This window comes from Lactobacillus sp. wkB8 (genome assembly GCF_000761135.1).
Taxonomy (GTDB): Bacteria; Bacillota; Bacilli; order Lactobacillales; family Lactobacillaceae; genus Lactobacillus; species Lactobacillus helsingborgensis.
Window position 1 is genome coordinate 487,501 of sequence record NZ_CP009531.1, and the last position, 230,686, is coordinate 718,186.

A 230,686-nucleotide genomic window follows, 5' to 3' on the forward strand; every position below is an offset into this window, starting at 1 on the left:
GTATCGGTTCGACCCCGATCACCGCTATTATCAAAGCAGCTCTTAAAAAGGGCTGCTTTTGTTTTGGTTGTTATTTTTATATATAAAAATTGCACAAGACTGGTGTAATCTTTATAATACCTTTTATGGAGGTATTCAGATGAATATAGGTATTTTTACCGATTCATATTTTCCACAAATTAGTGGTGTTGCAACTTCGATTAAGACGTTGAAGGATGCTTTAGAAGAACAAGGACATAATGTGTTTATCTTTACTACTACAGACCCTCATGTCAAAAAGGGGACAGTAGAAGCCAATGTTTTTCGGTTTAGCAGTGTCCCTTTTATTTCATTTACAGATAGACGTGTGGCCTATAGGGGTTTCTTTGAAGCGACGAAAGTGGCGAAGGAAGTTAAACTGGATATTGTACACACACAAACTGAATTTGCTTTGGGAATGATTGGTAAATATGTGGCTCACCAACTAAAAATTCCAGCAGTTCACACATATCATACTATGTATGAAGATTATCTGCATTACGTCTTAAATGGGCATTTGCTTAGACCATATCACGTTAAGCAGTTTACTAATGTTTACTTAAAAAACATGGATGGCGTTATTGCCCCGAGTAAGCGCGTAGAAGCTCTTTTAAAGCGTTATAAGGTAAATATACCTATGAGGGTCATACCGACCGGTGTGGACGTAAATAGCATTAATAAACCAGCTACATTTGATGTAAGAGAAGAACTAGGAATACCAGCTGATGTTCCAGTTTTATTAACATTAAGCAGAATAGCTGAAGAAAAGAAAATCGATCGTATTCTAAATGTGATGCCAGAAATTATAGACGAATTTCCTAAGGTACAGTTGGTGATATCTGGAGACGGTCCAGATCTTGAAGTATTGCAGGAGCAAGTAGAACGATTAACGCTCGAAGATAATGTCATATTTACCGGCGATATACCTCATGAAGATGTGGGTTCATACTACAAAATGGCAGATCTTTTTGTATCTGCAAGCGATACCGAAACACAAGGATTAACTTATATTGAAGCCTTAGCTTCTGGTACCAGGTGTGTTGTTTATGATACTGATTACACTGAGCAGGTATTTGACAATGATGACTTTGGCAAAGTCTTTAACGGCTCTAGTGAAATGCGTGAAGAAATACTTTCATATCTGAGACAAGGACGCAAGCCAATACCGACGGATAAGCTAGCTGCTAAACTAGATCAAATATCTGCAAAAAGGTTTGCCAGTTCTGTTTACCAATTTTATCAAGATGCAATTGCAAATTACCAAAAGGATCTCAAAGAAAAAATAAATGATTAGAATAAATATGTTTTCACAAGCAGCTTCTGTTAAAGGTCAAGGTGTTGGTTCAGCATATACAGAACTTATTCGCCTGCTTAGGACGCACCTAGTGGACAAATTTTATGTGACTAATAATAAATATGGTAAAAGTGATTTAACGCACTACCATACCGTTAATCCTACTTATTTTGCTAACAGCTTTTCTCCAGCAAGAGGACGAAAAATTGGCTATGTTCATTTTTTACCTGAAACACTTGAGGGTTCAGTAAAATTACCCTCTCTAGCTAAAAATGTCTTTTACAAATACGTAATAGATTTTTACAAAAGAATGGATGAAATAGTCGTTGTTAACCCAATTTTTATTGATAAGTTAGTCAAATACGGTATCAAACGTGAAAACGTTAAGTATATTCCCAATTTTGTAGCTAAAAACGAATTTTATCCGGAAAGTCAGGAAAAAAAGAATTCGTTTCGCCATCAATTAGGTATTCCGCTTGATAAATTTGTTGTTTTTGGAGACGGGCAAGTGCAGGCGCGTAAGGGTGTCGATGATTTTGCCAAAATGGCGAAAGCTAACCCGAATATTCAATTTATCTGGGCTGGTGGTTTTTCTTTTGGCAAAATAACTGACGGTTATGACCACTTTAAGAAATTAGTGGCAGAACCTCCGCAAAACCTAAAATTTACAGGAATTATTGATCGGCAAAAATTAGTAGATTATCTGAATATTGCAGATATATTTTTCTTGCCTTCTTATGATGAATTATTCCCAATGTCCGTATTGGAAGCATTTAGCTGCAATACTCCTGTTTTATTGCGTGACCTTGATTTATATGAGGCAATAATTAGCGGCTACTACATGAAAGGCTCAGATTTTGCGGAAATGAATAGGCAGTTGCAATTAGCGGCACAAGATCAGGCAATCTTAAATAAATACAGCAAGCTATCTCAAGAGGCAAGTGCAAAATATTCTGAAGATAATCTAGCTCAGATATGGGATGATTTTTATCACGAACAATATGAAATTGGTAGAAAATTAGGACAAATTCACTGATGAATAAAAAACACTTATGGGGCGTAGCCATAGTACTCATAATTAGTGGGATTGTTTTATACGTTGACTTAAAGGGCACTCCGGTTGCGCAGCTAGAGCAGGCAGCTCGTAATATCAATGTGATCGCATTAATCGCCGTATTTGGGTTAATGCTGCTGTCTTATATTTTTGAAGCCAGTATTTTAGCTGTTCTTAGTAAACGCAAAAATGAACCGCAGCGCTCAAAATGGTCTTTCTTCAGAATTCCGTTGATACAGGCTCTTTTTAATGCTATTACGCCAATGTCAACTGGTGGGCAGCCGTCACAACTAGCTGCTATGATCCAAATGGGTATTGAAGGCGGTCGGGCAACTTCACTGCTACTCATGAAATTTATTATTTACCAGATAGTAGTTTTTTTGGCTTATGTAACGACAATTATTACTGGCTTTCACATGGTGGCAACTAAATTTTCCGGGTTAGCTTTTTTTATTGCTATCGGGTTTTTGATTCATGTGACTTCTATTTTGTTTTTACTGGCAATTCTATTTGCTTACAATTGGACCAAAAATGCTGCTAACTGGCTAATGGATCTACTTGCTAAATTTCTAAATCCAGATCGGGTTAGTATTTGGCGTAAAAATACACTCGAAAAGATTGATACGTTTTATCATGAGAGTCAAAAGTTAAAAAAAGAGCAGGGAAAATTAATAGTTTGTGCTGTTCTCACTGTCTTGCAGCTTTTGTGCTTCTATTCTATTCCTTATATGATTCTAGTAACCCTAAATGTTCCGGCAGACTGGGCAAGTGTGACCCAGATGAATATTATGATTATTATGTTCATGGCGATTATACCGATTCCGGGTGCTTCAGGTGGTGCCGAATATAGTTTTCAGACTCTTTTTGCCACCTTTATTTCTACAAACGGAATTTTAATTGTCGGGATGTTTTTGTGGCGTTTTGTGACCTACTTTTTTGGGATGATTTTAGGGATTTTAGGCTGGATATTTAAGCCCCAAAAAGTCGTAAGCCCAACAAATGATTAATTTTTATTAAAATATCTGCACTTATTCGCAGTTAAGGGTAAGATATAAGCTTAGTGAGAGGAGAATAGGATGACACGTATCAGGTCTTTTCTGCAATGGCTGACCGAAACCAAACTAGGCTTTTTTACTATCGTTTTAGGAACTTTTTGGTTAAAGACATACGTAATTTATCTAACAAAGTTTAACTTGGGTGCAGAGGGTGCAATGCAGAATTTTCTGCTGTTTTTAAATCCTTTACCAAGCGGACTACTTTTGCTAGGAATCGGTCTTTTCTTTAAGGGTAGAAAGTCCTATTGGATTATGATTATGATTGATTTCATACTCAGTTTGTGGTTATTTGCCAATATTCTTTATTACCGCGAATTTTCCAACTTCTTATCGTTATCAATTATAAAAACTTCCGGTTCAACTGCTGATAATCTTGGCAAAAGTATTGTAGGAATAACTCGAGTAACAGATTTTTTAACTTTTATTGACATTGCGGCGATCATTGCTCTGATGTGCTTTAAAGTAACTAAATACGATTTGCGTCCATTAAAGCTGAAGTTTAATCTTTTGCTTGAAGGAATTGCCATCCTTTTAATTGGGATTAACCTGCTGATGGCACAAAAAGACCGTTCAGGCTTGTTAACTAGAACATTTGATAATAGTTACATTGTTAAATACTTGGGTATGAACGAATACGCAGTATATGATGCGTTTAAAACTGCTCAAACTAGCGAACAAATGGCCAAAGCAAATGTTTCTGACTTACAATCTGTGAAAAAGTATCTGAAAGTCAATTATGTTAGGCCTAATAAAGCATATAGCGGTGTTGCCAAAGGCAAAAATGTGCTGGTTATTCACCTTGAAAGCTTTCAACAGTTTTTAATAGACTATAAGTGGAAGGGCAAGGAAGTAACGCCTAATCTAAACAAGTTGTATCATGCTAAAAACACGCTTAGTTTTGCTAATTTTTATAATCAAGTAGGACAAGGCAAGACTTCTGATGCTGAAATGATGCTTGAAAATTCTCTTTTTGGATTGCAATCAGGTTCGGCGATGTCTAGTTATGGTACTTCCAATACCTTTGAAAGTGCCCCTGCTATCTTGAAGCAGCAACAAGGCTATACAACTGCGGTTATGCACGGTGGGGCTGGCTCTTTTTGGAACCGCAACAATGCTTACAAACAGTTTGGCTATGACTATTTCATGCCACTGTCATATTATGAAAATAAACCCAAATATTATATTGGCTATGGCCTAAAAGATAAGATTTTCTTTTCTCAATCCATTAAGTATATTGAGCGTTTGCCGCAACCTTTTTATCTTAAGTTAATTACAGTGACCAATCACTATCCCTATGATTTGGATAAGAAGAACCAGTCAATTGCTAAAACCGAAACTGGTGATGAAACTGTAGATGGCTACGTACAGACAGCTCACTACTTGGATCAGGCAATAGGTCAATTAATGCGGTGGCTGAAAAAAACGGGTCTAGATAAAAATACCATGCTCGTTTTGTATGGCGATCATTATGGTATTTCAGGCAATCACCACAAGGCGAGTGCAGAATTACTTAAGCAGGATGAATTTAATAATTTTGATAATTTGAAATTTCAGCGGGTGCCGTTAATGATACATCTAAAGGGTTTAAGAGGCGGAGTCAAGAAAACCTACGGGGGTGAAATTGACGTTTTGCCAACCCTGCTTAACTTGCTGGGGATAAGCAACAAGGGGACCATTCAATTTGGGCATGATTTGTTAAGTAAAGATGCACCACAAATAGTGGCACAACGTAACGGTGATTTTATAACGCCAAAATATGCTAAAGTGGGAAGCACTTATTATGATACTAAGACTGGGCAAGAAATAATTAAGCCTGACAAGAAACTAAAAACAGAGTTGATTGCGTTGTCAAATAAGGTTACTACCCAGCTATCTTTGTCTGATCGTGTTATTGCCGGCAATCTTTTAAGATTTTATAAGCCTAAATGGTTTAAAAAAGTTAAACCACAAGATTATGACTATAATGAACAGAAGGCATTAAAGAGGTTATATGCAAAAAATAAAACTTCTTTGTGGTATAAAAATCATCAAAAAACAACACAAAATAAATTTAAAACAGATGCTCCTGAGCTCAGAAAATAATACTCGAAATTAAATCTATTTTGTGCTAAAATTTATCAGTAACGTATCTGTATATTGGAGGCAGCGCATTGTACAATTTATTTATGACGCTACTAATTATTGTTTCAATCTTAATCGTTATTGCGACAATGATGCAGCCGCAAAAGCAGCAAGATGCATTGAATGCACTCTCTGGCGGTGCAGTTTTTAGTGGTCAAACGAAGAAACGTGGTTTTGAAGCATTTATGGAAAAGGTTACCGCGGTTTTACTGGTTCTCTTTTTCGCTTTTGCTATAGTATTAGCTTATTTGTCTTCAAAATAACTATTGGTTCCTCCCGCTCTCAAACGATGGGAGGACTTTTTTTATCTTTTATTAAGGAAATGGAGTTAAGTGCATGGCACAAAACGAGAATATCTTAGCCAATGTTTTAGAGATTTTTCGTCATAATCCTAAAAAACAATATCAAGTAGAGCAAATTGACCGTATGTTGCGCCGAGACAGGCTTGGCAGCTTTTCAGATATGGTCAAAGCCTTATCCTACCTTGAGCAAAAAAAGAAAATAATTACTGACGGCAATGGTCATTATCAATTGGCTGAAGAAAATACTGAGGTTGAGGGTGACTTTAAGGCCAACAGTAAGGGGTTTGGCTTTGTCAAACTAGATGATGAAGAAGCAGACGATATCTTCATTGCCCGAGATTATACCGCATACGCTGTAGATGGTGACCGCGTTAAAGTTAAAATAACGGCTGGTGGCAATCCTTGGAATGGTAAAGGACCTGAAGGACAAATTATAGAAATTCTTGAACGTGGCACTAAAACACTTGTAGGTGAATTTCATCCTTTAACAGATGCTCAAGTAAAAGTCAGTCACTTTATTGGTTATGTCTTAAGTGCAAATAAAAAACTTACCAATTACCGCGTTTATGTCAAACAGGATAGTTTACATCCCCAAAAAAGCGATATTGTCAAAGTTTCCATTTCAAGTTATCCCGATAAAGATAATCCGGACTCAATGACTGGTGTTGTTACTAATATCATTGGTAATAAAAACTTGCCTGGTGTTGATATTATGGCAATTGTTTCAGAACATGATGTTCGTACGGAATGGTCTGAAGACGCACTTACACAATCTAATGCCATTCCAGATCAGGTTACTGAAGCCGAAATGGCAGACCGCGAAGATATTCGGGATCAGCCCGCAGTTACGATTGATGGTGATGATTCTAAAGACTTTGACGATGCAGTTGTTTTATGGAAATTGCCGAATGGTAATTTCCATTTGGGCGTCCACATCGCTGATGTTGCTCATTATGTTCAGGAAAATTCCCCATTGGATAAAGAAGCTTTTACCAGGGGTAACAGTACCTATTTAGTTGATCGGGTGATTCCCATGTTGCCATTCAGATTGTCTAATGGGATTTGTTCTTTAAACGAAGGCCAAGATCGACTGGTATTATCTTGTGAGATGGAAATTTCGCCTGAAGGCGAAAGAGTTAATTACCGCATTCATCCTTCTGTTATGCGGTCACATGGTCGTATGACCTATAACAATGTTAATAAGGTTTTGGATCCTGAAAACCATGAGCAACTGGAGGAAAAATACGTTAAACTTGCTCCAATGCTGCAAGAAATGGCCGAGTTGCATAATGTGCTATACCAAAAAAGACATCAGCGTGGTGCAATTGACTTTGAGGAACCTGAGGCAAAAATTATTGTTGATGACCAAGGTAAACCAACTGATATTGTATTGCATGATCGCGGTATTGCCGAAAAAATGATTGAATCTTTCATGCTGCTGGCAAATGAAACCGTTGCTGAAGATTTTTATCGTAAACACGTACCATTTTTATATCGTGTACATGAAACGCCAGATGGTGAACGCATCAAGAGCTTTTTTGAATTTTGCAGTGCTTTTGGTCTGCATATTACAGCTGATCCTAATCATGTTAAGCCAATTGACTTGCAAAAAGTAGTGGCCAAAACAACGGATACGCCAGAAGAAGCAGTTGTACAGATGATGATGCTGCGGAGCTTAAAGCAGGCGCATTATTCAGAAGAACCGCTAGGACACTTTGGTCTTGCAGCCAAGTACTACACTCACTTTACTTCACCAATTAGGCGGTATTCTGATTTAATGGTACACAGAATGATTCATGCTTATAGTGAAAAAGGGACAAATCAGAAGGTGCAGGATCATTTTGCCAATTATTTACCAGAAGTGGCAGATCAAACTTCAACTCAAGAAAGAGTATCGGTTGATACTGAAAGAGAAGTCAATGATTTAAAGATGACTGAATTTATGGCAGATAAGGTGGGAGATCACTTTGATGCTGTTGTATCTTCGGTAACTAGTTTTGGTATGTTTATTCAATTACCAAATACAGTTGAAGGATTGATTCATATTTCAAATTTGACTGATGATTTTTACAGTTATAATGAAAAAAGTATGACTTTAACTGGTCGGGGTACACATAAACAATATCATGTGGGGATGCCGCTTAAAGTGACCCTCACTAACGCTAATGTTGAACAGCATCAACTTGACTTTGAAATTTATGATCCCAACGCACCTAAAAAGCGGCATAATAGTCGCGGCTTTAAAAATGAAAGACGTGGTAATCGCGGCTTTCGCAACGATCATGCCCATAAGGGTCACTACCGCAACAATTTTCAAAAAAATGGCAATCATCCACACTTAAGTAGATATAAACATTAGGTTGAAAAATTGAAAAAAGAACAAAATGACAATTTAGTTGCTCAAAACAAGAAAGCACATCATGATTATTTTATAAAAGATACCTATGAAGCGGGAATTGCTTTAACGGGAACTGAAATTAAATCTGTAAGAGCACGGCGTATTAATTTACGCGATGGCTATGTACAAATTATTAACGGTTCTGCCTTCTTAGAGAATGTTCACATTAGTGAATATAAGCAAGGTAATCGTTATAATCATGAGCCTCTGCGCAGTAGAAGATTACTTTTGCATAAAAAAGAAATTGCTCGTCTAGCTAAAGACCAGTCTGTCCGCGGAATCGCGATTATACCTTTAAAAGTGTATTTAAAACATGGTTTTGCCAAGGTTCTGATTGGTGTTGGTCAGGGAAAGAAAAAATATGACAAACGAGAAACCATTAAAAGACGAGATCAAGATCGTGAATTGCGGCGACGTTATAAAATATAAATAAACGGTTTAATTAGACTCTAATTGAACTGTTTTTTAATTTGCTAAATGATCAATACTTAACAACATACTGAAAATTAGGCTGGGAAAAGCAAACTTCGATTATGTAATAGCGATTTCATAGTGTCATCTTAAAGGTATTTATTGTGATTTATTTATTAAAGTTGGCAGATAGAAAAGCAAAAAGTAAAAAAATTTATGTTATCTTTACTAAATACCTTTGCAATATTGCCTATAATTTATTAATATTATTAATGTGTATATGACTGATTTTATTAGATTGTAATGCTTAAATTTGTAACTTTAAGTGAAGCGTAAACAAGTGAGTATTTGAAAATAGAGTATTTTTTGATTATTTCTACCTGTATTTGAAATTCTAGAGAAATTTTGTTTGAAAAGTAGGGTATTTTTGTAATGCTCTTTTTAATATGTAAGGATTTGAATCGGAATGGAATTTAATAATGTATATAACCATGAAAGGGTTACTCGCAAGTTTACTAGTAGAAAAGTTAATGAAAAGTTACTTGCCAAAATTATCAAAAAAGCACAGCTTTCCCCGTCACTACTTAATTCACAGCCCTGGAAGGTCTATATGATAACGGGTGATGCCCTAGATGCTTTAAAAAAGGAAGTCAAGGTTCAGATTGATAATAATGTTGAGCCTCATGAAGATTTCGTCAAAATGTTATCGCTAGATTGGGATTCTTATCCTAGTCAAAATATGGCTGCAGTCGGTGCATCACAACCTTATTTTTTTAACAACAAGATGGAACTCTTTTCCGAAGCTAATGATAATATGTTTAACGCTCAGGACGTTGCCTTTCTTACCATTCCCAGAACATCTCCGGTTTGGTCTGTTTATGATTTAGGTATTTTTTCTCAAAGTATAATGTTGCTGGCGCTTGATGAAGGTTTATCTATTATGCCGGCACACTCAATGGTGTCATATCCGGAATTAGTCCGCAAATACGGCAAAATTCCGGAAGATGAATTGGTAGGTATGGCAATTGGACTTGGTTATCAGGACAATGCTGCTGAAGTAAATGATCCCAAATTTTATCCGGATCGTTTGCCTTTTGAAAAAATATATAAATTAGTTAAATAGAGAAGTAATTTATTAAAATAAAGCGCTATTAATGATAAAATGTTAAATAAGAAATTTAAAAGGTGATAATTAATTAAAGGTGATATAAATTTTGAGTACATCCCAAATAGTTACTAATTTAATAGCAACTTTAGTGATCTTTGTTTTTGCGGCTTTCTTTGTAGCTGCAGAATTTGCTTTGGTCCAAACGAGGCCAAGCCAACTTGAGGATATGTTGTCGAATAAGATCGGCAGCCAGCGCAAAGTAAAGCGCGCTTTGCAAATGACCCATAATTTAAATGAATATCTCTCTACCACCCAAGTGGGTACAACCTTGGTCGGAGTTGTTTTAGGTTGGTTTTCAGCTGATACTTTGGCTGCTTTGTTTGAACGGGCGTTTAATATGATGGAGCTTAATCATTCAGTTATCCGTTCAATCAGTGCAATATTAGGGGTAATCTTACTGACTTATTTAGAAGTTGTAGTTACGGAAATTGTTCCCAAGAACATTGCAATTGATATGCCAGTGAAAATATTGCTTAATATTGTTACTCCACTACAATTGTTCCATACTTTAGTTTATCCTTTTGTTTGGTTGCTCAATACCAGCTCAAACGGCTTACTAAAGATGTTAGGTTTTGATCCAGCTGATGAGGAAAATCAAGTATATTCCCAGTCAGAAATAATTAAATTATCTCGTAAGGCTGTCCACGGCGGCTCTCTTGATAAAAACGATTTAACCTACATGAAGCGTGCCTTCGAGCTGAACGATAAGATTGCCAAAGACATCATGACTGATAGAACCCGTTTAGTTGTCATTAATTCGACGGATACTATTAAACAGGCTTTAAAGTTGTATCTTGATGAGGGACAAAGCAGGATTCCCGTTGTTCGAGATAACAATAAGGATGATATTGTAGGATACGTTTATGCGTTCGATGTTGTTCAGCAGAGTAAGATTGATGAGCAAGTTCCTGTCACTCGTATTATTCGCACGATGATCACGGTACCAGAGTCAATGCCTATTCAGGTTATTCTGCAGTTAATGATTAAGAAACATACGCCCATTGTATTGGTTGTAGATGAATACGGTGGTACCAGCGGTATTGTTACAGATAAAGATATCTACGAAGAATTATTTGGAACTGTAAAAGACGAAATTGATGATGTTTCTGATGACTATATAATCAAGGACAAGCAAAATAATATCCATGTTTCTGGTAAAACTACTCTTTATGATTTTGCCCGCTATTTTAGAACGGACATCAAGAGTTTTCAGGATAGCGATATTATAACTATTGGCGGTTATATGATGGAACATTATCCTAATCTCAAAAAGGGCGATAAAGTCGAGTTGGAAAACTTTGAGTTTAAACTTGATGATATTGAGCAGGGCTTTATGCGTTGGTTTATTGTTAAAGACCTAGGCAAAAAAGCAGAAGCCCCAAAAGAAGAATAGGACGTTAAAAAGGAGTTGACTTAACGACAACTCCTTTTTTTATTTATTATTAACTAATTTAATAATTTCGGGTTTTAGTACACCAATGTAACGCAAGTTACGGTAATAATTCATAAAGTCTAAACCATAACCTACAACAAACTCATTACCTACTTTTGAACCAGAATATTCGACTTCAACGTCACTTGTCCTATTAGCTTCTTTATTAAGCAAAACGCAGCACTTGACACTTTTAGCTCCGCGTTTTTTGAGCAAATCCTTCATGTATTCCAATGTAAGACCAGTGTCAACAATATCTTCAACAATTAAAACGTCACGATCTTTAACATCAGTAGCCAAATCTGAAATAAGTTTAACTTCTCCAGATGATTCCATTTCATCACCATAGCTAGAAACATCAAGAAAATCAATTTCCGCTTTGACATCCATTTCTCTAACCAAATCGGTTAAAAAGAAAATAGCTCCTTTAAGTGCACCTACAATTAAAGGCTTCTTACCAGCATAGTCAGCAGTAAGCTGTTTGCCCAGCTTAACACACATATTATGGATGTCTTCTTCAGTAAACAATTTATGATCAATAATACTATTAATGTTGTCGGTTTTTGGCATTTATCTACCCTTCATTTAAAACAATCTAAATTCCTAATAAATTTGATTATATCATTTTTTGGTCAAAAAAACAGATTATTTTTGTCAATTTACGTAATTTATGGAGCTAATTACGTACAAAAAGTATATATATTGTTAAAAGCAGTAGGATTATTTGCAAATCAGCTTAAAGCACTAGTTTAATTAACTGTGACTTTGGTACAATGAAAGATAAGATATTTTAAGTGAAAGGTCGAATAAAATGGATAAAAAACAAGAAATAAAGATGCTTAAAGCTTTTTCAAACGCTAATTCAACATCAGGATTTGAAGAGGAATTTGTCAAGCTTTTTACTGAAACTGTACATGACTTTGCTAATGTCAAAGTTGACGGCATGCTCAATGTGTATGCCAGTAAAAAAGAGAATAAGCCGGATCGACCAGTAATCCAGCTTGATGCCCACTCTGACGCTGTCGGTTTTATTACGCAAGCAGTTCGTCCCAACGGAATGATTAAGTTTGTTCCACTTGGCGGTTGGGTTAAGTATAATATCCCAGCTTTACGCGTTAAGATTAAGAACCGTGCTGGTGAATATGTGCCGGGAGTGGTTGCTACTAAACCACCGCATTTTATGACAGAAGAAGAAAGAAATAATGTCCCTGATGTAGCTGATATGTCAATAGATGTTGGCTCCAGTTCTCGTGCTGAAACTATTAATGACTATCAAATTGACACTGGTTGTCCTATTTTTGTCGATGTGAAGTGTGAATACAATGAAAAAACCGGCTTATTTTTCGGTAAAGACTTTGACGATCGCTTTGGCGCTGCTGCCATGGCAGATGTCCTTGATAATTTAAACGGTGAAGAAACTGACTTTAATGTCGTAGCGGCACTTTCAAGTCAGGAAGAAGTTGGCTTGCGCGGAGCTTATGTGACTGCCAGAGCTATTAAGCCAGATTTAGCAATTGTCCTTGAATCATGCCCAGCAGATGATACTTTCACACCAGATTGGCTGTCACAAACAGGACTAAAGCGTGGTCCGATGCTGCGTGATATGGATACGTCATTTTTACCAAACCCTAAGTTTCAACAATATGCTTGTGCTATGGCTGATCAAAATCATATTCCGTATACTCGTTCAGTTAGAACTGGTGGCGGTCAAGATGGTGCTGCGATTTACTATGAGAATGGCGCTCCGACAATTGTTATCGGTATACCAGTGCGTTATGAACACTCGCCATATTGCTTTAGCGCCTATAGCGATTTTAAAGCTGCTGTTGATCTGACAGTGGCCATTATCCGTGATTTGACCAAGGAAAAATTAGCTAGTTTTAGTCAATTTTAATAAGTCTAAAAAACTATCTTCAAATTTGACCAGAAAAAACATTTAACTTGTGTTATACTAATAAAAATTAAATAAGTCACTAGGGGTGCCAAAAAGCTGAGAAATACCCTCTGAACCTGAACGGGACAATACCTGCGCTAGGGAAGTGTTCAATTAGTTAATGATGATACTCCTAATGACATGTTAAGTTAGGAGTATTTTTATGTTTACAAGATCATCAAAGTGGAATGTCAAGTCAATCATCTTAATTGCACTGATTGGAATTATTATGGGTGTCATTTATACCTATGGCTTTAATTGGGCATTTAATTTAGTTAAAATGTTACTGGTTCCAACTGGCTTTGCCCCGGTCACAGACACTGTCTTTTCAGGTTTATGGCTTATGGCAGGACCTTTAGCAATGTATTTTGTCCCTACAGTGGGTTCTGGTACAGTTGGCGAATTATTGGCTGCCGTTGTGGAAATGGCAATCGGGGGCCAATGGGGAGCCACAACCATTCTATCAGGAGTTATCCAAGGTGCTACCAATGAAATTGGCTTCTTTCCTAAAAAAGAACGCTACCAAAAATTCTCTTGGAAAAGTGTTCTGACTGGTGCATTTTTTGCTTCATTCGGTTGTTTTATACCTTCATATATTTTATATGGCTGGAGCAAGTTCAGCATGCAAGTCCAAATTGTAATGTTTATTACCAATATCATTTCAGCCCTAGTTTTTGACGGCGTTTTGGTTAAATTGATTACTAACTTATTTGACAACGCTTTAAAACCAAAAATTGATTAGTTAATTAAAAAATAAAAAAGAGTATTGCTAAAAAATGATGTGAACTCTAAATTTATGACAAATTTAGGGGTCACTTCAGAGAAAAGCAAATACTCTTTTTTATTTTTCTTTTTGACTTAAAATCGAATGCACTTTAGTAGTTAACATGTCAATTGCCACATCATTTTTGCCACCTTCTGGGACAATGATATCGGCATAGCGCTTAGTGGGTTCGATGAACTGATGATACATGGGCTTGACCGTATTCAAATATTGTTCGATCACTGAATCAATGGAACGACCACGTTCACTTAAGTCCCGTTCCAGTCTTCTAATAAAACGAATATCATCATCTGTATCGACATAGACTTTGATATCCATTAAATCACGTATTTCTTTATTAGCTAAGACTAAAATTCCTTCAAGAATAATAATATCAGCAGGTTCGGTGTGGACAGTTTCTTTACTGCGAGTATGTTCTTTAAAATCATAAACGGGCATTTCAATGGGTTGATAATTTAAGAGTTCACTTAGCTGTTTCCTAAGTAAAGGAACATCAAAGGCGTCAGGATGATCATAGTTAATATTCATCCTCTTACTCATGGGGATGCCGGTGTTATCCTTATAATAAGAATCCTGCGTCATAATTAAAACGTGTTCATCTTCTTGCATTTGAGCAACGATTTTTTGTGCAATGGTAGTTTTTCCGCTGCCTGAGCCACCAGTAATACCAATCACAACAGGCTTTTCAAGTCTAGACATTATGCCACTCCCTTTTTAATCCTTAAACATTTTACTTTACTTTGTCTTTAATTACCAACAGTTAACGTGAATTTACTTATTCTCGCCAATTTTTTAAAAATATGGTTTAAAATGTGACTTAATTTTTATATTATAAAATGTGAAAAAGGTAATTTGAGCTAATTAATAGTAGGTGCAAAATGAATTATAATTTAATGCCCGTAAAATATTTTGTTGATGTTGTTCAAACACATGGCTTTATTTCAGCAGCTAGGAGGAATTATGTTTCTGAAACTGCTGTCAGTACAGCTATAAAAAAATTAGAAGATGAACTGGGGCAAAAATTACTTAACCGAGCAGCCGGCAAGATTTCTTTGACCCCAGTCGGAGAAGTTTTTTATAAGCGCAGCGTTGAGATCATTAATCTTTACAGTGAGATTTGGCATCATCCGGATCCACACCCTGAAAAATTGTTGCGCATTCATTTTTTGCAGGGTTTTGAAAGTGATGCTGCCTTACTGGCTGCTAATTTACCCGCTATTTGCCAGACCAATTTTGATGAGGAAAATTTTGATACATGCATCAAAAGGTTAATTGAGGGCAATTATGACTTATTAGTGGGATTTGACCTAGCATTTGTCGGTAATAATAAAATAAACTGTTTACCTTTACGCACTACTAGTTTTGATTTATTGCTAAATAAAGCTGAGTTAAAACAATATCAGGGCAATAAAAAACAGCTGGCGCAAAACAGCATGTTTTACGTGCAAAATTGGAAATCAACTGGCATTACGGATATTCAACTTGCTATGCTTAAAATCTATCACCAAAACAACTGGAGCTATAAAGAAGTTTCCGAAGTCAACAGCTTTGCGGCGGCATGTTTGAATGTTAACTTTACTGGCGGGATTACGATTGTGCCAGAATCGTTCATTTTACCGCCAAATTGCACTAATATTGAGCGTTTTTCTCCAGCTCACCTGCAAAATGCATTTAACGTAGTACTTGCAATGAACCCAGTCGTTTCAAGCAAATTCAGTAAAATGCTCAAGCATGTGACAACTTTAACTTATCGCTAATAATTTATATGTGTTAGCGCTTTTATCAAAAATGACTTAGAATTCAATTGTAATAAGAATCACAATATCTCAGAAAGGGTGATGTTACATTGAATTCTTTTTCAACTGACGTTGTCGTAGTTGGCTCTGGATCCTCTGGAATCTCGGCTTGCTTTGAGCTTTTTCAAAAGCACGTACCTTTTATACTTTTAGAAAAAGGTAACAAAGTCGGGGGAGCCGGCAAATTTGGCGCACACGGTGTTTTTGCCGTTAATTCTGCGGAACAAAGAAAACGCAACGTAAAATATGGTTATCGTGAAGCTTTTAACGGATTAACGGACTACAACCACTTTTTTGTTAATGGTGAATTGTTAGCACGGTTTTTGAAAAAGTCGGGTGCAAATATTGATCGACTAGCAGAAATGGGTTTACCGGTGACTGTGGAGCAGAGCGAACAAAAAGCCCACTTAAATGATCCGCTGGTTTACCACAAATTTAATAATTTTAAAGAAAAAATGGCTAACTGGGATAAACTCCCTGATAAATTTACTGCAGCTGGAAACAAAGTAATGTTGGAAACAGCCGCCGTTGATCTGGAATATGACAATGGCTTAAAAGCTGTTATTGCCGAAAATAAAGCTGGTGAAAAGATAAGAATTACTGCCCAAAAAGTGATATTTGCGGATGGCGGCTATTGCGGCAGTCAGGAAATGATGACAGCTAACTTCCCTGATACTAAAGCACTTTTGAATTTGGGAGAGCGTAAATCTACTGGCACCGGCATTAGATTAACGCACAAATTGGGTGCAGATTGTCGTCACAGCCGTGTTCTTTTTGCTCACGGTTGTGCACCAAGCATGAATATTAATCCTATGAAAAGAGATAGTGCTGTAGAGACTTTAACCAACTTACCATTATTGTGGCTCGATCAGACAGCTAATCGGTTTGTCAATGAAGACGTAGTTTATGATTTTGCCATGTGGGGTAATGCAGCACATAACGTTAATGGTCTTTATTATGTTTTGCTGGACCAAAAGACTTTAGATACTTTTAAGCAAAAAGAAGTTAATCTGGAAGATACTTTTGAAAGGCAATTTTGTGATGTGGGGCAAACGCCAAGAACAACTGTTGGACCGTTAACTAATATTCAAACAGATTTTGATAATGCGGTTAAAACAGGTGAAGTAGTAAAAGCGGACAGCTTAAAGGAACTGGCCCAAAAGCTGCAATTGCCTTATGCTTCACTTGAAAGAAGTGTCAATTCATACAACCAGGCGGTTAAACAAAAAGAAGACGCTACATTTTTAAAACCGGCTTCGGAATTATTGTTTGCGGTGCAAGAAGGACCGTTTTACGCCATAATTGAACATTGCGCAATTTTAGGGACACTAGACGGTGTCAATGTTGACCGCAATTGTCAACCGGTTAAAGAAAACGGCACACCACTAAAAGATTTGTATATTGTTGGTAATAATGTTAATGGCCTGTATTCCGATGGCTATCCTAGTTATGAAGGCATTGCAAACGGTTTTGCCTTTGTCTCTGGTTGGATTGCTGCAGAAGAAGCGCTTAAAAGTTTAAATTAGGAGCAAAATAAAATGTTAGAAGGAAAAGTTGCTGTTGTTACTGGAGCTGCACAAGGAATTGGTTATGCTATTAGTGAAGAATTTGCTAAACAAGGTAGTGATGTCGTTTTAACTGACTATAACCAAAAAGTGCTCACTGTTTCTGCTGAAATGAATAAAAAATATCAGGGTAAAATTACCGGATTAATTCTGAACGTGATGGACGAAGATAGCATTAAAACCGGTCTGCAAAAAATTATTTCTGATTACGGCAAGATTGATTATGTTATGAACAATGCTGGCGGTGGTGTTTTAAAGCCGTTTGCTGAACTAACTAACGCAGATTTCGATAATACTATTAACCTAGATTTGCGTGGTACTTTCTTATGTATGCGTGAAGAAATCAAATTATTCTTAAAGCAAGGTTATGGCTCAATTGTTAACACCAGTGCTTTAGGCAGTATTTATAACCCTGGCGGCATGGGCGCATATAATGCAGCCAAAAACGGTATTATCGGAATGACTCAAGCTGCAGCGATTGATTATGCTGATCAAAATATTCGTGTTAATAGTGTGGCACCTGGACTGACCAAAACACCGCTTAATGAAGGCGGATTTCTGGAAAAAGTTTTACCAACTGTCCCAATGAAACGGGCTGAAACCGCAGCCGAAGTTGCCAAGGTCTTTGTTTTTGTCGCTAGTGAAGCCACATTTATGACCGGTCAGACAATTTTGAGTGACGGCGGCGTTTCTGTCGGTTTGAAATAGGAGGCTGATGATGTTTCCTAAAAATTCAGAATACGATTTAATCATCGTTGGCGGCGGGCTTAGCGGTTTGGCAGCTGCCGTCAGTGCTGGCGAGCAGGGTATCAAGTCCTTGGTAATTGAAAAAGGCAGAACACTTGGTGGTGACGGCAACTATGTCGAAGGTGCAATGGGCGTTGACAGCTTTTTACAAAAAGAAAAGGGTATTAAGATTGATCCCACCAAATTGCTTCAAGATGAATTAAACTATTCGCATTATGAAGCAAACGCCCCGCATTTGAGAAAATATATTAATCAGAGTGGTTCAGTAATTGACTGGCTGCATTCTCTAGGTATTGAATTTAGTAAAGTTGGTCCTCAAGGAAAGAGCTGGCCTACAATTCACACTTTTGCCGGTGGCGGACACGCCGTTATTGAAAAGCTGATTCCTAAAGCTGAAGCTCTCGGTGTGGAAATTGTGACGAGTATCAGTGCGCAAAGAATTTTACAACATGATGGGCATGTTCGTGGTCTCATAATTAAGAATGAGGCAACGGGACAATTAAGAGAGTTGACTGCTACTAATGTGATATTGGCTACAGGTGGTTACGTAGATAATCCTGAATTAATTAAACAAAGAACTCCTGCAACTGAACGCTTGCTATCAGTTAGTGATGGCAAATCTACTGGCGATGGTATGAAATTAGCCTGGCAGGCTGGAGCAGAACACTATCAAATGGGTGCCATTCAATATGGTGGCGGCGCTATTTTGGATAAAACCCGTCCACCATTTGTTCACATGCCTGAACAATTAGCGGCTGCAGCTACTCAAGAAGCAATTTTATGGGTAAACGAACAAGGTGAACGCTTTGTCAATGAAGACGTCAATGACAATATGTGTCATGCGGGTAGTGCGCTTTTAACCCAATCAAGGACTTTTTCGATCCTTAATCAAGAAACGGTTGACCATTTAACTAATGTTGGTCTTTACAAAGAAGTAGGTAATTCACCTGTTTCACCCGATAAATTTGCACAGCTAAAAGAAGAAATTGCACGTGATTTAAAGAATGGTGATAAGTTCCTGACCAAAGCAGATACTCTGACTGAATTAGCAGAAAAATTAAACTTGCCTATTCTGTCACAAACAATTCAGCGTTATAACGACTTAGCTGCTAAGGGAAAAGATATTGATTTTGGTAAGGCTCCAGAATACTTGACGCCTTTAAAAGAGGGACCATATTATGCAGTTGAATTAGGTATCGGTATGGCGTGTGCAATCGGGGGAATTCGCGTTGATAACAATAATGCTGTTCTAAATTCTTATGGTTACCCGCTTGCCGGTTTATATGCAGTTGGCAATGATGCTGCGGGGATGCTGGTTGGCGATACCTATGCGGTTACTTTACCGGGAAGCACAGCTGGTTATGCCGTCTTTTCAGGTCGAAATGCAGTTCAAAGCATGACGCAAGCCCGGTAAGAATCATGGATAAACTAAAAACATTCCAGTGTCTAAAACTCGGATAGGGGTCTTAGCCGTTAGTATGATCGGAATGGCTGCTTTAGCTATTACTCCTTCGTATGCAGCTATTGCTAAATTCTTTAGTCTTAACAATACAAGTGTCCAAATGCTGACCTCTTTGCCCAATCTATTTATGATGCTTGCTGGAATAATTATTGGCAAGTTGACCGCAAATAAAGTTAACCTAAAAGTTTTGACGCTTACATCAATTTGTTTAGTTACAGTTGGCGGTTTGTTGCCTTTAATCTGGCATAATAATTTTTTGTTTTTACTTTTTTGTTCATGTCTAGTGGGACTAGGTCAAGGAGCTTGTACAAATTTGACCCAGGTTTTAATAGCAGAGTTACTGCCGGAAACTGAACGTGAAACCACAATGGGTCTCTCAACTACATTTATTAATATTGGTGGCATGATTTTTATCATGGGTGGAGGCCAGTTGGCAGCTTCAAGCAACTGGGTTAATAATTACTGGATATACTTATTTTCATTATTAATTTTTCTAGTAGTGTTTCTGCTGTTGCCATTTCAGGACAAAAAAGTTGCTCAAGCAGACCAGCAGGCAAAAAACAATCAAATTCACCTTAATAAATACGTATTTGAGAGTGCTTTTTGGGCATTTATGATTATGCTGTTAAACAATGTCTTAAATAACAACATTTCTTTGTTTGTAGTAAAAGAAAATTTGGGTGCCACGACACAGGCAGCACTAACGTCTACCATTTCACTAATAGGAGGGATGATCTGCGGTTTATTCGTGGGTAAAATTGGTAAGAAATTGCGGTCTTCGTCAATTGCTCTGTCATTGTGCTTATATGGTTTGGCGTACTTATTAATTGGTCTCTTTCATTCTTTGCTGATTGTATTTTGCGGCAGCTTTATAGTTGGTGCGGCAATGAGTATTGCGATGGGGCAATTTCCGTATCTAATCTCACTGATCGTTGACGACAACAGCGTTTCAATGGCGCTAGGAGTCTATGTTGCCATTTATTCTGTTGGTGGCGTAGTTAGCCCGTTAGTAATCAATCCATTGACTAATCTGGTTAGTCAGCTAGGACTAAATGTTTTCTCAATTAGTGGCATATTAGCATTACTGCTTGCCCTAATCTGTTTGGCAGTCAGATACCAAAAGAATTTGGTCTTAAGCGCAAATAAATAAAAAATATAATTAAAAAAGCAAGTAATAGTATTAATGCTGCTACCTGCTTTTTTTACGAAAAAATAATATTCGTATTAGTAAGCGCTATTTTAATAGTGCTATAATGGAGGAGACAAATCTTAAGATACATTTTAGGAGGAATAGGATTATTATGGCTGAACAAACAATTATGCTCAACTGCAGTGCAGGAATGAGTACTTCGTTACTAGTAACTAAAATGCAAAAAGCAGCTGAAGAAGAAGGCATTGATGCAAAAATTTTTGCCTGTCCAGCTGCAGAAGCTGATCAGCATATTGAACAAGACGAACTTGATTGTGTATTGCTTGGGCCACAAGTTCGTTATATGGAAGATGACTTTAAAAACAAAGTTAAAGGTAAGGGAAAAGATGGCAAAGATATTCCTCTGGGAGTAATCGAAATGCGTGCGTATGGCATGATGGACGGCAAAACAGTTTTGCAACAGGCTGAAGATTTAATTAATGGTTAAAGGTGGTTGAAATGGCTGAACAAGAAACTTCTGCTCAAAAAGAACAAGAAACATTAGAAGCTGCTATGGGTCTGATTGCAAATGGCGGTAATGCTAAGAGTCTTGCTTTTGAAGCAATTCGGCTAGCTAAAAAAGGTGATATTACGGGAGCCCGTGCCAAGTTAAAAGAATCAGACGAATCTTTGAATGATGCGCATAACTCTCAAACCGGGATGCTTACTAAGGAAGCCCAAGGCGAACATACCAAAGTTACTCTTTTAGTTGTTCATTCACAGGATCACTTGATGAATGCTATCACTTTTAGAGACCTGGCAGGAGAGATAGTTGACCTTTATGAGAAACTTTATCAGGCAAATGCACTGCAAAAAGAATCTCAAAATTAACAAGAACTAACAAAAAAAGTGAAGTTGCAAATGCAGCTCCACTTTTTTGTTAATTTAAATCTAGACCGTTAGTTTTGATTACCTTTTTATACCAGTAAAATGAATCCTTGCGTGAGCGTTTTAAGGTACCTTGACCAGCATCATTTTTGTCAACATAAATAAAGCCATACCGTTTATCCATTTGCCCTGTTCCTGCAGAGACTAAATCAATTGGTCCCCAAGGTAGATAACCCATTAAATCCACGCCGTCCATTGCAACTGCCTTTTCCATTTCTGAAATATGTTTTCTTAAATAATCAATTCGATAATCGTCGTGAATAGCGCCATCTTTTTCTACTTTATCGTAAGCCCCCAAGCCGTTCTCAACAATAAATAAAGGTTTATGATACCGATCGGTTAAGTGATTTAAGGCGATTCTTAAGCCTGTAGGATCAATTTCCCAGCCCCAATCGCTTCTTACTAAGGTAGGATTCACGGCTATCGCTTGAGCTAAATCATTTAATTTATCAGGTTTAACATTCTGGGCTGAAACAGTCGTTGTTTGGTAGTAACTAAATGCAACGTAGTCAACTGTACCTTCTTTTAAAACAATTCTGTCTTCATCACTAATGTCAGGACGATAGCCATTTCGTTCAATATAGGCTTCAACTTCTTGGGGATATTCACCAAAGACATGAACGTCAGAGAACCAGTCACGGCGCTGTTCGAACTTATCAGCTAGCAGCACATCATCTGAAGAAGGTGTTAGTGGTCTAACCGGCGAATAATTAATCATACAACCGATTTGAAAATCAGGATTGATCTTATGACCAATTTTAACAGCTAAAGCCGAAGCAACTAACTCATAATGAGCTGCTTGGTACATTGCCGCTTCTTTTTCCTTGTCGCTCATACCATCGAGTATAATTCCAGAATTGGTAGCCATCAAAAAATCTTCGGTATAAGCTGACTGGTTATCAATTTCGTTAAAAGTCATCCAGTACTTAACCTTATTCCGATAACGTTTAAAACAAACTGTCGCGAATCGCACAAAGTAATCAATTAATTTACGATTAGTAAAGCCATTGTATTTTTTTACTAAATTAAAAGGAATTTCAAAGTGAGATAAGGTAATTACCGGCTCAATACCATAGTGGTGGCAAGTATCAAACAAGTCGTCATAAAACTTTAGACCTGTTTCATTGGGCTTTTCATCATCGCCATTAGGAAAAATTCTAGTCCACGCAATAGAAGTTCTGAAGGCTTTAAAACCCATTTCTGCCATCAATTTAATATCTTCTTGATAGTGATGATAAAAATCTATGGCACTATGATTAGGGTAATTTTTGCCGGTAATGACACCGTCTGTAATTTCACGTGGTTGAGTGGCAGAGCCAACTGTCATCACGTCAGCTATTGACATGCCTTTACCGTCTTCGTTCCATGCACCTTCTAACTGATGAGCAGCAACGGCACCACCCCATAAAAATCCGTCTGGCATTTTGGCTGAAAACATTTTTATCTCCCCTTATTCAATGTGATAGCGTTAACAAAAATATTTTATAACAAATAATCTTTTTGCACCAGTTATTCTGAGGGTACACAGCACCAGTTATTTTAAGTATGATAATTTTATTTATTAGTTCTTGCAGAAAATGCAAAAAAAGTAATGTTAGAGCTTTCAAAAAAATTAAAAAGGGATTAAAATAATAGTGAATTGAAATTTAGTTTTTAGGAGGGATGGTAATTATGTTTACTTTTGGTAAAAAGATGAACTTTTGGCCTTTATCTTTATCTTTGGGCTTATCTGTATTTATTGGTTTAGCCTTCTGCCTTCTTTTTAATTTTGTTGCACCTAATTTGATTTTATGGTCATTATTACCTGCAGTCCTATTTTTTATATTAATGGTGGCAGTATATTACCCGTTAATTTTACAGTACGGCTATAATTATTGTGAGATTTCACAAGACCAGATTAAATATTATGATTTTAGTAGTTACTGGCAAAAGGTGATGATGGTCTTTAGAGGACCTGCTAGCCCTATGAAAGCTGTTCCAATGAGCAGTGTTAAGAGCGCTAAGCCGTATGGAAAAGAAGATCTCACACAACTTCCTGCTCTAGCAGCTGATTTTGTTTTTATTGGTCTTTTTGCCGGGAAAATGGCTACAATTAAAAATGCTTATGGCATTGAACTAGAACTTGATAATGGTGACAAGCTCCATATTTCTACAGCTAGAGAAAAAGCCGATCATCATGATCAGGGAATTGAAAAAACTCATGAGGCTTTACACCTAATTAAGCACAATATTGCTATGGGTCAGTTTGCCTAAATCAGAGTGATTGACTAATAAAAATTATAAAACAATATTTTAGTATTAATAGCGCTTACTCGCTATAATAAAAGTGTAACAATATTAAGTAATTTTGGAGGCACTTTTATATGAAATATCCAAAGACTAAAGAAGTTTTAAACCAACTGGTTGCTGATTTGACACAATTACATATGGTTGTGCATCAACATCACTGGTATATGCGTGGTAACAGCTTTTTGAAGTTGCACCCATATTTAGACAAAGTAATGGACGAATTAGCCGATCAGTTGGATGAAGTTTCTGAACGTTTGATTACTCTAGATGGCTCTCCAGTTTCAACATTAAGTGAAATCGCCGCAAAGACTAAAATTCCTGATGAAAAAGGGAATTGGAATGAAACCATTGATGAACGCTACCAAAAGATTATTGACGGCTATCATTATCTTGATCAGCTTTATGAAGAAGGCATCAAGGCTAGTGATGAAGAAGGAGATTACTCCACTAATGATTTGTTAACCGGCTTCCATTCAGACGTTGAAAAGCGGATCTGGATGATGTCAGGTGAAATTAATAAAGCTCCAGAACTTGATCCAGAATAATTTTGATGAGAAAGCAGTTATAATAACTGCTTTTTTTGTGTCTTCATTTAGTTTTCTTTTTGCTATAATGAATTTAATTTAACATTCGTTTAATTATTTAGAGAAAGCAAGGATCATGGATAAAGAAGAACAAGATAAATTAAAAAAGCAGGCAGCAGTTAAAGCAGCTGGTTTGGTTAAGTCTGGTATGAAGTTAGGCGTGGGAACCGGTTCAACTGTAGCATTTCTAATTGATGAGTTGGGTAGGCGCAGAAAAGAAGAAGGACTTAAGTTAAAGGCGGTCGTCACCACTTCAAGTAGAAGCAAAAAGCAAATGGAAGAATGGGGTTTTAAGGTAGACGAATTATCATCTGTTACTCAACTTGATCTGACCATTGACGGCGCTGATAGGTTAGCTGCCAACTTTGATGGTATTAAAGGTGGTGGCGGAGCTTTGACTATGGAAAAGAACGTAGCTGTTAATTCGCAAAAAGTAGTATGGATTGTTGACGAATCAAAAGTAGTAGACCGTCTAGGTGGTTTTCCATTGCCAGTTGAAGTATTGCCAATTTCTTGTGAACAAAATTTTCAGCGTTTTAAAAACGCTGGCTTAAATCCGCAATGGCGTATGTCTGGAAGAGAACGCTTGGTAACGCATTATGGTAACTATATTATAGATTTAAATGTTGATCCGGTACCTGTTCCGGAAGGATTAGCCGCTTATCTTGATCACACGGTAGGCGTTGTGGAACACGGACTTTTCTTAGGCATGTGCGGGGAAGCAATTATTGCACATTCTGATGGCACAATAGAAGATCGTCAAAAATAAAATTTAGGGACTAACTTGAACTGCTTTAACGAGTTAGTCTTTTTTTGCCAGCAAGTAATGCTTAAATTTGGTATCATTATTCTATAACTATTTTAAAAGAAGGATACTTATGTTAAAAAAACCATTGATAATTAGTACTGATCCGGGAATTGATGACGTAGTGGCACTTACTGTTGCTTTATTTTCGCAAAAGCTAGACGTGAAATTAATAGCTGCCACTTGGGGCAATGTCCCTCTTTCAAAGACTTTGGCAAATTCATTAAAATTAGAAACTTTTTTAGGAACAAAAGTACCAGTGGTGAGTGGTGCGGTAAGACCGTTATTGCGTAACCAGATAGATGCGTCTGATGTTCATGGAAAAAGCGGTCTGGCTGGGTTTAATTTCCCTGAACCAGATAAGACCTTATTAAAACCAGGAATAGCTGCAGAAGCTATTCATGATGTAGTCAAAAAGAGCACTGAAAAGGTAACCTTAATGCAGATAGGGCCAGCAACTGATTTTGCACTCTATTTCAGACAATTTCCAGAAGATCTGCCTAAAATTGAGCAATTGGTGATAATGGGTGGTGCTATTGGCCGCGGTAATTGGGGTCCTTATGCAGAGTATAATGTTGCAGGCGACCCAGAAGCAGCTCAAATAGTTTTTTCAAGTGGTGTCAAAATTATACTTGCACCTCTTGAATTAGGACATCAGGCATATATCACGCAGGCCACTCTGGAAAGAATTAAAAATACGGGTAAAATTGGCGATATGTTGTATCATATTATGACCAATTTACATGATCATACGGATAGTAATGGCCGTGAAGTGTATGATGCTCTGGCAGCGGGGATGCTAATCAAACCTGAAATGTATACTTTTAAGCCAGCTTATGTTGTAGTAGATACAACCAGCACTAATGCTTATGGTGCATCGATGATTGATTTTGACGGCTTTTTTAATCAGGCTGCTAATGTCCAAGTGGGGGTTAAGGTCAATCAAGAAGAATTCGCTGAGTGGCTTGTTGCTGAAATTGAAAAAGCTGATAACTGAGGTAAAAAATGGCAGATTTTGTTTATCGCACAGTGATGCGTGATATTAAACAAAAAATTTTAGATAATAAATATGAAGGCATGCGTCTTCCAGATGAACGGAGTCTTGCTGAGCATTATCAAGTTAGCCGCTCATCAATGAAAAGAGCAATGGAACTTCTGTCTCAACAGGGAATTGTTTTTAAAAAACGTGGTAGTGGCACTTTCATCAACCCCTTGTATTTAAAAAATCAATCTTTGTTTCGTTATGAAGGCTCAAACTTAGGTTTGACTGATAGTCTTAAGGTTCCGGGCAAAAAGCAGGGTATCAAGCTGCTTGATTTTAATGTCATTAAAGCTCCATCAAGTATTGCGCAAGATTTATTTCTTAAAGAAAATGATTTTGTTTATGAATTCAAAAGACTGCGTTTTTTAGATCAACAACCTTTTTTAATTGAAACTGGTTATTTGCCTATTAAAATTGTTCCTGAACTAAAACCGGAGCACTTGCAAAAGTCACTCTTTAATTACTTAGAGGATTCGCAAAATAAGGTTGTAACCAAAGCCTTTCTCAATATTACGGTGGAGCCGTCAAATGATGAGGATCAGAGTCGACTTAAATTAGGGGCAAACGAGCCAGTGGGCGTAATGGAAGGTATTTTCTTTTTGGATGATGGTACGCCTTTTGAAGTATCGACAATGCGCATTCACTATCAATACATGCGATTTAATACCTTTGTTAATTTAAATAAATAAAAAAAGCAGGCTTTTGCCTGCTTTTTTTGGATACATTCTATAAAAAGAAAAAATTTAATATGTACGAAATTGCTGCATGTCTGTAATAGGCCCAGAATAGACGAAATTCAGATTGATATGTTTAGTCTTATCACTGATATCATTCAATAGTTTTTGTTGAAAGAAAGTTAGATGTAAATGCTGCAATACAGCCCGTGACTGAATATACATGACTAATTTACCGGCATAAGCCAGTGGATGATCGTGACTATCAAATTTACGCATCACGAGTCCTATGGCATCACGAATCTGCTTGTATTTGGTAATATTTAATTCATTATAAATATTATCAAAGAAACTATTATAAAACAGATCTAAGTCCTGATACACATCTGGGACCAATTTGTCATTCTTATTTGAACGATTACTAAAAAGTTTACGCATGACCTCACTTCCTTAAGACCGAAATAAATTGTGTATTCGGTGCAAAATTCTCTTTCATCTTTTGAGTCAATGGTTCATCACTAATGAAGACATCAATTTGACTTAAAGGTAGGGACATAAAAGGAGAAGTATTTTGACTATTGAATTTGTATTTTTCAGCTACGACGACGATTTGTTTAGCTCTTGAAGCTGCAACTCTGATTAACTCTGAATCGCTCATTCTAGTGAGGTAGATACCATCACTTTTAACATTCGAAGTGCCTATAAAAGCCGTGTTGAATGTCATACGTCTTAAAGTATCAAGTGAAGTGACAGAGTAGTTAAACCTGTGTTCTTTATCAATTTTTCCCCCTAGAAGTCGAACATTTGGTAATTTAGATTGCATTAATGCCAAAGAATTATCTATGGAATTAGTAACTATTTGCAAATCCATGCCGTTAATTAACTCACATAGCTTTTTCAAAATAGTAGAAGGTCCAATAAAGTCAAATTGATTGGGGTGAACAAATTTTTGAGCCATCCGTGCCATTTTGGTTTTAACTGGTGAATCAATAGAATTTCTAGTTAAAAAATTGGGTACATCATCTTGATCAACTGCGATTATGCCACCATGAACGCGAATGGCTTGCCCAGTTGAGGTTAAGCGTATGACATCTCTTCTTGCGGTATCAAACGACACGTTGAAATAATCTGCTAATTCTCGTGTAATCAAATGATGTTCTTTGTTAAGCAATCGCTTAATCTGTTGAATTCTTTCTTCCTGAGTCATCTTGCTTCTCCTGCTAACAATCTAACATTATTATTTCTTTTATTTAATTATAATTCAGTATTACAATCATAAATTTCAGTATTTATCAGTATTTGAACATAAAAATGCTGAACAGTAAACTGCAAATGCCTTTTTATAAGGAATAAATTTTGGCTCATAATAAGTATTTGCTGATTTTTTAAATTGGAACGAACCAATTTGTAAAATGGTTGAACTAAGACGAAAACTTGCTATAATATGTTTAACAAGTGAATTTTAGCAAACAGTAAAAAGGGAGAATTAAAATGGCAGTTGATTATGATTCAAAAGAATTCTTAAAAAGTGTTGATGCCCACTGGCGTGCCGCAAACTATTTATCTGTTGGTCAGCTTTTTTTAATGAGTAATCCATTATTAAAACATGATTTGCAGGCTAGTGAAGTTAAGCCTAAGCCAATTGGTCACTGGGGCACTATTTCACCACAAAACTTTATTTATGCCCATTTAAACAGAGTTATCAAAAAATATGGTCTAAACATGTTCTATATTGAAGGTTCCGGTCACGGCGGCCAAGTGATGGTTTCTAATTCCTATCTTGATGGCTCATATAGTGAACTTTATCCTGAAATTCAACAAGATGAAAAAGGCATGGCTAAACTCTTTAAACGTTTTAGTTTTCCAGGTGGTTCTGCTTCACATGCCGCACCTGAAACTCCTGGTTCCATGCACGAAGGTGGAGAATTAGGCTATTCTCTTTCTCATGGTACAGGTGCAATTTTGGATAATCCTGATGTGATCGCCGCAGTTGAAATTGGTGATGGTGAGGCTGAAACAGGTCCACTTGCAGCCAGCTGGTTTAGTGACAAATTTATTAACCCGATCAAAGACGGAGCAGTTTTGCCAATCTTGCAAATTAATGGTTTCAAGATTTCAAATCCGACGATCGTTTCCAGAATGTCTGATGAAGAACTGACCAAATACTTTGAGGGTATGGGTTGGCATCCTTATATTATTTCCGCTTATAACGGTGGCGAATTTGACGGCTATAAAGACCACATGCAAATTCATGAGGAAATGGCCAAATTAATGGATACTGTAATTGAAGAAATTAAGGCTATTCAAAAGAATGCTCGTGAAAATAATGATGAGACTTTGCCGCATTGGCCAATGATTATCTTCCGGGTACCTAAGGGCTGGACAGGTCCAAAGAAGGATCTTGACGGCAACCCTATTGAAAATTCATTTAGAGCCCACCAAATTCCAATTCCAGTTGCTCAAGATGATATGGAACATAAAGACATGCTGATTGATTGGCTTAAGAGTTACAAGCCAGAAGAATTGTTTGATGAAAATGGCGTTCCAACTAAATTGGTAACAGCAGATAACGTTACTGGTGACAGCAGAATGGCTATGAATCCAATTACTAACGCTGGTGGAGATAAAGCTCAACGACTTAGCTTGCCAGACTACCGTAAGTATGCGCTGAAGTTCGACCAACCGGGTTCAATTGAAGCTGAGGACATGACTGAATGGGCTAAGTATTTAAATGAAATTGCTGAACTTAACCCCACTACTTTCCGAGGCTTTGGACCAGATGAAACTAAGTCTAATCGCTTATTTAAATTTATTGATGAACAAAAACGGCAATGGGAAAGTTCCGTTCATACACCTAATGATGAAAACTTGGCACCAAGTGGTCGTTTAATTGATTCTCAATTATCAGAACACCAAGCTGAAGGTTGGCTTGAGGGTTACGTTTTATCAGGTCGTCATGGCTTCTTTGCTACTTATGAATCATTTGGTCGGGTGGTTGACTCAATGCTGACTCAGCACATGAAGTGGTTAAGAAAAGCTAAGGAGCAATACTGGCGCAAATATTATCCTTCACTAAACTTTATTGCAACTTCAACTGTGTTCCAACAAGACCATAATGGTTATACCCACCAAGACCCAGGTGTTTTAACTCACATGTATGAAAAGAATCGTCCCGATTTAGTTCATGAGTATTTGCCTGCTGATACCAACTCATTGCTGGCAGTTTCGCAAAAGGCTTTCACAGATCGCGAATGTATCAACATTCTGGTTACCTCTAAGCAAGAAAGACCACAATGGTTCTCAATTGATGAAGCAACTCGTATTGCAAATCACGGCTTATCTTACATTGATTGGGCATCAACTGATCAAAATGCCAAACCGGATGTTGTGTTTGCTTCAACTGAAACTGAGCCAACCATGGAATCGTTAGCAGCGATCGACATTCTGCACAAGAGTTTCCCTGATCTCAAAATTCGTTATATCAATGTCATTGATGTGATGAAGTTGATGAATACTGCAGACAATCCGGAAGCAATTTCAGATGAAGAATTTGAGCAATTGTTCCCAAGCGATGTGCCAGTGATTTTTGCATGGCATGGCTATAAAGCGATGATGCAGTCAATCTGGTTTGGCCGCAAACGCAGCAATGTTCATATTCATTGCTATGAGGAAGAAGGAGATATTACTACACCGTTTGACATGCGGGTGGTTAACGAACTTGACAGATTCCACTTGGCAAAAGATGCTATTTTAAGCGTTTCGCGGTATGCAGATAAGAGTGCAGGCTTTGTAGCAGAAATGGATAGATTACTTGCTAAACACAGCCAATACATTCGTGACAATGGTAAAGATATGCCTGAAGTTACTGAATGGAAATGGAAAGGTTTGAAATAATAATAAGTCAAACAAATAAAAACAGCTTTTCACAAGAAAGGCTGTTTTTTTAATTTAGCTAATTTTAATGATCTTATTCTTGTTAAAAATAAAAAATTTATTTATAATAGATATAATCATAAGGGAGTAACAGCAATTACTTGCGATAAGCCCAACACCCGAAGAAATACTTCTGGACTTATCTTAAATAGTGAGACTTGTGTGTATTGTACATATAAGTCTCTTTTTTGTTATTAGGAGGTAAAAATGCCCCAGAATTTTTACAATCAAAAAATTGATGATGTAGCTCAAGAGTTAGCCACATCAAAAAGTCAGGGTTTAAAAACAAGTCAAATTAGTGAATTGCGCACGAAATATGGCGCTAATAGTTTGGCAAGCAAAAAGAAAACCAGTATTTGGCAACGGTTTTTAGCACAATTTAAAGATTTCATGATTATCGTTTTGATTGTGGCTGCACTGCTGTCAGGCTTTGTCGCACAAGAATGGACAGATGCTGCTATTATCATGATCGTGGTCATTTTAAATGCCGTTTTAGGTGTTTTTCAAGAAACCCGTTCAGAAGAAGCTATTAATGCTTTAAAGAAAATGGCAACACCTAATGCTCATGTCCGCCGTGACGGTCAAATTATGGAGATCCCAAGCACAGAATTACTGCCTGGCGATGTTGTTTTGCTTGAAGCAGGAGATGTAGTACCGGCTGATTTAAGGTTAACGGTAACTAAGAGCCTTAAAATCGAAGAATCAGCTTTAACTGGTGAATCTGTTCCAGTTGACAAAGTTTCAACCACTATTGACGAAGAAAAAGTAGCATTAGCTGATCAAGATAATATGGCTTTTGCTAATACTAATGTCACTTATGGGCGCGGCGAAGGTATCGTTACTGAGATTGGGATGAACACCGAAGTCGGTAAAATTGCTACTATGCTTAATAATACTGACGAAACAGACACACCTTTAAAGCGTAACCTCAACCAATTGGGTAAGACACTTACTATTATGATTTTACTCATTTGCGCTGTGGTATTCGTGGTGGGCTTTTTTACTAAAAAGGGAACGGAGCCTACTAACAAGCTTGCAATTGATATGTTCTTAGTAGCGGTTTCACTTGCTGTTGCCGCGATTCCTGAGGGTTTGCCTGCCATTGTAACCATTATTTTAGCTTTGGGTACACAGGTAATGGCTAAGCACAATTCGATTGTACGTAAGCTGCCTGCCGTTGAAACCTTGGGAGCAACTGATATTATTTGTTCCGACAAAACCGGGACATTAACTCAAAATAAAATGACAGTGGAGCAGGTATATTACGACAATGAAGTCCATAAATCTGCTGCTGGCATCAGCCAGGATAATCATGCGCTAATGGCGATGGTTTTTGCTAATGATTCTAAATTGGATGATAATAATAAACTTTTGGGTGATCCAACTGAAACTGCTCTAATTCAGTATGCGCTTGATCAAAAAATTGATGTGCATAATTTAATTGCCAAGCATAAAAGGGTGCAAGAGGTACCATTTGATTCTGGGCGCAAGTTGATGAGTACCGTAAACGAAGATAATGGGCAATACTTCGTAGCTGTTAAAGGTGCTCCTGATCAGCTGCTTAAGCGGGTTACACGCATTGATCTTGACGGTAAAGTCACTGCAATCACCGAAAAACAAAAAGAAGAAATTATGCTTTCAAACCAAAACATGGCGCAAAATGCCTTACGTGTTCTAGGTTTGGCTTATAAACCTGTTAAGCAGCTATATGATGATCCTACTACTGCTACCGTCGAGCAGGATTTAATTTTTGCTGGTTTGGTAGGGATGATTGATCCTGAACGTCCAGAAGCCAAAAAGGCAATTGTGGAAGCTCATAATGCCGGTATTAGAACTGTTATGATTACAGGTGACTTTCAGGTCACTGCACAGGCAATTGCGGAAAGGCTGGGAATATTAAAGCCGGGACAAGATGAACGAGTAGTCACCGGTGCTCAACTTGATGAATTTAGCGATGAGTATTTAGAAAAACATGTGGCTGACTTTGATGTTTATGCCAGGGTTTCACCTGAGCACAAAGTCCGCATTGTCAAGGCTTGGCAGTCTCAAGGCAAAATTGTGGCTATGACAGGTGACGGAGTTAATGATGCACCTAGTTTAAAGCAAGCTGATATTGGAATTGGCATGGGTATTACCGGTACTGAAGTATCAAAGGGTGCCAGCGATATGGTTTTAGCAGATGATAACTTTGCTACTATTGTTGAAGCCGTCAAGCAAGGACGTAAAGTCTTTAGCAATATTCAAAAAGCTATTCTTTACCTAATGAGCTGTAACGTCGGTGAAGTTTTAACAGTATTTATGATGACTATGTTAGGCTGGGATATTTTAGCTCCCGTACAGTTATTATGGATTAATTTAGTAACTGATACTTTGCCTGCTATTGCCTTAGGTCTTGAACCTGTAGAAAAGGGCATCATGAAACGGGCACCGCGTGGTAAAAAATCTAACTTCTTTAGCGGTGGTGTTGCCAGTTCAATTATTTATCAAGGAATTTTAGAAGGGGCCATTGTTTTAACTACTTACCAGTTGGGCTTGAATTTTGGTCCTCACATGGGTAATGCCAATTTACAACATGCTGATGCTTTGACAATGGCCTTTCTCACTTTGGGGTTAATACAACTGTTTCACGCCTTTAATTCTAAATACATTCACCAATCAATCTTTTCCGAGAGAACTTTTGCTAATAAATGGTTTAACTGGGCAATACTGATTTCTGCTATTGTCATGGCAGCTGTTGAATTGCCATTCATGACTAAGTTCTTTGATGTGACTGAATTAAATTCCACTCAGTGGTTGATAGTTTTAGGTGCTGGAATTTGCATGATTTTGATAGTTGAAATCGTTAAGTTATGTCAACGTTTAGCTGGTAAAAAGTAGTGCCGCTAAAATTTAATATCTTATAAAAAAAGATGATAAATTTAGGTTTGATTAACCAAATTTGTCATCTTTTTTGTGTATATTTTGAAAGAGAGTTGCTTAGTTTAAAATAAGAGCAGCAATTTGCGACAAATAATCCGCATCTACTTGATCAAATCTGCTAAAGCTGTTGCTATCAAGATCAAGCACTGCAATAAGACTATTGTTTTTTAAAATAGGAAGCACAATTTCAGAATTTGTATTCGCATCGCAGGCGATATGACCAGAGAATTGGTGGACATCAGGCACAATTTGAGTTTTACGAGTTTTTGCTGCTACCCCGCAAACCCCTTTTCCGAGTGCAATGTGCATGCAGGCAACGGGGCCTTGAAAAGGTCCTAAAATTAGCTCTTGCTTTTGATAACGATAAAACCCGACATAGCTGACGTCTTTTAAGCCGTTATAAAGCAAAGCGCTGATGTTACTCATATTGGCAATTAAGTCGTGTTCATTTTGCAGCAGGCTTTGAGCTTGTTTATAAAGTAGTTGATAATTTTCACTTTTTTTCATAAAAATCTCCTTTCTAAAAAGTGTAATCCAGCGCGTTTGAATTTAAAAGTGGTAATATGCAAATAGAACTAGCTTATTTACCAGATAATTTTAATTATTGCCGGTGATTTTTACCTGTTAAATATTATTAATGAACATAAAAAGTTTTGTTAATCCTGTAAATTTGCTGATATAGCAAGGGAAAATTATCCTTAGAAATAATGTGAATTAAACATGTGCTTCTATAAATTTTTATTAAAAAACGTGTATAACTTTTAAAATTCTTAACTGGTATAGTAAAATGGTTTTTGTAACTTATTATTTCATGCATTGATTATGAAAGGGGCGATGACAATGTCGATGATTGAATTCCATAATGTGCAAAAATTTTATGGCCATTTTCATGCATTGCACGACATTAATTTAGAGATTGATCAAGGTGAGACGGTGGTCTTAATTGGACCATCTGGTTCTGGTAAGAGTACCCTGGTACGTACCGTAAACGGCCTTGAAACAATCCAGAAAGGTAAGTTAATAGTTAACGGTCACGATCTTTCAGATCCTAAGACCAATCTTAATATTTTACGTAGTGATGTTGGCATGGTTTTCCAGCACTTTAATTTATATAAAAATAAAGATGTGCTTGAAAATATCATGTTGGCGCCTAGAATAGTAAGTCATATTCCTGAAGATGAAAATAAAAAACAGGCTTTAGACTTGCTTGATATGGTTGGACTGCGGAAATGGGCACATAATATGCCGTCACAGATTTCCGGTGGTCAAAAGCAGCGTGTCGCGATAGCGCGGACCTTGGCAATGAAGCCAAAGCTTATTTTATATGATGAACCAACCTCTGCTCTTGACCCGGAAATGATTGATGACGTTTTACAAGTTATGAAACGAGTTACTAATGAAAGTGGAATGACTTCACTAATTGTTACTCACGAAATGGGCTTTGCCAAAGAAGTAGCTAATAGAGTTATCTTTATGGATCAAGGTCGGATTGTTGAGGATGACGATAGCGAGAGCTTCTTTAAACAGCCTAAGACGGAGCGGGCACAACAATTTTTGAGTAAAATCATTTCTCACTAAGGAGGCCAATCATGAAAAAGAAATTTTGGCTACTTCCTTTATTAGCATGTATTTTAATGTTAACCGGCTGTGGTAAAAGCCTTAATGATCAATCCGTTTTAAAAAACGCTAAGCAATCTAATACTATTGTTTGGGGCGTTAAAGGTGACGTTAAGCTCTTTGGCTTAATTGATGTTAAAGACGGTCAGCAAAAAGGCTTTGATGTTGATATGGCTAAACATATTACCAAACATATTTTGGGACCTAATGGCAAGGCAGAGTTTGTTACTACCACCTCTCAATCCAGAATCCCACTGTTAAAAAATGGTAATGTCGACGCTGTAATTGCTACTATGTCAATTACACCAGAACGTAAAAAGATTATTTCTTTTTCAAAATCATACTTTGATGCCGGTCAATCTCTGTTAGTTCCTAAAAACTCTCCAATTAAGAGTACCAAGGATCTAAATGGTAAGACAGTTATTGGTGTTGTGGGTGCCAACTCGGTTGCAAACATTAAAAAGGTAGCTCCTAAAGCGAAAGTGATTGAATTGCAGGATTACGCTCAAGCAATGAATGCACTGAAGTCACATCAAGGAGATGCTCTAACTACTGATAACGGAATTTTATTTGGTTTGGCGGTGCAAAATCCGGGCTACGAAGTTCGTGGCGGCACCTTTACTGTTGAACCATACGGTGTTGCGGTTAATAAGGGACAAACCTCATTTACTGATGCTGTAAACAAGGCAGTTCTTGAAATGCAGCATAACGGTGAATACAATCGCTTAATTAAAAAGTGGTTTGGCGATGTTCCAGGATTTAAGTATAAGGAGCTGTATCGCCGATGATTAATATTTTTTCAAAATTCAGCACCCAGCTGTTTATTGGCTTGGGTTGGACAGTATTATCCAGTGTAATTGCTCTATTTTTCAGTTTAATTATTGGAACAATTTTTGCAATTATGGAAGTTGTTCCAAGTAAAGTAATGCGTGTAATTGGACATGCTTATGTAGAAATTATGCGTAACATTCCTTTGCTTGTAATTACTATGTTTTTCTATTTAGTAATTCCTATGTATGTGGTCAAAATAAATGGCTTTACTGCGGGAACTATTGGCTTAACACTTTCACTTCCGCTTTTATTGCAGAAACAATTCGTTCAGGTATTCAATCTGTTTCTGGCGGCCAAATGGAGGGTGCGCGGTCAACTGGCATGACTTATTGGCAGGCAATGCGTTACATTATTTTGCCTCAGGCATTTAAAATAGTCATTCCACCATTAGGTAACCAATTTGTTAACTTAGTTAAAAATTCATCGGTTTTAGCCTTCGTGGCAGGATTCGATTTAATGTATCAGGCAAACTCAATTGCATCTACTACCTTTGATACCATTAACAGTTATTTGGTTGTAGGGGTTTTATACTTGATAGTAACATTGCCGCTTAGCTATTATATGCGACACTTAGAAAAGAAATTAGGTTAAAAGGAGGTACTAGAAAATGCAAAATTGGATTAATGCCTTTTCATGGCTTAATGTGCGCTTTTTGTTAATGGGCCTCTGGGTAACTATTTACATATCTGTAATTTCAGTTGTTTTAAGTTTTATTATTGGTTCAATTTTAGGAATAATCAGATACTCTAAAATTAAGTATCTTTCAGCTTTTGTAGGTTTTATTATTGATATTATTCGAAATATTCCTTTGCTGTTGATTATCTTCTTTACTTATTTTGGCTTACCGAACTTTGGTTTAAGACCAGAGACAATCCCTGCGGCAATAATTGCGATGACGGTATTTGAATCTTGTATGATTGCTGAAATTGTGCGTTCAGGTATTCAATCAGTTTCCATCGGGCAAATGGAAGGTGCACGGTCAACTGGCATGTCTTTTGTTCAAGCACTCTGGCATGTGGTTCTACCTCAAGCATATAAAAACATGATTCCGACAATTATCAGTCAGTTTGTTTCTCTGATTAAGGATACTTCACTTGCGACGATCATTGTGGTGCCGGAAATGATGCAACATGCGCAGGTGATTTATGGGCAAAACGCAAACTACATCTTACCAATGTTTGCTGCTTTGGCAGTCCTGTATTTTGTTGTGTGCTTTACATTATCAATTATTGGTAGTGCTATTGGTAAGCATTTATCATAAATTAATAAGAATAAAATGCGTAATACTACGATTTAGTATTATGCTTTTTTTATTACCAAGTTGTCTGCGCATAATTAGTGTTAATTAATAAAATCTTTTCAAGAAACAAATACTCTATGCTAAAATGATAGCAGTTGAAAAAATTGGGATTTTAATAAAGGGTAAAAATATGCCACGACCAAAAACAAAAACAGAATTGATTGAAGCTAGTAATTCTTCATATCAAAAGATTGTTGATTTGATTGCTAATCTTCCTGAAGAAGCACGGTCTGAAAACTTTAACTTCGACACGAGCAAACTAAAAGAGGCTCACTGGAAGCGAGATCATAATGTGCGCGATGTATTGGTCCATTTATATGAATGGCAAAGGTTGCTGTTAAACTGGATTAAAAATAATCAATCTGGTAAAGAGCAAGATTTCTTGCCGGCAGGGTATAATTGGCGCAATTATGGTGAAATGAACCAGCAATTTTGGCAAAAACACCAAACTACTTCTTTGCCAGAGGCAGAAAAGTTATTAGCTCAAAGCCATAAAGAAACAATGAAATTGTTAGATACTTTTTCTGAAGAGCAACTTTTTCAAAAGAAAGTTTTTCCGTGGACTGGAAATAATGCTTTAGCTACTTACTTTATTGCGAACACTTCTAGTCATTATGACTGGGCGTTAAAGAAATTGCGTAAATTTCAGCGTTCATTAAAGAAAAAATAAGATCAAGCCGTTAGCACATGGTGCTAGCGGCTTTTTGATTTGGTGGCAATTTTATTTAAAAATAAGAATTTGACATTTGATTTCTTAATAGATATAATTTCTAAAAAGAAAATATTTATCAAAGGAAATTAAAATGACTAATACCGATTTATACCAGACTTTAATGAACTTACAGTGTGAGCTGGTGGCAGAGAGAAACCTAGTAAATCCAGGGCAAATAACTTGGTTGCAATATGATATTTTGAGTATCTTGCAAGAGCATGCTAGTAAACCGACTGCCTTAAGTAAAAGTCTAGGGATTACTCAAGCTAAATTATCTAAAAGTTTTACGCAGTTAAGAAAACTGGGATATATCAAGCAAACTCCTGATATACACGATCACAGAGTTGCTGTAACAGAAATTACTAGTAGTGGAAGAACATTTATGAATGATATTGCTCAAAAGCATCATGACCTCTACACTCAGGCTCAAAAAATTTGGTCTAAAAAAGAGCAAGAACAATTTATTTCTGCAGCTGATAAATTGATAACAGTTTTAAGGGAGGAACGGCTCAACAGTGAACAATAATCAGATACTTGTTAAAGGGGCCCGCACAAATAATTTGCAAAATATCTCTGTTGCCATTCCGAAAAATAAAATTACCGTTGTGACCGGTCTTTCTGGTGCCGGAAAATCTTCATTAATTTTGGCGACTATTGCTGCAGCAGCTCAAAGGCAGGTTAATAAAACCTATAGTGCTTACATACAGCAACTTTTACCTCATTTTAATGAACCTGATGTTGATAAAATCGAAAATTTACCATTTACTGTGGTAGTTGATCAAAAAGGTATTGGAAATAATAGTCGTTCAACTTTAGGGACATACTCAGATATTTATTCAGCTCTGAGACTGCTATTTTCTCGCTTAGCCAAACCTTTTATCGGATATTCGATGAATTATACTTTTAATAACCCATTGGGCATGTGTGTAAATTGCCAAGGCTTGGGTGAAGTTAGGAAAATTATCCCAGAAAATTTGTTGGATATGAGCAAATCACTTAATGAAGGCGCAATAGAATTTCCCACTTTTCAACCTGGTGGCTGGCGTCTATCACGGTATACCGAAGCAGGATTTTTTAATAATGATTTACCACTAAAAGACTGGTCAAAAGAAGATATTACCCTTTTATTGTATGGTGAAAAGCAAGTCCCACTTCATCCGAGTCCAAAATGGCATAAAAGCGCAAAATATATTGGTCTGGTTCCCAGAATCACGCAGACATTTCTAAACAAGAATGAAACGCAGTATCAAAAAGACTTAAATCGAGTAATTAGAATCATGGTTTGCCCGGTTTGTCATGGTCAAAGATTAAAGCCAAGGGTGCTTAACGCTAAAATTAATGATAAAAATATTGCTGAATGCAGTATGATGAGCTTAAGTGACCTATACAATTGGCTTGGTACTATCGAAAATGAAAAAACTGGGCTAATTATTCAAGAAATAAAAACTAAACTGAGTAATTTAATTAATGCTGGACTCGGGTATTTAACTTTAAATAGACCAACCGTTTCTTTATCAGGTGGAGAGGCTCAAAGAGTTAAACTTGCCAACTATCTAAATAGCAATTTGACCGATTTACTTTACATTTTCGATGAACCGAGTGTCGGTTTACATTCTTACGATCTTCAGAAAATTAATAATATTTTTAAGCAATTAAAGGACAAGGGCAATACGGTCATTATTGTTGATCATGATCCCGAAGTGATAGCAATTGCTGATAACATTATTAATTTGGGAGAGTTTGCCGGCAATAATGGCGGCTACGTGACGTTTACAGGAAATTTTAAAGCTTTAATGCAAAGTGATACTTTAACGGGGAAAAGCTTACGTAATCGCGGCGTCTTTAATAATAAAGCTAAACTATTTCATGATTTTTATCAGATAGATAATGCTTCGTTAAATAACTTGCAAAATATCCACACTAAATTTCCGCGACATTCTTTAACTGCAATTACCGGAGTAGCTGGGTCTGGTAAAAGCAGTTTGGTTAAAATAATTAAAAAACAGTATCCTCAAACTGCCATATTGGATCAAAGAGACATTCACGGCAGTAATGGATCAAACGTTTTGACTTATTTAAATGTTTTTGATCAATTGCGGCAATATTTTGCCCGTGCTACTAAGGAGCAGATAGGATTATTTTCTTTTAATAGTCAAGGTGCCTGTCCCGTATGCAAGGGTAAGGGCGTTATTAAACTGGATCTGGCTTATATTGGTGAATCTGTGACGGTTTGCGAGGCTTGTCACGGTCAGCGGTACGCAGAAAAAGTATTAAATATCAGGGTCAGCGGTTTGAACATTGCACAGGCAATGGCGTTAAGTCCGACAGAGTTTGCTACTAAATATCCTGTTCTTGAACCCGCAATGATTGCCTTAAAGCAAGTGGGTCTTAATTATATCAAGTTGAATCAATCTTTAGATACTTTTTCCGGTGGTGAACTGCAACGCCTCAAATTAGCCAAATTTCTTTTAAAACAAACGAGTAATATTTTAATTTTGGATGAGCCTACAAGTGGTTTACACGAATATAATATTCAAAATTTAATTGCTCTTTTGCAAAACCTAATTGCAGAATACGACTTAACGATAATTGTCATTGAACATAATTTACGGTTAATTGGTCAAGCCGATTGGCTTATTGATATTGGACCGTATGCGGGAAAAGAAGGAGGAAAAATATTGTTTGCAGGTCCACCGAGCCAATTAGTAAAAGAAAAAACTACATTGACAGCTGCGGCAATTAAAAAATACTATCAGATATAAGTTTAATTATTCCATTTTTCTTTGAACAAGTTTATTGCTTTGCGCATATCTGACAAAATTCAGATGCAAGTTGCTTTTAAAATATCAAGCTTACGGGGGCTAAGTTTTCTAAATAAAAAATCATAACTACCACTTTAATTAGCAGTTATGATATAAAGTAAAAACATATTTTAGTCGTTATTTTGTTACCAGTAACAACATTAAGAAAGCTAAAGTATCAAATAGGAAGTGAACTAAAAAGCTGACCCACATGTTGTTTGTTTTGATAAAAGCCCAGTTTAATACTAAACGTGTGAATGCTAACCCCAAGATAACATAGCCTAAATTATAATCATAAGTAGATAAGTGCAGTAATGAAAAAATTAAAGCCGAGGCGATATTGCCCCAGAGTAACGGATGAGGCCAGTGTATTGCACTAACTAATTGCGTGACTGCTAAAAGCGGCATGATTGCCAAGAATTCTTCGCCCATAATTTGAATTGCACTGCTAAAGCGTTGATAGATGAAGATTAGCCAAACATTGGGCGTGTTCATTGTCAGTCCGGCAGCAGCATTTCCTGATACCGAGCCAAATAGCTTTTGCGAAACCATTCCTGATAAAACAGAAACTATGTAAGCAAAAATAAAGAAAACTAATACCCAAAGCCATTCTTTAGCGTGAGGAACATGAAAGAGTTCATGCCATTTTCGTCCAGTAGCAATTTGTACACCGATAATTTGAATTAGTAAAAAGACAGTTACTACTAAAATTTGAAAACCGGCGGCTACTAAAGTAGGATGATTTTCATTAAAAACTAAAAACTCCGGTACTTGTATGCCAGGCATGATCAAGCAACAATAGGCTATTACATTTGCCAGTAGTATTATCAACCATTTTTGTCCAGATAATTTATCTGAATTTTTGAAATTATTTACCATTATAATTTACCTCTTTAAGTTTGATTTTATACTGATAATAAATAAAAAACAATTACTCCGCTTTCACATAAAAAGACATTATCAAGTAAGTAAAGTGGTTGTCACATTAAAAGAGAGTGGTATAGGCGTTATACGGGACATATTCGCGCATAAAGCAGGCGAGTGGTGTTACAATTGGTTCTAGCAGGTATAAATGTTTAGAATATGTTTTATTATAATGTAAATCATGTACCTACATATCATCAGTTATATATACACAAATAAAGTTGGGTGTTGTTCATAAGGAGGTTTCTTATGAAAAGTGTCACAATTAACGACCAGGTTCTGCCAGCACTAGGTATCGGCACTTGGGAAATGGGAGATGATCCAGAAGTACAAGATGAGGAGATAAAAGCTATCCGTGCTGGTCTTGATGCTGGATTAAAGGTAATTGATACCGCCGAAATGTATGGCAATGGGCGTTCTGAATTACTGGTAGGCAAGGCTATAAAAAACTATCAGCGCTCTGATATCTTCTTAATTTCTAAAGTGCTGCCACAGAATGCTTCTGCAAAGAGGATGCGTCAAAGTTTGACTGCAAGTTTGCAGAGACTTCAAACTGATTATCTGGATTTATATCTTTATCATTGGCGGGGCATGGTCCTTTTAACAGAAACCGTGGCAGAACTGCAGTCTTTACAAGATGAAGGTCTTATTCGCTCTTGGGGCGTATCAAACTTTGATATTGCTGATATGCAAGAATTATGGCAACTGCCACATGGTAAAAACTGCGCGGTTAATGAGGATCTTTATAATTTAGAAACCAGAGGAATTGAGTTTAGTTTGCTTCCATGGCAAAAAAAACACCATATTCCTCTCATAGCGTATAGTCCGCTAGGTCGTGGACCCAAGATGGGTAGCACCATGATGCAAAATCAGACAGTCTTAAAAGTTGCAGCTGAGCATCATGCCAGTGCATACCAGATTTTGTTAGCTTGGGTAATGCAACAGGACGAAACATTAGCCATTCCGAAAAGCAGTAGTTCAACTCACCTGTTATCAAATATGAAAGCTTTGGATATTGAATTGTCTGCTGCAGATTTACAGGAGTTAGAACATGCTTATCCTAAGCCGGATCATAAGGAACCATTAGCTATTTATTAAGAAAAAGACAGTGAATATTCACTGTCTTTTTTGTTTTTAAAAAATCGTCACGATTATGTCCCAAAGCATATGATAAATGATCGGAACCCAGATGTTTTTGCTTCTGATAAACAGCAGCCCGAATATCAAGCCCAAAATAAAAACACTGATAAAACCACCCGAGGTAAAATTAGCTACCAAAGTATGGGTCTGATACCAAATTGGCAAATGAATACACAAAAAGAGTAAATTGTTAACGATGAGAGCCAGCCATGTTGACATTTTCTTAAGCAGAGCATTTAAAAGCCAACCGCGAAACACTAATTCTTCAGTAATTCCAACCACTAAAAATTTATCAATGAAATCGCTGGCTCTAAAATTAGGATTAATTTTAAAACCGCCGTTTTCAAAGTAAAGTATAATAGCCAAATAGGTTACCATAATAAAGATACCAACTAAATATGGCCATAGCTTAAAACGATTTTTGAATAGTTGGGGATACCCGATTTTGAGTTGATGAGAATATTTTTTAATTAAAATAAATGCTGGGATACTCCAAGTAAGCAATTTGACTGCTGAACTTAGTAAAACCTGTGCTAAAGTGTTGCTGGTATAACTCCAATATGCGAGTTCTTCAATCGTCCACCAAATGTAAAAGATGACGAGATATATTACTATGACTTTGTTAGAAACGGAATTTTTGGTGTTCATTTTTTTCCTTTGTTTAATCACTATTTAACATTTCATATTCTAATAGTAAATAATACATTTGCAAACTGCTTTTTGTTACCAGAATGAACGTTTTTGAAGTTTTTATTGAGTGATAATCATTAAAAAACAGAAAAATAAAGCAAAAAAGCTTGAGTTCTCTCAGGCTTTTTCTGTACTCTTATAATGAATAAGAATTTGGGAAGTTAAATAATGAAAAATATTTTATTTCGGCTATATCTCAATTTAATGAGAATCGGAGCTAAACTTACAAGGATCAAGGAAAATAAGGTAGTAATTTTGAATGGTGCCGGACGTTCCGGCTCTAACGGCTATCTGTTTGCCAAATATTTAAGACAGCACCATCCGGAATATGATGTTGCTTTGGTGGAACCTTGGCCATCCTCACATTTACCACTTAAAACATGGAGACAAATTGGTGCAGCAAAATACATTTTTACGACACACCAACCGTTTAAAATTCACCGTAAGCAAATTAGCATCCAGTTTTGGCATGGTATTCCACTCAAGAGAATGGGCATAATGGCTAATAATACTGATTATAAAACTGATGAGCGTAATGCCAGGTTATGGCGGCGAAATGCCGATATGGTTTGTTCCAGTTCTGATTTTTATGAAACTCTGATGAGTGCGTGCACTGGTATTGAAACCAGTAAGTATCGCCAAGTTGGCTTTCCCCGTCTTGACGCCTTAACCAGACCGGCAGTAACGAAAAAAGAACTTTTACAGCAATTATTTGGCCAAGATGATGTTAAGGCACAGATTGGAATTTTCATGCCCACATTTCGCTATGAAATGGCGGATAAAGAAATTATGAATTGCATTAAGGACGGTAATTTTTTGGCATTACCCGATTTTGATGTGGAAAAGCTGAATGCCAGTTTAAAGGCCAAAAACCAATTTTTAATTGTTAAATTGCATCCCTACGAAATGCGATTATTCGAAAAGCAGCACAGTCATTTTTCAAATATTAGTTTTCTTAACAACGATTTTTTGTACCAGCATGACTATGATTTGTACGAATTGTTGGGCAGCACCGATTTTCTGATTACTGACTTTTCTTCAATTTATTTTGACTATCTCAATTTGGATAAGCCTATTATTTTTATAACCGCGTATCTTGAGCAATATGAAAAAACTCGGGGGCTGCTATTTGGACCATTTAAAGAGGTGGTTCCTGGTAAATGCGTTGATACGCAAACGCAATTATTAGAAGCAGTTGCTGCTCCAGACCATTACCAAGCTAAAAGACAATATTGGCGCAATTTAACCAATGAGGTGCAGTCCAATTCATATTGTGAGCAGGTTTTCACTTTAATGACAAAAAAATACTAGAGGGAGAATTGTGAAAAGAACTTTTTTAAATATTCTATATAATGCGGTCTACCAAATATTTCTAGTATTAGTACCTTTAATAACGGTTCCTTATCTTTCTAGAATTCTGGGTCCTAAAACTTACGGTATTTACAGCAATGTTAACAACATTGTGCAGTTTTTGATGATTTTTTGTACGCTTTCTGTCTCCTATATTGGTATGCGGACAATTTCTCAAATCAGGGCCTTTGGCAGTCAGCGGGATTTGACTAAGGCATTCTGGGGTCTATGGTATTTTCAAGCAATAGCCGGAGTTGTAACTATTGGTATTTTAATTGCTGTGACCAGCTTTTTTAAGATTAAGTACGGTCAATATTTATTGTTAATGGTGCCATATCTGATTTCAGCTCAAGTAGATATTTCCTGGTTTTTTCAGGGATTGGCAGATTTTGGCCGGGTAGTTTTGAAAAATACTGCTGTTAAGTTAGTATCAGTAGTCTTAATTTTACTATTAGTAAAAAATCCGGGTGACTTGTGGAAGTATATGTTGATTATGTCAGTTTCTACAATGCTAGGATCGTTTGTTTTTTGGTTTGACATTCACCGCTATGTTGGTGGACCCGTCAAGCATTTTTATCAATACCAGGCAACAATTGAGGCAATCATCACGCTGTTAATTCCACAAATTGCCACCCAAATTTATACTTCGCTTGATAAACCGATATTAGGGCTGTTTCAAAATTCGACCCAAGTTGCTTATTACGATAATTCGCAACGAATTTCCAATATGGTTTTAGGAATTGTTACCAGTATCTCTTTAGTCATCATGCCTAAAATGGCGGGTGAAGGTAAAAAAGAACAGAAAGTCATTTTAAAAAAGTCTTTGGAAGCGACCGTCATGCTGGGAACATTGTTTGCAGTCATCATAATGGCTAATACTAAAGAATTTGTGCCCTTCTTTTTTGGTCAGAAATTTATTCCCATGACGCCGTTGATGTTTTTCTTTGCGTTGACAATCATTATGATTCCTACAGGCGGGGTATTTGCCAATCAATTTGCACTTGCTAATCACCGAGATCGTGACTATGCTATTCCAGTGATAGTCGGCGCTGTGTTAGAAGTGGTATTGAGCTACTTTCTAGATCAGCTTTACGGTGCCACGGGGGCAATGATCGCGATCTTAATCACCGAGTTCATTGTATTAATCTTGCGTTTATGGATAGTTCGCGACGGCTATGATTTTAAATACTCTTTTCGTGAAATTCCTAAATATTTTATAATTGCCATTATTGTTTTAGCAGTCGGGCTCTTTTTACCACAAATGTTTGCTTCTGCTTTTCTTAATATGTTATTCAAGTCAATTATTATGTTTGTTTTGTACATTGCTTTGATGTTTTTGTTTAAACTTGATTTTAACCAAGACATAATATTGTTATTGAAAAAGTTTTTTACTCGAGGTTAGTTATGATTCCGAAAATAATTCATTATGTATGGGTAGGCGGCAATCCCAAACCCAAGAATATTCAGCGCTGTATGAAAACTTGGTCAAAACATTTGCAAGACTATCAGATTATTGAGTGGAATGAGCATAATTTTGACATTCACGAAAATAAATATGTTGAGCAGGCTTATCAAGCAAAAAAATGGGCGTTTGTTTCCGACTATATCAGGGCTAAGGCCGTTTACGAAATGGGCGGCATTTATATGGATACTGATGTCTTGGTGCTGGATGATTTGCATGATTTATTAAATAATAAGGCATTTGTTGGTTTTGAAAATAAAGAGAATCCTTTTACGGCAGTCTTTGGAGCTGAAAAGGGACATCCTCTCATTCAAGACATGCTTTCTTACTATGATGACCGCAACTTTACCTTTGATAGGCAAGACCAACTGGCAGGCGTTAATACGGTTTCTGTGTCTGATATTTTAAAAAATAAGTATGGTGCCCAACCAAATAACCAAGAGCAGGAGTTGCAAGCAGGAATCCATGTTTACCCTGATGGCGTTTTGTGCAATCCATCAGACCAGTCAAAAACTATTCACGTATTCACCGGCACTTGGATGGAAGGTGCTAAACCTTTAAAAAGAAAATTAGTTACGGCTTTAAAAGTAAGAATTAAGACTAAAAAAGAGGCAGCTCTTTATGCCAAACTTTTCAGATAATATGACTGCAGCAGAATTGCAAAATCTTGTGGAGCAAGTGTCTCTCAGGTATTTTGGCAGGCAGTTTAACCACCAAGTAAAAATTAATTACCGGATGACCACAACCGGTGGCCGCTATCATTTAGACGATCATCATATTGAGATTAACGCCCATTTTTTAGCACCGCAATATTTCCAGGAATTGATTGGCATTATTAAACACGAATTAACCCATTATCACTTGCATTTAAGTCATCAAGGCTACCGGCATCAAGATCAAGATTTTAAAACTTTGCTTAGTGCAGTAGGAGGCTCGCGCTATGCGCCAGATATTGGCTTAAAAAGGACTAGGAAAGCAAAATATTTATATATTTGCACCAAATGCGGCCAAGAGTTTTTACGTGTCCGGCGGCTTAACTTGAGGCGCTTTGCATGTGGCAGATGCGGCGGAAAATTAAAATTGTTGAAGCAGAATTTAGCCATTAATTTACACTAAAAATCTTTTGCTATAATTTGACTTTTTGTTAGGTACCAAACTATAATGAAATTATAAATATTAGGTACCTAACTTTTTTAATTTAAAGGAGATTAATTATGAGTGAATTAAGCGATGATTTAATGAGACAGCTTCATTACATAATGCGTGCCAGTCGTTATTATTTATATCAGAACAAGGGACCAATATCAGGGCAAAACCGGGTTTTAGCAGTCTTGAAACTTGAAGACGGCTTATCGCAAAATTACTTAGCGGAGATTCTGGCTCTTAAACCGGGTTCTCTTGCTGAATTATTGAAAAAAATGGAACTAAAAGGCGATATTACCCGTAAAACTGATGACCAAGATAAACGGGTAAAACGGGTTTATTTAACTGATTCTGGAAGAGAAAAGGCTAACAAATTAAAGCTGTGGGTAGATAAGCGGGATACTGAACCATTTTTTGCTGGTCTAACAGAGGAAGAACAGAAGCAACTAAGACAATTATTGGAAAAAATAAGCAATAATTGGGATGATGATTTCAAAGAAAAAATGGGGGAAATGATTGATCCGGCAGACTGCATGGCAAAGTTTAAGAAATGGTGTAAATATGCAGCAGATCATGATTGTTCTAAAGAGGAGCTACATAAAATGTGTAAACATATGCCAAAACACCATCATTGTCGCCCTGATTTTGATATGGATGATGATTGTGTGCGGAATTATTGTAAATTTCGTAAAATGCACAAATACAACCGCGACTTTTACCCTAAATGCTGGCATAATGAAAATGAAGATTTATAATTAGAAAATAAAATAAAAAGTTTTTCAATAGATAATTGAAAGACTTTTTATTTAGTCTAAATTCAGAAAGCCGGTATCCTAGATGGCATTCAAGTCACGTCAAGATAAAAAGCAAATGGTTAAACTTAGTGATTTTTTAGAACTCTTAAAAAGCTTAAACGTTAAAAAATCATTATTTGCACTCGGGTTAATACTTAGTTTAATTACCAGTGTTGCTAATTTGACTTTGCCTTTGCTAACTAAGGTGTTGGTCGATACAAGCAAATGGAATAATTTTAATTATTCAAGTTTAATAATTATTATCGTTGTTTTTGTTTTGCAGTTAATTCTGGGAACTCTGGGCGGCTATATTTTGCGTTATTTTGGCGAAAGCGTAGTTAAGAGTTTGCGTGAGCGCCTTTGGGAGCATTTGCTTAAACTGCCAGTGACTTATTTTGATGAAAATAAAGTCGGTGAAAGCAGTTCTCGCCTAGTCAATGATACGGGAATTATTAAAGACTTACTGGCCTCACAATTTCCCAATTTTATTACCGGTGCTATTCAGCTTTTATTTTCACTAATTATCTTGGTAGTCATGGATTGGCAAATGGCAACACTCATGTTTACGGTCGTGCCCGTTGTGGTAATCATTTTACTACCAGTGGGACGCATAATGGTGCGTTTAGGACGCAGGCTGCAATCAGCAACCGCCGAATTTAATGGCGCTGTCAGTGAAAAACTATCCGAAGTCCGTTTGATAAAATCCAGTAATGGTGAAGAATGCGAACAAGAAGCGGGCAATAAAATGATACAAAGAATCTTTGGCATCGGGGTGCTTGACGCGCGGGTCGAAGCTGTTTTGCAGCCAATTATCATGACCTTGATGATGGCTGCCTTCGCTGGTATTTTAGCTTTTGGCATTATCAGAGTGGGTCAAGGCTCATTAACAAGTGGTTCATTAGTGGCTTTTCTACTTTATTTATTTAATGTAATTGCACCGGTTGCCAATTTTGCGACTTTCTTTTCTCAAATTCAAAAGGCTTTGGGATCAACCGAACGTATTCAGGCAATTTTAAAGATTAAGCCTGAACAAAATTTGTCGCACCAAACTTGCGATTTAACTAATAAAACTCTCACCGCTCAAAAAGTTAGTTTTAGTTACAAAAAAGGTGAACCGGTTTTACAGTCAATTTCATTTACTGCTAAACCTAACTCGGTAATCGCTTTTGTAGGACCAAGTGGCGGCGGTAAATCTACTATTTTTTCTTTATTAGAGCGTTTCTACCAACCAGATGGCGGTCAATTTACTATTGCAGGTCAAAATATTCAGGATATTGATTTGGTTAACTGGCGTAACCAAATAGGGTATGTTTCACAAAACAGTGCAATATTTTCTGGAACAATCCGTGATAATTTGGTTTATGGGTTAAATCAAAAATTAACTGACGATGAGCTGTGGCATGGACTTGCTTTGGCTTATGCTGATCATTTTGTGCGGGCATTTCCTGACCAAATGGAAACTGAAATTGGCGAGCGAGGAATTAAACTATCAGGTGGACAAAAGCAGCGCTTAGCTATTGCCCGTGCCTTTTTAAGAAATCCTAAAATATTGATGCTGGATGAAGCTACTGCCAGCCTTGATTCAGAATCAGAGGGCAAAGTACAGCAGGCGCTTGACAAATTGATGGTCAACCGTACCACGTTGGTCATTGCTCACAGGCTCGCTACAATTGTTAATGCCGACCAAATTTATTTTGTTGAGCATGGCAGAATAACAGGTCACGGTACTCACCATGAATTGATGCAAAATCACAGCTTGTATGCCCGGTATGTCAATGAGCAAATGGTAAATTAAACCATTTTTAGCTAAAATGAGTAAGAAAAGTCTTGTGTTAAAGTTAATTTTGGGTTATAGTATTGAATGTGTTGCGGGCATGGCGGAATGGCAGACGCGCAAGACTAAGGATCTTGTGATCGTTTTTAGATCGTGGAAGTTCGAGTCTTCTTGCCCGCATAAAACTTATTGGAGCTGAAGCTCCTTTTTTTGTGCCCTAATTTAAAGAACCAAAGAAAATATAATTTTTACTATTTTTATTTTAAAAATTAATTACATTGCATAATTTACAGCCAATAGAGGTTATACTTAATTAAGAGAATTTTTTAAAGCAAGGGAAAATCTATGGCGAGAAAACGAAAAAGCAGAAAATTATCTAACACGGCGATCATTATCCGCACGTTTATTATTTTATTTGCACTTATTGTTGCGTTTGCAGCTTTTCGCTATTATCGTCGTCAGGCAATTCAGTCAGAGCAAATTAGACAAGAGCAGCTTGCTCGCGAAGAAGCCAGACAAAAAATAATCAGGCAACATAAAGCTTTTATTAGGGAGATTGGACCAATAGCCAAGGAAGTTGATAAGTCCTTTGATTTATTACCCAGCATTACAATAGCTCAAGCTTGTCTTGAAAGCGATTATGGCAAGAGTGACCTTTCGCAAAAATATAATAATTTATTTGGTGTCAAGGGCAATAATCCCAATACTTCGGCTGTCTTAAAAACTAAGGAATTTGAAAAGGGTAAGTGGATTATCGTTAAAGCCCGCTTTCAAATTTATGACTCTTATGAGGCTTCTATCAGGGCCCATGCGCGGCTGTTTCAAAAAGGAACCAGCTGGGATGCTAACCAATACAGCCATGTTTTAGCTGCCAAAAATTATCGGGCACAGGCACGCGCTTTGGTTAAAGATGGCTATGCCACTGACCCTAATTATGCTGATAAATTAATCAAATTAATTGAAGAATACAACCTTGACCGTTTTGACAAATAGAGTGCAATCAACTCCAAAGATGGTCATGATTTTTGGTACAATAGAATAGTTATAAATTTTCGGGGTGAAAGGATTCAGAATGAACACAGAATCAATTTTGACAGGATTAAATCCACAACAAAAAAAGGCAGTTAAGATTACGGAAGGACCATTATTAGTTGTTGCAGGCGCCGGTTCTGGCAAAACATCTGTGTTAACTCGCCGAATTGCTTATTTGGTTGCTGAAAAAGAGGTTGCACCCTGGAATATTTTAGCCATTACTTTCACTAATAAAGCGGCTAGTGAAATGAGACAAAGAGAACAAAAATTACTGGGTGCCCGTGCCGATAGCATTTGGATGTCTACTTTTCATGCTCTTTGTGTACGTATTTTAAGGCGGGATGCTGAAAAGATCGGCTATACTGGTAATTTTTCAATTGCTGATTCTGCAGAGCAGCTTACGTTGATTAAGCACATTGAAAAAGAGCAAAATATTAACCCGAAGATGTATGAACCTAGAAGAGTCTTAGCGGCAATTTCTAACGGGAAGAATGATTTGCTCACGCCAGATGCCTATGCAGCTAGTGCGGCTTCACCTTTTGAAAAGATAACTGCAAGGGTATATCAGGAATACCAGAGACGCTTAAAGCACGATCAAATTATGGATTTTGATGATTTGATTATGCAGACTTTGGTTTTATTCAAGAGCGATAGTACGGTTTTACATTATTATCAAAACAAGTTTCGCTACATCTTGGTAGATGAGTACCAGGATACTAATCAAGCCCAATACGAATTATGTCACGCACTGGCAGCCCAATACAAAAATATTTGTGTTGTGGGCGATGCTGATCAGTCAATCTATGGTTGGCGCGGCGCTAATATGGAAAATATTATGAATTTTGAGCAAGACTATCGTGATGCCGGTGTTCAAACAGTTAAGCTTGAACAAAATTATCGCTCAACAGGTCATATTTTAGCTGCTGCAAATGCTGTTATTAAGAATAACAGTCACCGTAAGGCTAAGAATTTGTGGACTGATCAGGGTGAGGGTGCCAAAATAACTTATTATCGTGCTCAAAGCGGCGATGATGAAGCCCATTTTATTATTGCTAAAATTCAGGAAGAAGTTAAAACTAAAAAGCGGTCTTACAATGATTTTGCCGTTTTATACCGTACAAATGCGCAATCCAGAACTGTAGAAGAATCTTTTGTAAAGTCAAATGTGCCTTACCAAATAGTTGGTGGTCATAAATTCTATGATAGAAAAGAAATTATGGACATCATGGCTTATTTGAAGCTGGTAGCTAATCCGAGTGACTCAATGAGTTTTAACCGGATTATTAATACTCCCAAAAGAGGTATTGGACCAGTGAGCGTGCGCCGCTTTTTAGATTTTGCCCAAGAAAATAGTTTGACTCTTCTGGAGGCGTTTAATCATCTAAATATGTCGGGCGTTTCACCTCGCGCCGCCGCCAAATTGAGCGACTTTGGAGCTAAATTGCGTGATGCAATTAGTTATGCTGCAGGTCATAGCGTTACCGGTCTAACTGAAAAAGTCCTGCAGGATTTTGGCTATACAGCTGCGCTTAAGTCTGAGCATACTATTGAGGCTGAAACCAGACTGGAAAACCTTGATGAATTTCTATCGGTAACAAAGCGTTTTGATGATGAATATGAGGAAAGTGCTGCAGGTGACAACGCACTTAGCGATTTTTTAGCTGAAGTGTCTCTTTTAAGTGATCAAGATGATTTGGCCAATAATGATGATCAAGTAGCATTGATGACCTTGCATGCGGCAAAAGGGTTGGAATTTCCAGTGGTCTTTTTAGTCGGAATGGAAGACGGACTCTTTCCTTTGTCAAGGTCTTTAATGGAAGACGACCAGCTGGAAGAAGAAAGACGACTGGCCTATGTTGGCATTACCAGGGCTAAACAAGAGTTGTTTTTAACTAACGCATATTCTCGGATGATGTACGGGCGGATGCAAAATAACCTGCCTTCAAGATTTTTGGCAGAAATTGATCAAGAAGATTTGAACACCGAAAATTCTGTGCCAATTGACTTAACTAGTACCAATTTTCAAACTACAACAGCACCATTTGCTAATAGTGATGAGCGTGCTCGGGCACAGGTATATACACCCAAAGTCAAACCATCTGGAGCCGTTGGCGCCGAGAAGAAGGGCTGGAACGTTGGAGACCAAGTTGAACATAAAGCTTGGGGTAAAGGCGTTGTCACCAAAGTTAACGGTAAAGGTGAAGATATGGAGCTCGATATTGCATTTAGTGGTAAAGGAATCAAACGGCTTCTTGCAGCATTTGCACCAATTAAAAAGGTATAATAAAAATAGAAGTTTAAATATATTTTTTAATCGGGAGGAAGAAAATGGCTGATTTAACTCTTGATGAAGCCAGAAAAGAAGTTGCTGCGCTGAGAGATAAGTTGGACGAATGGGCCAACGCATATTACACGAAGGATACCCCAGAGGTAGAAGATAATGTGTATGACAAAAATTATAATCGCTTAGTTCAATTAGAGCAGGAATTTCCTCAGCTGGTGTCGCAAGATTCCATAACGCAAAAAGTTGGTGGACAAATTGACAACCAGTTCACTAAAGTGACCCATGAGATTCCAATGCTTTCAATGGGCGACGTCTTTTCTAAAGAAGAACTCCAAGAATTTGATGATCGTGTTCGAAAACAAATTGGTCATGAAGTTGCTTATAATGTGGAATTAAAAATCGATGGCTTATCGATTGCGTTAGAATACACTGATGGCAAATTAACTAGGGCATCTACTAGAGGTAACGGTCAAGTCGGTGAAGATGTTACTCCCAATGCCAAATTTATTTCAGATATTCCGCAAACCCTACCAGAAAAATTGACCACAGAAGTTCGTGGTGAGTGCTATATGGGTAAAGAGCCTTTTGCCAAGCTTAATGCTGAACGCGACGAAAAAGGTGAGTCAGTTTTTGCCAACCCCCGTAACGCTGCTGCTGGTTCTTTACGGCAACTGGATGCAAGTATCACTAAGCACCGGCATTTAAGTACATTTATTTATACTTGGGTTAATCCACCGCAAGAAATCACAAGCCAGCATCAGGCAATTGAGAAAATGACCCAGCTGGGTTTTCATACTAATCAAACTGGTCGAAGAATTGCTAAAATGTCTGAAATCTTCGCTTTTATTGATGAATATACAGCAAAGAGAAATTCTCTGGATTATGGTATTGATGGGATCGTCTTAAAGGTTGATGATCTGAATTTACAACAAGATTTGGGTAATACGGTCAAAGTACCACGTTGGGAAATAGCTTATAAATTTCCGCCGGAGGAGCAGCAAACAGTGGTTCATGAAATTAAGTGGACAGTTGGTCGTACTGGTGTCGTAACGCCGACCGCAATCATGGATCCGGTGCAACTTGCTGGTACCACAGTTTCGCATGCTGTTTTGCATAACGCCGATTTGTTACGGCAAAAGGATGTTCGCATTGGGGACACCGTTATGCTGCACAAAGCGGGTGATATTATACCCGAAATTTCAGAAGTAGTTCTGGCTAAAAGACCTAAGGATGCACAACCATATCCTATTCCTACTTCTTGTCCATCATGTGGTGAAAAATTAATTCACTTAAAAGATGAAGTGGCGCTGCGGTGTGTTAATCCTTCTTGCCCAGCACAAATTGAGGAGGGTATTACCCACTTTGCATCCAGACCCGCAATGAATATTGACGGTTTGGGACCCAAAATTGTCAGACAGTTAATTAAAAATGATCTGGTTCATAATGTAGCTGATTTGTATCATTTACAAGCTGCAGACTTGGAAAAATTAGATCATTTTAAAGACAAAGCGATTAGCAACTTATTGAATGCGATTAATAACTCAAAGAGTAATTCTGTTGAATTGCTGCTGACGGGATTGGGCATTGATCATGTAGGCGCCAAAGCTGCTCGTTTGATAGCACAAAAGTTTAAAAATATGGCAAAGATTATGTCAGCGAGCGTGCAAGAAGTAGCTTCAATCGCTACAATAGGCATGACAATTGCAGAATCTTTGACTACCTATTTTGCCCAAAATGAAGTGGTGGAATTAGTTAACGAACTTAAAGCCAGTGGGGTTAATATGGATTATTTGGGTAAGAGTCCTGAAGCTGTAGCGGCAGATATTCCTGATAACGATTTTAAAGGCAAAACCGTTGTTTTGACTGGTACTCTGGCACACTATACCAGAAGTCAGTTTACTCAGAAATTACAATCCCTTGGTGCAAAAGTAACTAGTTCTGTTTCTGGTAAAACTGATTATGTTATCTATGGTCAAGATGCTGGTTCCAAGTTTACAAAAGCACAGAAGCTAGGCGTGCAATTATTGACTGAAGAAGAAGCGATTGCCAAAGTTAAATAAAGGAACGTTTAAAGTGAAAAAATACTTGCAAATATTAGCACTTCTGGGAACATCGCTCTGTTTGACGGCATGTGGAAATTTGAAAAATTCTGACTTGGCCAACAACGCGAAAACTTCTTCAAATTCTAATGCGAAAAGTTATCAAACTACTGAAACAGGTAATAATGGTTATACTGTTTTACTCAAAAATGGGCATTATGTCACTAGTCCGATAGCTGGTCTGACTGCAACTAATAATGATAATTCAGTTGATTCACGCGAACTGGAGCGCGGTCTAGTAGATATTTCTAAAGGCGTCTATTCAACTAATTCTTATGTTTTTCAAGAAGGACAGTACATCACTGCCAATATGGCAAATGAGTGGCTTGGTCGAAAATCTAAAAACAATCCGAATGGACTCAATCCCGAGGCAGGAACTAAGAAAAATTATCGGCCCTATTATCTAGAAGAAATTTTTGAGCAGGATTATTTAACAGGTTCTGGTTCGAATTATCATATCGGTGGCATTAGTATTGGCTTGGCAATTAACTCAATTGACTACTACCAAAAGGTAAAGGATGGCCCCGAATATCAAGCTGAAATTTCCCGTACTCAGCAAAAGCAATTTGGTCAACAAGCAGCCGAAAAAATTGTCTCCCGCCTGCGCAAGAAAAAGGCTTTAAAAAAAGTTCCAATTACCGTAGGTCTTTTTGCTAAAGAAAGTAAAGACTCGTTAGTAGCAGGAACTTACTTTTTAAGCGGGACAGCGGCTGCCAATAGTAGTAAAATAACTAAATGGAAAACTATTGATACCCAAGCAGAAGTATTGCCTACGGTTGGCAATAAAAAAGCAATCAACAGCAGTGATGCCTCAAGCTTCAATAGTTTCAAGGAATCTATTCAAAATTATTTCCCTAACGTTAGCGGGGTAACGGCAACATTACGCTACGAGAATGGTAAATTAGCCCAGGAAAACATTTCAATTACTACTCAATTTTATGGGTACGAACAAATTCAAAGTTTTACTAGGTTAGTGTTATCAACCGCAAAGAAATATCTGGCAAATAATGTGCCGATTGAAATCAAAATTGGCTCTGTTAATGATATTCAAGCACTAGTTGCCAAGGAAACGGGAGATAGTGGTTATCAAGTTCATATTTATGGTGGCGAATAAGGAGGTATATTTGCGTGAAAATCACAGAAGATACGATTAAGCACGTTGCGGTTTTGTCGCGACTTGAAATTGATGAAAAAGATATTGCGAAAGTAACTGAACAGATGAGTTCGATTATCAATATGGCTGATCAATTATCTGAAGTTAATACTGATGGAGTTAAAGAAACTGTTCAAGTTGTTGATCGCGATACTGTTTTCAGAGAAGATAAGCCGGAACACTGGCAAGACAGAGATGAATTAATGAAAAATGTTCCTGACCAAGCCAATGGCTTCATTAAGGTGCCTGTAATTATTAATAAGGATGAGGACGAGTAATGAATTATTTAAATGAAGATATAGACTCTTTGAATAAAAAACTTGCCCAAAACACTTTGTCAGCTGACAAATTAGCGCAAGACACAGTTGAAAATATTAAAAAAACTGATGACAAGTTAAATGCTTGGATCACAATCCAAGATGATGCTAAACCAGCAAATGACTTGGATTTTGAGCATAATAAATTAGCAGGTATTCCAATCGCCATTAAAGATAATATTATTACTAAAGGCGTTAAGACTACTGCTGCTAGTCATATTTTGGATAATTACATCCCGGTTTATGACGCGACAGTAATTGAAAGATTGAAAAAAGCGCAAGTGACTTTTGTGGGTAAAACCAACATGGATGAATTTGCGATGGGTTCATCTACGGAACACTCTTATTTTGGTATAACTCACAATCCGTGGAATTTAGATAAAGTGCCAGGTGGCTCCTCTGGTGGTTCAGCGGTTGCAGTTGCTTCAGGTCAAGTAGTTGCCGCCTTAGGTTCAGACACTGGTGGTTCAATTAGACAACCTTCTGCATTTAATGGTATTTTCGGTATTAAGCCAACCTATGGTCGGGTTTCACGTTGGGGTCTAATAGCATTTGGCTCGTCTTTAGATGAGATTGGTGTCATGAGTAAACGTGCTAAAACTTCAGCTCAAGTCTTAAATGTTATTGCCGGTAGCGATGGTCATGATTCGACCTTGTCAACTAGAGCAGTTCCTGACTTTACCAAATACATTGGTCAAGATGTCAAGGGATTACGCGTAGCAGTGGTAAAAGAATATATGGCTGCCGTTGATGGTGATATGCGTGCGGCTATCCAAGAACAAATTGATGCTTTGGAAAATGCAGGAGCAATTATCAGTGAAGTATCTTTACCTTTAACTAAGTACGTTGTTCCAGATTATTACATCATTGCTTCAAGTGAGGCTTCATCGAATTTGCAAAGATTTGATGGTATTCGTTACGGTTATCGTGCTCAAGATACTAAGAATTTATTAGATGTTTACGTTAAGTCACGTTCAGAAGGCTTTGGTGAAGAAGTAAAACGGCGGATTATGCTCGGCTCTTTTGCACTTTCAGCTGGTTCTTATGATCGTTTCTTTAGACAGGCTTCTAAGGTCAGAACGCTGATTTGTGAAGAATTCGATAAAATCTTTGCTGAAAATGACGTTATTGTGGGACCAACTACTACCACACCTGCTTTTGGTATTGGCAGCGAAATATCTGATCCAATTAAAATGTATAACAACGATATCTTGACAATTTCCGCAAACTTAGCTGGAATTCCTGCTGCTAGTGTTCCTGCTGGATTAGTAGACGGTATGCCTGTCGGTCTGCAAATTATGGCTAAAAGATTTGATGAAGGCAGTATCTTCCAAGTGGCTGACTTTATTGAACGTACTAACAAGTTTTATGAAAAAACACCAACTGGAATGGAGGATTAACTGATGAATTTTAAATCAACAATTGGGTTCGAGGTTCACTTTGAATTAAAAACTAAAAGTAAGATTTTTTCACCTTCGCCAGTAAGTTATGGTGCCAAGCCCAACACAGAAACTAATGTCATTGATTGGGCAATGCCAGGTGTTTTGCCATACGTTAACAAAGATGTTTACCGTTTAGGCATCATGGTTGCTTTGGCAACCCATTCACATATTTTACCGACTACACATTTTGACAGGAAAAATTATTACTACCCTGACAGCCCTAAGGCATATCAGATTACCCAGTTTTTCCAACCCTTAGCACGTGACGGCTATGTTGAAATAGAGTCTCACGGTAAGAAAAAGCGTATCGGTATTCACGAAATGCACATTGAGGAAGATGCCGGTAAAAATACTCACGGTACAAACGGCTTTTCCTACGTTGACTTAAACCGTCAGGGTGTGCCTCTGCTTGAAGTTGTTTCAGAACCGGAAATTGCCGATCCTGATGAAGGATACGCTTATCTCGAAAAATTGCGTAAGATAGTTCAATTTACTGGTGCTTCTGACGTTAAGATGGAAGAAGGCTCAATGCGTGTTGATACCAATATTTCCATTAGACCTGCCGGTCAAAAAGAATTGGGTACTAAGGTCGAAATGAAAAACCTGAACTCATTTGAGCATGTGCGCAAATCACTAGCCTATGAGGAAAAACGGCAGGCGCAAGTTTTGCTTTCCGGTGGCCGCGTGCAACTTTCTACTCGTCGTTTTGATGAGGCAACTGGTAAAACTGTTTTGGAGCGGGTTAAGGAAGGCGATGCGGACTACCGCTACTTCCCGGAACCAGATATTGCTCCCGATCATATTAGCCAAGAGTGGATTGATGAAATTAAAGCCTCCTTGCCACGCTCTGCGGAAGAACGCTATAACCAGTATGTTAATGAGTTTGGCTTAAAAGAATATGATGCCAATGTCCTTTTACAGACTAAAGAAAGTTCAGACTTTTATGACCAAACCGTTGCAGCTGGTGCTGATCCGCAACTTGCTGCCAACTGGATGAATACGCAAGTTAATGGTTATTTAAATGATAATCGTGTTTCTTTAGCTGATATTAAGTTGACCCCTGAACACTTGGCAGCTATGATTAAGTTAATCAAGGATGGCACAATTTCTTCTAAGATTGCGAAAAAAGTTTTTGCGGAAACTATTGCTAATGGTACTGACCCTAAGAAGTATGTGGAAGACAAAGGCATGGTGCAGTTGTCCGATACCAGTGTTTTAGCGCCAATGGTAAAGGAAGTTGTTGATAACAACCCGCAATCAGTTGAAGACTTTAAGAACGGTAAAGATCGTGCAATCGGCTACCTTGTTGGTCAATTGATGAAGCAAACTCGCGGAAAAGCCAATCCAAAAATAATTAATAAATTATTGAATGAAGAATTGCAAAAGCGCTAAGTAAGTTATTGTAGTGATAAAGGGTAGAAATTATGACTAAAAAAGCAAGACTGATTTATAACCCTGTTTCCGGCCACGAACAGATGCCAAAAAATGTCGCAGATATATTGGACGTTTTAGAACGTGCCGGTTATGAGGCGAGTGCTTTTCGAACCACCCCTGAAAAACAAAGCGCGCAAAAAGAAGCAACCCGTGCTGCCAATGAAGGTTTTGACCTAATTGTCGCTGCCGGTGGTGATGGCACAATTAATGAGGTTGTGAATGGCATTGCCTATCTGGAACAAAGACCGAAGATGGCAATAATTCCAGCAGGCACTACCAATGATTATGCCCGTGCTCTGCATATTCCTCGTAATGACGTTGCCGAAGCTACCAAAGTCATTCTTAAAAATAAAACGCGCAAAATGGATATAGGTCAAGCTACTTTTGCTAAAGACATCCAATATTTTGTTAATATCGCAGCTTGTGGCTCATTAACTGAACTGACTTATGGCGTTCCTTCAGAGGTTAAATCAGCTCTTGGCTACACAGCGTACTTGATCAAGGGTGCTGAGATGTTGCCACATTTAACTGAAAATGAAATGCGTTTAACTTATGATGAGGGCGTATATGAAGGTAAGTTGTCGATGCTGCTATTGGGCATGACCAATTCCATTGGTGGCTTTGAGCAAATAATGCCAGATGCTGAATTAAGCGACGGTTTATTTCAGTTAATTATTGTTAAGCCTGCTGATCCGGTGAAGCTGCTTAAATTAATGGCACTGGCACTGAACGGGCGTCACGTTGATGATCCTGATATTATTTATACCAAGACTACCAGTCTCAAAATTGAATTAACCGGTAAAAGTGCACACGCAAAATTGCCGGTTAACCTTGACGGTGAAATCGGTGATTATTGTCCTGTTACCTTTAAAAATTTGCAGCAGCGCATTGAATTTTTTATCGGGGAATAAAATAATCAGCGATTCTGACATAAAACAACAAAAAGGGAAATTAAGCATTAAGTTACTATTTTCTAGTAACTTAATGTTTTTTTATTGGCTTTTACTAACCCCAATCTTTAACTTAATACCCAAAATTTCTGCCAATGCTGAAAATGAGGTTATTAATATCTGCAAGCGATTTCATTAAACTGAATAATGTAATCGAATACAGAAAGGAATATTAACATGGAAGATTGGTTAAATATTGAAGATAGAGTTTACATTGTGACAGGAGGTTCATCTGGTATTGGAGCAGCTATTGTCAAGGAGCTGGCCGATAGGGGAGCAAAAGTTGTTGATGCAGACTTAAACGAATCTAAAAATGCTAATAAGAATGTGGAATTTTGCCACACAGATGTGACAAATAAAAAGGAAGTGGAGCAAACAGTCAAACATACAGTTGAAAAATATGGTCGAATTGATGGTGTTGTAAATAATGCTGGTATTAACTTGCCCCGGCTTTTAGTAGATGAGAAAGATCCTGAAAGTCAATATGAAATGACCGAAGAAGACTGGGCAAAAATGTTTACGGTAAACGTTAAAAGTGTAATGCTTATGTCTCAAGCAGTCGGTCGTTTTTTAGTAAAACAAAAACACGGTGTAATTATTAACATGTCTTCTGAGGCCGGATTAGAAGGGTCGCAAGGTCAGAGTATTTATTCGGCTACTAAAGGTGCTATTAATGGATTTACCAGATCTTGGGCTAAGGAACTGGGTAAATTTAATGTCAGAGTTGACGGTGTAGCACCAGGAATCATGGAAGCAACAGGTTTAAGAACACCAACTTATGAAAATGCACTGGCTTATACCAGAAATATTACCGTAGATGATTTGCGTGCGGGCTATAAGAGTACCTCAACCACTCCAATGGGTAGAAGCGGTCACTTATATGAAGTTGCAGATTTAGTAGCTTATCTTCTCTCCGATAGAGCAAGTTACATTACCGGTGTCACCATCAATGTAGCCGGAGGAAAATCGAGGGGCTAGATGAAAGGAAACTAATGGATAGCTATTTATTTGGACTCTTAAAACTCTTCATTGAAAATGGCTCAATGACGATGCAAGAAATTGAAGCTTACAGTAATATTTCTGCTAAAACAGCTAATAAACGTATTGCTGAAATAAATTCTATTTTAGGAAAATCAGCACATATTTCGGCTGGCATTGAAAGATTTCAGTTAATAATAAATGACTATTCAAAATTTCTGGATATTGAAACTCAATTTTTAAAAGGTGAGCTGGATTTAAATGACCCGGTTAAGAGAAAAGCATTAATTATTGATATTCTTATTAAAAATAAGAATTTTATTTCAATTGATGATATAGCAGATAAACTAACTGTTAGCAGAAAAGTAATCAATAAGGACTTAAAGCAGATTAGAGCTAGTCTTAGTTCTTATAAAGGTGAAATTGAGTCTAAAACGGGAAAGGGAATCAAAGTTAGCTTTGCCAGCAATTTCGATGAGATTTGTGCACTAAGAAATTTTGTCATTAATCACACTTCCAAATCAAGCTGGTTAAGTTTCACTACCACCTTTTCTGAGACTGTTAAAAGCTTAGAAGTTTCAAAAGAAGCTCACCACCAAATATTAAACAATATCTTAGCGGTCAAAGTATTTAAAAATTACGGCTATACTCTGCAGCAGTTGCCTGAACACTATTGTCCGCTATGGAATGAAACTAGCGCTATCTGCAACTTAATTGCCGAGTTAAAAGAGACAATCACGGATATTACTAAGGCAGAAATAAAATTTATTCTTTCGCCATTAGATTTGTCTAAAAATAATTATTTAAATTTAGCTAGTACAGAACAGGCTTTTCACCAAAATTATGAGCTGTTATTTGTCCCTTTTAAAAGTACATTGCTGCAATATGGATTAAATGCTCAAACAGTTTATGAAAGAATTAAGTGGCATTTATTATTTTCAATTAACCGGACACTTTTATATACGAAAATTATTGAGGTTTTACCCAGAAATATTTCTGACAACTATCCGATTGCCTTGGAATTTAGTTTAAAACTAGCTGATAGGATAAATACTCAATTTGCAGTTTGCCTTTCAAAAAACGAATTAAATTATTACGTGGTCTATTTTGAAATGTTTCTGGAAGAAATTTCTGAAGACACCAAAGAACAGGTAAGAGTGGCTTTTGTCGGCTCAATTCGCAGTTCCGTTAAAGGGTTCATCGAAAATAAGTTGCTGAATGTTTTTGAGAATTTAAGAACTTATTCTTTCGCTAATGTGACAGAATTCAAGAAAGCTAATGACAAATTCCTCTTAGTTTTTGTTGATAAGCCTTTAAAAATAAAAGATGTGCAAGTAGTAAATGTGGGCACGGCCTTCAGACCGGAAGCATTGTCGATAATTATGCAAATTTCTGTGATTGAGCAATTAATAAAGCAAGGGAAGATTATTTTATCCGTAGAACACCTTGAAGCCGAAGATTACTACGACGCCGTTGACAAGATGATTGACCATCAAGTACAAAAAGGGCAACTAACTCCTGATTTTAAACGCACCTGGATTGAAAGAGAAAAAGATACCAATAATATTTTTACGAATGGAATTGCAATTCCTCATGCGATTGATTTTTCAAACAAAGAAAGAATACTGGTTAGTGTAGGCATTATTGACAATAAAATTTCATTCAAAAAGAATGAACTAAAATTGATTTTTTTAATTGGCATTCCGAACAGCTTAAATAAGGAACTTATCGATGCAACATCAAGACTTTACGATTTTATTGGCTTAATTTCTAGAAACGAAATTTTATACGACAATATTGCTCAATATGATGACTCAAAACAATTAATTCAAATAGCAGAAGGTGTATAAATTGAATATTTTATTTATTTCACTGTTATTAGGGGCAGTTTTTCTACTTCAAAGTTTTTTCGGTTTTTTACAGGTTAAGAATTTTGTCAAAGTTTTTCGCAAGATGTGTAAAAACGGAAAAGTTTTAATCGGAAAGAATCCTAAAAAACTTAGGGCTGGAACTCTGTTATTACTTAATATTGATAAACAGGGCAATATCAGTCACGCTCAAATAATGAAGGGCGTAAGCATTTTTGCCAGATTTAAACAATTAAAATCATTAGAAGGTAACTGCTTACCTTTACTAGCTAGCAGTTACGAAGAATTAAATAATTACGATTCTCTCACACAAGAATGTATTTTGAATGCTTACCGCAATTTGATTAATTATCAAACCGGCAAGATGAGTCGAGAGGATATAGACACGAGTACTAATTTTCTTTCTCTGCCTGTATTTTCAATGTGGAAGAATGAGTTAGTTGGAAAATTTAAAGAAATAAGGAGAAGGCGAGAATTATGAAATATATTATTAATTTTGCCACTTGGTTTATGGGATTATTTCAAGCTGGTGGTAAGCAATTCGCAAATTGGGTAAGCACAATTATTCCGTTAGTTTTGATTATGCTGGTATTCATGAATGCTTTGATTGCAATGATTGGGCAAAAGAAAATGAACAAATTTGCTCAGGCATCTTCCAAGAATCCGTTCATGAGGTATATGATTTTACCTTTTATTGCAGCATTTATGCTGGGTAACCCTTTAGCACATACTATGGGCAAGTTTTTACCCGAATATTACAAACCTAGTTACTATGCTTCATGTGCCCAATTTTGTCACACGAGTAATGGTGTGTTTCCGCATATCAACCCAGCAGAGTACTTCATCTGGATGGGAATTGCGGCTGGTGTCCAGAAGTTAGGCTTGAATACCATGGATTTAGCCGTGAGATACTTACTTGTCGGTTTAGTTATGAACTTTATTGGCGGTTGGATTACCGACTTTACTACTGAATATGTATGTAAGACAACGGGGATCAAATTGTCTAAAGAAGCTAATGTTGCGGAATAGATTAAGATGGGAGATGACAAAATTATGACCAAATGGAAAAGCGTGAAAATAGTTCACGGTTCTGGTGGCTGGGGCGGGCCCCTAGTAATTACACCAACTGAACAAAAACACACAATTTTGTATGTTACCGGTGGCAACAAACCGGCAATAGTTGACAAGCTGGTTAAGTTAACAGGCATGAAAGCGGTAGATGGTTTTAAAACCTCTATTCCTGATGCAGAGATCGCTGTAGCAGTTGTGGACTGTGGGGGTACGTTAAGGTGTGGTATTTATCCTAAAAAGAAAATAAAAACAATTAATGTGCTTTCGACAGGAAAATCAGGACCGCTAGCAGAATTCATTACACCAGAACTTTACGTATCTGCTGTTAATGTAGATGAAATTACCAGTACGGAAGAAAACGCTTCAGCAGATAGCACTCAGAACGCAGCGGAAACTGAGCCAACTGAAAGCAGTATTGATACTCATAAAACCTTAACGCAACAAAATGATGGAAGTTGGGTAGCTAAAATTGGTGTTGGTGTTGGTAAGGTCGTGGCGATTTTTAACCAAGCAGCTAAAAAATCTGTTGATACTGTAATTAAAACCATATTGCCATTCATGGCGTTTGTATCGCTGCTGATTGGTATTATCAATGCCTCGGGTATTGGTAAGTGGTTTGCCAAACTGATGACTCCACTGGCCGGTAATGTATGGGGCTTGATGCTTCTAGGTTTTATTTGTTCCTTACCATTTTTATCACCATTATTAGGACCCGGCGGAGTTATTGGACAAATTATTGGTACTTTGATCGGAGTAGAAATTGGCAAGGGTAACATTCCACCACAATATGCTCTGCCAGCATTATTTGCCATTAACACCCAAAATGGTTGTGATTTTATTCCAGTTGGGTTAGGTCTAATGGACGCAGATGCAAAAACCGTTGAAGTCGGAGTTACTTCAGTATTATATTCAAGATTTATAAATGGTGTGCCACGTGTATTCGTAGCATGGCTTGCAAGTTTCGGCCTTTACAGTGGAAAATAGAAAGGATTTCTAAAAATTGGGAAAAGAGCCTATATTTAAAACAGTAGTTAGAGAAATTGGCAAAGAAGCACAAGATTTCAAAGCCGTTGACATGTTGATTTTCTTCGGTGATGAAGCACCAAGTGCGTTACGTGACTCTTGCTTCATTATTGACGTTAACAAAGTAGATGCCAAAATAATAAAAGGCATGACACTTAAAATTGGTGATACTGATTATCAAATTACCGCAGTGGGTAGTGAAGTTAATACCAATTTGAGTAATTTGGGTCATATTGCCGTTAAGTTCACGGGCGATGAAGAAGCCGATTTACCAGGTTCCTTATATGTTGAAAAGAAAGCTTTTCCAACAATTGAAGTAGGTACTGAAGTAGAAATCTTTTAAAGGCTTTAGTATATTAGTTAAATTTCGGGAATTTAAAAACACTCCTTATTAACTTGATTAGTTATCAGGAGTGTTTTTTTGATAAAAAAATAAGTAGTTCTATCTTAAGAACTACTTATTATTATCTTGATGGTTTGGCGCTAATTGCGACTATTGCTGCTGCCACCAAAGATTTCTAGTAAGAACATAAAAATATTAATGAAATCAAGGTAGAGTTGCAATGCACCAAGTACTGCCAAGCCATTAGTTGAAACTTGATTACCGTAATTGACGTATATTGCTTTCATCTTGTTAGCATCACTGGCAACTAAGCCTGTAAAAAGAATGACGCCAATAAATGAGAAGACATAGTTAACGGCAGGGTTGCGTAAGAACATGTTAACTATCAGGGCAACTACAAAACCAAGTAAAGCAGCATTCAGGTAGGCGTTCCAGTTGCTAAGATCCCTTTTAGTGAAAGTACCAAATAAAGCCATAGCAATAAAGACGGCGGCTGCTGAGACAAAGGCAGAGGTGATTTGGGTGCCGGTATAAAAGCCCGCAATCAAGGCAAACTCAAAGCCGTAAATTCCGGCTAAAATTGTTAACATTACTAGACTGGCTACCGGACTGCGATCCGCTTTAAAGCTAATTCCCATTGATAAGCCAAAAGGGACAAATAAGATGAGCCACATCATTGCTACTGGCATGTTCATTACAGCGCTTCTGAATACGGTCATTGTTAAATAGGCAGCTAATGCAGAAACAAGCACTGCACCACCCATCAGCGCATACATTTTAGTTAAAAAAGTATTAGTTTCGGAGATGGTGTGGATTTGGCGCCTATCTGAATTAGTATCATAATTATTCATGAAAAACGTCCTTTCTTTAATTTATTAATAATAAAAGTAACACAGACTAAAGTAAGTGTGAAGGGAAAAAACTGAAATTAATCCAATGTTAAGAAATCGACTTGTGCATTACTTTTGCTAGGATTTTTAGTAAAATAGAGATATTAATTATGTTTGTAAAAAAGGACAAGATATGGAAAAAAATCAAATTATTAAGTTAGAAATTACCGATTTATCTTATGAGGCAATGGGTGTGGCTCATTATGAAGGGATGACGGTATTTGTCAACAATGCTTTACCGGGAGAAACGGTAGAAGCCAAGATCTTAAAAGTCAAAAAGAGTTTTGCTTTTGCTAAAATCGAGCAAATCATTAAGGAAAGTCCTGACCGGGTTAATATTAAGCTCAACCAGTGGGTTCAAACTGGCTTGGCATCTTTAGCACACGTTAAATACGATAAGCAGCTGGAATTTAAACGTAATCAAGTAGTAAATTTACTGCAAAAAGCACATTTAGATGATGTAAAAGTGGGCGATACCTTGCCTAGTCCAGAACAAACTGGCTACCGTAACAAGGCACAAGTGCCTGTTCGTGAAGTTAAGGGCCAGCTTGAAATTGGCTTTTTCAGAAAACACTCACATGATTTAGTGCCACTGACCAATTTCTTTACGACTGATCCTGAAATTGACCGCGTTTTAGTTGCAGTTAGGGATGTATTGCGTCAGTACCGCGTACCTGCATACGATGAAATTCATAATCAGGGTGAGGTGCGGTATTTAGATGTCCGTCGAAGTAAGGCTACCGGTGAAATCATGGTCATCTTGGTTTGCCTGCACAAGGATTTTCCGCAATTAACTAAAGTGGCTGAGGCAATTAAGCAAATTGAAGGCGTAACTAGTTTGGTCTTGAACTATAACCCGAAGAAGACCAACGTTATCTTAGGTAAAGTTGATTACTTAATCTTCGGTAAGCCACAAATTACAGATCAAATTGGTGATGTGAAGTTTAAGATTTCCCCTGAAAGTTTCTTTCAAATTAATTCATTGCAAACACCCCGCTTATATGATTTAGCTATTAAAAAAGCTGATTTACAGCCTGATGATATTGTGATTGATGCTTATTCCGGTATTGGAACTATTGGTTTAAGCGTTGCCAAGCACGTTAAATCTGTCCGTGGAATTGAAAGTGTGTCTGACGCGGTGAAAGATGCCAATAATAATGCTAAGTTGAATGGTATCAGTAATGCCAAATATGTGACTGGTAAGGCTGAAGAAGTGCTGCCAAGATGGGCTGCTAAGGGGATGAAAGCTGATGTCATCTTTGTCGACCCACCCCGCAAAGGATTAACGCCAGAATTTATTGAAGCAGCAGTAAAAACTAGTCCAAAGAAGATTGTTTATATCTCATGCAATCCCGCAACCATGATTCGTGACCTGCAGGAATTTATGAATGAAGGTTACACCTTTAATCAAATCGATCCTGTTGACATGTTTCCGCAAACACCGCATGTTGAGGCGGTCACGGTGCTGGAACGGACAGGTAAATAAAAACTAAAGTATTGAATTAATATGTTAAAAACTATAAAAATTACAACATTGCTTAGTTTGAAAATAATTATAAAATTTGAAATTGTTTTGAATTTTTTTAAATATAATCTGCGATAGAATTATGAAACTTGAAAGCTATAAATAGTTTTTTGAAAAAATAAGTAGATTTTTTATAATATGGTTATAGCGTTACCGGATTAATAAGAGTTGATAAATTAAAACGGTAGAATTATTTTATTAGATATAAAATAGAAGTGAGGCATAGTTGGTGTCAATAAATAAGTTTCAAAAACAAAGAGATAGTTCAAGACAAAGGTGTATTCCTATGACTAAACGAGAAGAAGAGAACTTCTTTTGGAAAAACTATAAAATTAATGACTTAAAATTAAAGAAAAAAAATGAATTCGAAATTCAAAATCGTCGATATCTTGGTTCGAAAGAAAAATTATTATCTTTTATCAATAGAGTTGTATCTAACAACACAAAAGGAATCAAATCTGTTGCTGATATTTTTGGTGGAACAGGCGTTGTTGCTGATATGTTTGCTAGTGAAGGTAAACATGTTATTATCAATGATATCCTACATTCAAATTATTTGATTTATCAAACATTTTTTGGTAATGAACAAATTAACCTGAATCATATAAAAAGTGCTCTTGAAAAGATGAATTCTATTCGGGGCTATGGAGATGGGTACCTAGAAAAAACTTATGGTGGTAAATATTTTAGTATAGGTAATGCTGACAAAATTGGTAGTGCGCGTCAGTGGGTTGAAGATCATAAAAATGTATTTAGTAAAAGAGAATATGCTGCTCTTATTACGTCAATAATTTATGGTAGTGATAAAGTAGCTAATACAGTTGGTCACTATGATTCGTATCGTAAAAAAATGGATTCTTTTGATAAGGTTTCATTTAAAATGCCACTAATTAATCATTCCAACAGTCAAATTTTTAAAGAGGATGCTAATAAGTTAGTTCGTCATATATATGCTGATTTGATTTACATTGATACTCCATATAATTCACGACAATATGTGGATACATATCACGTTCTAGAAAACATTGCAGATTGGAAAAAACCCGAAGTAGTTGGTGTTGCTAGAAAGAGTATTGATCGTAATGATCGTAAAAGTAAGTATAATTTAGTTAGTGCACCTCAAGCTTTTGACGATTTAATTCGTCATATTAATGCGAAGTATGTATTAGTTTCTTTTAATAATATGGATCAGAAAGGTTCAGGAAGATCAAATGCAAAAATATCTCATAGTGAGATTATTAATTCACTGAGTAAACGTGGGGAAATTAGAATATTTACTCAAAATTTTAAACCATTTTCTTCTGGCAAGTCTAATATAAAAAATCACCAGGAATTATTATATTTGTTACAGGTGGAAAAGTAATATGATTAAATCATTTCTTAATTATACTGGTGGAAAATATCGTATTATGAATCAGCTAATACCATTGTTTCCGACTCAATGTGACACAATGGTTGATTTATTTGGTGGAAGTGGTGTTGTTACACTTAATTATCATAGCGCTGATCGGTATATTTTTAATGATAATAACAAGCAATTAGTAGATCTTATTCGTTTTATCGATAATAATTCAGCAATATTTATTGAAGAATCAATTGATAAGATTATCAGACATTATGACTTATCTAATACAATGGCTTTTGGATATGAATTCTACAAAACTTCTTCCTCAAAAGGTCTTGCCGCAATTAATAAGTCTGGTTATATGAGATTACGGACTGACTATAATAATAGTTCACAATATTCATGTCTAAGACCTTTATATTTATATGCTTTAATTATTTTTGGTTTTAATAATCAAATTCGGTTTAATAAAAATGGTTTTTTTAATAATCCTGTGGGCAAACGTGATTTTAATGTCAATATGAGAAAAAAACTTCATGATTTTACTTACTTTTGGAAAAAAATTTCACCATATGTGATATCTAAAGATTTTCGTGACATTGAAGTTACTAAAGGAGATTTTGTATATGCTGATCCTCCATATTCGATAGCAACAGCGACTTATAATGAAACAGATGGTTGGAGTGCCAAGGATGATCAAGATCTTTTTCATTATTTAGACAAAGTTGACAAAAAAGGTGCTAAATTCGCTCTTAGCAATGTTATTGAGCATAAAGGCAAACAAAATATTAAATTGCTAAATTGGGGAAATAATTATAATATTAATAGAGTTACAAATTCATTTAAATATTCAAATTATCATACAAAACGGTCTTCTAGTCAGGAGGTATTAATTACAAACTATGAAACTTCAATCTGACAACAAAATTTTCAACTTATATGATACAAATGGACGGAGAAGAGATGTTTTAAATGCTTATAAGATTTATTTACGCATTATCAAAGATCTTAAAATTAATTCACATAATCCCTGGGCGGCTTATCCAAATTCATTAAATCAATATAGATTTTACAAACGAGCGGTTAATGATTCTGTCGGTACATTTAAAGACCATCCTCAATTTGATCATTTTGAAGACTATTTAACAAAAAATCCAGATTTTAACAAAAAATTCCATTCATTAGATTCCTCATTAGATTTTACTAAAAAAGTTTATAAGAATAAAAAGGGTAAGGAATATACGTTAGGAACCATTCTTGATAACGGAATTGAATCACGTGCAAGACACTATACTAATTCATTAAGTAATATGGGTTTTGTCGATAATAATCGTGAATTAACACCTGCTGGAAAAGCTTTACTTACTCCCTCAGAATTTGACTTAGACTTACTTGAAAAATCATTAAATTTAGCTCCAGATAATATAATTATATTACGTCAAATTCTCAAAGTGAGAATTTATAATAAAGATGGTAGTTTTTATTATTCTCCAGGTAAATTTGCCTTGTATTTAATATTAAAAAAGTTTAACGACGATGATATTTACAAAGTTTCGAATTTTATGAAGCTAATTCAATTGGTTTCTCCAACTAGAAAATATACTATTGATAAAATTGAAAATTACTTGAAAAATCATAGATTTAATGATTTATTATTTTGCCTTATTAGGGAAAAAAATATTGATAAGAGTGGGGCTGAATGTATTAAAAGTTTAGGTGATAAAAAAATTCCTAAAAAAGATTTCGAAAATATTTTTACTAATCGGAAATCGTCATCAACTACTGACATATATTTTTCTTTTTACAAAATTCTTTGCGACTTTATAGAAAGTGGCAAATGCCAAAAAAATTATTGTAATCTTAAACGGTTATTTTCAAATTCGAAAAGTAAAGATGCTCTAAAAAAAGCTTTTGGTTATGGTAAATCAATTTTTAAACTCCAGTCTAAAACATTACTTAAAGATTTTTTGAATAATAATCATGATCATGAATTGCTCACTTGCGATAGTTTTTATAAATTAAATCAGGTATTTTATAAACGCTTTATTGTATCGAAAACAAAGGATCGGTTAAAAGAAAATACAAGTGAAACTAAGTATTTGCTTGAAGCTACAGGATTATTTAAAACGAAATCAGGTCCTATTTCTATTAGAAATCAGGATTTTTTTGAAAATGAAGAGATTATTAACAATCTGCGAGACGATATTTTAAATTCTGAATATTTTCAAAATTATGAGTCTGGTGTATCGAGTCCTTTTGGAGAATTAAATTCATTAACTGAAATATTAAAAATAAACGAAAACGATGTTAAAAAACAAATCGAGTCTGTTGTTAAAAAATATAACCTACATGATGCAGACTCTCTTGATAAATATCTTGAGAAAAAGAAGGACAAGGAATTTAATTGTTTTGTTAAGAAAACTTTTCCAAAAGAAAAGGTATTCAATCTACTCAATATGTTTAAAGACAGAAATAATGATGAAAAAATTAGAAAGAGAGTGACCAATCAAGCTGATATCCCAACTATTTTTGAATATATTTCTGGTCTTGCTTGGTATTATCTTTCAGATAAACAGTATAGCTTAATGGATTCATTTCGATTAACACTTGATGCTAATTTTTTACCTTTAACACATGCGGGTGGTGGAGATGGTGATATTATTATCAACTATAAAGATTATATAATAATGATAGAAGCCACATTGATGAATAAGCAAGCACAGAAGCGTGGCGAATGGGAGCCAGTTTTAAGACATTCAGCAAATCTTTCCATTGATTCTGATAAACCATCGACAACTTTATTCCTAGCAGATGATCTTGATAGCAACACGATTAATATTTGGAGAGCTGTTGCAACCATTCCATTAGAATCATCAAATCATGCAGGAAAATTTACAAATTCTGTTGTTAAAATTATGCCTTTAAAAATTGATGATTTTATTACATTTAGTAAGGACCTCAATTTTACCTCAAAAAAATTAATCCAGGCAATAGATGATTCATACACTTCATTAAAAAATAAATCTTTTGATACTAAATGGCGCGAAGAAATTATTGAAAATTCGTGTAAGATAAATCAAAATGCAAAGCGTAAAGCATAAGTTAATTTAGCAAAGATGTTTTATAGTCTTATTTCATATACGTGACTCTATTATTTATCTAAGTAGCTTAAGTTATTAATTTTTGAGTACAAAATATCATGAGATTATGGCATCAAGACTTAATTTGGCGATTGCCTAGGCAACAGTTATTAGGGCAACATCGAGAAATTGCGGCTTTGCGCGGAAGTGTCTGGGACAAACCACATTCTACTGTTAACTATGTTTTTCAGTATTCACCATATAAATTGTATCAATTTCATTTGTTAGTATTAGCTGAAATGCAACGGCGCCATTATCATCCAGATGTTAAATGGTTTGATTCTTATTATAGAGGACAATATTGTCCTAAGTATGAAAGTTTACCAGCTATTCCGTGGACTGATCCAATTTATCTAGAACATGATGATGCATATTTAAAAAATTGTTTGGATAATTTGCATCAAAAAGGAATAGATTTATATTAAGTTTAGTTTGCTAAAAAGCAGAAGATTAACATTGAATGATGATCTTTTCCTAAATCTCTTTTTTAAGAAACACAAGTAAAAAAGTTGAGCACTTTGATAAGAATGCTCAACTTTTTTGCCATGGTAATTAGATTACTTTTTTTGTTTTTATAATTAATACTTGCAATCTCCTTTGCAATTTTATGGTAATTATAATACCAGCAAATTAAGTAGATGATGAAGAAAATCACAGTAAATTTTGTAAAGTTGATCAAATTTAACGAAACCCAACCAGCTAAAAGGGCCAAAAAAACAAACCCAAAATAGTAGGCAAAGAAATTTATAACCGTCTTCTTTAGTAATGACCAGTGGTTAATAGTGAAGATAAAACTGCCAAAACCGAAAAATATTCCAGTAACCGCCCAAAGAATAATTGAGACGCTAAAAGCATTGAGCAAATTACTAAATTTTGTCGTAAAAGATGGACTGGATGGAATATAAACTGGACTATGCGATGCATAACTGCAAAAGATAGAAATCATTAAGCCAATGAAGATTCCCCTAACGGCAAAATTAAACAAATAATTGATAAATCTCTTTGTGTTTTTCATATTTCTAACCTTTCTCGCGAATTGAGGTTTCATTATTTTATAAAAAATTAGTTTAAGTATCACAAAATATTTATCTGGTAAACATAATAATAAAATAAGGCACTCCGAAGTGAGAAAAGTCATCATTGGTTGGCTTGCACGAAATTAAATTTAGATATCAAATTAATTAACACTGATTTGCATTCAATAATGAACTATGTCAATGATTTGCAGATTACATTATTTTTAAGGTTTTTTAATACTTAATAGACAGATAGCTAATAAAAAGCCGAAGTGTATATCTGTCTTTAAACCATAGATGGAGCTTGACACGTGGAAAACTAAGATCAAAACAATATTGTTTACTTCAGAATAAGATATCTATCAGACTAAAAATTTTATTCTAAATTTTTCAAAAAATATAATTGCTCCTTGATTTTTAAAATAATTTTTTTTATAGTTATATATAATGAGTATACATATTTTAAGTGATCGTTAAGAAAGTGTTATATTTATGAATTATGAAATGAATCTTGCTAATTTTAATTTGACTTTTGGTAGTGAAAAGCAACCAATGTTAGATTATTTTGACGATTTGGTTTACACCGCTTTTATTAAAAGCACAAAATATAAATCGTATATATACAAAAAAAATAGAATTAGCTATCAGTTCACAAACATTAAAAAAGAACAAACAGAATTTGGAGCCTTTTTAACTGGTTTTTTATATCGCACCTCATCTGAAAGACATTTGCTTGATAATTGGGGTTGGTCTATGTTTTGCATACGACTTAAAGATCATAAATTAGCATATATAAAAAATAATTGGCAAAGTCCGTCATTAAAGATATTTAATTCTGCCACAAATCATATCTTACGGGTATATAAAAATAATGTTAATAAGTACAAAAGATTGAATTTTGAACTAAATATAATTGGACTTCCAGATTATAAGGCTTTAGAAGGTAAAATAAGAAATGCAAAGAAAGTTAATGAAATTACTTTAAGCTTTTTTTATTTGAATGGCGAAGATAATCCGTTTTTAGGCAATATAGATAGTTCGCTTGGAAAAAAAATTCAGAGTACGATTAAAAAGTCTGAAGCAGAACAGTTTAATTTAAATGTTAAGAATCCAAATAAACCAGATGTATTTTTTAATTCTTTCAAATCTTTAAAGTGTAAAGCTGGTATAGCAATTAATTATATATCTTCTTTTGGAAATAAAAAAATAGTTAAAAATAATGATGTATTGGAAAAACTACCGTTAAAACATTTAATTTTATCACCATATAGGTATAATAATAATTTATTTAATGAAATTAATGAAAAATTAAAAAATATTTAGGAAATAATTGTAACTAATTATGGAGAAAAAAGGTTTGACAAATAATAATAGTTCCACTAATCTTTTTATTCGCAGTTTTCTGAGTCTATTTAATATTAAAAAATTTAAAATAACTGATTTATTAAAGTTTGTATTCTTTTTTGCTTTTTCTCTCTTCATTACGTATTGTATTTATTCTTCAAATGAAAAAGTTGAATTAATAATAAAAACCATTTCTTTTATTAATAGAGTAGAATTAGTATTTTGGACTATTAGTTTTACGGGATACTCAATATTTTGTGGCTTTTTAAAAAAATATAACATAAAAGTTCTTTTAACATATGGACCAAGTGATAAATCAAATAGTCCATTGAGCAAAAACTATGAAAACATTAATAAAATATTGGATAATTTACATTATACGGTAATTAATTATACTATTAATATATTTATTAACTATATTCTTTATCTTATTTTTACGACAGCGCCTTTAAATAAATTAAAAGTATTATTGAGTTTAACTAATACTAACTGTGTTTCTTTTCTATTTTGGATTTTTATATTAAATTATTTGTTTATTTCTGATCTTATTTTATATGATATAAAATATTTTTTGTTTAACTTATTCACTATGAACAAAATTAATATTGAAAACTTAGAAGTGGAAATTCTGAACGATGAAAACAAATCTAAATTCCATGAAAAAAAAAATAGTTTTTATAAAATGCTTATTAAGATATTTAAAAAAAATAAACATAAACTATGAAAATAGTTGACTTTTACTTCAAATATTTTTTAAGTTTTAAGTTCTATTTTAGTTCTTTGATTTTGCTATTGAAGTCATCTTCATTAGCTACTTTTTATCACTTCAAATATTTTATAATCTTTGACATTGAATAGTCATCAGAAAACGATATTTTTGATTTGGATCAGGCGTTGCTTTCTTTAATTCATACCCAGAATTAATTAGTTTATTGTATCTGCATTTAATTTATTAAATAACGTATGTGACTATTTTTATTTACTATTAAGTATACAAAAGCATCATAATAATGTAACAAGTTACCAAGAAAGGTTTTAAACTTGGGTATTTCTGAAGTAAACATTAGGATCGGAGTTTTATTGTTGCTGAATAAATATAATGCTTTGAATACGAGTGAAATCCAAAGTTGCTAAATACAGTTATTCTATTTGATAGAGGTGATAGAATAAAAAGTAAGACGAGAAATAAGATGTTAATTTTACAAAGAATTTGCACCACAAGATATTAAAAGAATAATTGATCTCTGTCAGGAACAAGGTGATAGGGCAGGATATGATATCTTTTCTTTTGAAGGATTCGGTTCCAGTAGATGTATCGAAGTAAAAACAACAAATAATTGTTCAGATTCCCCTTTTTATATGTCACAAAATAAGAAACTATATTTTGATATCTATAAAAATGATAATAATTTGTTTTTTTATCGTGTGTATGACTTTGATATAATCAAAAAAGGAAAAAATTATACCCGTTGCGGATCTGGTAAATAATCGTTTAATTCCATTTATTATGAAGTATCAATTAAAATTTAATTAAAGACATTTTACCTTAACACAAAAAAATATTTGAAGGTCTAGTTATGTCTGATAATAACTCCAAAGGTGTTTTTTATGAACACCTTTTTAATTTTGGCTTTAATTAAGATGTTAAAGAATATATAATTAATAACTGTAAAAATATGCTTATTTTTAATATACTGTGTACCGGAAAGAAGTAGTTACCATGAGAATACCTATTTTTTTAAGTAAACCGAGTCCAATTTGTAAAGAACAAGAATGTTTTATAGATTGCCTAATTGAATTTTTGAAAAGTGAAGGATTGGAACCAAGAACTTTAGGTGTAACTGATTATGATACAAATGCACCATTAAAAGGAATCAGGCGGATTATGATGGAATCAAATGGCTTGTTAGCTATTGCACTTAAAAAAACTCATATTGAAACTGGGTGCCAATACAAGGAAGGATGTTGGGATTGTGTAGAAGATAAATGGTTGACTAGTCCATATTGTCAGATTGAACCAGCTATGGCTTTTCAATTAGGCTTGCCTGTTTTAATACTGAGAGATAAATCTGTAATTGCAGATGGTATTTTGGAAAAGGGAGCTCTAGGGAGCTTTATGTCAGTTTTTGATATGAAAGATGGTTGTGACTATTTTTGCTCTGATGAATTTTTGGAATTACTGAGAGAATGGGAAGCTGATGTAAGGGCTGTGGCTAAAAATAAAGGTAATCCTCCTAGATTGTATTAAATAATAATAGGATAATGTCTCCAAGAAAAAAAGCTGTGTAATCAATAGGTTACGCAGCTTATTTTATAATTATGATTAAAAAAATTAATAGTCTCGCTATTAGATCTTCTCAAAACTATTTCTTTTTTATTTTATTGTTGATCTCTCTAATTTCTCTTATAACTCGGTAAGATCTGATAATCCATACTGTGACGTAAATTAAGATGAAGAGTCCAGTAAAAATCATAAAGTTAACGATATTTGCTGGAAACCAACCTGCTAAAAATGCAAGCGGAGTAAACCCGATGTAGTAAATGATAAAACTAACGATTGTCCTCTTTAATATGGACCATTGTCTAATAGCAAAGACAAAGCTACCAAAGCCGAATACTAATCCCATTAAGGCCCATAAAATTACTGAGACGGTCATAGCGTTTAAAGGAGTAGCAAATTTTGCAGAAAAACTGGGATCTGAAGGATAATATGTTGAGCTTTTATTGGAAAAATTGTAAAAAAGTGAAACAATCATTCCAAATAGGGTTCCTTCAGCTGAAAACCTAAATATATAGTTGATGAATTTTTTTATATTTTTCATATTCCTAACCTCTCTTTCAGCTTCTTAATATTTCTTCTTGATATTTGTACGCGATGCTTATTAGTCAGAACAACATCGATTAACCCATTATTAAGTAATTCAAGGTGATCGATGTGCTGATAATTAAATATAGCGCTGCGTGAAGCTTCAATAAAATAGTTCGGTAGATCTGCTTTCAAATTAGATAAACGATCATTATATGTAAGCTGCTGCTTTTCTGTATAAACATTAATATCTCTATTAGCAACTTCAAGTGAATAAATGTCTTCAAATTGAATTGGATAAATTTGAGATTGATAATGGCACCATAATGAATTTTCAGACTGTGTTAATTTTTGCAAAAGTTCATTAATTGCTGGTGTCATTTTTTTGATCCATAATTCACCTTGCTCTTCACTAATATTAGGATCGATGTGACAATTAATTTTCATTCCTGGCTCTCCTTTCTGTTAATAAGTATAGTAGATGAATTTTACTTTTATCATGCGATACTGCAAATGGTTGATTATATGTCATTAATGGTTACAAAATCTATCTTTCTGGCTAAAATTTAGCTCTTTTAATAAAAAGAGAATTTGAGTGCATGAATATACTAAAGTATAATTTAAAAGAAAAGATATTTTACTAAAAAGGATGAAGATGATGAAAGAAATTGATGAATTAAGATTAGATTGTGCTCTTAAGCAAAAACGAGGACTGCATATAATATTGGCTTCAATTATTATTTGGCTAGCCATTGCAATTATTCACATTTCGTCTATTCCAATATTGACAAAAAATCTTTTTACTTTTATTTGCGCTGCAGTTTTACTGCCATTATCTTATTTTGTTTCTAAGCTAATTAATGTTGATTTTCAAAATAAAGGTAATCCACTAACAGAACTAGGAATACTGTTTTCTGTTAACCAAGCACTGTATTTGCTAATTGCGATGTGGATTTATCCAACTATACCAGAAAAAATGCTTATGATATTAACGATTATTTTTGGAGCACATTTACTGCCATATAGTTGGCTTTATAAGTCTCGGGTTTATTTTACTTTGGCGATTTTAATACCCTTTTTAGCCTTAATCGTTGGACTAAACTTTGAGCCAGCAATTTTGGCTTTGACAATGATCGGAATTGAAATAGTCTTTTCTTTGGCTTTAGTTTGGGAAAATAAGGAAATTACTAAGAATTAAGCTTATAAAAATTTACCTAATTGATATATCCAAAATGGTACAATTATGTAGTAACTGATAAGTTAATTAAAATATTATTCAAAACTAAGTTCATTCATAAAAAGACCAAGGACTAAAAATCAAAATAGTTAAAGTGGGGAATAAAAGTGTCAAATACAACTACAAGTTTACAGCAAGGACTGTTCAGTGCGGCGGACTCATTACGATCGAAGATGGATGCAAGTCAATATAAAAATTATTTATTAGGCACTGTCTTTTATAAATATTTATCTGATCACATGCTTTACAACGTTTTGGAATTATTATCTGATGAACCTGATGGAACACTAGATGAAGCTCAAAAAATTTATGAAGATAATGCCGATGATGCAGAACTAGTTAATGAGTTGCGGGTATCATTGGGTTATGTAATTGAACCTGAATACACATACAATAGTATATTAAAAGCGGTCAACAATCATACTTTTCAGGTCAAGCAATTAGGTGATGCTTTTAATAAACTTGAAAGCTCTGATCAAGACTTTGAAGGGTTATTTGATGATTATGATTTATATTCCAAAAGTTTGGGAGGCACAGCGCAAAAAAGAACAGATACTATAGCTGGAGTTATTCAAGCAATTGGCAAAATAGAATTAGTTAAAACTTCAGGTGATAGTCTGGGAGATGCTTATGAATACTTAATTAGTCAGTTTGCTTCAGAATCTGGCAAAAAAGCGGGTGAATTTTATACACCTCAACAAGTTTCTGAGCTGCTAACGCGCTTAACATTAGTGGGTAAAGATTATTCTGCCGGAATGACAGTTTATGATCCTGCTATGGGATCTGGGTCCTTGCTCTTAAACTTTAAAAAATATGGTTCAGCTCACGATCGAGTTACTTATTATGGGCAAGAAATTAATACTTCTACATATAACTTGGCCAAAATGAACTTGATTTTGCACAATATTGACCAAGCAAACAGGCATTTGCGTAATGGTGATACTCTGGATGAAGATTGGCCAGCAGAGGAAGCCAATAACTTTGACGCGGTTGTTATGAATCCACCATATTCATTAAAATGGTCAGCAAACAAAGGATTTTTAGATGATCCTCGTTTCTCTCCTTATGGTGTTTTGCCACCTAAGTCCAAGGCTGATTATGCCTTCTTGCTTCATGGCTATTACCACTTAAAGCATAGTGGTGTAATGTCCATTGTTTTGCCTCATGGCGTTCTTTTCCGAGGCGGTGCTGAAGGTAAAATCAGACAAAAGCTACTTGAAAATGGTGCGATTGATGCAATTATCGGTCTGCCAGCAAATCTGTTTTATAGTACTGGTATTCCAACAGTGATTGTCGTACTTAAAAAAGATAAGCAAAACCGTGATGTCATGTTTATTGATGCTTCTAAAGGCTTTGAAAAGGTTAAAACGCAAAATAGATTACGTGAAGATGATATAAACCGGATATTAACTACTTATACTGCACGTCAAGATGTTGAAAAATATGCTCATTTGGCAAAATTTGATGAGATTAAAGAAAATGATTTTAATCTAAATATTCCCCGTTATGTTGATACTTTTGAAGAAGAGCCACCGGTTGATGTGCAAAAACTAATTGCAGATATGACTAACATTACAAAAGAAGAAAAAGAAACAACTGCTGAAATTAGGCATTTTTTGGATGAATTGGTTGGTACTGATTCAGATGCTAAAAAAATGTTAGATCAATTAAAGGATATTCTTTAGTAAGGTTTGAAAAAAATGAATAAACATAAAGCTATGCCAAATATAAGATTCAAAGGTTTTGAAGATGAATGGAAAGAAAAAAAATTTAGCACTTTAGTTAATCGTAAATCTCATATAACGAGTGATTCTTCATTACTTTCAGTAGAGTATGAAAATATAAGTCCAGATAATCATGAAATCCATAAAAATTTTAATAACAAAAAAGGAATTTTTTTCCAAAAAGGAGATATCCTTTTTGGAAAGTTGAGACCATATTTAAAAAAGTATGTTTTGGCATTCTACGAGGGAAAAGCTGTAGGAGATTTTTGGGTTTTGTCTCCCAAAAAGGATATTTATAGTCGGTTTGCTTTTTATTTAATTCAAACTCATAAATTTTATATGGTATCTAATTTATCTAGTGGAACAAAAATGCCAAGATCTGATTGGAATTTGGTGAGTAATTCTTTTTTTTATGTATGTAACATAGAAGAGCAGCAAAAAATTGGTGACTTTTTTAGTAGGTTAGATAAGCTACTTGATTTGCAGCAGCAAAAGATTGACAAGTTGGAGTTGCTAAAAAAAGCTTTGTTACAAAAACTTTTTCCTAAGCATGATGCCAAAATACCTGAATTTCGATTCAAGGGTTTTGAAGGAGATTGGAGAAGCTGTGATTTAGGCAAAATTGCAAAATTATATCAGCCAAAAACAATAACCCAAAAGCAAATGACAAGTGAAGGATATCCGGTATTTGGAGCCAATGGATTTATAGGATTTTATGGGAAGAAAAATCATTCCACAGATCAAGTAACAATTTCTGCAAGGGGTGAGAATGCGGGAGTAACAAGTTATGTATTTGCACCAGTTTGGATAACTGGGAATTCAATGGTTATTAATGTAGATAAAAATGCAGATATTGACAAGCATTTTCTATTTTTTGATTTATCTTTAATAAATTTAAAGAAGTTTGTAACTGGAGGGGCTCAACCACAACTAACTGGTGAAACTTTAAGAAGGGTTAAAATAATTGTTACAAAGATAAAAGAACAACAAAAAATCGGCAACCTCCTATCTAAAGTTGACCAATTAATCGAATTAGAAAATAAAAAATTACAAGATTTTCAACAAGTTAAAAAGTGTCTTTTACAAAATATGTTTGTTGAATAGTTTGGAAAGGAGATAAATATGTCAGTGGCAGCAGTTAAAGAAGCTCAAATGGAAAAAACTTTAATTGAGCAATTAACTCAAGGTATTAATCAATGGCGTTTACGTGAAGATTTAAGAACAATTCCGCAATTATGGGCTAACTTTTTCCAAATTCTTGAAGATAACAACCGCGATCAACTTCATGACGTTCCACTAACGCAAAATGAAAAGGAAACCATTCGTACGCAAATCACCCAACCTAATTTTTACCAAGCTGCTAAATTCTTGGCCGGTGCTAACAGACAGGTTAGGCACCACCTAAAACGTGATAATTCTTCTTTACCAGATGCCGATTTATTGATTTTAGATAACACCAATATTGCTGGTGGAACTTCCGTTTATGAAGTTGTTCATCAAGTAGAAGTCAATAAGTCAAGTTTGTCACCGCTTGATCAAGATAGGCGCTTTGATGTTACTCTCTTGATTAACGGCTTACCCCTAATTCATATTGAATTGAAGACACCGAATTTTCCCTTTAAGGATGCATTTCGTCAAATTCAAAAGTATATAGACGAAGAAAAATTTAGTGATATCTATAATTTTGTGGAAATGTTTGTTGTTACCAATGGTACTAATACTCAGTACATTCCTGCTGGGCAAAATTTACGTGCTAATTTTTTGATTTCTTGGATTAATCAAGACAAGCAACAAGTTAATGATTACTTAGATTTTGCTCGTGATGTCTTATCCATTCCGATGGCACATCACATGATTGCTGACTATACTGTTTTAGATGATAATGCTCAAAGAATTATTCTGCTGCGCCCGTACCAAATTCAAGCAATACAAGCAATTTTCAAAGCATCGCGTGAAGGAAAATCTGGCTTTATTTGGCATGCTACGGGTTCAGGTAAAACCTTGACTTCCTATAAAGTTGCCCGTAATTTATTACAAATACCAGCTATCGATAAGACAATCTTTCTAATAGATCGTAAAGATTTGGACATGCAAACTGTTTCAGCATTTCAAACTTATGCAAATAATGACACGATTGATGTGAAGGAAACAGCGAATAGTTTTGAATTGGCTAATAAATTGGGTGATGGCAACCGCAATGTGGTTGTAACTACCAGGCAGAAACTGCAAACGATTTTTAAACGAATGGAAAATTCACCTGAAATTGCTAAAAAGTATGAAAAGTTGAAAGACTTACGATTAGCTTTTATTGTTGATGAATGTCACAGAGCAGTTACGCCAACTCAAAAAAGAGAACTAGATAGATTCTTTAATCGTCAACCATTATGGTATGGTTTTACCGGTACCCCAATTTTTGCGGAAAACGCGCGGGCTGAGAATGGACAAGATGCCCGCACCACGGAGCAGCTTTATGGTCCGATATTGCACAAATATACGATTGAAGACGCAATTCATGATAAAAAAGTACTTGGTTTTAAAATCGATAACGAAGGAAATGCGAATCAAACAGATAATGATGATATTTATCTCACAGATGCTCACATGAAGGCAGTGGTCAAGCAAATTTTAGCTTTAGCTTATCGTAAACAAGGTCTTAGCAATGGCAACAGATATTCCGCACTGTTTTCAACATCTTCTATTAAACAAGCGCAGAAATACTATCACTTGTTTAAAGAGGCAATTGCCAACGGTGAAGTGCCTAATCGTATTCAAAAAGTGGCACCGGATTTTCCCCGCATAGCTATTACGTATTCAATCTCTCAAAACGAAGATGAATCAATGGTTAACCAAGCAGAAATGAAACAGTCATTGGATGACTACAATAGAATGTTTAGTATTCAGCTTTCTATGTCTGATATTCCTAGTTATAATCGTAATGTCAATGATCGTTTAGCATGTAAAAATAAAGCATATCAAAAACGAGACCAGCAGCTAGATATAGTGATCGTAGTTGATCGGTTATTGACCGGGTTTGATGCTCCAAGATTATCCACGTTATATCTGGACAGGCCACCAATGAATGCTCAAAACCTCATACAAGCTTTTTCAAGAACTAATCGTATTTATGATGACGGTAAAAAATGGGGTCAAATTGTAACTTTCCAATATCCTAATCAGTATAGTGATGAAATAGATAAAGCGTTGACACTTTATGCGAATGGTGGCACTAATGGCGTTCTTGCCCCAGATTGGAATACGTCACGTAAGCGTTATGTGCAGGCACGTAAGAAACTAGACAAATATGTCGATAATCCGCAGATATTGGCTACACTTATTGATGCTCCTAAAAAAGAACAAAAAGAATTTATTAAAGCTTTTCAAAAATATGATCAGGCACTTACAGCTATTAAAACTTATGATGAGTTAGATAAGCAGGATAAGCTCTCTCCTGCTGCACAAGTTAATGTTGATGATATCCCGCCTGAAATAGAAAGCACTTTAGAGGGCACATACCAAAACATCATCGATAAGTTAAAAGCAGAAAACAAAAATGATGACGACCCAGTAGACCTTGATCTTGACGAAGATTATGAGCTTGAATCTATTCATATTAAAGAAGTGGATGAACGTTATATTATGTCACTCATTCAAGATTATATTTCCACTGCTAATAATTCTCAAAGGCAGTCAAGAATGTCACAACAATCAGCTAATCAAGATCAGGCAGCACAAGTCGGTGATTACATTGATCAATATGCTAAAACCAACGAGCCGCGGGCAAACCATATTCGCTCTATTTGGCAAGATGTTCAACATAATCCGCAAAAGTATTCCGATCAAAAAGTTGAAGATGTGTTAGAAAACTCTATCAAAGATGAAAATAAAAAGATTTTAAGTCAACTGGCAGATGATTTTGGCCTAGATTATGGCAATTTGTCTTATGTCATACATAATTACAAGCCAGATGAGGTTAATCCTAAAGGTATGGGAGATTTAGTAGGCAAAAAATACTTCGATAGATACAAAAAAACGCATCCTAATAGTAAATTAAAAAATTGGCTTAGCTGGAAAACTGAGGTGCGCGAAAAGGTTAAGTCAGTCTACAATACAAAGATCAAACCTTTAGAATCTGAAGATTAGTTAACTGCCAATTTTAGAAAAATATATTTATTGATAAAAGTTCTGTTTTTAAAACAGTTAATACTAAATTAATAGCATCTTGAGCATTAGGTTATAAATTTATCTAATGCTTTTTGATTATAATAATTGTAAAGTTATCTCGATCGAGATATTAAGCTGCTTTAACTAAAAAATATATATTTATTAGTTCTGTTTTTAAAAAAGTCTATTTGAGTATATCTAAATTTAAAATTATAATAAAAATAAATATCAAAATGGGGGACAAAGTGAATGGCTAATCGTCAAATTAATATTGAAAATGTAACTATGAAAGAAATTTTGATTTCAATGCGTCGACTTGGTGGTCAGGTAACAAGGCGTGAAATTTGTTCAGATATTCGTGACAATTCTAACGCAATTTCTGAAAAAGAAGTGAATGAAGTTAAGGTATCTAAGAAAACGGGTAATAAGTATAAACCATTTGACTATACATTTAATTATGCAGTTATGTATTTAGTAAGAACTGGTTTTTTAACCGAAGATGATCATCAAGTAGAATTATCTGAAAAAGGTCGTAAAGTTGATCTCGATATTTTTAATCCTGAAAAGGATGTTCGTCCCTTTTTGGAAGATAATAATTCTCAGGAATTGAAGAAAAAGAGCTTGGCTGAAATTAATTCTGCTAAAGATACTACGGATGAAGTCACAGAGGAAGATCAGTGGAGACAAGATTTGCTAGATGCTCTGATGAAAATGAGTCCGAAAAAGTTTGAACTCTTTTGCCGCGGGTTACTTACCAAAATGGGGATCGACGTTGATAAGACGATTGGCGTTAACTATGTTGCTGACGGTGGTCTTGATGGTTTTGGCTATGTTCGTTCAAATGATTATCGTACTACCAGAGTGGCTCTGCAAGCAAAACGCTGGCAATCTAATGTGCCGGCACCTGAAATAGATAAGTTTCGCGGAGCAATGGATAAATACAACGCAGAATTTGGTATTTTTATTACTAATTCTGATTTTACTCGCGGTGCAATTAAGACGGCACGTCAGGGCACTAGAATTATCACTTTGATTGATGGTGAGGAAATCTGTGACCTGGTGGCAAAGTACAATTATTATGTTGAACCAGTAACAACATATCGGTTGAAACCATTTTATACAGAAAAAGATTAAACTATTTAACACGAATTTAGCAACACCAAATGAACAAAAACGAAACATTACATTACCTTGATCAACTCGGAATTAAATATGAGATAGTAGAGCACCAAGCTGTCTACAATATGGCAGAAATGGAAAAAATTGCTCTGCCGCACTCTGAAGCAGATGCTAAAAATCTGTTTGTGAGGGATGATAAAAAGCAAAACTACTATCTCTTGACTATTAAGGGCGATAAAAGAGTCAACCTACAGCAATTTCGTGAGGAAAATGGCACACGCAGACTTAGTTTTGCCTCACCGCAAGATTTAAAAGAAAAATTAGGTTTGGAACCGGGCTCAGTCACACCTTTAGGACTGTTAAATGATTCTGAGCATCAAATATCGTTTTACCTTGACTCATATTTCAGTCAACAGCCGAGAATTGCCGTTCATCCCAACGACAATACAGCTACTATTTGGTTAAAGCCGCAAGCTCTAATTCATCTCATAAGGGATTTGGGCAATCCAGTCAAAGTAGTGAAAATGTAGCCAAAACAATAACTCCTGAATATTAAGACACAAGATTAACAACTTGTGCCTTTTTATTTTTAAAACATACAGTTTTATGTTTGTATACATTTATTAAATAAGTAGTATTAAATTGTTACGAAATGGTAAACTTTTATATTTATGATTTTATTTAGTTAAAAAAATACTACTTTCATTGTAGAATTTAAAATCGTTACTGCTAATATCTGGTCAGAACTAGTAATTTACTCAGGCAGGAACCAAGAATCTAAAGCCTATTGTTAGGCAAGAGCAGTAACGCTGCTAGTATTAAGTTTGTAGTTTGAAAATTAAGCGTGACAGTAATTTCCGTAACTTATATAACTCTACTTTCTCATAAATAAAACATCTTTCTTTCTTGTGTATAATCCAATTCTTAAAAACCATTTTAGTTAAAGTTACTCAGAAGCAAATTTAGTCATTTGAAAATAAATCCTCTATCAGTTTTAATAAAATATCTAATATCTCATCAACGTTTAAATATCAGAGATAGAATGGTAAAAAGCTAGTTGTCTTGATTTTTCGGCAAAAGGTCAGTTGGTAGCCAAAATTACTATTTTGTAAAAGAAAAGCGCATGTGAGTCAGGGATAGATTAATTATTAGTATTTTTTATTAAACTGTCAGTTCAACAGGTAAGAGAAACTAATTTTACAGTCATCAGTGGAGGTGCGGCGTTTAGTTCAGTTTCACCATTATCAGTTGACAGAAAAATATTACCTAGCATCAAAGTGACTAAATTAAATTGGAAATAATTGTTACATTAATTTCAACTGCTATGAACTTGGTCATTCAGCACTAAAAAGATTAAAACTATAAAATAGTTGGCAAGCACAAAAATTTGTGGTTTTAATCAAGTAGTTTTTGCTATACCCCTAAATTTAAACTGCCTTTTTTGTTTTTACTTCGTAGAGTTGACATGATTAAGAAATAATGATAAATTAAAAGTCAATTAAATATTAAGCATCTTGCAAAGCAGAGTAACTATCGTATTGCTAATAAAGAGAGCTATCATTTTGGTGAAAGTTAGCTAGTGGTAGGTAGTGAACATGGGCTTCTAATTGATGTCTACTGGTGATAATCAGCCTGTAGCGGAGTTGCATCCGTTAATTTTGCAAGCTATTGTTTGATAGTTAATGAGGTTTATTACGTGAGTAATAAATGAACAAAAGGTGGTAACGCGGCACTCGTCCTTAAGAAGAAAAGGATGAGTGCTTTTTTAATACAAAAATTGGAGGTTTGTTGATGACTAAAACTGCATATACTAATGTTAATTTATTTAATGGGGTTGATAATAAAATTCAACCCAATACGACTTTAGTAGTTGATGATGATAGCGGTAAAATTACCGAAATAACGGAGAACACTGCACCGCAAGCAGACAAGACAGTTGATTTAAATAATAAATACGTGATCCCTGGTTTGATCAATTGCCACACGCATATCATTATGGATCCGTTAACCCCAGATGGGGGCAGTGAAACTGATGTAGTTTCTTCAACTGTCCGTGCAGTAAGTAATTTGCATGACTTGCTCAGGTCTGGAGTAACTTATATCCGTGAGTGTGGTAGTACCTATAACATTGACATCGCTCTTAATAACTTAATTAAGCAAAATAAATTGACCAAGGTCCCGGAAATTGTCCCCTCTGGTCACCCATTTTCTATGACTGGCGGTCACGGTGATATGCCTAATTTTGGTGTTTTGGTTGATTCACCTGATGAAATGCGCAAAGCTGTCCGCCAAGGAATTAAAGCAGGTGCCAAAGCAATTAAGGTCATGGCCACAGGCGGCGTAATGACAGAAAATGACTTTATGGATGACCCGCAATTAAGCGAGGCAGAGATGCACGTTGCCGTAGAAGAAGCTCATCACAAAGGTTTAACTGTAGCGGCACATGCGGAAGGCAATCCTGGTATTCTTAATGCAATTAAAGCCGGCGTTGATAGTATTGAGCACGGCTTTTACGTCAATGATGAAGAAATTAAATTGATGCTGGAAAAAGGAACGTACTTAACCCCAACGATTGTTGGTGCTTGGGCATTCATCGAATATGCACCGGGTAAAATTCCTGACTGGGAAATGAACAAGATTGCTGCTGCTTGGAAAGACTTACGCGGTAATATTACTAAAGCGAAAAATGCCGGTGTTAAAATTACTCTTGGTACTGACGCAGGCACACCGTTTAACGACTTCACAATGACTCCTGAAGAACTGCCTTTACTGGTTGAACAAGGCTTTACTAATTTTGAGGCTTTGGAAACCAGCTATAATTCAGCCAAACTCCTCAAAATCGCTGATGAATATGGTTCATTAGAAGAAGGCAAATACGCAGACTTTTTGGTACTTGATGAAAATCCTCTAGAAAAAATTAGCGCGGTTGTGCAAAAGGATAAGGCAGTTTATAAAAAGGGTAAGAGAGCTTACTAATTATAAGCAAATGATTTTGCAATTTCGAACAAATGTTCCATAATAAAAGAAGCTACTGAAAAAGTAGCTTTTTTATTATGGGGAGGAGAAAAATGAATCAAAAATTTTTAGATGTCATGACTGATGAGGGTCCAGTCACAATTGTTACTATTAACGCCAATCCTGCCAGTGTGGTAAACACTTGGATGTCCTATGTTAAAATCGACGAAAAGAATAATTTGCTGTATATTCCAGCTGCAGGGATGCACAGCATTGAGAACGATTTTGCCAAAGATAATCATGTCCTGTTAACTATGGGTTCTAAAAAAGTTGAGGGCACAGCTGGACCTGGAGCCGGTTTTCATGTTAGGGGAACTGGTCAATTTTTGGCAGAAGGGCCAGAATTTGACGAAATGAAAAAGCGCTTTCCGTGGATGCGTGAAGTTTTACAAGTCAAAATTGATCAGATTGAACAAAAGATATAAGACCAGTCACTTAGTTAAAACAAAAATAGATTCCCAATTTAGTTTTTAAGCAAAAATTATTAATCGCTCTTTTTTAAATTTATCTTTAATTTTATATTAATTTTAGATACAATAATAGATATAAATTTTTTATCCAAAAAAGGAGGATTAATAATGAAAGCTTTACTTTACAATATGACCCCGGAGCAAAAGGTCTATGTAGATAAGTGGAACGAAAATCATCCAGAAGATGATTTGGGCACAACTGATGACAAGCTCGATGCTAAGACTGTAGAGATGGCAAAGGGCTATGATGTTGTCAGTGTTTTGCAGGTCTTTGATATAGATGAGGAAGAGGTCTATCGTAAATTAAGCTCTTATGGTATCAAACAGATTGCCTTAAGGTCTGTTGGCTACAATATCGTCAATTTTGACTTTATTCACAAGTATCACATGATCGTTACTAATACCCCTGCATATTCTCCCCGTGCAGTTGCGGAAAACACTTTAACTTCTGCAATGTACTTGTTAAGAAAATGGGGTCCAATTTTAAATAATGAAAAAGAACACCTGAATTTTGTCCGTGAAGAAAATTTGATGAGCGATGAAATTTATAACCAAACAATTGGTATTGTTGGTGTTGGCCGTATTGGTTCTTGTGTAGCCGAAATGTTTCATGCTTTAGGAGCAAAAGTAATTGGCTATGACTTGGTTGAGAATCCTGCTAATGAAGCGTTTTTGGAATATACTGATTTCGACACAGTAATTAAAAATTCTGATATTTTAACTCTGCATACACCGCTTGAACCTTCAATGGAGGACATGATCAGTGCTAAGCAATTTAAAGAAATGAAGAATACTGCATATTTGATTAATGCAGCTAGAGGACCCTTAGTTAATAATCATGATTTGATTGCAGCGCTGAAGAACAAAGAAATTGCCGGTGCTTCTCTTGATGTAATGACTGGTGAAGAAGCAATTGTCATGAAAAAGTTCAATGATATTTCGGAACTACCTGTTGATTATCAGGAATTAGCCCAGATGCCTAACGTAGTCTTCACGCCGCATTCGGCATACTACACCAAGACATCTGTTAAAAACATGATTGAGCATAGTATGACGGACGTCAAAAGAGTTTTAAATGGTCAAAAACCAATATATTTAGTAGAGGAATAGTTTTAACACAAAAGGTGCCTGACTTTTTAGTCAGTCGCCTTTTTTAATATGACAAATTGTAGTTACCAATTATAATTAAAATGTTGGTATAATGGACAAGTGTAGAAAAAACAAACGGAGAAAAAGTTGAAAAGGTTTCATCACAAATTCACATTACCAGCAATTCTAATACTGCTAGTAGCTGCAATAGGTCTCCTTTTTGCTGGTATCAACAACATGCGTAATCAAACAACTTTACCACCTAATGGGACTGCCAGTGCTATTGGCGTTGAGCTAAATCAGAGCTTTGGCTATATTGATTTGCATGAACTGCAAGCAAACGGTGTTTCCTTTGTCTATTTGCGCGGGACTCAAGGAAGATCATATTTTGATGATGATTATTTAACTTACCGCGATCAAATTTTAGGAACGAAAATGGCTTTTGGTACCATTGTTGCCTACAGTAATGAATCAACCCCGTTGCAACATTATCAATTTTTTATGAAAAAGGTGGGCACAAATACAGGCAGTCTCCCAATCTGGATTGAACCTGCCATAGATGACTATGATTTGAACTACATTAAACAAATGGCCCAGTTTGCCAGTATGTTGCAGCAACAAAATAAGCGGGTAATGGTGGATGTTGATATTAAATATAAAAAATATTTTGCCCATGATGTTCAATTTATTACAGGTGGTAGAAAAGCGCCTAACAAATTACAGTACTCTTTTTGGCGTTATACCAATAATGGGCGTGTAAAATCAGTGAGGAATTTTGAAAATGGGGTCACTATGCTTACTTATAACGGTACAGTGACGCAATATAAGGAAAAATACGGACAACTAACACAATAATGAAAAAAGAAATCCAAGCAGTTTTAACAAATTTAAAAATGACTGAACCAACTTTAATTCAGGAGAAAACACGTACTCCAATCTTAAATGGCGCAAGCTGTATTGCGCTGGCTAAAACCGGAACGGGAAAGACGCTGGCTTATGCTCTGCCGTCACTTGAAAAAGTTGAGCAGGGTAAACCAAATAGTTTAGTCATTATTGCGCCTACCACTGAATTAGCTGTGCAAATTCGTCACGCCATTAATCCCTTTATCCATGCCTTGAGGTTGACGGGAATCACACTTGTGGGTGCTGGTAATCGTCAACGTCAGGAAGATAATTTAAAAAAGAAACACCCAGAAGTTGTGGTTGCCACTCCTGGCAGGTTTTTTGATTTCTTTTCGGCTGGTCGAATTAAGGTAGACCAGATCAGGACTTTGGTAATTGATGAAGCGGATGATGTTTTAGAATTTAATAAAATGGAACTACTGAGTTCTTTAGGACAAAACATGACGCCCGATTCCCAGATTTTGCTTTTTGGTGCCACTGAATCTGAAATAACCCAACAAGCACCCGAAATTTTTGCTCGGCAGTTTGAAAAAATTGATGTCAGACCGGATCAGAAAACAACTGTTAAAAATTATTTCTTACAAATAGATAATGCGCATAAAATCGACTTTATTCAGCGCTTACTTAGACTTGATGGTTTCAAAGGGATTTTGTTTTTTGATTCCAATCAGACTATGATGCGTTTTGCCGGTATTTTGGCTCACACAAAAACTAAATTCGGCATACTGGCTAATGATTTTGGCAAACAAAAAAGAGCAGCAGCTCTCAATGACTTTAAAGTTGGAAAAATCAAACTGCTTTTAGCAACAGATTTGGCTGCTCGGGGTTTGGATATTGCGGGTGTCACTTACGTGGTAAACTATGATATTCCTAGCGAAGAAAACACCTATCTGCACCGTGCTGGTCGGACTGGCAGAATGGGGGCCATGGGTTATGTTGTGACTCTTGGTGACGACCATGATTTGCGCGATTTAAGAAAATTGCTGGGTACCAAAATAAAAATTACGCGCGTGTATTTTGCCGGCTTTCGTTTAACAGAAAAATTACCGCAGAAAAAAGCTCAAAAAAATGAGTCGGCGAATAAAAAAGCAGCTTTAACAACTAAAAAGAAAAAGCATAAAAAACACAAAAACAAGAATAAGGGTTATCATCCCCATTATTTAAAGAAAAAGGAGCAAAAATGAGTCGATTAGTTACTTGGCTGGAAGACTATATTTTGCCTTTAGCAAATAAATTAGGACAAACCCACTGGCTCGTGGCTTTACGGGATGCGTTTATTTCTGTAATGCCAATAACTATCGCCGGTTCAGTTGCTGTACTTCTAAAAAGCTTGATTGCAGCTGCCAAAAGCGAACTGGGCTGGCATACTTTTGCCTGGGCCATGCAGCCACTGGTTTTGGTTTGTAACGTAGTTTGGCGGGGAACTTTTGCTTTATTTGCACTTTTCTTAGCCATGTCTTTGGGATACCATTTAGCCAAAAGTATGGAGGTAGATCCGATAGCGGGGGCAATTGTTTCATTGTCATCTTTAGCAATGAGCATTGCTAATTTTACTAAACTAAAAGTTAACGGCAAACTTGTCCCGATACATAAAGTATTTAATATTTCGCAGTTTTCAACTACAGGAATTTTCACGGCAATTGTGTTCGGCACGATTGGTGTTGCTATTTTTGCAATTTGCTTTAGGGCCCGCATTAGGCTGCATCTTTCCGCTAATTTGCCCTATGCCGAACAAATGGCTTTTGATTCACTTGTTCCCGCGATTATTGCAATCTTTTTTGTTGGTATGATCAATTTCGTGTTTCAAACCATCACTGGTACCTTTTTTGGTAATTGGCTGCTTAATTCAATCCAAAAACCGTTGGTAAAACTAGGACAGGGCTTTGGCATGGTAATGTTGGTGACACTACTGGTACAAATATTCAGCTTCTTTGGCTTTAATGGTCTGAGCGTGTGGGCACCATTACTGGATTCAATTTGGCTTACCGCCCAGAATGTTAATGTAACTGCTGCTCGCGAAGGTACGGTAATGCCATTTATTTGGGTTCGCGGCTCTTTTGATGCTTTCGCTTGGTTCGGCGGAGCAGGTGGCACATTAATGCTGATTGTTGCTATTCTGCTTTTTTCAAAAAGAAGCGATTATCGGACAATTGCTAAAGTTGCTTTGGCACCAGGAATTTTTAACATTAACGAACCAATTGTGTTTGGTCTGCCCGTAGTATTAAATCCCGTTTACTTCATACCTTTTGTACTTGCCCCAATGGTCAATGTCGCATTTTCTTATGGCGTAAGTATGATGAATTTAGTTAATCCGGTGCAAGTAGCAGTGCCAGCAATTGTGCCACCAATTATTGGTCCTTTTCTGGCATGTAATTACGATTGGCGCGCAATTGTATTGGCGGTAATCAATATGCTAATAGCTTTAGCAATATGGACTCCCTTTGTTTTCGCCGCAGATAAAATTGCTGAGTCGAATAATCCGCAACCATATTTTACCCGTCAATATTAATTACTAAAAAAGTTGGCTTTTATCAGCTAAATTTGGTAAAGTTAATCTGTTGCGACCCTGTAGTTTATCTGGATAGAACAATGGTCTCCTAAACCGTAGAGGTGAGTTCGAATCTCACCGGGGTCATATAATAGATGGTCTAAATTGTTAATGCCACAGTATTCAGTGTGATATTAACAATTTTTTTGATTAATCTAACTTTAATTGTTTCTCCTTGCAGCCTTTTAAGTGCTTGGCTAGTACCAAATACTAATGATCGTGTTTATATGATCCGGTGATAACCAAACATGGTAAAAAGCGTCATTTTAATGAAATAGAAGAAGCTAATTCATAAAGTTAAACTTTAATTGATGCTAATCAAAAAGTCCGATTATCAAGTTAATAATCGGACTTTTATAAGAAAATTTTGTAAAAAATAAAATATGAATAAAATTTGTGTTTTAAAATTAGAAAGATAAAAAATAATTATAATGCCAGTTTTTAGTAATGATACCTACAAAATAGTTTAATACAGGATGTATTAATACATTCTATCCTTTGGTTTTAGGACTATCGTGACCGTATGAATTTTTTAAATTAATACGGCCATTTCTTTTTTGACTGATTAATTCTGTCTTTTCTTTTTTGGCTAAACCTTTAGCGTATTCAAGAGCGTCTTCTTTGCGATCAAAAAGTTTAGAAATTTTATCACTACCCGCAATTTTCACTGCCCATTGGTCACCGTGTGTTGTAACCCACACGTTTTTGGTAACTTCTTCTTTACTCATTATTTATTCACCTCTTTTCATACTAATTATACAGCTAGTTGTACTATAAAGTGAAAGGATACACATTTAATAAATAATAATATATCAAAACGCGAGTTATAATTACGCATACTGCAGAACTGTTTACTAATTAAAGCGCTTACTTGACAGTAGGCAAAAATAAGGTTATTATGCACTTAAATCAGGATTGTAATCGCATACTTTTATAGTAATGTGAGCAAAACCAAAATAATTGCAACTTTGTTGCGCTTATTTTGGTTTTTTTATGCCCTAATTTAATTATTAGTTTTAGGAGGAATAAATGAATGGTAGTTGTAGGTACAAGAATAGACAATAGATTATTGCACGGAATTGTAGCGACTTCATGGGCCCCACAATCTGGCGCAACAAGAGTAATGGTAATTGACGACGAAACTGCATCAAGTCCAGTTTTAAAAGACGCGATGAAACTTGGTCGTCCAGCAGGAATGGCGGTTTCTGTAATTACTGCAGCAACTGCTTTGGCAAATTTCAAGCGTAATAAATATGACCATCAAAAAGTATTTATTTTAGCTAAAACGCCAAATATTTTTCTCGAACTGAGAAAAAATGGGGTTTTGTTTAATGAATTAATCTTAGGAGGAACTCTGACTTATGAAAATTCTGTCCGCATAACGAACAGAGCATACGTTAAGAAAGAAGACATTCCTGTTTATAGTGAACTGGCTCAATTAGGAGTGACGATTAAATCTATGTATACCACGAAAGATAATCCTATTGATGTCATGGCTGTTTTAAAGGAAAAAGGGGAAATATAAAATGGGACTAACAATTAAAGAAGTTATCTTAATATCATTACTCGCCTATGTTTATTCTTTAGATAGGCACAGCACGCAAATAGCCGGGAAAATCACGATATTATACGGTGCATTGGCTGGCTTAATTCTAGGTGATTTTAAACAGGGACTTGAGATTGGTGCCACGTTGCAGTTAATGTCACTGGGAGTGGCAAATTTAGGTGGTGCATCAATGCCTGATTATCCTACTGCTGCGATTATTTCAGCTACAATCGCTATCACTTCAGGCAAAGGGATGGCAGCAGGAATGGCAATTGGCTTGCCCGTGGGCATGTTAGGTATGAACTTTGACGTTTTAATCAAACTGATTAATTCAGCAATCGCTAAAAGAGCTCAAAATTTTGCCCATAAAAAACAGTTTGGCAAGATGACGAGAACTATTCCACTTGCTACCATAATCTATCCGCTAGAATCAACAATACCAGTTTTCATTGCGATTGTTTTTGGTAAATCAGTAGTTCAAGCGATTTTAAATTTCATGCCCCAATGGTTCACCGTTGGACTTAATGTAGCAGGAGGGATTCTGCCAGCAGTTGGTTTTGCTATGCTGCTGGTTTACATGCCATTAAAAAAATATGGTTACTGGCTAATTGTGGGCTTTGTCGCTACAGCTTATTTAAAAATGCCAGTTTTAGGAGTCGCATTATTAGGTGCAGCTGCAGCTATACATCTTTACTTAAGTCTTTCAAGTAAGAATAAAGTAGTGGTTAATACCCATAATAATGTAGGTAATTTATCAGAGGAGGATATGGAAGATGAGTGATCATAAACTGACCAAAAAGGATATATTAAGAACCGCTTTAAGGCATTATTTAGGAGTTACAACTTTCAATTATGACACAGGAATTGCTCCGACAATTGTTTGGGAATTGTTTCCGGCTTTAAGAAAAATATACGCCAATGATGATGATTTAGTTTTATCTTTAGATAATCATTTTAGATACTACAATTGTAATCCGTGGCTATCTCCTTTAATCACCGGTGCAACTTTAGCAATGGAAGAAAAAGATGGCGTCAAGTCTATTGAAGCTGTTCAGAACCTGAAAACAGGACTAATGGGTCCGTTATCCGGCATTGGTGACACCATTATTTGGGTGATGATGCCGACCATATTTGGTGCTATTGCAGGCTCAATGGGTAAAAAAGGCAACCCCTTGGGCATGTGGCTATTCCTAGCAGTTTTTCTCATTTGCTTTTTCTTAAGACCCTACCTTTATTTTGTGGGTTACCAAACGGGAACAAATCTTATTGCGAAATTAGGTCAGAAGCTTGATGCTTTTACAGACGCGGTTTCGGTATTGGGTATCATGGTTATAGGATCGATAGTATCGTCAACTGTCAACGTGCAAACAGGCTGGGCTTTTCAGACTGGTGGAGTCAAAATTACATTGCAGAGCATTCTTGACCAAATCTGTCCGTCTCTATTACCCGCAATCTTAGTCGCTGCTCTCTATTATATGTTGAAAAAGAAAGTTAAAATGGCAACCTTAATTTTAGCAGTGATTGTAATAGCCATGTTAGGAGCTGCCATCGGGCTTTTTAAAGCCTAAATAAAGTATAAAAGTGGAGAAATTGATTTTGGTAAAAATAATTATTGTCACTCACAAAACTTTGGCTCAGGGATTTAAAGATTCCCTCAACTTTTTTACAGGACTTGATAAGCAAATTGTCGCCATCTGTGCTTATGAAAATAGTAACCAGTTTCCGGAAAAAGAATTGGCTGCAGAAATAAGCAAAGTGAAGTCAAACGAAAAATGTCTTATTCTTACTGATTTATTAGGTGGTAGCGTTAATCAGAATGCCGCTAAATACATCAAGGAAAATATTTTTTTAATCACAGGAATTAATTTAATTGTTGCTATTCAATTGGCACTGCTACCTGCAGACAAATTAACATCTGACAGCATTATGCAGGTTGTACAAGATGCCAAGAAACAAATAGTGTTTGTAAATGATTACTTAAAAAATAAAAAAAGTGACTTCGAAGATGAATAGCTAATCAGGCCTTTTGTGGAGTAATTAAATGATCATTGTGAAAGTTTTTAATAATAATATTGTTTTAGTTAAAAACAAAAAAACCGCTAAAGAAAGTATTCTTTGGGGCAAAGGAGTTGGTTTTCAGAAAAAAGCTGGGCAAAAAATTGTCATGAACAAAAACGATGCGATTTTTGTTAAAGAGGCAGAATCAGATTGGTCTAGATCGTTTCTCTCACTAAGTGAAGAAATACCCCTCAAATACTTCGAAGTGGCCAAAAAAATAGTTCAAGATGCTAGTGCAAATATGCAAGCCACTTTTAACCCGTTTTTACTGATTTCTTTAGCAGATCACATCTTCTTTACCATTAAACGGGCAAAAGAAAAAAATGGGGAAACTGAATTACCAATTAGTGAAATAAAAGAAGACTACTATAAAGAATTTAAGCAAGCACAACTAGCCAAAAATTACATTGAGCAGGAATTTGATGTTGCTCTGCCTGAAAGCGAAGCTGGTTTTTTAGCCATTCATTTTGTAGAGAATGAAAAAGAATCAGTAAAAAATTACGATGATAGTAAGCAAATTAAAAATCGTGCTACTAATGACATTTTAGAGATTATTGCAGAAAATTTGCACCTTGATATGACTGATGAAAAAGTCAATTTTCGGCGCTTAAAAACTCATTTAAAGTTTTTGCTAACCAGAATTCAGAATAAGGAATTTTTTAGAGATAGTAAGGAAGATAAGAAACTTTACCGGCAAATAATAAAGAATTATCCGGAACTATTAGACTGCGAACAGGCAATTAGTGACTATTTAGCAGAAACCTTTAATTATCACCTTAGTAAATCGGAACAAATATATTTGATTATGCATCTCAGGCAAATAGTGAAACAAAAAGATACTCAGAAAGAAGCAGAAAATGAAGATTAAAGAAGTTATCGATAAAATGATAAATTATCATTCCGGTCAAAAACTCGGTTCGGATATGAAACGTGATCGGATTTTGTTTGGCAATGAATTTAGCAATAAAGAATGCACCGGTATTGTGACTACTACGTGGGCTAATATTGACGTGATTAAAACGGCGATTAAACGGGGCGCAAATCTGATTATCTCTCACGAGGCCCTTTTTTGGAACCACGGCGATCATACTGATTGGCTGACGGCTAATAAAAATAAAACTTTTGCTCTGAAAAAGCAGCTGCTGGAAGACAATCAGATTGTAGTTTGGCGTGATCATGACCACATTCATTTTGGTGGCATACCCGTTAAAGACCAATACTTCGATGGTATTTTTTATGGCTTTGCCCAAGAAATGGGCTGGGCTGAATATGCGACAGGAGGTGTAAAGGGAACGGCTGGATATTTAAGAGCTAAGTATCGTGAATATCAAATTCCGCAAACGACAGTTGCTAGTGTAGCCCAAAAATTAATGGCAAAAGGAGATTTGAATGGCTGCAAGATCTTTGGTGACCCTATGACGCCGGTAAGTAAAGTGCTGATACCGACGCATAATTTAGGGGATGCTAAGGAATTAATCACCAAAATTGATCAGGAAAATTTTGACTTAGTTTTAGGACTTGAAGTGATAGACTTCACGTTAAGTGAGTACATTAGGGATAGTAATATGTTAGGACTTAACAAAGCATTGTTGACGGTCGGTCATTTTAATTTGGAAGAGTTTGGGGTTAAGTATATGATGAATTATTTGCCACAGATTTTTGCTAATCAAATACCATGCAGTTTTGTTAAAGCGGGAGATAGCTATAACTATCTTTTAAATGAAAATAAATAGGATCATACTTACTGTTTTATTTGATAAATCGTAACACTTGTTAGTGTTACGATTTTTGTTTAATTACCAAACTTTTAAACGCAATGCTAATTTAGAAATATTATCCTAATGGTGAATGCCAAATTTTCATTACTAAAAGGCCAATGATAAGAAAAAGAATTGAGGCAATTGCTAACAAAACTTTTCTTTGCTTTGGCGTTTTTTTGGAGTCGCAACTAAAGACTAGGCAAAAACTGGCAACAACAATCAATAAGCCAGTGATTAACAATAAGGTAAAACTATAATTCATTTTTTCACCAACTTTTGCTTAAGAATAAAAATTAAGAAAATAATAACTTGTCTTTTTGTGAATATTTTATTAATATGGTAATGATGTGGAGGACTTTATGAGTAGAATTAAAGTAATGACGGTTTTTGGAACCAGACCAGAAGCAATTAAGATGGCTCCTTTAGTGCAAAAGCTAAAAAAAGATGAACGTTTTACAGAAGTCACAGTAGTAACTGCCCAGCACCGAGAGATGTTGGACCAGGTACTTAACATTTTTAAAATTAAACCTGATTATGACTTTAACATTATGAAGAAAAATCAAACCTTGGAAGGTATCACAACTAAGGTATTGCTTGATATGGTTAATGTATTAAAGGATGTTAAGCCTGACATTGTCTTGGTTCATGGGGATACTACTACCAGTTTTGCGGCAGGTCTAGCCAGCTTTTATCTTCAGTGCCCACTCGGCCATGTTGAGGCAGGACTTAGAACATGGCATAAATACTCACCTTTTCCTGAGGAAATGAACCGGCAAATGACAGATGATTTGGCTGATCTTTATTTTGCACCTACTAAAGTAAGTAAGCAAAACTTATTAACAGAAAATCATAACGCAGAGAATATTTTTGTGACTGGCAATACAGCAATTGATGCTCTATCAGAAACTGTCCAAGCCAATTATCATCATGAAGTTTTGGATCTTATTAAACCAGGAAGTAAAATTATTTTGGTGACAATGCACCGTCGGGAAAATCAAGGTGAACCAATGAGACGGGTATTTAAAGTTATGAAACAAGTTGTTGATAGCCACGATAATGTTGAAATGATTTATCCCGTCCACCTTTCTCCACGAGTACAAAAGGTTGCCCATGAAATCTTTGGGGATGATCCCAGAATTCATTTAATTGCGCCACTAGATGTAGTAGATTTTCATAATTTGGCTAAGCTCAGCTACTTTATTATGACTGATTCCGGCGGCGTTCAAGAAGAAGCTCCAGCTTTAAACAAACCTGTCTTGGTTTTACGTGATACCACGGAAAGACCGGAAGGCGTTAAAGCGGGGACGCTTAAGTTGGTCGGAACCCAGGTTGATGCGGTCAAAGCAGCAATGGTTGAACTACTTGATAATAAAGAGATTTATGATCAGATGGCCAGTGCGAAAAATCCTTATGGTGATGGGCATGCGTCTGACAGAATCATGGCTGATATTGCGTATTATTTTGCTAAAAATAAAGGGCAACGTCCAGAAGACTTTGAATAAACTACTTAAATTTGATATTAAAGCTGATAATTATCAGCTTTTTTATTTTGAGTTTTTTTCAATGGCTTTGGGTGTTTACCAAGCAATTAATCCCATCGGAGGAGTAATTAGTCCTTTTGTAATTAACCCTCTAACCAAAATGTTTAGCAACGTAAAAATCAATGCGTTTGTCATTAGTGGATTCTTAGCACTGCTAATAGGACTAATTGTTCTATTTAGCAATTATCAAAAGAATATGATTGCTCACCAAGTGAATGCTTAAAATAAAAACAGATAATTTAAAAAGGTGATAACTTACAAGTTATCACCTTTTGTTTTTGCGCGCTTTAATTTTTTCTTTTGCCCTCTTAATCATCGTTGTTTCTTGTGCTTGAAACACGGATCTAGTAGTCAGGTAATTGAAAATACCTACTAAAACTTGATCAACAATTTTCACGAACAGAGCATCTAAGTGCAACCAAGACAAACCAACCAGCATGATTAAACTGTCAGGAATGAGACTGATAATTCTGTAGGTAAAGAAGACAATTAATTTTTGCCAAGTTGAATGTTCCTCATCTACGTTATTAATAAAAACGGCTTTTTGATTAAATACGAACGAAGCTAAGTTTGAAATAATAAAGGCAATAGTATTAGAAACTAGCACCACGCTATGCCACCACTTATGCAGTACCATAAATACTACTGTATTGATAAGAGCTGCAATAAAGCCAAAAACCATGTAAACAAATAAATTACGATGTCTTTTAACCAGATTATTGGCTAGGCGATGGATTTTAGGATCTGATACCGAGTTAAATTTTCTAGAATCCATTTTTTTATTTTTAACCATTTAGTTGCTCAGCCATTTCCTTAGCTGCGTTATCAATAAGGTCGATGTCGTCATCACCAGGGGCATTTTCGATTGTTACAGGCTTAGTGACTTCTTTAGCGCCCACTTCTTTGAACATTTTTTCAAAATCAAAAACATTTTCGCAAAAATGATCGTTATATACTCTATCGCCACTGCCCATAACAGCAAAGAACTTGCCGCTTAAATCTAATTCTTTTAATTGATCATAAAAATCAGCAATTTCATCAGTCATTTGTCCTTCACCATAAGTATAGGTGACGAAAATGCACAGATCAGTTGTTAAATAATCACTAGCATCGGTAAATTCAGCTTCACTGGTTTCAACATCAAAACCATAATCTTGTAAATCTTCATCTAATATATCTGCTATATCAGCATCATTACCGGTCATACTTGCGTAGACAATTCTAGCCTTCATTTTGTTCATACCTTTCACAAAAACTGATTCACCAAAACATTATACCCAATTTTACTGCTTTTATGAAATTCTTTAGTAAACTTTTAAAAAACGCTATAATGTAATCAAACATCATTTTACAGAGGGGAAATTAAATTTGATTACAATTAAATCCGTTAGAGAACTCAAGGGTATGCAGGCGTCAGGTCGATTATTAGCTTCAATGTTTGAAGGCTTGCGCGATGTAATTAAACCGGGAATTACAACTTGGACGATTGAAGAATTTTGTCAAGATTTTGTTAAAAGACGGGGAGGTCGACTCTCAGAACAAGGTTTTGAGGGCTATAAATACGGCACCTGCATTTCTGTTAATGATCAGATTGCCCATGCAACACCACGAAAAGACTTTGTTTTAAAAGAGGGCGATCTGGTAAAAGTTGACGTTACTTGCAACCTTAATGGTTATGAAACAGATTCATGTACGACTTATCCAGTAGGCAAAATTTCTCAAGCAGATCAGGATTTAATGGATACCACAAAAAAGGCTATGTATTTAGGAATTGATCAGGCAGTTTTAGGAAACCGCATTGGTGACATTGGGGCTGCTATTCAGCATTTTGTAGAAGATGAACACCATTATGGTGATGTGAAAGAGCTGGTAGGTCACGGTATTCAACCAAGCATTCACGAAGATCCTGAGGTACCTCATTGGGGCAAAGCTGGACATGGCTTGCGCTTACGTGAAGGAATGACTATCACTTGTGAACCAATGGTTGAAGCTGGTGGCGACTGGCGAATTGTAGAAAAAAGCGTACCAGATCCTAAAGATGACTGGGTGTTTTATGCCACACCTGATGGTTCAAAATCTGCCCAATTTGAACATACTTTTGCCATTACTAAAGATGGTCCTAAGATTTTAACTTTGCAAAAACCATACGATGGTTACGAAAAATATCTACCTCATTTTGACGAAATGGATGACTAAGGTGCATGGGAAGAAAAGCTGAGGCAATCAAAAAACGTTCATTTTTATTCTATAAAACTGTCTCCTTAAAATTTACCCAAGGTGAAGTTTTAACCAGTGCAATTGCGATTGCTTATTATGTCTTGTTTTCGATTTTTCCATTAATTATTATAATCGGGAACGTTTTGCCGTTATTCCATATTAATACTGACCCGATTGCCAGTTATTTAAAATTAATTTTTCCAGACAAGATTGCCAAATTTATAATGCCGATAATTAACTCGTTACTCAAAAGTAAGTCTACTGGTTATATTTCTTTTGGTATTGTTTTGGCATTGTGGTCTGTGTCTTCTTTGGTTAACGCGATTCGAATTGGTATGAACCGTGTTTATGGCGTACGTGCTGATGAATTAAAACAAAAATGGCAAATTACAGTTTGGACAAGATCAATCACAATCATGCTGACCAATTTAATGATTATCGTTTTTACTTTGCTTAGTTTGACGCTTATCTTTGGTCAGCAGGTATTGGAATTTTTAAAACCTATTTTCTCTTTTTCAGTTGGTGAAATTGAAAAAATATTTAGCTATCGCTATCCCGTCATCATAATTACGATGATTGGCGCGCTATATTATTTAAATTACTTTTTGCCTAATATTAGGCTGAAAAAGAAAGTTATTTGGCCGGGTGTATTTACCACCTTATTCGGCTGGATTATTTTGTCTTGGCTTTTTGGGTTCTACCTGCATCATTTTCGAATTAGCTGGGAAAACTATGGCATTATTGGTACATTTATCATATTTATGCTTTGGCTCAATATTTCGTCGATTGTATTCCTGTTAGGTACTTGCGTTAATTCAGCTATTGTGACGCTTAATTATGGTGGCGTCCATTATTCTGTAGGCCGACTTGCTGAATATATTCAAAGAAAGCGCCACCGGTAAAAATTGGCACAATGGAAAATATTTTGGTATATTAGGTTTGTGATTTATAGAAAGTGTACAGGTAATGAAAGTAAGGAAAGCAATTATTCCGGCAGCAGGACTGGGTACAAGGTTTATGCCGGTAACCAAGTCAATGCCTAAGGAAATGTTGCCAATTGTTGACAAACCTACAATTCAATTTATTGTCGAAGAAGCCAAGAAATCTGGTATTGAAGACATTTTAATTGTCACCGGTAAAAATAAACGGTCAATTGAAGATCATTTTGATTCAAATCCAGAACTTGAACAAAATTTACAAGAAAAGGGCAAAACAGGACTGCTAAAAATGTCTCAAGACATTACGCACTTGGGCATTAATATTTACTATACCCGCCAACCTTATCCGGCTGGATTAGGGGATGCAATTGCGCGCGGACGCAGTTTTGTCGGAGATGAGCCATTTGTCGTCATGCTCGGCGATGACTTGATGATGGATAAAGTGCCGTTAACTAAGCAGCTAATTGATCGCTATAATGAAACTCATGCTTCTACAATTGCTGTCATGCCGGTGCCTCACAAAGAAGTTTCTAAATATGGCATTATTAAGCCTGAAAATGAAATTATGCCCGGTTTGATTAACGTTAAGTCTTTTGTTGAAAAGCCGGCTGTTGATAAGGCACCAAGTGATTTTGCCATTATTGGACGCTATCTCTTAACACCAGAGATTTTCCCAATTTTAGCTGAGCAAAAACCTGATAAGGGCGGAGAAATTCAATTGACAGATGCAATTGATACTATGAACAAAACTCAGCGTGTTTTTGCCCATGTCTTCAATGGCGTACGCCATGATGTTGGTAATAAGGAAAACTATTTGGAAACATCAATTGAATACGGCTTAAAGCATCCTGAAACAAAAGATGCTTTGCGCAAATATATTATCAATTTGGGTAAAAAATTGGAAAAGCAAGGTAAAGAATAATAAATAGTTGAATTTTGCAACTTTGGAAACCATTAATTAATGGTTTCTTTTTTTGTATAAAATTTTTCTTAATGTGGCGCTTTTTACTGTCTTTGAGCAATAAATTTTTGTATCATGCACGTTGAAACTTTTTGCTAGGGGATAGGTAAAATGAAAGATATTTATATTGTTGCAGCTAAAAGGACTCCTTTTGGTCGGTATCGCGGCTTGTGGGCAGAAAAAAGCGCTGTCGATTTGGGCGAATTAGCACTATCAGCAACTTTAACAAGCATTGATTTAGCAGCTGAAAAACTTGATGCGCTATTTATGGGCAATGTTTTAGGAGCTGGTTTAGGTCAAAATATGGCTCGGCAAATTGCTTTAAATGTTGGAATGAGTGAAAAGAGCAGTAGCGTTACCATCAATGAAGTTTGCGGTTCAAGCCTGAAAGCACTTCGCGTGGCTCAAGGACAAATGGAGTTAGGTGACTTTGACTTAGTGGCTGTGGGCGGCGCAGAAAGTATGACTAATGCGACTTATTTGGCAAAAGATAAAGCAAAGCCCCAGTTTCAGAGCGAAATGCTCCAAAATGGTCTAACTGATGCTTTTTCCGGTTCACACATGGGATTAACTGCCGAAAATGTGGCTGCAAAATATGGTATTAGTCGCTTAGAAATGGATCAATATAGTGCAAAGTCGCATCACAAAGCAGCAGAAATTGTCCAACAGGATTTTTTTAAAGACGAAATAATTGCTGTAAAAACTAACGGAAAATTTGTCCAGCAGGATGAAACGATCCGTCCAGATACTAATTTAGATGCGCTAAGCAAACTAAAGCCTGTTTTTAAAGAAAATGGTTTAATCACTGCCGGTAATTCTTCACCATTAAGTGACGGCGCCAGTATGATTATTTTGGCGACTGGCGAGAAAGTCCAAGAATTAAACTTAAAACCACTTGCGCGACTAGGCTCATTTGCTGAATCAGGTACTGATCCCGCATATATGGGCATGGCGCCTTATTTTGCAGTCAAAAAATTATTGCAAAAAACAAATAACACGCTAGATGATTACGATGCAATTGAAGTTAATGAAGCTTTTGCTGCTCCAAGTGTTGCTCTAGCTAAGCAGCTGGAAATTCCAGAGGCCAAGCTAAATATTTTTGGTGGCGCTATTGCTTTAGGGCACCCACTGGCTGCCACAGGTACTCGCTTAGTGGGGACAGCAATCAACATCATGAATCACATCAATGGTCGCAAAGCGCTAGTTACCCTTTGTATCGGTGGCGGACAGGCAATCGCATGTGAAGTTGAGAGATGTTAAAATGAAATTTTATGAATTACCACCTGCTAAAAGACGGGAATTGCTTAAGCAGCAGGGAATTGAACTGGATGAGATTGACACCGAAGTGCTGGACGAACTTAATTTGTTAAGTGAAAACGTGGTAGGACAATTGCGTTTGCCGGTTGGCATTGTGCAAAATCTCCGTGTTAATGGTCAAAACTATCAAGTTCCTATGGCCACTGAAGAACCATCAGTAGTGGCTGCGGCAAACCATGGTGCCAGTATTGCAGCAAAGGCTGGAGGTTTTATAGCGGAAAGTCACCGTGACGGCATTTGGGGTCAAATCATATTGCAAGTTAGTGAAGATTTTCAGGTAGCTAAATTGCAGGTTCTTTTTCCAGAACTCATCAAGCTGACTAATAATAAATTTGCCAGTTTAGTCAACCACGGTGGCGGTGTGAAAACTATTACTGCAAAACAAGAAGCAGAACTGCTTTTTTTAAAAATCCTAGTCGATCCAGCTGAAGCTATGGGAGCAAACAAGGTAAATTCTATTTTAGAGTACATGGCGGCTAAACTTTCTGCTTGTCCTGGTATTGAGCAAAAATTATTTGCTATTTTATCTAATTATCCCAGTCAAATAACTAAAGTTAAAGTTGAGGTGCCTGTTGCAATAATTGGCGGCAGAAAAACAGCGCAAAAAATCGCTTTGCTAAGTAAAATTGGTCAAACTGACCCCATGAGAGCCGTCACCAATAACAAGGGGATTATGAATGGCATTGATGCAGTCTTACTGGCAACCGGTAATGATACCAGGGCTGTAGCAGCAGCTTGTGGAGTCTGGTCAAGTAGCAGCGGCTCATATACCAACCTGAGTGAATGGATTGTGCAAGAAGACAAATTGATAGGTCAGCTCAGCGTTCCTTTACCAATTGGCACCGTTGGCGGCTCAATCAATTCCAGAAAAGATATCAAGCAAAGTTATCGCATTTTGGGTAAAAATATTACCAGCAATCAACTAGCGGATATTATCGCTGCGATTGGTTTAGCTAATAACTTGGCGGCTTTATTGGCAATCGCCACTCAAGGTATTCAAAAAGGACACATGAAATTGCAAGCCAGGAATATTGTTGCCAGTCTTAAAGCAACTTCGCAAGAGCAAAAGGCAGTTTTGCAAAAGCTGGTCAGCTCTAAAAAATACAGTCAAGCAGCTGCGCGAGAATTTTTACAAGAAGTTAGAAAGGAAAACAATGCAAGTCGGAATTGATCAAATTGGTTTTTATACTCCAAATAAATATGTTGATATGGTGGATTTGGCGCACGCGCGCAATGAGGATCCCAATAAATTTTTGATCGGGATTGGACAAAGAAAAATGAGTGTGGCTGATCAAACTCAAGATGCCGTGTCAATGGGAATAAACGCAACTTTGAGGTATTTAGATCAGGTTGAACTCGAAAAAGTCGGGTTGTTGATAGTGGGAACAGAAAGCGGGGTTGATCAATCTAAATCAGCTTCACTTTTTGTCAAATCAGCTTTAAACTTGCCTGCAAATGTGAGAACTTTCGAAATAAAAGAAGCATGTTTTGGTATGACCGCTGGCATAATGATTGCTCGTGATTATGTGCGCTTGCACCCAAACCACAGCGCAATTGTTATTGGAGCAGATATTGCGCGGTATGGTGTTAACACAGGTGGCGAGGTCACTCAGGGTGCGGGCAGTATAAGCGTCTTGATTAAGGCTGATCCTCAAATTATGACTTTAAATGAAGGTCATAGTGCTTATAGCGCAGATATTAACGATTTTTGGCGTCCCAATGATTCCCCAGTGGCACTGGTTGATGGTAAATATTCCAAAAACGTCTATTTGGACTTCTTTAAACATACTTACACTGCATATCAAACTCAAACAGGTGGCAAAACCAGTGATTTTACAGCGCTACTTTATCATTTGCCTTTTGTGAAAATGGGTTTCAAGGCAAACCAGTTGGCAATTGAGAAAGAAGATGAGGAAACTAAAAAGCGTCTAGCGGATAATTTTACTGCAAGTGCTTGTTATAGTAAGGAAATTGGTAATATCTATACTGCATCTTTATACCTAAGTCTTCTGAGTTTATTGGAAAATACACAGTTGCCAGAAAACGCCAAAATTGGTTTGTTTTCTTATGGTTCCGGTGCAATGGGAGAGTTTTATTCTGGGCAAATTGTTAACAATTATGAACAAGCTTTGCATAAGACTGCAGATCAAACAATGATTGCGCGAAGACAAAAATTAAGTATTCCAGAATATGAACAAATTTTTAATCAAGCTTTGCAAGTCCCAGAAGATGGTTTGGAACTTGCAAGTGATGAGCAGAGCGGCAAGTGGTACTTTGCCGGTACTGAAAATCACGTCCGACAATATCGGCAAAAATAGATCAAGCAAAAAATGCTGCTTTTAGCAGCATTTTTTAAGTTAGTCTAATGGCATTTTGACTGGTCATAATTTGTATCCCATAAACTGAAATTTTTTGGTCATTCTGACTTATGTATATGGGAATACTACGACCATGAATATTTTATACCAATTTAATAAATTTGTCTTTGGTTAGTGGCTTTTTGCCCGGAATAAATAGGCAAGCTGTACTGGTAATCTTTACTTTTGCCAGCGGAATTGCCTTTTGGTCAATAGTTAGGTACAAGTTAGTTTGGTTATTTAAATCGTTGGTTAATTGTAAAAAGTCAGTTAATCGCATTTTATTATTCCTATACAAATTAAAAATGTTATACTATAAGATATTATTTTAGTAAGGACGGCTTAACTAAGTGAAAAAATTAAAACATAAAAAGTTGTGGGTGTCATTAATTGTTATTATCTTACTAGTATGCTTGCTGTTTACGGGAGCTGGCTACTACTTTTTCACAGTAGCATGTGTTCCGGGTGAAAAAAGCTTTTTATCATCGTCCAGCAAGGTGATCAAGAAATCAGACCCACTTTACCGTGAAAAAATCTGGTTTAAGAAAACCGCAAAAGAAAAGTGGTACATGACTTCGGCTGACGGTAAATATAAGTTAGATGCTAATTATATTCCTCATAAAAATTCTAGTAAAACAGCTATTGTTTTGCCGGGTTATATGGATACCAAAGAAGATATGGGTGAATATGATGCCTTGTTTCACGAATTGGGCTACAATACTTTAACACCTGATCCGCGGGCCCAAGGCAAGAGTGAAGGAAATTATATCGGTTATGGTTGGCCAGAAAAAGATGATGTCAAGAAGTGGATTAATTATTTGTTGCAAAAGACTGGTAAGCAGCAACAAATTGTAGTTTATGGCTTGAGCATGGGTGCGGCAACTGCCATGATGACCAGTGGTCTGAAACTGCCTCAGCAAGTTAAAGTATTTATTGAAGACTGCGGCTATACTAGTGTTAAAGACGAAATTGAACACGAGGCAGGAGTTTTATACAATATGCCTGCCTTTCCACGTTTTCCTTTAGTTGAGATTTTAAGCGGCATTAATAGGCTGAAAGTTGGCTACTTTATGGGTAATGCCTCCAGTGTAAACCAATTACATAAAAATCATCGGCCAATGCTCTTTATTCATGGCAGTCGTGACAATTTTGTACCTACTAGAATGGTCTATCCTAATTATAAGGCTACTAAGGGGCCAAAGGAAATATGGGTTGCACCCAAAGCTAAACACGCCAAGTCGTTTTCAAAACACCCCAATGAATACAAAAAACGGGTTGCAACATTTTTAGCTAAATATATCAAATAGATTACGCTTTATGCTTGCTAGCGCTTACATGTATCTGTTAAGATAAATGTGTGGTTAAGGTTATCATATTTTCTATCTCCATAATTTGTTTGTTGTCTAATCTTAAATGGCAAGCTCAAAAAAGTTTATTTAGTTTTATACAAATGATTATTTGCTTAAAATCGCGAATTTTAAACATTTAAACCTAATCCACTAAAAAATAGTTGTCGCAATTTGCGGCAACTATTTCATTTATCTTAAAGTTAACTTAACAACACATTCACAGCGCGGTGTTTGCGGCAACATGTCTACATTTTCTATTAGCCTGACATTATAGGCCTCGCTTAATAAAACTAAATCCTGCGCCAAAGTGGAAGGGTTGCAAGAGATGTAAACAAAGGTTTTAGGCTTAACCTTCAATAAGGTTTTGATTAAGCTTTTAGCTAAGCCGGTACGTGGGGGATCAACAATTAATGCGTCAATCGGCACGCCATTGTTGGCTAATTCAGGTAAAATTTTTTCTACGCTGCCCTGAATGTAATTAGCATTTTTAATATGGTTGAGTTCCACATTATGGTTTGCATCAGCAACTGCCTCAGGGATGGTTTCAATACCAATAACCTGCTTGACCTGATCAGCTGCTAAAATTCCCAGTGTGCCCACACCACTATAAGCATCAATCAGAGTTTCTTCAGGCGTTAGGTCTAAGAATTTGAGCGCTCTTGAATAAAGGGTAATGGTTTGTACTGGATTTAATTGGAAGAAAGCTCGTGGTGACAATGCAAATTTTTTGCCGAGAATTTCATCAGTAATCTGATTTTTGCCGGCCAATTTAGTGGTTTTGTTGCCCCAGACTTGCGGATTACGCCAGTCAGTTTCATTTTGATAAACACTGACTACGTTAGGAAGCTGCATAATTTCTTGGGCCAGCTGACTTAGGTTTTTAATACTGCGACCGACAGTAATTAGTGTTACCTGAATTTCACGGGTAGCATGTGCTTGACGCACCACGATTGTTTTAAGACCATCAAAATGCCGGTAAGGATCAGCTATTTTAATGTGCATCTTCTCTACCAGATTTTTGATTTTGCGCTCAGTTTCTTGAGTGTCTTTATTTTGAGTGGGCATTTCCGGCAAATCAAACAGCTGGTGTGAATTGGGGGCAAAAAGACCTAGACTTATTTGACCGTGATTTTGTTCAATTTGATATTGCGCTTTGTTGCGATAATGCCATTCTTCAGGTGCAGGAATAGTTTTTTTAACTTTATATTTGTGATAACCGCGGGGATGGTATTTTTCAAGAGCTTCTAGAACATTATCTCTTTTAAATTCAAGTTGTTTTGGATATGCTAAATGAGCAAGTTCCAGTCCGCCAATTGCGGGGTCAACATTATTAGGGAAAGCAACTCTATCTGGACTTTTCTCCTTAATACGTACCAGTTCGGCATCAATGTAGCGCGGATATTCTTTAATAATCTTGGCTACTACCACTTCGCTTGGTAAAGCACCTGGTATAAAAATGATTTTCTTGCGGTAATAACCAATTCCTTCACCATTAATACCAAGTCTTTTGATGGTAATAATAATATCTTTATCTTTTTGTTTCTTTTGATTAAAATTCTTGTACATAGTTTTCTTTCTACAATAAAATAGTAAATGTTAACAATTTATTGTACTCCCAGAAAAAAGTATTTAGCAAGAATGAGCAAAATTTGCTAGCATGGAGTTGATGAGTAGAAAGGTAAATTATTATGCCAATTATTACTAAAGTTAGCAGTCAAAAAAGACCTGGACGCTACAATATTTTTTTAGATGGCACATACTCTTTTTCTGCCAGTGAGCAAACAGTGGCTGAGTTTATGCTCTTGAAGGGTCAGGAATTAACTGAAGAACAAATTGTGGCAATTAAACAGTTTGATGCCGGTGCAAAGGCAACTAATATTGCGACAAATTATTTAAGTTATGAACCCAGAACAGTTTTTGAGGTTTTACAATACCTTAATAAACACGACATTGACAATGAGTCGGCGCAAGCAGCAGTCAGTCAGCTAACAGAAATGGGCTTTTTGGACGACGCCAAGTACGCCCAATTACTGGTTAGACAAAATTTGCGCATTGGTACTGATGGACCAATTGGTATCAGTAATAAGTTGAGGCAGAAGGGTATTGCTCCGGAAATAATTGACAATACTATAGCTGAAATAGCTGATGATGACTGGTTTAAGCCGGGTGAGAAGGTCCTTAAATCTATGAAAAGTAAAGTGGGGAAATTTTCCAGGCGCGAGCTTGAACGTAAAATGACAGCCAAGTTATTAAGTCATGGCTTTTCTAGTGCTCTTACCAGTGAAATAATTGCTCAAATTAATTTATCGCAAAATGACGAAGATCAAATAGAAGCATTAAAAAAGCAGGGGATAAAAGCGTATAAACGGTTTCGTCGTTTGCCTGAAGGTCAGAAACAAAACAAAATACGCAACTATTTATTTACTCACGGCTTTACCACTAGCGAAATTGATGCTTTTCTAGCTGGTGAGATTATTCCCTTAGCTGAATTAGATGAATATTAGGAGATTTTATGAAAAAACTGCAAAAAAAAGTAACTTTTGTTGGACGCCCTTTTCCGGACCAATTAATGGATGAACAAAAAACTTTCACCGAATCAAATATGGCAATGGAACAAGACCAGACTTTTCTGAATTTTATTGCCCAGAATAATTTAAATAATACTCGCAGTAGTTTGGTGGTTTTTGGTCCTGAAAATTTTATGTACTGGTACGGGGTAATTGCGCCAAACGAGATTGAGGTTCCGCGAGGATTAATGAAATTTGTGCTGCCTGAAACCCAAGTAGCAGTTGAGGAAAAGGATAATCAGAATATTTCTTTTTTTAGTCAACCCTTAAATATAGTAATTTCACAATTTTTAGCTACTGTGGCAGATACAGGAATTAAAATTTATCAAAATCCCGGCGATAGTTTAACCCCTTATATTTTGCAAAATTTAGATTTAAAGACAAAAAAACTGACCCAAGAACTATATCTTGAAGACAGTCTTTAACAGTTAGTGTTGTTTAGGATCAATTGACAGGTTGTCATACTCAACATAAGCGCCCAGACAAGTTGATAAAAGCATTACCAGCATCACAATTCCCGCTGATTTACCCACTATTTGATCTAGGGTTAAAAATTCACGTACGACAAAAGTGGCTGCAAAACAAAGAATAAAATCTAAGATTACATTGGCAACTTGTAGAAAATAGCGCCGTCTAATGCTGAAAAAGCGTAATAATTGTTTTAACAAGCCATCATCTATTTCAACGGCTAACAAGTCAACTGGTCTTTGAATCGTGGCTTTGATGGCAAACATTATTAAAGCACCCACTATAGCGCCAATGGTAGTGCGGAAAAGATCGGCTGAATGCAAAACAAGAGCATCGTAGCCAATGCCAATAATAGTTAAACTACATAAATAAGGAATTAAAAGTAAGAACGTAAAAACAAGTATGACATGACTTTTTTTCATGGTAAGACCTCATTTCTTACGTGCTATTCTAACATATTGTTTGTGTACATGATATAATGTTGATATTTAATACGTTATTTTAAGAAAGAGAGCAAAAAAATGACTAGCGACCCTGAGAAGGGGAATTTATTCGAGCGTTTCAAAAATAAATTTTCCCCTACAAATGATGAAGAAACAAGAGAACATTTAATTTCAGAAATTGAAGATTTACATCAGCAGAAAAAAATCAATGATAACGAATTTTCAATGTTAAATGCAGTTTTGGATTTTCAGGGACGGATGGTACGTGAAGTAATGGTTCCGCGAATTGATGCTTTTATGGTTGATTGCCAGGAGAGTTTGCAGGATCATCTTAAGGAAATACTGCGTGAACCATATTCCAGAATACCGGTTTATCAACACGATAAGGATAAAATAGTAGGCATCATTCATATTCGGACGGTTTTGCGTAAAGCTTGGGAGAAGGGCTTTGACAAAATTACTTATGATGACGTTATGAATCCACCCCTCTTTGCCCCAGAGACAACTGAACTTAGTGATTTGTTGTTTGAAATGCAGCAGACGCAGCAGCAATTGGCTATTTTGACGGATGAGTATGGTGGTGTGGTTGGTATTGCTACAATAGAAGATATTATTGAAGAAATAGTCGGTAATATTGATGACGAAGTAGATCAAACCGAAGTTTTGGTACACCAGATTGCCCCTAATAAGTATGTCATTTATGGTAAAATGCCTCTTGATGAATTTAATGAAGAATTTGGTACTGATCTGGAAATGGAAAATGTAGATACCATTGCAGGTTATATGATTACCAAATTAGGCATAATTCCAGCCAAAGGAGAAAAATTAGCGGTTAAATTGGATAACGGCATGGTTTTGACAACTAGAAGGATGATGCGTTCAAGACTGATGACTGTTTTACTAACTATACCTGAGGAAAAACCAAAGAAGAAAGAAGAACAAAATACTTAATGAGTAATGAACTATTAGATAAGGTTAAAAAAAGAAGAACATTTGCTATTATATCGCACCCGGATGCAGGGAAAACTACGATAACGGAGCAAATGCTTCTTTTTGGTGGCGTAATTCGTAGTGCAGGAACTGTTAAAGCTCGTAAAACTGGTCACTATGCGACTAGTGATTGGATGGAAATCGAAAAGCAACGTGGTATTTCCGTTACCAGTTCAGTTATGCAGTTTGAGTATCAGGGAAAAAGAATTAATATTCTCGATACTCCCGGACACGAAGATTTTTCCGAAGATACTTATCGAACCTTAATGGCGGTCGATTCCGCGGTTATGGTCATTGATTCGGCTAAAGGTATTGAACCGCAAACCAAAAAATTATTTAAGGTGGTTAAGCAAAGAGGAATTCCGATCTTTACTTTCATGAATAAGCTAGATCGTGACGGCAGACCGCCACTTGATTTGATTGCGGAACTTGAGGACCTGTTAGGTATCGAAGGCGTAGCCATGAATTGGCCTATTGGTTCTGGCCAAACGTTGGCAGGTTTATATGATATTGCCAACAACCAAATTGAAATGTACCACAAAGATGGACCTGACCGCTTTTTAGCACTTAATAAAGAGGGTAAGTTGCCTGCTAGTGAACCATTTAGTCAAAATCCGCAATTTCAGGATACTCTGGGAGAAATTGAATTAATTAAAGAAGCTGGTAACCAGTTTGATCTTGCTAAAATTGTTAAAGGAGATCAAACCCCAGTATTTTTTGGCTCTGCCTTAACTAATTTTGGAGTTGAAACATTTTTAAAGAGCTTTGTCAAGCTTGCACCTTCACCTGCCAGCCATGAAGTTAATGATAGCGAAAATTTAGCCCCAGATGATCAAGATTTCTCCGGTTTTGTCTTTAAAATTCAAGCTAATATGAATCCTCATCACCGTGACCGTATTGCATTTGTCCGTATTGGTAGCGGTGAATTTAAAAAGGGACTGGATGTTACTTTGGCTCGTACGGGTAAACCGATTCGCTTGAACAATGCAACTGAATTTATGTCAAGTGAAAGAATGCAGGTTTCGGATGCCGTGGCAGGTGACATTGTCGGATTATATGATACGGGTAATTTTCAAATTGGTGATAGTATTTATGCCGGTAAGCGCAAGATTGTTTACCCTCCGCTACCGGAATTTACACCGGAGTTATTCGTCAGAGTCACTGCCAAAAATGTGATGAAGCAGAAGTCGTTTCATAAGGGAATGGTGCAACTGGTTCAAGAAGGAGCCATTCAGTTATACCAAAATTATCAGACTGATGAATATATTTTAGGTGCTGTGGGACAACTGCAATTTGAAGTTTTTAAATTTAGGATGAAGAATGAATATAATTCCGATGTGGAGATGACAAATATTGGTCACAGAGTTGCACGTTGGATTGATCCTGATCAGCTTGATCCCGCTATGGCTAATAGCCGTAACCTTTTGGTCAAAGACCGCTACGGTCAACCATTATTCTTATTTGAAAACCAATTTGCTGAGCGCTTCTTCCGGGATAAGTATCCTGACGTGAAATTAACAGAAAAGCTCTAAATAAAAAACTGGCATTAAGCCAGTTTTTTTATTTATCAATGTGAATTTCAATCACATGTTGACTTTTGTCAAAAGTTAAAACATACGAAGGATTTTTTTGTTTAACTAATCGTTCAATTACAAAGTCTGTTTCATCTTTACGGACGCGTCGATTGTGGTTTTCCAAGACAATCCCGATAGCTTTATCACTTTCGGTGTATATAACAGAAGTATTGCCTAGAGAATATACTTTAACATAATTTACATTAGTGGTATTTAGTTGACTATGAACAAGGTCCCGATAACTATTGGTTACATCTATCAAATGCATGGATTTCACCCGTTTCTTCTAGTAGCTCTTTTTTATTTAGTATACAACTAATCATAACTTTTTTCTTTAAAAAAAAGCATGATTATCATAATTTGCAATAATCATGCTTAGTGAAAAATTAATTTAACTAATTATTTTCGGTGTTAACCTCGGTATCACCGATATTTTCATCATTACTAATCACAATTTTGCCATCAGCTACGCTAGCTAATAAGCGCTTAGCTGCAGGATGATCCAGTTTATAGTCTGCCACTTTGTCTTCAATTTCTTCTTGAATAGTTCTCCTAAGAGGTCTTGCACCCATAGCAGGGTTATAACCTTCTTCGACCAACTTGTTCTTTGCTTCATCACTAACAGTAATCTGTAAACCTTGGTTTTTAACCATATCGTTGACTTCTGTTAACATCAAATTGACAATTTTTACTAAGTCTTCCTTAGTTAATTCGTTAAATTCGATTACATCATCCAGACGGTTGAGAAATTCCGGCTTAAAGAACTGGCTCATTGAACTTCTTGCTGAATCAGGCTTATCATTAGCATTTTCAGCAGTAAAGCCGACACTGGTATTTTTAATACCCTGGCCCGCGTTAGAAGTCATGATGATAATAGTATCCTTAAATGAAACCGTTCTTCCCTGTGAATCAGTTAAACGACCGTCATCAAGTATTTGTAAGAACAAATTCATAACAGCAGGATCAGCTTTTTCGATTTCGTCAAGCAGTATTAGGCTGTATGGGTGACGACGTACTCGTTCAGTAAGTTGTCCAGCTTCTTCATAACCAACATAACCCGGAGCAGAACCGATCAATTTAGAAACAGAGTATGACTCCATGTATTCAGACATATCAAACCGAATTAAAGCATTTTCTGAACCAAACATTTGTTTAGCCAGTTGTTTGGCAAGTTCGGTTTTACCAACTCCCGTTGGTCCTACAAAGAGGAAGGAGCCGATTGGTCTACCAGATTTGTTAAAACCGATCCGATTCCGGCGAATTGCCCGCGCCAACTTGTCAACGGCTTTGTCTTGACCGATAACATGCGCTTTAAGATTTGGTGCCAAGTTTTGTAACTGGTTTTCTTCCTGCTTTTGCAAATCTCCAACAGGGATACCAGTCTTTTCTTCGACAATCTTGTTCATAATCTTACTGGTGATTACCGGAGATTTATCTGGATCAACTTTTTGATCCTTCATTTTATTATATTTTTCAATTTGGTCGCGGTAGTATGCGGCCTTTTCGTAGTCTTCATTCTTTAATGATTCCTGCTTTAATTTTTGCGCTGCTTCAATCCGTTCCTTCATTTTTTCTTTATCAACATAAGGAATGGTTAAATTCATTCGTGAACCAGCTTCATCGAGTAGGTCAATGGCTTTATCAGGTAAAAACCGGTCTTGAATGTAACGCTCAGACAATTCTGCAGCAGCTTTGATCGCATCATCAGTATAGTGAACGTGATGATAATCTTCGTAGCGCTTTTGAATACCTTTTAAAATACGGATGGTTTCAGCTACTGATGGTTCTTTGACATCAACTGGTTGGAAACGTCTTGCTAAAGCAGAATCTTTTTCAATTTCCCGATACTCTTTTAACGTGGTAGCGCCAACTAGTTGCAAATCACCACGGGCGAGGGCTGGTTTAATGATGTTGCCGGCATCCATTCCGCCTTCGGCATTGCCTGCACCAACGATTTCATGAATCTCATCAATAAAGAGAATAATATCATCATGGCCTTGTACTTCTTTAAGTAGTTGCTGCATACGCTGTTCAAATTGACCGCGAATACCTGTACCTTGAACTAAAGAAACTACATTTAGTGATATGATTCTTTTATCTTGCAGCTTGGCAGGTACCGAGCCATCGACAATTTGTTGGGCCAAGCCTTCGACTACAGCTGTTTTACCGACACCGGCTTCACCAATTAAGACTGGGTTGTTTTTAGTTCTGCGGTTCAGAATTTCTATCACGCGCGCAATTTCTTTATCACGGCCAATTACTGGATCGATTTTGCCTTTTCTTGCTAGAGCGGTTAGATCTGTTCCGTACTGATCAAGCAGTGACCGACCACCGCCAGCACCATTATTGCCGTTAGCGTTGCCCGGACCACCAGTACTCATTCTAGGATCCCCTGGGTTACCAGCGTTGCCATTATAGTTGAAGAAATCGCTGAGATCGCCGAAGAAGCCGTTATTGTCATTGTTCATATTAATATTTCCTTGTTGTTTAAGTTGTTGATAACATTGTCCACATAAATTAATTTCTCGACGCTGTCCATTAACTTCTGCAAAAAGGTGAATGGAGGCTGGTCGTTTTTGACAGTTTTGACAAAGCAATTATATTACCGCCTTTCATATCAATTTACTAAATTATATAATTAGCACTCGCAATAATCAAGTGCTAAAACTTATTTCTTATTATTTGTAAGTAGCTTAAATATGATAAAATAATTCTAGGCAAAATCAAAAAAATTGCTGTAATGATATCGGTTTAAAAAAAGCGGTGGTAAAATGGATTATCAAAAAATTTTAGAGCAGTTGGCAAATGGGGAACTTGATCATTATGAAGTTGACCCGCAAAATGCTTTTGAATTTCAAGCTGCATTAAGGTCTTTTGGCAAAAGGCAAAATATAACCGGAAAGGCTTTGAGGGGCGGTAAAATAATTTATTCGCAAACCAAGACTGAAGTTTAATGATGTAAACTGTTACATTTATGTTGTCTAATTCACAAAAAAATGATAGTCTAAGTAAGCGAATAGGTATTTACTACCGGTTTGATTTTTTGAATTCAAAGGAGATATATATAATGGAAAAACGCGATTTTCATGTTGTTGCAGAAACAGGTATTCATGCTCGTCCAGCTACATTGCTAGTACAAGCTGCTTCTAAGTTTGGTTCAGATATCAACTTGGAATACAATGGTAAATCAGTTAACTTAAAGTCAATCATGGGTGTTATGTCACTTGGTGTTGGTAAGAATGCTGATGTTACTATCAGTGCTGATGGTGATGATGAAAAAGATGCAATCAATGCTATTTCTGAAACAATGAAAAAAGAGGGTTTGGCTGAATAATGACCAAGACATTAAAAGGAATTGCTGCAAGTGATGGTATTGCTGTAGCACCAGCTTATCTCTTGGTTGAACCAGATCTTTCATTCACCAAAGCCACAGTTAGTGATGTTGATAGTGAATTAGCTCGTTATAAAGAAGCAATTTCAGTTTCTACTGCTGAAGTTGAAAAAATTCGCGATAGTGCGAAGAAGAGTTTAGGTGAAGATGAAGCTCAAGTCTTTGAAGCTCACTTAATGATTCTAAATGATCCTGAGTTTACGGGTGCAATTGAAAATGAAATTAAGGAGCAGAAGGTTAATAGTGAAGCTGCTCTTGATGAAACTGCGCAAAAATTCATTACAATTTTTGAAGGCATGACTGATAACGAATACATGCAGCAGCGTGCAGCTGATGTTCGCGATGTTTCTAAGAGGATCATGGCTCATTTACTGGGTAAAGAATTACCAAATCCAGCTTCTATTGACCATGAAGTTGTAGTGGTTGCTCACGACTTAACCCCTAGTGATACGGCTCAATTAAATAAGAAATACGTTAAGGGCTTTGTTACAGACATTGGTGGTAGAACTGCGCACTCAGCAATTATGGCACGTTCTTTGGAATTGCCAGCAGTTGTCGGTACAGATTCTATTACCAAAGATGTTCAAAATGGTGAGACTGTTGCAGTTAACGGTCTTAATGGTGACGTGATTGTAGATCCAACTGATAGTCAAATCGCTGATTATAAGCAAAAGAGTGCTGATTTCTTAAAGCAAAAGGCTGAATGGGAAAAATTAAAGAATGAACCTTCTGTCACAGCTGATGGCAAGAAGTTCACAATTGCTGCTAATATTGGTACGCCAAATGATATGCAGGGTGTAAATGATAATGGTGCTGAAGCCGTTGGATTATACAGAACTGAGTTCTTGTATATGGATTCAAAAGACTTCCCGACTGAGGATGAACAATTTGAAGCCTACAAGGAAGTTATTGAAGGAATGCACGGTAAACAAGTTATTATCAGAACCATGGATATTGGTGGCGATAAGCATCTTGACTACTGGGATTTGCCAGATGAAATGAACCCATTCTTAGGTGTGCGTGCTATTAGACTTTCACTTCAAAATGAAGAAATCTTCCGTACACAATTAAGAGCTCTTTTGCGCGCATCAGCTTATGGTAAGTTGGGAATTATGTTCCCAATGATTGGTACTTTAGGCGAATTACGCAAGGCTAAAGCAATTTTGGCAGAGGAGCAAGAAAAATTAGCAGCTAAAGGCGTTAAAATGGGTTCTGACTTAGAAGTTGGAATGATGATTGAAGTTCCTGCCGCTGCTGTTTTAGCTGATCAACTTGCTAAAGAAGTTGATTTCTTCTCAATCGGTACTAATGACTTGATCCAATACACAATGGCTGCCGACCGTGGCAATGATAATGTTTCTTATCTTTACCAACCAGCCAACCCATCAGTTTTACGCTTAATTAAGCACACAATTGATGCAGCTCATGAAAATGGCATTTGGTGTGGCATGTGTGGTGAAGCAGCTGGAGACAGCACAATGTTCCCAATCCTGCTTTCAATGGGATTAGACGAATATTCAATGAGTGCTACTTCAATTTTGCGCATTAGAAGTTTAATGAAGAAGTTGAACACTAATGATATTAAAGAATTAGCTAATAAAGCTTGTTACGTTTCAGAAACTGCTGAAGAAAATGAGCAGTTAGTTAGTGACTTAATGAAAAAAGTGGACAAATAAATATTGATTAAAAAAAGGATACATTCATAAAAATTTAATGTGTCCTTTTTTAATTTCTTTAATCTTTCTTGGTAAAAAAGTCATAGAATATTCACTTTTAAAAATTACCATAAAATTATAGTTAGTTATGGAAAATCTACTTACAAAAAAGAAGTAGTATGCTATAATAATTTAGAAGACTAATTCTGAAGGAGCGTGAAATATATGGTCAATTTATATATATCTCCGAGCTGTACATCATGCCGTAAGGCAAAGGCTTGGCTAAAAAAACATGACATTCCTTTTAAGGAAAGAAATATTTTTTCTGAGCCTTTAACTAAAGAAGAGCTTTTACAAATTTTACGTATGACCGAAAATGGTACTGAAGAAATTATTTCTACGCGTTCAAGAGCATTTCAACAATTAAAAGTAAATCTTGATGACTTGTCAATCGATCAACTACTTGACTTGGTTGAAAAGAATCCAAGTCTTTTAAGACGTCCAATAATTATGGATGACCGTCGACTTCAAGTTGGCTATAACGAAGACGAGATCAGACGCTTTTTACCTAGAAAAGTCCGTCGTCTTGAACTTGAAGAAATGCAAAAAATTGCAGATCTATAAAATTCATGAAAGTTTAAAATAAAAGCGTTAGTTTTTAAACTAACGCTTTTATTTTATTGGGAAAGTACGCTACAATAGAACAAAGAACCTGATGGAGGTGAGAACTCATGCAAGTAGATCATATTAACGACAACACAATTCGCGTGAGAATAGGTAAAAAAGAACTAGCTAATCGTGGACTTAAAGTTTTAGATTTACTGGGCGATAAAAATAAAATTCAACATTTCTTTTATTCGATTTTGGACGAAATAGATACTGATCACTCATTTAGTCAGGATGCGCCGGTTACTTTTCAAGTAATGCCTAATAATGGTGGACTTGATTTACTTATCACCAAAGTAACAGATAAAGATCGGAATAATTTAGCCCAATTATTTGATAATGATACCGCTAATAATGGGAAGAACAATCAAGATTCACGGAGATCTTTTCTTGATCTGGAAAATGAAGACGAAGGAAATAGTGAAGAAGATACTTCTTCTACTCCTAAGGGTAAGAAGGAATTTTGGAAGTTACAGAAGAAACAGGGATATTGTTTCAACGATCTTAATCAAGTAGTGGAACTGGCTGATAGTCTGTTAGCTGCTGATTTAGAATCCAGTCTTTACTTTGAACGAGGAAAATTTTACCTTGAACTGACATTTACTGATACTGATTATGCAGAAATCAAACCTGCCGACGCATGGGCGATTGCAAATGAATATGGTATTAAGGTTAAAGCAAATGAAATGGCTCGCGTACGTATCAATGGCAAGCGGATAATTGCACATGATGCTTTAGGTTGCTTGCGCCATTATTTTAGCAAAATTAAATAGAAAATATTTTTAATTAGATAGAAGGGCAAGAATTAATTCTTGCCTTTTTTGCGTACTTATTTTTAGGTGATAAAAATGTACGCAGCTTTGTTGAATAATGTCTTAGTATTAGCTGTTGATGAAGCGCAAAAGCAGCAAAATAAAAATTTAAGTCAAAAATATTTTTGCCCGCATTGTCAAAGAGAAGTGCAATTGGTAAACAAAAAAGAGGGGTCATATTTTAAGCATCTTGCTCAAGTGATTAATATGTCTGGGGAAAATAAAGAACATGCTCTAAGTAAAGAACTGCTTTATACAGCTCTTAGAAAAACGCATTTTGATGCACAAATGGAAGCTAGTTTAGCAAATGGGCAATTGCGTGCTGATATTTTGGCCAGCCCAAAACTCGCTTTTGAAATTCAATGTGCTCCTCTTAATAAATCAGAATTTCGTCACCGCCACTTGCTTTACCGGCATTTAGGGGTGAAAGACATTTGGATTGTAGGTAAGAGGCACTATTTAGAACAAAATTTAAAAAAGTCGCAACTTATTTTTTTTCGCAATAATCAAGCATGGCAAGATTATTATTTAGAAATTAATCCGCAACAAAAAATATTGCGCCTTAAATATAACGTCTTATTAGAACCCATTACGAATAAACTTCATTATCAAATACAAGTTTTTAATTTAAATCCAGTTGGATTAAGAAATTTATGGCACTTTCAGCCAGATTTACAAAAATATCAGGTGAACTCGCAAAAGCAAAAAGAGTACCTGCAATTACAACTTGCGCAAAAAAGTTTAAAAGGCCTGCAAATAGCAGAAAAATTATACAAAAAGCGGCAAACCATTGAAGATTTGCCGCCTTGGGTTTTTCAAAATTTTCGCGCTATTAACACTTGTGATAATATCACCAAGTATTTAAATCAAACGTAAGTGTCTAATAGGATAGTAATTGCTTTTTTCTTCATTGATACAGCCGTTACTTTTAAAAAGCTTAACCAGTTTATCATGAGCTAATATTCCTTCCAGCATAATGCCGCTGTAATTACCACTTTCATTGAAAATAATTGTAGTCGGAATATTTCTCACATTAAATTTACGAACTAATTTTTTGTCTTGGAAAATTGAATCGTCAATATAGTGGGCAATCCTGCGATCATTTATGCGATTAAAATTTAAGTTAAGGTCACTAGCAACTTGTCTGGGCAAATCTTCAGAGTATTTATTAAAGTCTTCGCTCATTGCTCTTTGCAGGGCAACTAAATAAGCGCGTGCCTTTTTGTTACCGTATTCAAGTTTAATTGCATGATAATGACGTAGCGCCTGAAAAGACGCAATGGTATATTGCGGTATATCAGTAATTCTTTGACCAGCTTTTTTTCTTCTAATGATGTCTTCTTTAATAACTTTAGCATTTATTACGGGAACAAAATGATAAGAAGAATTAATATTGAGTTCATCAATTGCATCTTTAATTAATGTCTCTGTGTTATAGCAATAAATGCCAACAGGATTCACAAAGAGAAAAATCTCAAACATGATCAGGCTCCTCCAAAACTGATTATTATGTACAACTCTATCAAATACCTATCCTTTGAACAAAAAACATACCTTCTCTATCATATTTTAACACGATGAATGTAAGCGCGTGCAATTTTTGCTCGATTGGTATTGCTTTTGGTTTGAGTAAAACCATATTCTTTCTTTAGCTTATCCAAAACCACGCTAATTGTTTGAGGGTTATTATTTTCTATTTCAAGTTCAAAATCTTCATAGCCGTCGGGATAGGTACTGTCATCAAAGGTCAGCTCACAATTTTCAGGACCATTTGCAAGTATGCGGTGCGTTTTACTATAGGTTTGCAAATTTAGTTGCAGATTATGGTCAAAGTGCTGGTTTAAATATTTACCAGCGCTGTATTTAAAGGTAATGTGCTGATTATTAAGACCATTTTTGACATAATCCTGGGCTTCTTTTAGCGAAAGATTATCATTTATTTCAATCGCCTCATGAAATTTATTTTGCAATGGATTTTGATGAGGCACTTTGAGCGTTTGTTCAGCCCGATCAGAAAAAATACGGATACGGCAACTGATTCTACTTTTTTTGAGTAATCTATTGCTGGTATCGAAGTAATAATTTTCTTGGTTAAAACTTTCTTTTACTGTAAAATCACTACACAGCTTTTGGAAAATTTCTTGTGGTAAAAGTATTTTTGCTTCTATCTCGGTATTTTCTGCCATTAGTACTACTCCATTCTTTTTATAAATATAAAAAGTGTCTATAAAGTATTTTGTACACTTCACTACGAAAATTCAAAATTTAACTCTGAAAAAAATAAATAAATCGAGTAGGTATTCCGCAAATTACTATTCTAATACGATTTCTGATAGAAATGCTATAAGAGTACATATTTGCTAAAATTAATAAATTTATCATAATCTTAAAAGGTTGATTGTGCAAGGAATAAATCCTATGGCTAAAGAAGTTTTTGGAGTTGTGTATAGCTCAAAAAGGGCAAGAATGCTTAAACAAGGTAATCCTATGAAATTGCTATCATATATTTTATGTTAAAATGGATATGCTGTTGAGAAAGGAATTATTTCTATGAATTTTGATTGGGATAATTTTTTATGGCCTTATGATGAGGCCGTGCGAGAATTAAAGGTGAAGTTTCGTTCTTTGAGACAAAGTTTTTTGACTCAAGGTGAACATTCACCGATCGAATTTGTGGTCGGCAGAGTTAAAACTGTTGATTCAATTAAAGAAAAAATGCAAAGGCGTGTTATCAGTCCGGATGTGATTGAGACTGACATGCAGGATATAGCAGGGATACGAATAGTTTGTCAATTTGTAGATGATATATATAAAGTAGTAGACTTAATCCATGAGCGGGATGATATGGAAGTGATTGAAGAACGAGATTATGTTCAAAATGCTAAGCCTTCCGGTTATCGTTCTTATCATATGGTGATTTCATATACTGTCTATTTACCTACTGGATCAAAAAAATTGTTGGCAGAAATACAAATTAGAACTTTGGCAATGAATTTTTGGGCAACTGTTGAGCATACTTTAAATTATAAGTACCAAGGCTCTTACCCCAAAGATATTTCCCAAAGGCTAAAATCCACTGCAGAAACAGCCTATAAACTTGATGAAGAAATGTCTTTAATTAAAGATGAAGTGCAAGAGGCTCAGAAGGTTTTTACCAAAAACAAGGGTAAGGAAAAATAATGAGAATTACAATTGCCCATAACACTAATCAAGAAACTTTAAAAGTGGTAGCGCATTTGCGGAAATTATTAGAAACGAAAAAAGGGGTAGTTTTTGATGCCAAATACCCTGATGTGGTTATTACTGTTGGCGGTGATGGAACCCTAATTAATGCTTTTCATCGTTATGAAAATCAAATAAGCTCAATTCGTTTTATTGGCATTCATACTGGTCATCTTGGTTTTTATACTGACTGGCAAGGCCCTGATGTTGATAAGATGGTGGATGCACTGTTTTTACGAGAACCAGAATCGGCCGCTTATCCATTGCTTGATGTAAAATTACTGACTGAAGCTGGCGAAAAAAAGCACTTTTTGGCGTTAAATGAATCTGCAGTCAAACGGATATCCCATACACTTGAAGCCAAGGTTTATATAGATAACCAGCTGTTCGAAAATTTTCGCGGTGATGGTCTATGTATTTCTACGCCGACCGGGTCAACCGGCTATAACAAGTCAATTGGCGGGGCGGTGATCCATCCTCGGTTAAAAGCGCTGCAAATGGCTGAAATAGCTTCTATCAATAATCGTATTTTTAGAACACTATCTTCACCCATTGTACTTGCGCCAGAGCAGTGGATTACAGTAGTGCCCAAGGCTGATCATTTTGTCATGACTGTAGACGGGCGCCGCATCAATGTCCGTAATGCTAAGAGAATTGATTATCGTATTTCTAGCAAAGAAATACATTTCGATCGTTTTGGACATACTCATTTTTGGTCACGGGTTCAGAGTGCCTTTATTGGAGATGAAGATGACAGTATTTAAAGTTTTGGTACAAGATAAAGCCCCCAAAAAATTAGGGGCTTTTTTATTGAAAAATGGTTTTTCAAAAAGAGCTGTCAATAATGCCAAAAATGCTGGCGGTTTATTGCTGGTCAATCACAAAAGAAGATATACAAATTATCTTTTACATACCGGTGATGAAGTTATTTTCGTGCCGGGCAAAGAAAAGGATAATCCCTGGCTGGTCCCTTCACAAAAACCAGTGGATATTATTAAAGAAACTGATAATTATTTAGTGGTTAATAAACCGGCTGGTATTTTATCCATACCCTCACGCTATGATGATAATGCAGTTGTTAATCAGGTTTTAGGCTATTTTGCTCAAAAAAATGAGCGTGGTGTCAAACCGCATGTTGTTACTCGCCTTGATCGCGATACGTCAGGTTTAGTTCTAATTGGTAAAAATGCTATTGCCCATGCACGTTTTAGTCAAATTCCTAAAACAGACTTTGTCAAAAAATATCATGCAATAGTTCACGGTAATTTTACTCAAAATGAACTGGCTGGCATAATTGATCAGCCAATTGGGCGGAAGGGAACTGCAATAGTGCGCTGTATTGACCCTGAAGGTAAGAGAGCCAAAACCGCTTATCAGGTTATTGCACAACGACCTGGTGCCAGTTTAGTTGAATTACGGTTATTTACCGGGCGGACGCATCAGATTCGTTTACACATGCAATATATTGGTCATCCTCTTTTTGGCGATCCCTTTTACGGTATAGAAGATGATTTTAGCCGGCAGGCACTAAGCTGTTTTTATTTGGAATTCCCAGATCCTTTTAATCCTGCCAAAAAAGTACAAATTGCGATCGCAGATGCATCGGATATGATGAAATTGTGGCAGAGCTTTAAAAAATGATAATAAAAAAGGTTGTCTCTAAATAGAGACAACCTTTTTGTTTTCCTAAATTATTCACTGAAAAGTACGCGTGTACCCTCAGGGACAAAAATATTTTTTTGGATAGGAGTAAGACAGCCATTTTCAGCGTCACGAGTATATAAAGTAGCATTATCAGTATTTTGATTAGTAGCTACCACGTATTTCTCGCTCTCATCCCAGTTAAAGTCACGCGGAAATTCTCCAAAGGTTGAAATCCTTTGCCGTAATTGTAAGGTGTGATCAGCATTAACGGCGAAAACCGTAATAGTATCGTGACCCCGATTTGAAGTATAAATAAATTTGCCATCTCGGCTAATTTTAATTGCTGCTGAACCGTTATGATCTGAAAAATCATCGGGGATTGTTGAATAGGTGGCAATATTTTTAAAATGCCAGTTAGTTTCATCAATTGCTACCAAATTGATCTTGCTTGAAAGCTCACCCACAACGTAAAAGTAACCACCATCAGGACTAAAAACGATATGACGGGTGCCAAATCCAGGCTCATTTTGATATTTAGCCAAGTGTTTTAGTTTGTTGTTATTGAAACTATAAAAATCAACACAGTCATTGCCTAAATCACAACTCACTAAGTTGCCTTGAGGGGTTTCGTCAAAAAAGTGCGGGTGGGGGCCATCTGCTTGTTCTGGACAAGGACCAAGTGTGTCAGCTGTGTGGGTTACTGAATCTAAATAGGTCAAACTACCATCTTGATCGTAAGAAAAGACAGCCAGAACAGCAGTGTGATAATTTGCTGTATAAAGCAGTTTTTTGTTTCTGTTGATCCCGATATAAGCTGGTGATGAACCAGGGGTCAAGTATGAATCTTTTTCCGTATATTGACCATTGACTAATTCAAATGAACTAATGCCGCCTTTATCCCCAGCATTGTTAATAGTAAAGATGAATTTGTCATCTTGTACGAAATAAGTTGGTCCACCAACCTTAATTACTTCTTTAGCAGGCCCCATTTGCATTTCCAGGCCGTCTGCTTTTTTAAGCGGCAATTCATAGATTCCTGTGGCCTTTTTCTTGGTATACCCGCCAATTAATAATTTCATGTTTGAAAAGCCTCCAATTTAATTTATAATTGTTTCAATAATTAGTATAGCATGACATGCAATTGTAAAAATTTTGAACAGCTCAACATATATAAAAAGTGTTAAAGTATGTTGTCAGTTATATTAGTTACTATAAACAAAAAATATGAATTTAAGAGGTATGTTGAAAATGGATGAAAATAAAATTCGGGAGCTTTATGCCAAGAATGATATTTCTGAAGTTTATACTAATCTTCACTCATCTTCTGCAGGTCTGACTTCTGCAGAAGCAACCGCAAGATTAGAAAAATACGGTCGTAACGAAATTAAAAAGTCGCAAGAAGAATCAGAATGGAAAGCATTTTTTAAAAATTTCATCAGTATGATGGCAATTTTATTATGGATTTCTGGTTTAGTTGCTATGTTTAGCGGAACAATAGAGCTGGGAATTGCAATCTGGCTGGTTAATATTATTAACGGTCTCTTTAGTTTCTGGCAGGAGCGAGCAGCTAAGAGAGCGACAGATGCTCTGAATAACATGTTACCGACCTATGTTCAGGCCATACGTGATGGCAAAAAAATACAGATTGATGCTAAGGAATTAGTTCCGGGCGATGTTTTCATTCTACAAGCTGGTAATGCTATTCCAGCTGATGCCAGACTAATCACTGCTAATTCCATGCAAGTAGATCAAAGTGCTTTAAACGGTGAATCTGTTCCAGAATCTAAGACAACGGATTATGCTCCTGGAGAAGGCAGCTATGCGGAGACCGACTTGGTCTACTCCGGCACAACTGTTGGGTCTGGGACAGCACGTGCAATTGCTTTTGCCACGGGAATGAATACTGAATTTGGTAAAATTGCCCAGTTAACACAAAAGCAGAATAAGGTAGATAGTCCTTTGACTCAGGAACTCAACCGCTTAACTAAGCAGTTATCCTTGATTGCTGTTTCGATTGGTATCGTCTTTTTGATCGCTGCCATTTTCTTTGTTAAGTATCCGTTTGCTAAAGCATTTATTTTTGCTTTAGGGATGATTGTTGCGTTTATCCCAGAAGGATTATTGCCAACTGTTACTTTAAGTTTGGCTCAAGGGGTTAAGCGCATGGCTAAAAAGCATGCCATAGTTAAGGAATTAAACTCTGTTGAAACTCTGGGAGAAACTACGGTTATTTGTTCTGATAAAACTGGAACTTTAACTCAAAACCAAATGACTATCCACTATTTGTGGACTCTTAAAAATGAGTATAGAGTTACTGGTAATGGTTATGTGAATAACGGGCAAATTGAACTAAACGATAAACAGCTTTGGTACGAAGAAAACCCAGATTTACATAAACTGGTACAAATTGCATCTTTAGATAATGATACTGCTGTTCAGCCAAGTAAAGTAAGGGGCGGAAAACCAAAGATTTTGGGAACGCCTACCGAGGCTTCTTTAATTATTATGGCTGAAAAAGCCGGCTTTGATCGGCAAAAGGTTTTGGTCAAATACCCCCGTTTACGTGAATTACCGTTTGATTCTAACAGAAAGCGGATGTCTACTATTCATCGCTGGAATGATCACCAATATATTATTTTTACTAAAGGCTCATTCAGTGATGTGATCAAACAATGTGATCAAGTTCAGGTTGACGGTAAAATTCGGGAAATGACACCTGATGATAAGAAACGTGCTCAACAATATAATGCTGAATATGCTGCTAAAGGTTTAAGAAGTATGGCGATGGCTTATAGAATTGTTGACAAAGTAGATACCGATGTCACTAAGTTAACCATCGAGTCAGCTGAACAGCACTTAGTGTTTGTTGGACTTACCACTATGAGCGACCCGCCACGTCCAGAGATATACAATGCAGTCAAACGTTGCCACGAAGCAAAAATCAAAATTATTATGGTTACGGGCGACTCGAAATTAACTGCAAAATCTGTTGCAGTGCAGATTGGTCTAACTTCTGATAAAGCTCGGGTTATTTCTGGTGACGAACTAGAGTCTATGAGCGATGCTGATTTACGTGAGGCTTTAAAAGGCGAAGTTATTTTTGCCAGAGTTGCTCCTGAACAAAAATACAAAGTTGTTAAAACATTGCAGGAGAATGGCGAAATCGTCGCGTCTACCGGTGACGGAGTTAATGATGCTCCTGCATTAAAACAAGCGGATATTGGTATTGCAATGGGTTTGTCTGGTACTGATGTTGCCAAAGATGCGGCCAATATTATCCTAACAGATGATAACTTTGCTTCAATTGTAGCCGCAATCGAAGAAGGTAGAGCTGTTTATAGTAATATTCGCAAATTTTTGACCTATATTTTAACTTCAAACGTACCTGAGGCCTTTCCTTCAATCTTGTTCCTGTTTTCAGGAGGCGCAATACCACTGCCAATGACTGTTATGCAGATTCTAACAGTCGATTTAGGAACGGATATGCTTCCAGCATTGGGATTAGGCGAAGAAGCAGTTGATCCTGATGTTATGAAACAAGCACCGCGGCAGCGCAACGAACACTTGCTTAATAGAAGCGTCATTATCAAGGCATTTTTATGGTATGGTTTGATTTCCAGCGCGATTTCAGTCGGAGCTTATTTCTTCGTCAATTTTCAAAATGGGTGGCCACAAAATCCGTTAGCCGCTAGCGGCCAAGTTTACATGCGTGCTACTACTATGGTATTAGGGGCAATCATTTTTACGCAAATCGCCAACGTATTGAATTGTAGAACAAACAAGGTTTCACTTTTCAAAAAAGGCTTGTTTAGTAATAAGAGTATTTGGTTTGGCATCCTTTTCGAAATTCTTTTATTCTTTTTATTAACGGTTACTCCAGGATTGCAACAGTTATTTAATACTACTAGATTATTACCTGTTGACTGGATATTCCTATTTTGTTTACCAGTACCGCTGGTCATAATTGATGAAATAAAGAAATGGCTTTTATACCATCAAAAATAAAGAAGTCACAAAGAAAACCGCTTATATATTAGTTAAGCGGTTTTTGTTATGCTAAAATTAGAGCTTAAGGAGAGCAAAAAATGAAGTGGACAGCAACTATTACAAAAATTGGTAAACAAGCTATTGAACCTAAGGGTAATATGGTGATTTTATTTGGCGAAAATGTTACTCCAGAACTGGTAGACGTTTCCGTTATTCAAAAATTCGATCCTCAAACCCCTTTAGCTAGTTTTATTATGAAAAAAGGCGACACAATTACAATTGATGGTCAAACCTATGTGGCCGATTTTGTCGGTGCCATGGTTACCAGTGATATGCGCGCTTTGGGTCATGTCACATTATTTTTTAATCAGAAAAAGTCTAAAAATCCTTTAGCAAATGCCGTATATTTCACAATAGAGGATAAGCAGACAATACCTGAATTTAAAATTGGCGATGATATTGTATATGAACACATTTGATTAGGATGATTTGATGGACTACGAGAAAAAACATAAAAAGAGAACCATCTTTCAAAAATGGTTTTTAAATAACAGATTTAGTATTGCTTTACTAAATATTTTGTTGTTCTTCCTTGTAATTTGGTTATTCAACAAAATTTCATTTGTTCTTAACCCGGCAAAAGTTTTCGTGAGTGCAATTTTACCACCACTGATGCTGGCTTTAATTCAATTTTATATTATGAACCCGCTGGTAGACATTTTAGAGCGGAAATTTAAGGTGCCGAGACTGATTACAATCTTGGGACTATTTATTCTAGTGGCAATTTTATTGGTTTGGATTGTGAATACTTTGCTACCAATAGTTCAAAGTCAAATTAATTCTTTAATTGTACATTGGCCGCATATTTGGAAAGATGCGACCAACGCTGTGCAAGATGCACTAAGCAATCCACAACTACATAGTGTGAAGGGCAACATTAACGATGCTATTAATCGTGCACAAGATATGCTCTTTAAGTCAGGTCATGAGGCAGTCAATGCGGCGTTAAGCAACATTTCGTCAGCAATTAGTGTTGTGACTATTATCGTTATGACTTTACTTACCGCACCTTTTATTCTGTTTTTTATGTTAAAAGATGCTCATAACTTGCGCCCATACTTAATGCAATTTGCTCCAAAGCGCTGGCAAAAAAGTTTCGGTGAACTTCTTTACGATATTAATACTGCACTGGCATCTTATATTAGGGGACAGCTTACTGTTGCCTTTTGGGTCGGAGTCATGTTTGCCATTGGTTACAGTATCATTGGCCTACCGTACGGCATTGCCCTTGCAGTTTTAAGCGGTATTCTTAACCTTATTCCATATTTTGGTACTTTTATTTCCTTTATACCTGTAATCGTGATTGCTATCATGCTTTCTGTACCAATGGTAATTAAAGTTTTGGTTGTTTTTGCAATCGAACAGACCATTGAATCAAGGGTTATTAGTCCTTTGGTAATGGGAAACAAGATGGAGATGCACCCGGTAACCACTATTTTATTATTAATAGGTTCAAGTTCTGTTTGGGGACTTTGGGGCGTCATCTTTGGTATCCCAATTTATGCTATTTTAAAAATCATTATTTTACGTGTGTATAATTACTATCGTAAAGTTTCACAAGTTTTTAGAGAAGATGAGGTTGAAGAAACTGTACCAGTGATTTCTGATAACGACAAAAGTGTCAACGGCGATCAAGCTGAAAAAAAGTCTAAAAAATAAGTTAGGCTTTTAGTGAATTTTTGGTTAAGGAGAAGAAAGAGATTGACAAATCACGTAGTTTTATATGAACCACTAATGCCTGCAAATACAGGTAATATTGCCCGAACATGTGCTGGAACTAATACTGTTCTTGACCTGATTGAGCCCCTAGGGTTTCAAATTGATAATAAAAAGATGAAACGGGCCGGACTAGACTACTGGGATAAAGTAGATGTTCGGCTACATGATGATCTTAACGCTTTTTTAAATCAACTTGGCCCCAATGATGAAATGTACCTTATTTCCAAGTTTTCATCTAAGAATTACGCACAAGTTGATTATACTGATCCCGCAAAAAATTATTATTTTGTATTTGGCAAAGAAACTACTGGTTTACCAGAAACGTTTATGCGAGAATATTATGAACGCAATTTGCGCATCCCGATGTCCAATAATATTCGTTGCTATAATCTAGCTAATTCAGTGGCAATTGTTTTACTTGAAGCTTTGCGGCAGCAAGGTTTTCCTAATTTGGAAACTTCTCATCATTATGAAAATGATAAGTTGAAGGACAGCTATAATCGCCCTGAACGCTATGAACGCAATTTAGGAGGAAAATAAGATGGATTTTGAAAAAGAAACTCCTGTTTTGGTTAAAAATTTCCATTATGACATTAATGAAGAACCTGAAGTCAAAGATCAGGTGAACTTTGGACTTAAAAAAGTCGAAAAGCAAAATGAAGATGGTACAACTGACGCTGGTGTAGATGGCAGTTATTTTGACGTCACCGTTGTTTTCGATGTTGCACCAGCACCAGGAGAATTTGCAGTTAGTGGCATGATTAGTCAGATTGTCAAAATAAAAGATTACTTTGGCGATGGGAGCGATCTCGGTAAGGCTGATTACCAGCTTCTTAGCCGTCCCCTAGTTGAATACATTGAAACTTTAACTTATGAAGTTACTCAGATTACTCTTGATAAACCAGTTAATTTGAACTTCAAAGCTAATTTTTAAGTTGTGAACTGGTAAGATCATGCCTAGAAAGAAAAGGAGAAAAAATACCAAAGTCGCCAACAAGAAACAGACCAATGGGCTCATGTGGGCAATTATTGGACTTGCACAAATTATTATTGCTGTCTTAGCTTTTGCTAAATTTGGAATGTTAGGAAAGCAAATTGCCAATGTGTTTCGGCTCTTTTTTGGCGACTCTTATTTACTTGCCGCTGGAATTTGCATTATTTTTGGTTTGGTGATGCTTATTTATAACAAGCCAATGCATTTTAAATTTAAGCGCAGCTGTGGCCTGTTTTTAGCTATTTTAGGTTTTTTGCTGATTCAAAGTAGCCTCTTTTTTGAACATGAATTGGTAAATAATGCTTTTATGAATGCTTTTTGGCATGAAATGGCAGCAGAGTTTAGCAGAATAGCAGTGACTAAATCTGTAGGCGGCGGCATAATTGGTGCATTGTGCTATCAAATATTTTATCCGCTGCTAGGGCATATTGGTCTCAGAATTATCGCCATCTTACTAATTCCTAGTGGCATTTTGATGTTTTTTGACGTTAAATTTGCTACGCTGATCAAGAAGTTTCAATCCTTCAGCCAACTTTTTATAAACAAGAATAAAGCAGCTGGTTCTAAGATAAAGGACAAGTACAGTTTATTAAAGGAAAGACAGGAACAAAAGAAAGAGCAGGAAAATGCACGCAATTTGCGCGATCCGCTTTCTGATAATTCAACAATTTTTCCAGACGTAGAAGACTTTTCAGTTGATGATGTTCCAACTGAAAATAGTACTGCTGCAACTGGCGTAAATGATTTTGATTCCGGCAGTGCTGAATTTGATGATGTCCCTGAACATGAACCAGTAGAGCCACAGATACAAGTTGCCAGCCAAAATAATATTGCTAAGAAGCAAACTCATCAGGAACCGTTAAAAAATGCTACTAAATTACCACGTTCTCATTCATTTATTGCAGAAGATCAAAAACTCAAGCAGGATTTAGAAGCTGTTGATCATGGCGAATTTAATAAAGAGCAAGAAGTAAGTGCAGATTACCAAAAGCCACCGTTGAACTTGCTCGACAATGTGAGAAATATTGATCAAAGTACTGATAAAGCTCTTATTCGCCAAAATACGCAAACTTTACAATCAACATTTAAGAGTTTTGGCGTCAAGGTAATTATCAAAAGGGCGATTTTAGGTCCAACGATTACGCGTTATGAGGTTCAGCCTGCGGTTGGCGTCAAGGTTAGTCGTATAGTCAATTTAGCTGACGATTTGGCACTGGCCTTGGCCGCGAAAGATATTAGAATAGAAGCACCTATACCAGGTAAGCCCTATATTGGTATAGAAGTGCCAAACAAAAATACTTCAGTGGTGGCATTTAAAGATGTTATGCAAAATCAAGACAGGAAGGCTAAAAAGGATCCAATGCAGGTGCCTTTAGGTAAAGACGTAAGTGGTCAGACTATTTCTGGTGATTTGACTAAAATGCCCCATCTTTTAATTGCCGGTTCGACCGGATCAGGAAAATCTGTAGCCATAAACACTATTTTAACCAGCATTTTGATGAAGGCATTACCAGACCAGGTCAAACTGATTTTAATTGACCCTAAAATGGTTGAACTTTCTGTTTACAATGGAGTGCCCCATTTATTAATTCCGGTTGTGACGGATGCCAAACTTGCGGCAAATGCACTAAGTAAAGCTGTCAAAGAAATGGAACGCCGTTATAAGCTTTTTGCAGCTGGTGGCGCCCGTAATATGAGCGAATATAATGAAAAAGTGCGTCTAAATAATCAAGATAAGTCAAAGCCGGCTATGAAACCTCTACCTTATATTTTGGTTGTAGTTGACGAACTTAGTGACTTAATGATGGTTGGTGGTCGTGATGTTGAAGGTGCTATTGTACGTTTAGGGCAAATGGCTCGTGCTGCCGGTATTCACATGATTTTGGCAACGCAAAGGCCAAGTGTGGACGTCATTACCGGATTGATTAAAGCAAATGTCCCTTCACGTATCTCTTTTGCAGTTTCAAGTGGAATTGATTCACGAACTATTTTGGATCAAACTGGTGCTGAAAAATTGCTGGGCAGAGGAGATATGCTTTATATGCCTGTTGGTGCTTCAAAGCCTGAACGTATTCAAGGGGCATTTGTTTCTTCTCATGAAGTTGAAAATGTAATTTCATGGGTCAAAAAGCAGCAAAAGCCGGAGTATGACAAGGGAATGATTCCGCAAAAGGGTCAAGAAACCTCTGAAAATAAAGAAGAAGAACCTGAAGATGAATTTTATGATCAAGCCGTTGACCTGGTTAGACGTCAGCAAACTGCCAGTGTTTCTCTTTTACAAAGAAGATTCCGTATTGGCTATAACCGTGCTGCCAGAATAGTCGATGCTATGGAAGAAAAGGGCGTAGTAGGTCCATCTGAAGGCTCTAAACCACGTCAAGTATTGTTACCACCTAAAAAAGAAGGCGAACAGGACTAATTTTTAAGAAAGTTTATTGACTCGTTTTAATAGTTCAAATTTACAAAAAAATAATGGTAAAATAAAATCGAATATGAATGCATAACTGATTTTGTTCTATAATGACAGACATTTACTGCTGTGCGGTCATCTTCAAAATCTGAATTCATAAAAATAAGTTTAAAAGGAATGTTGTAATTGCAACGAGCGATAGTATTTGGTGCAACTGGTGGGATTGGTCAGGCAATATGCACAGACTTGGCCAGTGCTGGTTGGTCACTTTATGTCCATTGCAGTCAAAATTGGCAAAAAGCCTGCACAATAGCTCAAAAATTAAGTCATAAATATCCCCAGCAGGATTTTATTCCTGTCAAACTTAATTTTCTGGCTAAAAATGACGAATTAAAAGAATTTGTTAACGGGCTTTTACCAGTTAATGCCGCTGTTTTTGCTCAGGGTATTACAGATTATAGCTTTGTCAGCAGTCAATCTTTGACGAGAGTTGATGAAATTTTACAAGTCAATTTGACTGTGCCGGTTAAATTAATTGGGCTGCTTGAGCCAGCTTTGATTAAAAATGATTATAGTCGAATTGTATTTCTGGGCTCTGTTTATGGTGGCTCAGGGAGTGCTATGGAGGCAGTTTATAGCACTTCTAAGGCTGGGCTTGCTCGTTTTGCACAAGCTTATGCCCGTGAAGTCGCTTCAGCTAATTTAACTGTTAATGTCGTTGCCCCGGGAGCTGTGAATACTGCAATGAATTCAATGCTCGCTCCTGAAGCAATGGAAGAAGTTAAAGGCGAAATACCAGCTGGCAGGTTAGCTGAAGGCAAAGATATTTCTTATTGGGTTAAAACGCTACTTGATGCCCAATCCAGCTATTTAACTGGGCAGACAATTTACGTCAGCGGCGGCTGGCTTATTTAAATATAAAAATAATATTGAGTATATGTTATACTCAAAGAGTAAATTATAGATTTAAAGAGGTAACTATGGCAGATATCGGAGATAAATTACGCAGTGCCAGAGAGGCAAAGGGACTTTCAATTGAAGATATTGAAAAAGCAACCAAGATTCAAGGCAGATATCTGACGGCAATTGAGCAAAATGATTTTGATAAACTTCCTGGTGATTTTTACGTAAGAGCTTTTATCAGGCAATATGCTCAAATAGTTGGATTAGACGGCAAAAAGCTTTTAAGTGAATATCATGATGATATTCCTAAATCTGAGCCAGATGAGTTTGTTGAAGATTCAATTGATAATAAAAGCGAAGAAGTTAGCAAGACAACCAATAGTAAGAAAAAGATCTGGCAAGATTACCTTCCGCGGATTATCGTTGGGTTAGGAATTGTTGTCGTTATTCTAGTCTGCTATGTTGTCTATGCCCATTTTTCATCCAGTCGCAATGACAATAATAATGCTGCTAACGATGTAACAGTTTCTTCTGATAATGGCAAACGTCATCATAAGACTAAAAAAGTTAAAAAGAAGACTGTTAAAATTAAAGAATTAGCTACAAATCAATATCAGATTACTGGTTTAAAAAATAACCGTAACTTAGTTGTGCGTGCTGGTAATCAGGCAACTACTGTTTCAATAGCAATGAACGGAGTTAACCAAAGTAGTCAAACTTTGACTGCGGGTCAAAAGCACACGTTGAGAATTCCTGAAACAGCACAAACAGTGGTTGTGACTTTTAGTAACGCGCTAAGTACATCTATTACAATTGGTGGCAGAAAAGTACCATATAACGCTCAAAGTTCAAATCTTGCTTTAACTTTCTATATTGGTAAGAGAACTAATAGTCAAACTAACCAAACTCAGCAGAATCAAAATAATTCTGGTACCACAAATCATAATTCTGAACATAATAGTTCAACTAACCAAAGTCAAGAACATAATCAGTCTACTACCAACCATAATAACGGCAGCAGCACTAATAATTCTGGTTCAACAAGTGGTCAACAAAACAATCAAACTAACCAAAATAACCAGAATAATAATCAATCAAATCACGAAAATAATCAGACGAATAACAACCAAAATACCAATACTCATAGCGGTCATTCTGGAAATAATTCATCTGATGGAAATGATCGTAATGAATAGTTATTATAGTGGGAGGAAAAGTTAAGAATGAATTTGCCTAATAAGTTGACGGTTTTTAGAATTTTGCTAATACCAGTCTTTATGTTAATTGTTATTTTCGGTGGTAATGCCAGTTTTCAATTTGCTGGGAAAACTATCTACTGGAAATTAATTATTGCTGCTATTGTTTTTGCAGTTGCTTCAGCAACTGATTGGTTTGATGGTCACATTGCCAGATCACGCAATTTGGTTACTAATTTCGGTAAATTTGCTGATCCGCTGGCAGACAAAATGCTTACCATGACAGCTTTTATCATGTTAATTTCCTTGAAATTAGCTCCAGCATGGGTAATAGCTATTATTGTTTGTCGCGAATTGGCTGTTACTGGCTTACGACTGATATTGGCAGAAAACAAAGGGCAAGTTATGGCAGCTGCTATGCCCGGTAAAATAAAAACTACTTGCCAAATGTTATCCATCATCTTTCTATTAATTGGTGATATCTATAATATTGGTACAATCTTGCTTTACATAGCTTTGATCTTTACTATTTACTCTGGTTGGGATTATTTCCACAGCTCATGGGATGTTTTTGAAGGCTCCATGTAAATTAAGTAAAAATTAAATATTAAAAAAACACTAACCATGTTAGTGTTTTTTTGCATGAATTCAGGATCATACTCTGCTGTTAAGATGAAAGGTGATTGCTTAAGCGTAAATTAATTGTTAGGATTAAATTAAAAGAATATTGAAGAAGGGGGAAATTTTATGGTAGAAAAAATACCAGTGGTTGAATTTAAGGATGTGTCCAAAATATATCCTAAGATGAAGAATCCAGCTGTTAATCATATTAGTTTTGAAATTGATCAGGGTGATTTTTGCTGCCTGATTGGCACCTCTGGTTCAGGAAAGACTACTTTGATGCGAATGATTAATCGCATGAACAGTGTAACTAAAGGTGAAGTACTTGTTAACGGAAAAAATGTCAAAAGTTTTAATCCCGTCAATTTAAGACGTCACATTGGTTATGTGATTCAAAATAATGGCCTAATGCCACATATGACGATCAAAGAAAATATCGTTCTAGTTCCTAAATTGTTGAAGTGGCCTAAAGAAAAATTGAATGACGAGGCTAAAAAATTAATTAAAATGGCTGAATTACCAGAATCATATTTGGATCGTTATCCAACTGAACTTTCTGGCGGGCAGCAACAAAGAATTGGTGTAGTTCGTGCACTAGCAGCTAATCAAAATTTAATCTTAATGGATGAGCCTTTTGGAGCTTTGGATCCTATAACGCGGGAAAGTTTGCAAAATTTGGTGCAAAGCCTGCAAATGCAATTAGGCAAAACAATTGTTTTTGTAACTCATGATATGGATGAGGCTTTAAAGTTAGCAACTAAGGTAGTTGTATTACATGATGGAGAGCTGGTACAAGTAGGAACACCGGATCAAATATTGCATCATCCAGCAAATGAATATGTCAAAAGCTTAATTGGTAAAGAACGTTTATCAGAAGCAAAATACGAAACTGTTAAAGTCAAAAACGTGATGTTAACTAATCCGACAAAAATTGATTTGGGTGCTTCACTGGCTGATGCTTTGACGATGATGAAAGAAAATCGTGTGGACACTCTTTTGGTAGTAGATCATGATGATCATTTAAAGGGCTATATTTCAATTGATGATCTTCAACGTAACTATTCGCCAACAAATAGTGTTAGTGATATTTTAATAACCAAACTAAGTACAGTAGGACCTGAAGAATATTTGCGTGATAACTTCAGTCGCATTATGAGCCGGAATAAGAGTTATATACCTGTCATTAATTCAGATAAAAAATTAGTTGGTATTGTGACCCGCTCAAGTTTAGTTAACGTAGTTTATGAAAAGATATGGGGAGATAAAAGCCCATTAAAACAGCAATCAGAAAAAGAGGCGAAATAATATGTCTGCCTTTTTTGTACAACATGGTTCGGAACTATTAGTCAAAACGTGGCAGCAAATATACATTTCTGCCATTTCTTTAGCTTTGGGAATAATTGTTGCTATTCCCTTAAGTATTATTTTAATGAAATTTCCGCGAGTAGCTAAAATAGTAATTGCTATTGCTAGTATGTTACAAACCATTCCTGCTCTAGCACTTCTGGCAATGATGATTCCTTTCTTTGGTGTAGGGCGCTTGCCAGCAATAATAGCACTTTTTTTGTATAGTCTAATGCCTATTTTACGTAATACTTATGTTGGTCTCACCGGGGTAAATCAAGATACGATAGATTCTGCCCGGGGTTTAGGTATGACTAATATGCAATTAATTTTAAAAGTTGATATTCCTTTAGCAATGCCTGTCATTATGGCGGGAATCAGACTCTCTGCTATTTATGTTATTGCATGGGCTACTCTTGCTTCATATATTGGAGCAGGTGGTTTGGGCGACTTTATTTTTAACGGACTTAGTCTATATCAAACTGACCTAATTTTTGGGGGTACTATTCCTGTAATTATTTTAGCCCTGTTAACAGATTATCTATTAGGTAAACTTGAACGTAAACTAACGCCAAAGGGAATATAGGGAGGTGCTAATCATGAAAAGATATTTGCAAAAAATATTAGTGATGATTACTGCCTTTTTAATAATGATAACCACGAGTGCATGTGGATTACCCGGTCTTTCTGATAGTGAAGGCAGTCAAGAAAATATCAGAATAACGGCACTTACTACTACTGAATCTCAAGTTATGGCCAATATCATTGCACAACTTATTGAACACGAAACATCATATAAAACCTCAATAGTTAATAATTTGGGTTCTGCACCAATGCAGCATCAAGCTTTATATCGTCATGATGCTGATATACAAGCTGCCGCTTACGATGGTGGCGAACTAACTGCCAATCTATTGTTACCGGCAATTAAAGATTCTCAAAAAGCAAATAACACTGTCAGACGGGAAGTAAAGAAAAGATGGGATCAAACTTATTTACACACCTATGGCTTTGCAAATAATTATGCTTTTATGGTGAGAGCCAAAGACCAAAAGAAATATCACCTTTACAAAATTTCTGATTTAAAAAAGGTCAAAGATAAGTTTTCTGTTGGTATAGCTTCTGAGTGGATCAATGCTCCCGGTGTGGGTTATCCTGCATTTCAAACGGCCTATGGCATTACTTTTACTAAAGCTCATCCTATGAATATTGGCTTGGTATATTCTGCTTTAAAGAGCGGCAAAATGGATGTCATCTTGGGTTATTCTACCGATGGCCGCATCGACAGTTATCACCTGCACTTGTTAAAAGATGATAAACATTTCTTTCCCCCATATAATTGTGGCATGTTAATTAATAATTATATATTAAGGCAGCACCCTGAATTAAAACCAATACTGAAACGCTTGGTTGGAAATGTAAGTGTGCATGATATTCGTAAAATGAATTACCAAGTAGATGATAAACTGCTTGAACCAGCTACTGTAGCTCACCAGTTCTTGGTAAAGCATAATTACTTTAGGGGGGAGAAATAATGTCTCATTTATCTTTATGGCAACAATTTATTTATTATTACGCCCATAATGGCAGTTACGTATTAACACAATTTAATCGCACTTTTTTAATTTCAATTTACGGTGTCTTATTTGCGGCGGTGATCGGTATTCCTGTGGGAATTTTTATCTCTCGTAATGGTCATTTAGGTGATTTTGTGGTTGGAATTGCCAACTTTATCCAAACCATTCCTTCCCTTGCTCTCTTATCTATTGTCATGATTGGTTTAGGGTTAGGCGTTATGACTGTTATTGTCACTGTAACGCTTTATTCACTTTTGCCCATAATTAAAAACACTTATACTGGCATGAGTAACGTCAACAAAAACGTCATTGATTCAGGAAAAGGAATGGGCATGACTAAGTTTCAGTTACTTTATATGGTGCGCTTGCCTTTATCGATGTCTGTGATAATAGCCGGTTTAAAAAATGCGCTGGTAATTGCTATTGGTATTACATCAATTGGCTCATTTGTCGGTGCTGGCGGATTAGGTGACATTATTATTCGTGGTACTAATGCCACTAATGGTAGTGCAATTATATTAGCTGGTGCTCTCCCTACAGCCTTGATGGCGATTTTAGCTGACATTATTTTGAATTTTCTCCAAAAACTGTTACAACCAAAAGGGTTAAAGAAAATAAATTAAAAAAAGGCCGAAAATTTTGCGTAATTATTATTGTGAATAAAAATATTAAACATTTGTTCGCTTTTTCCTTGCAAATATACACTAAAGCAAAGTATAATTATTAGGTACTAAAATAATGAAACTAATTAGAGGAGGACAAAGTCTTGGCCAAAGATGAAAAACAGGCCGCATTGGAAAATGCGCTTAAGAAAATTGAGAAAAATTTTGGTAAAGGCGCCGTTATGCGAATGGGCGATAAGGCCGATACTAAGATTTCGACTATTCCCTCAGGCTCGCTTGCTCTTGATGCAGCCTTGGGTGTTGGCGGCTATCCCCGGGGTAGAATTGTAGAAATATATGGACCAGAGTCTTCTGGTAAAACTACTGTTGCGCTACATGCAGTAGCTGAAGTGCAAAAAAGAGGCGGAACTGCTGCCTATATTGATGCTGAAAATGCCATGGATCCGGCATATGCCGAAGCTTTAGGCGTTGATGTTGACTCACTAATCTTATCTCAACCCAATACTGGTGAAGAAGGATTGCAAATTGCTGATACTTTAATTACAAGTGGCGCAATTGATATTTTAGTTGTTGATTCGGTTGCAGCACTTGTACCTCAAGCCGAAATTGACGGAGAAATGGGCGATAGCCATGTTGGTCTGCAAGCTCGTTTGATGAGCCAAGCCCTCCGTAAACTTTCTGGTAATATCAATAAGACTAAAACTATTGCAATCTTTATTAACCAAATTCGTGAAAAAGTCGGCATTATGTTTGGTAATCCTGAAACTACCCCTGGTGGTCGTGCGCTTAAGTTCTATGCAACTATTCGCTTGGAGATTAGAAGAGCCGAAAAGATTAAGCAAACTGGTGGAGAAATCACCGGTAACCGTGTGAAAATTAAAGTTGTCAAAAATAAGGTTGCTCCACCTTTTAAAGTTGCTGAAGTTGATATGATGTACGGCAAAGGTATCTCTCAAAGTGGTGAACTTCTTGATATGGCAGCCGACAAAGACATTATCGCAAAGGCTGGTTCATGGTATTCATATAACGATGAACGAATTGGACAAGGGCGCGAAAACGCTAAAAAGTATCTGGAAGATAATCCGGAAGTTTATGATGAAGTGCAGAAACAGGTTCGTCAGGCCTACGGTATTGACGAGGAATCAGTTGCTGAGCGCGAAGACCCAGAAAAAATAAAAGAGAAGAAAGCTAAAAACGCTGCAAATACAGAAAAGGAAGCTTCTGCTAAAAAAGAAGCCAACAGCAAAAGCAATTAGTTTTGAAGAAATAGACCTTGACTTGTGAAAACAAGTTAAGGTTTTTTCTTGTCGTTTGACATAATCCCCGTGGTTCTTTATCATTAATATTGTGTGAATAATCTAAAAAAATAAAAAAGGCGATAGAAATCATGACAAGTAAATTTTTGATTCCCGTCGCGATTGCTATTATTTCAATTATATTAGGCATAGTTATTGGTTATGTTATCCGTAAAAGTGCTTGGGAGAAAAAAGCTCGGAACGCCCAAAACGATGCCGATCATATTTTAAGCGAAGCTAAAGCACGAGTTGATGCTGCAAAAGCTGAAGTCAATGCACAGAAGCAAGCGGCTGATGCTATAAAACAAAGTGCACAAAACACAAAGAAAGAAAAGATTCTTGAAGCGCAAGAGCAAATTCAGGATTACCGACAAAAAGTTGAAGATGAATTAAACGATAAGCGTGATACGATTGCGCGTGATCAAAATCGTTTAACACAAAGAGAGGATACTCTCGATCATAAGAACTCTTTGCTAAAAGAAAAAGAGGACGATTTAGCTAAAAAAGACGAACAGCTAGAAAAAAAGCAAACTGAATTAACCACTAAATTACAAAAAGCTGATGAATTAGTTGAACAGACTACGCAAAAGCTTTATGAAGTAGCCCATTTAGACAAGGAACAGGCTAAAAAGCTGGTTCTAAATCAATTAGCAGATGAGCTAGTTAAAGAGCGGGCTGAAATGATTAGCAACAGCAATGAAGAAGTAAAAGCAAAGGCTGATCATTATGCTCGTAAAATAATTATTGATGCTATTCAAAGCAGCTCGGCTGATACAGTGGCTGAAACCACAGTATCAGTGGTAGATTTACCTAATGAAGAAATGAAGGGTCGAATTATTGGTCGTGAAGGACGCAATATTAGATCATTTGAAGCACTCACAGGAGTAGATTTAATAATTGATGATACTCCTAAAGTTGTAACTCTAAGCGGTTTTGATGCGATTAGGCGTGAAATTGCTAAAAGGGCAATGGAACGCCTGATTAAAGACGGACGAATTCATCCGGCTAGAATTGAAGAGACAGTTGATAAGGCTCGTAAAGAAGTTAATGATGACATTTACGAAGCGGGCGAAAGCGCTCTAATGGAGTTAGGGATTCATAAAATGAATCCTGAGTTGGTTAAAATATTGGGTAGGCTCAAATACCGGACATCTTATGGTCAAAATGTATTGGGACACTCAATTGAAGTTGCAAAGTTAGCTGGAACAATGGCTGCGGAGCTTGGATTAAATGAAAAATTAGCGGTTCGCGCGGGATTATTACACGATATTGGAAAAGCAGTCGACCATGATATTGAAGGTTCACACGTAGAAATAGGTGTGGAATTGACAAGAAAATATCATGAGCCGGATGTGGTTGTTAATGCAATTGCGGCGCATCACGGGGATGTGCCTAAGTTATCATTTATTGCTGAATTGGTAGTGGCAGCAGATACGATTTCTTCTGCAAGACCTGGTGCCAGAAGTGAAAGTTTGGAGAATTACATTAGAAGACTGACTGACCTTGAGCAAATAGCAAATAGGTATGATGGAGTTAAACAGGCATACGCTATTCAAGCTGGGCGAGAAGTACGGGTGATGGTTGAACCCGATAAGATTTCAGACGATCGCATTACAGTTTTAGCACGTGATATTCGTAATCAGATTGAAAAAGAACTTGATTACCCAGGTAATATTAAAATAACAGTTATTCGTGAAAAACGTGCTGTATCAATTGCAAAATAAAGAAAAAGGATTGAACTAAAGAATTCAATCCTTTTTAGTTGTAATTTGTGCATTTTTATTCCACCCTGTATAATTAAGACAACTATAAATGAAAGTAGCCGACCATGTTTAAAATTATTGTTGAATTATTCTTTTTGGTGATTATCCAAGCAGCGATTACGCCTTTTATTAGAAGATTAGCTTTTGTATTAGGTGCAGTTGACATTCCCAACAAAAGAAGGGTAAACAAAAAACCAATGCCGACTTTAGGCGGATTGGGTATTTTTGTGACTTTTAATATTGGTGCTTTTATTCTCTTACGTGATCAATTTCCCACACACGAGGCGTTCAGTATCCTTCTAGGTTCTAGCGTAATCGTTCTAACTGGTATAATCGACGATATTATGGAATTGAAGCCAAGACAAAAAATGCTGGGCATCTTTATTGGCGCCTTAGTCATTTATTTTCTTGCCGGCATCAAAATGAATGTTCTCAATCTGCCATTTTTAAATAAACAAATAAATTTAGGTTGGTGGAGTTTACCAATTACTATTTTTTGGATATTGGCCTTAACTAATGCAGTTGACCTCATTGACGGTCTTGATGGCTTGGCAGACGGCGTTTCAATGATTTCACTGATAACAATGGGAATTGTCGGCTATTTCTTTTTGCATACGGGGCAGCTCTATATTCCAATCGGTTGTTTTATGCTGGCAGCCTGTTTACTTGGGTTTTTACCATATAACTTTCATCCAGCAAAAATATTTTTAGGTGACACTGGTGCACTATATATTGGGTTTATGATTGCGGTTTTTTCGCTTAAAGGTTTAAAAAATGTCACCTTTATCTCGTTATTAGTACCTGTCACTATTTTAGGCGTGCCGATCACAGATACTATTTACGCCATGATACGCCGCAAATTAAATAATCGGCCCGTCTCTCAAGCAGATAAGCACCATTTACACCATCAATTAATGAAAATGGGTTTGACACACAGGCAAACTGTTTTAACCATTTACGCGTTGTCACTTATTTTTTCATTTATTTCCCTCTTATTCTTGCTGTCACCAATGTGGGGGATGTGGGTCCTAATTGCTGGTCTGGCTGTTGCTCTAGAATTTTTTGTGGAGTCAATTGGACTGCTGGGGGAAAAATATAAACCGCTGATGAATTTGACGCAAAAATTAATCAATTCCCGGAGTAAGAAAGACCCTACTGTGGAAGTTTGGCACCTTGGGCAAGATAAGCCTGAACAGTTAAAAAAGAAAAAGAAAGATTAAGTTTAAACGGATTCACAAATACTTGTGGGTCTTTTTTTATTGGTCGTGATAATTGAAATTAGCAATGTCAATTTCGTTATACCTTTTGGGCACCAATTCAAAATTTACTTTGCCAGCTAGCAGATTGTTTAAGTCATTTTTAAGCTGCTCTAATTTATTTTCATCAATAAAGAGCGTAATGGCTACCTTGACGCCATATTCTATTTGATCAATAAAAATTTGATTTTGATTTAAATAGTACTGGATCTCATCAAAATTTTTATAATCCACCTGAAATTTAAGGCCTTGTTGCTGAACACGTTTAACCACGCCTATGGCTTCCGCAGCTTTTGTCACACTGTTGGAATAAGCGCGAATTAACCCTCCGGCTCCCAATTTAATTCCGCCAAAATACCGGGTAACAACAACAGTAACATTTTTAAGTTTCATTAATTGCAATGCTTTTAATTCCGGTACGCCAGCTGTTCCTGAAGGTTCACCGTTGTCACTGGCTTTGACTTGGTCATCATTTAGCCCGATTGTATAAGCAAAGGTATTATGAGTGGCGTCATGGTATTTTTGCGAAATAGTAGCAATTGCCTGATCTGCTTCTTCAACCGTTTGCGTTCGAATTAGAGTGGCAATAAAGCGACTTTTCTTGATGATTATTTCATGTGTGCCGTTTTGTTTGATAGTTAAGTAATTTTGCTGATCTTTCAAAAGATTTTTCTCCTTTTTTGCGTATTTAATAATTGGAGGACAGAAATGGAAAATATCTCTCACCTTGCTGGTCGTCAATGGCTTAGCAGTCAAATGGATTGTAGCATAAAGGAAGGCTTAACTAAAACTAGGGCAATCAAACACGGTCACTGCTTACGTTGCGGGGCAAGGGTTTATGCTAAATTACCCAATGGCAAAAAGTATTGCAGGGCTTGTATTGGTTTAGGAAGAATAGTTGCAGATGATTTCTTAATACGCAATGAACAGGCAATTAAATTTCCTGCAAAAGAAAATGGGGGGTTGACTTGGAAAGGACAGCTGACTAATTCACAGACAAGAATAGCACGCAATTTAATTTGCAATTATGTTGCTAAAAGAGATTCACTTGTTCATGCTGTAACTGGTGCCGGTAAGACAGAAATGTTATTTCCACTGGTAGCTTATAGTTTAAAAAAAGGTGAAAGGTGCTGTATTGCCACTCCCCGCATTGACGTTGTTAGTGAACTCTATCCTCGTTTTAAAGCTGCTTTTGGTGAGATAAAAATTGGTAAGTATCACGGGCGGGAATATCAAGAGCCTGAAGCAGACCAATTAACGCTTTGTACAACACACCAATTACTAAAATACTTTCATGCCTTTGATTTATTAATAATTGATGAGTCAGATTCTTTTCCTTACGTTAACAACTCTATGCTTCATTTTGCGGCCCAAAATGCCGTTAAACCTACTGGTAAAAGGGTATTTCTCACTGCTACGCCTACTGGTGATTTATTATCTTCTGTTAAAGCAGGAAAGATCCACCTTTTAAAATTAAAAAGACGCTTTCATGGTCATCCCTTACCCGTACCTAAGGAAAAGTTGTTTTTACATCCTTTTTTGCGTGACCAAAAAATTAACTCCCGCCTGACAGCTGAGATTATTAAAGTCATTCAAGCAGGACACCCATTACTCCTTTTTGTTCCGAGAATTAATCAGATTGGGCCTTATATCGCCGCACTCAAAAAAATACCGGAGCTTGCTGAAATTAAAATTGCCGGTGTACATGCAAATGACACTGAAAGAATTGCCAAAGTCGACCAATTTAGAAGTGGGCAAATACAATTATTAGTTACTACTACAATTTTAGAACGCGGGGTAACTTTCAATCATGTGTGGGTCATTGTTGTGCAGGCAGATGATAAAATTTATACTTCTTCAAGTTTAGTACAAATTGCCGGTAGAGTAGGACGCGCTAAAAATGATCCCGAGGGTCTAGTCCTGTTTTGTTATCAAAAATACACCTCTTGTATTCGCTCTGCCGTGAAGCAAATTCGCGGGATGAATCAATGACCAAGTGCTTATTATGCGGGCGATATTATACTGCAAAATTATCATTTACCAGCCTGTTTTCTATTAGCAAATGTCAGGAGGGCGGCATTTGTCCGAACTGCCTGTCAAAGTTCGATCCAGTGCCTGCTCAGCATTGCCCTATTTGTTATGGCAAAGCAGAAAATAATGAATTGTGTCTAGATTGCATAAACTGGCGCCAGCTTTATGGGAATGATTTGTTAAGCAATCAGTCTTTATATTTATATAACGCGGCTTTTCATGACCTAATGGTGAATTATAAACGATATGGTGACTATTATTTGTCTTATGTTTTGCAAACTCTCTGTTCAAATCAACTGAATAAAATAAAAGCTGACCTTTATATTCCTATTCCTACTTCTTCTGAACATATTGCTAAAAGACAATTTGATACCATCAGTGCTATTTACGATAATCTGGTTCCGCTGACGCATATCCTGAGTAAGATATCCGGATTTGGAGCTCAAGGAGAAAAAAATCGTCTTGAAAGATTAGCAAGTAAACAAACCTTTTTTGTTAAGGAAAACTTTAAAGTTGATAGGGAAAGTTACCGGGTTCTTTTATTAGATGATATCTATACTACAGGCAGAACACTTTACCACGCGCGTGACGCTTTGAAAAAAGTTCTGCCCAATGCAAAAATTAGTAGTTTTACCTTATGCAGATAGAATAAAATTGTTCAGCGCTTTCATGTTTTGTTATAATTTTGCTATAATAAAGGTAACATAAGACTGCATAAGCAGTTGAAAGGAGAATCTCAAATGTTAAAGTATAATGTTCGTGGTGAAAATATTGAGGTAACTGATGCTTTAAGAAGTTATGTTGAAAAGCGCCTTAAGAAATTGGAAAAATATTTCGATTTAAATCAGGATATGATTGCCCATGTAAATTTGAAGGTTTATCGTGATCATAAGGCTAAAGTTGAGGTCACCATACCACTACCATACTTAGTATTGAGAGCTGAAGAAACAACTGACGATATGTACCGGAGCATTGACTTTGTTTCTGAAAAATTAGAAAGACAAATCAGAAAGTACAAGACCCGTGTAAATCGTAAGAGTCGTGAAAAAGGTTTTAATGATTTCTTCGTTGAGAGCGCTGAAGAAAGTTCAAAAGATAAAGAGAATAACGAATTTACAATTGTACGTAATAAGCAAATAGGTTTAAAACCTATGAGCCCAGAAGAAGCTATTTTACAAATGAACATGCTTGAGCATGATTTCTTTGTTTTCCAAGATGGTGAAACTAACGGCACCAGTGTGGTTTATCGCAGAAATGATGGTCGTTACGGTTTGATTGAAACAAAATAAAAATAATATAATTCAAGCAAGGGCCCCGCATTTAGTGTGAGGTCTTTGTTTTGTTTATTTTTAATTTAGCGCTAATCATGGTAAAATTATCTTGTGTTTTTATACTTTAACTACATATAAGGATCGATTAAATGGTAAACATTTTAAAGAAACTATACAATAATGATAAAAGAGAACTGAAAAAATTTGAAAAAATTGCTAGTAAAGTGGAAAGTCATGCTGAAGAGTATGGCAAACTTTCAGATGAGGAATTACAGGCAAAAACACCTGAATTTCGTGACCGTTTGCAAAACGGTGAGAGCTTAGATTCACTTTTGCCAGAGGCTTTTGCAGTTGCTCGAGAAGGTGCTAAACGAGTATTAGGGTTATATCCTTTTCACGTTCAAGTGCTAGGTGGTATTGCCTTACACTATGGTAACATTGCCGAAATGATGACCGGTGAAGGTAAGACGTTAACTGCGACTATGCCTGTGTATTTAAATGCCTTAACTGGCAAGGGCGTTCACGTTGTTACCGTCAACGAATACTTATCGAGTCGTGATGCTGAGGAAATGGGTCAACTATATAAGTGGCTCGGTTTAACTGTTGGTCTTAACTTGAATGCCATGTCACCTGATGAAAAAAGAGAAGCCTATAGCTGTGATGTAACTTATTCCACCAACTCTGAACTCGGCTTTGATTATTTGCGTGACAATATGGTTGTTTACAAAGAACAAATGGTTCAACGTGAACTTAACTATGCTATCATCGATGAGGTCGACTCAATTTTGATTGATGAAGCCAGAACGCCATTAATTATTTCAGGTGAAGCTGAACAGGCAAACGGTGATTACATCCGTGCTGATCGTTTTGTTAAAACTCTTCAAGAAGATAAGAGTGACGATGATGCAGATGATGATAAAGATTATGGTGACTATAAAATTGACTGGCCAACTAAAACCATTTCTTTAACTAGGACAGGTATTCAAAAAGCCTGTGACCATTTCGGCCTTAAAAATCTTTACGATGTTGAAAATCAAAAATTGGTTCACCATATTGATCAGGCTTTGCGCGCAAATTATATTATGCTCAAAGATATTGATTATGTGGTCCAAGATGGCGAAGTCTTAATCGTTGATTCTTTCACTGGGCGTGTGATGCAGGGTCGGCGTTATTCTGACGGATTGCATCAGGCTATTGAAGCTAAAGAAGGTGTAAAAATTCAGGAAGAATCTAAGACGCAAGCCACAATTACTTACCAGAACTTCTTTAGAATGTACAAAAAGCTGGCGGGAATGACCGGTACTGCTAAAACTGAAGAAGAAGAATTCCGTGAAATTTACAATATGCAGGTAATTACTATCCCAACTAACCGTCCACTAATTAGAAAGGATAATCCTGATATTCTTTACCCGACTCTGTCATCGAAATTTGCGGCAGTCGTTAATGAAATTAAGGAACGTCATAGTAATGGTCAACCAGTTCTAGTTGGTACCGTTGCGGTTGAAAGCTCTGAAAGACTAAGTAAATTGCTGGACAAAGAAGGAATTCCACACGCTGTTTTAAATGCTAAAAATCACGCTAAAGAAGCTCAAATTATTATGAATGCGGGACAACGTGGTGCGGTTACTATTGCCACAAACATGGCTGGTCGTGGTACTGACATCAAATTGGGGCCTGGTGTCAAAGAATTAGGGGGACTTTCAGTTATTGGTACTGAGCGTCATGAATCACGTAGAATTGATAATCAATTGCGTGGTCGGTCTGGTCGTCAGGGTGATCCCGGCGTTACACGTTTTTACCTTTCACTTGAAGATGATCTGATGAAACGTTTCGGTGGCGACAGAGTTAAAGACTTCCTTGACCGTTTGTCTGATAACGATGATGATAAGGTAATCGAGAGCCGCTTAATTACAAGGCAAGTTGAATCAGCGCAAAAACGGGTTGAAGGAAATAACTATGATACTCGTAAACAAACACTGCAATACGATGATGTTATGCGTATTCAACGTGAAATTATTTACGGTGAACGGATGCAGGTTATTGGAGAAGAGAAGTCTCTTAAAGATGTACTAATTCCGATGATTCGCCGCACTATCAATAGCCAAGTGGATATGTTTACACAGGGCGATCGCAGTAAATGGCGACTTGATTCCTTACGGGACTTCATCTCATCCAGTTTGACCAATGAAGAAGAAACTGATGCAATTGACTTCAAGACAATAACGGTTCCTGATTTGAAACAGAAACTGTATGATATTGTTGAAGCAAATTATGAAGAAAAAGAAGAAATTTTAGCTGATCCTTCAGACATGCTTGAGTTTGAAAAAGTAGTTATTTTACGAGTCGTAGACGACCGCTGGACTGATCATATAGATGCTATGGATCAATTGCGCCAATCAATTAGTTTACGGGGATATGGTCAGTTGAATCCACTGGTTGAATATCAGGATTCAGGCTACAACATGTTTGAAGAAATGATTTCAAATATTGAGTTTGACGTAACTCGCTTATTTATGAAAGCTGAAATTAGACAAAATCTTAGTCGTTAATAATTAAGATGGAAGAGAAAGCAGCTGCTTTCTCTTTTTTACTGAAAATTTATGGGATAAAGGAGTTTATGCAACTAATGGAATTAAGCGAAATTCAAAATGATTTAGATAATTTAAAAAAGCGATTAGATCGCTTTAGGGGGTCTCTTTGACTTAGATTCTATTAATGAAAATATCATTGTAAATGAAAATAAAATGCAGGAACCATCGTTTTGGGATGATCAAGAAAAAGCGCAAAGTTTAATTAGCGCAACCAATTTATTAAAGGAAAAACGCGATTCTTTTATTAAATTGCAGACTGACTATCAAAATGAAATAACAGCAGTTGAATTACTGCGTGAAGAACCAGATAAAGATTTGCAAGATGAGGTAGAAACTGATTTGCAAAAATTACAATCTGAATTTCACAATTACGAATTAGATTTGCTCTTGTCGGGCAAGTATGATAGTCATAATGCCTTGATCGAAATTCACCCAGGTGCTGGTGGCACTGAAGCGATGGACTGGGGACAAATGCTGTTAAGAATGTATCAGCGCTATGCGGATATTTGCGGTTTTAAGTTTGAAATAAATAATTATGAACCTGGCGAAGAAGCAGGCCTTAAAAGCGTCAGCGCTAAAGTTAGTGGTAAGAATGCGTATGGCTTAATGAAGTCTGAAAATGGTGTCCACCGCTTAGTAAGAATTTCACCATTTGATTCTGCTAAAAGAAGGCATACATCCTTTGCATCGGTAGAAGTTATTCCAGAAATTGATGATAGTATTAAAGTTGATATCAATCCCAAGGATTTACGGATTGATGTTTACCGTTCTAGTGGTGCTGGGGGCCAGCACATTAACAAGACTTCAAGTGCTGTAAGAATTACCCACTTGCCCACAGGCTTTGTGACCACATCACAAGCTCAGCGCTCACAACTGCAGAACCGTGAAACCGCCATGAATGAACTGAGAGCAAAGCTGTTTCACTTGGAAGAAGAAAAAAAGCGTCAGCATAAGCAGGCGCTTAAAGGTGATCAAAAAGAAATTGGTTGGGGTTCCCAAATTCGTTCTTATGTTTTTCATCCTTACAATTTGGTTAAAGATTTACGTACAGGCTATGAAACCTCAGATACAAGTGGTGTAATGGATGGCAAGCTGCAACCATTTGTTTATTCATATTTGCAATGGCTTCTGAGCCAGGAGAATCCAGAGTAGGTGATTAAATGAGTTTTTGGGGAATTGTTGGTTTAGTTTTTCTAGCTGTGGTGATTTTAAGTTTCATTTTCGCACTATTTCACATGTTCTTTATGATATTGCCGGCAGCTTTAGTAATTATCGGTATCATTTGGTTGATCAATCATTTTACTAAAAAAGATGATGACAATATGAGTGCTAATTCTAATTTTGATCAATGGCATAATTGGGGTGAAAATAAAGAACCCCGACCAAAACGTAAAAAAGTACGGGATGCTAAAACTAAAGATGTCGACAAGTAAAAAAAGGGGCATTTTAAGATGACAAACGCAGTTAAACTAAAAAATCTAATTCGTGATAATAAAATTGTCCACGTTGTGCAAGGAAAACAATATATTCAAGATAAAGAAATTGTAGTATCTGATATTTATAGACCCGGATTAGAGTTGACAGGCTACTTTGATTTTTATCCGCGCCAGCGTATTCAGTTACTTGGAAGAACTGAAATTTCTTATGCCGCCAGATTAGATCATGATAGTTTGGTCCAAGTGTTTAATAAACTTTGCACACCTGAGACACCGTGTTTCTTTGTTTCCCGTTCATTGCGAGTACCACCAGAATTGGCGCAAGCTGCTGAGGAAGCTAAAATTCCTATCTTGTCTTCACCTGAGTCAACTACTTATGTTTCCAGTATTTTGACTGAATATTTAAGAGAAAGACTGGCTGTGCGAGATACAATTCATGGGGTTTTAATTGAAGTTAAAGGTATGGGCGTTTTGTTAACAGGTGATTCCGGTGTGGGTAAGTCTGAAACGGCACTGGGCTTGATACATCGTGGCCACCGTTTAATTGCCGATGACCGGGTTGATGTCTACCAAAAAGACGTTGAAACAGTCATGGGTGAAGCTCCGGCAATATTAAAGCATTTAATGGAAATTCGCGGTATTGGGATCATTGATGTTATGGATTTATTCGGAGTTGGTGCGGTTAAAAATCGTGAAAGTATCCAGCTGGTGATCAAACTAGTTAATTGGGACAATCAAGCAAATTATGACCGTTTAGGTTTTGAGGAAAGTAAACGTGATATTTGCAACGTTGAAGTACCTCAAATTACAATCCCTGTAAAAGTCGGCCGTAACATGGAAGATATTATTGAAATTGCCACAATGAATTTTCGGGCAAAAAGAAGTGGTTACAACGCGACTAGGACATTTGACAACAATTTAACCAAATTAATTAAGAAAAATTCTGAAAATGATTCAAAAAAGGAAAGTAATAAATGACATTGACAATCAATCCCGTAGCCTTTAACCTAGGAAATTTAAGTGTCAAATGGTATGGCGTCATTATGGCGCTGGCTATTATTTTAGCCGTGTCAATGGCAATTATTGAAGGACGAAAAAGGCAGATCGAAAGTGACGATTTTGTCGATTTGCTCTTGTGGGCTGTCCCCTTGGGCTATGTTGGTGCACGAATTTATTATGTTATTTTTGAATGGCAATATTATGCGCAGCATCCAGACCAAATAATTGCTATTTGGAATGGGGGCATTGCGATCTATGGCGGTTTACTTGCCGGCTTAGTGGTTCTATTAATTTTTTGCTACAAAAAGATGCTGCCGCCATTTTTGATGCTTGATATCATTACTCCAGGAGTAATGGCTGCCCAAATTTTGGGTCGTTGGGGTAATTTTATTAATCAGGAAGCCCACGGCGGTCCTACAACTTTGGGTTTTCTCCAAAGTTTACATTTACCGAATTTTATTATTAGTCAAATGAAAATTAATGGGGTCTATTACCAGCCAACCTTTTTATATGAATCATTTTTTAACTTAATTGGTTTGATATTAATTTTGGTTCTAAGGCATAGAAACCATTTGTTTAAACAAGGTGAAATTTTTATGCTTTATCTAGCTTGGTATTCCGTTGTTCGTTTCTTTGTAGAAGGTATGAGAACGGATAGTTTGTATCTTTGGGGATCAATCAGAGTTTCACAGCTTCTTAGCTTGATACTGCTGGTGATTGTCATCGGATTGTTTATTTATCGCAGAAAAGTTGTTAAACCCAAATGGTATCTTGATGGCAGTGGCCTAAAATATCCCTATAATCGAGATTAAATATTAGTATTAGTTGAAAGAGAGTTAACGAATGACAAAAATTGCAGTTTTAGGAGCAGGTTCTTGGGGCACAGTGTTGGGCTCTATGCTGGCTGATAAAGGCTATGACATTGTACTGTATGGTAATAATGAAAAAGTTAATCAGGAAATTAATGAAAGTCATACGAATGAACATTACATGAAAAATTGGCATGTAAATGAGACCGCTACAGCAACGGGTGATTTGAATGAAGCTTTAAGTGGAGCAGAAATTATTTTATTTGTTCTTCCTACTCAAGCAATTCGTAGCGTTGCCCAAAATGTAAGTAAAATTCTAGCACAAAGGAAAGATAAACCACTTATAGTAACTGCTACCAAAGGAATTGAACCGGGTTCTAAAAAGTTAATTTCTGAAATTTTGACTGAGGAAATTTATCCCAATGATGAAGACAAGATTGTAGCGATTTCCGGACCAAGCCATGCCGAGAGTGTAGCGCAAAAAGATTTAACCGCAATCTCTTGTGCTTCAACGAGTATGGAAAACGCTCAAAAAGTTCAGGAATTATTTTCAAATGACTATTTCCGTTTATATACTAATAATGATCTGATAGGTGTTGAAGTTGCGGGAGCTGTTAAGAACGTAATTGCAATTGCGGCCGGTATTCTGGTAGGTAAGCATTATGGAGATGATGCTAAAGCTGCGCTTATGACGAGAGGTTTAGCTGAAATTACCCGTTTGGGTGTGAATTATTTCGGAGCTGATCCTATGACGTTTAGTGGTCTTTCAGGTATAGGTGATTTGATTGTTACTTGTACTTCGGTTAATTCACGTAATTGGCGCTGTGGTAAGCAACTGGGTGAGGGCAAGAGTTTAGACTATGTTTTACAAAATATGGGTCAAGTAGTTGAAGGCGCAACTACTGTCAAAGCAGTGCACGAGCTATGCCAAGAAAAACAGATTGATATGCCAATTAGTGAAGCAATATACCGCGTTTTATACCAAAATGCTGATGTTGATTCTGAAATAGCTCAGATGATGGGTAGAAGTCCTAAACAGGAAATTAGACTTTGAGAGCGATATCGTTGTAATATTACTTACGAAAAATAAGAAAGTGCTGAAGGTGAAATTATGACTAAAAAATACGATGTAATCATTATTGGAGCAGGCCCCGGTGGACTTACAGCCGCTTTGTATGCTTCTCGGGCTAATTTATCCGTTTTGATATTGGATCGAGGTTTGTATGGCGGACAAATGAATAATACGGATGCAATTGATAATTATCCGGGCTTCAGTGAGATTAAGGGTCCTGAACTGGGCGAAAAAATGTATAATTCAATCATGAAATTTGGCGCAAAGTTTGAATATGGTGATGTTCAAACAGTTACGCTAGATGGGGACCAAAAAATAGTCAAAACTGACACTGCCGAATACAGCACACCTGCTCTTATTATCGCTACTGGAGCAGATCATCGTCACTTAAATGTGCCAGGTGAAGATGAATATTCAGGTAAAGGCGTTTCGTACTGTGCTGTTTGTGATGCTGCTTTCTTCAGAGACGAAGATATTGCGGTTATTGGCGGTGGCGATTCAGCTATTGAAGAAGGTATTTATTTGGCTCAGAGTGCTAAATCTGTCACGGTTATTCATCGGCGGGACCAATTACGTGCGCAACCCACATTACAAAAACGGGCTTTTGCCAACTCTAAGATGAATTTTATTTGGAACGGGTTAACGCAATCCATTGACGGCGATGGCGACAAAGTTACCGGCGTAACTTATAAAGACAAGGAAACCGGTGCTGAGAAACATATTAAAGTTCGAGGCGTCTTTATTTACGTTGGCGTTATTCCGCAGACAGCGCCATTTAAGGACTTAGGAATAACAGATGAAAATGGCTGGATTCCTACTGATGAGCACATGAGAACTAAAGTTGACGGTATCTTTGCTTTAGGTGATGTTCGTGCGAAGGATTTACGGCAAATTGCCAATGCTGTGGGTGACGGCAGTATTGCTGGTCAACAAGCATATAATTATTTACAGGATCTGAATGATCGTAAAATTTAAAGATTAAAAAAAGAATTTAGTTAAAACTGAATTCTTTTTTTATTTTTACAGATAGCAATAATGATAAATGCTAGAATAGAGTTTATGTAAACGAATTTATTGCTAGAAAAAGGGGTACATTGCTGAAATGAAGGCAGAAGAAACTTTTCAAGAATGGCAGCAGGCGCACAATCTGCCAGATTATTTACAAGATCAATTGCAAGAACTTGGTAAAAATCCCAAATGGATTAATGATGCATTTGGTCAAGACATTAATTTTGGTACAGCTGGAATGCGCGGCAGGCTCGAGCCAGGAATTAATCGTATTAATATCTATACCATTGGGCGAGTAACAGAAGGCTTGGCACGTTTAATTAATGAAAAAGGAGCAAAAGCGCAAAAAGATGGTGTGGTCATTGCTTATGACTCTCGCTATCATTCCCGCGATTTTGCGGAACATGCGGCACGAATATTGGGTGCACATAATATTCATGTTTATCTATTTGATGATTTACGACCGACGCCTGAATTATCTTTTGCTGTGAGATACCTTCATGCTTCTGCCGGAATTAATATCACCGCTTCTCACAATGCCAAAGAATACAATGGCTACAAAGTCTATGGCCCTGATGGTGCCCAGATGGGACCTGAAGATGCCAGTCGCGTTTTTGCTTATGCTCAAAAAGTCAACAATATTTTTACTGTTAAGACTTCATCGGTTGCACGAATGCGCTCGCAAGGAGTTTTGCAGTTGATTGGTGAAGATATTGATGAGGTTTATTTAGCGCAACTAAAAACTGTAAATGTTAATAGTGAACTAATACAAAAAAATGCTCATAAGTTAACGATTATTTACTCACCCCTACATGGGACAGGTAAAATGTTATATGATCGGGCTTTTAGACAAAATGGTTTTACGAATGTGATCCCAGTTCCCAGCCAAGCAATTATTGATCCGGAATTTCCCACGACCATCAAACCCAATCCAGAATACCGTGATGTGTTTGATCCTGGCATCAAACTGGCAAATGAAAAAAATGCTGATCTAATCATTGCTACTGATCCTGATGCAGATCGTATGGGTGCCTGTGTGCGCACAAAAAATGGCGACTTTCAAGTTTTAACCGGGAACCAGATTGCTACGCTCATGATCTATTATCTGCTGGTTAATTTAAAAGATAAGGGGCAATTATCTGCCGATTATGAGCTGATTACTTCGATTGTTTCCAGTAGTATGCCACTTAAAATTGCAAAAGATTTTGGTATCAGAACAAAGTCGGTGTTAACTGGTTTTAAATTTATTGGTGAAGAAATTGACCGTATGAGTAAGATGCACGACGGTAAGTTTTTAATGGGTTTTGAAGAAAGCTATGGTTATCTTTTCAAACCTTTTGCACGTGATAAAGATGCAATGCAAGGCGCTTTAATGTTTGCGGAAGTGGCATCTTATTATGCTGCTAGAAACATGACTGTATTAGACGGCCTTAATGAAATCTGGCAAAAATACGGCACTTCTTATGAAATTACCAAGGCGATTGAAATGCCGGGAATTGGCGGACAAAAGAAAATGGCAGAATTGATGGCTAAATTGCGTTCAGAGAATTTGCAAGAGCTAAATGGGGTCAAAGTCAATAAAATTCAAGACTTTTTAAAACAACAGGAAATTGTTGGTGGTACGGTTAAGCCACTTACGGGACTACCAAAATCTAATGTATTGAAATACTTTTTGGCTGATGAAACTTGGTTAGCTTTAAGACCATCTGGCACAGAGCCAGTAATTAAAGCTTATGTTGGTGTCAATAAACCTAATATTGAGCTTGCACACCAAGCAGCTGAGAATTATCAAAATGCTTTGGCAGAACTGTTAAAATAAAACAAAAAGAGTGCGAAAATATGTTCGAGAGTGTAAAATAGAATACGTCAAATAAGAGTTGGGCTTTATTTGTCCAACTTTTTCTACGAGGAGTCTTTCGATGATTAAACGACAAGAAGAACGTAAATTTGAACTAGTTTCTAAATTCAGTCCAGCGGGTGATCAGCAACAGGCTATTAATAAATTGGCTGCTGGCTTTAAAAAAGGCTATAAGGAGCAAATTCTGGAAGGTGCAACCGGTACGGGCAAAACTTTCACAATGGCGAACATTATTGCTAAATTGAATAAACCTACTTTAGTTATTTCTCACAATAAAACTTTGGTTGGTCAGCTTTATGGTGAGTTTAAAGAATTCTTTCCGCATAATGCTGTCGATTATTTTGTTTCCTACTATGATTACTATCAGCCGGAAGCGTATGTGCCCCAATCGGATACATATATTGAAAAGGACTCATCTATCAACGATGAAATTGATCAATTACGTCACCAAGCTACCAGCGATTTGATGGAACGTAATGACGTAATTGTTGTGGCATCTGTTTCGTGTATCTATGGTTTAGGTGATCCTAAGGAATATGCTGCCAGTGTAATCACGGTTCACGAGGGTGAGGAATATAACAGAAATACCTTGCTGCGCGATTTAGTCAATATTCAATACGATCGCAATGATATTGACTTTCAACGTGGTCGTTTTCGCGTTCGCGGAGACGTCGTAGAAGTTTTTCCTGCTGGTAATTCTAATCATGCTTATCGTATTGAATTTTTCGGGGATGAAATTGATAGAATTGTTGAAGTGGACTCACTAACAGGAGAAGTAATTGGTGAAAGAGAAAGTATATCATTATTTCCTGCTACCCACTTTATGACCAATGAAGAACAGATGAGGCGTGCTCTTAAAGCTATTTCACAGGAAATGAAAATTCAAGTGAAAAATTTTGAAGGTCAAGGTAAATTGCTTGAGGCAGAACGTATTAAACAGCGCACTACTTTTGACATGGAAATGATGGGTGAAGTTGGTTACACCAATGGCATCGAGAACTATTCGCGTCATATGGAAGGAAGAAAAGAAGGAGAGCCGCCTTATACCTTATTAGACTTCTTTCCTGATGACTTTTTGATTTTAATTGATGAGTCTCATGCCACTATGCCTGAAATCCGAGCAATGTATAACGGCGACCGCAATCGGAAAAAAACTTTAATTGACTATGGTTTCCGTTTACCTTCTGCGCTTGATAACAGACCATTGAAACTGGCTGAATTTGAAAAGCACGTTAACCAGATTCTATATGTTTCAGCAACTCCAGGAGATTATGAATTAGCACGGACAAATCATAAAGTTGAGCAAATCATCAGACCGACCGGTCTGCTTGACCCTAAAATTGAGGTCAAACCTGTTGAGGGGCAAATTGATGATTTAGTGGCTGAAATCAACAAACGCATTGAAAGAAATGAACGTGTCTTTGTCACCACTTTAACCAAAAAGATGGCTGAAGACCTAACAGATTATTTGAAAGATCTGGGCATTAAAGTGCAATATTTGCACTCTGACGTGAAGACGCTGGAACGGATGCAAATATTGCGTGATTTGCGTATGGGCAAATACGATGTGCTAATTGGTATTAACCTATTACGTGAAGGTATTGATGTCCCGGAAGTTTCTTTGGTCGCAATTCTTGATGCTGATAAGGAGGGTTTTTTGCGTGCTTACAGACCTTTAGTGCAGACTATGGGTCGCGCTTCCAGAAACGCTGATGGTGCTGTGATCATGTATGCTGACACGGTTACTGATTCGATGCGGCAAGCGATTGAAGCAACACAGAGAAGACGTCAATTACAGATCAAGTTTAATGAAGAACATGGTATGAAACCCAAGACCATCGTTAAGCCAATCAGAGATGTCATTTCTGCTACTAAAGTGGCAGATGAAGATGTTCAAAGCGATAGCTTCGCTGATTTGAACTTTGATGAATTAACTGTCAAACAAAAGAGAACCATGATTAAAGACTTACGTAAGCAAATGCAAGAAGCTGCCAAGAAACTGGACTTTGAGGGCGCTGCAACTTTGCGGGATGCAATCATGGAACTGGAGAGTTCAACTAGAAGCCCAATTAAGAAAAAAGGAAAAGCATTAAATGGTAAATGATAAGATTGTTATTCGGGGTGCACGTGAACATAATTTAAAAGATATTAACCTTTCTATCCCTAAGGATAAATTGGTTGTGATTACGGGTTTATCTGGTTCTGGCAAAAGTTCTTTAGCCTTTGATACATTATATGCTGAAGGGCGCAGAAGATACGTTCAGTCCTTATCAAGTTATGCCCGCCAATTTTTAGGACAAATGGATAAACCTGACGTTGATTCGATTGATGGCCTTAATCCTGCAATTTCAATTGATCAAAAAACTACTTCCCATAACCCGCGTTCAACTGTTGGTACTGTTACTGAAATAAACGATTATCTCAGACTTTTGTGGGCGAGAGTAGGGCATCCTGTGTGTCCTAATGATGGTACTCTAATTGAACGTCAATCTGTAGAACAAATGGTTAACCGCATTTTGGCATTGCCTGAAAGAAGCCGTATTCAAATTTTAGCACCGGTAATCAGGTCTAAACGTGGTGCGCACAAAGAAGTATTTAAACGCGTACAACGTGCTGGCTACGTGCGCGTCATCGTTGATGGTGAAATGCACGAGATTGGTGAAAAATTTGATTTAGAAAAAAATAAGCGCCATTCAATCGACATTGTGGTTGATCGTTTGATCGTCAAAGATGGTATCCGCTCGCGACTTTTTGATTCAGTAGAAGCTGCTCTACGTCTATCAGATGGCTACATGAATGTTGATGTTATTGGCGGCGATTTAATCAGCTTTTCAGAGTATTATGCTTGCCCTAAATGTGGTTTTACCGTGGGAGAGATGGAGCCCAGGCTATTTTCCTTTAATGCACCATTTGGTGCTTGCCCTGACTGTGATGGTTTAGGTGTTAAATTAGCTGTTGATGAAGATTTAGTAGTGCCCGATAAAAGCAAAACTTTAGCTGAAGGAGCAATTGCACCCTGGAAGAATTCCAAGTATTACGGGGAAATGCTAGAGCAGGCATGTAGTGCTTTAAAAATACCACTTGATAAGCCATTTAGTAAACTGACTAAAAAGCAAAGAGAAACAATTTTGCATGGTTCTACTAGGAAAATTAAGTTTCACGTTACTGGTGATTTTGGAGTCAATGATACTACCGCACCCTTTGAAGGTGCTATGGAAAATGTAGAAAGACGTTATTATCATCCCATGTCAAAATTTATGCGGGATGTAATGGGCAAGTACATGACCGAACTCACTTGTTCAACCTGTCATGGCAAAAGGTTAAATCGTAAAGCATTAGCAGTTAGAGTAAACGGTAAGGATATCGCTGAAGCGTCCGAATTGGCAATTAGTCATGCTCTGGAATTTTTCACTGATATTAAGTTAGATGAGCAAGAGACTATAATTGCTAAGCCGATTTTAAAAGAAGTACGTGATAGATTAACTTTCTTGAATAGTGTGGGGTTAGACTACCTGACATTGTCACGTTCAGCTAATACCTTATCTGGTGGTGAAGCACAAAGAATAAGGCTTGCGACCCAAATTGGTTCTAATCTTTCAGGAGTAATGTACGTTTTAGATGAGCCTTCAATTGGTTTGCATCAACGCGATAATGACAGGTTGATTGCTGCTTTAAAACGGATGCGTGATTTAGGCAACTCGTTAATTGTCGTTGAACACGATGATGAAACAATGAGGCAAGCTGATTATTTAATTGACATGGGACCAGGCGCTGGAACTTATGGCGGCGAGATTATGGCTGCCGGCACTCCATCAGAAGTTGAACAGAATGAAAAGTCACTGACTGGACAATACATGGCCGGTAAAAAATTTGTCCCTGTACCTTTAAAAAGACGCAAGGGTAATGGTAAAAACATCATTGTTACGGGTGCAGCCGAGAATAATCTTAAAAACCTCAAGGTTGAGTTTCCTTTAGGGAAGTTAATTGTGGTTACAGGAGTCTCCGGTTCTGGTAAATCAACTTTGGTAAACATGATTTTAAAGCGGGCTCTAGCCCAAAAAATAAACCGCAACCAAACTAAACCGGGTAAATATAAGACGATCAGCGGTTATCAAAACATCGAAAAGATTATTGATATTGATCAAAGCCCGATTGGGCGTACGCCTCGTAGTAACCCTGCTACTTATACCAGCGTTTTCGATGACATCAGAGCTTTATTTGCTCAAACTAACGAAGCTAAGCTCCGTGGCTACACTAAGGCGCGTTTTTCATTTAACGTTAAGGGTGGACGTTGTGAAGCTTGTCATGGAGATGGCATTATCAAAATTGAAATGAACTTCTTACCGGATGTTTATGTTCCTTGTGAAGTTTGTCATGGCAGCCGCTACAATTCTGAAACTTTAGAAGTTTCCTATCGTAAGAAAAATATTGCGCAAGTGCTGGATATGACTATCAGTGAGGCCTGCTCATTTTTTAAGAATATTCCTAAAATTGCGCGCAAGTTGCAAACAATTGTTGATGTGGGGCTTGGCTATGTCAAGCTCGGACAGTCAGCTACTACCTTGTCTGGTGGTGAAGCGCAAAGAATGAAACTGGCCGCTGAACTGCAAAAATTGTCAACTGGCAAGAATTTCTATATTCTGGATGAACCAACGACCGGACTACATACTGATGACATCAAGCGACTGCTAGAAGTTTTACAAAGATTAGTTGATCAAGGTAATACGGTTTTAATAATTGAACACAATCTTGACGTGATTAAAAATGCTGATTGGTTAATTGATTTGGGTCCTGAAGGCGGCGAAGGCGGCGGTCAAATTGTTGCTACAGGCACACCTGAACAGGTAGCACAAGTTAAGGAAAGCTATACTGGGCAATACTTGAAGCCAGTGCTTAAGCGGGACACAGCTTTAACAAAAAAGGCCAGCCAAAAAACAGGCAAATAGTATTAATTAATTCTGATAAAGTGTAAAATAAAGCCCAAGGAGGAATAAAAATGGATAATTTTTCTAGTTACAGAGGAAATCGCGGATTTAACTGGGCTGCATTTATCTCTGGTGTTTTAATGATAATTGCAGGGCTCTTTTTACTGCGGCATCCCGGTAAGGCATTACATGCTTTTGTATTGCTCTTTGCCATAGTGTCAATAGTTCAGGGCTTTGTCTGGTTAGTTTTCTACAGTCGTTTTCGGTATTTTATCCCTTCAAGCTGGTTGTCGATTGTGTCAGGAGTTTTAGACATTATTGTTGGTATTTTGTTCCTATATTCCTATGATGCTGGTGGCTTAACCATTGCTTACTTATTTGCATTTTGGTTCTTATTTGACTCAATCTCTGGCATCGTTTTCTCTTGGCACATGCGGGCTGTTTCAACCTTTTTCTTCTGGGTTAATATAATACTGAATATCTTAGGCTTGTTTATCGCTATTAGTTTGATGTTTAACCCAGCTTTATCAGCATTAACTTTAATTTGGCTAGTTTCTTTCTGGTTACTAATTTTTGGTATTAATGAAATTATTGCTGCATTTGTTAACAGGTAAAAAATAAAAAGTTCTATTGAACTTTTTTTTTGCCCAAAAAGTAATGGCACACCTGGTATGTTATAATTTTAGTAATAGGAGGTCAGCAAAAATGGCTAAGCATAAAAAGCAATTACTGATTGTGACAGGCATGAGTGGTGCGGGAAAAACGGTCGCTTCCCATGCTCTGGAAGACATGGGCTATTTTGTAGTTGACAATTTGCCTCCATCTCTTCTATCCAGTTTTTGGGATTTAATCGTTAACTCAGATGATTTCACTAAAGTTGCAGTAGTAATTGATCTACGGGTGAAACGGTTTTATAAAGATTTAGGTAATGAAATTAATTCTCTAGAAGATAATGGTACGGTGCAGACTCGGATCGTCTTTTTAGACGCCGCGGATGATACTTTAGTTGCGCGCTATAAAGAAACTAGACGTGTTCCGCCTTTAGCCCAAAATGAGCGATTACTAGACGGTATTTTAGCAGAAAGGCGCATTTTAACCGGAATAAAAAATCGTGCCAATGATATTATTGATACTTCTAATTTAAGTCCGAAAGAATTAAAACAAGAACTGGCTAATAAGTTTAGTGCCAAACACAGGCAGCCGTTTTCAATTGAGGTTCTATCTTTTGGTTTTAAATACGGAATGCCCATTGATGCAGATATTGTAATGGATGTGCGCTTTTTGCCCAATCCCTTTTATATTCCTGAATTGCGACCTTTTACCGGTTTGGATAAGAGGGTATTTAACTATGTGATGGATAAGAAAGAAACGCGTATTTTTTATCAGAAATTTTTAGATTTGATAAAAAGTGCATTGCCCGGTTACATCAAAGAGGGCAAGACTAAATTAACTATTGCAATTGGGTGTACCGGTGGGCAACATAGAAGCGTCGCAATTGCAAATCAGCTGGCTAAAGATTTAGCTGAAGACTATACAGTTGATATAACCCATCGTGAAATTAGTCGTTACACTAGAAATAGGTGATAAATTGATGACATATAATGATAAAGTAATTCATGTTACTAGAAGCAGACGACCACAGGTTGTCGTCATTGGTGGGGGTACTGGACTGCCTGTAGTTTTAAACGCGCTAAAGGAGCAAAATGCTGAAATATCTGCTATTGTGACTGTTTCTGATGATGGTGGCTCTTCCGGCTCAATTCGCAATTTTATCAACGTTGTTCCCCCTGGTGATATCCGTAATGTTCTGGTTTCTTTAAGTGAAATTTCTCAGGAAGAAAAGGATGTTTTCCAATATCGCTTTGATTCTTCCGACTCATTTTTTTCAGGTCATGCTATCGGCAATTTGATAATTGCTGCTTTAAACGAAATGCACGGTAATATTTTTGACGCTGTTCAAGCACTTTCAAAAATGATGCGGATTGACGGTCATGTTTACCCTGCCTCTAATGAACCATTGACACTGAATGCGGAATTTGTGGATGGCTCTATTCAAGCTGGTGAAAAGGAAATTACTGACAAGGATAAAAGAATTAAACGAGTTTGGGTTACCAACACTAAGTCAAAAAGTGAACCTGAAGCGGTGCCACCAGTTTTAGCTGCTATAAATAATGCTGATGCGGTAGTTTTAGGGCCTGGTAGTCTATTTACGTCCATCTTGCCTAATCTCATGATCCCCAATTTAGGCGAAGCAGTAAGAAAAACAAGCGCAGAAGTCATTTATATTTGTAATATTATGACGCAAAAAGGTGAAACTGATCATTTTTCAGACTGTGAGCATGTTAAGGTAATTAACGAGCATTTGGGCGGACATTATATTAATACCACTTTAGTCAATGGCGCTAAAATTGATATGTCTAAGTTTAACCCTAACGATTATGATGCTTATCTTGAACCTGTTAAAAACGATTATAAGGGCTTGCGGGAGCAGGGAAGCAGAGTCATTACCGCTGATTTTATTGATCAGCGAAGTGGGCTAGTCTTTCACGATGGTAAAAAAGTAGCCAAAGAAATTATTAATCTGGCATTTGCTGCGATGGCTCGCAGGAAGGACTAAAAATAATGGCAAGCTATGCAAGTAACGTGAAGAAAGAATTAACTTCTTTAAAAATTCATCCCGAACATGCCAAAGCTGAACTGGCAGCTTTTTTACGTATGAACGGCGTTTTGAATTTTCACGAGCACCAGTTTAGCCTTGACATTACTACTGAAAATCCTGCAATCGCTAGACGAATTTTTTCTTTAATAAAAATCGCTTACAAAGTAGAACCACAATTAATAGTTTCGCGCAAAATGAAGTTGAAGAAAAATAATCAGTATTTGGTGCGATTGCAAAATCATGTCAAAGAAATATTGCAAAATTTGGAAATTCTTACTCCTTCCCTTCACTTAATTACCAGAATACCAAAAAGGATCATAGAGTCACGTGAGGGTGCAATGTCCTATTTACGTGGCGCTTTCTTAGCAAGTGGCAGTGTTAATAATCCTACTACCAGCCGTTATCATTTAGAGATATATTCAGTTTATCAGGATCATAATAATGACCTGTTAACTATTATGAATGAACGATTTCATCTTAATGCCAAGAGCACACAAAGACGGCGGGGCTATATTGTCTATTTGAAAGAAGCTGAAAAAATCGGCGACTTTTTGCACATTGTTGGCGCTCTAAATGCGATGTTGGCATTTGAGGATTTGCGCATTATGAGAGATATGCGTAATTCCGTCAATCGGCTAGTAAATTGCGACACGGCTAATTTGAAAAAAACAGCCAATGCGGCTGCCAAACAAGTTGAAGACATTGAACTAATAGCACAAAAAATCGGTTTAGAGAATATCCCAGAGAAATTGCAGGGTATAGCCAGATTGCGCTTAGATGAACCTGAACTCTCGCTGAAAGAAATAGCACAGCAAACTCCAGATGGCCCTATTTCGAAGTCTGGAGCCAATCATCGTTTTAAGAAAATACACGAAATGGCACAAAATTTGAGAAAATAAAAAAGCAACCCATCATTTGATAGGTTGCTTTTTAAAACACAAATTTTTAAATACTTATTTCTTTTGGTTAACCATTATTTCATCGATTAAACCATAGTCTTTAGCTTGTTCAGCTGTCATGTAGTTGTCCCGTTCAGTATCCTTTTGGATTTTTTCCAAAGGCTGACCAGTAGTTTCATGTAAAATACGGTTAATTTTTTCACGGCTCTTTAAGATTTCATTAGCTGCGATCTGAATATCAGTTTGTTGGCCTTGAGCACCACCTAAAGGTTGGTGAATTAAAACCGTGGAGTTAGGTAAAGCAAAACGTTTACCTTTTGCACCACTGGTTAACAAAATGGAAGCCATTGAGGCTGCCATACCGATGGCAATGGTTGAAACATCTGATTTAATAAAGTTCATGGTATCCATGATTGCCAAACCAGAAGTAATTACTCCACCAGGTGAGTTTATATAAAGTGAAATATCCTTGGTATTATCTTGAGCATCAAGAAATAATAATTGTGCAATAATCGAGTTAGCCATATCATCGTTAATTTCACCACTAAGCATGATGATACGGTCTTTTAACAAACGTGAATAAATGTCGTATGCACGTTCGCCACGTGCAGTTTGTTCAATAACTGTAGGTACAAGCATCTTTCTACCTCCTAAATATAATTAGCACTCTATCAAGTACAGTGCTAATTAAATCACTTACATTACTTGCTGTCAATGAAAGTGTATTAATTTTGTATTCTTTTTAGTGAAGGTTTTATTATATAATTTAAGTATAAATTTAATTTTTGGAGGATTTATTTTGAAGCTTTATAAGAAGATAGCAACAATTTCACTGACATTAGTTGCCGGTTTATTAGTTTACACCGGTCTATCAACTACATCAGTTGCGGCAGATTCAGATAGCCCTCAGCCGCCAGTTCAAGATGATAATAAGTCATCAAATAACTCAACTGATGCAAATACAGACACGAATACCGATAATGGTAGTACTGATAATACCAACAACTCTGACCAGACGGGTGAAGACAATCAGAATACTAAAAAGCCTAAACCAAAGCAAGTAGTTACGGGTTATTCAATGATGACCAAGGTTGCTGGTAACAAAAACTATAAGATTTGGAAGGAAGTTACTAATGGTAAAGTTAAAACCAAGGTAGCTGACGGTATTAACTTTCGTTATAGCCATATTCAATCAGACCAACTGATTGAAACGAAAAAGTACCGTTATTGGCGCATTTATGTTAACGGGCGTGAAGTAGGTTATGTTAACGAAAATTACTTTGCTAGAAATCAAATAGCAGTGCCTAAGACTATTTCTTTGGTGCGTAATGATTTTTACAGCTTTTCGACTAGAGACGCTATTTCTTATGTAACCAATTATATGGGAACGGTAATTGATAATAGCATGGTCACTGTTTCACGCGAGAGCATTGATTGCTGGACTCCTAAGACATATAAAGTGAAATACACTTATGGCGATGCAACTGCAACTGTTAAGATTACAGTCAGAAAGAGCACCAAGGAAGGTATGGTTGACGCTGATGCAGTAAATGCAGTAACTGCTCAACCCGGTACGAATGACTATCAAGCGTGGAAGACACACTATGGTTCATCAATAAATTATATTAGCCCTACAGAATATACACCGGAAACCAGCAAACACACTTTGACTAGTGGGGATATGACTTTAAAAACTAAATTCTATCAACCAGTTTTACTGAGTGTTGCTGACCCAACAGACGATAATATAAACCGGGTTGGTCACATACCAGAAGGCGTGACAGTTTCTAATGGCTGGGCTTACACTAGTCTTTTAAGTCATACAAACTTAATGTCTGGTCATATTGTTGGCTACGACTTGAACAAGTTAACTAATCCATACAATGCGCAACATTTGCTAGATATGTCGCAAAAGAAATTCAACAATTACGTTAAACATATCAAAGTAAGTCCATATATCCCAATTGGTCACGGTCAGGCAATGGGTGCAAGTGATAAATATATTTATGTTTTGAATAATGATAATACTTTGAAAAACACCACTGATTCAGAGGAGTTGTTACAAATCCGTAAAAGTGATTTACAAATTAACAAGATTTGGACAATTAAAGCTTGGGTTGGGGATGAAAAGAATCCCCGCTACTTCCAAAATGGTGTGATTGTTTCAGATTATGACATGTATACTGTCTATCACGATACCGAAAACAATTGTTTTGAATATTGGGAATTTACCCGTAAGGGAGATAATTGGTATCCACAATTAGTAGGCAAGACAGATGGCAATTTTGTGAACAATAACGCTCCGATTCAAGGTTTCACATACGATACTAAGAATAAAAACTTTTACTTGGCATTTAACGACTTGATCTTTAAGATTGGTCGTAATGGTAAGTTGAAAGATACTTATTCATTTGATACAGGTCGCGAAATAGAAGGAATGTCAGTTAGCGATAATAAACTATACGTCAATTTGGCTCAAAGAGCTGAGTTGTTAGTAAGCGCGAATGTCAACTAGATTGATAATTCAATAAGAGCCGTATGGCTCTTATTTTTTTACTTTAAAATTTCTAAAAAGCTGTCTTGTAAACAAAAACAAAAAAGTATATTCATATCCAATTTCATATCATATTATAATAATCGAAAAAGAGTATTATTTTATAGATAAATTAAAAAAGTAAAGTGAATTAAATAGCCTTGCTAGCACTAAAATCACTTAATTTGGTTGATACCAAATTTGTATATTAATAAAATGATTATAAACTACTAATTAAATTTGTCTTTTTAATTCTATTTATACAATGTTCAAAAACCGTTAATTCAGTCTTATGATTACTTGTAGCGCTTTTACATCTAATTATATTTAACAAATAAGTCATGACTTATATTTTGTTAAGTTAATAGGGATATAAACTGAATTAGCTACAAATATATTCAATCAATAGATCATGAAGGCAGTTAATAATTATTTGACTAAAATCGTTTTGGTAGTAAAACATTATGACAAATATTGAATTATTAAATAGACAAGAATTAATTATTTTCTTAGAGCAATCGTTAAAAGTTGCTCTTTTTCAAGAGCGGAAAAGTAAAAACTATGTTAGATTACTGGGGAAGATTTCATGTAGAGCATACAAAATTCTTATGAATGGCGATGACGAATTGGAACAGATTTATCCGAAAATTGCCGCAAATATTAATCAGGATCATCAGATTTTTGAATATCAAGTGCAATTAAAAGATTTGATTTTAGCAAAGCCACCGGAAACTAATATTATACTGGCTTTAGCTATTTCTACCTTGATACTATTTGCTATCGGAATAATGCTGAAGATGTTAGACCGGTTAAATATTCCTTTAATTAAAGGCGTCTGTGCAACTCTAAGTATTTTAATCTTGATTTCTGCTACTGTTGCCTTAATCTTCCTAATATATAAAATTGTCGTGTTGCTATGGAATTACTTTAAGCGGGCACAAGGGAAACCTGATAATTTAAGAAGCAGTATTGAAAAGCCTAGGCAAGCTGCCCTAAAAAAGAAAAAATTGCTTAATGAACTAGATCAAAGGATCAAAAAAGATATCTTTCAATTTGATAACCAAACTCCTGAAGCTAAATCATATCTTTTAGAATGGAGTAAGGAAATGAATGAATTGAGTTTTTTGAGTTTAGCTTGCTATAGTAACTTGTGCAGTATGAATCAGGCCTATCACAAAGCACAAGTAATTGACAGGACGCTTGATAATTGCTTACATAATAAAAATTTCAGTCTGAATTCTACAAGTCAAATTCGCAGCAAAAATGATTCAAAAGATAATAACTTGTCTAAAATTACCTCTCCTGCTTGTCATGATATCTGTCATATGAACCAGAAACTGGCTGAATTAGGCAAAAACGCTAGTAGAAAAATTGATTTGGCAGCTGAATTAGAGCAGAAAAAAACAAAAGATAGTTTTCCAACCATATAAAAAAAGAGCTAGTCAGCTCTTTTTTCTTTATCTTGGCATTCTGGACACAGCCCATATATCTCAACATGACTGGAAGATGTGGTGTAACCTGTTTGCTTTTCTGCTTCAATTCTCATATGATTTTCAATCGTATCAAAGTCAGGGTAGTAAACGTCAGCAATTTTGCCGCAATTTTTACAAATGATGTGAAAGTGCGGTTTGACAAAATAGTCATAATGCAGAGAATCATCGCCATTTTTAATTTCGATTACAATTCCAGCCTCAACCAGCTTATTGAGTGTGTTATAAACCGTTGCCCTGTAAGTTGGTTCAGCACCACTAATAGCATTATAAATGGTTGCAGCAGTTGGATGATTGTGATGCGCCATTAGGTATTCCAAAATCTTTAATCGCGGCTTAGTAGCTTTTAAATGGTGACTTCTAAGCAGTTTTTCAGCATCATCTACAAAATTAGGCAAAATTCTCATCTCCTTCTTGATAAATACAGTTTAACATTTTTGCTAAATAAAAAACCGCCAATTGCTAGGCGGTTTTACGAATATTTAACTGTTACAGCTTATTTAGCTTTGGCTTCTTCCCGACGTCTAATTGTTGGCATGATCAAGCCGAGCAGTAATAAAACTACTGGAGTGGCAATATTCAAGCAAAGTGTAAACGGATCGTTAGAATACATCCCCATTAAACAACAAGCAATAGTTACTGCCAAACCCCACACACCAGCTGTGTATGCCAGCCATTGGTGCTTAGTCATCTGATAGTTTTCAAGTCCGGTGTGGAATTTTTCGTGTTGCTTACGTAAAGCTAAGTAAGCAATGAAAACCCAAAGGTAACGCATTGGCATGACAATTGAATTAAGCTTAACTAATTGAGCCATTACAGCTTGAGCATCAGGCATAATTGCTTGCAGCGCGATAATACCACCAGAAAGAATAACGATCATCCAGATACCATTAATGTAGGCACCATGCTTGTTGACCTTTAATAATTTCTTAGGAATAAAGTCTTTAGCTTCTTTACCACCTAATAACATTCTTAAAGGTGCATCAATACTGATTACCAGAGCAGAAAATTGCCCAATTACGTTACACCAAGCATAGATGTACAGGAACAATCCGCCTACACCATAATATTCTCCCAATTTTTGGAAGGCAATGTACGGACCGTTTGAAATGTATTCGTTTAAATTGCCATTTACAGTTTTAGGATCGAACATTAATGCTAAAGCAATTGTTCCTAAAATCGCAGAAATCATAACCATTCCGGCTAAGCCCAACATAGCTTTAGGAAAGTTCTTAGACGGATTCTTCAACTTATTAACATACGGCGAAATCTTTTCAGCGCCACCGACAGCGAATACCAGAATAGAAAGAGAAGTGAAATACTTCGTATTGAAATCTGGCATAAAGTTTTGCCAATTCCAGTTAATAGTATAGAAATTAGCGTGTGGGTTGATCATTGGAGCCGCAAACATCATGATAATAAACAAAATTGACATGATGAACATAGAAGTTCCAGCAATAGTTGACAAAGTTTTAATAACTGGAATTCCGCGACTAGCTACCCAGCAAAAGAAGAGAAATACCACTAGCGTAGCTAATTGTGTCCAGGCAGTTGGTAAACTGTCGTACCAATTAGTATTGCCGAAAATCCCCCAGGCCATTCCTCTTAAACCGCCTGTGCCTTTACTGGAAATGTAAACCACATGAACTGCCCAGAATGTCCAGCCGGCGTAATAAGCCCATTTGGGACCAATAGTGGCATTAACCCATGAGGCCACGCCGCCTTCAGAATCCTTAAAAACAGATCCTAACTCACCGACCATCAGAGCATAAGGAATAAAGAAAAGCAGGAAAATAATAATCCAACTGAAAATTACCTTGGTGCCGTCAAAATATATGAATCCGTTAACAACATTACCAAAGCTCCACACAATGGAAAAAGCCATGGTAGCAAGAGTTGTCCACATCATCTTTTTAGAATTATTTGGTGTTTCACCCATGAAACTACTCCCTTATTTAAAGATAACAAGTCTATATTTTATCTTAAATGATTTTAAAAATCTAATGATAAGGTATCTTTTATTTTATAACACAAGTAACTATTGATTTATGCCATAAAAAGTGCAAAACTATTATTATATTATATTTATAGGAAGGTTGAGAAAGTTTAATGGAAAAAAGTTTTAAAAATAAGTTGCTGGTTGCTGGCACTATAGCTGCAGTCGGCTTATTTGTTGGGAGTAATAATTCTTATATTTCTGCTAAAACCTACCACAAGGCTGTCACTAAAATAGCCGGTAATGGTACTTATGCAGTCTATCATAATGCTTCGAAAAAGGGCCCGTCAGGCAAGTTTACTTCAACTAAGTATTTCAAACATGCCCAAATCCAGTCCAAGCAATCAATTGCGACTAAAAAAGGCAAGTTTTGGAAGATAATTGTTGACGGCAAGACTGTCGGCTGGGTTAGTCAAAACTTCTTTGCCAGAAACCAGATTTCTGTAGCAAAAAACGTCAGTCTGGTTCAAAATGATAAATATTCGTTCAACACTAAAGATGCCATTAATTATGTGACTGATAGTGCGGGTACAGCTGTTGATGCAAGCAAGGTCACAGTTTCCAAGTCAAAGATTAGTTCAAATACTCCTGGTAAGACTACAGTTGATTATAGTTACGGCAAGGCTAAAGCCAGTGTAGACGTTACTGTCCGTTCAGATAAAAAAGAGGGTATAGCAAGAGCTGACAAGACACCTAAGAATGGTCCCAAGGAAGTTTCTACATGGAAGGGCAGCTCAAAATCTTCTTCAAGAAACTGGAACGCGGCACATCACTATACTCCGGAAACCAGATCTAATACTTTTAAAGCAAACGGCTTAACTCTAAAGACTAAACTGTTCCAACCTCGTTTTGTAAGTCTTGATTATCACAAGGCAGGAGACAAGATGGGTCAAGTAGGTGTAATACCTGAAGGAATTACAGTCTATGGTTCTAACTTTACTGTGGCACTCTTTAACTCCAGTAAAGCGCAAAATGGTCACCTAGTTTCTTATGAATTAAAGCATATCAACAAATATAAAGCCCAAAACCTGTCCACTTTAAACTGGTCAACCTTCAAGAAATATGCTTCACATATTAAAGTTAGTCCTTATATTAAATTAGGTCATGGTCAGGCTATCGGTTCATCAGCTAATTACATTTATGTAATTGCCAATAACAATACTTCGAACAACTCTGACGCTTCAGAAGAAATTTTGCAAATACGTAAGTCAGACATGAAGATTAATCAAATCTGGACGTTTAGAATTTCCAACTATGGTAATCCAAGGTATATTCACAATGCTACGTTTGCTGATGACAACACGATGTATTGCCTGTTCCATAATGGTGGTAACGGCTACTACGAATACTGGAAAGTAACCAGAAATGGTGACACTTGGACTCCTGTAGAAGTTGGAGCTACAAAGGGCAACTTTGTAAGCAACCATTCTCCAGTTCAAGGCTTTACCTACGACAAAAAGCACGACCAATTCTACATTGGCTTTAATGATTACATCTTTAAAGTTGATAAAGATGGTACTTATAAGAAGACTCATCGCTTGCATGTTAAACGTGAAATTGAGGGCCTGTCATCATACGGTGATAAACTTTATGTTGAATTTGCTCAACGCGGAGAATTGACCGCTGGTAAAACTAACTAATAAAAATTTAAGCAGTTTGAATAGTCAAACTGCTTTTTTGCTGCCTTCTAAAATGCCTAAAAATATTGCCGATATTTTTTGCTTATTATATAATCATCATAATTATTTTTTAGCAGTTGAACTGCACTAATAAAACGATAGCAGTAATAGCTTTGAAATATTATATTTGAGTATACTTTAATAAAATACAACAGTATAAAGGGAGAAAACATGACAGATTTACTAGTAACAAATAAACTTACAAAGAAGTTTAAAGACCAAACTGTACTTGATCGAATAAACATGCATGTCCCAGAAAATAAGGTTTACTGCTTGCTCGGACCTAATGGAGCTGGAAAAACTACGTTGATGAAAATTTTAACGGGAATTGTTTCTGCTACTAGCGGTACTGTCACGTTTGCAGGTCACGAATGGTCCAGGCATGATTTAACTGCTATTGGTTCCTTAATTGAAAACGCACCACTTTATGGTAATTTAACTGCTTATGAAAACTTGCAGGTGGTTTGTCGCTTAAGAGGAGTAGCAGAAACTGAAATCCAATCAATTTTAACTACTGTGGGTATTGGTAATACAGGAAAAAAGTTAACTAAAAACTTTTCTCTGGGTATGAAAGAAAGGTTGGGTATTGGCTTAGCCCTTGTGGGTAAACCCAAACTGTTAATTTTAGATGAACCTACAAATGGACTTGACCCATTAGGGATTCAGCAATTGCGCAATTTAATTGCCAGTTTAAAAGACAGTGGTATTACTATCATTATTTCCAGCCATATGCTTTCGGAAGTAGAACGATTAGCTGATAATATCGGCATCATTGGCAACGGTCATTTATTACTGGAAAAGCCGTTAGATCACGCAGAAAATCTGGAACAATTATTTAATGATACTTTGACAAAGGCTGGTGCTATTAATGCTTAATACTTTGGCAATTGAAAAAATCAAAACTAAAAGGACATTTATCAGGCAACTGTTGTGGCTTTATCCGTTTCTCATAGCAGTGATAGTTTTAGTGATTTTTGCCCCTACTGGTTACGTTATTCAAAGTGTCATTAATCAATGGAGCATTATTTGGTTGCCATTATTTCTTGCTTTAATTACTGGGTTGCTTGACCGGCGTGAGAAAAATAGCACAGATTATAAGTTGATTTTAAGTTCACCTTGCAATTTGTTTAATTATGAATTAGGCAGAATACTGCATATCATTGTTTTAACTTTCATTTCCTCTTTGTTTCTGATTATTTTCATCGCTTTAATGTTTTTGCTATCTGATAGTCAGATCAGCCTAATTTCATGTGTACTTGCTATTTTAGGCATTTGGCTAGTTAATCTGTGGGAAATACCACTTTATATTTGGTTTAGCCGCATTACTAACATGTACGTCGCAATTATATTAGCTTTTGCCGGAATCTTTAGCGGTTTAGCCGTCAATAATTATGTCCTTGGTAAAATTTGGCCATTTACCTGGACTGAACGCTTTCCGGTATCGTTAATCAAAATAAACATTAATGGGCTGCCTCTGAAGGCAGGCACCACTGCCCCTAATAATTATTGGACGTTAATAATGGCTATTTTGTTGTTTGTGTTAGTTAGTTATCTAGCCGCTAATTCATTCAGAAAGCAGGTAGTAAAAAATGCTTAAAAATGTTTTCCGGTCAGAAGGCATTAAGCTCAAGCGCAGCTTTTTGCTCTATTTTCATTTAGTGGCTTTAATTATTTTTCCGGTATTACTAGGACTTTATTACGGCAGTAGAAAAAACGCAGTCACCACGACCACTATGGTAACCATTTTTTATGAATTGTTGGCAATTAGTTCTCCGATAGTTATCAGTATAGTCATTAGCTTAGTTTTCGACCGCGAGGAAAAAGCTGGTCATTGTAAAAATTGGTTAACAATTTCAGGTGCAAGGAGCCTAATTATTCAATTGCAGTTATTTTACTATTGGGTGCTCTATTTTATTGAAATTATTGGTATGAGCCTGCTTTATTTTTTGATTTTGCGTTTTGCTTTCCGGGTAAATGACCTATCATTTATCAAAATTTTCCTCACCAGTTTTATTTTTGCAGTTTTTGGTTTTCTTCAATATGAGATAACACAATGGCTGGTTTTAAAATTTAACGTTGGCGGAGCCATGATTTTAGGGTTCTTTGGGTTAGTTTTTGCGTGTCTGAGCATTACTAATCTTTTTGACTTTATTTGGCCTGTAGTTCCTTGGGCTTGGCAAATGAGACTAATGAGCTTTTGGCTGGCTGGAATTACTAGCCAAGTACAAAGCTGGACGGCCATGGCAATGGCTGTGCCCGTTATTTTAACTTTAGGGTTACCTTTTTTAATTACAAAAAGTTTCAATAATTGGCAAAATTAGATTGGTTTTATAAGAATAAGTAAAATAAGCTACTGCAAAAATTTCTGCAGTGGCTTTTTAGGTGCCAAAAAGTTAATATATACTTAAATAGTAAAGCTTTTCTTTAGTTAGCAGTTATTAATTTCATATTACTAGTGATTTCTGTATTATGATATGCGGCAAAAGAAAGAATTTTTATAAAGGAGAACTTTGTGGTAAAAAAAGATTTTATTGATACTTGTACCTTTTCAAAAAATGAAATGCAATACCTGGCTGATTTAGGTCTAAAAATTAAGGAGGCTATCAACCATGGCTATTACCCTCAGCTTTTAAAAGGCAAAAGCTTAGGTATGATCTTTGATCAAACTTCGACTAGGACTCGTTGTTCTGCTGAAACAGCAATGACTGAACTTGGGGGTCATGCGCTTTATCTGGCTCCTGGACAAATTCAGTTAGGAAAAAATGGTCATGAGGGTTTGGCTGATACCAGTCACGCTTTAGGTGACTTAGTTGATATCATTGGAGTTCGAACTGCTAGTCAAGAAGATATTGTGGAAATTGCCCAAAATTCGCATGCACCTGTAGTTAACTTTATGAGTGATGATGACCATCCTACTCAGGCTTTAGGTGATTTGATTACAATTAAAGAATTTTTACCGGAAGGTAAGAGATTATCTGACATTAAGCTGGTTTTTGTGGGGGATGCAACGCAGATTACTATTTCAGCATTATTTTTGTGTGCCAAAATGGGCATGCACTTTGTTCAATATGGTCCAAAATCCAAGTGGATCCCACGAAATATTTATAATAAAGCCAATAAGATTACTGAAAAAAACGGTGGCTCAATTACACTAAGTGAAGATGAAAGTTCACTTCAAAACGCTGATTTTATTTATACCGATGTTTGGTATGGTTTATATGATCATGAACTTGAAAAAGATGAATACATGAAGATCTTTTATCCTAAATATCAAGTCAATGATGAATTATTGGCGAAAACGGGCAATCCTAATGTCAAATTTATGCATTGCTTGCCGGCAAATAGGGGAGAAGAAGTTTCAGCTGCTGTTCTTGATGGCGAACAATCAATAGCTTGGCAGCAGGCAGCAAATAAAAAGACTGCTATGCGAGCAGTTTTTGTTTATTTGCTTAATTCAAAATTCACTGATATGAGTGATTCAAGTCAAAAGGCTATCAAATATAAATATAAAGAAGAATTAGCTTATTTGCTTGCACAAAGACCATAAAGAAAAGACTAAAAGCTTTTGGCTTTTAGTCTTTTTGTATGCAAAATATTAATTTTTTTCCATTAATCTGACGTAATTTATTATATAGAAGTACTATATTGCATTCTCTATGTTTGCTTTTGTTTTTAAGCCTTCTTGAACCCATAATTCTTTCTTAGAATTATCAATTCTGAAATGCGGGGCGCTAATACTAAAAGCGCCTAATATTTTGTCGTTTTTTAATATTGCAAATCCTAAGCAATATATTCCGTCCTGATTTTCTCCATCATCAATCGCATAGCCTCTTGTTCGCGTTCTTTTTATTTCTGCTAACAGCTCTTTGCGATTGGTAATCGTATTGACAGTTAAACTTTTTAACGCGGTTTCGTCAAGATATTTTTCAATCTCACTATTTGACATACAAGCCAAAATTGCTTTCCCCATACCTGATGAGTACATGTTCATATGGCCGCCTAATTGCAAATTTAAACGAATGGTGTTTGTACTTTGAGCCCGATCCAATAACGTAATCACATTTTTGTCTTTAATACCTAAGTTAACGGCTTCAGTTGTTCTATCTCTGAGTTCATTAATATAAGGCATTGCTATTTTGTCTAAGCTGAAACTATTCCTGGCCTTTTGTGCGTACTTTAAAAACGTTAACCCTAAATAGTATCTTTTTGGATTACCAAAACAACGTACAAACTCACAATATTCCAATGTATTTAATATTTTGAGAATAGTCGGTTTAGTGATAGTTATATTATCACTTATTTCTTTTAAAGTTGGTGCCGTTTCGCATTTAGAAATATAATCTAATATTTTCTTTGCTTTAAGCAGAACCGTACCATATAGATGATTTTCGGTCATTAGCTCTCCTTGTTTTTCAAAAAAATGTTTGAAAGCCCTTGCATTATTTTTAAAACCTCCTACAATATTATTGTAAATAAGAAATGCAGTTTCTAAATAAGAAATTTGCTGATTTAATATAGGAGGAGTTATAAAATGGTTGAAATTCATGAATCAGAAGAGGAAATTCGTCAACATGAAGAGGAGTTGAAGAATAACTTCGATATGAATAAGTTTAGCCTTAAAAATAAAGTTGCAATTATTACTGGAGGCAACACAGGATTAGGACAAGGCTATGCAATAGCTATGGCTAAAGCTGGAGCCAATATTTTTATCCCGACCTTTAATGAGTTGGAATGGGATAATACACGTTCAATTATTGAAAGTGTGGGACAAAAAGTTGAATTCATGAAGTGTGACCTTACAGTTAAGGGTGAACCTCATAAAGTTATTGAAGAAGCTTTAAACAAAATGGGTCACATTGATATTTTAGTAAATAATGCCGGAATGATCAAACGTAATCCTTTACTAGAATCGAAGGATGAAGACTGGGACAAAGTTATTGCAATCAATTTAAGTGCAGTTTATCACATGTCTTTGGAAGCATGCAAAGTGTTCGCTAAACAGAAGTCGGGTAGGATTATCAATATTGGTTCAATGCTCTCATATCAGGGTGGTAAATTTATTCCTTCCTATACTGCTTCAAAGCATGGTGTAGCAGGTTTAACAAAATCTTTTGCTTCTGAAATGGGCGCATACAACGTAACAGTTAACGCAATAGCACCTGGTTATATTAAGACTGAAAATACGGCGCCAATACGTGCACAAAAAGACAGAAATGATGAAATTTTAGGAAGAATACCAATGGGTCATTGGGCAGAACCATACGAATTAATGGGTCCCGCTGTCTTTCTAGCAAGTGATGCTGCGGCATATGTCAATGGAGCAATTCTACCTGTTGATGGTGGTTATTTGGTTCGTTAATTAGTACTTGCTAAAAATAGGAGACAATTATGACGTTTATAAATTACATAATGTCTCTGGGAGCAAGTGTGATGATGCCAATCATTTTTCTAATACTTGGCTTGTGTATTGGGATGGGTTTTGGCAAATCACTTGTTTCTGGACTTAAAGTCGGAGTTGGTTTTGTCGGTTTAAGTGTGGTTACACAACTTCTTTCTGATAATATTGGTCCTGCTGTAAATGCAATGGTAAAAACTTATCATTTACATCTTTATACGTTGGATATCGGCTGGCCTGCAGCTTCGCAAGTTGCTTTTGCAACTTCTGTTGGCGCGATTATTATTCCTTTAGGCTTGTTAGTGAATATAATTTGTTTACTAATAGGTGCTACTAAGACTTTAAACATTGACCTGTGGAACTATTGGCACTTTGCCTTTATTGGTTCAATAGTCTATTTTGCAACCAACAACTTTTGGTGGGGAATGTTTGCAGCTTGTGTAACTATTATTGTCACGTTAATAGGTGCTGACAGATCGCAAAAAAAGGCAGAAGATTTTTATGGGAAAGATTTAATTGGTATATCCATCCCGCAAGCTTTCTGCGTAAGTTTTATTCCTTATGCAGTCATTGTAAATTGGATAATTGATCGTATTCCCGGTCTCAATAAAATAGACATTGATGCTAATAAAATGAAAGAAAAATTTGGCGTTTTGGGAGATCCAATCGTTTTAGGTATCATTGTGGGTATTTTAATTGGCATTTTAGCAAGATATTCTCTTGCTAAAATTTTACAACTAGGAGTTATCTTGGCTGCTGTAATGGTTTTGATACCAAGAATAACAAGTCTTTTTATCGAAGGTTTGTCACCAATTGCAAAACGGACCCAAAGCCTAGTTAAAAGTCACTTCAAAGGCAAGGACTTTAATATTGGAATGACACCTGCTTTAGTCATTGGTCATCCAGTAACACTGGTAACGAGTTTACTTTTAATTCCAATAATTCTATTTTTGTCAGTGATTATTCCTGGTAATCAATTTTTACCGCTTGCCAGTTTATCAGGCTTAATTTACATTTTCCCTTTAGTTCTACCGTATACAAAAGGAAATGTCTTTAAGACTTTGTTAGTTGGTATAGTCAGCTTAGTATTAGGAGTTCTTTCAGCCACAACCTTAGCGGGCATTTTTACTAAAGCAGTTAAAATTGTCCAAGCAAGCTTAATACCAGCAGGAACATCTTCAGTTGCAAGCATTGATTTTGCTTCGAGTCCTCTTGCTTGGTTAGTATACGAAGGGACAGTCAATCTTCCAGTCATTGGCGCAATAACTATTGCAGCTATTGTCATTGGGTTAATGGTATGGAACAGAAATCAAATTAAAAAGGGTTTATAATCACTTAAAAGAAACTAATTATAGATTTTTAATAGTAAAAGCTACTGATTTTTAGGGCAAATTTGAGCAGTTTGTTAATAATCAACAAAAGGAGATTAGTCTAAGATTAGACTATCTCCTTTTTGGTTTTATTATTTAAATATGGGTCCCCTGAGAGTCGAACTCAGATTTTAAGAACCGGAATCTTACGTGCGATCCATTACACTAAGGACCCAAATTGACACAACAACAAGTATAACAGAAAAGAAGTAAAAATTGAATTCTTTTTTCTTACATTAGGAAAATAGGTTAGCTTTTGCATCATCAAGCAAAATTGTTAAGACTTTTTAATGGGCACAATTTTTCTTGAATTATTTTATGGGGGTTGCTATACTATAGGTGTCGATTGAGAAATGGGTAACTTATTTAGCATGAGTTCATGTTTCTCTTATATTTTTAGACAATCTGGGACAGTTAATGACAACAATTGGGTCAAAAAAGTCCCAGAAGAAGGAGAGATATTAATGTACTCGGAATTTCCCGTGCTTGAAGCTCTCGTTCCAGACATCTTAAAAGTTTTTCGGCAAAGATATCTTGTCCTTGAGCAAATTTCTTTTAATGCACCAGTAGGTCGTAGAAGTGTTGCTCAGTGTTTAGGACTTTCTGAAAGAAATGTGCGTACGGAAACAGAATATTTGCGAGATCACGGTTTGATTGAGATTAAAAGTTTCGGCATGTTTATGACAGAGAAGGGCAAAAAAATTTTGCAGGAAGCTGCTCCTCTTATTGATCGCTTGTTTAATGCAGGTAAGACTGAAATTGAGTTGGCCCGCAAGCTTGGTATAGAGCGCACGATTATAGTACCAGGAGATAGTGATTTACAAGAATTAGTTTATGAGAGAATGGGCGAAGAGCTTAATGCGGCTCTTGATTTGCTTTTACCATTAGGGCATTCAATCATTACAGTTTTAGGCGGCGAAGCCCTTGCAAAGTCAACTAGGAACTTGTCTAAAAGTTTAAGCAAAAATCGACAATTGGAATTTGTGCCTGGCCGTGGTGCTTTAGGTGAAAATGTTGCTATTCAAAGTAACACCATTGTGCAAGAAATGGCAGCTGAAACTGGTGGTAGCTATAAAACGTTGTATTTACCAGAGCAGATTTCTTCGGCAGCTTATAAATCTTTAATTCGTGAATCGGCATTTACAGATGTACTTGAAGATATTTCACAGACAGATGTGGTAATTCATGGAATTGGGTTAGCTCACGATATGGCAAGACGCAGAGGATACGATTCGATTCGCTTATCCGAATTGCGTGAAAAAAAAGTAGTCACCGAATGTTTTGGGTGTTTTTTCGATGGCGAAGGGAAGATTGTTGACCGCGTGCCTCAGGTTGGCTTGCAGTTTGAGAATCTTAATAAAATACCCCACATATTTGCCTTTGCTTGTGGCGGCCGCAAGGCTAAAGCAATCAAAGCTTATATGCCTAATGCTCCGCATCAAACCTGGTTAATTACTGATGAGGGAGCCTCAGAGAAGATTTTAAAGGAGAAGTAATTCTCATTTAAAATAAATTGATGTAAACATATCTTACATAGTTCTTAAGGAGGACTTTAGAATATGACAGTTAAAATTGGTATTAACGGCTTTGGCCGTATTGGTCGTTTGGCATTCCGTCGGATCATGGACTTAGGCGAAAAGTCAAAGGATATTGAAGTTGTTGCTATTAACGACTTGACTACTCCAGCACTTTTGGCACACTTGCTAAAATATGACTCAACTCATGGTACTTTTGATCACGAAGTTTCAGCTACAGAAGATTCAATTGTTGTTGATGGTAAGAAATACCGTGTATACGCAGAACCTCAAGCTCAAAACATTCCTTGGGTTAAGAATGACGGTGTTGACTTTGTTCTTGAATGTACTGGTTTCTACACCAGCAAGGCTAAGTCACAAGCTCACCTTGACGCAGGTGCCAAGAGAGTCTTGATTTCAGCTCCTGCTGGCAATGACTTAAAGACTATTGTTTACTCAGTAAACGATGATACTTTAGATGCAGACGACAAGATCGTTTCAGCTGGTTCATGTACTACTAACTCATTAGCACCAATGGTTGATGCTTTGCAAAAAGAATTTGGTATTAAAGTAGCTACTATGACTACTATCCACGCTTACACTTCAACCCAAATGCTTTTGGACGGTCCTGTTCGTGGTGGTAACAAGCGTGCCGCTCGTGCTGCTGCTGTTAACATTATTCCTCACTCAACTGGTGCTGCTAAGGCTATTGGTCTTGTTGTTCCAGAATTGAACGGTAAAGTTAATGGTCACGCACAACGTGTTCCAGTTACTGATGGTTCATTAACTGAATTAGTTTCAATCCTTGACAAGAAAGTTACTGCTGACGAAGTTAACTCAGCATTGAAGAAGTACGAAAGCCCATCATTTGCTTACAACGATGACGAAATCGTTTCAAGTGATGTAGTTGGTATGACTGCTGGTTCAATCTTTGACCCAACTCAAACCATGGTAACTACTGCCGGTGACAATCAATTAGTTAAGACTGTTGCTTGGTACGACAATGAATACTCATTCACTTGCCAAATGGTTCGTACTTTGTTGAAATTTGCTACTCTTTAATCTGTAATATTTGATTACTGTTACGTGGCAAAAGAGAAGGCGGAGGGAAATTCTTCCTTCCGCCTTTTTTTCAAAATTAAAATAATTAAGTTATCGGAGGATATAGATGGCTAAATTAATTGTTTCTGACCTTGATGTAAAAGACAAAAAGGTTTTAGTCCGTGTTGATTTTAACGTGCCAATTAAAGATGGTGTGATAGGCGACGACAACAGAATTGTTGCTGCTCTTCCTACTATTAAATACATCATTGAAAATGGCGGTAAAGCAATTTTGCTTAGTCACTTGGGACGTGTTAAGTCAGATGACGATAAGAAAGAATTGTCTTTAAAACCAGTTGCTGAACGCTTAAGCGAGCTCTTAAAGAAACCTGTAACTTTTGTTCCTGCTAATGAAGGCAAAGAAGTTGAAGACGCTGTTGCCAATATGCAAGACGGAGATGTTGCTGTTTTAGAAAATACTCGTTTCCAAGATATTGACAATGATTTTGGCAAACGTGAAAGCAAGAATGATCCTAAGTTAGGTGAATACTGGGCTTCATTAGGTGACATGTATGTTAACGATGCCTTTGGTACTGCTCACAGAAGTCACGCTTCTAACGTTGGTATTGCTGAAGCCATGAAGAAAGATGGTAAGCCTGTTGCTGCTGGTTTCTTAATGGAAAAGGAAATCAAGTTCTTGGGTGATGCTGTTGCTAACCCTGTACACCCATTTGTTACCATCTTAGGTGGTGCTAAGGTTTCAGACAAAATCGATGTTATTACTAACCTCATTCCAAAATCTGACCACATTTTAATTGGTGGTGGTATGGCTTATACTTTCTTAGCTGCTCAAGGCCATGAAATTGGTAAATCTTTGTTTGAACCAGATAAAGTTGACCTTGCTAAAAAATTGTTGCAAGACGCTGATGGCAAGATTGTATTACCTGTTGACAACGTTGCAGCAACAGAATTTTCAAACGATGCTGCCCGTAAAGTTGTCGGGGATGATATCCCAGAAAACATGATGGGTCTTGATATCGGTCCTAAGACTGTTGCCAAGTTCAAGGATGTTTTAAAAGATGCCAAGACTGTTGTTTGGAATGGACCAATGGGTGCCTTTGAAATGTCAAACTTTGCTGAAGGTACTCTAGAAGTTGGAAAGGCTCTTGCTGATTTAACTGATGCTACTACTATTATCGGTGGTGGTGACTCAACTGCAGCCGCTAAACAACTTGGTATCGCTCCTAAGATCACCCACATTTCTACTGGTGGTGGTGCTTCTTTGCAATATCTTGAAGGTAAGGAATTACCAGGAATTGCCTGCATTTCAGACAAGTAAACTTTAAGAAAGGACATTATTTACATGCGTACACCAATTATTGCTGGTAACTGGAAATTACATATGAATCCAGAGCAAACAAAGGAATTTGTTGCTGCTGTAAAGGACAAGTTGCCAGAAGCAAGTAAAGTTGAAGCTTTGATTTGTGCTCCAGCCGTTGACCTTGAAAGTTTAGCTCAAGCTGCCGCTGGTTCAAACTTGCGTGTTGGTGCAGAAAATGCTTATTTCGAAGATGAAGGTGCCTTTACTGGCGAAACTTCACCTAAAGTTTTAAAAGAAATGGGCATGAATTACTGCATTATTGGTCACTCTGAACGTCGTGGTTACTTCCACGAAACAGACGAAGACATTAATAAGAAAGCTAAAGCTTTATTTGCTAATGACGTTACACCAATTATTTGCTGTGGTGAATCACTTGAAACTCGTGAAGCCAACAAACAAGAAGATTGGGTAGTTAGCCAAATCAAGGCTGCACTTGCTGGCTTATCAGCTGATCAAGTTGCTAGTTTAGTTATTGCCTATGAACCAATCTGGGCTATTGGAACCGGTAAGACTGCCAGTTCTGATCAAGCTGAAGAAATGTGCAAGACTATTCGTGATACTGTCAAGGATTTGTATAATGAAGAAACTGCAGAGAATGTTAGAATTCAATACGGTGGTTCTGTAAATCCAGGCAATGTTAAAGAATTAATGGCTAAACCTGATATTGATGGTGGTTTAGTCGGCGGTGCTTCACTTAAACCTGATTCATTCTTAGAATTAGTAAATTACCAAGATTAATTTTTAACTGTATATAACCAAAAAGTCTCTGATTTTTCAGAGGCTTTTTTGTTTATATATGTTTAATACCGATAACATTACTAAAAATAAACAAGTTACAAGTTGTTAATTATATAGTCATGTATTAAAATTTAATATATTAATTAAACTATTTCATTTAATTAATGATAATCTCGAAAAGAATAATGAAAAAATAAGTCAAATTTAAGTTTATTTTGGCTACTAACCTAAAAGGGAAAAAGCGCATGAGAGTACTGACATATGCACTACCGGTCTCAGATTACATAGGTAAAAAGTACTATACTGTAAAATATGAGAAGGTTTGCTAAAAAAACAGCTTTTATTAACTCAGAAAGGGGAAAGAAAATTGAATAAACAGGTAAAAAATAGCAAAATAAAGATGCTTATTGCTATAACTATGTCTTTAGCACTTGGATTGTTGGCAGGAAAAGCCAGTGATAGTAGCTTCTTTAATACAAATATGGTTGTTCAGGCAGCTCATGTAAAAGGCAATTTAGGGAAACTGACCACACCGAAAAAGATGCGTGGCATCTGGTATGGCAAAGCTTTTGATTTAAACTATAAATCTAAAGCACTTAATAAATTAAGGGTAAAAGCTCATAAAATCGATTCTAATGAATTACATAGACAAGACACTAGTGCCAAGGGGATCAAAAATACTAAGCAAACTAGAAATTGGGTAAAGGCTTTTTACCCAGTAACTTTTAAAAAAGACAAAAATATAAAGTATATCTTAATGTTTCCTTGGTATAGTCCTGCTGCATCAGGTTGGAGCTTGGGTATATATCATTACAAAGGACACCGCGTTTTAATTGAAAGAACCACTTCTTCTTATAGAATAACTAACGTTTATTGGCGCTCAGCTAAGCTAGCTAGAATGTATGGTGGTAAAAAACCAAAGGAGTTAAAAACATACGCTCAATGATAAAAACATTTTAACGAATTTTGTTATAGTCGATGCAAATGTCTCTGATTTTTCAGAGGCTTTTTTATTTAATATTTTTACTATCACTTGCTTTTATCATAGTGTGTGTCCATAATAGAATGAAATTATTCCAATAAGGGAGGCAAATACTATGAAATTGCGTAAAACACTTACTTGGTCAGTTGTTGTGACTGCTTTAGCTGCAGTAAGCGGAATTAGTGTTAATCAGACAAATTTGGTTCAAGCGGCTACTTCAAAAAAAGCCCAAAATACTGTTAACAAAACCAAATATGGCTTTAAGAGAGACTTTATTTTTCCTAAATCTTGGCAGGGCAAATGGTATAGTAATACTCATGATAAGTTAAGTAAAATGACCATTAAAAAGAATGGTTTCATAACACCTTGGACCGGCGAATATGTTGAATTGGTTTCAGCAGGTAAAGTAAAGGGCACAAATAAGTACTTGTGGCAAATGCCCCAAAGTTGGTTTACCAAGCATGATAAAATCTTCAAACATTTGGGTCGAGTAACTACTAATAAGATTAACAACAAAAAATGGTCTGTCTACAGTCCAATAGATGAAAACAATATTGAAATTGGTTTCGCTTTTAGATTAAAGAACGAAAAAATTGCTGGTAAAACCCAAAAAGTATTATTTGAGGCTAATTCCAAGACCGGTGAGGTTATTGACCAGTTCTTCCCTTCAGCAAAATTAGCTAAGAAATATCAACACTACAATTTTAAAGGTGAAACATACGCACCTTCATTTAATCAATATCAAGAAAAGTAAATACATCTGATTTAGAATAGAACTAATTCTCAGCTTGAGAATTAGTTTTTTCATACTAAATTGAATTACTTTGAAGGACCAACAAGTTTATAATTATTGCTATAATGAATAAAATATTTTTTTACAGGAGAGAAAAAATGGTCAAAAAATTTATTACCATGTTTGCACTAGCAAGTTTGGCAATGTCTATGACAGTGCCAGTTGGAAGTGTTCAACCAAAAACTGTGCAAGCTGCGCAAATAACCAAAAGCAAATATGGGTTTGATAAACAATTTAAATTTCCTAAAACTTGGCGTGGAAAATGGTATAGCAACAACAATTTCACTCCCAATCCCATGAATATTCATACATCTGCAATCAATCTACCGTTAACCAATGAATATATTAAAGTAATTAAAGTCGGCATGGTCAAGGGTACAAAGAAATATCCTTGGGAAATGTCTTCGGCCTGGCAAGAGAAAAATCAGAACGTTTTAGCAAAATATTTACGAGCATCGAGTAAAAAATTGCGTGGGAGTAAATGGATTGTATTAAGTCCAGTACAGGAAAAAACAACTAAAAATGGGAATGCTTTCACAGTTAAGACTGAAAAAATAGCCGGTAAAAAGTATAAAGTGTTATTTCAAAGTAATCCAGAAGACGGGTTAGTAACCAACCAATTTTTTAAAACAAAATCTTTAACTGATAAATATAGTGCTTATGAATTTAAAAATGTGAAATATAGTAAAGTTAATCCGCGATAGTAGCAAGCTGCAATCTTAAATATTATGATTGCAGCTTTTAATTTTTAAAAAGGAGGAAAAGTGAAACTATTAGTAACAGGAGATAGCATTATTGCGCGTAACGAAGGTTTATCAAAGCCACGCATCAATGTTGAACTGCAGCAAAAAGTACTGGAATTAAAATTAATTAATACTGCTGTGTCTGGTATCAATTCTGGAGCCTTTTATTCATTACTACCCCAGTTAGTACTTAAGATTGACTGTTGTGACAAGTTGCTTTTACTTCTAGGTACTAACGATATTGCACAGCATAAACAAGTTCCCCGAAGCCAATTTAAAATTAATATGGGTTTGATCATTTCTAGTGTGATTTATTCATATTATCCGCAAAATATAATTTTGGTTTCACCACCGGCTATAGGTAAAAATAAGCAAAAAAAAGAGAACTAACCAAAAAATCACATCTTATACTTCTGATTTTAAAAAATTGGCAACTACATATAAATTGCAATTTATCAATCTTTTTCAGGCCATGATTGCTTAAGGCAATTTAACAACGCTTTGTAAACGTCAATTAGATGACGGCTCACATTTTGGTGCAGAGGGATACCAACTGTTAGCCAACCTGATTGTAGCAAAGTTGGCGATTGACAGACGGTAAAACTAGAGCAGCTGTTGACATATTTTCTCTTTTTGCTATGATAAAAATTAAAATTTAATTAAATGTATATTGTTGTTAAGGAGGGCCAAAATGTCTCAATATCTGAAAAAACATGCACTTGCAGTTATAGCAGCTTGTCTACTATTATTAGTAAATTCAGTATTGCAAGTTTTGGCTGCTACCAAGATGGCTGTCTTGGCAAATTACTTAATTGCCGGAAAAATTAGTCCCTTTGTTGACATGCTTATATTTATTTTCTTACTTTGGTTTCTGACCTTTATCATTTCTTTTCTCGAAAAATATATTCAAGAAACTGTGACACAAGACATTCTCAGTGATATTCGCAATGATATAGTCACTAGTCTAATTGAACTTCCGCAAAATAAATTTAAACAAAATCCGGTTGACTATTATGAATCATACCTGCAAAATGATGTCAATTTAATCCATAAAGAAGGGCTGGATACTTTTTTTCTCATTGTCCGTTTTAGCGGTAATGCTATTTTTGCTTTAGTAGCACTATATCTTTATAGTTATATTTTATTTATTGTAGCAATCATGCTCGTGACTTTAATCGTCTTAGTGCCACGTTTATGTAAAAAATTTTTGACTACTGGTGTAACCGCGATTTCGCAGGCTAATGAGCAGTTCTTAAAATACACGAGTAGTGGTTTACACGGCTACGATACCCTTTATGCTTTTAATGTTTTACCTGAAATTAAAAAGCTGGTGGCAGCGGGGTCACAAGCATTAAAGAAAGCAAATGTTCATAACACTGTCAGAAGATCTACTGTTGATATCGTCACCGGAGTAATTAATATTGGCAGTCAACTACTGATTTTAGGCGTTACTGGTTGGCTGCATTTTAAAGGCGTACTCACAGCAGGCGCAATTTTAGCAACCGCCGAATTAGGGACTAAAGTTTTTGATTCCGCTGGCATAATTAACCGCTACTTTGCCCAATTACTCTCTACTTCAAGCATTTTTACCAAGTTTAATAATTTAAAGCAAGCGCTAAAAACTGCTAGTCCTAAATTTCTTGCAGCCACTTTTCCGTTAGAGTTTAAAACGCTTGAATTTAAAAATGTTTCTTTTTCTTATCCGAATGCCAAAGAACAAGTACTGCATGACTTTTCTTTTGTTTTTGAAAAGGGCGCTTTTTACAAATTAAACGGGATTTCTGGACGGGGAAAATCCACATTACTGAAATTGGCTACAGGGCAACTCATTCCTACCAAGGGGGAAATTCTTTTAAATGGTGTTAATATTGCCACTATCCCTCGTAACGTAATAAATTCAATAATTATCTATATGCCGCAAACAGTTACAATGTTTCCGCGCTCCATTGATTATAATATTTTGCTGGGGCGTAATTATGATAAGGCAAGTCTGAATAAGGTAAAACAAGATTTTGAAATTGATGAAAATTGGCAATATGATTCTTTATCAGGTGGGCAAACTCAACGTGTTGCTTTAGCTAGGCTGATAGATACAAAAGGCAAATTAATTTTACTTGATGAAAGTTTTTCCAGTATTGATCTGAAAACGGCACAAGGTTTATTGCAAAAACTACTTAAGCGAATAGAAACTGTAATAGTAGTTTCTCATCGTGATGAAGAAGTAGCCAATTTTCCTTTTAAAGATTTGTCATTGAATTAAAAAACGTTAGGAGCTAGATGAAATTTCATCTGGCTGCTAACGTTTTTAGTTGAAATTAACATTATACTTTCTGCCGATTGGAGGAAAAGTAGGTAATCTTAAAGGTGTCGTATGCCATTGAGTGAAAAGTGTGGCACACAATAGAATAAAGGGCACATCTTCTGGACGCTCAATATCACAAATTAGCACAACGCCTTGATTGCGCACGACGGTTTCAACGGTAGCAACTTTTTTGATGCCAAACAAAAACTTATAGCTTCCTTTTTTGATACTACCCGAAACAATGTAGTTTAATCTGGTGATATAGAAAAGGTTGGCTATTTTATTATTAAGTCTTTTGACTTTAACTAATGAATGGTTTACAACATCAATTGTATATGACGAAATAATGCCACCGCCATCTGTATATAGACGACCTATTTCTTCATTGTTAATTTTTTTCAAATAAAGGGTATGATTAGGATTATCTAAATTGCCTTGAATGATATATTGAATTTTTCCATTGTCATTTGCGACAGGAATTTGACCATATTCCTGCTTTTGAGTTAATTCCAATAAGTAGCGCATTTAAGCACCTCTATTCTTCAGCGTTATTTTTGATAAATTTCTTTAAAATATAAGCAACTCCATTATCATCATTAGATTTTGTTTTGACTTGGGCTAATTTTTTGATAGCGGGTACCGCATTTGCCATTGCAACACCAACTCCGGCATCTCTAATCATACTAGCATCATTGAGGTTATCGCCAATTGCGGCTACTTCTTCTTTTTTAAAACCTTTTTTCCTGGCATAATCTAAAAGTGCAGGTCCTTTTTGCGCTTTAATATCATTGATCTCAATGTTGGCCGCCGCGCTCGAAGTTACCGCAACTCCCCCTAAAGACATAATTTCCTTTTTGGCACTGGAAAAAGCGGCAGGCCCGTGAGCATCAAACGAGATAATTTTCATAATCTCCGTTTTGGGATCGGCTAATAACTGGTCAAAATCTTCCACCAAAGTCATACTTAACATGGCGTTGCTACCAGCTGCTGTTGCTACCGCCTTTTTGAAAGTCACTCCCGGATTAAGCGACATCAAAGAACGCGCTAAATTAACTACACGTTTACTAATATCATTTGAATATATTTTATCAGCTGTAACCAATTCAAAATACAGCTGATTTTTAAGTAAAATGTGTGCAATTAATTTCGCTTTTTCATTTGGCAATTGATGCTTAACTTGTAATTGCTCATTTGCATCATAGACCAAAGCACCATTAATATTAATGAAACCAGTTTTGAGACCATATTCGCGCATATTTTTGCGTGACTGCTGCGGTGAGCGGCCTGTTGCCACTAAGAATTCGATCCCATTTTTTTGGGCTAATTTAATTGCAGCAGCATTTTCTTCTGAAATAGTCATGTTGCTGTTAAAAAGGGTACCGTCTAAATCGCAAGCTACTAACTTAATCACAGCTTACTTACTCCTCCTATATAGGTCATTTGATTATCTACCATATTATCATATATGAAGAAGTTATTACTTTTATATTTTGAGATAATAAAAAGAATTAAAAAGTAGCAAATTCTCCCACATTGATAATTAATTTCATGATACCATAAAAGTTAGTGAAAGAGAGGATGTTGTGGTAATGAAAAAGTTTATTGGTAATGACTGGGATGAAATTCTGGCTCCTGTTTTTGCGAGTGATCGATACCAGCAGCTGCATGAGTTTTTAAAAAAAGAATATGCGACTAAAAGAATTTTTCCTGACATGTACCATATTTTTACTGCTTTTAAGTTAACTTCATTTGCAGATACAAAAGTTGTTATATTAGGACAGGATCCTTACCATAACCCTGGACAAGCTACAGGTATGAGTTTTTCAGTTATGCCGGGTGTCAAGTTGCCGCCATCTCTGCAAAATATTTATAAAGAATTGTATGATGATGTCGGCTGCAGACCAGTTAATCACGGTTATTTGAAAAAATGGGCTGATCAAGGTGTCTTACTTTTAAATGCGGTTCTCACAGTTCCTTACGGACATGCTAATGGTCACCAAGGGAAAGGTTGGGAAGAAGTAACGGATGCCGCAATTAAGGCTTTAAGTGATCGCGGTAAAGTGGTTTTCATACTTTGGGGACGTTACGCCCAAAATAAAATCGTTTTAATTGACCAAGACAAAAATTTTGTGATTAAATCAGCTCATCCAAGTCCTTATTCAGCTGATAGAGGATTTTTTGGTTCAAGACCTTTTTCCCGTTGTAATGCGGCTTTGAAAGAATTTGGTGAAGTTCCGATTGATTGGCAGTTACCAGCCAAAGTTACGCAGACAGATTTAGCATAGAAAAGAACTAGATTATATGAGTGTTTTTGATTTATTAAAAAATAAAGTCCAAAATTCTAATAAAACTTATCAAATTGTTTTTCCTGAAGGAAATGATTTGCGTGTTTTAAAGGCAGCCAGTAAATTGTCGCTGGCTGATATCGTTAAACCAATTTTATTAGGTGAACCTGAAGAAATTAAGGCTTTAATCACAAAAGAAAATCTTGAATTTTCGCAGTTAGAAATTATTGATCCACTTCACTACGAAAAGCAAAAAAATATGGTGCAGAAATTCATTGACGCACGCAGAAAAGACATTGCAAAAAGTGAGGCAGAAAAGGCACTGGAAGACCCTAATTATTTTGGGACGATGCTGGTCAAAATAGGTCAAGCTGACGGCATGGTTTCTGGTGCTACTCATTCAACTGCTGCCACTGTCCGCCCAGCCTTGCAGTTGATTCATACTGCAGCTGGTATGAACAGGGTATCTGGCAGTTTTATCATGGAACGTGCACAAGAAAAATATATTTTTGCCGATTGTGCAATTAATATTGATCCTGATAGTGAAACATTAGCGGAAATTGCATACCAGTCTGTTCAAACAGCACGAATGATTAATATTGACCCTAAAGTAGCATTTTTAAGTTTTTCAACTAACGGTTCTGCTAAAGGCGAAATGGTCACCAAAGTCAAAGAAGCTGCAACAATCTTCCATCAGCAACATCCAGAAATTGTTTCTGATGGTGAACTGCAATTCGATGCCGCGTTTGTCCCCGATGTAGCAGCCAGCAAAGCACCTGCTTCTGCTTTAAAGGGTCAAGCTAATATTTTTATATTTCCTGAATTGCAATCTGGCAATATTTCTTATAAGATTACCCAACGCTTGGGAAACTTTACTGCCATTGGCCCCATCTTGCAGGGGCTGCAAAAACCAGTGAATGATCTTTCTCGCGGAGCAAATACTCAAGATATATATCATATTGCAATTTTGACTGCTGCACAGGCATTACTAAGGGATGAACAAAATGAAGGTTAATGTTAATTCCGCACGTGAAATGCAGAATATTGGTGCTGCAATTGCTGATACAGCACAGGCGCATGACTTGTTGCTGCTAAACGGTGATCTGGGAGCGGGGAAAACTACTCTAACTCAAGGTATTGGTTCCGCTTTAGGAATTAAGCGGCCTGTTAAAAGTCCCACTTTTACGATAGTCAGAGAATATCCTGAGGCCAGATTGCCTTTATTTCATATGGATTTTTATAGACTTGAAAATGATGATTTATCTTCAATTGATTTAAATGGTTATTTAACAGAGCCGGGTTTAGTGGTAATCGAATGGCCTGAAGTAGTTCAGGCACAATTACCTCAGGACTTTTTACAAATTACTATTAAACGTGTTGACGATAGCTGGGATTCCACTAAACGTATAATTGAATTTGAGCCGCAAGGACAAAGAAATAAAGCTTGGGCTGAACAAATTTTAAGTTTAATTGAAAAGAAAAAGTAGAGCTTTATGCTCTACTTTTTTTAGATTAAATTTGGTAAACCAGGTTTTTAAGTGTTTCATCGCCAAATTGTTTATTTTGTGCTATTAAAATACCCGCACATGCCTCACTATCACTTAAAGCATTGTGGTGGTGCCATAATTCAACGTTTAATGCTTTTGCAACGGTATCGAGTTTATGATTAGGTAGATTTGGTTCAAGTAACTTACTCGATTGTAAAGTATCAAGTACAAAGTAATGTGGTTCTGCAATATCATAACGGGCTAAACTTTGACGCATGATGTTAGTGTCAAAGCGGGCGTTATGAGCTGTCACTAACATTCCGGGTTGAAACAAAGCTTTAATTCTGGGCCAAACTTCTGACATTGTCGGTGCATCTTGCACGTCTTCGGCTGTAATATCATGAATCTGAATATTCCTTGAGTCAAAAGGCATCTGCGGATTGATTACAGTGTAGAAACGGTCAACAATGACATTATTTCGTACCATTACTAACGCCAAAGAACAAGCGCTTTCCGGATGACGATTGGCAGTTTCAAAATCCATCGCTATAAAATTCATTTTTTCTCCTTTAAAACTTAATTTTAGTATAACATATGATGAAGCTGGTTTCGTAATGCGGTAAAATAGTAAAAGATTATATAAAGGGGATTTTTGTTTTGAAATTAACAGATTTAGCAAAAGAAGGTATTGAAATAAGAAGGCAAGTTCCACTAAGTAAGTACACCTTCACCAAAACAGGTGGACCAGCGGAATTTTTGGCTTTTCCCCAAAATGAAACTGAACTTAAAAAGTTGGTTGTGACCACCTATAATAATAAAATTCCCTTAACGATAATAGGTAATGCTTCTAACTTAATAATCCGGGATGGTGGCATTTCTGGCTTGGTAATAATTTTAACAAACATGAATCAAATTAAGGTTCAAAAAACCAAAGTTATTGCTCAAGCGGGTGCCACAATTGTTGATACTGCATTTACTGCAGCTGGAAGCTGTCTTAGTGGTTTGGAATTTGCGGCAGGTATACCAGGAAGCATTGGCGGAGCTGTATTTATGAATGCCGGCGCTTATGGGGGTGAAACATGTAATGTAGTTGAAAATGTCAAAGTATTAACGCGTTCAGGAAAAATTAAAAACTATGCTAGAGAAGACATGAAATTCTCTTATCGTCATTCGTTAGTGCAGGAAACTGGCGATATTGTTCTTGAAGCTACTTTTGCCTTAAAAAGCGATGTTAAAAGTCGCATTTTAGCAGACATGAATTACCTCAATGCCTTGCGTAAGTACAAACAGCCTTTGGAATATCCTTCATGCGGTAGCGTTTTTAAACGACCAGCAGGTCACTATGTGGGGCCAATGATTATTCAAGCTGGCTTGCAAGGCAAACAAATTGGGGGTGCCCAGGATTCAACTAAACACGCCGGCTTTATTGTTAATAAAGGCAACGCGACTGCGACTGATTATCTTGACTTAATTCATTTAATTCAAAAAAGGATCAAATCACAATTTGGTCTTGATTTGCACACAGAGGTTAGAATTATTGGTAAGCCGAAAGATTGAATTGATACTGAAATTTTGTTTATTTAATAGGGAAAGGAGTATTTATGCAGACTAGCGGTATACACATTTTTACTTGGGCAAACTTATCAACAATTCTTGATGTGCTGATAATCTGGTTTGTAGTCTATCACTTGGTCATCTTAATTAGAGGAACCAAAGCAGTTCAACTAGCCAAGGGCATTGTTCTAATTTTTATTGTCAGAATTATTGCTGGAGTACTGCAATTGCATACAACCACTTGGCTGATTGACCAAATTGTTTCTTGGTCTGTGGTTGGCATTATAGTGATTTTTCAGCCAGAAATTAGACGTGGGCTTGAACATTTAGGCCGTCTGCCTATTTTTGGTGGTCGTGAAGAGAGTGCGCGTGATGAATCAATCAAATTTATTAATGAACTGGACAAAGCTATTCAGTACATGTCAAAGAGACGGATTGGTGCGCTAATCACTGTGCAACAGGAAACGGGTTTGGAAGATTACATTGAAACTGGAATTAAGCTCAATGCTGATGTCACAGGAGAATTGCTTATCAACATTTTTATTCCTAATACTCCATTGCATGACGGTGCTGTAATTATTAACAAGGATCACAAAATTGCGGTAGCTGCAGCTTACTTGCCTTTGTCTGATAACAGCATGATTCCTAAACGGTTAGGAACACGTCATAGAGCTGCAGTTGGTATTTCAGAAGTAACTGATGCGATCACGATTGTAGTTTCAGAAGAAACGGGTGGTGTGACAATAACTCGTAATGGGCGCTTTTTAGTGGACATGACACGTGATGAATATTTGAAATATCTCAAAGCAGAATTGGTACCTAAGAAAAATAGCAATGATAAATGGTATCAAAAAATCCTGCGGAAACTGTGGAAATGGGGTGCTGACCGATGAAAGAATTTTGGAAAAAATCTTGGTTTATCAGACTCGTTTCACTCTTAATAGCCGTTTTATTGGTTATTTATGTTAATTCCACTCAAGAAGGCTTTTTATCTCAAGGGCAAACTGAAAAAACTAAGCAAACTGCTAATAAAACTCAAACCATTAAAGTACCTTTGCAGGTTTCTGTTGATACGGATAAATATTATGTAGTTGGTTATCCGGAAAAGGTAAGTGTGACTTTAGAAGGATCCGCTGCTCTGGTAACTTCGACTATAAATACGCAAAATTTTCGTGCTTATATTGATTTAACCAAAAAAAGTATTGGTATGCACAATGTCAAAATTCACGTTAATGGCATTAATAAACAAATTTCTTATTCTATTAACCCGCGGAGTGTAGAAGTTGATATTCAGCGCAGAAAGTCTACGACAATGCCTGTACAGGTAGAGTATAATAAAGGTGCTGTTGCTCAAGGTTATCAACTAGGTCATGCGAGTGTTTACCCACAACAGGTTGAGGTAACAGGAGCGCGGTCTGAAGTCGATCAAATTGATCAAATAATAGCCAAAGTAGTTTTGCCAAATAATATTGATCATACGTTTGAAAGACAAGTTAACTTGGTTGCTGAAGACCATAAAGGTAGGCAGTTAAATGTCATTATTGATCCAGCAACAGCTAAAGTTTCAATACCGATTACAATATCTAAAAAGTCAGTTAAAATGAAACTTGAACCGGAACATGAAAAATTGGATAGAATCTATTCTCTTTCATTAAAACATAATTACGTTACGCTATATGGTAACAAGGATGCTTTGGCAAAGATCAAACACCTCAAGGTTCCAGTTGATTTAGCTTCTGTTACTAGTTCGACTACTAAAACTGTAACTCTTAATCTGCCTGATGGAGTAGTTAAAGCTAATCCTAACCAGGTTGAAGTTGAAATAAAAGTGGAGAAAGCAAACAATTCTAGAAATAAAAATAATTAATTAGAAAGGTTGTTTAGTAATGTTGAAATATTTTGGCACAGATGGTGTACGCGGGGTGGCTAATCAAGAACTGTCACCTGAAATGGCTTTTAAGTTAGGTCGTGATGGTGGTTATGTCCTAACCAAAAACAAGACTAAAGAAGAACAGGCAAAAGTATTGGTCTCACGTGATACCAGAATATCTGGTCAAATGTTGGAATATGCCTTAATATCTGGACTGTTGTCAGTCGGAATTGAGGTTTTAGAGGTGGGAGTGATTACTACACCTGGTTTATCATATTTAGTTCGCGCTCAAGGTGCCGACGCAGGTGTACAAATTTCAGCTTCACATAATCCAGTTGAAGATAATGGTATCAAGTTCTTTGGTAGTGACGGTTTAAAGTTATCAGATGAGATGGAAGAAGAAATTGAAAAACTAATTGATGCACCGGAGGATAAATTACCTCGACCATCTGCCAAAGGGCTTGGGTCCGTTACAGATTTTCATGAAGGCAGTGCTAAATATTTACAATTTATCGAAAATACTATTCCAGAAGAACTTGATGGTATTAAAGTGGTCATTGATGGTGCAAACGGTGCAGCTAGCAGCCTTATTTCCCGTTTATTTGCTGATTGCGGGGTAGATTTTACCACTATTGCTACTCATCCAAACGGCTTGAATATCAATGACCATGTTGGCGCAACCCATACTAAAAAATTACAGGAAGAAGTAGTTAAACAAAAGGCTCAACTTGGTTTGGCTTTTGATGGTGATGCCGATCGCTGTATTGCGGTGGATGAGAATGGCAATGAAGTCGATGGCGATCATATCATGTATATTTTGGGCAGCTACATGGAAGATGGTGGCCGCTTGAAAAAAGATACAATTGTTACCACAGTAATGAGTAATCTTGGCTTTACTAAAGCTTTAGCAAGACGCGGCATCAAAAATGTACGTACTCAGGTAGGAGACCGTTATGTATCAGAAGAAATGCGAGCAAACGGCTTTAATCTGGGCGGTGAACAATCTGGTCACGTAATTATGAGCGATTATCATAATACTGGTGATGGGATGCTGACCGGACTGCATTTAATGTTGGTAATGAAGAGAACTGGTAAAACTTTGTCGGAATTGCTAACCGATTTTAAGGAGTATCCGCAATGCTTGGTTAACGTACCAGTTAAGGATAAAAAGAACTGGAAAGAACACCAACCAATTTTAGACGTGATAAAAGAAGTTGAAAAAGAAATGGGTGATGAAGGGCGCATTTTAGTTCGTCCATCCGGTACCCAGTCCTTGTTGCGAGTTATGGCTGAAGGACCAACTCAAGAAGAAACCGATGCCTATGTCAAGAGAATTACTGATGTAGTGGAAAAAGAAATGGGCATTTAAAGGTTAAAAAATTTAAATTTAAAAAGCAGGCAAATTAATTTTACCTGCTTTTTGTGTTAATGATAGTTGTTTCACAATATAGTATAGACCAATTATGAAAAATATCACTTGACCAATTACTAGATAAAGGCTAATATTCCATACGTGAGTTAAATAAATAAATTAGCCCAAAAATATAAAATTTAACTAGACCAAAGGAGAAACACATGTGTGGAATTGTCGGAATAATTGGAAAATCAGCTAGAGAAATAGTTTTAAATGGGTTGTCTAAATTGGAGTATCGGGGATATGATTCAGCAGGAATATACCTTAATGATTTGGCAGGTAAAGAATTTTTAATCAAAACCACTGGTCGTATTCAGGATTTAAAAAATAAAATGAAACCGGATGAACAGGGCCAAGTCGGTATCGGACATACGCGCTGGGCTACTCATGGTAAACCAACGGAGGCAAACGCCCATCCCCAATTTGATGAAACTAAGCGTTTCTATTTGGTTCACAATGGTGTTATTGAGAATTACCAAGATTTAAGAAAAAAATATCTCAATAATGCGTCATTCAAGTCTGATACGGATACGGAAGTGATCGTTCAATTAATTAGTAAAATTGCACGAGAAAAAAACTTCGATGCTTTGACTGCTCTCAAAGAAGTTTTGACTATGATCAAGGGGTCCTATGCTCTTTTGTTAGTTGATAACCAGCATCCAGATCATATTTATATTGCCAAAAACAAGTCACCACTACTATTGGGTTTGGGCGCAGACTTTAACGTTATTGCTTCTGATGCTCTTTCCGTCTTAGACCAAACAAAAACTTTTGTTGACTTGCATGACGGCGAAGTGGGTGACATTACCAAAAATGGTTACCAAATTGAAACTATTAGTGGCGCGCCAGTTACAAGGGAACCTTATCAATTAAATGTTGCTGAAGACGCTGCTTCTAAGGGTACTTATGATTTTTACATGTTGAAAGAGATATGTGAACAGCCAGGTGTTTTAAGGCATTTAGATCAATTTTATCTTGATCAAAATGGCAAGCCAAAAGTTAGTGCGGCAATAATTGATGCTTTGGCAAAGGCCGATAAATTATATATTTTTGCTGCTGGCACGAGCTATCATGCCGGTTTAGTGGGAAAACTACTTTTTGAAAAATTAACCAAAATTCCCACTGAAGTTGGATTTGCATCAGAGGCTGGCTATCATTTTCCAATGATGTCACAACATCCCTTCTTTATCTTTTTGTCGCAATCTGGTGAAACCGCCGATTCGAGAGTGGTGCTTCAAGAGGCAATTAAGCGCAATATCCCGAGTTTGACTTTAACTAACGTCCCAGAATCTACTTTAGCGCGTGAAGCTAATTATTCAATGGCGCTTGAAGCCGGTCCAGAAATCGCTGTTGCTTCAACTAAAGCATATACCGCGCAAGTAGCTGTTCAAGCGGTAATTGCCAAAGCTTTAGGTGAAAAAATGGGCGATGAGGCTGCTGCGGCATTCAATCTCAAACAGAATTTAGCCTTGGCTGCAGAGGGAATTGAACAGGTAATTTCCAATCAGGAAAAGATAGAGCAGCTGGCACAAAAAGATTTAATACCATCCCGCAATGCATTTTATATTGGTCGTGGCATTGATTATCCGGTAGCGTTAGAAGCAGCACTTAAACTCAAAGAAGTTTCATACATTCAAACTGAAGGCTTTGCAGCAGCTGAATTGAAGCATGGCACTATTTCTTTAATTGAAAAGGGGACTCCTGTTATTGCCTTGATTAATAACCCACTAACAGCTGATCTGATGCGGGGTAATATTCAGGAAGTAGTTGCACGAGGAGCAAACGTTATTACTATTGTCAATAAATCATTAGCGCAAACAGGTGACGATATTATTTTGCCTGAAGTAGACTACTACTTATCGCCATTAGTTACGGTTGTAGTGACACAGCTTTTGGCTTATTTTGCGGCTAAAGACAAGGGTCTGGATGTTGATAAGCCACGTAATTTGGCAAAAAGTGTGACTGTTGAGTAAAACAAACCGCCAATTTCATTTATGATCTAGATAAAATCCTATTTAAACAGAATATTTCTTGAAAAAGTCGTAAGTAATTACGACTTTTTGTATAATAAAGAAGATAATGAAGAAATGTGGGAGGAAATTATTTTGTCAATTAAGTTAATTGCGGTTGACCTAGATGGTACTTTACTGACGAGTACCAAACAAATCTTACCTGAAACAGAAAAACTTCTTAAACAAGCTGATAGTCAGGGAATAAAAGTAGTTTTAGCAAGCGGCAGACCATTATCCGGAGTTATACCTTTTAACCAACAATTAGGCTTGATAGGTAAAAAGCAATACGACATCGTTTTTAATGGTGCAGTTATACAGGATCTTGCAGGTAACGTCTTGATGAATGAAGAAATGAATTACCGGGATTTCACTAATATGCGCCGACTGCAGCGATTGGCCCATGTGAATCTTCATTTTGAAACGCCTGAATGTTATTGGACTTGTGATCGTGATATAGGTGTTAATTTAGCCGATAGCGCCACCAATACTAATAATTTAATCAAAGTCCGCAAAGCTGAGGAAATTCCTCAAGATTTTGCTTTTAATAAAGTAGGCCTTAGTGTTCTAAGTGATGTTAAAGAAGTAGATAAATTGTGGGAAAATATTCCCCAATGGGCATTTGCCAAATATGATGTGGTCCGCAGCTTTTCAACGATAGTTGAAATTAATATTAAAGATGCTTCAAAAGGCAATGCTTTAATGGAACTGGCGGACAGGTTAAAGATCAGGCCGGATCAAGTAATGGTTTTTGGCGATCAGGGCAATGATATCTCAATGTTTAGTAATCCAGATTTTAAAAAGATTGCTATGGGCAATGCGATTGAAATGATTAAAGAAAATGCCGATTTTGTGACCGACGATAATGATCATGACGGAATTGCCAAAGCACTAAAAAAATTTGTTCTGTAGTAAAATAAAGTTGAGTTGATTATTATGGTAGAAAAAAATAGAGAACATAATATTTCCGAAGCTGAATGGGAAGTTATGAGAATAGTGTGGACGTTGGGCGAGATTCATACTGGTGAGATCATTAAACAGCTCCAAGCCAAAAAGAATTGGTCTGAATCGACTATTAAGACTCTAATGGGTCGCTTAGTCAAAAAAGGACTGCTAAAAACGCGTAAAGATGGCCGTCGTTTTGTTTATTCGGCCACAGTTACTCAGATTGAAATGATGATCGCAGTAACTAAAGAGATGATGAACCACATGTGTGATATGCACAAAGGTCAAGTCTTGATCGCTATTCTCAATGATATGCCTCTTTCTGAAGGTGATATTAACAAGATCGAAGGAGAACTTGCTCATAAAAAGGAGCATGCTCCCAAGATGATTAAGTGTAACTGCTTAGCTTCGGGACAACACGACTGTTAGATTGATGTTAATTTGACTGTGGAGGCTAGGTTAATGAAAAAAATTGCTAATATATTGCTACGTCTGATTTTTACTGCGGCAGTTTGTATTTCAGGCTTTTTAGTTATGGAAGCACCGATAACTCTGAATGTCAAAAATGTACGGACAATGGCGCAAACGGTGATTAAGAAAAGTGTTAATAACACGGGTGACTCCAGACTGATTGGCACATTGAAGTTGGCAAAAGACTTTGGTGTAGAAGACAAGATTTTAGAACAGCTACCTAAAAAATATCATTATGACTTGTCTTATGTCAGTTTGTATGACTTAAGCGCAAGTTACCAAGCAAATGGCGAAGTAACAGCGAAAAATCTTTCCTTCCCAGAAAATAATGACGTTCAAAAAACTGTCAGTAAATTAATGTTGAATAGAATTAATGATGGACTTGATAATAATAGCAACAAGGTAAATCGCGCAATTAATATTTTTCATTATTTCTTCTTTGCAGCAATACTATTATTCATTTTAGCAGCACTCCTGATACTTTTCGGTAAATATTGGGCTGCCATCATTTTACTGATTTCTACTGTAGGTTCTTTTGGTGCATTACAGTTTTTTGCTAATCAAGTGATTCAATGGCTTGAAAGTAATACTGCCCGTGGTTTTACCATAATTACGTCACCGATTTTATGGACTGGCTTAGCTATTGGAATAATAACTGCTATAATTTGGCCGTTAGTTTTGAGACTTACCAAAAAAGATTAGTGATTATATAAAGTACAAATAAAGCATTGATTCAAGGTCAGTTTGAATCAATGCTTTTTATGGTGGTATTTATGCTTTTAAAAACCATTTTAAATAATAAAATATATGCTAAAATTGGTAAGGATAGTTAAAATGTGAGAATAAAAGGTAAAATAATGTATTATTTTTTAGATAGTAAATTAGATGCAAATAGTTCAGGAATAGAACACGCAGAAGTTAAAAGGCTAAAGTTGTTTAAACGTAATCATGTCAAAGCGAAAATAACGACGAGTGAATTTAACCGTTTTGGTCATCGTAATTTGGCTCTTTATGGGTTGGACGATGATGATTACGTTAATATGTTTGACTTTTTTGCCGGAACCGTTAATTATGCCAGTCGCATTGTCACACTAAAAGACCTGCCCATTCCAGGTTTTAACCAGGTGAAGAAAATTACTAATGGTTATGAAGTATATGAAGACAATCGTAAAACCATGACCATTAATATGTTCCCTAATGGCAGCGTAGATACGATTATATATTATAATGGCGATGTTCACCGTATCAAAGAGGATTTTTATGATACACGTGGTTTTAAGAGCCTGACCCAGATTTTTGATACAGCTGATGACCATTTGGTCTACGAATTATTTTTCCGTCCGAACAATACCATTTATTATGAGATTTCTTACGAAAAAAGGCCAACTTATTACCCAGCAACTAACATTCAGTTAACAGATGTTCATGGAGTTGTCCATTCGCTAATGAATAGTGGTCAGGCATTCACCATTATGCTTGACCAATTGAATGAGCAAGATGGGGCTGAAAAATCCACGTTTATTTCTGACCGCAGCAATATTACTAACGTACCCATGATTAACATGAAAACACCGGCTAGAAAAATTGAGCATTTTCATAATATTCATTTTAGGGATTACTGGGATCCAAGTTCTCCACTAACTTACAATTCTATTTCCAACAATGAATTATTAAGCAAGACTGATTTAGTTATTACGCCAGGAAAACATCAGGCAGATGACATGCGTAAAAGGTTGAGAACGCAGGTGCCGATAGTTTCAATACCAGTTGGAATAGTTCCTGATGAGCAGCTACAGGCAGAACATATTCCAATGAGTGAACGGACTAAAGGAAAAATAATAATCATAGCCAGATTATTTTATGAAAAGCGTATCGACGATGCGATCAAAGCCTTTAATCAGGCTTATCAAAAAAATGATTCTTTAACATTGGATATTTATGGTTATGGCGACGGTAACGATAATTTTAAAGAAGAAAAAATGCTAAAGAAATTGGTGCAGGATCTTGGATTAGAAGATGTTATTCATTTTATGGGTTATACGCAAGATATGGATTCTGTGTATGACAATGCGCAGCTTTCAGTTCTTTCTTCACGGTATGAAGGAGCACCACTTTCAATAGTTGAAGCCCAATCACATGGTGTGCCTGTAATCGCTTATGATATTAACTATGGTCCTGCAGATCTGATTGCAGATGGGCAAAGCGGCTTTATTGTTCCTAGTGGTCATATTGATGAATTAGCAGCCAAAATTACTGAATTTTTTGCTAGTCCTAAATTACGCAGAAAAATGAATGAGGGAGCGTATGAAAATGCCAAACGCTCATCCAGTGAGAATGTTTGGCGCTACTGGCAAAAATATGTGATTGATATAGATAAGTAAGTATTTTAAAAATAATTCACCTTGAAAATCAAGGTGAGTTTTTCTTTCTTTTAAATTTATTGCATTTCAAAAAAATGTGAGTTACTATGGTTATTTAGTTAGCTTGCTAACTAAATTTTAGGAGGAATTTGAATGCAAAGAAAATTAGATGCAAAACTAATTTGTTCAATTTTTGCAGCTGGATTAATGTCTTTTTCAGGTGTGTTAATTGAAACTGCAGGAAACGTTACATTTCCTGTTTTAATGAATGATTTTCACGTCAATATGGCAACAGTACAATGGATGACAACAGGCTACTTACTGGTTGCTTCCATCATTATGCCGCTATCTGCGTACTTGAAAAGGAATTTTAGTTCACGTAAGCTTTTTGTAACCGCGGCAGTCTTATTCATTTGTGGTTTATTAATTGATGCTGCTGCAAATCAATTTATCTTTTTGGTTCTTGGTCGCGTTATTCAGGGAGCAGGAGCCGGTATTGCAATTCCATTAATGTTTAATATTATTTTGGAAAGAACACCGTTAGATAAGATAGGTTTACTCATGGGAATAGGAACAATGATCACAGCTGTTGCGCCCGCTTTAGGACCCACATTTGGTGGCTTAGTCGTTAACACTTTAGGTTGGCGCTATATCTTTATTTTCATTATTCCAGTCATGATCATTTCTTTAATCATGGGTCTAACATTTATTACTGGTGAAACTGGACAAGTTAAACACACGAAACTCGATGTAGTTGGCTTCATTAGTATTGCTTTAACTTTTATCGGATTAATTTTTGCTTTTAGTAACTTGTCAACTATTTTACAGAAACCATTAATGTTTATTATCCCCTTAGTTATCGGTGTTATCAGCCTTGTGGTTTTTATTAAGCACTCACTTAATACATCCAACCCTTTAATTAATATTCGTGTCTTTAAGAAGACTAAATTTACGCAAGGTATTACAGCTTATTTTATATTTCAAGTAAATACTTTAGGTCTGTCCTTTATCCTGCCAAATTATGTGCAAATTGTTAACCACTCCACTGCAATGACAGCAGGTTTATTACTGCTCACTGGGGGACTTGTAGGAGCAATTATGTCACCTATTAGTGGTAGACTCCTTGATAACTATGGTGCACAAAAGCCCATTATGACTGGGGCAGTTTTTGAAATTATTGGTGGTCTACTATACTGCATTTTTGCTTCTTCACTCACTTCTGGCAAAATAATTTTATTTTATGCTATTACAATGTTAGGGATCGGACTAGTTATGGGTGATACGATGACAGCTTCGATTGGACAATTGGCAGAAAGTGAAAATACAGATGGTAATGGCTTGTTCAATATGGCACAGCAATTTGCAGGTGCTGTGGGAACTGCAATTATTTCCGCAATTATGCAGTTTGTTGAACAAACGAGCAGCCAAACTTCTGTTACAGGAAAATATATTGCTGCTGCTCAAGTTGGCTTTATTTTTATTCTAATGATTGTTCTTATTGGTGTATACTTACTGTATGCGGCAACGAAACCAGTAAAAACAAAGGAATAAAATAATGAACAGACTCGGATTGGCCTTGCAGCGTGTACAAAATACTTTTAATCGTAATGCCGATTATTATGCTAGAAAAATTGGCTTGACGGGTACACAGATGCTGATTATTGAATATTTAGCTTCATTTGCGCAGACTAAGTCAATTTATCAAAAAGATATTGAGCATGAATTTAACATCAGGAAATCGACTGCTACTAATGTTTTACGTTTAATGGAAAATAAAGGCTTGATCTATAAGAAAGTAGATCAGCGTGATACACGACTAAAGGCAATTTTACTGACTGATAAAGCGATTAAACTCGAAGAAAAAATAACTAATTATTTTATAAGCTCTGAAAATAGTTATGCTGCAATACTTGGGGCAGACACTAAAAAAGAACTAATAGAAAACTTGCAAAAATTAAATAAAGCAATTTCAGAAAATTAGTTGAAACATAAAAAAACTAGTTATTGGATTAAACCAATAACTAATTTTTTGTTTAATTATCTTTCATAATTTGGTGCATTCTTAGTAATTTGGACGTCATGAGGATGAGACTCACGTAACCCAGCATTAGTAATTTTAACAAATTGAGTATTTTCACGCAGATCGTTTATTGTAGCAGCGCCTACATAACCCATACCTGAACGCAGTCCACCTATAATTTGGAAGACAATATCAGAAACATCGCCTTTGTATTCTACTCGAGCTTCAACACCTTCAGGCACTAATTTATTAGCCTCATTAACACCACCTTGGAAATAGCGGTCAGAAGAACCATGCGCTTGTGCCATTGCACCAACCGAGCCCATACCACGATATGTCTTATATTTACGACCATTGCTCTCAAAAATTTCTCCGGGAGCTTCGGTAGTGCCTGAAAGCATACTACCTAGCATAACAGCGTTGCCGCCAGCAGCTAATGCTTTAACAATATCACCTGAATATTTCATGCCGCCGTCAGCAATAATTGGTTTCTCGTATTCTCGTGCAGCTGTAGCCGCGTCATAGATAGCAGTAATCTGAGGTACGCCAACACCGGCTACTACGCGGGTTGTGCAGATAGACCCGGGGCCAATACCCACTTTCACGATATCCACACCAGCATCAAAAAGTGCTCTGGTAGCATCGCCTGTGGCAACATTACCAGCAATTAACGTAATATTGGGAAAATGATCGCGAATCTCTTTAATTTTGCGCAAGACTCCAGCGGAATGACCATGGGCAGTATCGATTACGATCGCATCTGCACCTTTTTCAAGGAGCGCTTCGGCTCTTTCGAAGGTATCGCTAGTAACACCAATGGCTGCCGCTACTAGTAGTCTATTGTCGTCATCAACTGCAGCTTTAGTAATGTTAGCGGGAACAACAACGTTTTTAACATTGGCAATTTCACCAGCTTGGGCGCTAATCGACATATTTTTGTGAATAACGCCCAGACCACCTTGTAGTGCAATGGCAATAGCCATTGCACCCTCGGTGACAGTATCCATGCCGGCACTTATTAGAGGGATGTTAAGCTTAAGATTTGGTGCCAATTGTGTGTGTAAATTAACTTCATTTGGCAAAACGTGACTTTCTGCCGGAATTAATAACACATCATCAAAAGTTAAGCCCTCTTTAACGAATTTGGTTGTCCAATTTGACATTTAATGCACACTCCTTTTTGAAAAATAATAGATAAATTGATTACACTTTACTAGTGATTTAGTTCTGGGTCAAGTCGAAAATTGTTTTTTTTCAAAAAAAGCTTCAAAAATTTTTGTAATCTAATACGAACAATTAATTATTTATTAAAAATTATGTATGTGATTAATTAGAGATAAAAATATTTAAGCTTTAAAATATAGGGTTAATATTTGTAAGTAAAAAATAAAGTTCGGCTATTATAACTAGGTAAGAAAATACTGGGATAATTTACTTAAAGTAAAACTTATACTTAGAAAGAAAATAGCTAATACTTACTGCGAAATAAAAATAAGTAAAAAGAGCGCATAGTAATTACTTGGAAAAAACATTAAATATAATTTAAAAATAACGGAAGACATGGTAAAATTTACCTAGTGTTGCTGATTTAAAATCTTTTTTACAAGTTTAAATTAATGACATTTCCTAATTAAATATTATGATTTATGTTCAAACAAAAGCAATTTTATTGAAAAAATTCTTGAAATTGCTTTTTTGTCCTAACTATTTATCCATAAAGAGGTAAATCATGGGTAAAAATGCAATTGAAGTACATAATCTTTCCAAAGAATATGTTATTAATAGCAGGGGAGAAAACTGGGCAGCAGTGGCCAAGAATATTTTTAAGCCACAAAAGTCTGTAGTTAAAGCCGTACAGTCGCTCAATTTTGAAATTAAGAGTGGAGAAAAAGTGGGCTTTATTGGCAAAAATGGTGCTGGGAAAACTACGACGATTAAGATGCTAACTGGTACCTTGTTTCCTTCATCTGGTTACTGTAAAGTGAATGGCTATAATCCGGTTGAAAGGACTAACGATTTTAAAAAATCAATTTCAGTGGTAATGGGCAACAGATCACAACTTTTTCCAGATCTAACCCCGCGGGATTATTTAGAGTTGCTCCAGACCATGTACGACATTCCTGAAAGTGTTTTTGCGAAAACCGTCGCCAACTTAGCGCGTATTCTCAATGTTACTGAAAAACTAGATCTGCAGACTAGGAAATTATCTTTAGGTGAACGCATGAAAATTGAATTTTTAGCAGGGGTAGCCACTAGGCCTAAAGTGCTTTTCCTAGATGAGCCAACAATCGGTTTAGATGTCATAGCCAAAAGGGATATTCGCAAGTTTTTAGTATCATTAAACAAGGAGGAAAAGCTAACGGTTTTTCTAACCTCTCATGACATGGAAGATATTGCCAGTATTTGTGATCATTTGATTATTGTTGACCGCGGGAAAATAATCTGGGACGGTCAAAAACAGGAGCTATTAGATAAATTTAGCAATAATAAATATATTAGCTTTATAAAATCTGAGTCTTTTAATGAAACTAATATCAAAGCTAAAATAATTGATCAAGATGATGTCACAATTACAATTAAAGTTCCTGCACAAAAAGTTGATCATGTGATAGCACAATTAGCTCAAAACAACCAAGGCACAGATTATCAAATAAACGATCTCAAACTGGAAGATATTATCTTGGAATTGTTTGCTGAGGAAAATTAAAATGCTAAAAACATATTTATCTATCAGCAAAATTTCTCTGAAGTCGATCTTGGCTAATAAAAGCAGTGTGGTGATTTTGCTTTTGCAAGCACTTGTGCCTAGTCTAGTCATGTTTTATTTATGGTCTCTAATTTTAGATCAGGGACAAACAATTGGCGGCTTTAGCAAAAATCAGATTGTGATCTACTATATAGGTGTCAATTTTATTAATTCATTTGTATGGTACGCAGTAGATTGGGAACTAAATGATGATATTCATTCAGGAGAACTGTCTAATATCATTCATCGACCCATAGCAATTGAAAAGTATTACTTCGCTAAAATGCTTGGTGACCGACTGGCAAATTTGCTTTTACTTTTGCCAATTCTTGTAATTGGTTTCTTGTACATTCTGTTAAATAATTTGTTGCATGTTTCGCCAATGATTTTGGTCGAATTTGCTGTTAGCATAGTATTATCTGCAATTTTGTGGTTTTTATTTTCATATATCGTTGGCAGTGTGGCTTATTGGTTTGATAACCTCTTTTTTGTTTTACTTGTGAAAGAGGTAGTGGTGAACCTGCTTGCTGGTTTTTACTTTCCGCTGGAAATTTTACCGTCCTTTTTAGTAAAAATAACTAAGTGTTTGCCATTTCAGTATTTTAGTTCTTTTCCGATTGATACTCTGGTCAAAGGATTTTCCTTAGCAAATTGGGGTAAAAATACCTTGGTAGAGCTAATTTGGGCAGCTGTATTTTATCTGATGGTGCAAATAGTTAATAAGAAAGGGCTTCAGAGATATTCTGATGTAATGGGTTAAACGATGAGAAATAAACTTAAGTTAATCAGGTCTTTGGTAAAAATTGCTCTTTTGGAAACAGTGAGTTTCAGATTAGACACACTCTTTGGTATTATTTCATCAGTCCTGTGGTTAGGTATTCCCATTGCATTTTTTAAGGTGATTTATTTAAGCGTTGACACAATTGGCGGCTGGACATACAAAGAATGTTTATTGCTCGTTGGTGTTTACACTATGCTTGATGGCTTTTTAATGGCTTTCTTGGTTAAATCCATGCCCAAAATGGAAAATGATATTAGGGAGGGAACACTTGATTCCGTCCTGTTAAAACCAATCAATACTAAATTATATTATTTCTTTAGTGCTATTGAGTTTACGCAGCTGGTAAACTCCTTCTTAGGCTTAGTCGTAATTATTTATGCTTGTCAAAATATCAAGATCACATTAGTGCAATTACTTTGTTTTATATTGTCATGTATCTGTGGGTGCATTCTTTACTATTCATTATGGTATTTATGGACGATTTCCGCTTTTTGGTTTCCTACTAATTTTGGCAGGAACGATTTGTTTTTAAGTATGATCCAAATGAGCAGATATCCAGCCAGTATTTACCGCGGAGTAGGCAATATTATTTTTAATTTTATTCTTCCTTTTGGCCTGGTAGCTTGTCCTGCAACAATAATTTTGTTGCAGGCTCAAGATTGGCAACTTTTGTTATTACAATTATTAATGGCGGTTATCTTTATTTTTTTGGATCACTTTGTCTGGAATTTGGGCTTGAAAAAATATAATGGTGCCGGCAGATAGACCACGTAGTTATTTTTTTATTTGCTAAAAGCTTGCGTAGCGGCAGGTAATTTCTTTAAAATGGTCTATTAGTTTTAATAAAAAGGTTTGGGGATTAAATATAAAATGAAAGATGAAGTACTCTCAATTAATTTAGCAAGTGCAACAGTAAAACAAGCACAATATAACTTAGATCGGCATGGACTTTCAGTACCTGCTTTTTTGCAATTAATGCTGTCATTAGCTGCAGAAGACAATATAAAGCTGGAACATGTATTAAATGAAGAAAAAGATTTGGCAAAATGGTTGCAGAGCCTCAATGCTGATTAGATAGTTTTTTCTTCACTGACAAAAGCCAGTGATTTTTTTGAGCATTAATGTTTACAATTGTAAATTAACCATCTATACTAATTATAGTTTACATATGTAGACACTAACTTAAAGAAGAAAAAAGGAGAAATTATCATGGATAAAATCATTACTTTAGCTTTAGGACTTGCACTCATTGCTTTTATTGCATGGTGGTTCTTCGGCAAACATGATGTGGCGGCAGCAAATGCGCAAGTTAATGCCAATAAACAAAGTGTTGACATTGAAGTCAAGGGTGGATATTCACCTGAAAGAGTTGTTTTAAAAAAGGGCGTTCCGGCTACTTTGAACTTTAAGAGGACAGACTCATCCAATTGTCTGGACCATGTTGTCTTTTCTGATTTTGGTATTAATCAAAAGCTACCTCAAGGTAAAGTAGAACAAATTAAAATAGATACTTCCAAGCCGGGTGAATATGACTGGGAATGCAGTATGAATATGTTTCATGGCAAAGTGATTGTTAAATAAGCGTAGGTAAAGAAATGAAGATAACAACACGCTTTTGGACGTCACTGATACTTTCATTGCCAATGCTGCTGGAAATGATCATTCACCCGTTTACAGGTTGGATGCTGCCAGGCGGCAAATGGACCATGCTGATTTTTACTACAATTATTATGCTAATTTCTGCAGGGCCGTTTGTTTCCAGTGCATGGTCGGCTTTTAAGAAACATCATTCTAATATGGATACACTGGTAGCCTTAGGAACTTCAATTACTTATGTTTATAGCATTTATGCGATGTTTACGGGCAAACCGGTTTTCTTTGAAAGTGCTGCTTTTGTAATTACCTTTGTTTTGCTGGGACAGGTCTTGGAAGAAAAAATGCGTGCTACAGCTTCAGATGCAATGGGCAAACTATTAAACTTAGGTGCTAAGGATGCCTTAGTTAAGCGTGGCAATGAATTTGTCAGTATTCCAATAACTAAAGTTGTTAAGGGCGACTTGATACAAGTTATGCCTGGGCAAAAAGTTCCTGTGGACGGCAAGATAGTTTCGGGAAATTCAAATATTGATGAGTCAATGGTTACGGGTGAAAGTTTACCAGTTAAAAAAACCCAAGGCGATCAGGTAATTGGTGCGACGATTAATCAAACTGGATCTTTTGTGATGGAAGCACAAAAGGTGGGCAATGATACTATGTTGGCCCAAATTATTGATATTGTGAAAAAGGCGCAAAATAGTCATGCACCAATTCAAAAGTTGACTGACAAAGTTGCAAATATCTTTGTTCCTACCGTCTTAATTATTGCTATCGTGACTTTTCTGGTTTGGTTTATTGTTCTAGGCAAAAATGTCGCTACTGCTTTAATTTTTGCGGTAGCAGTGATGGTGATTGCCTGTCCTTGTGCCTTAGGTTTGGCTACACCCACCGCTTTAATGGTGGGCACGGGCCGTGGTGCTAAAATGGGCATTCTAATCAAAAACGGAGAAATTTTAGAAGCTGCGAATAATATAGATACCATTGTTTTTGATAAAACCGGTACTATTACTAAGGGAAAGCCCCAAGTAACAGATGTTGTAGGTGATCAAAAAAGCGTTTTACAACTTGCTGCTAGTTTGGAAAAACTTTCTGAACACCCTCTTGCACCCGCCATTTTAGCTGCTGCGAAAAAAGAAGATATTACCCTGAAACCAGTAGTAAACTTTACTGTAATTGAAGGGCAGGGCGTAAGTGGCACTGTTTCTGGCAGTAAAATTTTAGTTGGAAGTCCAAAAAATCAGAGTGAAATTGAGTTTTCTGCGGAGTTTAAGACCAAAATTATAAAATTGCAAAATGAGGCAAAGACTGTAATAGCGGTTGCTCAAGATGAAAGAGTGATTGGCTTAATTGCAATTCAAGATGCTCCCAAAGAAAATGCTAAACAGGCAATAAGTGACTTGCACCAATTAGGGTTGAAAACCGTAATGCTGACAGGTGATAATCAGCAGGTAGCTGATGCAATAGCTGGGCAAGTTGGTATTGATCAAGTAATAGCTGAAGTTTTACCGGTTGATAAAGCGGATGCTATTAAAAACCTGCAGAAGAAGCATCATGTGGCTTTTGTGGGTGATGGAATCAATGATGCGCCGGCTTTGACCCAAGCAGATGTTGGTATTGCCATGGGTTCCGGTACCGATGTCGCAATAGATGCAGGTGGTATTGTGCTAATTAAAAACGATCTTGAAGACGTTGTGCGGGCTTTGAAGCTTAGCCGTAAGACTTTTAACAGGATAAAGTTAAATCTGTTTTGGGCTTTCATTTATAACGTTTTAGGTATACCGGTTGCAGCTGGTGTGTTTGCTGGCGTTGGTCTTACTCTTAGTCCAGAAATAGCTGGCCTAGCTATGGCATTTAGTTCACTATCAGTTGTAATTAGTTCAGTTTTATTAGGCAAAGCCAAAATATAGGATGTTAAAAACAAAAAGGGCGGTTGAAAAATATTCAACCGCTCTTTTTTACTGTGTAAGCCTTAATAATGATGTTTTCCTTTAGCTAAAACAGGCTTGATTTGAAAAATATAAGCTAAAATGCCAATTATAAGCCAAATGAAGGTAATAAATACACTATAAGTTAGGTTAGCATCACCTGTTTTGATATAAGTAACTGGTTCTGAAAAGGGGAATAAAAAAGAAATTGCTTTTAACCAATCAGGATAAGCTGAAATTACAACTAGCACTCCTGAGACTAATTCGGCTATACTACTGATAATATTCTCTAAAAAATAGGGATCATTCATTTGCCAGGAAATAGCCCAAGATACAAAACCTAAAGCGCAGCCATAAAGACATAAAAGCGGCAGCATGAGTAAAGCTCGTCCAATAATGACTAAGGGCGCACCTACTAAATACAAGAGAAAAAGGTTAATTAGTGCTAAAGTGCTGCCTATAATAAGGGCAACAATGCACTTAGTAAGCCAATATCTGAAGCTGAAAGGTTTTTTGGCAATTAATTCAAAGTCAATTCTTAAATTAGCATCGTTAATCACAGCTGAACAAAATGTTTCAAGAGTAAGTACAGCTGCAGATATTGCAATTGAACTAATAGCAACTCCCCAATTAAATTGATTAGAATATTGCATATTGATTAATACTAACAGGGCCAAACTAATCATTGGTGTAATGAAAAAGTAAGTTAGCTTTGTCCGCCAATTATTCAGAAATGAAAGGCCCGAGAACTGTGTAGCAAACATTAGATAATTTTCAGAGCTCCTTTCCTTCTTACCAGGTCGTTAATTTTTCTGACAATAACCACAATTAATACAATCCAAAGAAGTAAACTGCAGAAATAAGAAGACCAGTTGAGACTTTTATTATGGGATAAAGCAGCAATTGGTGCCGTGATTGGAATAAACCATTGTGATACGTTGGTTAATGGCCCTAAAACGGTATCATTGCCGAATAATCCTGCTAATAATAATATGGGGGTTCCGATTAAGCTCTCATAGACCATTGCATTTGGTGACAGAGTTAGAAAAGATGAAATTAAGATGCCCATTACTGCACAACCGACCCACATTAGCAAAATTAATAAAATAATGTAAAGAGAAACTGTACCAGTAGCTGCTCCTAAAATTTTTGCCAGAATAAATGCAATCGGAAACGAAAACAGGCCATAGCTGGATGCAGGCAAAAGCAAGGTAATTAACGAAGCTCTTTCATCATACTGGCTGTTTAATAAATAAGGCAGCGTTCCTTTGTAACGTTCAAAACTGATGCAACCGGCAACGGTTGTACAAGAAGTCCACATTCCAAAAATACCGCTTTGGAGCCATATTTGTGTATTATCCAAATTATGTGTAGCGTACGCCATAATATATTGCATTAAAAAGATAGAAGTAGTACTTGTGATCGTCAACCAGACAAAATATTGATCTGAAAGATAATCTTTAACATGAAAGAGGAAAAGACGAATAAAACGCATTTTTATTTCCTCCTTAATTTAGGCGCTAAAGCTAAATAGGCTTCTTCTAAATTTTTAGGTTTTTGGTTTATTTCTTTTTCAGCTAAGCCAAAAACAGCATTAATGGTGCCGGTAAAAAATACTTTTCCTGCACCTAAAATAACTATCCGTTTAGCCAATTTTTCAACTTCGGACATAGTATGACTGGTTAATAAAATACTAATACCCGAGTCAGACAGATTTTTAATTGTATTCTGCACACTCTGTGCAATTTCAACATCAAGACCACTTGTGGGTTCATCCAAGAGCAATAGATTAGGATTATTGAGCAAAGAGCGTGCTATATGCAGTCTTTGCGTCATTCCTTTAGAAAATTCTCCCACTTTTTTATTGGCAACATTCAGAAGGTCAACAATTGACAGAACACGTTCAATTTCTTTATTCTGCTTGCGGAAGGGAACCTTTGCCAAGTCAGCAAAAAATTGTAAATTTTGCTTGGCTGTAGCGTTACGGTAAAAACCTAAATCACCACCAAAAGAAACGCCAATGTTTGGTCTCTTTCGTGCAGTGGTAATATCTTGACCATTCAAAATCACACGGCCGGAAGTAGGGATTAAATAACCGCCAATGATTGAGACAATAGTAGTTTTTCCAGCACCATTAGGGCCTAAAAGCGCCAGTATTTCTCCTTGGTCAATTGTAAAAGAAACATCATCTAAAGCTTGAAATTCCTGCTTTTTACTCTTATAGGTTTCTTTTAAATGTTTAACTTGTAAAATATTATTCAATTTTTTCTCCAAAATTAATTTGTAGTAACTTTATCATTTAAAAAGGAAGGATGATAAATATTTCGTATACAGGTTAATTTGAAGATCTTTTCATGAACATTAAATCTAATAAAATAATTATAGCATAATTTTAGTTTAATTTAATATTTTTATAAAGAAATAAAAATAATGCTCTTGGTCAAAAGAGCATTATAATTTAATCCACTGACTTTAAAGCTTCCAGCATGTCCAAATTCTTAAGTTTTCTATTCACGATAAAGCCTAAAACAATAGTAATTATGCCGATAACTCCCAGTGGCCAAAGAAAACTAGACATTGATAATGCTGGATTAAACATGACATTATCAGGTGGAACAACATAAAGAATATAGCGATAGAGCAAATCACCTGTCAAATAGCCTACCAAAATACCAATTACTGTTAACAAAATGGTTTCACGGTAGATATACATGGTAACTTCATTATCGTAGAAACCTAAAACTTTAATAGTTGAAAGTTCACGTATTCTTTCAGCAATGTTGATATTAGTTAAATTATATTGGATAACGATTGCTAGCAGACCTGCAACTACTATTAAAACAACCATAATCAAGTTTAAAGATTGCACTACAACGTCTAATTCTTGGCTAACTGCTGTATTTTGGACAACTCCTGCCACGCCGTTTAGTGCCATAAATTGTGCGGCCATTTTTCTCGTGTTCTGGCGACTCGAATTCTTTAAATTAACCAGATAGGCATTAGATTTGAAATTACGTTTAAAGACTCGCTGGTATTCTGTTTTGTTCATGAAAACAAAATGCCCCATATACATCTCTGTGATACCAGCTACTTTCATTTTTCTAACGTGGTTATCTTTATCTGTGATTGAGATATAGCCGCCTTCACTCACATTAAGCAGGGTAGAAAGGCGTTCAGAAATGATTACGCCGTTATTACTTAAATGAAGGGTCTGTTTTGTTTTACGGTTATTTAAATGAACATAATCCTTTAAGACTTTACTGGAAGAAGGAGCAATTAACGTGATATCTTGAGTGTCACCGGTTTTACCAGCAGTTTTAGACAAGGATTCATAATAAATAGGGGTTTCCGACTTAATGCTGCCAGCTTGTAATTTCTTACTTAAACTTTTTTCTTGCTGATCGGAAATGCCAGGTTTTTCTGCCACAATCATGTTGTAGTGAATAAGATCATTGAATTGCCTGTTATTCATATTAGTGATCGAATTTTTAACTGCAAATCCGGCAAATAGCATTGTAGCGGCACCACAAACGCCAAAAATTGTCATTAACATGCGCTTCTTATACCTAAAAATATTACGCGCAGTGACCTTATGGGTAAAACTAAGATGGTTCCAAATAAAAGGAATTTTTTCCAGTAGAATTGTAGAACCGGCTGCTGGCGGCTTTGGCAATAGCAGTGCAGCTGGTTTTTCCCTAAATTCATTCTTAGCAGTCAAGTAAGCAGGTAAAACTGAACTGATCCAGGATAATAAAAGCGCGATCAAACTAATTTGCCAATGAAAGTGTAATTCGATTGGCGGGATCGTGATAGATTTGTAATAGGCATGATAAACAATCTGGGGCATCAAAGTATGACCTAAATAAACCCCTAAAATAGTACCGATAGTGCCAGAAATAAAGCCGTAGGCAATAAATTTATTGATGATGACATAATCGTCATAGCCCAATGCTTTCATTGTACCGGAGTTAATTCTTTCCTCATCAATAAAACGGTTCATGGTGGTAAAGGTAACAAGAGCAGCAACAAAGTAGAGAAAAATCGGGAACACTTTAGCCAGATCTTCTACTACTTGTGCAACAGTTGTGTACACTAGATTTCCTTCACCACCTGGAACTTCACGCCTGTTATATACGCTGTAGTTTGGTAGCTCTAGCTTTTTTAACTTACTCTTTATCTTATTGATCTTATTTTTGCCAGCTTTTATTTTCTTAGTGGCAACGGCCGATTGATGGGAAAATTGCCTTTTTTCTTGCTGCAGCTTTTGTTCTCCTGCAGCAATTTCCTGTTGAGCTTGTTCAAGCTGCATTTTGGCAGTGGCTGGTAAATTTGTACCTGCGTTTTTTGCCTGTGCTATTTGCGTATTTAGTTTAGCCTTCTGAGTTGCTAATTGTTTTTCAGCCGCATTAATTTGTTGATCTGCCACTTTTATTTTTTGCTCGGCACGTTGGATTTTCTTTTCCTGAGGAGCTAATTTTTCTTGCGCAGAATTTAAAATTCTTTGCTTTCTTTGATGAGCACTATTTTTAAGAGCATTTTGTAAAACTTTTTTATGTTTTTTGACTTTACTGGTGTAAGTTTTACCGTATGAATCAAGTCCGCGTAAATCTTTATATCTTAAATTGGCAGTAGTGTAAACTGTATGGTCAAATGCCTTGGGGCTAACAACAGCATACCCTTTAAGTTCACCAGTACCACTGTTACTTTGTCCTAAATTAACGTTGGATAAAATTTGGCTTGAGCGCACGAAACCAGTGATCTTAAAGCTTTTACGTTTTAGTAATGTGGTCCCTAAAATATTTTTCTTTTCAGTGAAACTGATTTTTTGCCCAATTTTGTAGCGGGAAGAATAGTGATCGGCCAAAGCAATTTCATTTTGCTTGGTAGGTAAATGACCCTGGCGCACTTCATATTTACCTACTAATTTTGGCTTTGAAAAAATGCGAAAACTTTCATGGCTATGTTTGATAACCGTATCTGTCATATAGCCAAATTCAACGTCTTGCAGACCCTTAGTTTGCTTAATTTTTTGAGTGTCCTTGTGATCCAGACCATAGTTACAAATAACAGTCAAGTCAGCGGTATTTAATTTTTGCGCATAGTGATTCCCAGTGTCACGCATGTCGGGACCGGTGACCATCAAGCCCACTAGAGCAAATGCACCAATCATCATTAAGCCCATAATTGATATGAATTGTCCCTTAGTATGTTTAATTGACCGCCAAAAATCTTTTAAAATTACGTTATTCATGATCAACCTTTTCTACCATTTTATATTAGCGACATCTTCTGGATGCTGGTTTGTGTCAATCTGGGTAACTTGACCGTCATGAAAATGGATCACACGATTAGCTAGGGGAGCTAAAGCACTGTTGTGCGTAACTATTACGACTGTCGTTTTGTTATTGTGGCTCATGTTAATGATGGTCTGTAAAACACTCTTACCAGTCTGATAATCAAGAGCTCCGGTTGGTTCATCACAAAGCAAAATTTTAGGATTCTTCGCAATTGCACGAGCAATCGCTACTCTTTGCTGCTCGCCACCGGAAAGTTCTGCTGGGAAATTATTAATCCGGTTTTTAAGACCAACATCAATCAGTGTTTTTACAGGATCAAGTGCGTCAGGAACTATTTCTGATGCTAGTTCAACATTTTCTCTTGCCGTCAAATTTTGAATAAGATTATAAAATTGAAACACGAAACCAATGTCGCTGCGCCGATAACCAGTTAGTTCGCGCTTATTATATTTAGCAATATTTTTACCATCAATTATTACATCACCAGAGGTATTGGTATCCATTCCGCCTAGGATATTTAAAATAGTAGATTTTCCCGCACCGGAGGCACCTAAAATGATGGCTAATTCACCTTTTTCAACAGTAAAACTTACATCGTTGTTGGCTAATATTTCAGTATCACCAGTTTGATAACGTTTATAGTTGTGTCGTACATCAATATAACTCATGAAAACAGGTCCTTATTAAATCTTTTTCTTCTATATAGTTATTTTAGTCTAGGTAGCTTTCTAATACTTGCAAAACGCCCATATCATTATTAGAAGGTGCTTCGTATTTAGCAATTTTTTTAAGTTCCTCATGACCATTTTTCATAGCATAACTAAATCCTGCCAGTTCAATCATTTCACGATCATTAAGCCCATCCCCAAAAGCAATTAATTCAGAAGGCTTAACATTGAAATAACGTAAAAAATATTTAATGCCTTGTCCTTTATTAACTCTGCTGGGCATTACATCAATATTATTAAAACCACTGGTTGTACAGTGAATTCTTTCGGCATTTGTTTGGTTAAACTTTCTTTCCAGCTCGCGAGCAAGTTCCGCCGAACATTCAAGAGTTAGTTTGGTCAAGCTATCGCTGGTAGGAATATCTACCAAGTTGCCAATTTCATCCACATCGGGATAAAAATAATGCATAGAATTTTTAAAATAACGTGGAGCTTTCTTACTGATATATGATTTGTTCAGACCACTTGCAGCAATCCGAATTTGCGGATAATTATTTTGTATAAAACTAATAAGCTTTATGCCAGTTTTATAAGTAAAAACATGCCGTACAATAATTTTATTATCTTTGGTCAAAATTGAACCGTTATCAGCCACTATGTCAATACGATCCAAAAAATCATAAAAATCCTGCCGTAAACGCGATAGGGGTCTGCCACTTGAAACAATAAAATGAACGTGGTTTTGTCGTAATTTAGTTAGGACTTTTTCGAATCTTTGATGATCAAAATTTTTTTCATCATTTTCAAAGGTACCATCCATATCAACAGCTACTGCTTTAAAAGGAATATTATTCATTGAACTCTCCTTAACTTATTTTTCTATTACTATTATATAGTAGAAACTTTAATATTTTAACTGGTCCACTTGAATTAACGACCAGTATTTTTTTAGGAGCTAAAGAAAAACCTGCGAAACCGAAATGATTTCGCAGGCTGATAAACTACAATATTTATTTATTAATTTGTACAGGCTTTTTTCTGCCGACAAGCCAACATAAGAGAATTGCCAAAACTGTTTCTAAGACAATCAAAGCAATATTCATTCCGATTTTAACTTGTCCTAAGCTGATCGCTGCATTATTGAATAAAGAATTCTTTTCGCCCAAGTAGAGATCAAATATGATTGAACCAATTATGAGGACAAACATTACGCTCCATTGTCTACGACTAAACGCAATGCCATATTCTTCTTCACGTCGTCTAATACTTGGCAAAATTACTCCCAGACCAATTAAGACAATAATAGCAATGATATTGATGATTAATTCATACCACCAATAACCACTGAATTTTTTAATATCTTGTGGTGCAATACCTAAAATAGTGGCTGCGGCAGTAACTATTAATAAGAACAGACCAGCTAAATATGCCAATTTGTCATTCTTGATAAAGACATAGTCAGAAGTAAATTTGGCGGAATTCTTTCTAATTTGCATGAAAGAGAAGAAGATCCAGCAAGTAACTCCCGGTGAAATAATACCATTCAGGTTTAACAGCCAATTGAAGATATCATTCATATCTGGTAAAAAGATTCCTAAAAGCATAATGAAAGCTGAAAGAGAAACGGTTAAAACGTAGCCGTTAATCGGCAGACCGTTTTTGTCTTTTTTCTGTAGGAATTTAGGCATGTACTTGTCGCCAGTATCTGAAATTAACATTCTGGTCATTGCGTCAAGTAATACGGCTAACAATGCGGCGTTATAAAAGACAGAAGTCCACGCCCAAACATAAAGTAAAGTTTTGCCCATACCATATTGGTGTCCTACCATGTCAAAAACGTAATAGGCGCCATTCATCTTTAAGTCGTTTGGAATGTGATAACTATTAAAATAAATTCCCAGTGCAAATGAACCAAAAACTGTCAGAAAAATAGTCATGATTGCTAAAGCAACCATTGCTTTAGGAAAATCAGATTTTGGTTTTTTCATTTTGGTAACGTAAGGAGCTACCAGCTCACAACCATTTAAAGCATAAATAAGCATTGCAATGGTAGTCCAGTAATGCATATCAAACTTGGGAATCAGTGTGCGCCAAGTGAATGGCTGCGTTGCCATATGTCCACCAGACTTTGCTAAACCGACGAAAGCTAAGAAAACAAACATTAATGTCATGATCAACATTAAGCCACCACCAATAGTTGACAATACTTCCATTGAATGTGAAAAGTAATGTTCGATGATGATAAAAATAATGAACATGGCAAATGTCATTAAAGCAAATTTAGTGTTAGAAATTTGACTCTGAAATTTTTCAGAACCGGTTAAAGCCCAGCCAATATCAACTATAATTTCGTTAGCTGAATCAACAGCATAGGGAATGGAAGCGGCCCAATAAGTCCAGGCTGTAAAGTAGCCCAAAAATTCACCGTTAGTTCCACGAACCCAAGATGAAAGACCTCCGCCTTCGCTGTTAAAAACTGAACCAAGTTGGCCTACCATTAATGAATAGGGAATGACATAGAATAAGCACATGATAATCCATGAGGTAACAACCGGCATTCCTTGGTTTTGAAAGTTGTACATGATATCGTCCAAGCCGATCACAGTACAAAAGGCCATGAGTGTTAATATCGGCCAAGAAATATATTTTTTATTTGAATTTATTTCCTCCACTAAAATTCTCTCCTTTGAAAATTAACTAATGTTTTTATTTTACTAATTAAATAAAAAGTTGACTAGTAGCAAAGTAAACTATTTTAAAGAAAACGAATTCAAAAAAATTTTAAAAATTTGTTGGGGATGATTGCTAGTATTGAAATTTATAGCTTCATGCGGTAAGATAATATCGTTAATACGCTATCAAAAGAAAGAAGGATTCTTAAATGTCAGGACATTCAAAATGGCATAATATTCAAGGCCGCAAGAATGCGCAAGACGCAAAGAGGGGTAAAATTTTCCAAAAATTATCTCGTGAAATTTATATGGCTGCAAAGAATGGTGGTCCTGACCCTTCCGGAAATCCTAATTTGCGTATGGTAATGGATAAGGCCCATGCAAATAACATGCCTAAATCTAATATTGATCGTGCTATTAAAAAGGCTGAAGGAAATTCAGACGAGCATTATGATGAAATTACTTATGAAGGCTATGCTCCAGGTGGTGTAGCAATATTTGTTGAAGCATTAACCGATAACAAAAATCGGACTGCTTCTGCTGTAAGAGTTGCATTTACTCGTAACGGTGGCTCATTAGGAGCAACTGGTTCTGTTGCCTATATGTTTAATCGTCGCGGTTATATCGTGATAGATCGTTCTACCACTGATGCTGATGAAGACCAGATGTTGCTTGATGTAATGGATGCAGGTGGCGATGACTTGCAAACAAGCGATGATGCATACGAAATTTATACTGATCCTAAACAATTTGCACAAGTACGTGATGCACTTGAAAAGGACGGATATAAGCTGGCTAATGCTGAGCTGACGATGATTCCTGCAAATACAACACCTGTTCCAGATGATAAAAAAGAACAATTTGATCATTTGGTAGATGCTCTCGAAGATGATGAAGATGTTCAAAATGTGTATACAGCGGCAGCTGACGAAGATTAAGTAAAATCTTATTTGATTAGTTCTCCAGAATTGATTAGTCAATTCTGGAGAATTTTTTTACTTAATTTTTGGAAGTTTTAGTTTTTTCTGCGCGATCTTCTTCCATAATAAAGCGAAGCATTTTGACATATTTTTCAGGTACATGTTGACCTTCATATAATAACTGAGCATTTTTATCAGCTATATCTAAGCAGTCTTTTTTATTACTATTTTCTTCATGACCTAATAAATAATCAGTAGAAACGTGCAATTGTCGAGCTACTTTGGTCAAAGATTGTGTGGAAGGCTTAATAGTTTTCCATCTATAAATACTGTTTTCTCCAATTTTAGCCCTTCTAGCAAGTTCTTTAATGGATAAACCATGTTTTTTAGCGGTATCAAAAATACGCGAATATACATTCATTCAAATTCTTCCTTAAAAAGTATCACAAATGATTGTATTTGTACTTGACCACTATCATAAATGGTAATATAATAAAATCATCCACTGAGTGGACAGCACAAAATTCTCATTATTGTGTTAGATAATTAAGTAGCCGTGGTACGAAATCTGACTACTTTTTTAGTTTACCTGAATAGTATCACTTGTGGTAGTGTAAAAAGCAACTTTGTGATTTGCGCAAAAGAAGACAGTAGAGGGGTAATCTCTTAAAATTTAACATTTAGTTTTTTAGAAAAGTCATATATCAATGTTATTTAGGTAAAGAAGAAAACTTGTTTACCAAGGTTTTACTTCTTATGTTAATGATATATACAAAGAAGTAAAACAGCAATAAAAAGCAATTTTTATTGCAATATATTGGTTAGCAATCACAATTAATTGCACTTGTTACATTCTAAAAAAACCTAACATATAAAATCCTTGAAAATACAAAATGAATGTATAACTGTAATTAATTGGTTTAAGTAATAGAAATCTAATATTAATCTATTGCTTAGATTGCTAATCAATATTTTTTTAGAAAAATATTGTTGTTTTACTAAAAAAGTAATTGTTAGTTATTGAACCTATTTTGACTGTTAAAAATTAATCTGGGGGGGAGAAAAAGAGTGTATAAAAAATACAAAAATAAATTATTAGCAACCGCTATGTCAGTGCCAATTTGTTTACTTAGTTTAGCTTTGCAGACGAACAGGGTTAAAGCCGATGAGACTATCCCAGAAACTCAGAATACATTGTCAAGAAACGAGCAAAATTCACAAACCGCTTCTAACGTAAATGCTGCTTCTATTAACCAAGATGATAGAAAAGGCGCTGAATCGCAGACTAATAAACTAGTGAGAACCAGTTCAAATTCTGTCCGGTAACGTTGGTGATGGCTACATCAGTTCACCACTTGATATTGACGATTATGTTTATGATTCAGTTAATGGCAACCGGATAGGCTACTTTACTAATATGCCGCAGACTGTGACTTATGTTTACCATAAAAAAGCTCCGACGACGAAACCGGAACAAAGTACTGACAACAACTGAACTAATAGGCCTTTGCCAAATGACAAAGCAAAAAAGCCTGATAACAATAAAAAGCCAAAGCAAACAAACGATGCACAAACATCAGGTAAAAACAATTCTGCTTTGACACAAGAAAATAAAAATAAAGCACAAACAGCAAGTAATGAAGCTAGCCAACAAAAAACAGAAGCAGATAAAGCCAAATTACCGCAAACTGGTACCGAAAAGAAAAGTCAGTTAGCTTTGCTAATCAGCGGCATTATTGCTCTTTTCGGTTCTCTATTAGGTGTCTTAGATTTCCGTAAAAAGAAAGGAGAGTGAGGCTATTTGGAATGAGCCTTAAATACTAATCCGGCAAACTGCGATTAAATGATTTTTATTATTCTTAGTGTTTATTCATATTAATAAAAAATTTTTCTATCTAAATAAGTATGTTTTTAAAGTCGCAGCAAGAATAAGTATTTAATGGATAAAAGCAACACGCAAGTGTTGCTTTTTGGTTTGAAAAAAACACTCAGAACTAAATCCAAACGTTTTTCTCTATGGCATTATATAATAATTGAAAAAGAGGTGGGGCAAATATGGCTATAATTGTACTTGACCATTTAGTGCTAACAGTTAAAAATATTAAAACAACTACTGATTTTTACCATAAATATTTTGGTATAGAAACAATTAATTTTCAAAATGGCAGAACAGCCCTAAAAATTGGAAAGCAAAAGATCAATTTACATGAAGTCGGACACGAAATTGATCCTAAAGCTGCTTTTCCCACGCCTGGAGCAGGTGATATTTGTTTGATAAGTGATACTCCAATTGATGATTTAATAGTGCACTTTAAAAATGAACACTTAAAAATAATTTTAGGACCAGTGTTACGAACTGGTGCAAATGGAAAAATTCGCTCAATATATGTGCGTGATCCAGATAAAAATTTAATTGAAATTTCCAACTATATCTAAAGTTATATAAAATTAAATAGCAAAACAAAAATCATACAATTATTGTATGATTTTTGTTTTTTATAGGGATATATAACATAAAAAGTATGATTTAACATACCTTTTTAGTATTAGACAATTATTAAATGTGACTTTAAACTTTTATTGTAAAAGGTGGTGAATGGCAATAATGTTAGGCAAACCACAAAATTTCGTATATGAGAAATACTAACTTATATTTTTAACCTCAATAATTTGGTAAACGATTCAATCGTTAAGTTCATAAATAAACTTTGGGAGAATATCAATGAAAAAATTTTCAAAGCAGAAAACTACAATTATTATGGTCTTACTTTTAATACTAGTAATTCTAAGTTTAGGGCTGTACTGGTTTATAAATAAAAATCAGGCTCAGGAAAAAGCGGATGACAAAAGAAATGAACAGGTTTCAAATAAAAAAGTAAAAAGTGTGAACAGAAGTCACATTTTAATCGTTTATTTTTCAAGATCTGGTCAAAATTATCCTGGAGTTAATTTAACGCGGGGAAATACTGCACGTATTGCTGATGAAATTAAAAAAGTTACTGGTGCCCAAATTTTTGAGATTAAACCCAGAGTGGCTTATCCAAAATCTTATGATCAAACAGTAAGTCAAGCTGAAAGGGAGCAAAAAAATAATGCTAGACCAAAAATAAAGGGTAAGCTACCTAAAGTTTCTAAATATGACACCATCTTTTTGGGTTATCCAATTTGGTGGGATGATATTCCAATGATTGTCAGAACCTTTATGGATCAGGTCGACCTTAATAATAAAACAATAATACCCTTTTCTACAAATGCGAGTTCGGGTTGGGGCAAGTCACTAAATACTATTCATAGTGTTTTTCCTAAAGCAAAATTGAAAAAAGGTTTTGAGATTAAAGGAGAAAATGCTGCCTCTGCCAAAGCCAAAGTAAATTCATGGCTTCATAATTTAAGATACTAAACATAAAAGAAAGGAAACTATATTGAAAACTTTAGTTTTGATTTTTCATCCGCATATAAATAATTCACGAGTAAATAAAGCTTTGAAACAAGAAGTTCTAAAAAATACTTCAAAGGAGGTGATAGTAAGGGATGAATACGAAAAATATCCAGATGAGAAAATAGATGTTGAATTAGAGCAAAGTCTGTTAGAAAAAGCCGGTAGAATAGTTTTACAATTTCCAATGTATTGGTATAGTTGCCCCAGCTTATTAAAAAAATGGGAAGACCAAGTTCTTCTACATGGCTGGGCTTATGGAAGTACAGGAAATGCTCTTAAAGGCAAAGAAATGATGATTGCTGTTTCTACTGGTGCTCCAGCTAAAAATTATCATATTTATGGTGATTTTCATTATACCATTGATGAAATGCTTATTCCTTTTAAAGCTACAAGTAACTTAATAGGAACAAAATTTCTGAAACCTTTTATCCTCCAAGGAGTAATGCAAAATCTAACAGATGAACAGTTAAAAAAAGAATCTGAGAGATATGTTGACTATATTTTAAGCACCAAATAACTTTCTTTCTCATAATTATTTTTAGTTAAGCTCACACAATTGTGTGAGCTTTTTTAGTTTTGTGAGAAAAATTCTTTTTTTTGCGTAATTAATAATGGTAGCAAGATAAGGGGGTTTTTATGAGAATAAAAGACGCTGTAAACAATCTAATTGAGGAAGCAATAACTAAGCATGCAAGTGATATTTTCTTTTTATTGCGCGAAAATAGTTTACTAGTCAATTTGCGCACAATAAAAGGGATAAC

Annotated in this window: 221 protein-coding genes, 3 tRNA genes, 1 pseudogene, 1 riboswitch and 1 other annotated feature (2 of these 227 running past the window's edge); of the genes and pseudogenes, 184 read left to right on the forward strand and 41 right to left on the reverse strand. The window is 36.3% G+C overall.

Annotated elements, in window-relative coordinates; all coding sequences use genetic code 11:
* From LACWKB8_RS02455 to LACWKB8_RS02500, 10 genes are all read left to right on the forward strand, one after another.
* Positions 1-27 (forward strand) — tRNA-Leu (locus LACWKB8_RS02455); it begins 58 nt to the left of the window's first position.
* Between the two features lie 112 nt (positions 28-139).
* Positions 140-1,312, forward strand: coding sequence for a glycosyltransferase family 4 protein (locus LACWKB8_RS02460; RefSeq protein ID WP_038521551.1), 1,173 nt, complete (start codon positions 140-142; stop codon positions 1,310-1,312).
* Positions 1,305-2,348 (forward strand): glycosyltransferase family 4 protein, encoded by a 1,044-nt coding sequence (locus tag LACWKB8_RS02465; protein WP_038521554.1) that lies wholly within the window; start codon positions 1,305-1,307, stop codon positions 2,346-2,348. The genes LACWKB8_RS02460 and LACWKB8_RS02465 overlap by 8 nt, the downstream gene beginning before the upstream one ends.
* Entirely contained in the window at positions 2,348-3,373 is a 1,026-nt protein-coding gene (locus LACWKB8_RS02470) for a lysylphosphatidylglycerol synthase transmembrane domain-containing protein (protein ID WP_038521557.1), read from the forward strand. Before LACWKB8_RS02465 ends, LACWKB8_RS02470 begins: the two co-directional genes overlap by 1 nt.
* Before the next feature lie 69 nt (positions 3,374-3,442).
* Positions 3,443-5,503 (forward strand): LTA synthase family protein, encoded by a 2,061-nt coding sequence (locus tag LACWKB8_RS02475; RefSeq protein WP_038521560.1) that lies wholly within the window; start codon positions 3,443-3,445, stop codon positions 5,501-5,503.
* Positions 5,504-5,571: 68 nt separating this feature from the next.
* Complete coding sequence (secG, locus tag LACWKB8_RS02480; protein WP_038521563.1) at positions 5,572-5,805, forward strand: preprotein translocase subunit SecG; 234 nt, start codon at positions 5,572-5,574, stop codon at positions 5,803-5,805.
* 73 nt (positions 5,806-5,878) lie between these two features.
* On the forward strand, positions 5,879-8,203 hold the full coding sequence (gene rnr, locus LACWKB8_RS02485) for a ribonuclease R (RefSeq protein WP_038521565.1): 2,325 nt from the start codon (positions 5,879-5,881) through the stop codon (positions 8,201-8,203).
* A gap of 9 nt (positions 8,204-8,212) precedes the next feature.
* Positions 8,213-8,671 carry an SsrA-binding protein SmpB gene (gene smpB, locus LACWKB8_RS02490; RefSeq protein ID WP_038521568.1) on the forward strand — a complete coding sequence of 153 codons (459 nt, stop codon included), beginning with the start codon at positions 8,213-8,215 and terminating at the stop codon, positions 8,669-8,671.
* A gap of 448 nt (positions 8,672-9,119) precedes the next feature.
* The gene (locus LACWKB8_RS02495; RefSeq protein ID WP_038521570.1) at positions 9,120-9,776 is read left to right on the forward strand and encodes a nitroreductase; all 657 of its coding nucleotides are present in this window, start codon (positions 9,120-9,122) and stop codon (positions 9,774-9,776) included.
* 91 nt (positions 9,777-9,867) lie between these two features.
* The gene (locus LACWKB8_RS02500; RefSeq protein WP_038521572.1) at positions 9,868-11,214 is read left to right on the forward strand and encodes a hemolysin family protein; all 1,347 of its coding nucleotides are present in this window, start codon (positions 9,868-9,870) and stop codon (positions 11,212-11,214) included.
* Between the two features lie 39 nt (positions 11,215-11,253).
* On the opposite strand, the gene hpt is transcribed toward LACWKB8_RS02500, so the two are convergent.
* A complete protein-coding gene (hpt, locus tag LACWKB8_RS02505) occupies positions 11,254-11,823 on the reverse strand; it encodes a hypoxanthine phosphoribosyltransferase (RefSeq protein ID WP_038521574.1) in 570 nt (189 codons plus the stop codon).
* A 241-nt stretch (positions 11,824-12,064) separates the two neighbouring features.
* Here hpt and LACWKB8_RS02510 point away from each other — a divergent pair, with 241 nt between their 5' ends.
* Positions 12,065-13,147, forward strand: coding sequence for a M42 family metallopeptidase (locus tag LACWKB8_RS02510; RefSeq protein WP_038521577.1), 1,083 nt, complete (start codon positions 12,065-12,067; stop codon positions 13,145-13,147).
* 71 nt (positions 13,148-13,218) lie between these two features.
* Positions 13,219-13,308, forward strand: a riboswitch (TPP riboswitch).
* 41 nt (positions 13,309-13,349) lie between these two features.
* Positions 13,350-13,928 (forward strand): ECF transporter S component, encoded by a 579-nt coding sequence (locus tag LACWKB8_RS02515; protein WP_038521580.1) that lies wholly within the window; start codon positions 13,350-13,352, stop codon positions 13,926-13,928.
* 99 nt (positions 13,929-14,027) lie between these two features.
* Here LACWKB8_RS02515 and udk read toward each other — a convergent pair whose 3' ends face one another.
* Entirely contained in the window at positions 14,028-14,669 is a 642-nt protein-coding gene (gene udk, locus LACWKB8_RS02520; RefSeq protein WP_038521583.1) for a uridine kinase, read from the reverse strand.
* 179 nt (positions 14,670-14,848) lie between these two features.
* On the opposite strand from udk, the gene LACWKB8_RS02525 reads away from it, so the two are divergent.
* From LACWKB8_RS02525 to LACWKB8_RS02555, 7 genes are all read left to right on the forward strand, one after another.
* Positions 14,849-15,727: a LysR family transcriptional regulator gene (locus tag LACWKB8_RS02525; protein WP_038521586.1), complete on the forward strand. Its 879-nt coding sequence runs from the start codon at positions 14,849-14,851 to the stop codon at positions 15,725-15,727.
* Positions 15,728-15,816: 89 nt separating this feature from the next.
* Positions 15,817-17,292 (forward strand): FAD-binding protein, encoded by a 1,476-nt coding sequence (locus tag LACWKB8_RS02530; protein WP_038521589.1) that lies wholly within the window; start codon positions 15,817-15,819, stop codon positions 17,290-17,292.
* A gap of 12 nt (positions 17,293-17,304) precedes the next feature.
* On the forward strand, positions 17,305-18,039 hold the full coding sequence (locus tag LACWKB8_RS02535) for an SDR family NAD(P)-dependent oxidoreductase (RefSeq protein WP_038521591.1): 735 nt from the start codon (positions 17,305-17,307) through the stop codon (positions 18,037-18,039).
* Positions 18,040-18,046: 7 nt separating this feature from the next.
* On the forward strand, positions 18,047-19,492 hold the full coding sequence (locus tag LACWKB8_RS02540) for an FAD-binding protein (protein ID WP_038521594.1): 1,446 nt from the start codon (positions 18,047-18,049) through the stop codon (positions 19,490-19,492).
* A 64-nt stretch (positions 19,493-19,556) separates the two neighbouring features.
* Positions 19,557-20,690 (forward strand): MFS transporter, encoded by a 1,134-nt coding sequence (locus tag LACWKB8_RS09105; RefSeq protein ID WP_082229319.1) that lies wholly within the window; start codon positions 19,557-19,559, stop codon positions 20,688-20,690.
* Between the two features lie 151 nt (positions 20,691-20,841).
* On the forward strand, positions 20,842-21,177 hold the full coding sequence (locus tag LACWKB8_RS02550) for a PTS sugar transporter subunit IIB (protein ID WP_038521596.1): 336 nt from the start codon (positions 20,842-20,844) through the stop codon (positions 21,175-21,177).
* A gap of 11 nt (positions 21,178-21,188) precedes the next feature.
* Positions 21,189-21,560: a PTS lactose/cellobiose transporter subunit IIA gene (locus tag LACWKB8_RS02555; protein WP_038521599.1), complete on the forward strand. Its 372-nt coding sequence runs from the start codon at positions 21,189-21,191 to the stop codon at positions 21,558-21,560.
* Positions 21,561-21,609: 49 nt separating this feature from the next.
* On the opposite strand, the gene LACWKB8_RS02560 is transcribed toward LACWKB8_RS02555, so the two are convergent.
* Entirely contained in the window at positions 21,610-23,055 is a 1,446-nt protein-coding gene (locus tag LACWKB8_RS02560) for a 6-phospho-beta-glucosidase (protein ID WP_038521602.1), read from the reverse strand.
* A 233-nt stretch (positions 23,056-23,288) separates the two neighbouring features.
* Here LACWKB8_RS02560 and LACWKB8_RS02565 point away from each other — a divergent pair, with 233 nt between their 5' ends.
* The 5 genes from LACWKB8_RS02565 (at position 23,289) to LACWKB8_RS02585 (ending at position 27,026) form a co-directional block, all read left to right on the forward strand.
* Complete coding sequence (locus LACWKB8_RS02565; RefSeq protein ID WP_038521604.1) at positions 23,289-23,870, forward strand: hypothetical protein; 582 nt, start codon at positions 23,289-23,291, stop codon at positions 23,868-23,870.
* Between the two features lie 110 nt (positions 23,871-23,980).
* On the forward strand, positions 23,981-24,451 hold the full coding sequence (locus tag LACWKB8_RS02570; protein WP_038521606.1) for a DNA starvation/stationary phase protection protein: 471 nt from the start codon (positions 23,981-23,983) through the stop codon (positions 24,449-24,451).
* Positions 24,452-24,566: 115 nt separating this feature from the next.
* Positions 24,567-25,259, forward strand: a complete 693-nt coding sequence (gene rpiA, locus LACWKB8_RS02575) for a ribose-5-phosphate isomerase RpiA (RefSeq protein ID WP_038521609.1) — start codon at positions 24,567-24,569, stop codon at positions 25,257-25,259.
* 109 nt (positions 25,260-25,368) lie between these two features.
* Entirely contained in the window at positions 25,369-26,292 is a 924-nt protein-coding gene (locus tag LACWKB8_RS02580; RefSeq protein ID WP_038521612.1) for a nucleoside hydrolase, read from the forward strand.
* 8 nt (positions 26,293-26,300) lie between these two features.
* Positions 26,301-27,026 carry a GntR family transcriptional regulator gene (locus LACWKB8_RS02585; RefSeq protein ID WP_038521614.1) on the forward strand — a complete coding sequence of 242 codons (726 nt, stop codon included), beginning with the start codon at positions 26,301-26,303 and terminating at the stop codon, positions 27,024-27,026.
* Positions 27,027-27,080: 54 nt separating this feature from the next.
* Here the strand turns inward: LACWKB8_RS02585 and LACWKB8_RS02590 are convergent, their stop codons facing one another.
* Positions 27,081-27,449: a bacteriocin immunity protein gene (locus tag LACWKB8_RS02590; protein WP_038521617.1), complete on the reverse strand. Its 369-nt coding sequence runs from the start codon at positions 27,447-27,449 to the stop codon at positions 27,081-27,083.
* A 4-nt stretch (positions 27,450-27,453) separates the two neighbouring features.
* On the reverse strand, positions 27,454-28,218 hold the full coding sequence (locus LACWKB8_RS02595; RefSeq protein WP_038521620.1) for a DeoR/GlpR family DNA-binding transcription regulator: 765 nt from the start codon (positions 28,216-28,218) through the stop codon (positions 27,454-27,456).
* A gap of 284 nt (positions 28,219-28,502) precedes the next feature.
* Here LACWKB8_RS02595 and LACWKB8_RS02600 point away from each other — a divergent pair, with 284 nt between their 5' ends.
* Both LACWKB8_RS02600 and LACWKB8_RS02605 read left to right on the forward strand, forming a co-directional pair.
* On the forward strand, positions 28,503-30,905 hold the full coding sequence (locus LACWKB8_RS02600) for a phosphoketolase family protein (RefSeq protein ID WP_038521622.1): 2,403 nt from the start codon (positions 28,503-28,505) through the stop codon (positions 30,903-30,905).
* Between the two features lie 246 nt (positions 30,906-31,151).
* Entirely contained in the window at positions 31,152-33,821 is a 2,670-nt protein-coding gene (locus tag LACWKB8_RS02605; RefSeq protein ID WP_038521624.1) for a calcium-translocating P-type ATPase, PMCA-type, read from the forward strand.
* Between the two features lie 99 nt (positions 33,822-33,920).
* Here LACWKB8_RS02605 and LACWKB8_RS02610 read toward each other — a convergent pair whose 3' ends face one another.
* On the reverse strand, positions 33,921-34,370 hold the full coding sequence (locus tag LACWKB8_RS02610) for a GAF domain-containing protein (RefSeq protein WP_038521627.1): 450 nt from the start codon (positions 34,368-34,370) through the stop codon (positions 33,921-33,923).
* A gap of 333 nt (positions 34,371-34,703) precedes the next feature.
* Between LACWKB8_RS02610 and LACWKB8_RS02615 the strand changes: the two genes are divergently transcribed.
* From LACWKB8_RS02615 to LACWKB8_RS02645, 7 genes and pseudogenes are all read left to right on the forward strand, one after another.
* Complete coding sequence (locus LACWKB8_RS02615) at positions 34,704-35,441, forward strand: amino acid ABC transporter ATP-binding protein (RefSeq protein WP_038521630.1); 738 nt, start codon at positions 34,704-34,706, stop codon at positions 35,439-35,441.
* Positions 35,442-35,452: 11 nt separating this feature from the next.
* On the forward strand, positions 35,453-36,268 hold the full coding sequence (locus tag LACWKB8_RS02620) for a glutamate ABC transporter substrate-binding protein (RefSeq protein ID WP_038521633.1): 816 nt from the start codon (positions 35,453-35,455) through the stop codon (positions 36,266-36,268).
* Positions 36,265-36,902: pseudogene (locus LACWKB8_RS02625) on the forward strand (amino acid ABC transporter permease). Before LACWKB8_RS02620 ends, LACWKB8_RS02625 begins: the two are co-directional and overlap by 4 nt.
* A gap of 16 nt (positions 36,903-36,918) precedes the next feature.
* Entirely contained in the window at positions 36,919-37,572 is a 654-nt protein-coding gene (locus tag LACWKB8_RS02630) for an amino acid ABC transporter permease (RefSeq protein ID WP_038521635.1), read from the forward strand.
* 169 nt (positions 37,573-37,741) lie between these two features.
* Positions 37,742-38,281 carry a ClbS/DfsB family four-helix bundle protein gene (locus LACWKB8_RS02635; protein ID WP_038524928.1) on the forward strand — a complete coding sequence of 180 codons (540 nt, stop codon included), beginning with the start codon at positions 37,742-37,744 and terminating at the stop codon, positions 38,279-38,281.
* A 133-nt stretch (positions 38,282-38,414) separates the two neighbouring features.
* Complete coding sequence (locus LACWKB8_RS02640) at positions 38,415-38,849, forward strand: MarR family winged helix-turn-helix transcriptional regulator (protein WP_242491934.1); 435 nt, start codon at positions 38,415-38,417, stop codon at positions 38,847-38,849.
* Positions 38,839-41,085, forward strand: coding sequence for an ATP-binding cassette domain-containing protein (locus LACWKB8_RS02645; RefSeq protein WP_038521637.1), 2,247 nt, complete (start codon positions 38,839-38,841; stop codon positions 41,083-41,085). Before LACWKB8_RS02640 ends, LACWKB8_RS02645 begins: the two co-directional genes overlap by 11 nt.
* Before the next feature lie 177 nt (positions 41,086-41,262).
* Here LACWKB8_RS02645 and LACWKB8_RS08975 read toward each other — a convergent pair whose 3' ends face one another.
* A complete protein-coding gene (locus LACWKB8_RS08975) occupies positions 41,263-42,003 on the reverse strand; it encodes a CPBP family intramembrane glutamic endopeptidase (protein WP_052059638.1) in 741 nt (246 codons plus the stop codon).
* 294 nt (positions 42,004-42,297) lie between these two features.
* On the opposite strand from LACWKB8_RS08975, the gene LACWKB8_RS02655 reads away from it, so the two are divergent.
* Positions 42,298-43,146 (forward strand): aldo/keto reductase, encoded by an 849-nt coding sequence (locus tag LACWKB8_RS02655; protein WP_038521640.1) that lies wholly within the window; start codon positions 42,298-42,300, stop codon positions 43,144-43,146.
* Positions 43,147-43,182: 36 nt separating this feature from the next.
* Here the strand turns inward: LACWKB8_RS02655 and LACWKB8_RS08980 are convergent, their stop codons facing one another.
* Positions 43,183-43,836 (reverse strand): CPBP family intramembrane glutamic endopeptidase, encoded by a 654-nt coding sequence (locus LACWKB8_RS08980; protein ID WP_052059639.1) that lies wholly within the window; start codon positions 43,834-43,836, stop codon positions 43,183-43,185.
* Between the two features lie 210 nt (positions 43,837-44,046).
* Between LACWKB8_RS08980 and LACWKB8_RS02665 the strand changes: the two genes are divergently transcribed.
* The 21 genes from LACWKB8_RS02665 (at position 44,047) to LACWKB8_RS02765 (ending at position 66,395) form a co-directional block, all read left to right on the forward strand.
* Entirely contained in the window at positions 44,047-45,189 is a 1,143-nt protein-coding gene (locus LACWKB8_RS02665; RefSeq protein WP_038521643.1) for a CDP-glycerol--glycerophosphate glycerophosphotransferase, read from the forward strand.
* A gap of 10 nt (positions 45,190-45,199) precedes the next feature.
* Positions 45,200-46,630 (forward strand): oligosaccharide flippase family protein, encoded by a 1,431-nt coding sequence (locus tag LACWKB8_RS02670; RefSeq protein WP_038521644.1) that lies wholly within the window; start codon positions 45,200-45,202, stop codon positions 46,628-46,630.
* Positions 46,631-46,632: 2 nt separating this feature from the next.
* Positions 46,633-47,331, forward strand: a complete 699-nt coding sequence (locus LACWKB8_RS02675; RefSeq protein WP_038521647.1) for a glycosyltransferase family 32 protein — start codon at positions 46,633-46,635, stop codon at positions 47,329-47,331.
* Position 47,332: 1 nt separating this feature from the next.
* Positions 47,333-47,806 (forward strand): SprT family protein, encoded by a 474-nt coding sequence (locus LACWKB8_RS02680; RefSeq protein ID WP_038524935.1) that lies wholly within the window; start codon positions 47,333-47,335, stop codon positions 47,804-47,806.
* A gap of 98 nt (positions 47,807-47,904) precedes the next feature.
* On the forward strand, positions 47,905-48,588 hold the full coding sequence (locus tag LACWKB8_RS02685; RefSeq protein WP_038521650.1) for a MarR family winged helix-turn-helix transcriptional regulator: 684 nt from the start codon (positions 47,905-47,907) through the stop codon (positions 48,586-48,588).
* A gap of 82 nt (positions 48,589-48,670) precedes the next feature.
* Complete coding sequence (locus LACWKB8_RS02690; protein WP_038521653.1) at positions 48,671-50,422, forward strand: ABC transporter ATP-binding protein; 1,752 nt, start codon at positions 48,671-48,673, stop codon at positions 50,420-50,422.
* A gap of 73 nt (positions 50,423-50,495) precedes the next feature.
* A tRNA-Leu gene (locus tag LACWKB8_RS02695) sits at positions 50,496-50,581 on the forward strand.
* 165 nt (positions 50,582-50,746) lie between these two features.
* Positions 50,747-51,394 carry a glycoside hydrolase family 73 protein gene (locus LACWKB8_RS02700; RefSeq protein ID WP_038521656.1) on the forward strand — a complete coding sequence of 216 codons (648 nt, stop codon included), beginning with the start codon at positions 50,747-50,749 and terminating at the stop codon, positions 51,392-51,394.
* A gap of 79 nt (positions 51,395-51,473) precedes the next feature.
* Positions 51,474-53,717 carry a DNA helicase PcrA gene (gene pcrA / locus LACWKB8_RS02705; protein ID WP_038521659.1) on the forward strand — a complete coding sequence of 748 codons (2,244 nt, stop codon included), beginning with the start codon at positions 51,474-51,476 and terminating at the stop codon, positions 53,715-53,717.
* 44 nt (positions 53,718-53,761) lie between these two features.
* Positions 53,762-55,777, forward strand: coding sequence for an NAD-dependent DNA ligase LigA (gene ligA, locus LACWKB8_RS02710; RefSeq protein ID WP_038521662.1), 2,016 nt, complete (start codon positions 53,762-53,764; stop codon positions 55,775-55,777).
* A 13-nt stretch (positions 55,778-55,790) separates the two neighbouring features.
* Positions 55,791-56,930, forward strand: a complete 1,140-nt coding sequence (locus LACWKB8_RS02715) for a CamS family sex pheromone protein (RefSeq protein WP_038524936.1) — start codon at positions 55,791-55,793, stop codon at positions 56,928-56,930.
* A gap of 14 nt (positions 56,931-56,944) precedes the next feature.
* Positions 56,945-57,247, forward strand: coding sequence for an Asp-tRNA(Asn)/Glu-tRNA(Gln) amidotransferase subunit GatC (gatC, locus tag LACWKB8_RS02720; protein WP_038521665.1), 303 nt, complete (start codon positions 56,945-56,947; stop codon positions 57,245-57,247).
* Entirely contained in the window at positions 57,247-58,686 is a 1,440-nt protein-coding gene (gene gatA, locus LACWKB8_RS02725; RefSeq protein WP_038521669.1) for an Asp-tRNA(Asn)/Glu-tRNA(Gln) amidotransferase subunit GatA, read from the forward strand. Before gatC ends, gatA begins: the two co-directional genes overlap by 1 nt.
* A gap of 3 nt (positions 58,687-58,689) precedes the next feature.
* The gene (gene gatB, locus LACWKB8_RS02730) at positions 58,690-60,120 is read left to right on the forward strand and encodes an Asp-tRNA(Asn)/Glu-tRNA(Gln) amidotransferase subunit GatB (protein ID WP_038521672.1); all 1,431 of its coding nucleotides are present in this window, start codon (positions 58,690-58,692) and stop codon (positions 60,118-60,120) included.
* A gap of 32 nt (positions 60,121-60,152) precedes the next feature.
* Positions 60,153-61,073 carry a diacylglycerol kinase family lipid kinase gene (locus LACWKB8_RS02735; protein ID WP_038521675.1) on the forward strand — a complete coding sequence of 307 codons (921 nt, stop codon included), beginning with the start codon at positions 60,153-60,155 and terminating at the stop codon, positions 61,071-61,073.
* 216 nt (positions 61,074-61,289) lie between these two features.
* Positions 61,290-62,090 carry an SDR family oxidoreductase gene (locus LACWKB8_RS02740; protein ID WP_038521678.1) on the forward strand — a complete coding sequence of 267 codons (801 nt, stop codon included), beginning with the start codon at positions 61,290-61,292 and terminating at the stop codon, positions 62,088-62,090.
* A gap of 14 nt (positions 62,091-62,104) precedes the next feature.
* Positions 62,105-63,940: a helix-turn-helix domain-containing protein gene (locus LACWKB8_RS02745; protein WP_038521681.1), complete on the forward strand. Its 1,836-nt coding sequence runs from the start codon at positions 62,105-62,107 to the stop codon at positions 63,938-63,940.
* Position 63,941: 1 nt separating this feature from the next.
* On the forward strand, positions 63,942-64,439 hold the full coding sequence (locus LACWKB8_RS02750; protein ID WP_052059640.1) for a transcriptional regulator GutM: 498 nt from the start codon (positions 63,942-63,944) through the stop codon (positions 64,437-64,439).
* A complete protein-coding gene (locus LACWKB8_RS02755; protein WP_038521683.1) occupies positions 64,436-64,987 on the forward strand; it encodes a PTS glucitol/sorbitol transporter subunit IIC in 552 nt (183 codons plus the stop codon). Before LACWKB8_RS02750 ends, LACWKB8_RS02755 begins: the two co-directional genes overlap by 4 nt.
* Before the next feature lie 24 nt (positions 64,988-65,011).
* A complete protein-coding gene (locus tag LACWKB8_RS02760; RefSeq protein ID WP_038524940.1) occupies positions 65,012-66,013 on the forward strand; it encodes a PTS glucitol/sorbitol transporter subunit IIB in 1,002 nt (333 codons plus the stop codon).
* A 16-nt stretch (positions 66,014-66,029) separates the two neighbouring features.
* The gene (locus LACWKB8_RS02765) at positions 66,030-66,395 is read left to right on the forward strand and encodes a PTS glucitol/sorbitol transporter subunit IIA (RefSeq protein WP_038521685.1); all 366 of its coding nucleotides are present in this window, start codon (positions 66,030-66,032) and stop codon (positions 66,393-66,395) included.
* A gap of 140 nt (positions 66,396-66,535) precedes the next feature.
* Here the strand turns inward: LACWKB8_RS02765 and LACWKB8_RS02770 are convergent, their stop codons facing one another.
* Positions 66,536-67,246, reverse strand: a complete 711-nt coding sequence (locus LACWKB8_RS02770) for a Bax inhibitor-1/YccA family protein (protein WP_038521688.1) — start codon at positions 67,244-67,246, stop codon at positions 66,536-66,538.
* A gap of 172 nt (positions 67,247-67,418) precedes the next feature.
* On the opposite strand from LACWKB8_RS02770, the gene rlmD (LACWKB8_RS02775) reads away from it, so the two are divergent.
* The 5 genes from rlmD (LACWKB8_RS02775) (at position 67,419) to LACWKB8_RS02795 (ending at position 73,720) form a co-directional block, all read left to right on the forward strand.
* Positions 67,419-68,771 (forward strand): 23S rRNA (uracil(1939)-C(5))-methyltransferase RlmD, encoded by a 1,353-nt coding sequence (gene rlmD / locus LACWKB8_RS02775; protein ID WP_038521690.1) that lies wholly within the window; start codon positions 67,419-67,421, stop codon positions 68,769-68,771.
* Positions 68,772-69,096: 325 nt separating this feature from the next.
* Positions 69,097-70,173 carry a DNA adenine methylase gene (locus LACWKB8_RS02780; protein WP_082229321.1) on the forward strand — a complete coding sequence of 359 codons (1,077 nt, stop codon included), beginning with the start codon at positions 69,097-69,099 and terminating at the stop codon, positions 70,171-70,173.
* 1 nt (position 70,174) lies between these two features.
* On the forward strand, positions 70,175-71,074 hold the full coding sequence (locus LACWKB8_RS02785) for a Dam family site-specific DNA-(adenine-N6)-methyltransferase (RefSeq protein ID WP_052059641.1): 900 nt from the start codon (positions 70,175-70,177) through the stop codon (positions 71,072-71,074).
* A complete protein-coding gene (locus LACWKB8_RS02790; protein WP_038521696.1) occupies positions 71,058-73,256 on the forward strand; it encodes an AlwI family type II restriction endonuclease in 2,199 nt (732 codons plus the stop codon). Before LACWKB8_RS02785 ends, LACWKB8_RS02790 begins: the two co-directional genes overlap by 17 nt.
* 98 nt (positions 73,257-73,354) lie before the next feature.
* Positions 73,355-73,720 carry a TIGR02328 family protein gene (locus tag LACWKB8_RS02795; RefSeq protein ID WP_038521699.1) on the forward strand — a complete coding sequence of 122 codons (366 nt, stop codon included), beginning with the start codon at positions 73,355-73,357 and terminating at the stop codon, positions 73,718-73,720.
* A gap of 62 nt (positions 73,721-73,782) precedes the next feature.
* Here the strand turns inward: LACWKB8_RS02795 and LACWKB8_RS02800 are convergent, their stop codons facing one another.
* Positions 73,783-74,436 carry a DUF3021 domain-containing protein gene (locus LACWKB8_RS02800; RefSeq protein ID WP_371211451.1) on the reverse strand — a complete coding sequence of 218 codons (654 nt, stop codon included), beginning with the start codon at positions 74,434-74,436 and terminating at the stop codon, positions 73,783-73,785.
* A 367-nt stretch (positions 74,437-74,803) separates the two neighbouring features.
* Here LACWKB8_RS02800 and LACWKB8_RS02805 point away from each other — a divergent pair, with 367 nt between their 5' ends.
* From LACWKB8_RS02805 to LACWKB8_RS02815, 4 genes are all read left to right on the forward strand, one after another.
* The gene (locus LACWKB8_RS02805) at positions 74,804-75,634 is read left to right on the forward strand and encodes a hypothetical protein (protein WP_038521702.1); all 831 of its coding nucleotides are present in this window, start codon (positions 74,804-74,806) and stop codon (positions 75,632-75,634) included.
* Positions 75,635-75,668: 34 nt separating this feature from the next.
* The gene (locus LACWKB8_RS02810) at positions 75,669-76,379 is read left to right on the forward strand and encodes a hypothetical protein (protein WP_166484939.1); all 711 of its coding nucleotides are present in this window, start codon (positions 75,669-75,671) and stop codon (positions 76,377-76,379) included.
* Positions 76,380-76,891: 512 nt separating this feature from the next.
* Positions 76,892-77,143, forward strand: coding sequence for a protein NO VEIN domain-containing protein (locus tag LACWKB8_RS09390; RefSeq protein WP_371211454.1), 252 nt, complete (start codon positions 76,892-76,894; stop codon positions 77,141-77,143).
* A 232-nt stretch (positions 77,144-77,375) separates the two neighbouring features.
* A complete protein-coding gene (locus LACWKB8_RS02815) occupies positions 77,376-77,903 on the forward strand; it encodes a hypothetical protein (protein ID WP_038521707.1) in 528 nt (175 codons plus the stop codon).
* Positions 77,904-78,018: 115 nt separating this feature from the next.
* Here LACWKB8_RS02815 and LACWKB8_RS02820 read toward each other — a convergent pair whose 3' ends face one another.
* Positions 78,019-78,477, reverse strand: a complete 459-nt coding sequence (locus LACWKB8_RS02820) for a DUF3021 domain-containing protein (RefSeq protein WP_242491935.1) — start codon at positions 78,475-78,477, stop codon at positions 78,019-78,021.
* Positions 78,474-78,908 carry a LytTR family DNA-binding domain-containing protein gene (locus tag LACWKB8_RS02825; protein ID WP_038521710.1) on the reverse strand — a complete coding sequence of 145 codons (435 nt, stop codon included), beginning with the start codon at positions 78,906-78,908 and terminating at the stop codon, positions 78,474-78,476. Before LACWKB8_RS02825 ends, LACWKB8_RS02820 begins: the two co-directional genes overlap by 4 nt.
* 208 nt (positions 78,909-79,116) lie before the next feature.
* Here LACWKB8_RS02825 and LACWKB8_RS02830 point away from each other — a divergent pair, with 208 nt between their 5' ends.
* From LACWKB8_RS02830 to LACWKB8_RS02890, 13 genes are all read left to right on the forward strand, one after another.
* Positions 79,117-79,659: a hypothetical protein gene (locus tag LACWKB8_RS02830; protein ID WP_242491936.1), complete on the forward strand. Its 543-nt coding sequence runs from the start codon at positions 79,117-79,119 to the stop codon at positions 79,657-79,659.
* 146 nt (positions 79,660-79,805) lie between these two features.
* Positions 79,806-81,383, forward strand: coding sequence for a type I restriction-modification system subunit M (locus LACWKB8_RS02835; RefSeq protein WP_038521715.1), 1,578 nt, complete (start codon positions 79,806-79,808; stop codon positions 81,381-81,383).
* Between the two features lie 15 nt (positions 81,384-81,398).
* Positions 81,399-82,526: a restriction endonuclease subunit S gene (locus tag LACWKB8_RS09115; RefSeq protein ID WP_082229324.1), complete on the forward strand. Its 1,128-nt coding sequence runs from the start codon at positions 81,399-81,401 to the stop codon at positions 82,524-82,526.
* A gap of 18 nt (positions 82,527-82,544) precedes the next feature.
* Entirely contained in the window at positions 82,545-85,562 is a 3,018-nt protein-coding gene (locus LACWKB8_RS02845) for a DEAD/DEAH box helicase family protein (RefSeq protein WP_038521718.1), read from the forward strand.
* Between the two features lie 270 nt (positions 85,563-85,832).
* Entirely contained in the window at positions 85,833-86,717 is an 885-nt protein-coding gene (locus LACWKB8_RS02850) for a restriction endonuclease (RefSeq protein WP_038521721.1), read from the forward strand.
* Positions 86,718-86,746: 29 nt separating this feature from the next.
* On the forward strand, positions 86,747-87,232 hold the full coding sequence (locus tag LACWKB8_RS02855) for a prolyl-tRNA synthetase associated domain-containing protein (protein WP_038521724.1): 486 nt from the start codon (positions 86,747-86,749) through the stop codon (positions 87,230-87,232).
* A 975-nt stretch (positions 87,233-88,207) separates the two neighbouring features.
* Positions 88,208-88,446: a binding site (T-box leader), on the forward strand.
* Between the two features lie 47 nt (positions 88,447-88,493).
* Positions 88,494-89,678 carry an amidohydrolase family protein gene (locus tag LACWKB8_RS02860; protein WP_038521727.1) on the forward strand — a complete coding sequence of 395 codons (1,185 nt, stop codon included), beginning with the start codon at positions 88,494-88,496 and terminating at the stop codon, positions 89,676-89,678.
* 92 nt (positions 89,679-89,770) lie between these two features.
* Positions 89,771-90,142, forward strand: a complete 372-nt coding sequence (locus LACWKB8_RS02865; RefSeq protein ID WP_038521729.1) for a hypothetical protein — start codon at positions 89,771-89,773, stop codon at positions 90,140-90,142.
* Between the two features lie 153 nt (positions 90,143-90,295).
* Positions 90,296-91,297, forward strand: coding sequence for an NAD(P)-dependent oxidoreductase (locus LACWKB8_RS02870; protein WP_038521731.1), 1,002 nt, complete (start codon positions 90,296-90,298; stop codon positions 91,295-91,297).
* A 126-nt stretch (positions 91,298-91,423) separates the two neighbouring features.
* Positions 91,424-92,131: a GH25 family lysozyme gene (locus tag LACWKB8_RS02875; protein ID WP_038521734.1), complete on the forward strand. Its 708-nt coding sequence runs from the start codon at positions 91,424-91,426 to the stop codon at positions 92,129-92,131.
* A complete protein-coding gene (locus LACWKB8_RS02880) occupies positions 92,131-93,363 on the forward strand; it encodes a DEAD/DEAH box helicase (RefSeq protein WP_371211452.1) in 1,233 nt (410 codons plus the stop codon). Before LACWKB8_RS02875 ends, LACWKB8_RS02880 begins: the two co-directional genes overlap by 1 nt.
* Positions 93,360-94,688: a PTS sugar transporter subunit IIC gene (locus tag LACWKB8_RS02885; protein ID WP_038521740.1), complete on the forward strand. Its 1,329-nt coding sequence runs from the start codon at positions 93,360-93,362 to the stop codon at positions 94,686-94,688. Before LACWKB8_RS02880 ends, LACWKB8_RS02885 begins: the two co-directional genes overlap by 4 nt.
* Positions 94,689-94,741: 53 nt before the next feature.
* Positions 94,742-94,814 (forward strand) — tRNA-Arg (locus LACWKB8_RS02890).
* Between the two features lie 404 nt (positions 94,815-95,218).
* Here the strand turns inward: LACWKB8_RS02890 and LACWKB8_RS02895 are convergent.
* Entirely contained in the window at positions 95,219-95,455 is a 237-nt protein-coding gene (locus LACWKB8_RS02895; protein WP_038521742.1) for a DUF2188 domain-containing protein, read from the reverse strand.
* Positions 95,456-95,760: 305 nt separating this feature from the next.
* Between LACWKB8_RS02895 and LACWKB8_RS02900 the strand changes: the two genes are divergently transcribed.
* From LACWKB8_RS02900 to LACWKB8_RS02925, 6 genes are read left to right on the forward strand one after another with little or no spacing between them, the layout of a single operon-like run.
* Positions 95,761-96,252 (forward strand): PTS sugar transporter subunit IIB, encoded by a 492-nt coding sequence (locus tag LACWKB8_RS02900; protein ID WP_038521745.1) that lies wholly within the window; start codon positions 95,761-95,763, stop codon positions 96,250-96,252.
* A gap of 1 nt (position 96,253) precedes the next feature.
* Entirely contained in the window at positions 96,254-97,054 is an 801-nt protein-coding gene (locus tag LACWKB8_RS02905; protein WP_038521747.1) for a PTS sugar transporter subunit IIC, read from the forward strand.
* The gene (locus LACWKB8_RS02910) at positions 97,047-97,841 is read left to right on the forward strand and encodes a PTS system mannose/fructose/sorbose family transporter subunit IID (RefSeq protein WP_038521749.1); all 795 of its coding nucleotides are present in this window, start codon (positions 97,047-97,049) and stop codon (positions 97,839-97,841) included. The genes LACWKB8_RS02905 and LACWKB8_RS02910 overlap by 8 nt, the downstream gene beginning before the upstream one ends.
* Before the next feature lie 28 nt (positions 97,842-97,869).
* Entirely contained in the window at positions 97,870-98,286 is a 417-nt protein-coding gene (locus LACWKB8_RS02915; RefSeq protein WP_038521752.1) for a PTS sugar transporter subunit IIA, read from the forward strand.
* 28 nt (positions 98,287-98,314) lie between these two features.
* Entirely contained in the window at positions 98,315-99,199 is an 885-nt protein-coding gene (locus LACWKB8_RS02920; RefSeq protein ID WP_038521755.1) for a PRD domain-containing protein, read from the forward strand.
* Positions 99,189-100,064: a Nif3-like dinuclear metal center hexameric protein gene (locus tag LACWKB8_RS02925; protein WP_038521758.1), complete on the forward strand. Its 876-nt coding sequence runs from the start codon at positions 99,189-99,191 to the stop codon at positions 100,062-100,064. Before LACWKB8_RS02920 ends, LACWKB8_RS02925 begins: the two co-directional genes overlap by 11 nt.
* A gap of 100 nt (positions 100,065-100,164) precedes the next feature.
* Here LACWKB8_RS02925 and LACWKB8_RS02930 read toward each other — a convergent pair whose 3' ends face one another.
* Complete coding sequence (locus LACWKB8_RS02930; RefSeq protein WP_038521761.1) at positions 100,165-100,353, reverse strand: hypothetical protein; 189 nt, start codon at positions 100,351-100,353, stop codon at positions 100,165-100,167.
* Positions 100,354-100,450: 97 nt separating this feature from the next.
* Between LACWKB8_RS02930 and wecB the strand changes: the two genes are divergently transcribed.
* Together wecB and LACWKB8_RS02940 are read left to right on the forward strand one after the other, a co-directional pair.
* The gene (gene wecB / locus LACWKB8_RS02935; RefSeq protein WP_038521764.1) at positions 100,451-101,593 is read left to right on the forward strand and encodes a non-hydrolyzing UDP-N-acetylglucosamine 2-epimerase; all 1,143 of its coding nucleotides are present in this window, start codon (positions 100,451-100,453) and stop codon (positions 101,591-101,593) included.
* 61 nt (positions 101,594-101,654) lie between these two features.
* A complete protein-coding gene (locus tag LACWKB8_RS02940; RefSeq protein ID WP_166484940.1) occupies positions 101,655-101,855 on the forward strand; it encodes a hypothetical protein in 201 nt (66 codons plus the stop codon).
* A gap of 42 nt (positions 101,856-101,897) precedes the next feature.
* Here LACWKB8_RS02940 and LACWKB8_RS02945 read toward each other — a convergent pair whose 3' ends face one another.
* Positions 101,898-102,425 carry a GtrA family protein gene (locus LACWKB8_RS02945; protein ID WP_038521767.1) on the reverse strand — a complete coding sequence of 176 codons (528 nt, stop codon included), beginning with the start codon at positions 102,423-102,425 and terminating at the stop codon, positions 101,898-101,900.
* Positions 102,418-102,864 (reverse strand): flavodoxin, encoded by a 447-nt coding sequence (locus tag LACWKB8_RS02950; protein ID WP_038521768.1) that lies wholly within the window; start codon positions 102,862-102,864, stop codon positions 102,418-102,420. Before LACWKB8_RS02950 ends, LACWKB8_RS02945 begins: the two co-directional genes overlap by 8 nt.
* A gap of 136 nt (positions 102,865-103,000) precedes the next feature.
* Here LACWKB8_RS02950 and map point away from each other — a divergent pair, with 136 nt between their 5' ends.
* From map to LACWKB8_RS02980, 6 genes are all read left to right on the forward strand, one after another.
* Complete coding sequence (gene map / locus LACWKB8_RS02955) at positions 103,001-103,828, forward strand: type I methionyl aminopeptidase (RefSeq protein WP_038521771.1); 828 nt, start codon at positions 103,001-103,003, stop codon at positions 103,826-103,828.
* Positions 103,829-103,833: 5 nt separating this feature from the next.
* Complete coding sequence (locus LACWKB8_RS02960; protein ID WP_052059643.1) at positions 103,834-104,751, forward strand: YihY/virulence factor BrkB family protein; 918 nt, start codon at positions 103,834-103,836, stop codon at positions 104,749-104,751.
* A gap of 64 nt (positions 104,752-104,815) precedes the next feature.
* Positions 104,816-105,709 (forward strand): UTP--glucose-1-phosphate uridylyltransferase GalU, encoded by an 894-nt coding sequence (galU, locus tag LACWKB8_RS02965; protein WP_038521775.1) that lies wholly within the window; start codon positions 104,816-104,818, stop codon positions 105,707-105,709.
* Positions 105,710-105,859: 150 nt separating this feature from the next.
* Positions 105,860-107,008, forward strand: a complete 1,149-nt coding sequence (locus tag LACWKB8_RS02970) for a thiolase family protein (RefSeq protein WP_038521777.1) — start codon at positions 105,860-105,862, stop codon at positions 107,006-107,008.
* A gap of 1 nt (position 107,009) precedes the next feature.
* The gene (locus LACWKB8_RS02975) at positions 107,010-108,236 is read left to right on the forward strand and encodes a hydroxymethylglutaryl-CoA reductase, degradative (protein ID WP_038521780.1); all 1,227 of its coding nucleotides are present in this window, start codon (positions 107,010-107,012) and stop codon (positions 108,234-108,236) included.
* On the forward strand, positions 108,220-109,383 hold the full coding sequence (locus LACWKB8_RS02980) for a hydroxymethylglutaryl-CoA synthase (RefSeq protein ID WP_038521783.1): 1,164 nt from the start codon (positions 108,220-108,222) through the stop codon (positions 109,381-109,383). Before LACWKB8_RS02975 ends, LACWKB8_RS02980 begins: the two co-directional genes overlap by 17 nt.
* Before the next feature lie 142 nt (positions 109,384-109,525).
* Here LACWKB8_RS02980 and LACWKB8_RS09230 read toward each other — a convergent pair whose 3' ends face one another.
* The gene (locus tag LACWKB8_RS09230) at positions 109,526-109,702 is read right to left on the reverse strand and encodes a hypothetical protein (RefSeq protein ID WP_166484941.1); all 177 of its coding nucleotides are present in this window, start codon (positions 109,700-109,702) and stop codon (positions 109,526-109,528) included.
* 70 nt (positions 109,703-109,772) lie between these two features.
* Between LACWKB8_RS09230 and LACWKB8_RS02990 the strand changes: the two genes are divergently transcribed.
* Positions 109,773-110,729, forward strand: coding sequence for an alpha/beta hydrolase (locus tag LACWKB8_RS02990; protein ID WP_052059644.1), 957 nt, complete (start codon positions 109,773-109,775; stop codon positions 110,727-110,729).
* Positions 110,730-110,960: 231 nt separating this feature from the next.
* On the opposite strand, the gene rlmD (LACWKB8_RS02995) is transcribed toward LACWKB8_RS02990, so the two are convergent.
* Positions 110,961-112,337 carry a 23S rRNA (uracil(1939)-C(5))-methyltransferase RlmD gene (gene rlmD / locus LACWKB8_RS02995; RefSeq protein ID WP_038521786.1) on the reverse strand — a complete coding sequence of 459 codons (1,377 nt, stop codon included), beginning with the start codon at positions 112,335-112,337 and terminating at the stop codon, positions 110,961-110,963.
* 122 nt (positions 112,338-112,459) lie between these two features.
* On the opposite strand from rlmD (LACWKB8_RS02995), the gene recX reads away from it, so the two are divergent.
* Together recX and LACWKB8_RS03005 are read left to right on the forward strand one after the other, a co-directional pair.
* On the forward strand, positions 112,460-113,275 hold the full coding sequence (gene recX, locus LACWKB8_RS03000) for a recombination regulator RecX (protein ID WP_038521789.1): 816 nt from the start codon (positions 112,460-112,462) through the stop codon (positions 113,273-113,275).
* 8 nt (positions 113,276-113,283) lie between these two features.
* Positions 113,284-113,763 carry a hypothetical protein gene (locus tag LACWKB8_RS03005; RefSeq protein WP_038521792.1) on the forward strand — a complete coding sequence of 160 codons (480 nt, stop codon included), beginning with the start codon at positions 113,284-113,286 and terminating at the stop codon, positions 113,761-113,763.
* A 3-nt stretch (positions 113,764-113,766) separates the two neighbouring features.
* On the opposite strand, the gene LACWKB8_RS03010 is transcribed toward LACWKB8_RS03005, so the two are convergent.
* Complete coding sequence (locus LACWKB8_RS03010; RefSeq protein WP_038521795.1) at positions 113,767-114,228, reverse strand: hypothetical protein; 462 nt, start codon at positions 114,226-114,228, stop codon at positions 113,767-113,769.
* A gap of 99 nt (positions 114,229-114,327) precedes the next feature.
* Here LACWKB8_RS03010 and LACWKB8_RS03015 point away from each other — a divergent pair, with 99 nt between their 5' ends.
* Entirely contained in the window at positions 114,328-115,200 is an 873-nt protein-coding gene (locus LACWKB8_RS03015) for a hemolysin family protein (RefSeq protein WP_038521798.1), read from the forward strand.
* A complete protein-coding gene (locus LACWKB8_RS03020; protein WP_038521799.1) occupies positions 115,200-116,771 on the forward strand; it encodes a peptide chain release factor 3 in 1,572 nt (523 codons plus the stop codon). The genes LACWKB8_RS03015 and LACWKB8_RS03020 overlap by 1 nt, the downstream gene beginning before the upstream one ends.
* Positions 116,772-116,799: 28 nt before the next feature.
* Here LACWKB8_RS03020 and LACWKB8_RS03025 read toward each other — a convergent pair whose 3' ends face one another.
* Together LACWKB8_RS03025 and LACWKB8_RS03030 are read right to left on the reverse strand one after the other, a co-directional pair.
* Entirely contained in the window at positions 116,800-117,081 is a 282-nt protein-coding gene (locus LACWKB8_RS03025) for a DUF1827 family protein (protein ID WP_038521802.1), read from the reverse strand.
* A 127-nt stretch (positions 117,082-117,208) separates the two neighbouring features.
* Complete coding sequence (locus LACWKB8_RS03030) at positions 117,209-119,410, reverse strand: ATP-dependent Clp protease ATP-binding subunit (protein ID WP_038521805.1); 2,202 nt, start codon at positions 119,408-119,410, stop codon at positions 117,209-117,211.
* 174 nt (positions 119,411-119,584) lie between these two features.
* Between LACWKB8_RS03030 and LACWKB8_RS03035 the strand changes: the two genes are divergently transcribed.
* From LACWKB8_RS03035 to LACWKB8_RS03060, 6 genes are all read left to right on the forward strand, one after another.
* Complete coding sequence (locus LACWKB8_RS03035; protein WP_038521808.1) at positions 119,585-119,767, forward strand: hypothetical protein; 183 nt, start codon at positions 119,585-119,587, stop codon at positions 119,765-119,767.
* Between the two features lie 113 nt (positions 119,768-119,880).
* Positions 119,881-120,147, forward strand: coding sequence for a phosphocarrier protein HPr (locus tag LACWKB8_RS03040; protein WP_034977366.1), 267 nt, complete (start codon positions 119,881-119,883; stop codon positions 120,145-120,147).
* Positions 120,147-121,880, forward strand: a complete 1,734-nt coding sequence (ptsP, locus tag LACWKB8_RS03045; protein WP_038521815.1) for a phosphoenolpyruvate--protein phosphotransferase — start codon at positions 120,147-120,149, stop codon at positions 121,878-121,880. The genes LACWKB8_RS03040 and ptsP overlap by 1 nt, the downstream gene beginning before the upstream one ends.
* Before the next feature lie 204 nt (positions 121,881-122,084).
* Positions 122,085-122,483, forward strand: a complete 399-nt coding sequence (spxA, locus tag LACWKB8_RS03050) for a transcriptional regulator SpxA (protein WP_038521818.1) — start codon at positions 122,085-122,087, stop codon at positions 122,481-122,483.
* A 107-nt stretch (positions 122,484-122,590) separates the two neighbouring features.
* A complete protein-coding gene (locus tag LACWKB8_RS03055; RefSeq protein WP_038521820.1) occupies positions 122,591-123,298 on the forward strand; it encodes an adaptor protein MecA in 708 nt (235 codons plus the stop codon).
* Positions 123,299-123,373: 75 nt separating this feature from the next.
* Positions 123,374-124,213, forward strand: coding sequence for a competence protein CoiA family protein (locus tag LACWKB8_RS03060; protein ID WP_038521823.1), 840 nt, complete (start codon positions 123,374-123,376; stop codon positions 124,211-124,213).
* Here LACWKB8_RS03060 and LACWKB8_RS03065 read toward each other — a convergent pair.
* Both LACWKB8_RS03065 and LACWKB8_RS03070 read right to left on the reverse strand, forming a co-directional pair.
* Complete coding sequence (locus LACWKB8_RS03065; RefSeq protein ID WP_038521826.1) at positions 124,199-124,819, reverse strand: DsbA family protein; 621 nt, start codon at positions 124,817-124,819, stop codon at positions 124,199-124,201. The genes LACWKB8_RS03060 and LACWKB8_RS03065 overlap by 15 nt on opposite strands.
* 80 nt (positions 124,820-124,899) lie before the next feature.
* Positions 124,900-125,523: a CYTH domain-containing protein gene (locus LACWKB8_RS03070; RefSeq protein ID WP_038521829.1), complete on the reverse strand. Its 624-nt coding sequence runs from the start codon at positions 125,521-125,523 to the stop codon at positions 124,900-124,902.
* A 364-nt stretch (positions 125,524-125,887) separates the two neighbouring features.
* Between LACWKB8_RS03070 and LACWKB8_RS03075 the strand changes: the two genes are divergently transcribed.
* Genes LACWKB8_RS03075 through LACWKB8_RS03085 form a run of 3 tightly spaced genes read left to right on the forward strand, consistent with a single transcriptional unit; the run spans position 125,888 to position 128,200 of the window.
* Positions 125,888-126,517, forward strand: coding sequence for a GTP pyrophosphokinase family protein (locus tag LACWKB8_RS03075; protein WP_038521832.1), 630 nt, complete (start codon positions 125,888-125,890; stop codon positions 126,515-126,517).
* Positions 126,517-127,323 carry an NAD kinase gene (locus LACWKB8_RS03080; RefSeq protein ID WP_038521835.1) on the forward strand — a complete coding sequence of 269 codons (807 nt, stop codon included), beginning with the start codon at positions 126,517-126,519 and terminating at the stop codon, positions 127,321-127,323. Before LACWKB8_RS03075 ends, LACWKB8_RS03080 begins: the two co-directional genes overlap by 1 nt.
* Positions 127,310-128,200, forward strand: coding sequence for an RluA family pseudouridine synthase (locus LACWKB8_RS03085; RefSeq protein WP_038521838.1), 891 nt, complete (start codon positions 127,310-127,312; stop codon positions 128,198-128,200). Before LACWKB8_RS03080 ends, LACWKB8_RS03085 begins: the two co-directional genes overlap by 14 nt.
* A gap of 50 nt (positions 128,201-128,250) precedes the next feature.
* On the opposite strand, the gene LACWKB8_RS03090 is transcribed toward LACWKB8_RS03085, so the two are convergent.
* Positions 128,251-129,282: a lactonase family protein gene (locus tag LACWKB8_RS03090; protein ID WP_038521841.1), complete on the reverse strand. Its 1,032-nt coding sequence runs from the start codon at positions 129,280-129,282 to the stop codon at positions 128,251-128,253.
* Positions 129,283-129,451: 169 nt separating this feature from the next.
* On the opposite strand from LACWKB8_RS03090, the gene LACWKB8_RS03095 reads away from it, so the two are divergent.
* The 16 genes from LACWKB8_RS03095 to LACWKB8_RS03170 all read left to right on the forward strand — a co-directional run bounded on the left by LACWKB8_RS03095 (position 129,452) and on the right by LACWKB8_RS03170 (position 147,915).
* Positions 129,452-132,208, forward strand: coding sequence for a cation-transporting P-type ATPase (locus LACWKB8_RS03095; protein ID WP_038521844.1), 2,757 nt, complete (start codon positions 129,452-129,454; stop codon positions 132,206-132,208).
* 80 nt (positions 132,209-132,288) lie between these two features.
* On the forward strand, positions 132,289-132,669 hold the full coding sequence (locus LACWKB8_RS03100) for a PTS glucitol/sorbitol transporter subunit IIA (RefSeq protein ID WP_038521847.1): 381 nt from the start codon (positions 132,289-132,291) through the stop codon (positions 132,667-132,669).
* Positions 132,670-132,682: 13 nt separating this feature from the next.
* Positions 132,683-133,909 (forward strand): AI-2E family transporter, encoded by a 1,227-nt coding sequence (locus tag LACWKB8_RS03105; RefSeq protein WP_046326906.1) that lies wholly within the window; start codon positions 132,683-132,685, stop codon positions 133,907-133,909.
* Positions 133,910-133,951: 42 nt separating this feature from the next.
* Positions 133,952-134,509 (forward strand): tRNA (cytidine(34)-2'-O)-methyltransferase, encoded by a 558-nt coding sequence (locus LACWKB8_RS03110; RefSeq protein ID WP_038521850.1) that lies wholly within the window; start codon positions 133,952-133,954, stop codon positions 134,507-134,509.
* A gap of 1 nt (position 134,510) precedes the next feature.
* Complete coding sequence (locus LACWKB8_RS03115; protein ID WP_038521853.1) at positions 134,511-134,903, forward strand: DUF1149 family protein; 393 nt, start codon at positions 134,511-134,513, stop codon at positions 134,901-134,903.
* Between the two features lie 19 nt (positions 134,904-134,922).
* Positions 134,923-137,382, forward strand: coding sequence for a DNA translocase FtsK (locus LACWKB8_RS03120; protein WP_038521856.1), 2,460 nt, complete (start codon positions 134,923-134,925; stop codon positions 137,380-137,382).
* A gap of 177 nt (positions 137,383-137,559) precedes the next feature.
* Positions 137,560-138,288 (forward strand): elongation factor P 5-aminopentanone reductase, encoded by a 729-nt coding sequence (gene ymfI, locus LACWKB8_RS03125; RefSeq protein ID WP_038521859.1) that lies wholly within the window; start codon positions 137,560-137,562, stop codon positions 138,286-138,288.
* A gap of 65 nt (positions 138,289-138,353) precedes the next feature.
* Positions 138,354-139,472 (forward strand): RodZ family helix-turn-helix domain-containing protein, encoded by a 1,119-nt coding sequence (locus tag LACWKB8_RS03130; RefSeq protein ID WP_038521862.1) that lies wholly within the window; start codon positions 138,354-138,356, stop codon positions 139,470-139,472.
* Positions 139,473-139,499: 27 nt separating this feature from the next.
* Positions 139,500-140,060 carry a CDP-diacylglycerol--glycerol-3-phosphate 3-phosphatidyltransferase gene (pgsA, locus tag LACWKB8_RS03135; protein WP_038521864.1) on the forward strand — a complete coding sequence of 187 codons (561 nt, stop codon included), beginning with the start codon at positions 139,500-139,502 and terminating at the stop codon, positions 140,058-140,060.
* 159 nt (positions 140,061-140,219) lie between these two features.
* Positions 140,220-141,398, forward strand: coding sequence for an ABC transporter ATP-binding protein (locus LACWKB8_RS03140; protein ID WP_038521867.1), 1,179 nt, complete (start codon positions 140,220-140,222; stop codon positions 141,396-141,398).
* A 1-nt stretch (position 141,399) separates the two neighbouring features.
* Complete coding sequence (locus LACWKB8_RS03145) at positions 141,400-142,023, forward strand: ABC transporter permease (protein WP_038521870.1); 624 nt, start codon at positions 141,400-141,402, stop codon at positions 142,021-142,023.
* A 13-nt stretch (positions 142,024-142,036) separates the two neighbouring features.
* The gene (locus LACWKB8_RS03150; RefSeq protein ID WP_038521872.1) at positions 142,037-142,972 is read left to right on the forward strand and encodes an osmoprotectant ABC transporter substrate-binding protein; all 936 of its coding nucleotides are present in this window, start codon (positions 142,037-142,039) and stop codon (positions 142,970-142,972) included.
* Positions 142,972-143,637: an ABC transporter permease gene (locus LACWKB8_RS03155; protein WP_038521875.1), complete on the forward strand. Its 666-nt coding sequence runs from the start codon at positions 142,972-142,974 to the stop codon at positions 143,635-143,637. Before LACWKB8_RS03150 ends, LACWKB8_RS03155 begins: the two co-directional genes overlap by 1 nt.
* 143 nt (positions 143,638-143,780) lie before the next feature.
* Positions 143,781-144,893 carry a recombinase RecA gene (gene recA, locus LACWKB8_RS03160; RefSeq protein WP_038521878.1) on the forward strand — a complete coding sequence of 371 codons (1,113 nt, stop codon included), beginning with the start codon at positions 143,781-143,783 and terminating at the stop codon, positions 144,891-144,893.
* A gap of 131 nt (positions 144,894-145,024) precedes the next feature.
* Positions 145,025-146,656, forward strand: a complete 1,632-nt coding sequence (gene rny / locus LACWKB8_RS03165) for a ribonuclease Y (protein ID WP_038521880.1) — start codon at positions 145,025-145,027, stop codon at positions 146,654-146,656.
* Positions 146,657-146,760: 104 nt separating this feature from the next.
* The gene (locus LACWKB8_RS03170) at positions 146,761-147,915 is read left to right on the forward strand and encodes a glycosyltransferase family 4 protein (RefSeq protein ID WP_038521883.1); all 1,155 of its coding nucleotides are present in this window, start codon (positions 146,761-146,763) and stop codon (positions 147,913-147,915) included.
* 36 nt (positions 147,916-147,951) lie between these two features.
* Here the strand turns inward: LACWKB8_RS03170 and LACWKB8_RS03175 are convergent, their stop codons facing one another.
* Positions 147,952-148,614: a YigZ family protein gene (locus LACWKB8_RS03175; protein WP_038521886.1), complete on the reverse strand. Its 663-nt coding sequence runs from the start codon at positions 148,612-148,614 to the stop codon at positions 147,952-147,954.
* 45 nt (positions 148,615-148,659) lie between these two features.
* Here LACWKB8_RS03175 and LACWKB8_RS03180 point away from each other — a divergent pair, with 45 nt between their 5' ends.
* The 17 genes from LACWKB8_RS03180 (at position 148,660) to whiA (ending at position 169,509) form a co-directional block, all read left to right on the forward strand.
* Positions 148,660-149,943 (forward strand): helicase-related protein, encoded by a 1,284-nt coding sequence (locus LACWKB8_RS03180; RefSeq protein ID WP_038521888.1) that lies wholly within the window; start codon positions 148,660-148,662, stop codon positions 149,941-149,943.
* Complete coding sequence (locus LACWKB8_RS03185) at positions 149,940-150,629, forward strand: ComF family protein (RefSeq protein WP_038521891.1); 690 nt, start codon at positions 149,940-149,942, stop codon at positions 150,627-150,629. Before LACWKB8_RS03180 ends, LACWKB8_RS03185 begins: the two co-directional genes overlap by 4 nt.
* Before the next feature lie 93 nt (positions 150,630-150,722).
* Positions 150,723-151,271 carry a ribosome hibernation-promoting factor, HPF/YfiA family gene (gene hpf / locus LACWKB8_RS03190; protein ID WP_038521893.1) on the forward strand — a complete coding sequence of 183 codons (549 nt, stop codon included), beginning with the start codon at positions 150,723-150,725 and terminating at the stop codon, positions 151,269-151,271.
* A gap of 131 nt (positions 151,272-151,402) precedes the next feature.
* Positions 151,403-153,802, forward strand: coding sequence for a preprotein translocase subunit SecA (secA, locus tag LACWKB8_RS03195; protein ID WP_038521895.1), 2,400 nt, complete (start codon positions 151,403-151,405; stop codon positions 153,800-153,802).
* A 77-nt stretch (positions 153,803-153,879) separates the two neighbouring features.
* A protein-coding gene (gene prfB, locus LACWKB8_RS03200) for a peptide chain release factor 2 (protein WP_109918189.1) occupies positions 153,880-154,996 on the forward strand; the annotation gives its coding sequence in 2 pieces (ribosomal slippage) (positions 153,880-153,951 and positions 153,953-154,996; 1,116 coding nt in all).
* An 8-nt stretch (positions 154,997-155,004) separates the two neighbouring features.
* Positions 155,005-155,277 carry a hypothetical protein gene (locus LACWKB8_RS03205; RefSeq protein ID WP_038521901.1) on the forward strand — a complete coding sequence of 91 codons (273 nt, stop codon included), beginning with the start codon at positions 155,005-155,007 and terminating at the stop codon, positions 155,275-155,277.
* Positions 155,278-155,295: 18 nt separating this feature from the next.
* A complete protein-coding gene (hprK, locus tag LACWKB8_RS03210; protein WP_038521903.1) occupies positions 155,296-156,258 on the forward strand; it encodes an HPr(Ser) kinase/phosphatase in 963 nt (320 codons plus the stop codon).
* Positions 156,255-157,091, forward strand: a complete 837-nt coding sequence (gene lgt, locus LACWKB8_RS03215) for a prolipoprotein diacylglyceryl transferase (RefSeq protein WP_038521906.1) — start codon at positions 156,255-156,257, stop codon at positions 157,089-157,091. The genes hprK and lgt overlap by 4 nt, the downstream gene beginning before the upstream one ends.
* Positions 157,092-157,122: 31 nt before the next feature.
* Positions 157,123-158,142 (forward strand): NAD(P)H-dependent glycerol-3-phosphate dehydrogenase, encoded by a 1,020-nt coding sequence (locus LACWKB8_RS03220; protein ID WP_038521909.1) that lies wholly within the window; start codon positions 157,123-157,125, stop codon positions 158,140-158,142.
* A gap of 57 nt (positions 158,143-158,199) precedes the next feature.
* Positions 158,200-159,135, forward strand: coding sequence for a thioredoxin-disulfide reductase (trxB, locus tag LACWKB8_RS03225; protein ID WP_038521912.1), 936 nt, complete (start codon positions 158,200-158,202; stop codon positions 159,133-159,135).
* Positions 159,136-159,262: 127 nt separating this feature from the next.
* Positions 159,263-160,987 carry a phospho-sugar mutase gene (locus tag LACWKB8_RS03230; RefSeq protein ID WP_038521914.1) on the forward strand — a complete coding sequence of 575 codons (1,725 nt, stop codon included), beginning with the start codon at positions 159,263-159,265 and terminating at the stop codon, positions 160,985-160,987.
* Between the two features lie 100 nt (positions 160,988-161,087).
* The gene (gene uvrB, locus LACWKB8_RS03235) at positions 161,088-163,130 is read left to right on the forward strand and encodes an excinuclease ABC subunit UvrB (RefSeq protein WP_038521917.1); all 2,043 of its coding nucleotides are present in this window, start codon (positions 161,088-161,090) and stop codon (positions 163,128-163,130) included.
* A complete protein-coding gene (uvrA, locus tag LACWKB8_RS03240; RefSeq protein ID WP_038521920.1) occupies positions 163,120-165,972 on the forward strand; it encodes an excinuclease ABC subunit UvrA in 2,853 nt (950 codons plus the stop codon). The genes uvrB and uvrA overlap by 11 nt, the downstream gene beginning before the upstream one ends.
* Positions 165,973-166,022: 50 nt before the next feature.
* The gene (locus LACWKB8_RS03245; RefSeq protein ID WP_038521922.1) at positions 166,023-166,565 is read left to right on the forward strand and encodes an HdeD family acid-resistance protein; all 543 of its coding nucleotides are present in this window, start codon (positions 166,023-166,025) and stop codon (positions 166,563-166,565) included.
* Positions 166,566-166,656: 91 nt separating this feature from the next.
* Positions 166,657-167,535: an RNase adapter RapZ gene (gene rapZ / locus LACWKB8_RS03250; RefSeq protein WP_038521925.1), complete on the forward strand. Its 879-nt coding sequence runs from the start codon at positions 166,657-166,659 to the stop codon at positions 167,533-167,535.
* A gap of 7 nt (positions 167,536-167,542) precedes the next feature.
* Positions 167,543-168,568, forward strand: a complete 1,026-nt coding sequence (gene yvcK / locus LACWKB8_RS03255) for a gluconeogenesis factor YvcK family protein (protein WP_038521927.1) — start codon at positions 167,543-167,545, stop codon at positions 168,566-168,568.
* A gap of 5 nt (positions 168,569-168,573) precedes the next feature.
* On the forward strand, positions 168,574-169,509 hold the full coding sequence (gene whiA, locus LACWKB8_RS03260; RefSeq protein ID WP_038521929.1) for a DNA-binding protein WhiA: 936 nt from the start codon (positions 168,574-168,576) through the stop codon (positions 169,507-169,509).
* A 54-nt stretch (positions 169,510-169,563) separates the two neighbouring features.
* On the opposite strand, the gene clpP is transcribed toward whiA, so the two are convergent.
* On the reverse strand, positions 169,564-170,148 hold the full coding sequence (gene clpP / locus LACWKB8_RS03265) for an ATP-dependent Clp endopeptidase proteolytic subunit ClpP (protein WP_038521932.1): 585 nt from the start codon (positions 170,146-170,148) through the stop codon (positions 169,564-169,566).
* Between the two features lie 160 nt (positions 170,149-170,308).
* Between clpP and LACWKB8_RS03270 the strand changes: the two genes are divergently transcribed.
* Together LACWKB8_RS03270 and LACWKB8_RS03275 are read left to right on the forward strand one after the other, a co-directional pair.
* Positions 170,309-172,024, forward strand: coding sequence for an SH3-like domain-containing protein (locus LACWKB8_RS03270; protein WP_082229328.1), 1,716 nt, complete (start codon positions 170,309-170,311; stop codon positions 172,022-172,024).
* Positions 172,025-172,506: 482 nt separating this feature from the next.
* Positions 172,507-173,472, forward strand: coding sequence for a hypothetical protein (locus tag LACWKB8_RS03275; RefSeq protein ID WP_038521934.1), 966 nt, complete (start codon positions 172,507-172,509; stop codon positions 173,470-173,472).
* Between the two features lie 8 nt (positions 173,473-173,480).
* Here the strand turns inward: LACWKB8_RS03275 and LACWKB8_RS03280 are convergent, their stop codons facing one another.
* The gene (locus tag LACWKB8_RS03280; RefSeq protein ID WP_242491937.1) at positions 173,481-173,930 is read right to left on the reverse strand and encodes a Fur family transcriptional regulator; all 450 of its coding nucleotides are present in this window, start codon (positions 173,928-173,930) and stop codon (positions 173,481-173,483) included.
* Positions 173,931-174,028: 98 nt separating this feature from the next.
* Positions 174,029-175,471 carry an APC family permease gene (locus LACWKB8_RS03285; RefSeq protein WP_038521937.1) on the reverse strand — a complete coding sequence of 481 codons (1,443 nt, stop codon included), beginning with the start codon at positions 175,469-175,471 and terminating at the stop codon, positions 174,029-174,031.
* Positions 175,472-175,641: 170 nt separating this feature from the next.
* Here LACWKB8_RS03285 and LACWKB8_RS03290 point away from each other — a divergent pair, with 170 nt between their 5' ends.
* From LACWKB8_RS03290 to argF, 5 genes are all read left to right on the forward strand, one after another.
* On the forward strand, positions 175,642-177,168 hold the full coding sequence (locus LACWKB8_RS03290) for a GW dipeptide domain-containing protein (protein WP_038521939.1): 1,527 nt from the start codon (positions 175,642-175,644) through the stop codon (positions 177,166-177,168).
* A 210-nt stretch (positions 177,169-177,378) separates the two neighbouring features.
* The gene (locus tag LACWKB8_RS03295; protein ID WP_038521942.1) at positions 177,379-178,083 is read left to right on the forward strand and encodes a lantibiotic protection ABC transporter ATP-binding subunit; all 705 of its coding nucleotides are present in this window, start codon (positions 177,379-177,381) and stop codon (positions 178,081-178,083) included.
* The gene (locus LACWKB8_RS03300; protein ID WP_038521945.1) at positions 178,076-178,804 is read left to right on the forward strand and encodes a lantibiotic immunity ABC transporter MutE/EpiE family permease subunit; all 729 of its coding nucleotides are present in this window, start codon (positions 178,076-178,078) and stop codon (positions 178,802-178,804) included. Before LACWKB8_RS03295 ends, LACWKB8_RS03300 begins: the two co-directional genes overlap by 8 nt.
* Complete coding sequence (locus tag LACWKB8_RS03305) at positions 178,797-179,528, forward strand: lantibiotic ABC transporter permease (protein ID WP_038521947.1); 732 nt, start codon at positions 178,797-178,799, stop codon at positions 179,526-179,528. The genes LACWKB8_RS03300 and LACWKB8_RS03305 overlap by 8 nt, the downstream gene beginning before the upstream one ends.
* A gap of 191 nt (positions 179,529-179,719) precedes the next feature.
* Entirely contained in the window at positions 179,720-180,754 is a 1,035-nt protein-coding gene (gene argF, locus LACWKB8_RS03310) for an ornithine carbamoyltransferase (protein WP_038521950.1), read from the forward strand.
* A 93-nt stretch (positions 180,755-180,847) separates the two neighbouring features.
* Here argF and LACWKB8_RS03315 read toward each other — a convergent pair whose 3' ends face one another.
* On the reverse strand, positions 180,848-181,753 hold the full coding sequence (locus LACWKB8_RS03315; protein WP_242491938.1) for an IclR family transcriptional regulator: 906 nt from the start codon (positions 181,751-181,753) through the stop codon (positions 180,848-180,850).
* On the opposite strand from LACWKB8_RS03315, the gene kduD reads away from it, so the two are divergent.
* The 11 genes from kduD to LACWKB8_RS03370 all read left to right on the forward strand — a co-directional run bounded on the left by kduD (position 181,739) and on the right by LACWKB8_RS03370 (position 193,424).
* Positions 181,739-182,566: a 2-dehydro-3-deoxy-D-gluconate 5-dehydrogenase KduD gene (gene kduD, locus LACWKB8_RS03320; RefSeq protein WP_038521956.1), complete on the forward strand. Its 828-nt coding sequence runs from the start codon at positions 181,739-181,741 to the stop codon at positions 182,564-182,566. The genes LACWKB8_RS03315 and kduD overlap by 15 nt on opposite strands.
* A 29-nt stretch (positions 182,567-182,595) precedes the next feature.
* Positions 182,596-183,933, forward strand: coding sequence for a PTS galactitol transporter subunit IIC (locus tag LACWKB8_RS03325; protein WP_038521959.1), 1,338 nt, complete (start codon positions 182,596-182,598; stop codon positions 183,931-183,933).
* Positions 183,934-184,436: 503 nt separating this feature from the next.
* The gene (locus LACWKB8_RS03330; protein ID WP_038521962.1) at positions 184,437-185,468 is read left to right on the forward strand and encodes a sugar-binding domain-containing protein; all 1,032 of its coding nucleotides are present in this window, start codon (positions 184,437-184,439) and stop codon (positions 185,466-185,468) included.
* A gap of 63 nt (positions 185,469-185,531) precedes the next feature.
* Positions 185,532-186,548, forward strand: coding sequence for a type I glyceraldehyde-3-phosphate dehydrogenase (gene gap / locus LACWKB8_RS03335; protein ID WP_038521966.1), 1,017 nt, complete (start codon positions 185,532-185,534; stop codon positions 186,546-186,548).
* 106 nt (positions 186,549-186,654) lie between these two features.
* Complete coding sequence (gene pgk / locus LACWKB8_RS03340) at positions 186,655-187,866, forward strand: phosphoglycerate kinase (protein WP_038521970.1); 1,212 nt, start codon at positions 186,655-186,657, stop codon at positions 187,864-187,866.
* A 24-nt stretch (positions 187,867-187,890) separates the two neighbouring features.
* Positions 187,891-188,646, forward strand: a complete 756-nt coding sequence (tpiA, locus tag LACWKB8_RS03345) for a triose-phosphate isomerase (RefSeq protein WP_038521973.1) — start codon at positions 187,891-187,893, stop codon at positions 188,644-188,646.
* 367 nt (positions 188,647-189,013) lie between these two features.
* Positions 189,014-189,592 (forward strand): hypothetical protein, encoded by a 579-nt coding sequence (locus tag LACWKB8_RS03350; protein WP_038521976.1) that lies wholly within the window; start codon positions 189,014-189,016, stop codon positions 189,590-189,592.
* A gap of 151 nt (positions 189,593-189,743) precedes the next feature.
* Positions 189,744-190,382: a hypothetical protein gene (locus tag LACWKB8_RS03355; RefSeq protein ID WP_038521978.1), complete on the forward strand. Its 639-nt coding sequence runs from the start codon at positions 189,744-189,746 to the stop codon at positions 190,380-190,382.
* A gap of 137 nt (positions 190,383-190,519) precedes the next feature.
* A complete protein-coding gene (locus LACWKB8_RS03360) occupies positions 190,520-191,125 on the forward strand; it encodes a hypothetical protein (RefSeq protein WP_038521981.1) in 606 nt (201 codons plus the stop codon).
* 60 nt (positions 191,126-191,185) lie between these two features.
* Positions 191,186-191,554 carry a hypothetical protein gene (locus tag LACWKB8_RS09395; protein WP_233335856.1) on the forward strand — a complete coding sequence of 123 codons (369 nt, stop codon included), beginning with the start codon at positions 191,186-191,188 and terminating at the stop codon, positions 191,552-191,554.
* Between the two features lie 301 nt (positions 191,555-191,855).
* On the forward strand, positions 191,856-193,424 hold the full coding sequence (locus LACWKB8_RS03370) for an ABC transporter ATP-binding protein (RefSeq protein ID WP_038521983.1): 1,569 nt from the start codon (positions 191,856-191,858) through the stop codon (positions 193,422-193,424).
* A 45-nt stretch (positions 193,425-193,469) separates the two neighbouring features.
* Here the strand turns inward: LACWKB8_RS03370 and LACWKB8_RS03375 are convergent, their stop codons facing one another.
* Complete coding sequence (locus LACWKB8_RS03375; protein ID WP_038521986.1) at positions 193,470-193,991, reverse strand: hypothetical protein; 522 nt, start codon at positions 193,989-193,991, stop codon at positions 193,470-193,472.
* Between the two features lie 10 nt (positions 193,992-194,001).
* Complete coding sequence (locus LACWKB8_RS03380; protein ID WP_038521989.1) at positions 194,002-194,877, reverse strand: Cof-type HAD-IIB family hydrolase; 876 nt, start codon at positions 194,875-194,877, stop codon at positions 194,002-194,004.
* Positions 194,878-195,055: 178 nt separating this feature from the next.
* Between LACWKB8_RS03380 and LACWKB8_RS03385 the strand changes: the two genes are divergently transcribed.
* The 3 genes from LACWKB8_RS03385 to tsaE are packed head-to-tail and all read left to right on the forward strand — an operon-like array spanning position 195,056 to position 197,238.
* Positions 195,056-195,751 carry a uracil-DNA glycosylase gene (locus LACWKB8_RS03385; protein ID WP_038521992.1) on the forward strand — a complete coding sequence of 232 codons (696 nt, stop codon included), beginning with the start codon at positions 195,056-195,058 and terminating at the stop codon, positions 195,749-195,751.
* 16 nt (positions 195,752-195,767) lie between these two features.
* Positions 195,768-196,766: a phosphate acetyltransferase gene (gene pta / locus LACWKB8_RS03390; protein ID WP_038521995.1), complete on the forward strand. Its 999-nt coding sequence runs from the start codon at positions 195,768-195,770 to the stop codon at positions 196,764-196,766.
* Complete coding sequence (gene tsaE / locus LACWKB8_RS03395; RefSeq protein WP_038521997.1) at positions 196,756-197,238, forward strand: tRNA (adenosine(37)-N6)-threonylcarbamoyltransferase complex ATPase subunit type 1 TsaE; 483 nt, start codon at positions 196,756-196,758, stop codon at positions 197,236-197,238. The genes pta and tsaE overlap by 11 nt, the downstream gene beginning before the upstream one ends.
* Positions 197,239-197,263: 25 nt before the next feature.
* Here the strand turns inward: tsaE and LACWKB8_RS03400 are convergent, their stop codons facing one another.
* Positions 197,264-197,797, reverse strand: coding sequence for a 3'-5' exonuclease (locus tag LACWKB8_RS03400; RefSeq protein ID WP_038522000.1), 534 nt, complete (start codon positions 197,795-197,797; stop codon positions 197,264-197,266).
* 98 nt (positions 197,798-197,895) lie between these two features.
* Between LACWKB8_RS03400 and murB the strand changes: the two genes are divergently transcribed.
* The 11 genes from murB to LACWKB8_RS03455 all read left to right on the forward strand — a co-directional run bounded on the left by murB (position 197,896) and on the right by LACWKB8_RS03455 (position 209,842).
* Positions 197,896-198,795 (forward strand): UDP-N-acetylmuramate dehydrogenase, encoded by a 900-nt coding sequence (gene murB / locus LACWKB8_RS03405; protein WP_038522003.1) that lies wholly within the window; start codon positions 197,896-197,898, stop codon positions 198,793-198,795.
* 44 nt (positions 198,796-198,839) lie between these two features.
* Positions 198,840-199,685, forward strand: coding sequence for a diadenylate cyclase CdaA (cdaA, locus tag LACWKB8_RS03410; RefSeq protein ID WP_038522004.1), 846 nt, complete (start codon positions 198,840-198,842; stop codon positions 199,683-199,685).
* Complete coding sequence (locus LACWKB8_RS03415) at positions 199,682-200,659, forward strand: YbbR-like domain-containing protein (protein WP_038522007.1); 978 nt, start codon at positions 199,682-199,684, stop codon at positions 200,657-200,659. Before cdaA ends, LACWKB8_RS03415 begins: the two co-directional genes overlap by 4 nt.
* Before the next feature lie 19 nt (positions 200,660-200,678).
* Complete coding sequence (glmM, locus tag LACWKB8_RS03420; RefSeq protein WP_038522009.1) at positions 200,679-202,031, forward strand: phosphoglucosamine mutase; 1,353 nt, start codon at positions 200,679-200,681, stop codon at positions 202,029-202,031.
* Between the two features lie 206 nt (positions 202,032-202,237).
* Positions 202,238-204,049, forward strand: a complete 1,812-nt coding sequence (gene glmS / locus LACWKB8_RS03425; RefSeq protein WP_038522011.1) for a glutamine--fructose-6-phosphate transaminase (isomerizing) — start codon at positions 202,238-202,240, stop codon at positions 204,047-204,049.
* 132 nt (positions 204,050-204,181) lie between these two features.
* Positions 204,182-204,997, forward strand: a complete 816-nt coding sequence (locus LACWKB8_RS03430; RefSeq protein WP_038524960.1) for a Cof-type HAD-IIB family hydrolase — start codon at positions 204,182-204,184, stop codon at positions 204,995-204,997.
* 24 nt (positions 204,998-205,021) lie between these two features.
* Positions 205,022-205,459, forward strand: a complete 438-nt coding sequence (locus LACWKB8_RS03435; protein ID WP_038522014.1) for a CopY/TcrY family copper transport repressor — start codon at positions 205,022-205,024, stop codon at positions 205,457-205,459.
* Between the two features lie 33 nt (positions 205,460-205,492).
* Complete coding sequence (locus tag LACWKB8_RS03440; protein WP_038522017.1) at positions 205,493-206,203, forward strand: hypothetical protein; 711 nt, start codon at positions 205,493-205,495, stop codon at positions 206,201-206,203.
* A gap of 155 nt (positions 206,204-206,358) precedes the next feature.
* On the forward strand, positions 206,359-207,882 hold the full coding sequence (locus tag LACWKB8_RS03445; RefSeq protein ID WP_038522020.1) for a glycosyltransferase: 1,524 nt from the start codon (positions 206,359-206,361) through the stop codon (positions 207,880-207,882).
* Between the two features lie 132 nt (positions 207,883-208,014).
* A complete protein-coding gene (locus LACWKB8_RS03450; RefSeq protein WP_038522023.1) occupies positions 208,015-209,412 on the forward strand; it encodes a DHA2 family efflux MFS transporter permease subunit in 1,398 nt (465 codons plus the stop codon).
* Positions 209,413-209,416: 4 nt separating this feature from the next.
* A complete protein-coding gene (locus tag LACWKB8_RS03455; protein ID WP_038522025.1) occupies positions 209,417-209,842 on the forward strand; it encodes a MarR family winged helix-turn-helix transcriptional regulator in 426 nt (141 codons plus the stop codon).
* A 56-nt stretch (positions 209,843-209,898) separates the two neighbouring features.
* On the opposite strand, the gene LACWKB8_RS03460 is transcribed toward LACWKB8_RS03455, so the two are convergent.
* On the reverse strand, positions 209,899-211,044 hold the full coding sequence (locus LACWKB8_RS03460; RefSeq protein WP_038522028.1) for an IMP dehydrogenase: 1,146 nt from the start codon (positions 211,042-211,044) through the stop codon (positions 209,899-209,901).
* A gap of 566 nt (positions 211,045-211,610) precedes the next feature.
* Here LACWKB8_RS03460 and LACWKB8_RS03465 point away from each other — a divergent pair.
* The 6 genes from LACWKB8_RS03465 to LACWKB8_RS03490 all read left to right on the forward strand — a co-directional run bounded on the left by LACWKB8_RS03465 (position 211,611) and on the right by LACWKB8_RS03490 (position 216,911).
* Positions 211,611-212,588, forward strand: a complete 978-nt coding sequence (locus LACWKB8_RS03465; RefSeq protein WP_038522032.1) for an ATP-binding cassette domain-containing protein — start codon at positions 211,611-211,613, stop codon at positions 212,586-212,588.
* A 1-nt stretch (position 212,589) separates the two neighbouring features.
* On the forward strand, positions 212,590-213,387 hold the full coding sequence (locus LACWKB8_RS08985; RefSeq protein WP_052059646.1) for an ABC-2 family transporter protein: 798 nt from the start codon (positions 212,590-212,592) through the stop codon (positions 213,385-213,387).
* A 3-nt stretch (positions 213,388-213,390) separates the two neighbouring features.
* Positions 213,391-214,173: an ABC transporter permease gene (locus tag LACWKB8_RS03475; protein ID WP_038522035.1), complete on the forward strand. Its 783-nt coding sequence runs from the start codon at positions 213,391-213,393 to the stop codon at positions 214,171-214,173.
* 105 nt (positions 214,174-214,278) lie between these two features.
* On the forward strand, positions 214,279-214,482 hold the full coding sequence (locus LACWKB8_RS03480; RefSeq protein WP_038522038.1) for a hypothetical protein: 204 nt from the start codon (positions 214,279-214,281) through the stop codon (positions 214,480-214,482).
* A 135-nt stretch (positions 214,483-214,617) separates the two neighbouring features.
* Positions 214,618-214,989 carry a cupredoxin domain-containing protein gene (locus tag LACWKB8_RS03485; RefSeq protein ID WP_038522041.1) on the forward strand — a complete coding sequence of 124 codons (372 nt, stop codon included), beginning with the start codon at positions 214,618-214,620 and terminating at the stop codon, positions 214,987-214,989.
* Positions 214,990-215,003: 14 nt separating this feature from the next.
* Entirely contained in the window at positions 215,004-216,911 is a 1,908-nt protein-coding gene (locus LACWKB8_RS03490; RefSeq protein WP_038522044.1) for a copper-translocating P-type ATPase, read from the forward strand.
* Between the two features lie 62 nt (positions 216,912-216,973).
* On the opposite strand, the gene LACWKB8_RS03495 is transcribed toward LACWKB8_RS03490, so the two are convergent.
* The 7 genes from LACWKB8_RS03495 to LACWKB8_RS03525 form a co-directional block, all read right to left on the reverse strand.
* Positions 216,974-217,582, reverse strand: a complete 609-nt coding sequence (locus LACWKB8_RS03495) for an antibiotic transporter permease (RefSeq protein WP_242491939.1) — start codon at positions 217,580-217,582, stop codon at positions 216,974-216,976.
* Positions 217,583-217,692: 110 nt separating this feature from the next.
* On the reverse strand, positions 217,693-218,424 hold the full coding sequence (locus tag LACWKB8_RS03500) for a multidrug ABC transporter permease (RefSeq protein ID WP_038522051.1): 732 nt from the start codon (positions 218,422-218,424) through the stop codon (positions 217,693-217,695).
* A gap of 2 nt (positions 218,425-218,426) precedes the next feature.
* Positions 218,427-219,191, reverse strand: a complete 765-nt coding sequence (locus LACWKB8_RS03505; RefSeq protein ID WP_038522054.1) for an ABC transporter ATP-binding protein — start codon at positions 219,189-219,191, stop codon at positions 218,427-218,429.
* 196 nt (positions 219,192-219,387) lie between these two features.
* Complete coding sequence (locus tag LACWKB8_RS03510; protein WP_038522057.1) at positions 219,388-222,180, reverse strand: FtsX-like permease family protein; 2,793 nt, start codon at positions 222,178-222,180, stop codon at positions 219,388-219,390.
* Between the two features lie 12 nt (positions 222,181-222,192).
* A complete protein-coding gene (locus tag LACWKB8_RS03515) occupies positions 222,193-222,894 on the reverse strand; it encodes an ABC transporter ATP-binding protein (RefSeq protein WP_038522059.1) in 702 nt (233 codons plus the stop codon).
* 43 nt (positions 222,895-222,937) lie between these two features.
* Positions 222,938-223,750 carry a Cof-type HAD-IIB family hydrolase gene (locus tag LACWKB8_RS03520; RefSeq protein ID WP_038522062.1) on the reverse strand — a complete coding sequence of 271 codons (813 nt, stop codon included), beginning with the start codon at positions 223,748-223,750 and terminating at the stop codon, positions 222,938-222,940.
* Between the two features lie 154 nt (positions 223,751-223,904).
* On the reverse strand, positions 223,905-225,512 hold the full coding sequence (locus LACWKB8_RS03525) for an APC family permease (protein ID WP_371211455.1): 1,608 nt from the start codon (positions 225,510-225,512) through the stop codon (positions 223,905-223,907).
* 263 nt (positions 225,513-225,775) lie between these two features.
* On the opposite strand from LACWKB8_RS03525, the gene LACWKB8_RS03530 reads away from it, so the two are divergent.
* Positions 225,776-226,504 carry a YebC/PmpR family DNA-binding transcriptional regulator gene (locus LACWKB8_RS03530; protein ID WP_038522068.1) on the forward strand — a complete coding sequence of 243 codons (729 nt, stop codon included), beginning with the start codon at positions 225,776-225,778 and terminating at the stop codon, positions 226,502-226,504.
* A gap of 61 nt (positions 226,505-226,565) precedes the next feature.
* On the opposite strand, the gene LACWKB8_RS03535 is transcribed toward LACWKB8_RS03530, so the two are convergent.
* A complete protein-coding gene (locus tag LACWKB8_RS03535) occupies positions 226,566-226,907 on the reverse strand; it encodes a helix-turn-helix domain-containing protein (protein ID WP_038522071.1) in 342 nt (113 codons plus the stop codon).
* 647 nt (positions 226,908-227,554) lie between these two features.
* Between LACWKB8_RS03535 and LACWKB8_RS03540 the strand changes: the two genes are divergently transcribed.
* From LACWKB8_RS03540 to comGA, 7 genes are all read left to right on the forward strand, one after another.
* Positions 227,555-227,812, forward strand: coding sequence for a hypothetical protein (locus tag LACWKB8_RS03540; protein WP_038522074.1), 258 nt, complete (start codon positions 227,555-227,557; stop codon positions 227,810-227,812).
* Between the two features lie 34 nt (positions 227,813-227,846).
* Positions 227,847-227,981 carry a MucBP domain-containing protein gene (locus LACWKB8_RS09400; RefSeq protein WP_371211456.1) on the forward strand — a complete coding sequence of 45 codons (135 nt, stop codon included), beginning with the start codon at positions 227,847-227,849 and terminating at the stop codon, positions 227,979-227,981.
* Between the two features lie 12 nt (positions 227,982-227,993).
* Complete coding sequence (locus tag LACWKB8_RS03545; protein WP_038522076.1) at positions 227,994-228,281, forward strand: LPXTG cell wall anchor domain-containing protein; 288 nt, start codon at positions 227,994-227,996, stop codon at positions 228,279-228,281.
* A 260-nt stretch (positions 228,282-228,541) separates the two neighbouring features.
* Positions 228,542-228,922: a VOC family protein gene (locus LACWKB8_RS03550; protein WP_038522079.1), complete on the forward strand. Its 381-nt coding sequence runs from the start codon at positions 228,542-228,544 to the stop codon at positions 228,920-228,922.
* 286 nt (positions 228,923-229,208) lie between these two features.
* The gene (locus LACWKB8_RS03555; protein WP_082229329.1) at positions 229,209-229,886 is read left to right on the forward strand and encodes a flavodoxin; all 678 of its coding nucleotides are present in this window, start codon (positions 229,209-229,211) and stop codon (positions 229,884-229,886) included.
* 22 nt (positions 229,887-229,908) lie between these two features.
* The gene (locus tag LACWKB8_RS03560) at positions 229,909-230,442 is read left to right on the forward strand and encodes an NAD(P)H-dependent oxidoreductase (RefSeq protein WP_038522082.1); all 534 of its coding nucleotides are present in this window, start codon (positions 229,909-229,911) and stop codon (positions 230,440-230,442) included.
* 119 nt (positions 230,443-230,561) lie between these two features.
* Positions 230,562-230,686: the 5' portion of a competence type IV pilus ATPase ComGA gene (gene comGA / locus LACWKB8_RS03565; protein ID WP_038522085.1), read on the forward strand. The gene runs 850 nt beyond the window's last position; only the first 125 of its 975 coding nucleotides appear in the window; its start codon is at positions 230,562-230,564; the stop codon falls past the right edge of the window.

Coding starts and splice junctions, on each gene's coding strand:
- LACWKB8_RS03155 (WP_038521875.1), top strand. CDS start 142,972: ATGTCTCATTTATCTTTATGGCAACAATTTATTTATTATTACGCCCAT.
- galU (WP_038521775.1), top strand. CDS start 104,816: ATGAAAGTAAGGAAAGCAATTATTCCGGCAGCAGGACTGGGTACAAGG.
- LACWKB8_RS03525 (WP_371211455.1), bottom strand. CDS start 225,512: ATGGCCTTTTGTACTGTGATCGGCTTGGACGATATCATGTACAACTTT.
- LACWKB8_RS08980 (WP_052059639.1), bottom strand. CDS start 43,836: ATGAACACCAAAAATTCCGTTTCTAACAAAGTCATAGTAATATATCTC.
- LACWKB8_RS03230 (WP_038521914.1), top strand. CDS start 159,263: ATGAAGGCAGAAGAAACTTTTCAAGAATGGCAGCAGGCGCACAATCTG.
- LACWKB8_RS03115 (WP_038521853.1), top strand. CDS start 134,511: ATGGATTTTGAAAAAGAAACTCCTGTTTTGGTTAAAAATTTCCATTAT.
- LACWKB8_RS02690 (WP_038521653.1), top strand. CDS start 48,671: ATGGCATTCAAGTCACGTCAAGATAAAAAGCAAATGGTTAAACTTAGT.
- LACWKB8_RS02585 (WP_038521614.1), top strand. CDS start 26,301: ATGGCAGATTTTGTTTATCGCACAGTGATGCGTGATATTAAACAAAAA.
- rny (WP_038521880.1), top strand. CDS start 145,025: ATGACAAGTAAATTTTTGATTCCCGTCGCGATTGCTATTATTTCAATT.
- cdaA (WP_038522004.1), top strand. CDS start 198,840: ATGCAGACTAGCGGTATACACATTTTTACTTGGGCAAACTTATCAACA.
- yvcK (WP_038521927.1), top strand. CDS start 167,543: ATGACATATAATGATAAAGTAATTCATGTTACTAGAAGCAGACGACCA.
- LACWKB8_RS03220 (WP_038521909.1), top strand. CDS start 157,123: ATGACAAAAATTGCAGTTTTAGGAGCAGGTTCTTGGGGCACAGTGTTG.
- LACWKB8_RS03035 (WP_038521808.1), top strand. CDS start 119,585: ATGGATTATCAAAAAATTTTAGAGCAGTTGGCAAATGGGGAACTTGAT.
- LACWKB8_RS03355 (WP_038521978.1), top strand. CDS start 189,744: ATGAAATTGCGTAAAACACTTACTTGGTCAGTTGTTGTGACTGCTTTA.
- LACWKB8_RS03455 (WP_038522025.1), top strand. CDS start 209,417: ATGAACAGACTCGGATTGGCCTTGCAGCGTGTACAAAATACTTTTAAT.
- LACWKB8_RS03070 (WP_038521829.1), bottom strand. CDS start 125,523: ATGGCAGAAAATACCGAGATAGAAGCAAAAATACTTTTACCACAAGAA.
- LACWKB8_RS03040 (WP_034977366.1), top strand. CDS start 119,881: ATGGAAAAACGCGATTTTCATGTTGTTGCAGAAACAGGTATTCATGCT.
- LACWKB8_RS09105 (WP_082229319.1), top strand. CDS start 19,557: ATGATCGGAATGGCTGCTTTAGCTATTACTCCTTCGTATGCAGCTATT.
- LACWKB8_RS03490 (WP_038522044.1), top strand. CDS start 215,004: ATGAAGATAACAACACGCTTTTGGACGTCACTGATACTTTCATTGCCA.
- LACWKB8_RS02640 (WP_242491934.1), top strand. CDS start 38,415: ATGACTAATACCGATTTATACCAGACTTTAATGAACTTACAGTGTGAG.
- LACWKB8_RS03120 (WP_038521856.1), top strand. CDS start 134,923: ATGCCTAGAAAGAAAAGGAGAAAAAATACCAAAGTCGCCAACAAGAAA.
- tsaE (WP_038521997.1), top strand. CDS start 196,756: ATGAAGGTTAATGTTAATTCCGCACGTGAAATGCAGAATATTGGTGCT.
- LACWKB8_RS02465 (WP_038521554.1), top strand. CDS start 1,305: ATGATTAGAATAAATATGTTTTCACAAGCAGCTTCTGTTAAAGGTCAA.
- LACWKB8_RS03085 (WP_038521838.1), top strand. CDS start 127,310: ATGACAGTATTTAAAGTTTTGGTACAAGATAAAGCCCCCAAAAAATTA.
- LACWKB8_RS03555 (WP_082229329.1), top strand. CDS start 229,209: ATGAAAAAATTTTCAAAGCAGAAAACTACAATTATTATGGTCTTACTT.
- LACWKB8_RS03450 (WP_038522023.1), top strand. CDS start 208,015: ATGCAAAGAAAATTAGATGCAAAACTAATTTGTTCAATTTTTGCAGCT.
- rpiA (WP_038521609.1), top strand. CDS start 24,567: ATGGATAAAGAAGAACAAGATAAATTAAAAAAGCAGGCAGCAGTTAAA.
- LACWKB8_RS03075 (WP_038521832.1), top strand. CDS start 125,888: ATGAATTTTGATTGGGATAATTTTTTATGGCCTTATGATGAGGCCGTG.
- LACWKB8_RS03330 (WP_038521962.1), top strand. CDS start 184,437: ATGTACTCGGAATTTCCCGTGCTTGAAGCTCTCGTTCCAGACATCTTA.
- glmM (WP_038522009.1), top strand. CDS start 200,679: ATGTTGAAATATTTTGGCACAGATGGTGTACGCGGGGTGGCTAATCAA.
- LACWKB8_RS03180 (WP_038521888.1), top strand. CDS start 148,660: ATGGAAAATATCTCTCACCTTGCTGGTCGTCAATGGCTTAGCAGTCAA.
- ptsP (WP_038521815.1), top strand. CDS start 120,147: ATGACCAAGACATTAAAAGGAATTGCTGCAAGTGATGGTATTGCTGTA.
- LACWKB8_RS02495 (WP_038521570.1), top strand. CDS start 9,120: ATGGAATTTAATAATGTATATAACCATGAAAGGGTTACTCGCAAGTTT.
- LACWKB8_RS02845 (WP_038521718.1), top strand. CDS start 82,545: ATGTCAGTGGCAGCAGTTAAAGAAGCTCAAATGGAAAAAACTTTAATT.
- LACWKB8_RS02685 (WP_038521650.1), top strand. CDS start 47,905: ATGAGTGAATTAAGCGATGATTTAATGAGACAGCTTCATTACATAATG.
- LACWKB8_RS02770 (WP_038521688.1), bottom strand. CDS start 67,246: ATGAATAATTATGATACTAATTCAGATAGGCGCCAAATCCACACCATC.
- LACWKB8_RS02475 (WP_038521560.1), top strand. CDS start 3,443: ATGACACGTATCAGGTCTTTTCTGCAATGGCTGACCGAAACCAAACTA.
- LACWKB8_RS02800 (WP_371211451.1), bottom strand. CDS start 74,436: ATGATGACTTTTCTCACTTCGGAGTGCCTTATTTTATTATTATGTTTA.
- LACWKB8_RS02570 (WP_038521606.1), top strand. CDS start 23,981: ATGAAATATCCAAAGACTAAAGAAGTTTTAAACCAACTGGTTGCTGAT.
- LACWKB8_RS02885 (WP_038521740.1), top strand. CDS start 93,360: ATGAGTCGATTAGTTACTTGGCTGGAAGACTATATTTTGCCTTTAGCA.
- LACWKB8_RS02600 (WP_038521622.1), top strand. CDS start 28,503: ATGGCAGTTGATTATGATTCAAAAGAATTCTTAAAAAGTGTTGATGCC.
- LACWKB8_RS02820 (WP_242491935.1), bottom strand. CDS start 78,477: ATGAAAAATATAAAAAAATTCATCAACTATATATTTAGGTTTTCAGCT.
- LACWKB8_RS02825 (WP_038521710.1), bottom strand. CDS start 78,908: ATGAAAATTAATTGTCACATCGATCCTAATATTAGTGAAGAGCAAGGT.
- rlmD (WP_038521690.1), top strand. CDS start 67,419: ATGGAAAAAAATCAAATTATTAAGTTAGAAATTACCGATTTATCTTAT.
- hpf (WP_038521893.1), top strand. CDS start 150,723: ATGTTAAAGTATAATGTTCGTGGTGAAAATATTGAGGTAACTGATGCT.
- LACWKB8_RS03305 (WP_038521947.1), top strand. CDS start 178,797: ATGCTTAAAAATGTTTTCCGGTCAGAAGGCATTAAGCTCAAGCGCAGC.
- rnr (WP_038521565.1), top strand. CDS start 5,879: ATGGCACAAAACGAGAATATCTTAGCCAATGTTTTAGAGATTTTTCGT.
- LACWKB8_RS02895 (WP_038521742.1), bottom strand. CDS start 95,455: ATGAGTAAAGAAGAAGTTACCAAAAACGTGTGGGTTACAACACACGGT.
- LACWKB8_RS03140 (WP_038521867.1), top strand. CDS start 140,220: ATGGTAGAAAAAATACCAGTGGTTGAATTTAAGGATGTGTCCAAAATA.
- LACWKB8_RS08985 (WP_052059646.1), top strand. CDS start 212,590: ATGCTAAAAACATATTTATCTATCAGCAAAATTTCTCTGAAGTCGATC.
- LACWKB8_RS03100 (WP_038521847.1), top strand. CDS start 132,289: ATGAAGTGGACAGCAACTATTACAAAAATTGGTAAACAAGCTATTGAA.
- LACWKB8_RS02535 (WP_038521591.1), top strand. CDS start 17,305: ATGTTAGAAGGAAAAGTTGCTGTTGTTACTGGAGCTGCACAAGGAATT.
- LACWKB8_RS03550 (WP_038522079.1), top strand. CDS start 228,542: ATGGCTATAATTGTACTTGACCATTTAGTGCTAACAGTTAAAAATATT.
- LACWKB8_RS03060 (WP_038521823.1), top strand. CDS start 123,374: ATGTACGCAGCTTTGTTGAATAATGTCTTAGTATTAGCTGTTGATGAA.
- LACWKB8_RS02860 (WP_038521727.1), top strand. CDS start 88,494: ATGACTAAAACTGCATATACTAATGTTAATTTATTTAATGGGGTTGAT.
- wecB (WP_038521764.1), top strand. CDS start 100,451: ATGAGTAGAATTAAAGTAATGACGGTTTTTGGAACCAGACCAGAAGCA.
- LACWKB8_RS02960 (WP_052059643.1), top strand. CDS start 103,834: ATGGGAAGAAAAGCTGAGGCAATCAAAAAACGTTCATTTTTATTCTAT.
- LACWKB8_RS02565 (WP_038521604.1), top strand. CDS start 23,289: ATGTTTACTTTTGGTAAAAAGATGAACTTTTGGCCTTTATCTTTATCT.
- LACWKB8_RS03480 (WP_038522038.1), top strand. CDS start 214,279: ATGAAAGATGAAGTACTCTCAATTAATTTAGCAAGTGCAACAGTAAAA.
- LACWKB8_RS02665 (WP_038521643.1), top strand. CDS start 44,047: ATGAAAAATATTTTATTTCGGCTATATCTCAATTTAATGAGAATCGGA.
- LACWKB8_RS02615 (WP_038521630.1), top strand. CDS start 34,704: ATGTCGATGATTGAATTCCATAATGTGCAAAAATTTTATGGCCATTTT.
- LACWKB8_RS03465 (WP_038522032.1), top strand. CDS start 211,611: ATGGGTAAAAATGCAATTGAAGTACATAATCTTTCCAAAGAATATGTT.
- kduD (WP_038521956.1), top strand. CDS start 181,739: ATGGTTGAAATTCATGAATCAGAAGAGGAAATTCGTCAACATGAAGAG.
- LACWKB8_RS03435 (WP_038522014.1), top strand. CDS start 205,022: ATGGTAGAAAAAAATAGAGAACATAATATTTCCGAAGCTGAATGGGAA.
- LACWKB8_RS02940 (WP_166484940.1), top strand. CDS start 101,655: ATGGCTTTGGGTGTTTACCAAGCAATTAATCCCATCGGAGGAGTAATT.
- LACWKB8_RS02610 (WP_038521627.1), bottom strand. CDS start 34,370: ATGAAAAAAAGTGAAAATTATCAACTACTTTATAAACAAGCTCAAAGC.
- LACWKB8_RS03300 (WP_038521945.1), top strand. CDS start 178,076: ATGCTTAATACTTTGGCAATTGAAAAAATCAAAACTAAAAGGACATTT.
- LACWKB8_RS02635 (WP_038524928.1), top strand. CDS start 37,742: ATGCCACGACCAAAAACAAAAACAGAATTGATTGAAGCTAGTAATTCT.
- LACWKB8_RS02525 (WP_038521586.1), top strand. CDS start 14,849: ATGAATTATAATTTAATGCCCGTAAAATATTTTGTTGATGTTGTTCAA.
- recX (WP_038521789.1), top strand. CDS start 112,460: ATGCCAATTATTACTAAAGTTAGCAGTCAAAAAAGACCTGGACGCTAC.
- LACWKB8_RS02595 (WP_038521620.1), bottom strand. CDS start 28,218: ATGACTCAGGAAGAAAGAATTCAACAGATTAAGCGATTGCTTAACAAA.
- LACWKB8_RS02815 (WP_038521707.1), top strand. CDS start 77,376: ATGAGAATACCTATTTTTTTAAGTAAACCGAGTCCAATTTGTAAAGAA.
- LACWKB8_RS03360 (WP_038521981.1), top strand. CDS start 190,520: ATGGTCAAAAAATTTATTACCATGTTTGCACTAGCAAGTTTGGCAATG.
- udk (WP_038521583.1), bottom strand. CDS start 14,669: ATGTCTAGACTTGAAAAGCCTGTTGTGATTGGTATTACTGGTGGCTCA.
- LACWKB8_RS02760 (WP_038524940.1), top strand. CDS start 65,012: ATGACCAAATGGAAAAGCGTGAAAATAGTTCACGGTTCTGGTGGCTGG.
- LACWKB8_RS08975 (WP_052059638.1), bottom strand. CDS start 42,003: ATGGTAAATAATTTCAAAAATTCAGATAAATTATCTGGACAAAAATGG.
- LACWKB8_RS02905 (WP_038521747.1), top strand. CDS start 96,254: ATGGGACTAACAATTAAAGAAGTTATCTTAATATCATTACTCGCCTAT.
- LACWKB8_RS03440 (WP_038522017.1), top strand. CDS start 205,493: ATGAAAAAAATTGCTAATATATTGCTACGTCTGATTTTTACTGCGGCA.
- LACWKB8_RS03495 (WP_242491939.1), bottom strand. CDS start 217,582: ATGCAATATTCTAATCAATTTAATTGGGGAGTTGCTATTAGTTCAATT.
- LACWKB8_RS02590 (WP_038521617.1), bottom strand. CDS start 27,449: ATGCGTAAACTTTTTAGTAATCGTTCAAATAAGAATGACAAATTGGTC.
- LACWKB8_RS03185 (WP_038521891.1), top strand. CDS start 149,940: ATGACCAAGTGCTTATTATGCGGGCGATATTATACTGCAAAATTATCA.
- LACWKB8_RS02930 (WP_038521761.1), bottom strand. CDS start 100,353: ATGAATTATAGTTTTACCTTATTGTTAATCACTGGCTTATTGATTGTT.
- LACWKB8_RS02910 (WP_038521749.1), top strand. CDS start 97,047: ATGAGTGATCATAAACTGACCAAAAAGGATATATTAAGAACCGCTTTA.
- rlmD (WP_038521786.1), bottom strand. CDS start 112,337: ATGTACAAGAATTTTAATCAAAAGAAACAAAAAGATAAAGATATTATT.
- LACWKB8_RS02680 (WP_038524935.1), top strand. CDS start 47,333: ATGACTGCAGCAGAATTGCAAAATCTTGTGGAGCAAGTGTCTCTCAGG.
- LACWKB8_RS03520 (WP_038522062.1), bottom strand. CDS start 223,750: ATGAATAATATTCCTTTTAAAGCAGTAGCTGTTGATATGGATGGTACC.
- LACWKB8_RS03150 (WP_038521872.1), top strand. CDS start 142,037: ATGAAAAGATATTTGCAAAAAATATTAGTGATGATTACTGCCTTTTTA.
- secA (WP_038521895.1), top strand. CDS start 151,403: ATGGTAAACATTTTAAAGAAACTATACAATAATGATAAAAGAGAACTG.
- LACWKB8_RS03530 (WP_038522068.1), top strand. CDS start 225,776: ATGTCAGGACATTCAAAATGGCATAATATTCAAGGCCGCAAGAATGCG.
- LACWKB8_RS02855 (WP_038521724.1), top strand. CDS start 86,747: ATGAACAAAAACGAAACATTACATTACCTTGATCAACTCGGAATTAAA.
- whiA (WP_038521929.1), top strand. CDS start 168,574: ATGGCAAGCTATGCAAGTAACGTGAAGAAAGAATTAACTTCTTTAAAA.
- LACWKB8_RS09230 (WP_166484941.1), bottom strand. CDS start 109,702: ATGCGATTAACTGACTTTTTACAATTAACCAACGATTTAAATAACCAA.
- LACWKB8_RS02555 (WP_038521599.1), top strand. CDS start 21,189: ATGGCTGAACAAGAAACTTCTGCTCAAAAAGAACAAGAAACATTAGAA.
- LACWKB8_RS03515 (WP_038522059.1), bottom strand. CDS start 222,894: ATGAGTTATATTGATGTACGACACAACTATAAACGTTATCAAACTGGT.
- LACWKB8_RS03055 (WP_038521820.1), top strand. CDS start 122,591: ATGCAAGTAGATCATATTAACGACAACACAATTCGCGTGAGAATAGGT.
- LACWKB8_RS02780 (WP_082229321.1), top strand. CDS start 69,097: ATGACTAAACGAGAAGAAGAGAACTTCTTTTGGAAAAACTATAAAATT.
- LACWKB8_RS03275 (WP_038521934.1), top strand. CDS start 172,507: ATGACAAATATTGAATTATTAAATAGACAAGAATTAATTATTTTCTTA.
- LACWKB8_RS09115 (WP_082229324.1), top strand. CDS start 81,399: ATGAATAAACATAAAGCTATGCCAAATATAAGATTCAAAGGTTTTGAA.
- gap (WP_038521966.1), top strand. CDS start 185,532: ATGACAGTTAAAATTGGTATTAACGGCTTTGGCCGTATTGGTCGTTTG.
- LACWKB8_RS02970 (WP_038521777.1), top strand. CDS start 105,860: ATGAAAGATATTTATATTGTTGCAGCTAAAAGGACTCCTTTTGGTCGG.
- LACWKB8_RS02920 (WP_038521755.1), top strand. CDS start 98,315: ATGATCATTGTGAAAGTTTTTAATAATAATATTGTTTTAGTTAAAAAC.
- LACWKB8_RS03025 (WP_038521802.1), bottom strand. CDS start 117,081: ATGCATTTGATAGATGTAACCAATAGTTATCGGGACCTTGTTCATAGT.
- LACWKB8_RS02740 (WP_038521678.1), top strand. CDS start 61,290: ATGGAAGATTGGTTAAATATTGAAGATAGAGTTTACATTGTGACAGGA.
- LACWKB8_RS03005 (WP_038521792.1), top strand. CDS start 113,284: ATGAAAAAACTGCAAAAAAAAGTAACTTTTGTTGGACGCCCTTTTCCG.
- LACWKB8_RS02550 (WP_038521596.1), top strand. CDS start 20,842: ATGGCTGAACAAACAATTATGCTCAACTGCAGTGCAGGAATGAGTACT.
- LACWKB8_RS02950 (WP_038521768.1), bottom strand. CDS start 102,864: ATGAAGGCTAGAATTGTCTACGCAAGTATGACCGGTAATGATGCTGAT.
- LACWKB8_RS02805 (WP_038521702.1), top strand. CDS start 74,804: ATGAATTATGAAATGAATCTTGCTAATTTTAATTTGACTTTTGGTAGT.
- LACWKB8_RS02675 (WP_038521647.1), top strand. CDS start 46,633: ATGATTCCGAAAATAATTCATTATGTATGGGTAGGCGGCAATCCCAAA.
- LACWKB8_RS02850 (WP_038521721.1), top strand. CDS start 85,833: ATGGCTAATCGTCAAATTAATATTGAAAATGTAACTATGAAAGAAATT.
- LACWKB8_RS02975 (WP_038521780.1), top strand. CDS start 107,010: ATGAAATTTTATGAATTACCACCTGCTAAAAGACGGGAATTGCTTAAG.
- LACWKB8_RS02735 (WP_038521675.1), top strand. CDS start 60,153: ATGACTAAAAAAGCAAGACTGATTTATAACCCTGTTTCCGGCCACGAA.
- LACWKB8_RS02560 (WP_038521602.1), bottom strand. CDS start 23,055: ATGTTTTCAGCCAAAATGCCAGACGGATTTTTATGGGGTGGTGCCGTT.
- ligA (WP_038521662.1), top strand. CDS start 53,762: ATGGCTGATTTAACTCTTGATGAAGCCAGAAAAGAAGTTGCTGCGCTG.
- LACWKB8_RS02510 (WP_038521577.1), top strand. CDS start 12,065: ATGGATAAAAAACAAGAAATAAAGATGCTTAAAGCTTTTTCAAACGCT.
- clpP (WP_038521932.1), bottom strand. CDS start 170,148: ATGCTTGTACCTACAGTTATTGAACAAACTGCACGTGGCGAACGTGCA.
- LACWKB8_RS03065 (WP_038521826.1), bottom strand. CDS start 124,819: ATGTTTGAGATTTTTCTCTTTGTGAATCCTGTTGGCATTTATTGCTAT.
- gatA (WP_038521669.1), top strand. CDS start 57,247: ATGAATTATTTAAATGAAGATATAGACTCTTTGAATAAAAAACTTGCC.
- glmS (WP_038522011.1), top strand. CDS start 202,238: ATGTGTGGAATTGTCGGAATAATTGGAAAATCAGCTAGAGAAATAGTT.
- LACWKB8_RS02630 (WP_038521635.1), top strand. CDS start 36,919: ATGCAAAATTGGATTAATGCCTTTTCATGGCTTAATGTGCGCTTTTTG.
- pgsA (WP_038521864.1), top strand. CDS start 139,500: ATGAATTTGCCTAATAAGTTGACGGTTTTTAGAATTTTGCTAATACCA.
- LACWKB8_RS03400 (WP_038522000.1), bottom strand. CDS start 197,797: ATGAATTTTATAGCGATGGATTTTGAAACTGCCAATCGTCATCCGGAA.
- LACWKB8_RS03080 (WP_038521835.1), top strand. CDS start 126,517: ATGAGAATTACAATTGCCCATAACACTAATCAAGAAACTTTAAAAGTG.
- uvrB (WP_038521917.1), top strand. CDS start 161,088: ATGATTAAACGACAAGAAGAACGTAAATTTGAACTAGTTTCTAAATTC.
- LACWKB8_RS03375 (WP_038521986.1), bottom strand. CDS start 193,991: ATGCGCTACTTATTGGAATTAACTCAAAAGCAGGAATATGGTCAAATT.
- LACWKB8_RS02785 (WP_052059641.1), top strand. CDS start 70,175: ATGATTAAATCATTTCTTAATTATACTGGTGGAAAATATCGTATTATG.
- LACWKB8_RS02945 (WP_038521767.1), bottom strand. CDS start 102,425: ATGGTTAAAAATAAAAAAATGGATTCTAGAAAATTTAACTCGGTATCA.
- LACWKB8_RS03500 (WP_038522051.1), bottom strand. CDS start 218,424: ATGCGTTTTATTCGTCTTTTCCTCTTTCATGTTAAAGATTATCTTTCA.
- LACWKB8_RS02655 (WP_038521640.1), top strand. CDS start 42,298: ATGAAAAGTGTCACAATTAACGACCAGGTTCTGCCAGCACTAGGTATC.
- LACWKB8_RS02795 (WP_038521699.1), top strand. CDS start 73,355: ATGAGATTATGGCATCAAGACTTAATTTGGCGATTGCCTAGGCAACAG.
- hprK (WP_038521903.1), top strand. CDS start 155,296: ATGACAAACGCAGTTAAACTAAAAAATCTAATTCGTGATAATAAAATT.
- lgt (WP_038521906.1), top strand. CDS start 156,255: ATGACATTGACAATCAATCCCGTAGCCTTTAACCTAGGAAATTTAAGT.
- LACWKB8_RS02900 (WP_038521745.1), top strand. CDS start 95,761: ATGGTAGTTGTAGGTACAAGAATAGACAATAGATTATTGCACGGAATT.
- LACWKB8_RS03460 (WP_038522028.1), bottom strand. CDS start 211,044: ATGTCAAATTGGACAACCAAATTCGTTAAAGAGGGCTTAACTTTTGAT.
- trxB (WP_038521912.1), top strand. CDS start 158,200: ATGACTAAAAAATACGATGTAATCATTATTGGAGCAGGCCCCGGTGGA.
- LACWKB8_RS02755 (WP_038521683.1), top strand. CDS start 64,436: ATGAAATATATTATTAATTTTGCCACTTGGTTTATGGGATTATTTCAA.
- LACWKB8_RS02605 (WP_038521624.1), top strand. CDS start 31,152: ATGCCCCAGAATTTTTACAATCAAAAAATTGATGATGTAGCTCAAGAG.
- LACWKB8_RS03535 (WP_038522071.1), bottom strand. CDS start 226,907: ATGAATGTATATTCGCGTATTTTTGATACCGCTAAAAAACATGGTTTA.
- pcrA (WP_038521659.1), top strand. CDS start 51,474: ATGAACACAGAATCAATTTTGACAGGATTAAATCCACAACAAAAAAAG.
- LACWKB8_RS02580 (WP_038521612.1), top strand. CDS start 25,369: ATGTTAAAAAAACCATTGATAATTAGTACTGATCCGGGAATTGATGAC.
- pta (WP_038521995.1), top strand. CDS start 195,768: ATGAGTGTTTTTGATTTATTAAAAAATAAAGTCCAAAATTCTAATAAA.
- LACWKB8_RS03095 (WP_038521844.1), top strand. CDS start 129,452: ATGGATGAAAATAAAATTCGGGAGCTTTATGCCAAGAATGATATTTCT.
- uvrA (WP_038521920.1), top strand. CDS start 163,120: ATGGTAAATGATAAGATTGTTATTCGGGGTGCACGTGAACATAATTTA.
- gatB (WP_038521672.1), top strand. CDS start 58,690: ATGAATTTTAAATCAACAATTGGGTTCGAGGTTCACTTTGAATTAAAA.
- LACWKB8_RS03145 (WP_038521870.1), top strand. CDS start 141,400: ATGTCTGCCTTTTTTGTACAACATGGTTCGGAACTATTAGTCAAAACG.
- LACWKB8_RS02790 (WP_038521696.1), top strand. CDS start 71,058: ATGAAACTTCAATCTGACAACAAAATTTTCAACTTATATGATACAAAT.
- hpt (WP_038521574.1), bottom strand. CDS start 11,823: ATGCCAAAAACCGACAACATTAATAGTATTATTGATCATAAATTGTTT.
- LACWKB8_RS02470 (WP_038521557.1), top strand. CDS start 2,348: ATGAATAAAAAACACTTATGGGGCGTAGCCATAGTACTCATAATTAGT.
- LACWKB8_RS03090 (WP_038521841.1), bottom strand. CDS start 129,282: ATGAAATTATTAATTGGCGGGTATACCAAGAAAAAGGCCACAGGAATC.
- LACWKB8_RS02830 (WP_242491936.1), top strand. CDS start 79,117: ATGATGAAAGAAATTGATGAATTAAGATTAGATTGTGCTCTTAAGCAA.
- LACWKB8_RS03385 (WP_038521992.1), top strand. CDS start 195,056: ATGAAAAAGTTTATTGGTAATGACTGGGATGAAATTCTGGCTCCTGTT.
- LACWKB8_RS03325 (WP_038521959.1), top strand. CDS start 182,596: ATGACGTTTATAAATTACATAATGTCTCTGGGAGCAAGTGTGATGATG.
- LACWKB8_RS03010 (WP_038521795.1), bottom strand. CDS start 114,228: ATGAAAAAAAGTCATGTCATACTTGTTTTTACGTTCTTACTTTTAATT.
- LACWKB8_RS03205 (WP_038521901.1), top strand. CDS start 155,005: ATGAGTTTTTGGGGAATTGTTGGTTTAGTTTTTCTAGCTGTGGTGATT.
- LACWKB8_RS03020 (WP_038521799.1), top strand. CDS start 115,200: ATGAGTAATGAACTATTAGATAAGGTTAAAAAAAGAAGAACATTTGCT.
- pgk (WP_038521970.1), top strand. CDS start 186,655: ATGGCTAAATTAATTGTTTCTGACCTTGATGTAAAAGACAAAAAGGTT.
- LACWKB8_RS03445 (WP_038522020.1), top strand. CDS start 206,359: ATGTATTATTTTTTAGATAGTAAATTAGATGCAAATAGTTCAGGAATA.
- LACWKB8_RS03295 (WP_038521942.1), top strand. CDS start 177,379: ATGACAGATTTACTAGTAACAAATAAACTTACAAAGAAGTTTAAAGAC.
- LACWKB8_RS02865 (WP_038521729.1), top strand. CDS start 89,771: ATGAATCAAAAATTTTTAGATGTCATGACTGATGAGGGTCCAGTCACA.
- LACWKB8_RS03485 (WP_038522041.1), top strand. CDS start 214,618: ATGGATAAAATCATTACTTTAGCTTTAGGACTTGCACTCATTGCTTTT.
- rapZ (WP_038521925.1), top strand. CDS start 166,657: ATGGCTAAGCATAAAAAGCAATTACTGATTGTGACAGGCATGAGTGGT.
- LACWKB8_RS03475 (WP_038522035.1), top strand. CDS start 213,391: ATGAGAAATAAACTTAAGTTAATCAGGTCTTTGGTAAAAATTGCTCTT.
- LACWKB8_RS02925 (WP_038521758.1), top strand. CDS start 99,189: ATGAAGATTAAAGAAGTTATCGATAAAATGATAAATTATCATTCCGGT.
- LACWKB8_RS02980 (WP_038521783.1), top strand. CDS start 108,220: ATGCAAGTCGGAATTGATCAAATTGGTTTTTATACTCCAAATAAATAT.
- LACWKB8_RS03105 (WP_046326906.1), top strand. CDS start 132,683: ATGGACTACGAGAAAAAACATAAAAAGAGAACCATCTTTCAAAAATGG.
- LACWKB8_RS03415 (WP_038522007.1), top strand. CDS start 199,682: ATGAAAGAATTTTGGAAAAAATCTTGGTTTATCAGACTCGTTTCACTC.
- spxA (WP_038521818.1), top strand. CDS start 122,085: ATGGTCAATTTATATATATCTCCGAGCTGTACATCATGCCGTAAGGCA.
- tpiA (WP_038521973.1), top strand. CDS start 187,891: ATGCGTACACCAATTATTGCTGGTAACTGGAAATTACATATGAATCCA.
- LACWKB8_RS03285 (WP_038521937.1), bottom strand. CDS start 175,471: ATGGGTGAAACACCAAATAATTCTAAAAAGATGATGTGGACAACTCTT.
- LACWKB8_RS03315 (WP_242491938.1), bottom strand. CDS start 181,753: ATGAATTTCAACCATTTTATAACTCCTCCTATATTAAATCAGCAAATT.
- LACWKB8_RS02515 (WP_038521580.1), top strand. CDS start 13,350: ATGTTTACAAGATCATCAAAGTGGAATGTCAAGTCAATCATCTTAATT.
- LACWKB8_RS02880 (WP_371211452.1), top strand. CDS start 92,131: ATGAAAAAAGAAATCCAAGCAGTTTTAACAAATTTAAAAATGACTGAA.
- LACWKB8_RS02620 (WP_038521633.1), top strand. CDS start 35,453: ATGAAAAAGAAATTTTGGCTACTTCCTTTATTAGCATGTATTTTAATG.
- LACWKB8_RS02745 (WP_038521681.1), top strand. CDS start 62,105: ATGGATAGCTATTTATTTGGACTCTTAAAACTCTTCATTGAAAATGGC.
- LACWKB8_RS03130 (WP_038521862.1), top strand. CDS start 138,354: ATGGCAGATATCGGAGATAAATTACGCAGTGCCAGAGAGGCAAAGGGA.
- LACWKB8_RS02540 (WP_038521594.1), top strand. CDS start 18,047: ATGATGTTTCCTAAAAATTCAGAATACGATTTAATCATCGTTGGCGGC.
- LACWKB8_RS02460 (WP_038521551.1), top strand. CDS start 140: ATGAATATAGGTATTTTTACCGATTCATATTTTCCACAAATTAGTGGT.
- LACWKB8_RS03510 (WP_038522057.1), bottom strand. CDS start 222,180: ATGAATAACGTAATTTTAAAAGATTTTTGGCGGTCAATTAAACATACT.
- LACWKB8_RS03170 (WP_038521883.1), top strand. CDS start 146,761: ATGTTTAAAATTATTGTTGAATTATTCTTTTTGGTGATTATCCAAGCA.
- LACWKB8_RS02700 (WP_038521656.1), top strand. CDS start 50,747: ATGGCGAGAAAACGAAAAAGCAGAAAATTATCTAACACGGCGATCATT.
- LACWKB8_RS03245 (WP_038521922.1), top strand. CDS start 166,023: ATGGATAATTTTTCTAGTTACAGAGGAAATCGCGGATTTAACTGGGCT.
- LACWKB8_RS03370 (WP_038521983.1), top strand. CDS start 191,856: ATGTCTCAATATCTGAAAAAACATGCACTTGCAGTTATAGCAGCTTGT.
- LACWKB8_RS02870 (WP_038521731.1), top strand. CDS start 90,296: ATGAAAGCTTTACTTTACAATATGACCCCGGAGCAAAAGGTCTATGTA.
- LACWKB8_RS03290 (WP_038521939.1), top strand. CDS start 175,642: ATGGAAAAAAGTTTTAAAAATAAGTTGCTGGTTGCTGGCACTATAGCT.
- LACWKB8_RS03015 (WP_038521798.1), top strand. CDS start 114,328: ATGACTAGCGACCCTGAGAAGGGGAATTTATTCGAGCGTTTCAAAAAT.